The 222,132-nt window shown below is 68.2% G+C and carries 211 protein-coding genes, 3 tRNA genes, 1 pseudogene, 1 riboswitch and 1 other annotated feature (1 of these 217 only partly in view); of the genes and pseudogenes, 128 read left to right on the top strand and 87 right to left on the bottom strand.

What is annotated here, in order from left to right; all coding sequences use genetic code 11:
* Positions 1–49 precede the first annotated feature (49 nt).
* The 7 genes from hisF to AC1RKE_RS05370 form a co-directional block, all read right to left on the bottom strand.
* On the bottom strand, positions 50–817 hold the full coding sequence (gene hisF, locus AC1RKE_RS05340) for an imidazole glycerol phosphate synthase subunit HisF (protein WP_395942071.1): 768 nt from the start codon (positions 815–817) through the stop codon (positions 50–52).
* Positions 814–1,548, bottom strand: coding sequence for a 1-(5-phosphoribosyl)-5-[(5-phosphoribosylamino)methylideneamino]imidazole-4-carboxamide isomerase (hisA, locus tag AC1RKE_RS05345; RefSeq protein WP_183215178.1), 735 nt, complete (start codon positions 1,546–1,548; stop codon positions 814–816). Before hisA ends, hisF begins: the two co-directional genes overlap by 4 nt.
* The gene (gene hisH, locus AC1RKE_RS05350; protein ID WP_182715210.1) at positions 1,542–2,156 is read right to left on the bottom strand and encodes an imidazole glycerol phosphate synthase subunit HisH; all 615 of its coding nucleotides are present in this window, start codon (positions 2,154–2,156) and stop codon (positions 1,542–1,544) included. Before hisH ends, hisA begins: the two co-directional genes overlap by 7 nt.
* A 148-nt stretch (positions 2,157–2,304) precedes the next feature.
* The gene (gene hisB, locus AC1RKE_RS05355; protein ID WP_395942326.1) at positions 2,305–3,729 is read right to left on the bottom strand and encodes an imidazoleglycerol-phosphate dehydratase HisB; all 1,425 of its coding nucleotides are present in this window, start codon (positions 3,727–3,729) and stop codon (positions 2,305–2,307) included.
* Between the two features lie 184 nt (positions 3,730–3,913).
* Positions 3,914–5,233: a histidinol dehydrogenase gene (gene hisD / locus AC1RKE_RS05360; protein WP_348685168.1), complete on the bottom strand. Its 1,320-nt coding sequence runs from the start codon at positions 5,231–5,233 to the stop codon at positions 3,914–3,916.
* The gene (gene hisG, locus AC1RKE_RS05365; protein WP_182715141.1) at positions 5,233–6,114 is read right to left on the bottom strand and encodes an ATP phosphoribosyltransferase; all 882 of its coding nucleotides are present in this window, start codon (positions 6,112–6,114) and stop codon (positions 5,233–5,235) included. The genes hisD and hisG overlap by 1 nt, the downstream gene beginning before the upstream one ends.
* 10 nt (positions 6,115–6,124) lie before the next feature.
* A complete protein-coding gene (locus AC1RKE_RS05370) occupies positions 6,125–6,415 on the bottom strand; it encodes a YerC/YecD family TrpR-related protein (protein ID WP_191554555.1) in 291 nt (96 codons plus the stop codon).
* 187 nt (positions 6,416–6,602) lie between these two features.
* On the opposite strand from AC1RKE_RS05370, the gene AC1RKE_RS05375 reads away from it, so the two are divergent.
* From AC1RKE_RS05375 to AC1RKE_RS05445, 15 genes are all read left to right on the top strand, one after another.
* On the top strand, positions 6,603–7,808 hold the full coding sequence (locus AC1RKE_RS05375; RefSeq protein ID WP_395942325.1) for an NAD(P)/FAD-dependent oxidoreductase: 1,206 nt from the start codon (positions 6,603–6,605) through the stop codon (positions 7,806–7,808).
* 255 nt (positions 7,809–8,063) lie between these two features.
* Positions 8,064–9,485, top strand: coding sequence for a circularly permuted type 2 ATP-grasp protein (locus tag AC1RKE_RS05380; protein ID WP_182715138.1), 1,422 nt, complete (start codon positions 8,064–8,066; stop codon positions 9,483–9,485).
* Positions 9,486–9,621: 136 nt separating this feature from the next.
* Entirely contained in the window at positions 9,622–10,560 is a 939-nt protein-coding gene (locus AC1RKE_RS05385) for an alpha-E domain-containing protein (protein ID WP_152948901.1), read from the top strand.
* Positions 10,561–10,562: 2 nt separating this feature from the next.
* The gene (locus AC1RKE_RS05390) at positions 10,563–11,402 is read left to right on the top strand and encodes a transglutaminase family protein (RefSeq protein ID WP_395942324.1); all 840 of its coding nucleotides are present in this window, start codon (positions 10,563–10,565) and stop codon (positions 11,400–11,402) included.
* Between the two features lie 106 nt (positions 11,403–11,508).
* A complete protein-coding gene (locus tag AC1RKE_RS05395; protein ID WP_348685361.1) occupies positions 11,509–12,258 on the top strand; it encodes a proteasome-type protease in 750 nt (249 codons plus the stop codon).
* 91 nt (positions 12,259–12,349) lie between these two features.
* The gene (locus AC1RKE_RS05400; RefSeq protein WP_395942363.1) at positions 12,350–14,617 is read left to right on the top strand and encodes a TonB-dependent receptor; all 2,268 of its coding nucleotides are present in this window, start codon (positions 12,350–12,352) and stop codon (positions 14,615–14,617) included.
* 78 nt (positions 14,618–14,695) lie between these two features.
* Positions 14,696–15,382, top strand: coding sequence for a Fe2+-dependent dioxygenase (locus AC1RKE_RS05405; RefSeq protein WP_183215168.1), 687 nt, complete (start codon positions 14,696–14,698; stop codon positions 15,380–15,382).
* 94 nt (positions 15,383–15,476) lie between these two features.
* Complete coding sequence (locus tag AC1RKE_RS05410; protein ID WP_348683275.1) at positions 15,477–17,534, top strand: TonB-dependent receptor; 2,058 nt, start codon at positions 15,477–15,479, stop codon at positions 17,532–17,534.
* Positions 17,535–17,606: 72 nt separating this feature from the next.
* Complete coding sequence (locus AC1RKE_RS05415; RefSeq protein WP_409616355.1) at positions 17,607–18,287, top strand: PepSY-associated TM helix domain-containing protein; 681 nt, start codon at positions 17,607–17,609, stop codon at positions 18,285–18,287.
* 11 nt (positions 18,288–18,298) lie between these two features.
* The gene (locus tag AC1RKE_RS05420) at positions 18,299–18,808 is read left to right on the top strand and encodes a DUF2271 domain-containing protein (RefSeq protein ID WP_348683273.1); all 510 of its coding nucleotides are present in this window, start codon (positions 18,299–18,301) and stop codon (positions 18,806–18,808) included.
* Between the two features lie 11 nt (positions 18,809–18,819).
* Positions 18,820–19,620 (top strand): DUF4198 domain-containing protein, encoded by an 801-nt coding sequence (locus AC1RKE_RS05425; protein WP_348683271.1) that lies wholly within the window; start codon positions 18,820–18,822, stop codon positions 19,618–19,620.
* 10 nt (positions 19,621–19,630) lie between these two features.
* Positions 19,631–20,740, top strand: a complete 1,110-nt coding sequence (locus tag AC1RKE_RS05430) for an FAD:protein FMN transferase (protein ID WP_348683269.1) — start codon at positions 19,631–19,633, stop codon at positions 20,738–20,740.
* Positions 20,737–22,113, top strand: coding sequence for a sulfite reductase subunit alpha (locus AC1RKE_RS05435; protein ID WP_348683267.1), 1,377 nt, complete (start codon positions 20,737–20,739; stop codon positions 22,111–22,113). The genes AC1RKE_RS05430 and AC1RKE_RS05435 overlap by 4 nt, the downstream gene beginning before the upstream one ends.
* A 220-nt stretch (positions 22,114–22,333) precedes the next feature.
* Positions 22,334–23,311 (top strand): flavin reductase family protein, encoded by a 978-nt coding sequence (locus AC1RKE_RS05440; RefSeq protein ID WP_348683265.1) that lies wholly within the window; start codon positions 22,334–22,336, stop codon positions 23,309–23,311.
* A gap of 84 nt (positions 23,312–23,395) precedes the next feature.
* Positions 23,396–24,592 carry an acetyl-CoA C-acyltransferase gene (locus AC1RKE_RS05445; protein ID WP_152948890.1) on the top strand — a complete coding sequence of 399 codons (1,197 nt, stop codon included), beginning with the start codon at positions 23,396–23,398 and terminating at the stop codon, positions 24,590–24,592.
* A 45-nt stretch (positions 24,593–24,637) separates the two neighbouring features.
* Here AC1RKE_RS05445 and AC1RKE_RS05450 read toward each other — a convergent pair whose 3' ends face one another.
* The 5 genes from AC1RKE_RS05450 to AC1RKE_RS05470 all read right to left on the bottom strand — a co-directional run bounded on the left by AC1RKE_RS05450 (position 24,638) and on the right by AC1RKE_RS05470 (position 31,659).
* Entirely contained in the window at positions 24,638–26,101 is a 1,464-nt protein-coding gene (locus AC1RKE_RS05450) for a SulP family inorganic anion transporter (RefSeq protein ID WP_483458089.1), read from the bottom strand.
* A 53-nt stretch (positions 26,102–26,154) separates the two neighbouring features.
* Positions 26,155–26,218, bottom strand: a sequence feature (sul1 is cis-regulatory element that is thought to sense ions involved in sulfur or methionine metabolism; They are found in Alphaproteobacteria).
* A gap of 66 nt (positions 26,219–26,284) precedes the next feature.
* Positions 26,285–28,666 carry a PAS domain-containing sensor histidine kinase gene (locus tag AC1RKE_RS05455; protein WP_395942213.1) on the bottom strand — a complete coding sequence of 794 codons (2,382 nt, stop codon included), beginning with the start codon at positions 28,664–28,666 and terminating at the stop codon, positions 26,285–26,287.
* Positions 28,667–28,764: 98 nt separating this feature from the next.
* Entirely contained in the window at positions 28,765–29,331 is a 567-nt protein-coding gene (locus AC1RKE_RS05460) for a hypothetical protein (RefSeq protein WP_348683263.1), read from the bottom strand.
* A 70-nt stretch (positions 29,332–29,401) separates the two neighbouring features.
* Positions 29,402–29,809, bottom strand: a complete 408-nt coding sequence (locus AC1RKE_RS05465; protein ID WP_152948888.1) for a CBS domain-containing protein — start codon at positions 29,807–29,809, stop codon at positions 29,402–29,404.
* A 62-nt stretch (positions 29,810–29,871) separates the two neighbouring features.
* Entirely contained in the window at positions 29,872–31,659 is a 1,788-nt protein-coding gene (locus AC1RKE_RS05470) for a vWA domain-containing protein (RefSeq protein ID WP_348683261.1), read from the bottom strand.
* Between the two features lie 167 nt (positions 31,660–31,826).
* Between AC1RKE_RS05470 and AC1RKE_RS05475 the strand changes: the two genes are divergently transcribed.
* Positions 31,827–33,689, top strand: coding sequence for a monovalent cation:proton antiporter-2 (CPA2) family protein (locus AC1RKE_RS05475; protein ID WP_395942210.1), 1,863 nt, complete (start codon positions 31,827–31,829; stop codon positions 33,687–33,689).
* A gap of 3 nt (positions 33,690–33,692) precedes the next feature.
* Here the strand turns inward: AC1RKE_RS05475 and AC1RKE_RS05480 are convergent, their stop codons facing one another.
* Positions 33,693–34,331 (bottom strand): DUF4168 domain-containing protein, encoded by a 639-nt coding sequence (locus tag AC1RKE_RS05480; RefSeq protein WP_348685333.1) that lies wholly within the window; start codon positions 34,329–34,331, stop codon positions 33,693–33,695.
* Between the two features lie 214 nt (positions 34,332–34,545).
* Between AC1RKE_RS05480 and AC1RKE_RS05485 the strand changes: the two genes are divergently transcribed.
* The 3 genes from AC1RKE_RS05485 (at position 34,546) to AC1RKE_RS05495 (ending at position 36,771) form a co-directional block, all read left to right on the top strand.
* Positions 34,546–35,565, top strand: coding sequence for a phospholipase C/P1 nuclease family protein (locus AC1RKE_RS05485; RefSeq protein WP_348685334.1), 1,020 nt, complete (start codon positions 34,546–34,548; stop codon positions 35,563–35,565).
* Positions 35,566–35,733: 168 nt separating this feature from the next.
* Entirely contained in the window at positions 35,734–36,519 is a 786-nt protein-coding gene (locus tag AC1RKE_RS05490) for an RNA methyltransferase (protein ID WP_395942209.1), read from the top strand.
* Between the two features lie 150 nt (positions 36,520–36,669).
* Positions 36,670–36,771 carry a YnfA family protein gene (locus tag AC1RKE_RS05495; protein ID WP_395942208.1) on the top strand — a complete coding sequence of 34 codons (102 nt, stop codon included), beginning with the start codon at positions 36,670–36,672 and terminating at the stop codon, positions 36,769–36,771.
* A 104-nt stretch (positions 36,772–36,875) separates the two neighbouring features.
* On the opposite strand, the gene AC1RKE_RS05500 is transcribed toward AC1RKE_RS05495, so the two are convergent.
* Positions 36,876–37,712, bottom strand: a complete 837-nt coding sequence (locus AC1RKE_RS05500; RefSeq protein ID WP_348685134.1) for a hypothetical protein — start codon at positions 37,710–37,712, stop codon at positions 36,876–36,878.
* Between the two features lie 372 nt (positions 37,713–38,084).
* Here AC1RKE_RS05500 and AC1RKE_RS05505 point away from each other — a divergent pair, with 372 nt between their 5' ends.
* A complete protein-coding gene (locus AC1RKE_RS05505; protein WP_194166985.1) occupies positions 38,085–38,642 on the top strand; it encodes an OmpA family protein in 558 nt (185 codons plus the stop codon).
* A 48-nt stretch (positions 38,643–38,690) separates the two neighbouring features.
* Here AC1RKE_RS05505 and AC1RKE_RS05510 read toward each other — a convergent pair whose 3' ends face one another.
* Both AC1RKE_RS05510 and AC1RKE_RS05515 read right to left on the bottom strand, forming a co-directional pair.
* Complete coding sequence (locus tag AC1RKE_RS05510) at positions 38,691–39,422, bottom strand: NAD-dependent deacylase (protein WP_395942207.1); 732 nt, start codon at positions 39,420–39,422, stop codon at positions 38,691–38,693.
* Positions 39,419–39,745, bottom strand: a complete 327-nt coding sequence (locus tag AC1RKE_RS05515; RefSeq protein WP_348684649.1) for a DUF6968 family protein — start codon at positions 39,743–39,745, stop codon at positions 39,419–39,421. Before AC1RKE_RS05515 ends, AC1RKE_RS05510 begins: the two co-directional genes overlap by 4 nt.
* Before the next feature lie 375 nt (positions 39,746–40,120).
* On the opposite strand from AC1RKE_RS05515, the gene AC1RKE_RS05520 reads away from it, so the two are divergent.
* The 7 genes from AC1RKE_RS05520 (at position 40,121) to AC1RKE_RS05550 (ending at position 44,249) form a co-directional block, all read left to right on the top strand.
* Positions 40,121–41,227, top strand: a complete 1,107-nt coding sequence (locus AC1RKE_RS05520) for an S-(hydroxymethyl)glutathione dehydrogenase/class III alcohol dehydrogenase (RefSeq protein ID WP_183215150.1) — start codon at positions 40,121–40,123, stop codon at positions 41,225–41,227.
* On the top strand, positions 41,227–41,868 hold the full coding sequence (locus AC1RKE_RS05525) for an immunity protein Imm33 domain-containing protein (protein WP_348684648.1): 642 nt from the start codon (positions 41,227–41,229) through the stop codon (positions 41,866–41,868). Before AC1RKE_RS05520 ends, AC1RKE_RS05525 begins: the two co-directional genes overlap by 1 nt.
* A gap of 3 nt (positions 41,869–41,871) precedes the next feature.
* Positions 41,872–42,255, top strand: a complete 384-nt coding sequence (locus AC1RKE_RS05530) for a VOC family protein (protein WP_348684646.1) — start codon at positions 41,872–41,874, stop codon at positions 42,253–42,255.
* 3 nt (positions 42,256–42,258) lie between these two features.
* Complete coding sequence (locus tag AC1RKE_RS05535; protein WP_191554536.1) at positions 42,259–42,420, top strand: hypothetical protein; 162 nt, start codon at positions 42,259–42,261, stop codon at positions 42,418–42,420.
* Positions 42,417–43,256, top strand: a complete 840-nt coding sequence (gene fghA, locus AC1RKE_RS05540; RefSeq protein ID WP_348684644.1) for an S-formylglutathione hydrolase — start codon at positions 42,417–42,419, stop codon at positions 43,254–43,256. The genes AC1RKE_RS05535 and fghA overlap by 4 nt, the downstream gene beginning before the upstream one ends.
* Before the next feature lie 42 nt (positions 43,257–43,298).
* Positions 43,299–43,523 (top strand): hypothetical protein, encoded by a 225-nt coding sequence (locus AC1RKE_RS05545; protein WP_152948871.1) that lies wholly within the window; start codon positions 43,299–43,301, stop codon positions 43,521–43,523.
* 108 nt (positions 43,524–43,631) lie between these two features.
* Positions 43,632–44,249: a superoxide dismutase gene (locus AC1RKE_RS05550; RefSeq protein WP_395942254.1), complete on the top strand. Its 618-nt coding sequence runs from the start codon at positions 43,632–43,634 to the stop codon at positions 44,247–44,249.
* Between the two features lie 56 nt (positions 44,250–44,305).
* Here the strand turns inward: AC1RKE_RS05550 and AC1RKE_RS05555 are convergent, their stop codons facing one another.
* Positions 44,306–44,524: a hypothetical protein gene (locus tag AC1RKE_RS05555; protein WP_395942253.1), complete on the bottom strand. Its 219-nt coding sequence runs from the start codon at positions 44,522–44,524 to the stop codon at positions 44,306–44,308.
* Between the two features lie 247 nt (positions 44,525–44,771).
* On the opposite strand from AC1RKE_RS05555, the gene rpsD reads away from it, so the two are divergent.
* Positions 44,772–45,389: a 30S ribosomal protein S4 gene (rpsD, locus tag AC1RKE_RS05560; RefSeq protein WP_054763944.1), complete on the top strand. Its 618-nt coding sequence runs from the start codon at positions 44,772–44,774 to the stop codon at positions 45,387–45,389.
* Positions 45,390–45,596: 207 nt separating this feature from the next.
* Entirely contained in the window at positions 45,597–45,965 is a 369-nt protein-coding gene (locus AC1RKE_RS05565; RefSeq protein ID WP_182714204.1) for a hypothetical protein, read from the top strand.
* A gap of 7 nt (positions 45,966–45,972) precedes the next feature.
* On the opposite strand, the gene AC1RKE_RS05570 is transcribed toward AC1RKE_RS05565, so the two are convergent.
* The gene (locus tag AC1RKE_RS05570; RefSeq protein WP_054763943.1) at positions 45,973–47,070 is read right to left on the bottom strand and encodes an NADH:flavin oxidoreductase/NADH oxidase; all 1,098 of its coding nucleotides are present in this window, start codon (positions 47,068–47,070) and stop codon (positions 45,973–45,975) included.
* A gap of 269 nt (positions 47,071–47,339) precedes the next feature.
* On the opposite strand from AC1RKE_RS05570, the gene AC1RKE_RS05575 reads away from it, so the two are divergent.
* Positions 47,340–47,720: a hypothetical protein gene (locus tag AC1RKE_RS05575; protein ID WP_054763942.1), complete on the top strand. Its 381-nt coding sequence runs from the start codon at positions 47,340–47,342 to the stop codon at positions 47,718–47,720.
* Here the strand turns inward: AC1RKE_RS05575 and AC1RKE_RS05580 are convergent.
* The 8 genes from AC1RKE_RS05580 to map all read right to left on the bottom strand — a co-directional run bounded on the left by AC1RKE_RS05580 (position 47,704) and on the right by map (position 52,982).
* Complete coding sequence (locus tag AC1RKE_RS05580) at positions 47,704–48,159, bottom strand: acyl-CoA thioesterase (RefSeq protein WP_182714202.1); 456 nt, start codon at positions 48,157–48,159, stop codon at positions 47,704–47,706. The two genes, AC1RKE_RS05575 and AC1RKE_RS05580, sit on opposite strands and share 17 nt — an antisense overlap.
* Positions 48,159–48,521, bottom strand: coding sequence for a Grx4 family monothiol glutaredoxin (gene grxD / locus AC1RKE_RS05585; protein ID WP_054763940.1), 363 nt, complete (start codon positions 48,519–48,521; stop codon positions 48,159–48,161). Before grxD ends, AC1RKE_RS05580 begins: the two co-directional genes overlap by 1 nt.
* An 89-nt stretch (positions 48,522–48,610) precedes the next feature.
* Positions 48,611–49,498 carry an aldo-keto reductase family protein gene (locus AC1RKE_RS05590; RefSeq protein ID WP_348684532.1) on the bottom strand — a complete coding sequence of 296 codons (888 nt, stop codon included), beginning with the start codon at positions 49,496–49,498 and terminating at the stop codon, positions 48,611–48,613.
* A gap of 4 nt (positions 49,499–49,502) precedes the next feature.
* Positions 49,503–49,745, bottom strand: a complete 243-nt coding sequence (locus AC1RKE_RS05595; RefSeq protein ID WP_054763938.1) for a BolA/IbaG family iron-sulfur metabolism protein — start codon at positions 49,743–49,745, stop codon at positions 49,503–49,505.
* Between the two features lie 74 nt (positions 49,746–49,819).
* Complete coding sequence (locus AC1RKE_RS05600) at positions 49,820–50,380, bottom strand: GNAT family N-acetyltransferase (RefSeq protein ID WP_191554533.1); 561 nt, start codon at positions 50,378–50,380, stop codon at positions 49,820–49,822.
* Entirely contained in the window at positions 50,377–51,381 is a 1,005-nt protein-coding gene (locus AC1RKE_RS05605; protein ID WP_395942251.1) for a glycosylasparaginase, read from the bottom strand. The genes AC1RKE_RS05600 and AC1RKE_RS05605 overlap by 4 nt, the downstream gene beginning before the upstream one ends.
* Positions 51,381–52,112, bottom strand: coding sequence for a RadC family protein (radC, locus tag AC1RKE_RS05610; protein WP_348684106.1), 732 nt, complete (start codon positions 52,110–52,112; stop codon positions 51,381–51,383). Before radC ends, AC1RKE_RS05605 begins: the two co-directional genes overlap by 1 nt.
* A 51-nt stretch (positions 52,113–52,163) precedes the next feature.
* Positions 52,164–52,982, bottom strand: coding sequence for a type I methionyl aminopeptidase (gene map, locus AC1RKE_RS05615; protein WP_191558482.1), 819 nt, complete (start codon positions 52,980–52,982; stop codon positions 52,164–52,166).
* 320 nt (positions 52,983–53,302) lie between these two features.
* On the opposite strand from map, the gene AC1RKE_RS05620 reads away from it, so the two are divergent.
* The gene (locus tag AC1RKE_RS05620) at positions 53,303–54,664 is read left to right on the top strand and encodes an OmpP1/FadL family transporter (protein ID WP_462934504.1); all 1,362 of its coding nucleotides are present in this window, start codon (positions 53,303–53,305) and stop codon (positions 54,662–54,664) included.
* 102 nt (positions 54,665–54,766) lie between these two features.
* Here the strand turns inward: AC1RKE_RS05620 and AC1RKE_RS05625 are convergent, their stop codons facing one another.
* Both AC1RKE_RS05625 and AC1RKE_RS05630 read right to left on the bottom strand, forming a co-directional pair.
* Positions 54,767–56,263: a DEAD/DEAH box helicase gene (locus AC1RKE_RS05625; protein WP_054766722.1), complete on the bottom strand. Its 1,497-nt coding sequence runs from the start codon at positions 56,261–56,263 to the stop codon at positions 54,767–54,769.
* Positions 56,264–56,541: 278 nt separating this feature from the next.
* A complete protein-coding gene (locus AC1RKE_RS05630; RefSeq protein ID WP_348684110.1) occupies positions 56,542–57,828 on the bottom strand; it encodes a DUF5690 family protein in 1,287 nt (428 codons plus the stop codon).
* 71 nt (positions 57,829–57,899) lie between these two features.
* Between AC1RKE_RS05630 and AC1RKE_RS05635 the strand changes: the two genes are divergently transcribed.
* Together AC1RKE_RS05635 and phnX are read left to right on the top strand one after the other, a co-directional pair.
* Positions 57,900–59,027, top strand: coding sequence for a TIGR03364 family FAD-dependent oxidoreductase (locus tag AC1RKE_RS05635; protein WP_348684104.1), 1,128 nt, complete (start codon positions 57,900–57,902; stop codon positions 59,025–59,027).
* Between the two features lie 2 nt (positions 59,028–59,029).
* On the top strand, positions 59,030–59,830 hold the full coding sequence (phnX, locus tag AC1RKE_RS05640; RefSeq protein ID WP_348684103.1) for a phosphonoacetaldehyde hydrolase: 801 nt from the start codon (positions 59,030–59,032) through the stop codon (positions 59,828–59,830).
* Between the two features lie 12 nt (positions 59,831–59,842).
* On the opposite strand, the gene AC1RKE_RS05645 is transcribed toward phnX, so the two are convergent.
* On the bottom strand, positions 59,843–60,562 hold the full coding sequence (locus AC1RKE_RS05645) for a UTRA domain-containing protein (protein WP_054766720.1): 720 nt from the start codon (positions 60,560–60,562) through the stop codon (positions 59,843–59,845).
* Positions 60,563–60,746: 184 nt separating this feature from the next.
* On the opposite strand from AC1RKE_RS05645, the gene AC1RKE_RS05650 reads away from it, so the two are divergent.
* The 3 genes from AC1RKE_RS05650 to AC1RKE_RS05660 all read left to right on the top strand — a co-directional run bounded on the left by AC1RKE_RS05650 (position 60,747) and on the right by AC1RKE_RS05660 (position 66,618).
* Positions 60,747–62,885, top strand: coding sequence for a phosphocholine-specific phospholipase C (locus tag AC1RKE_RS05650; protein ID WP_395942349.1), 2,139 nt, complete (start codon positions 60,747–60,749; stop codon positions 62,883–62,885).
* A 38-nt stretch (positions 62,886–62,923) separates the two neighbouring features.
* A complete protein-coding gene (locus AC1RKE_RS05655; protein WP_348684341.1) occupies positions 62,924–63,499 on the top strand; it encodes an HD domain-containing protein in 576 nt (191 codons plus the stop codon).
* A 251-nt stretch (positions 63,500–63,750) separates the two neighbouring features.
* On the top strand, positions 63,751–66,618 hold the full coding sequence (locus AC1RKE_RS05660; protein WP_348684342.1) for a TonB-dependent receptor: 2,868 nt from the start codon (positions 63,751–63,753) through the stop codon (positions 66,616–66,618).
* 144 nt (positions 66,619–66,762) lie between these two features.
* On the opposite strand, the gene gyrB is transcribed toward AC1RKE_RS05660, so the two are convergent.
* The 7 genes from gyrB to rpsT form a co-directional block, all read right to left on the bottom strand.
* A complete protein-coding gene (gene gyrB, locus AC1RKE_RS05665) occupies positions 66,763–69,198 on the bottom strand; it encodes a DNA topoisomerase (ATP-hydrolyzing) subunit B (protein ID WP_395941985.1) in 2,436 nt (811 codons plus the stop codon).
* Positions 69,199–69,741: 543 nt separating this feature from the next.
* The gene (locus AC1RKE_RS05670; protein ID WP_287398034.1) at positions 69,742–70,035 is read right to left on the bottom strand and encodes a ribbon-helix-helix domain-containing protein; all 294 of its coding nucleotides are present in this window, start codon (positions 70,033–70,035) and stop codon (positions 69,742–69,744) included.
* A 33-nt stretch (positions 70,036–70,068) separates the two neighbouring features.
* On the bottom strand, positions 70,069–71,190 hold the full coding sequence (recF, locus tag AC1RKE_RS05675) for a DNA replication/repair protein RecF (RefSeq protein WP_348684744.1): 1,122 nt from the start codon (positions 71,188–71,190) through the stop codon (positions 70,069–70,071).
* A 10-nt stretch (positions 71,191–71,200) separates the two neighbouring features.
* Positions 71,201–72,259 (bottom strand): hypothetical protein, encoded by a 1,059-nt coding sequence (locus AC1RKE_RS05680; protein ID WP_348684743.1) that lies wholly within the window; start codon positions 72,257–72,259, stop codon positions 71,201–71,203.
* A 61-nt stretch (positions 72,260–72,320) separates the two neighbouring features.
* Positions 72,321–73,439 carry a DNA polymerase III subunit beta gene (gene dnaN / locus AC1RKE_RS05685; RefSeq protein ID WP_152948852.1) on the bottom strand — a complete coding sequence of 373 codons (1,119 nt, stop codon included), beginning with the start codon at positions 73,437–73,439 and terminating at the stop codon, positions 72,321–72,323.
* Positions 73,440–73,635: 196 nt separating this feature from the next.
* Positions 73,636–75,048 (bottom strand): chromosomal replication initiator protein DnaA, encoded by a 1,413-nt coding sequence (gene dnaA, locus AC1RKE_RS05690; protein ID WP_395941986.1) that lies wholly within the window; start codon positions 75,046–75,048, stop codon positions 73,636–73,638.
* A gap of 504 nt (positions 75,049–75,552) precedes the next feature.
* A complete protein-coding gene (gene rpsT / locus AC1RKE_RS05695; RefSeq protein ID WP_054766717.1) occupies positions 75,553–75,822 on the bottom strand; it encodes a 30S ribosomal protein S20 in 270 nt (89 codons plus the stop codon).
* A gap of 196 nt (positions 75,823–76,018) precedes the next feature.
* Here rpsT and AC1RKE_RS05700 point away from each other — a divergent pair, with 196 nt between their 5' ends.
* A complete protein-coding gene (locus AC1RKE_RS05700) occupies positions 76,019–78,517 on the top strand; it encodes an ATP-binding protein (protein ID WP_348684979.1) in 2,499 nt (832 codons plus the stop codon).
* Positions 78,518–78,520: 3 nt separating this feature from the next.
* Here the strand turns inward: AC1RKE_RS05700 and AC1RKE_RS05705 are convergent, their stop codons facing one another.
* On the bottom strand, positions 78,521–79,858 hold the full coding sequence (locus AC1RKE_RS05705; RefSeq protein WP_183215128.1) for a sigma-54-dependent transcriptional regulator: 1,338 nt from the start codon (positions 79,856–79,858) through the stop codon (positions 78,521–78,523).
* On the bottom strand, positions 79,858–81,699 hold the full coding sequence (locus AC1RKE_RS05710) for a sensor histidine kinase (protein ID WP_348684560.1): 1,842 nt from the start codon (positions 81,697–81,699) through the stop codon (positions 79,858–79,860). The genes AC1RKE_RS05705 and AC1RKE_RS05710 overlap by 1 nt, the downstream gene beginning before the upstream one ends.
* A 239-nt stretch (positions 81,700–81,938) precedes the next feature.
* Here AC1RKE_RS05710 and AC1RKE_RS05715 point away from each other — a divergent pair, with 239 nt between their 5' ends.
* The 7 genes from AC1RKE_RS05715 (at position 81,939) to AC1RKE_RS05745 (ending at position 92,401) form a co-directional block, all read left to right on the top strand.
* A complete protein-coding gene (locus AC1RKE_RS05715) occupies positions 81,939–83,294 on the top strand; it encodes a dicarboxylate/amino acid:cation symporter (protein WP_336970165.1) in 1,356 nt (451 codons plus the stop codon).
* A gap of 143 nt (positions 83,295–83,437) precedes the next feature.
* Positions 83,438–84,817 carry an OprO/OprP family phosphate-selective porin gene (locus AC1RKE_RS05720; protein WP_348684559.1) on the top strand — a complete coding sequence of 460 codons (1,380 nt, stop codon included), beginning with the start codon at positions 83,438–83,440 and terminating at the stop codon, positions 84,815–84,817.
* Positions 84,818–84,900: 83 nt separating this feature from the next.
* Positions 84,901–86,826, top strand: coding sequence for a methyl-accepting chemotaxis protein (locus AC1RKE_RS05725; RefSeq protein WP_152950998.1), 1,926 nt, complete (start codon positions 84,901–84,903; stop codon positions 86,824–86,826).
* 186 nt (positions 86,827–87,012) lie between these two features.
* Entirely contained in the window at positions 87,013–89,532 is a 2,520-nt protein-coding gene (locus AC1RKE_RS05730; protein ID WP_348684421.1) for a TonB-dependent receptor plug domain-containing protein, read from the top strand.
* 207 nt (positions 89,533–89,739) lie between these two features.
* Positions 89,740–90,453: a 2,3-diphosphoglycerate-dependent phosphoglycerate mutase gene (gpmA, locus tag AC1RKE_RS05735; RefSeq protein WP_333896420.1), complete on the top strand. Its 714-nt coding sequence runs from the start codon at positions 89,740–89,742 to the stop codon at positions 90,451–90,453.
* The gene (locus tag AC1RKE_RS05740) at positions 90,450–91,079 is read left to right on the top strand and encodes a bifunctional diaminohydroxyphosphoribosylaminopyrimidine deaminase/5-amino-6-(5-phosphoribosylamino)uracil reductase RibD (RefSeq protein WP_287396867.1); all 630 of its coding nucleotides are present in this window, start codon (positions 90,450–90,452) and stop codon (positions 91,077–91,079) included. Before gpmA ends, AC1RKE_RS05740 begins: the two co-directional genes overlap by 4 nt.
* 53 nt (positions 91,080–91,132) lie before the next feature.
* Entirely contained in the window at positions 91,133–92,401 is a 1,269-nt protein-coding gene (locus AC1RKE_RS05745; RefSeq protein ID WP_054766708.1) for a pentapeptide repeat-containing protein, read from the top strand.
* Positions 92,402–92,540: 139 nt separating this feature from the next.
* Here AC1RKE_RS05745 and metK read toward each other — a convergent pair whose 3' ends face one another.
* A complete protein-coding gene (gene metK, locus AC1RKE_RS05750; RefSeq protein WP_395941987.1) occupies positions 92,541–93,746 on the bottom strand; it encodes a methionine adenosyltransferase in 1,206 nt (401 codons plus the stop codon).
* Between the two features lie 146 nt (positions 93,747–93,892).
* On the opposite strand from metK, the gene AC1RKE_RS05755 reads away from it, so the two are divergent.
* From AC1RKE_RS05755 to AC1RKE_RS05770, 4 genes are read left to right on the top strand one after another with little or no spacing between them, the layout of a single operon-like run.
* Complete coding sequence (locus AC1RKE_RS05755; RefSeq protein ID WP_348684565.1) at positions 93,893–94,339, top strand: helix-turn-helix domain-containing protein; 447 nt, start codon at positions 93,893–93,895, stop codon at positions 94,337–94,339.
* A gap of 29 nt (positions 94,340–94,368) precedes the next feature.
* Complete coding sequence (locus tag AC1RKE_RS05760; protein WP_182714179.1) at positions 94,369–94,701, top strand: hypothetical protein; 333 nt, start codon at positions 94,369–94,371, stop codon at positions 94,699–94,701.
* A gap of 12 nt (positions 94,702–94,713) precedes the next feature.
* Entirely contained in the window at positions 94,714–95,163 is a 450-nt protein-coding gene (locus tag AC1RKE_RS05765; RefSeq protein ID WP_224764399.1) for a hypothetical protein, read from the top strand.
* A gap of 16 nt (positions 95,164–95,179) precedes the next feature.
* Positions 95,180–95,536 (top strand): hypothetical protein, encoded by a 357-nt coding sequence (locus AC1RKE_RS05770; RefSeq protein WP_224764398.1) that lies wholly within the window; start codon positions 95,180–95,182, stop codon positions 95,534–95,536.
* 2 nt (positions 95,537–95,538) lie between these two features.
* Here AC1RKE_RS05770 and AC1RKE_RS05775 read toward each other — a convergent pair whose 3' ends face one another.
* The 4 genes from AC1RKE_RS05775 to hemC all read right to left on the bottom strand — a co-directional run bounded on the left by AC1RKE_RS05775 (position 95,539) and on the right by hemC (position 98,043).
* Positions 95,539–95,892, bottom strand: coding sequence for a helix-turn-helix domain-containing protein (locus AC1RKE_RS05775; RefSeq protein ID WP_054766704.1), 354 nt, complete (start codon positions 95,890–95,892; stop codon positions 95,539–95,541).
* Between the two features lie 337 nt (positions 95,893–96,229).
* Positions 96,230–96,305, bottom strand: a tRNA-Thr gene (locus AC1RKE_RS05780).
* A gap of 41 nt (positions 96,306–96,346) precedes the next feature.
* Entirely contained in the window at positions 96,347–97,081 is a 735-nt protein-coding gene (locus AC1RKE_RS05785; RefSeq protein ID WP_348684564.1) for a uroporphyrinogen-III synthase, read from the bottom strand.
* Positions 97,078–98,043, bottom strand: coding sequence for a hydroxymethylbilane synthase (hemC, locus tag AC1RKE_RS05790; RefSeq protein WP_348684563.1), 966 nt, complete (start codon positions 98,041–98,043; stop codon positions 97,078–97,080). The genes AC1RKE_RS05785 and hemC overlap by 4 nt, the downstream gene beginning before the upstream one ends.
* On the opposite strand from hemC, the gene tsaD reads away from it, so the two are divergent.
* Genes tsaD through AC1RKE_RS05805 form a run of 3 tightly spaced genes read left to right on the top strand, consistent with a single transcriptional unit; the run spans position 98,042 to position 100,636 of the window.
* The gene (gene tsaD / locus AC1RKE_RS05795) at positions 98,042–99,244 is read left to right on the top strand and encodes a tRNA (adenosine(37)-N6)-threonylcarbamoyltransferase complex transferase subunit TsaD (RefSeq protein ID WP_395941988.1); all 1,203 of its coding nucleotides are present in this window, start codon (positions 98,042–98,044) and stop codon (positions 99,242–99,244) included. The genes hemC and tsaD overlap by 2 nt on opposite strands.
* A gap of 26 nt (positions 99,245–99,270) precedes the next feature.
* Entirely contained in the window at positions 99,271–100,269 is a 999-nt protein-coding gene (locus AC1RKE_RS05800) for an NAD(P)H-dependent glycerol-3-phosphate dehydrogenase (protein WP_287103482.1), read from the top strand.
* The gene (locus AC1RKE_RS05805; RefSeq protein ID WP_182714176.1) at positions 100,262–100,636 is read left to right on the top strand and encodes a Rieske (2Fe-2S) protein; all 375 of its coding nucleotides are present in this window, start codon (positions 100,262–100,264) and stop codon (positions 100,634–100,636) included. Before AC1RKE_RS05800 ends, AC1RKE_RS05805 begins: the two co-directional genes overlap by 8 nt.
* 50 nt (positions 100,637–100,686) lie before the next feature.
* Here AC1RKE_RS05805 and AC1RKE_RS05810 read toward each other — a convergent pair whose 3' ends face one another.
* The 3 genes from AC1RKE_RS05810 to AC1RKE_RS05820 are packed head-to-tail and all read right to left on the bottom strand — an operon-like array spanning position 100,687 to position 103,511.
* Entirely contained in the window at positions 100,687–101,757 is a 1,071-nt protein-coding gene (locus tag AC1RKE_RS05810) for a hypothetical protein (RefSeq protein WP_464159135.1), read from the bottom strand.
* Between the two features lie 54 nt (positions 101,758–101,811).
* On the bottom strand, positions 101,812–102,579 hold the full coding sequence (locus AC1RKE_RS05815; RefSeq protein ID WP_183215117.1) for an ABC transporter permease: 768 nt from the start codon (positions 102,577–102,579) through the stop codon (positions 101,812–101,814).
* On the bottom strand, positions 102,579–103,511 hold the full coding sequence (locus tag AC1RKE_RS05820; protein WP_348685044.1) for an ABC transporter ATP-binding protein: 933 nt from the start codon (positions 103,509–103,511) through the stop codon (positions 102,579–102,581). Before AC1RKE_RS05820 ends, AC1RKE_RS05815 begins: the two co-directional genes overlap by 1 nt.
* Positions 103,512–103,656: 145 nt before the next feature.
* Here AC1RKE_RS05820 and AC1RKE_RS05825 point away from each other — a divergent pair, with 145 nt between their 5' ends.
* The 13 genes from AC1RKE_RS05825 (at position 103,657) to AC1RKE_RS05885 (ending at position 118,645) form a co-directional block, all read left to right on the top strand.
* Positions 103,657–105,054 (top strand): hypothetical protein, encoded by a 1,398-nt coding sequence (locus tag AC1RKE_RS05825; RefSeq protein WP_395942282.1) that lies wholly within the window; start codon positions 103,657–103,659, stop codon positions 105,052–105,054.
* A 17-nt stretch (positions 105,055–105,071) separates the two neighbouring features.
* Positions 105,072–105,890, top strand: a complete 819-nt coding sequence (ccmI, locus tag AC1RKE_RS05830; RefSeq protein ID WP_395942283.1) for a c-type cytochrome biogenesis protein CcmI — start codon at positions 105,072–105,074, stop codon at positions 105,888–105,890.
* Positions 105,891–105,960: 70 nt separating this feature from the next.
* Positions 105,961–106,461: a cytochrome c maturation protein CcmE gene (ccmE, locus tag AC1RKE_RS05835; protein WP_348684322.1), complete on the top strand. Its 501-nt coding sequence runs from the start codon at positions 105,961–105,963 to the stop codon at positions 106,459–106,461.
* The gene (locus AC1RKE_RS05840; protein ID WP_348684323.1) at positions 106,458–108,443 is read left to right on the top strand and encodes a heme lyase CcmF/NrfE family subunit; all 1,986 of its coding nucleotides are present in this window, start codon (positions 106,458–106,460) and stop codon (positions 108,441–108,443) included. The genes ccmE and AC1RKE_RS05840 overlap by 4 nt, the downstream gene beginning before the upstream one ends.
* Positions 108,440–108,970 carry a cytochrome c-type biogenesis protein gene (locus AC1RKE_RS05845; RefSeq protein WP_152950985.1) on the top strand — a complete coding sequence of 177 codons (531 nt, stop codon included), beginning with the start codon at positions 108,440–108,442 and terminating at the stop codon, positions 108,968–108,970. The genes AC1RKE_RS05840 and AC1RKE_RS05845 overlap by 4 nt, the downstream gene beginning before the upstream one ends.
* A gap of 76 nt (positions 108,971–109,046) precedes the next feature.
* Positions 109,047–110,582, top strand: coding sequence for a trypsin-like peptidase domain-containing protein (locus AC1RKE_RS05850; protein WP_152950984.1), 1,536 nt, complete (start codon positions 109,047–109,049; stop codon positions 110,580–110,582).
* A gap of 500 nt (positions 110,583–111,082) precedes the next feature.
* Positions 111,083–111,754, top strand: a complete 672-nt coding sequence (locus AC1RKE_RS05855) for a response regulator transcription factor (RefSeq protein WP_348684324.1) — start codon at positions 111,083–111,085, stop codon at positions 111,752–111,754.
* A 151-nt stretch (positions 111,755–111,905) separates the two neighbouring features.
* Positions 111,906–113,309 carry a sensor histidine kinase gene (locus AC1RKE_RS05860; protein WP_348684325.1) on the top strand — a complete coding sequence of 468 codons (1,404 nt, stop codon included), beginning with the start codon at positions 111,906–111,908 and terminating at the stop codon, positions 113,307–113,309.
* 148 nt (positions 113,310–113,457) lie between these two features.
* A complete protein-coding gene (locus AC1RKE_RS05865) occupies positions 113,458–116,382 on the top strand; it encodes a bifunctional [glutamine synthetase] adenylyltransferase/[glutamine synthetase]-adenylyl-L-tyrosine phosphorylase (RefSeq protein ID WP_395942392.1) in 2,925 nt (974 codons plus the stop codon).
* A 48-nt stretch (positions 116,383–116,430) separates the two neighbouring features.
* Positions 116,431–117,069, top strand: a complete 639-nt coding sequence (locus tag AC1RKE_RS05870; protein ID WP_152950981.1) for an EF-hand domain-containing protein — start codon at positions 116,431–116,433, stop codon at positions 117,067–117,069.
* A 66-nt stretch (positions 117,070–117,135) separates the two neighbouring features.
* Positions 117,136–117,720 (top strand): RNA polymerase sigma factor, encoded by a 585-nt coding sequence (locus AC1RKE_RS05875; protein WP_183215108.1) that lies wholly within the window; start codon positions 117,136–117,138, stop codon positions 117,718–117,720.
* Positions 117,717–118,127, top strand: a complete 411-nt coding sequence (locus AC1RKE_RS05880) for a hypothetical protein (protein ID WP_348683633.1) — start codon at positions 117,717–117,719, stop codon at positions 118,125–118,127. Before AC1RKE_RS05875 ends, AC1RKE_RS05880 begins: the two co-directional genes overlap by 4 nt.
* Entirely contained in the window at positions 118,124–118,645 is a 522-nt protein-coding gene (locus tag AC1RKE_RS05885; RefSeq protein ID WP_152950979.1) for a periplasmic heavy metal sensor, read from the top strand. The genes AC1RKE_RS05880 and AC1RKE_RS05885 overlap by 4 nt, the downstream gene beginning before the upstream one ends.
* A 2-nt stretch (positions 118,646–118,647) precedes the next feature.
* On the opposite strand, the gene AC1RKE_RS05890 is transcribed toward AC1RKE_RS05885, so the two are convergent.
* Complete coding sequence (locus tag AC1RKE_RS05890; protein ID WP_054766673.1) at positions 118,648–119,325, bottom strand: bifunctional 4-hydroxy-2-oxoglutarate aldolase/2-dehydro-3-deoxy-phosphogluconate aldolase; 678 nt, start codon at positions 119,323–119,325, stop codon at positions 118,648–118,650.
* 217 nt (positions 119,326–119,542) lie between these two features.
* Between AC1RKE_RS05890 and AC1RKE_RS05895 the strand changes: the two genes are divergently transcribed.
* Positions 119,543–119,800: an Lrp/AsnC ligand binding domain-containing protein gene (locus AC1RKE_RS05895; protein WP_152950978.1), complete on the top strand. Its 258-nt coding sequence runs from the start codon at positions 119,543–119,545 to the stop codon at positions 119,798–119,800.
* Here the strand turns inward: AC1RKE_RS05895 and AC1RKE_RS05900 are convergent.
* Complete coding sequence (locus AC1RKE_RS05900) at positions 119,797–120,309, bottom strand: GNAT family acetyltransferase (RefSeq protein ID WP_152950977.1); 513 nt, start codon at positions 120,307–120,309, stop codon at positions 119,797–119,799. The genes AC1RKE_RS05895 and AC1RKE_RS05900 overlap by 4 nt on opposite strands.
* 143 nt (positions 120,310–120,452) lie before the next feature.
* Between AC1RKE_RS05900 and AC1RKE_RS05905 the strand changes: the two genes are divergently transcribed.
* Both AC1RKE_RS05905 and AC1RKE_RS05910 read left to right on the top strand, forming a co-directional pair.
* Positions 120,453–121,637 carry an acyl-CoA dehydrogenase family protein gene (locus tag AC1RKE_RS05905; protein WP_348683631.1) on the top strand — a complete coding sequence of 395 codons (1,185 nt, stop codon included), beginning with the start codon at positions 120,453–120,455 and terminating at the stop codon, positions 121,635–121,637.
* Positions 121,638–121,722: 85 nt separating this feature from the next.
* Positions 121,723–122,841, top strand: coding sequence for an acyl-CoA dehydrogenase family protein (locus AC1RKE_RS05910; RefSeq protein ID WP_333897283.1), 1,119 nt, complete (start codon positions 121,723–121,725; stop codon positions 122,839–122,841).
* A 9-nt stretch (positions 122,842–122,850) separates the two neighbouring features.
* Here AC1RKE_RS05910 and lepA read toward each other — a convergent pair whose 3' ends face one another.
* Entirely contained in the window at positions 122,851–124,659 is a 1,809-nt protein-coding gene (gene lepA, locus AC1RKE_RS05915) for a translation elongation factor 4 (protein WP_348683629.1), read from the bottom strand.
* A 200-nt stretch (positions 124,660–124,859) separates the two neighbouring features.
* On the opposite strand from lepA, the gene AC1RKE_RS05920 reads away from it, so the two are divergent.
* Both AC1RKE_RS05920 and AC1RKE_RS05925 read left to right on the top strand, forming a co-directional pair.
* The gene (locus AC1RKE_RS05920; RefSeq protein WP_191555087.1) at positions 124,860–125,987 is read left to right on the top strand and encodes an efflux RND transporter periplasmic adaptor subunit; all 1,128 of its coding nucleotides are present in this window, start codon (positions 124,860–124,862) and stop codon (positions 125,985–125,987) included.
* Positions 125,988–125,999: 12 nt separating this feature from the next.
* A complete protein-coding gene (locus tag AC1RKE_RS05925) occupies positions 126,000–129,203 on the top strand; it encodes an efflux RND transporter permease subunit (protein WP_395942277.1) in 3,204 nt (1,067 codons plus the stop codon).
* Between the two features lie 825 nt (positions 129,204–130,028).
* Here AC1RKE_RS05925 and AC1RKE_RS05930 read toward each other — a convergent pair.
* A complete protein-coding gene (locus AC1RKE_RS05930; RefSeq protein ID WP_483458118.1) occupies positions 130,029–132,593 on the bottom strand; it encodes a TonB-dependent receptor in 2,565 nt (854 codons plus the stop codon).
* Between the two features lie 361 nt (positions 132,594–132,954).
* Between AC1RKE_RS05930 and AC1RKE_RS05935 the strand changes: the two genes are divergently transcribed.
* The 11 genes from AC1RKE_RS05935 (at position 132,955) to AC1RKE_RS05985 (ending at position 141,876) form a co-directional block, all read left to right on the top strand.
* Positions 132,955–134,397, top strand: a complete 1,443-nt coding sequence (locus AC1RKE_RS05935; protein WP_348683933.1) for a protein adenylyltransferase SelO family protein — start codon at positions 132,955–132,957, stop codon at positions 134,395–134,397.
* Positions 134,398–134,519: 122 nt separating this feature from the next.
* Positions 134,520–135,047: a DUF2975 domain-containing protein gene (locus AC1RKE_RS05940; RefSeq protein WP_183215101.1), complete on the top strand. Its 528-nt coding sequence runs from the start codon at positions 134,520–134,522 to the stop codon at positions 135,045–135,047.
* Between the two features lie 8 nt (positions 135,048–135,055).
* On the top strand, positions 135,056–135,277 hold the full coding sequence (locus AC1RKE_RS05945; RefSeq protein WP_152950972.1) for a helix-turn-helix domain-containing protein: 222 nt from the start codon (positions 135,056–135,058) through the stop codon (positions 135,275–135,277).
* Positions 135,278–135,458: 181 nt separating this feature from the next.
* Complete coding sequence (locus AC1RKE_RS05950; protein ID WP_054766661.1) at positions 135,459–135,875, top strand: DoxX family protein; 417 nt, start codon at positions 135,459–135,461, stop codon at positions 135,873–135,875.
* Between the two features lie 180 nt (positions 135,876–136,055).
* On the top strand, positions 136,056–136,538 hold the full coding sequence (locus AC1RKE_RS05955) for a MerR family transcriptional regulator (protein ID WP_054766660.1): 483 nt from the start codon (positions 136,056–136,058) through the stop codon (positions 136,536–136,538).
* 3 nt (positions 136,539–136,541) lie between these two features.
* Positions 136,542–138,326: an acyl-CoA dehydrogenase C-terminal domain-containing protein gene (locus tag AC1RKE_RS05960; protein WP_348683930.1), complete on the top strand. Its 1,785-nt coding sequence runs from the start codon at positions 136,542–136,544 to the stop codon at positions 138,324–138,326.
* Positions 138,327–138,424: 98 nt separating this feature from the next.
* On the top strand, positions 138,425–139,588 hold the full coding sequence (locus AC1RKE_RS05965; protein ID WP_348683928.1) for an acyl-CoA dehydrogenase family protein: 1,164 nt from the start codon (positions 138,425–138,427) through the stop codon (positions 139,586–139,588).
* Positions 139,589–139,621: 33 nt separating this feature from the next.
* On the top strand, positions 139,622–139,891 hold the full coding sequence (locus AC1RKE_RS05970) for a type II toxin-antitoxin system Phd/YefM family antitoxin (RefSeq protein ID WP_224761054.1): 270 nt from the start codon (positions 139,622–139,624) through the stop codon (positions 139,889–139,891).
* Entirely contained in the window at positions 139,888–140,148 is a 261-nt protein-coding gene (locus AC1RKE_RS05975) for a Txe/YoeB family addiction module toxin (RefSeq protein WP_152950968.1), read from the top strand. The genes AC1RKE_RS05970 and AC1RKE_RS05975 overlap by 4 nt, the downstream gene beginning before the upstream one ends.
* A 73-nt stretch (positions 140,149–140,221) precedes the next feature.
* Positions 140,222–141,520: a homogentisate 1,2-dioxygenase gene (hmgA, locus tag AC1RKE_RS05980; protein WP_395942110.1), complete on the top strand. Its 1,299-nt coding sequence runs from the start codon at positions 140,222–140,224 to the stop codon at positions 141,518–141,520.
* Positions 141,517–141,876: a hypothetical protein gene (locus tag AC1RKE_RS05985; RefSeq protein ID WP_054766657.1), complete on the top strand. Its 360-nt coding sequence runs from the start codon at positions 141,517–141,519 to the stop codon at positions 141,874–141,876. The genes hmgA and AC1RKE_RS05985 overlap by 4 nt, the downstream gene beginning before the upstream one ends.
* 25 nt (positions 141,877–141,901) lie before the next feature.
* On the opposite strand, the gene AC1RKE_RS05990 is transcribed toward AC1RKE_RS05985, so the two are convergent.
* Positions 141,902–142,288 carry a DUF983 domain-containing protein gene (locus AC1RKE_RS05990; RefSeq protein ID WP_191558173.1) on the bottom strand — a complete coding sequence of 129 codons (387 nt, stop codon included), beginning with the start codon at positions 142,286–142,288 and terminating at the stop codon, positions 141,902–141,904.
* 120 nt (positions 142,289–142,408) lie between these two features.
* On the opposite strand from AC1RKE_RS05990, the gene AC1RKE_RS05995 reads away from it, so the two are divergent.
* The gene (locus AC1RKE_RS05995) at positions 142,409–145,261 is read left to right on the top strand and encodes a tetratricopeptide repeat protein (RefSeq protein ID WP_395942111.1); all 2,853 of its coding nucleotides are present in this window, start codon (positions 142,409–142,411) and stop codon (positions 145,259–145,261) included.
* A 36-nt stretch (positions 145,262–145,297) separates the two neighbouring features.
* Here the strand turns inward: AC1RKE_RS05995 and AC1RKE_RS06000 are convergent, their stop codons facing one another.
* The 3 genes from AC1RKE_RS06000 to AC1RKE_RS06010 all read right to left on the bottom strand — a co-directional run bounded on the left by AC1RKE_RS06000 (position 145,298) and on the right by AC1RKE_RS06010 (position 146,807).
* The gene (locus AC1RKE_RS06000) at positions 145,298–145,576 is read right to left on the bottom strand and encodes an HU family DNA-binding protein (protein WP_054766654.1); all 279 of its coding nucleotides are present in this window, start codon (positions 145,574–145,576) and stop codon (positions 145,298–145,300) included.
* Between the two features lie 113 nt (positions 145,577–145,689).
* Complete coding sequence (fliP, locus tag AC1RKE_RS06005; RefSeq protein WP_201464001.1) at positions 145,690–146,463, bottom strand: flagellar type III secretion system pore protein FliP; 774 nt, start codon at positions 146,461–146,463, stop codon at positions 145,690–145,692.
* 68 nt (positions 146,464–146,531) lie between these two features.
* A complete protein-coding gene (locus AC1RKE_RS06010) occupies positions 146,532–146,807 on the bottom strand; it encodes a flagellar biosynthetic protein FliO (protein WP_152950966.1) in 276 nt (91 codons plus the stop codon).
* A gap of 143 nt (positions 146,808–146,950) precedes the next feature.
* Between AC1RKE_RS06010 and flgB the strand changes: the two genes are divergently transcribed.
* From flgB to fliE, 3 genes are read left to right on the top strand one after another with little or no spacing between them, the layout of a single operon-like run.
* Entirely contained in the window at positions 146,951–147,358 is a 408-nt protein-coding gene (flgB, locus tag AC1RKE_RS06015) for a flagellar basal body rod protein FlgB (RefSeq protein WP_054766652.1), read from the top strand.
* A 49-nt stretch (positions 147,359–147,407) separates the two neighbouring features.
* Positions 147,408–147,794: a flagellar basal body rod protein FlgC gene (gene flgC / locus AC1RKE_RS06020; RefSeq protein WP_054766651.1), complete on the top strand. Its 387-nt coding sequence runs from the start codon at positions 147,408–147,410 to the stop codon at positions 147,792–147,794.
* A gap of 11 nt (positions 147,795–147,805) precedes the next feature.
* A complete protein-coding gene (gene fliE, locus AC1RKE_RS06025; protein ID WP_054766650.1) occupies positions 147,806–148,108 on the top strand; it encodes a flagellar hook-basal body complex protein FliE in 303 nt (100 codons plus the stop codon).
* Here the strand turns inward: fliE and AC1RKE_RS06030 are convergent.
* Positions 148,089–149,465, bottom strand: coding sequence for an FAD/NAD(P)-binding protein (locus AC1RKE_RS06030; protein WP_348684885.1), 1,377 nt, complete (start codon positions 149,463–149,465; stop codon positions 148,089–148,091). The genes fliE and AC1RKE_RS06030 overlap by 20 nt on opposite strands.
* A gap of 105 nt (positions 149,466–149,570) precedes the next feature.
* Positions 149,571–150,431 (bottom strand): WecB/TagA/CpsF family glycosyltransferase, encoded by an 861-nt coding sequence (locus AC1RKE_RS06035; protein WP_348684883.1) that lies wholly within the window; start codon positions 150,429–150,431, stop codon positions 149,571–149,573.
* A gap of 192 nt (positions 150,432–150,623) precedes the next feature.
* Here AC1RKE_RS06035 and AC1RKE_RS06040 point away from each other — a divergent pair.
* The 8 genes from AC1RKE_RS06040 (at position 150,624) to ptsN (ending at position 156,349) form a co-directional block, all read left to right on the top strand.
* A tRNA-Leu gene (locus tag AC1RKE_RS06040) sits at positions 150,624–150,710 on the top strand.
* Positions 150,711–150,823: 113 nt separating this feature from the next.
* On the top strand, positions 150,824–151,438 hold the full coding sequence (locus tag AC1RKE_RS06045; RefSeq protein ID WP_054766647.1) for a ribonuclease D: 615 nt from the start codon (positions 150,824–150,826) through the stop codon (positions 151,436–151,438).
* A 7-nt stretch (positions 151,439–151,445) separates the two neighbouring features.
* Positions 151,446–152,105: an LPS export ABC transporter periplasmic protein LptC gene (gene lptC, locus AC1RKE_RS06050; protein WP_054766646.1), complete on the top strand. Its 660-nt coding sequence runs from the start codon at positions 151,446–151,448 to the stop codon at positions 152,103–152,105.
* A 2-nt stretch (positions 152,106–152,107) separates the two neighbouring features.
* Positions 152,108–152,608: an LptA/OstA family protein gene (locus AC1RKE_RS06055; protein ID WP_233455833.1), complete on the top strand. Its 501-nt coding sequence runs from the start codon at positions 152,108–152,110 to the stop codon at positions 152,606–152,608.
* A 35-nt stretch (positions 152,609–152,643) separates the two neighbouring features.
* On the top strand, positions 152,644–153,438 hold the full coding sequence (gene lptB / locus AC1RKE_RS06060; RefSeq protein WP_348685009.1) for an LPS export ABC transporter ATP-binding protein: 795 nt from the start codon (positions 152,644–152,646) through the stop codon (positions 153,436–153,438).
* A gap of 154 nt (positions 153,439–153,592) precedes the next feature.
* Positions 153,593–155,095, top strand: a complete 1,503-nt coding sequence (gene rpoN / locus AC1RKE_RS06065) for an RNA polymerase factor sigma-54 (RefSeq protein ID WP_054766643.1) — start codon at positions 153,593–153,595, stop codon at positions 155,093–155,095.
* Positions 155,096–155,159: 64 nt separating this feature from the next.
* On the top strand, positions 155,160–155,798 hold the full coding sequence (gene hpf, locus AC1RKE_RS06070) for a ribosome hibernation-promoting factor, HPF/YfiA family (protein ID WP_054766642.1): 639 nt from the start codon (positions 155,160–155,162) through the stop codon (positions 155,796–155,798).
* 83 nt (positions 155,799–155,881) lie between these two features.
* Positions 155,882–156,349: a PTS IIA-like nitrogen regulatory protein PtsN gene (gene ptsN / locus AC1RKE_RS06075; RefSeq protein WP_152950962.1), complete on the top strand. Its 468-nt coding sequence runs from the start codon at positions 155,882–155,884 to the stop codon at positions 156,347–156,349.
* A 29-nt stretch (positions 156,350–156,378) separates the two neighbouring features.
* On the opposite strand, the gene AC1RKE_RS06080 is transcribed toward ptsN, so the two are convergent.
* From AC1RKE_RS06080 to AC1RKE_RS06100, 5 genes are all read right to left on the bottom strand, one after another.
* The gene (locus AC1RKE_RS06080) at positions 156,379–156,627 is read right to left on the bottom strand and encodes a DUF1150 family protein (RefSeq protein WP_054766640.1); all 249 of its coding nucleotides are present in this window, start codon (positions 156,625–156,627) and stop codon (positions 156,379–156,381) included.
* 62 nt (positions 156,628–156,689) lie between these two features.
* Entirely contained in the window at positions 156,690–157,112 is a 423-nt protein-coding gene (locus tag AC1RKE_RS06085; protein ID WP_348683957.1) for an Hsp20 family protein, read from the bottom strand.
* A 113-nt stretch (positions 157,113–157,225) separates the two neighbouring features.
* Positions 157,226–158,539, bottom strand: a complete 1,314-nt coding sequence (locus AC1RKE_RS06090) for an ammonium transporter (RefSeq protein WP_348683955.1) — start codon at positions 158,537–158,539, stop codon at positions 157,226–157,228.
* 45 nt (positions 158,540–158,584) lie between these two features.
* Positions 158,585–163,096 (bottom strand): glutamate synthase large subunit, encoded by a 4,512-nt coding sequence (gene gltB / locus AC1RKE_RS06095; protein WP_348683953.1) that lies wholly within the window; start codon positions 163,094–163,096, stop codon positions 158,585–158,587.
* On the bottom strand, positions 163,093–164,520 hold the full coding sequence (locus AC1RKE_RS06100) for an NAD(P)-dependent oxidoreductase (protein ID WP_348683951.1): 1,428 nt from the start codon (positions 164,518–164,520) through the stop codon (positions 163,093–163,095). The genes gltB and AC1RKE_RS06100 overlap by 4 nt, the downstream gene beginning before the upstream one ends.
* A 229-nt stretch (positions 164,521–164,749) precedes the next feature.
* Here AC1RKE_RS06100 and AC1RKE_RS06105 point away from each other — a divergent pair, with 229 nt between their 5' ends.
* On the top strand, positions 164,750–167,182 hold the full coding sequence (locus AC1RKE_RS06105; protein WP_395942145.1) for a membrane-bound PQQ-dependent dehydrogenase, glucose/quinate/shikimate family: 2,433 nt from the start codon (positions 164,750–164,752) through the stop codon (positions 167,180–167,182).
* Between the two features lie 96 nt (positions 167,183–167,278).
* On the opposite strand, the gene AC1RKE_RS06110 is transcribed toward AC1RKE_RS06105, so the two are convergent.
* Both AC1RKE_RS06110 and proB read right to left on the bottom strand, forming a co-directional pair.
* The gene (locus tag AC1RKE_RS06110) at positions 167,279–168,550 is read right to left on the bottom strand and encodes a glutamate-5-semialdehyde dehydrogenase (protein ID WP_348684681.1); all 1,272 of its coding nucleotides are present in this window, start codon (positions 168,548–168,550) and stop codon (positions 167,279–167,281) included.
* Positions 168,547–169,704: a glutamate 5-kinase gene (gene proB / locus AC1RKE_RS06115; RefSeq protein ID WP_348684682.1), complete on the bottom strand. Its 1,158-nt coding sequence runs from the start codon at positions 169,702–169,704 to the stop codon at positions 168,547–168,549. Before proB ends, AC1RKE_RS06110 begins: the two co-directional genes overlap by 4 nt.
* A 67-nt stretch (positions 169,705–169,771) precedes the next feature.
* Between proB and AC1RKE_RS06120 the strand changes: the two genes are divergently transcribed.
* The 4 genes from AC1RKE_RS06120 to AC1RKE_RS06135 all read left to right on the top strand — a co-directional run bounded on the left by AC1RKE_RS06120 (position 169,772) and on the right by AC1RKE_RS06135 (position 175,212).
* The gene (locus tag AC1RKE_RS06120) at positions 169,772–170,551 is read left to right on the top strand and encodes a ZIP family metal transporter (RefSeq protein WP_054767046.1); all 780 of its coding nucleotides are present in this window, start codon (positions 169,772–169,774) and stop codon (positions 170,549–170,551) included.
* Positions 170,552–170,785: 234 nt separating this feature from the next.
* The gene (locus AC1RKE_RS06125) at positions 170,786–173,005 is read left to right on the top strand and encodes a glycoside hydrolase family 3 N-terminal domain-containing protein (protein WP_395942146.1); all 2,220 of its coding nucleotides are present in this window, start codon (positions 170,786–170,788) and stop codon (positions 173,003–173,005) included.
* A gap of 97 nt (positions 173,006–173,102) precedes the next feature.
* Positions 173,103–174,263: a glutamine-hydrolyzing carbamoyl-phosphate synthase small subunit gene (gene carA, locus AC1RKE_RS06130; RefSeq protein ID WP_395942147.1), complete on the top strand. Its 1,161-nt coding sequence runs from the start codon at positions 173,103–173,105 to the stop codon at positions 174,261–174,263.
* Between the two features lie 4 nt (positions 174,264–174,267).
* Positions 174,268–175,212, top strand: coding sequence for a hypothetical protein (locus AC1RKE_RS06135; protein ID WP_348684556.1), 945 nt, complete (start codon positions 174,268–174,270; stop codon positions 175,210–175,212).
* 25 nt (positions 175,213–175,237) lie between these two features.
* Here AC1RKE_RS06135 and AC1RKE_RS06140 read toward each other — a convergent pair whose 3' ends face one another.
* From AC1RKE_RS06140 to metX, 4 genes are all read right to left on the bottom strand, one after another.
* The gene (locus tag AC1RKE_RS06140) at positions 175,238–175,504 is read right to left on the bottom strand and encodes a hypothetical protein (RefSeq protein ID WP_152950948.1); all 267 of its coding nucleotides are present in this window, start codon (positions 175,502–175,504) and stop codon (positions 175,238–175,240) included.
* A gap of 213 nt (positions 175,505–175,717) precedes the next feature.
* Positions 175,718–175,792 (bottom strand) — tRNA-Glu (locus AC1RKE_RS06145).
* Between the two features lie 52 nt (positions 175,793–175,844).
* Complete coding sequence (gene metB / locus AC1RKE_RS06150) at positions 175,845–177,029, bottom strand: cystathionine gamma-synthase (protein WP_152950947.1); 1,185 nt, start codon at positions 177,027–177,029, stop codon at positions 175,845–175,847.
* Positions 177,026–178,066, bottom strand: coding sequence for a homoserine O-succinyltransferase MetX (metX, locus tag AC1RKE_RS06155; RefSeq protein ID WP_348684555.1), 1,041 nt, complete (start codon positions 178,064–178,066; stop codon positions 177,026–177,028). The genes metB and metX overlap by 4 nt, the downstream gene beginning before the upstream one ends.
* Positions 178,067–178,144: 78 nt before the next feature.
* Positions 178,145–178,258: riboswitch (SAM riboswitch) on the bottom strand.
* Between the two features lie 187 nt (positions 178,259–178,445).
* On the opposite strand from metX, the gene AC1RKE_RS06160 reads away from it, so the two are divergent.
* The 4 genes from AC1RKE_RS06160 to AC1RKE_RS06175 all read left to right on the top strand — a co-directional run bounded on the left by AC1RKE_RS06160 (position 178,446) and on the right by AC1RKE_RS06175 (position 181,951).
* Positions 178,446–178,589, top strand: a complete 144-nt coding sequence (locus AC1RKE_RS06160) for a hypothetical protein (protein WP_348684554.1) — start codon at positions 178,446–178,448, stop codon at positions 178,587–178,589.
* A 102-nt stretch (positions 178,590–178,691) separates the two neighbouring features.
* Positions 178,692–180,428, top strand: coding sequence for an amino acid kinase family protein (locus AC1RKE_RS06165; protein ID WP_395942148.1), 1,737 nt, complete (start codon positions 178,692–178,694; stop codon positions 180,426–180,428).
* Between the two features lie 3 nt (positions 180,429–180,431).
* The gene (thrB, locus tag AC1RKE_RS06170; RefSeq protein ID WP_395942149.1) at positions 180,432–181,388 is read left to right on the top strand and encodes a homoserine kinase; all 957 of its coding nucleotides are present in this window, start codon (positions 180,432–180,434) and stop codon (positions 181,386–181,388) included.
* 287 nt (positions 181,389–181,675) lie between these two features.
* Positions 181,676–181,951 (top strand): hypothetical protein, encoded by a 276-nt coding sequence (locus tag AC1RKE_RS06175; RefSeq protein ID WP_054766622.1) that lies wholly within the window; start codon positions 181,676–181,678, stop codon positions 181,949–181,951.
* Positions 181,952–182,060: 109 nt separating this feature from the next.
* On the opposite strand, the gene AC1RKE_RS06180 is transcribed toward AC1RKE_RS06175, so the two are convergent.
* Entirely contained in the window at positions 182,061–182,825 is a 765-nt protein-coding gene (locus AC1RKE_RS06180; protein ID WP_201463105.1) for an SDR family oxidoreductase, read from the bottom strand.
* A gap of 149 nt (positions 182,826–182,974) precedes the next feature.
* Between AC1RKE_RS06180 and AC1RKE_RS06185 the strand changes: the two genes are divergently transcribed.
* The 3 genes from AC1RKE_RS06185 to AC1RKE_RS06195 all read left to right on the top strand — a co-directional run bounded on the left by AC1RKE_RS06185 (position 182,975) and on the right by AC1RKE_RS06195 (position 184,583).
* A complete protein-coding gene (locus AC1RKE_RS06185) occupies positions 182,975–183,478 on the top strand; it encodes a hypothetical protein (RefSeq protein ID WP_054766620.1) in 504 nt (167 codons plus the stop codon).
* Between the two features lie 86 nt (positions 183,479–183,564).
* Positions 183,565–183,876, top strand: a complete 312-nt coding sequence (locus AC1RKE_RS06190; protein ID WP_287397724.1) for a CsbD family protein — start codon at positions 183,565–183,567, stop codon at positions 183,874–183,876.
* Between the two features lie 68 nt (positions 183,877–183,944).
* A complete protein-coding gene (locus AC1RKE_RS06195; protein ID WP_228185338.1) occupies positions 183,945–184,583 on the top strand; it encodes a hypothetical protein in 639 nt (212 codons plus the stop codon).
* Between the two features lie 90 nt (positions 184,584–184,673).
* Here AC1RKE_RS06195 and AC1RKE_RS06200 read toward each other — a convergent pair.
* Positions 184,674–184,981, bottom strand: a pseudogene (locus AC1RKE_RS06200) (transposase); the annotation flags it as partial.
* 290 nt (positions 184,982–185,271) lie between these two features.
* Between AC1RKE_RS06200 and AC1RKE_RS06205 the strand changes: the two are divergent.
* Positions 185,272–186,066: a hypothetical protein gene (locus AC1RKE_RS06205; protein WP_183215073.1), complete on the top strand. Its 795-nt coding sequence runs from the start codon at positions 185,272–185,274 to the stop codon at positions 186,064–186,066.
* Here the strand turns inward: AC1RKE_RS06205 and thrC are convergent.
* The gene (gene thrC / locus AC1RKE_RS06210; protein ID WP_348684014.1) at positions 186,056–187,435 is read right to left on the bottom strand and encodes a threonine synthase; all 1,380 of its coding nucleotides are present in this window, start codon (positions 187,433–187,435) and stop codon (positions 186,056–186,058) included. The two genes, AC1RKE_RS06205 and thrC, sit on opposite strands and share 11 nt — an antisense overlap.
* Positions 187,436–187,646: 211 nt before the next feature.
* Between thrC and AC1RKE_RS06215 the strand changes: the two genes are divergently transcribed.
* Positions 187,647–188,594, top strand: a complete 948-nt coding sequence (locus AC1RKE_RS06215) for an aspartyl protease family protein (RefSeq protein ID WP_348684016.1) — start codon at positions 187,647–187,649, stop codon at positions 188,592–188,594.
* 6 nt (positions 188,595–188,600) lie between these two features.
* Here AC1RKE_RS06215 and pgm read toward each other — a convergent pair whose 3' ends face one another.
* The 3 genes from pgm to AC1RKE_RS06230 form a co-directional block, all read right to left on the bottom strand.
* The gene (gene pgm / locus AC1RKE_RS06220) at positions 188,601–190,235 is read right to left on the bottom strand and encodes a phosphoglucomutase (alpha-D-glucose-1,6-bisphosphate-dependent) (protein WP_348684018.1); all 1,635 of its coding nucleotides are present in this window, start codon (positions 190,233–190,235) and stop codon (positions 188,601–188,603) included.
* Positions 190,236–190,270: 35 nt separating this feature from the next.
* The gene (ypfJ, locus tag AC1RKE_RS06225; RefSeq protein ID WP_348684019.1) at positions 190,271–191,122 is read right to left on the bottom strand and encodes a KPN_02809 family neutral zinc metallopeptidase; all 852 of its coding nucleotides are present in this window, start codon (positions 191,120–191,122) and stop codon (positions 190,271–190,273) included.
* 63 nt (positions 191,123–191,185) lie between these two features.
* A complete protein-coding gene (locus AC1RKE_RS06230) occupies positions 191,186–191,581 on the bottom strand; it encodes a hypothetical protein (RefSeq protein ID WP_054766613.1) in 396 nt (131 codons plus the stop codon).
* A 104-nt stretch (positions 191,582–191,685) separates the two neighbouring features.
* On the opposite strand from AC1RKE_RS06230, the gene AC1RKE_RS06235 reads away from it, so the two are divergent.
* Entirely contained in the window at positions 191,686–192,279 is a 594-nt protein-coding gene (locus tag AC1RKE_RS06235) for a type 1 glutamine amidotransferase domain-containing protein (protein ID WP_182714428.1), read from the top strand.
* Positions 192,280–192,316: 37 nt separating this feature from the next.
* Here the strand turns inward: AC1RKE_RS06235 and AC1RKE_RS06240 are convergent, their stop codons facing one another.
* Positions 192,317–192,970 carry a class I SAM-dependent methyltransferase gene (locus tag AC1RKE_RS06240; protein ID WP_348684068.1) on the bottom strand — a complete coding sequence of 218 codons (654 nt, stop codon included), beginning with the start codon at positions 192,968–192,970 and terminating at the stop codon, positions 192,317–192,319.
* On the bottom strand, positions 192,967–193,926 hold the full coding sequence (locus tag AC1RKE_RS06245; RefSeq protein ID WP_054766610.1) for a fatty acid desaturase family protein: 960 nt from the start codon (positions 193,924–193,926) through the stop codon (positions 192,967–192,969). The genes AC1RKE_RS06240 and AC1RKE_RS06245 overlap by 4 nt, the downstream gene beginning before the upstream one ends.
* A 128-nt stretch (positions 193,927–194,054) precedes the next feature.
* Here AC1RKE_RS06245 and AC1RKE_RS06250 point away from each other — a divergent pair, with 128 nt between their 5' ends.
* Genes AC1RKE_RS06250 through AC1RKE_RS06260 form a run of 3 tightly spaced genes read left to right on the top strand, consistent with a single transcriptional unit; the run spans position 194,055 to position 195,635 of the window.
* Complete coding sequence (locus AC1RKE_RS06250; protein ID WP_054766609.1) at positions 194,055–194,462, top strand: hypothetical protein; 408 nt, start codon at positions 194,055–194,057, stop codon at positions 194,460–194,462.
* Entirely contained in the window at positions 194,459–194,656 is a 198-nt protein-coding gene (locus AC1RKE_RS06255) for a helix-turn-helix transcriptional regulator (protein WP_054766608.1), read from the top strand. The genes AC1RKE_RS06250 and AC1RKE_RS06255 overlap by 4 nt, the downstream gene beginning before the upstream one ends.
* Before the next feature lie 43 nt (positions 194,657–194,699).
* Positions 194,700–195,635 (top strand): alpha/beta fold hydrolase, encoded by a 936-nt coding sequence (locus tag AC1RKE_RS06260; RefSeq protein ID WP_348684069.1) that lies wholly within the window; start codon positions 194,700–194,702, stop codon positions 195,633–195,635.
* Between the two features lie 18 nt (positions 195,636–195,653).
* Here AC1RKE_RS06260 and AC1RKE_RS06265 read toward each other — a convergent pair whose 3' ends face one another.
* The 5 genes from AC1RKE_RS06265 to AC1RKE_RS06285 all read right to left on the bottom strand — a co-directional run bounded on the left by AC1RKE_RS06265 (position 195,654) and on the right by AC1RKE_RS06285 (position 199,524).
* A complete protein-coding gene (locus tag AC1RKE_RS06265; RefSeq protein WP_348684071.1) occupies positions 195,654–196,487 on the bottom strand; it encodes a DUF3298 and DUF4163 domain-containing protein in 834 nt (277 codons plus the stop codon).
* A gap of 11 nt (positions 196,488–196,498) precedes the next feature.
* The gene (locus AC1RKE_RS06270) at positions 196,499–197,545 is read right to left on the bottom strand and encodes a UbiA family prenyltransferase (RefSeq protein ID WP_348684073.1); all 1,047 of its coding nucleotides are present in this window, start codon (positions 197,543–197,545) and stop codon (positions 196,499–196,501) included.
* A 226-nt stretch (positions 197,546–197,771) separates the two neighbouring features.
* Positions 197,772–198,554, bottom strand: a complete 783-nt coding sequence (locus AC1RKE_RS06275; RefSeq protein ID WP_348684075.1) for a GIN domain-containing protein — start codon at positions 198,552–198,554, stop codon at positions 197,772–197,774.
* Positions 198,551–199,156 carry a DUF1700 domain-containing protein gene (locus AC1RKE_RS06280; protein ID WP_152950931.1) on the bottom strand — a complete coding sequence of 202 codons (606 nt, stop codon included), beginning with the start codon at positions 199,154–199,156 and terminating at the stop codon, positions 198,551–198,553. The genes AC1RKE_RS06275 and AC1RKE_RS06280 overlap by 4 nt, the downstream gene beginning before the upstream one ends.
* Positions 199,153–199,524: a PadR family transcriptional regulator gene (locus AC1RKE_RS06285; protein WP_287397954.1), complete on the bottom strand. Its 372-nt coding sequence runs from the start codon at positions 199,522–199,524 to the stop codon at positions 199,153–199,155. The genes AC1RKE_RS06280 and AC1RKE_RS06285 overlap by 4 nt, the downstream gene beginning before the upstream one ends.
* Positions 199,525–199,794: 270 nt before the next feature.
* On the opposite strand from AC1RKE_RS06285, the gene coxB reads away from it, so the two are divergent.
* The 11 genes from coxB to AC1RKE_RS06340 all read left to right on the top strand — a co-directional run bounded on the left by coxB (position 199,795) and on the right by AC1RKE_RS06340 (position 208,759).
* Entirely contained in the window at positions 199,795–200,826 is a 1,032-nt protein-coding gene (gene coxB / locus AC1RKE_RS06290; protein WP_054766601.1) for a cytochrome c oxidase subunit II, read from the top strand.
* Between the two features lie 15 nt (positions 200,827–200,841).
* Positions 200,842–202,521 carry a cytochrome c oxidase subunit I gene (ctaD, locus tag AC1RKE_RS06295; protein WP_183215060.1) on the top strand — a complete coding sequence of 560 codons (1,680 nt, stop codon included), beginning with the start codon at positions 200,842–200,844 and terminating at the stop codon, positions 202,519–202,521.
* Between the two features lie 87 nt (positions 202,522–202,608).
* Positions 202,609–203,592, top strand: a complete 984-nt coding sequence (gene cyoE / locus AC1RKE_RS06300; protein WP_395942008.1) for a heme o synthase — start codon at positions 202,609–202,611, stop codon at positions 203,590–203,592.
* Between the two features lie 3 nt (positions 203,593–203,595).
* Positions 203,596–203,769 carry a cytochrome c oxidase system small membrane protein gene (locus AC1RKE_RS06305; RefSeq protein WP_182714420.1) on the top strand — a complete coding sequence of 58 codons (174 nt, stop codon included), beginning with the start codon at positions 203,596–203,598 and terminating at the stop codon, positions 203,767–203,769.
* The gene (locus AC1RKE_RS06310; protein WP_152950928.1) at positions 203,766–204,317 is read left to right on the top strand and encodes a cytochrome c oxidase assembly protein; all 552 of its coding nucleotides are present in this window, start codon (positions 203,766–203,768) and stop codon (positions 204,315–204,317) included. Before AC1RKE_RS06305 ends, AC1RKE_RS06310 begins: the two co-directional genes overlap by 4 nt.
* The gene (locus AC1RKE_RS06315) at positions 204,317–204,736 is read left to right on the top strand and encodes an NUDIX domain-containing protein (RefSeq protein ID WP_348684492.1); all 420 of its coding nucleotides are present in this window, start codon (positions 204,317–204,319) and stop codon (positions 204,734–204,736) included. The genes AC1RKE_RS06310 and AC1RKE_RS06315 overlap by 1 nt, the downstream gene beginning before the upstream one ends.
* Positions 204,737–204,876: 140 nt before the next feature.
* Complete coding sequence (locus tag AC1RKE_RS06320; protein WP_054766596.1) at positions 204,877–205,785, top strand: cytochrome c oxidase subunit 3; 909 nt, start codon at positions 204,877–204,879, stop codon at positions 205,783–205,785.
* A complete protein-coding gene (locus tag AC1RKE_RS06325; RefSeq protein WP_348684491.1) occupies positions 205,782–206,177 on the top strand; it encodes a DUF983 domain-containing protein in 396 nt (131 codons plus the stop codon). The genes AC1RKE_RS06320 and AC1RKE_RS06325 overlap by 4 nt, the downstream gene beginning before the upstream one ends.
* Positions 206,174–206,875: an SURF1 family protein gene (locus tag AC1RKE_RS06330; RefSeq protein WP_348684490.1), complete on the top strand. Its 702-nt coding sequence runs from the start codon at positions 206,174–206,176 to the stop codon at positions 206,873–206,875. Before AC1RKE_RS06325 ends, AC1RKE_RS06330 begins: the two co-directional genes overlap by 4 nt.
* Before the next feature lie 50 nt (positions 206,876–206,925).
* The gene (locus AC1RKE_RS06335; RefSeq protein ID WP_348684489.1) at positions 206,926–208,140 is read left to right on the top strand and encodes a M16 family metallopeptidase; all 1,215 of its coding nucleotides are present in this window, start codon (positions 206,926–206,928) and stop codon (positions 208,138–208,140) included.
* Between the two features lie 64 nt (positions 208,141–208,204).
* Complete coding sequence (locus AC1RKE_RS06340; RefSeq protein WP_395942010.1) at positions 208,205–208,759, top strand: NADPH-dependent FMN reductase; 555 nt, start codon at positions 208,205–208,207, stop codon at positions 208,757–208,759.
* A gap of 99 nt (positions 208,760–208,858) precedes the next feature.
* Here the strand turns inward: AC1RKE_RS06340 and AC1RKE_RS06345 are convergent, their stop codons facing one another.
* On the bottom strand, positions 208,859–209,071 hold the full coding sequence (locus tag AC1RKE_RS06345; RefSeq protein ID WP_008260410.1) for a cold-shock protein: 213 nt from the start codon (positions 209,069–209,071) through the stop codon (positions 208,859–208,861).
* 236 nt (positions 209,072–209,307) lie between these two features.
* Here AC1RKE_RS06345 and AC1RKE_RS06350 point away from each other — a divergent pair, with 236 nt between their 5' ends.
* Positions 209,308–209,499 carry a hypothetical protein gene (locus AC1RKE_RS06350; RefSeq protein WP_007443424.1) on the top strand — a complete coding sequence of 64 codons (192 nt, stop codon included), beginning with the start codon at positions 209,308–209,310 and terminating at the stop codon, positions 209,497–209,499.
* A 16-nt stretch (positions 209,500–209,515) separates the two neighbouring features.
* Here the strand turns inward: AC1RKE_RS06350 and AC1RKE_RS06355 are convergent, their stop codons facing one another.
* Positions 209,516–210,709, bottom strand: a complete 1,194-nt coding sequence (locus AC1RKE_RS06355) for a DUF1501 domain-containing protein (protein WP_348685049.1) — start codon at positions 210,707–210,709, stop codon at positions 209,516–209,518.
* Complete coding sequence (locus AC1RKE_RS06360; protein WP_395942011.1) at positions 210,706–212,103, bottom strand: DUF1800 domain-containing protein; 1,398 nt, start codon at positions 212,101–212,103, stop codon at positions 210,706–210,708. The genes AC1RKE_RS06355 and AC1RKE_RS06360 overlap by 4 nt, the downstream gene beginning before the upstream one ends.
* A gap of 111 nt (positions 212,104–212,214) precedes the next feature.
* Here AC1RKE_RS06360 and AC1RKE_RS06365 point away from each other — a divergent pair, with 111 nt between their 5' ends.
* The 4 genes from AC1RKE_RS06365 (at position 212,215) to AC1RKE_RS06380 (ending at position 217,165) form a co-directional block, all read left to right on the top strand.
* Positions 212,215–212,817, top strand: a complete 603-nt coding sequence (locus tag AC1RKE_RS06365; RefSeq protein WP_182714410.1) for a GNAT family N-acetyltransferase — start codon at positions 212,215–212,217, stop codon at positions 212,815–212,817.
* A 13-nt stretch (positions 212,818–212,830) separates the two neighbouring features.
* Positions 212,831–214,498: a putative bifunctional diguanylate cyclase/phosphodiesterase gene (locus tag AC1RKE_RS06370; protein ID WP_348684248.1), complete on the top strand. Its 1,668-nt coding sequence runs from the start codon at positions 212,831–212,833 to the stop codon at positions 214,496–214,498.
* A gap of 126 nt (positions 214,499–214,624) precedes the next feature.
* Positions 214,625–216,316, top strand: a complete 1,692-nt coding sequence (locus AC1RKE_RS06375; RefSeq protein WP_348684247.1) for a bifunctional protein-serine/threonine kinase/phosphatase — start codon at positions 214,625–214,627, stop codon at positions 216,314–216,316.
* A gap of 396 nt (positions 216,317–216,712) precedes the next feature.
* Positions 216,713–217,165, top strand: coding sequence for a MarR family winged helix-turn-helix transcriptional regulator (locus tag AC1RKE_RS06380; protein ID WP_348684246.1), 453 nt, complete (start codon positions 216,713–216,715; stop codon positions 217,163–217,165).
* A gap of 7 nt (positions 217,166–217,172) precedes the next feature.
* On the opposite strand, the gene AC1RKE_RS06385 is transcribed toward AC1RKE_RS06380, so the two are convergent.
* Complete coding sequence (locus AC1RKE_RS06385) at positions 217,173–217,742, bottom strand: YqgE/AlgH family protein (protein WP_152950915.1); 570 nt, start codon at positions 217,740–217,742, stop codon at positions 217,173–217,175.
* 114 nt (positions 217,743–217,856) lie between these two features.
* Between AC1RKE_RS06385 and AC1RKE_RS06390 the strand changes: the two genes are divergently transcribed.
* Both AC1RKE_RS06390 and AC1RKE_RS06395 read left to right on the top strand, forming a co-directional pair.
* Entirely contained in the window at positions 217,857–218,342 is a 486-nt protein-coding gene (locus AC1RKE_RS06390) for a peroxiredoxin (protein WP_054766584.1), read from the top strand.
* 51 nt (positions 218,343–218,393) lie between these two features.
* A complete protein-coding gene (locus AC1RKE_RS06395) occupies positions 218,394–218,834 on the top strand; it encodes a very short patch repair endonuclease (RefSeq protein WP_054766583.1) in 441 nt (146 codons plus the stop codon).
* On the opposite strand, the gene AC1RKE_RS06400 is transcribed toward AC1RKE_RS06395, so the two are convergent.
* From AC1RKE_RS06400 to AC1RKE_RS06410, 3 genes are all read right to left on the bottom strand, one after another.
* Positions 218,801–220,720 carry an ATP-binding protein gene (locus AC1RKE_RS06400; protein WP_054766582.1) on the bottom strand — a complete coding sequence of 640 codons (1,920 nt, stop codon included), beginning with the start codon at positions 220,718–220,720 and terminating at the stop codon, positions 218,801–218,803. The genes AC1RKE_RS06395 and AC1RKE_RS06400 overlap by 34 nt on opposite strands.
* A 72-nt stretch (positions 220,721–220,792) precedes the next feature.
* Positions 220,793–221,839 carry a quinone-dependent dihydroorotate dehydrogenase gene (locus AC1RKE_RS06405; protein WP_054766581.1) on the bottom strand — a complete coding sequence of 349 codons (1,047 nt, stop codon included), beginning with the start codon at positions 221,837–221,839 and terminating at the stop codon, positions 220,793–220,795.
* A protein-coding gene (locus tag AC1RKE_RS06410) for a DUF952 domain-containing protein (RefSeq protein WP_054766580.1) crosses the window boundary here: on the bottom strand, positions 221,836–222,132 show its 3' portion. Its footprint extends 48 nt past the window's final position; 297 of the gene's 345 nt are visible here — the last part of the coding sequence; its start codon lies off the right edge, out of view — the gene reads right to left on this strand; its stop codon occupies positions 221,836–221,838. Before AC1RKE_RS06410 ends, AC1RKE_RS06405 begins: the two co-directional genes overlap by 4 nt.

Raw genomic sequence — 222,132 nt, forward strand, 5'->3', positions numbered from 1 at the left:
CCGCTTCGCGGTCCCCCTCCCCCAAAGGGGGAGGATTGCGGGGATCGGGTCACAATCTCATCTCCAGCCCTTCGCCCGCCAGATAGGCCTTCAGGTCCGGGATGGCGATGGCGCCGGTGTGGAAGACGCTGGCGGCCAGGGCGCCGGAGACGTCGGCCTGATTGAAGACGTCGCGGAAATGTTCGGGCGCGCCGGCGCCGCCCGAGGCGATCAGGGGGATGGTCAGGCGCGCCCTGGCGGCCGACAGTTGTTCGATGTCGTAGCCTTTGCGAACCCCGTCCTGGTCGATGCAGTTCAGCACGATCTCGCCGGCGCCCAGGCTCTGGGCCTCGTCCAGCCAGTCCAGGGTGCGTTTGCCGGCGCGGCGGCGGGCGTCCGGATCGCCGGTGTATTTGTGGACCACCCAGTCGCCGTCCTCGAACCGGCTGTCGACGCCGACGACGACGCATTGCCCGCCCAGCCGCTCGGCCATTTCGGCGATCAGTTCGGGACGCTCCAGGGCGGGGGAGTTGATCGACACCTTGTCCGCCCCGTGGTCCAGGCAGCGGGCGGCCTGATCGACGCTGCGGATGCCGCCGGCGACGCAGAAGGGGATGTCCAGCAGCCGGGCGATGTCCTTGATCCAGCCGTAGTCCAGGGTCCGGCCCTCGGGGCTGGCGGTGATGTCGTAGAAGACCAGTTCGTCGGCGCCGGCGTCGCGGTAGCGGGCGGCCAGTTCAGCGGCGTCGCCCATGTCGGTGTGGCCGACGAACTTGACGCCCTTGACCACCCGGCCGTCCTTGACGTCCAGACAGGGGACGATACGGCGCGCGGTCATGCCGTGGCCGCCGCTATGGCTTGCGGCAGGGTGAAGCGGTTCTCGTACAGGGCGCGGCCGACGATGGCGCCGTTGCAGCCCAGGGCCTTGACCGCGACGAGATCGTCCAGAGACGAGATGCCGCCGGACGCCTGAAGGACGACATCGGGGCGACGGCGGCGGATTTCGGCCAGCAGCTCCAGATTGGGGCCGGTCAGGGCCCCGTCGCGGCCGACGTCTGTGACCAGCAGGTGTTTGGCCGTGCCCTTGGGATAGCGATCCAGCGCCTCCCACAGGGTGACGCCGGACGACTGGGTCCAGCCCTTCAGGGCAGGAACGGGCACGCCGTCCTCGATCTTGACGTCCAGGGCCAGGGTGATGCGTTCGGGGCCGAAACCCTTCAGCCAGGCGGCGACGTCATTGGGCTGGGTCACCGCCAGGGAGCCGACGACGACGCGGGAGACCCCGGCCTCCAGCAGCTTGGCCACATCATTGGCGCTGCGGACGCCGCCGCCGGACTGGATCTTGATCTCGAGGGCCTGGGCCAGTTCGCCGATCAGGGCGTGCTGGCGCGCCTCGCCCGCCTCGGCCCCGTCCAGATCGACGATGTGAATCCACTCGGCGCCCTCGGCCGCGAAGGCGCTGAGGCGGGCGGCGGGCTGTTCGTCGTACTGCGTCACCTGGTCGAACTTGCCGTGCATCAGGCGCACGCAGACGCCGTCCTTCAGGTCGATGGCGGGGTAGATCAGCATGATGGATTCTCGGGCAGGCTCAGGAAGTTCCTGAGAATCGTCGCCCCGGCCTCGGCCGAGCGTTCGGGGTGGAACTGGCAGCCCCAGCGGTTGGCGGTGCGGACTATGGCGGGCACGGGGCCGCCGTAGTCGGCGCGGGCCAGGGTGGCGGGGCCGTCGGGACAGACATAGCCGTGGACGAAATAGGCGTAGGCGCCGTCGGCGACCCCCTCCAGCAGCGGATCCTCACGGTCGCGCGTCAGCCGGCTCCAGCCCATATGCGGCACGGGCAGGCCGCCGGCCGGCTCCAGCCGGGACACGGCGCCGGGGATGAAACCCAGCAGATCGACGCCCTCGCCCTCCTGGCTGGTTTCGAACAGAAGCTGCTGGCCCAGGCAGACGCCCAGCAGGGGACGGGGGAAGGCGCGGATCGGTTCGACCAGGCCCAGCTCCGACAGGCGGCTCATGGCGTAACCGGCCGCCCCGACGCCGGGCAGGATGACCCGTTCGGCGTCTGTGATCACGGCGGGATCGTCGGTCAGGCGCACGGTGGCGCCGAGACGTTCCAGGGCGAACTGGACCGAGGCGACGTTGCCGGCGCCGTAGGCGATGACGGCGACCTCGGTCATGCGATCCTCCCCCGTCGGGGGAGGGGGACCGCGCGTAGCGTGGTGGAGGGGGAGAGGACGCACGAGGTGTGGAGCGTCAGGCGCCGGCGCGCGGGCCGGCCCCCTCCACCGCTTCGCGGTCCCCCTCCCCCATGGGGGGAGGATTTCATCACAACACCCCCTTCGTCGACGGCACCGCATCGCCCTCGATCCGGATGGCTTGGCGCAGGGCGCGGCCGAAGGCTTTATAGACGGCCTCGGTCTTGTGGTGGTCGTCCTGGCCCGTGACCTTGATGTGGACGGCGGCGCCCATGGCCTCGGCCAGGGAGCGGAAGACGTGGGCCGTCAGGTCGGTGCGGTAGTCGCCGATGAAGGGGGTGTCGAACGTGCCTTCGAACAGCGGATAGGGTCGGCCGGACAGGTCGATGGAGACCGCAGCGTTGGCCTCGTCCATCGGCAGGACGAAGCCGTAGCGGGCGATGCCCTTGCGCTCGCCCAGCGCCTGTTTCAGCGCCTGCCCCAGGGCGATGGCGCTGTCCTCGATCGTGTGGTGGGGGTCGGTGTGCAGGTCGCCCTCGCACTGGAGGCGCAGGGAGAAGCCGCCGTGGGCCGCGATCTGCTCCAGCATGTGGTCGAAGAAGCCGACGCCGGTCTCGATCCTGATCGGGCCGGGGGCGTCCAGGTCGACGGCGCAGACGATGCGGGTCTCTTTCGTATCGCGCACGGCCTGGCCGACGCGGGCCGGACGGCGCTTGGCGGGCGTCAGGCCGAAGGCGGCCAGCAGCCGGTCGTTGACCTCGGGCTTGATCGAGACGGGCAGCCGCAACCGGTCGCCGGACCGGTCGGCCTCGATCCCATAGGTCTTCAAGCGCGCCAAGGCGGCGGCCGGGTCTTCGGGGCGGGCCATGATGATGGGGCCGACGCCGGGCTCGACCGTCAGGTCGCGGCCCAGTTCGCGGGCCAATCGCTCGCGCTCGCGCCGGACCGAGGCGATGCGCTCGGTCGTCTCGATCATCCGCGACGGGTCCAGGGCCTGAAGCGCCAGCCGCACCAGGGGCTCCGGCAGGGCGTAGGGCTCCAGCACCGAGGCGAGGCGGGCCAGGGTCGGGCCTTGCGCGACCGCCGCGCCGACGCGGGCGCCGGCTAAGCCATAGGCCAGGGACAGGCTGCGCAGCACGACCAGATTGGGCTGGTCGGCCACGACCGCGACGGCCGAGACGCTGTCGGAAAACTCGATCAGGCCCTCGTCCACCACCAGCAGGGCGGGGGCGACGCGGGCGGCCATTTCGGCGACCGCCTCGGGCGAGCCCAGGGCGCGGACGACCACGGCCGCGACCTCGCCCCTGGCCGGATAGATGGCGGCGAGACGGTCATAGGGCTCGGCCTTCGGCGCCTCGACCGAACCGCCGTCGCGAGCGGCGAGACGCCAGACCAGCTCCAGCCCATGGGTCAGGCCGCGCACCGGCAGGACCTGGTCGGCGGGCACGGCGTAGATCGCGGCCATGCGGGCGGCCAGGGCGGCAGGCTCGCCGGGATAGCGGTCCAGGCCCTCGCCGCCGGAGACCAGCGGGGGATAGGGGGCGGGCAGGGTCATCGGGCGGCTCCGCTATGATCTTCCCCCGCTTGCGGGGGAAGTGTCAGGTCGTGGCGCGAAGCGACACGCCTGACGATGGGGGGAGTTCTGCGACTTGGCGAAACGCCCCTCTCCGACCCTGGTTCGCTGCGCGAACGACGGGCCACCTCTCCCGCAAGCGGGAGAGGGTCTTTAAAGGCGGCCCTCATCCCTCGCTCCTCAGATCCGCCGCGCGGGCGTGGGCTTCCAAGCCCTCCATCCGGGCCAGGCGGGCGGCGATGGGGGCCAGGGCGCGGGCGCCGGCCTCGGTGACCAGCTGGACCGACATGGTGGTCATGAAGCTGGAAGTGGTGACGCCGCCCAGGGTGCGGGCGCCGCCGTCGGTCGGCAGGACGTGGCTGGGGCCGGCGGCGTAGTCGCCCAGGGTCTCGGCCGCGAACCGGCCGACGAAGACGGCGCCGGCGGCCTTGATGGAGGGGAGCAGGGCCTCCGGATCCTCGACCTGAAGCGCCAGGTGTTCGGGGCCGTAGAGGTTGATCACCTCGCAGGCGGCGTCCAGGTCGCGCACCAGGACGGCGCGGGCCTCGTTCAGCGAGGCGCGGGCGACGGCTTCGCGCGGCAGCGTCGCCACCTGGGCCTCAACCTCGGTCAGAATATAGTCGATGGTGGCGCGGCTGGTGGAGACCAGGAGAACTTGCGCGTCGGCATCGTGCTCGGCCTGGCTGAGCAGATCGGCGGCGGCGATCTCGGGCGCGGCGTCGCGGTCGACGACGACCATCAGCTCGGACGGACCGGCGGGCATGTCGACGGCGGGGCCGCCCGGAAGAGCGGACGCCTGTTTCTTGGCCTCGGCCACATAGGCGTTGCCGGGGCCGAACAGCTTGTCGCAGGCGGGGATGACCCCGTCCTCCAGTTCGACGCCGAAGGTCAGGGCGGCGATGGCCTGGGCGCCGCCCATCAGCCAGAGGGCGTCCAGCTCCGCCTCTGCGGCGGCCAGGATCATGGCGGGGTGGACCCCGCCGGACTTGTCCGGCGGGGTCACAGCGACGCGCCGGCCCACGCCCGCGACGCCGGCCGGAATGGCCAGCATCAGAAGCGAGGAGAAGAGGGGGGCGGTGCCGCCGGGGATGTAGAGACCGGCCGAGGCGATCGGACGCCAGGCCAGTTTGGAGCGGACGCCCGGCGTGGTCTCGACGAAGTCGGTGTCCTCCGGCCGGGTCGCCTGGTGGAAGACGCGGATATTGTCGGCCGCCATCCGCAGGGCGCGGACGTCGGCGGGGGGCAGGGCGTTGCGGGCCTCGGCCACGATCTCGGGCGTGATGGCGATGCGGCGGGGCGGGGCCTTGTCCAGCTTCTGGCACCAGTCGGTGACGGCCGCGCCGCCGCGCGCGCGCACGTCGTCCAGAATGGCGCGGACCACCTCGGTGACGTCGCCGGCGGTGCGCTGGGCCGGGCGGGCCAGGGCCGCCGTCTTGCCGGCGGCGTCGAGGGAAGACCAGTCGATACGTTTGAAGGCCGTGGTCATCACATCATCTTCTCGATGGGCAGGACCAGTATGGCCGAGGCGCCGGCGGCCTTCAGCTTCTCCAGCGTCTCCCAGAAGACGGCCTCCTGGCAGACGGCGTGGACGGCGACCGCGTCGTCGCGGCCCGACAGGGGCATGACGGTGGGCGAACCGGCGCCCGGCAGGATGGCGGTGATTTCGTCCAGCGCCGCGCGCGGGGCGTTCAGCATGACGTATTTGGCGCCCTGGGACGACACGACGCCGGCCATCCGCTCGATGATGCTGTCCAGAAGGTGCTGCAGGTCGGGTTCGGGGGCGACGGGGGACTGGATCAGCACGGCCTGGCTTTCCAGCACCGTGTCCTTGGCGCCCAGGCCGTTGGCCTCCAGCGTCGCGCCGGTCGAGACCAGGTCGCAGATGGCGGCGGCCAGTTTCAGCCGGGGCGCGACCTCGACGGCGCCGCGCATGACGACGATGTCGGCCTTGACCCCCCGCTCGTCCAGGAAGCGGCGCAGGATCTTGGGATAGGAGGTGGCGATCCGCAGGCCCTCCAGCGAGGCCGGGCCTTCATAGGCCAGGGTCGGGGGCGCAGCGATCTTCAGGGTGCAGCGGCCGAAGCCCAGGGGCATGACGACCGACGCATTGGGACCGCCGTTGCGGCCTTCCTCCAGCACGTTCTCGCCGACGATCCCCAGGTCGCAGACGCCGTCGGCCACGAAGGTGGGGATGTCGTCGTCGCGGACGCGCAACAGGTCGATCGGATAGTTCTCGACCCGATACAGCAGGTCGTTGTGGCCCTTGACCCATTTCAGACCCGCGTCGCGGATCAGGTCGAGGCTGCGGTCGGCCAGACGGCCGGATTTCTGGACGGCGATGCGAAGCCGGCCCTGTACGGTGCTCATGTTCGGATACTCAGTTCGTGTTCTTCAGGCGGTCCAGGGCGATGCGGTAGCCCTGGTGCGGCATGTCTTTGAGGTAACGGGCGACGCGGACGACGGTGGTGGGGCTGGCGTGGGCCTCGGCCGCGATCTCGCGATAGGATTTGCCGCCGGCGTCCAAGAGGCGCGCCACCTGCCAGCGCTCGGCGAAGGCGCGCAGTTCCGCCGGGGTGCACAGGTCGGCCAGAAAGGCGTCCATCTCGGCGCGCGTCTGCATCGACAGCAGGGCGTCGTAGAGGGCGTCGCGGGCGGGCGGGGTCGTCATGCGCGTTCCACTATGCTGTAACAGTGGAACGGTCAAGGGCGATTAGTGGCGAGTGGCGAGTGGCGAGTTTGAAGACGGCGCCTTGTGCGGTCCAGCCAGGTTTCGTCAGTCCCAAGGATGATGGTTGAAAGCGGGGGCGTTTATCTCGCCACTCGCCACTCGCCACTCGCCACTCTAAACCACCCCCATGACCAAGATCCTGATCATCGGCGCCGGCCACGCCGGCGGCTCCGTCGCGGCCTTTCTGCGGCAGTACGGGCATGAAGGCCCCATCGTGCTGGTGGGCGAGGAGGATGCGCCGCCCTATCAGCGGCCGCCCCTGTCCAAGGCCTGGCTGAAGGGGGAGGCGGATCTGGAGGCGCTGCTGCTGCGGCCGCTGAGCTTCTATCAGGAGCAGGGGATCGCGTTTCGACCCTCGACTGTCGCCGTGTCGGTGGACCCGGAGGCGAAGACGGTCGCCTTCCACGACGGCTCGAGCGAACCCTATGACGTCCTGGTGCTGGCGACGGGATCGACGGCGCGCAAACTGCCGGTTCCGGGCGGGGACCATCCCGACCTGCTGGAGCTGAGGACGCTGAAGGACGCCGAGCGGCTGAAGGCCGTGCTGGGGCCGGGCAAACGGCTGGCGGTGGTCGGCGGCGGCTATGTGGGTCTGGAGGCGGCGGCCTCGGCCCGCGCCTTGGGCGCCGAGGCGGTGGTGATCGAACGGGCGCCGCGCGTGCTGGCGCGGGTGGCGTCGGAGACCCTGTCGGCCTTCTTCACCGCCCAGCACCGGGCGCGGGGGGTGGAGATCATCACGGGCGCCGAGGTGGTCGCGGTCGCCCATGACGGCGTGACCCTGGCGGACGGATCGGCGGTGCAGGCGGATGCGGTTCTGGTCGGGGTGGGCGCCCTGGCCTGCGACAGCCTGGCGCGGTCGGCGGGCCTGCGTTGCGACGACGGGGTGGTGGTGGACGATCAGGCGCGGACCAGCGACCCGGCGATCTTCGCCGTCGGCGACATGACGCGGCGGCCGATTCCCGTGCACGGCGGGGTCTCGCACCGGCTGGAGAGCGTGCCCAACGCGCTGGAACAGGCCAAACAGGCGGCGGCGGCCATCGCCGGGCGACCGGGGCCGGCGCCGGAGGTTCCGTGGTTCTGGTCCGATCAGTACGACTTCAAGCTTCAGATCGCCGGCCTGCCGTTCGATGCGGACCGTCAGGTGGTGCGGGGCGATCCGTCGGCGGGGGGATTTGCGGTGTTTCACCTGAACGGCGACCGGGTGGTCTGCGTCGAGGCGGTCAATGCTCCGCCGGAGTTCATGGCGGGCAAACAGCTGATCGGAAAGGCGACGCCGGTGGATGCGGCCAAGCTGGCGGACGTCTCGGTTTCGATGAAGGCGGTGGGGGTGTGATTTTCACCCGACCTTCCACCGCTTGCGGGGGAAGTGTCAGGCCGTGGCGCGAAGCGACACGCCTGGCGATGGGGGAAGTCTTCTTGCTTTGAGCAGAACTTCACTCTCCGACCCTGGATCGCTGCGCGATCGACGGGCCACCTCTCCCGCAGGCGGGGGAGGGTCTGGTTGTTGAAGCTTCGCCGCAGTGCAACAAAACTGTTGCGCTTTTCGTTGGGTCGCGATCAAGCTGTGATCTCAACGCGGCGGGGGCGAATGACGAGAGCTTTCGACGAAATGAACGGCGGCGGATCCGGCGCGATCCGCGACAGCTACAAGACCCTGGCGGCCTGGCTGGAAAACGCCCCGCCGGACCTGTTGCAGGCGCGCTCGCGCCAGGCGGAGCTGTTCTTCCGCCGCATGGGGGTGACCTTCGCCGTCTATGGCGACGAGGAATCCAACGAGCGGCTGATCCCGTTCGACGTCGTTCCGCGCATCATCGGCGCCGACGAATGGGGCGGGCTGGAGAAGGGGCTGAAGCAGCGGGTCACCGCCATCAACGCCTTTCTGAAGGACATCTACGGACCGCAGGACTGTATCCGCGCCGGGATCGTGCCCGCCGACCTGATCCTGACCAATCCGCACTATCGGCCCGAGATGCAGGGGCGGCGTCCGCCCGGCGACGTCTGGTGCCATATCGCCGGGGTCGATCTGGTCCGCACGGGCGAGGACGGCTTCTATGTGCTGGAGGACAATGTCCGCACCCCGTCCGGGGTCTCCTATATGCTGGAGAACCGCGAGATGATGATGCGGCTGTTCCCCGACCTGTTCGCCGAACATGCGGTGCGGCCGGTCGAAATCTATACCGACATGCTGCTGCGTTCGCTCCAGGCCTCGGCGCCGTCGGGGGCGGGCGAGGATCCGACCATCGTGGTCCTGACGCCGGGGCCGTTCAACTCGGCCTATTACGAGCACAGCTTCCTGGCCGACAAGCTGGGGGTCGAACTGGTCGAGGGCGGGGATCTCTTCGTCAATGACGACACCGTCTATATGCGCACGACCGAAGGCCCCAAGCGGGTCGACGTCATCTATCGCCGCATCGACGACGACTTCATCGACCCCCTGACCTTCATGCCGGATTCGGCGGTCGGGGCGCCGGGGCTGATGTCGGCCTATTTCGCCGGGCGTGTGACCCTGGCCAATGCGGTCGGGACCGGGGTGGCCGACGACAAGGCCGTCTATACCTATATGCCCGAGATCATCCGCTTCTTCACCGGCGAGGACGCCATATTGAAGAATGTGCCGACCTGGCGCTGCCGCGAGCCGGAGGCGCTGAAGGAGGTGCTGGAGAAGCTGCCGGAACTGGTGGTCAAGGAGGTCGGTGGATCGGGCGGCTACGGCATGCTGGTGGGGCCCACCTCGACCCAGGCCGAGATCGAGGCCTTCCGCGCCAAGCTGATCGCCGATCCCGACGACTTCATCGCCCAGCCGACGCTGAGCCTGTCGACGGCCCCGACCCTGAACGGCGGAGCCCTGTCGCCGCGCCACGTCGATCTTCGGCCCTTCGTCCTGTCCAGTCCGGCCGGGGTGCGGGTCGCGCCGGGCGGGCTGACGCGGGTGGCGTTGAAGGAGGGGTCGCTGGTGGTCAACTCCAGCCAGGGCGGCGGAACCAAGGACACCTGGGTGCTGGATGTTTGATCGGACGAAAATCCTCCCCCGTCGGGGGAGGGGGACCGCGAAGCGGTGGAGGGCGCTCGCCCCAGACACCCTGTTTGCGTTTGGCCCCCTCCACCCCCCTTCGGGCGGTCCCCCTCCCCCAATGGGGGAGGAATAGATGCTCTCTCGCACCGCAGACAGTCTCTATTGGACCGGCCGCTATATGGAGCGGGCCGATTTTCTTGCGCGCATTCTGGAGGCGGCGATCCGGCTGGCGGCCCTGCCGGCCAAGGATCAGGCGACCGTCACCGCCTGGGCGGGGGCCATCGCCTCGTCGGGGGTGAAGTCGGCCTTCGACGCCACCGGCCGCACCGTGTCGGAGAAGTCCGTCCGCGAATATCTGGCCTTCGGAGCCGACAATACGACCTCGATCAAGGCCTGTATCACCCGGGCGCGGACCAACGCCCGTTCGGTGCGGACCGCCCTGACCATCGAGCTGTGGGAGGCGATCAACGGCGCCTGGAACGGGCTGAACGAACTGGGCGAGCCGACCCGCCGCGACGACTTCACCAACTTCCTGGACTTCGTGAAATCGACGTCCCTGGCGGTGGAGGGGGCCTCGTCGCGGACGATGCTCAGGAACGACGCCTACTGGTTCCTGCGGCTGGGCATGGCGATCGAGCGGGCCGACAACACCGCCCGCCTGCTGGACGTGAAGTACCATCTGCTGCTGCCGCCGGGCGAACGGGTGGGCGGACAGCTGGACTATTTCCAGTGGACCACCCTGTTGCGCGAGGTTTCGGCCCTGACCGCCTATCGCTGGGTTTATCGCGAGAGCGTGCGGCCCTGGCTGGTGGCGGACCTCCTGGTGCTGAACCGGCAGATGCCGCGGTCCCTGGCCAGCTGTCAGGGGATGATCGTCAGCTATCTGGAGAAGCTGGCGGCCGACTATGGCCGGCGCGGCCCGGCCCAGCGGCTGGCGTCGAACCGCCTGACCCAGTTCAACGAGGCTCGGATCGAGGACATCTTCCAGTCGGGCCTGCACGAATACATCCAGGGCTTTCTGAACGAGAACAACGCCCTGGGCGCCGCCATCCACGAACAGTATCTGGTCTGACCATGCGGATCCGGATCGACCACTCCACCCGCTACGCCTACGCCCGGCCCGCGCGGTTCATCGTCCAGATGCTGCGGCTGACGCCCCGGTCCTGCGAGGCCCAGCAGGTGCGGGAATGGCGGATCGAAACCGACGTCGACGCCCGGTTGCGGCGCAGCGACGACGCCTTCGGCAATATCGTGCACAGCCTCTATACCGAGCGGCCGACCGACGCCCTGACCATCCGGGTGACGGGCGAGGTCTCGACCGTGGACACCGGCGGGGTGATCCGGGGGCAGAACGAGCGGCTGCAGCCGGGCGTCTATCTGCGCGACACCCGGCTGACCCAGGCCGATGCGGCCCTGATCGACTTCGCCCGGTCCGTGCCAGAGGGCGCGGCCCTGGAGCGGATGCACCGTCTGATGGGGGCCATCCACGCCGGCGTCGCTTTCGAGGTCGGGGCGACCTCCGCCACCCATACGGCGGCCGAGGCCTTCGCCATCGGTCGCGGGGTCTGCCAGGATCACGCCCAGATCTTCATCGCCTGCGCCCGGACCCTGGGCGTGCCGGCCCGTTATGTCTCGGGCCATCTGAACCGGTCGGACGGTCAGCACGACCAGGACGCCGCCCACGCCTGGGCCGAGGCCTGGATCGAGGACCTGGGCTGGGTCGGGTTCGACGCGGCCAACGGCGTCTGCCCGACCGAGAACTATGTCCGCATCGCCGTGGGCCTGGATTCGCTGGGGGCGACGCCGATCCGGGGAACCAGCTATGGCGGCGGGGTCGGCAGTCTGACGGTGGCCCTTCATGTGCGGCCTGTGCAACAGGGCCGGCAACAACATCAGAGCCGGGGATGGTCCTGATCGTCATGTCGCGGGAATCTGTTAGCGTCTGCGGATTCGCGGAACGGGGAGCGGATAGGGGACAGTGACCTATTGCGTAGGCATGTTGGTGAAGGAGGGGTTGGCGATGATCGCCGACACCCGCACCAATGCGGGCGTGGACAACATCTCGTCCTATCGCAAGCTGCATGTGTTCAAGCGGCCCGGCGAGCGGGTGCTGGCCGTGGCGACGGCGGGCAATCTGTCGGTCACCCAGACGGCCCTGGCCATGGTCGCCGAAGGGGTCAAGCTGCCGGATTCGACCGGGCCGGAGACGCTTGAGACCGCGCCGACCCTGTTCCGCGCCGCCCAGATCCTGGGCCATGCGATGGCCACGGTCCGGGCGACGATCAACACCCCCGCCTCGCCGACCGCCGACGCCCTGAACGTCAACGCCTCCATGCTGCTGGGCGGCCAGATCGCGGGCGGCAAGATGGGGCTGTATCTGATCTACGGCCAGGGCAATTTCATCGAATGCGGGGCCGACACGCCGTATCTGCAGATCGGCGAGCTGAAATACGGCAAGCCGATCCTGGACCGAGCCCTGCATTCCGACACCCCGCTGTCCGAGGCGGTGAAGCTGGGGCTGATCTCGTTCGACTCGACCATTCGCTCCAACATCGCCGTGGGGCCGCCGCTGGATCTGATCGTGATCCGCCGCGACAATCTGTCGGGGATGGAGCGGCGGCTGGAGGCCGATGATCCCTATTTCCGCGACCTGGGCCGGCGATGGTCGGAAGCATTGGCTGCGGCGCATCAGGCCATGCCGGCGCCCACCTGGCTTGATCTGGGCGCGCAGACGGCGCCGTCTCGCACGATCAGCGTCGTCTCGAATTAAGTTGCGACCTACTCGCAATCGCTCTTGTGCGGCCCAATGAAGCTGGTTATTGCGACCGCATCGCAAAATCAGACCAAAAGGTCGCCAAAACATGTCCGACTCTCGCGCCGCCTCGCTTCGCGCGCTTCTCTTCGCCTCCAGCGCCGCCGGCATGCTGGTCGCCGCCCCCGCCATCGCCCTCGCCGCTGACGCGACCGCCGAAGACGGCGTGGTCGTCACCGCGGATCAGCAACAACAGCCCGCCAACCTGGGTACGATCGACGTCAACGGCCAGCTGAAGAAGCGCGAGCCGCAGAGTCCGGAGTTCGTGGCGCCCCTGGTGGACACGCCGCGTTCGATCACCATCATTCCCGAACAGGTCATCACCCAGACGGCGGCGACCTCGCTGGAAGACCTGCTGCGCAACTCGCCCGGCATTACGTTCGGCGCGGGCGAGGGCGGTCAGCCGCTCGCCGACCGCCCCTTCATCCGCGGCCAGTCCTCGGGCAACAACATCTTCGTGGACGGGGTGCGCGACGCCGGCGGACAGCAGCGCGAGGTCTTCGACCTGGAACAGGTCGAGGTGATCAAGGGGGCGGACTCCGTCTATTCGGGCCGCGGCTCGGGTGGCGGCAGCATCAACCTCAGCTCCAAACAGCCGCGCCTGGCCGATTCCGTCAGCGCCAGCGCGGGCGTGGGCACGGACAACTATTACCGCGCCACGGTGGACGGAAACTGGCGGCTGAACGAAACCAGCGCCTTCCGCCTGAACCTGCTGGCGACCGAGGGGGACGTGCCCGGCCGTGACGCCGTCGATTTCGAGAAATACGGCCTGGCCATGGCCTTGGGCTTCGGCCTGGGGACCGACACCTCGGCGACGATCAACTACTATCACCTGACCGCCGACTCGATGCCGGACTACGGCATTCCGCTCGACCGCAAGCTGGACAACGGCTGGGCGATCAAGACCACGGACAGCCGCATCCTGAACGTCCCCTACGACAGCTTCTACGGGCTGAAGGCGCGCGACTATATGCGCAATGAGGTCGACAGCGTCACGGTGAAGCTGGAGCACCGGTTCAGCGACAACCTGACCCTGCGCAACCTGACCCGCTATTCGGAGACGCTGAACGACTATGTCGTGACCAACCCCGGCGACGGCGGCGCGGCGGTCCTGGTCGGCGACACCTGGTGGATGAAGCGGGGCCTGAAGTCGCGCTGGAACCCGGCGGAAACCTTCGCCAACGTCACCGACCTGTACGGCGACTTCACCACGGGCGCCCTGAAGCACAGTTTCGACCTGGGCGTCGAATACAGCCGCGAACGCAACCGAAACGCCGGCTACACCGTCACCACGATCAGCGGCTCGGCCTGTCCGACAGGTCTCACGGGTTTCGACTGCACGCCCGTCTATGATCCGAACCCGAACGATCCCTGGACCGGTTCGATCGTGCGCGGCGCCGTGACCCGCAATACGACCAAGTCTACGGGCGTCTACGCCAATGACTCCATCGCCCTGGGGGACCGCTGGGTGCTGAACCTGGGCCTTCGCTGGGACGATTACAGGGTTCGCGGCGTCGCCTCGACCGGCTTGCCCGTGGCGGAGACGTCTTGGGACTTCGTCAACTATCAGGTCGGCCTGGTCTATAAGCCGACGGCGAACACCAGCGTCTACGCCTCCTACGCCACTTCTTCGACGCCGCCGACGATTTCAGCGGGCGATCAGAACAACTCCGGCGGAGCCGGGTCGGGCAACTTGGCCAATGAGGTGCTGGATCCCGAGGACACCGAAAACTATGAGATCGGCGCCAAGGCCGAACTGTTCGGCCAGCGCCTGAGCCTCAGCGGCGCCCTGTTCCAGACCACCCGCAAGAACGCCCAGATCCTGATTTCCGACGGGGTCTACGCCCAGGCGGGCGAGGTCGAGGTCAAGGGGCTGGAGCTGGGCTTCTCGGGCAACGTCACCCCCGCCTGGACCGTGTTCGGCGGCTACACCTATATGGATTCCGAACTGGTGCGCGGCGCCTACAACAGCGTCAACGTCGGCGACCCCCTGGCCAACACGCCCAAGAACAGCTTCAGCCTGTTCACCACCTATCAGCTGCTGTCGAAGCTGAGCCTGGGCGGCGGGGTCTATTATGTGGATGACCGGTTCGGCGGTAACCAGGGCGGCGCCGGGGGCGGGACAGCGCGCGTCTATGCGCCCAGCTACACCCGCCTGGATCTGTTCGCCGCCTATGATCTGAGCGACCGCGCCAGCCTGCAGCTGAACGTCAAGAACGCCACGGACGAGGAATACATCATGCGGACCAACGGGGTTCACCATGCCGACCCCGCTCCGGCGCGTCAGGCCATCCTGGCCCTGAACCTGCGCTTCTAAAGGCCTCTATCCCCGGCCTATAACTGGCGGCTCCGTCCTTCCGGCGGGGCCGCCTTTCTCTTTTCCAGCGAGAGCGACGTGCTGCTGCAAATCCCCGAAGTCTTCTCCAAGGCCGAAGTGAAGGCCCTGCGCGAGCGGCTGGACGCCGGACCGTGGGCCGACGGAAACATGACCTCCGGCCACCAGTCGGCGACGGCCAAGCGGAACCAGCAGCTGCCGGAAGACTCCGACGTCGCCAAGGAGGTCTCGGCCCTGATCGTCCAGGCCTTGAACGCCAATCCCATGTTCGTCGCCGCCGCCCTGCCGCACACGATCTTTCCGCCCTTGTTCAACCGCTATGAGGGCGGGGGCGAGTTCGGCCTGCACGTGGACAACGCCATCCGCCAGCAGCGCGGCGGCGGGTCAATCCGTATACGGAGCGACCTGTCGGCGACCCTGTTCCTGTCCGAACCTGAAGACTATGACGGCGGCGAACTGATCATCGAGGAGATGTACGGGCCGCAGTCGGTCAAGCTGCCGGCCGGGGATCTGGTGCTTTATCCGTCCAAGAGCCTGCACAAGGTCATGCCGGTGACGCGCGGGGCGCGGGTCTCGTCCTTCATGTGGATGCAGAGCCTGATCCGGGACGACGGCGACCGCGAGATGCTGTTCCGCCTGGACGTGGCGACCCAGCGCGTGGCCCTGGAGAAGGGGCCGAAGGATCAGGCGGTGATCGAACTGACCGGCGTCTATCACAATCTGCTGCGGCGCTGGTCCGAGGTGTGACGTCCCGACCGCCCCGTCTGTGACCCCAGGGTCGCAGTCCGCTTTATAAGGTCGCAGGGCTGAACCAAGGCGGGGCTGGTCTATTGTGACCGGGATGTTCCAAGACGCGCCCCCCGCTCCGCCCGCCCAACTGTCTGAAATCACGGTGACGGCGGCCCGTCTGCCGCCCGCCGCCGCCGACGCCGCCTTTTCGGTGGTGCGGCTGGATCAAACCGTGCTGGAGCGGTCCGTCCGGCTGGACGAGGCCCTGCGGACCGTGCCCGCCGTGTCCCTGTTCCGCCGCACCTCCAGCCTGGCCGCCAATCCGACGACCCAGGGGATTTCCCTGCGGGCCATCGCCCCGTCCGGCGCAGGGCGGACCCTGGTGACCCTGGACGGAGTCCCGCTGAACGATCCGTTCGGCGGCTGGGTGATCTGGTCCCAGGTCGCGCCGGAATCGCTGGAGCGGGTGGACGTCGTGCGCGGCGCGGGCGCGGGGCCCTATGGCGCGGGCGCCCTGACCGGGACCATCGCCCTGACGGAGCGGGCGCGCGGCGGGGTGCTGGACCTGTCGGTGGCCGAGCGCGGCGGGGCGCGGGCGGCGGGCTCGGGATCGACCATGCTGGGTCCGGTCGGCGTGACCCTGTCGGGCCTGTATGAGACCAGCGACGGCTATACGCCCGTGCGCGGTGCGGCGGCCGGTGCGGCGGATCAGCCGCTGGACCTGGACAGCCGCAGCGCCGCCCTGCGGGTCGATGCGCCGCTGGACGGAGTGAATCTGGAAGGGGCGAACCTGTCTCTGCGCGCGGCGACCTGGGAGGAGGATCGGGGCTCCGGTCTGCTGAACGCCCGGTCAAACGCCAGCGGCCACAGCCTCAGCGCCACGGCCGCCAAGGCGCCTACCGTCGACGGCTACGGCTGGCGGCTGCAGGCCTGGCGGATCGAGAGCGACTTCGCCAACAGCTCGGCCTCGGTGGCGGCGGACCGGTCGACGACGACCCCGGCCAATGATCAGTACAAGACCCCGGCGACCGGCTGGGGGCTGAACGCGGCCCTGCGCCGTCGCGTGGCCGAGATCGCGGGCGGCCGGCTGGAGTGGGAGGTCGGCGCCGACGCCCGCTTCAACGAGGGTGAGACCAATGAGTTCTTCAGCAATCCCACCGGCGCGGGCTTCGCGCGGGGACGGCGCGCGGGCGGCGAGACCTCGGTGGCCGGGGCCTATGTGGACGGGTCGTGGACCGGCGGGGACTGGCTGGTCGCGGGCGGTCTCCGCTACGACCGGTGGAAGAACGAGGCGGGCTTCCGCTACGAATACACGCTGGCGACCGGGGCGCCGATCCTGGACGAGACCGACGAGGACCGGTCGGGCGAGGTGGTCAGCGCGCGACTGGCGGCGCGGCGCGATCTGGCCGCCTGGCTGGGCGAGGGTTACGCCTGGCGGGCGGCGGCCTATTCCGGCTTTCGGCCCGCGACCCTGAACGAACTGCACCGGCCGTTCCGGGTCGGCAACGACATCACTGAGGCCAATTCGGGGCTGGAGCCCGAGACCCTTCGCGGGATCGAGACGGGCCTGGCCTTCGACCGGAGCGGCGTCGCCTGGGGGGCGACCGTCTTCTGGAACGAGATCGAGGACGCCATCGTCAATGTGACGATCGGCGAAGGACCGGCGACCTTCCCGCGCGCGGGTTTCGTGCCGGCGGGCGGCGTGCTGCGCCAACGCCAGAACGCCGGCACGATCAAAGCCTGGGGCCTGGAGCTGAACGGTTCGGTCCGGGCGACCGAGGCCCTGGCGCTGAACGCCGCCCTGTCCTGGACAGACGCCGAGGTGGACGGCGGGACGGCGGCGCCGCAGCTGACGGGCCTGCGTCCGGCCCAGGCGCCGGAATGGAGCGCGACGGCGGGCATCGACTGGCGGGCGACGGATCGGCTGACCCTGGGTCTGGCCGCGCGCTATGAATCGGCCCGGTTCGACGATGATCTGAACAGCCGCACCCTGGACCCCGCCGTCACCCTGGACGCTCGCGCGGAATGGTCGGCCGGGGACGGGGTGATGATCTGGGCCGCCGTCGACAATGCTTTCGACGCGGATGTGGAGGTGTCTATGACCGGGTCCGACGTTGCGGGCTACGGCCCCCCGCGCACGGTGCGGGCCGGGGTCAGGTTCAGCTACTGACGATCTCTGCGCGACAAATTCGCCGCATCGCTTGCTATTGAAAACGGTTCGCAACAGTGGCACAGCCGTTCCGTGACTGAACTCGCCGCTCAAAATCAGATCGAGCCGACCTCAAGGGGCGCGAAAAAGCCGAAGGCTGCGCTGAACGGCGCGCGGTCCTTCTGGCTGAAGCAGCTGCATTCCTGGCACTGGATTTCGGCGGCCGTCAGCCTGGTCGGCATGATCCTGTTCGCGGTCACGGGCATCACCCTGAACCATGCGGCCTCCATTCCGGCCGAGCCGGTGACGGTCGAACAGACCGCCACCCTGCCGGCGCCCCTGCTGCAACGGCTTGCGGCCTATCCGCAGGAGACGACCGAACCGGTTCCCGACGCCGTCGCCCGCTGGTCGGCCGAGGCCCTGAAGGTTCAGATCGCCGGGCGGCCGACCGAGACGACGCCCGAGGAGATCTATGTCGCCCTGCCGATCCCCGGCGGCGACGGCTGGTTGACCATCGACCGGGCGACGGGCGAGGCGGTCCATGAAAAGACCACGCGCGGCTGGATCGCCTATCTGAACGACCTGCATAAGGGGCGGAATGCAGGCGCGGTCTGGTTCTGGTTCATCGACGTCTTCGCCGTCGCCTGCGTCATCTTTGCGGTGACGGGGCTGGGGCTGATGTGGCTGCATGCGCGCGGCCGTCCCTCCACCTGGCCCCTGGCGGCGCTGGGCCTGTTGATCCCCGTCGTCATCGCCCTGATCTTCATCCATTGAGAGTGTAACGGATGCGTCTTCTCCCCATCGTCGTCACCACCGCAGGCCTGGCCGCGGCCGCTCCGGCCCTGGCGGCGGATCTGTCGGTCACGGTCGAAGTGCCGCGGCTGAACACCGCCTCCTATCACCGGCCCTATGTGGCGGTCTGGATCGAGCGGCCGGATCAGACGGCGGTCCAGACCCTGGCGGTCTGGTACCAGCAGACCCGCAACAATGAGGGCGACGGCAAGGACTGGCTGAAGGACCTGCGGACCTGGTGGCGCAAGGGCGGCCGGGCCATGAGCCTGCCGGCCGACGGGATTTCGGGCGCCACCCGCGCGCCGGGCCGCCAGACCGTCAACGTCCCCGCCGCCCGCCTGCGCGGGCTTCAGCCCGGCCAGTACAATCTGGTGGTCGAGGCGGCGCGCGAACTGGGCGGGCGCGAGGTGGTGCGCGTGCCCTTCCGCTGGGGCGGGGCCAATACCGCCGACGCCTCCGGCTCCACCGAACTGGGCGCCGTGCGCGTCACCGTCTCTCGCTGAGGAACAGACCCATGAAAAAGACCGTCGCGCTTCTGGCCTTCGCCGCCGCCCTGGCTGCGCCCCTGGCCGCCCAGGCGCACCGCGCCTGGATGGCGCCGACCTCGACCAGCCTGTCGGGCGCCGACGCCTGGGTCGGTTTCGATGCGGGCATGTCCAACGGGGTCTTCATCCCCGACCACGCCGCCATGCGGATGACGGGCTTGGTGGTGACGGCGCCCGACGGCTCGACCGTCCAGCCCGAACATCTGATGCAGGCCCAGTACCGCACCACCTTCGACGTCCATCTGACGCAGAACGGCACCTATAAGGTCGCCAACGTCATGGGCGGCGTCATGGCCAGCTACACCCTGAACGGCGAACAGAAGCGTTGGCGTGGAACCGCAGCCGAATTTCCGGCGGCCCTGCCCCAGGGCGCGACCGACGTCCAGGCGACCCGCACCGCCAGCCGGATCGAGACCTTCGTCACCCTGAACAATCCGACCGACACCGTGTTCAAGACCACGGGCGAAGGGCTGGAGCTGGTCCCCGTGACCCATCCGAACGATCTGGTCGCCGGCGAGGCCGCCAGCTTCAAACTGCTGAAGGACGGCCAGCCCGCCGCCGATCTTGACGTCGTCGTCGCGCGCGGCGGCCTGCGCTATCGCGACAATCCCGAGGAGATGACGGTCAAGACCGGCGCCGACGGCGTCTTCACCGTCACCTGGCCTGAGGCCGGCCTGTACTGGCTGAACGCCTCGGTCCGCACCCCGGCCCAGGGAGAAACCCTGGGATCGAACGCCAACTATGTGGCGGTGATGGAAGTCCTGCCCTAAGCCGCTGGGCATGTCCGACACGCCCTTTTCGCGCGGTTCGCGCGCCGCCCCGCCCGTCCTCACCCTGGGAGACCCGGTTCCGCTTGCGGAACGGGTCGACAACCGCGTCCTGATCCCGCCGGTCGAGGGGCCGCCGCCCCGGCCGCCCAGCGACGAGATCCAGGCGCTGGACGGCCGGGCCATGGGCACGACCTGGAGCGTGCGCGCCATCGGGCCGCGCGGCCTGACCGAGGCGGCCTTGCGCGAGGCGATCGAGCGGGAGCTGGCGACGGTCGTGGCCCTGTTCAGCCCGTGGGAGCCGACCAGCGAGATCAGCCGGTTCAACGCCGCCCCGCCCGGCATGTGGTCGGTGTCCCAGCCGTTCTGGGATCTGGTCGATGCGGCCATGGACCTGGGCGACGAGACCAATGGGGCGGTCGATCCGACCCTGGGCGCCCTGGTCGACCTGTGGGGCTTCGGCCCGCCGGGGCCGCGCGGCGCCCTTCTACCCCTGCCCAGCGACGAAGAGGTCGAGGCGGCCCTGAAGGTCAGCGGCTGGGGACGGCTGCGGATGAACCGCGAGGCGCGCGGCCTGATGCAGCCGGGCGGAATGAAGCTGGACCTGTCCGGCATCGCCAAGGGTCATGCGGTGGACCGGGTGTCGGACGCCCTGACGGCGCTGGGCGCGACCTCGCACCTGGTCGAGATCGGCGGAGAGCTGAAGGGCCGCGGGGTCAAGCCCGACGCCCAGCCGTGGTGGGTCGAGATCGAGCGGGTGGAGGGCGACGCCTCGCCCCGCACGGTGGCGGCCCTGTTCGACCTGGCCATGGCGACCAGCGGCGACTATCGCCGCGCCTTCCGTCATGAAGGGCGGCTCTATCCCCATACGATCGACGGATCGACCGGGCGGCCGGTCAGCAACAATCTGGCCTCGGTCACGGTGCTGCACGCCTCGGCCATGAAGGCCGACGCCTACGCCAGCGCCCTGACGGTCATGGGGCCGTTCGAGGGGCCGGAGTACGCCGAAGCGGTCGGCTTGACCGCCCTGTTCGTCGAACGCACCCCGCGCGGCCTGGTCGAGCGGATGACCCCGGCCTTCAAGGCCATGATGGAGGATGGGGCGGAGGCGGCGCCGGGGTGACGCACGATCCGTCCCGCTGGCTTCTGGCCCTGGCGGCCGTCGGCCTCTGGCTGGTCCTGATCGGCCTGATCGTCTGGCGCGAGCGCCGGGCGAAGGCGGCGGCGCGCGCCCGCTCCGAGGCCCTGGCCGGAGACGGGGAGGAGACGGTGCTTGTGGCCTTCGCCAGCCAGACGGGACTGGCCGAGGAACTGGCCTGGATGACCGCCCGAGCCTTGCAGGACGGCGGCTTGGGGGCGCGGGTCCTGTCGTTTGCGGACCTGGACCTGGCGACGCTGAAGGCGGCGGGCCGGGCCCTGCTGATCGTCTCGACGACGGGTGAAGGCGATCCGCCCGACAGCGCCGCGCGGCTGGTGCGAAAGGCCATGGGGGCGCCGGCCGACCTGGGCGGGCTTCGGTTCGGCCTGATGGCCCTGGGCGACCGCAGCTATGATCAGTTCTGCGGCTTCGGCCATGCGGTGGACGGCTGGCTGAGGCGCTCGGGCGCCGAGCCCTTGTTCGATCTGGTGGAGGTGGACGCCGGGGACGCGGGCGCCGTGCGCCACTGGCAGCATCAGTTGAACCAGATCACCGGTCGGGCCACGGCCCCCGACTGGACCCCGCCAGCCTATGAGCCCTGGCGGCTGACGCAGCGGACCCTGATCAATCCCGGCAGTCCGGGCGGCGACGCCTACCATCTGGTCTTGGAGCCGGTCGGGACGGCGCCGCCCTGGTCCGCCGGGGACATCGCCGAGGTGGGGCTGCCCGAGCGCGACGGCGTGTCGCCGGGCGCGCGCGAATATTCGATCGCCTCCATACCGGCGGACGGGCGGGTCGAACTGGTGGTGCGGCTGATGCGTCGGCCGGACGGGACGCCCGGCCTGGCCTCGGGCCGGCTGACCCAGGACCTGGCTCTGGGCGCAACCATCGACATGCGGGTGCGGACCAACCGCAGCTTCCACGGCCCGGAGGATCAGACGCCGATGATCCTGATCGGCAACGGCACGGGGATCGCGGGGCTGAGGGCCCATCTGAAGGCCCGCGCGGCCCAAGACGGGGGCCAGGGGAGCGGCGCCTGGCTGATGTTCGGCGAACGGACCCAGGCCCACGACGCCTTCTTCGACGCCGAGCTTCAGGCCTGGCTGGCGTCCGGCGTTCTGACCCGGCTGGACCGGTGTTTCTCGCGCGATCCCAGCGACGGCCGCTATGTGCAGGATCTGGTCGCGGCGGCGGCGCCGGACGTCCGCGCCTGGGTGGACCGGGGCGCGGCCCTCTATGTCTGCGGCAGTCTGGAGGGGATGTCCCAGGGGGTCCATGCAGCCCTGGAGGCGGCGCTGGGCGCGGAGGCCCTGCTGACCCTGCTGGAGGACGGCCGCTATCGCCGGGACGTCTACTGAAAAGGAGATCAGCGCCGCCCGACTGCTGCGTCTGCCCGACCGAACCGGAAGCGGCGCCGTCGAACACCCGCCGCCAGGCCGTCGACCGGCTGTTCGCCTTCGCCACGGTCTCGCTGGACGCCGGATGATCCGAATCGGGGAAGGCGTCGTAAATCGTGGCGTCCGAGGGCGGACTTCCCCTAAAAGACGCCTTTCGTTTCCGATTGGACCGCCTCGCCTCATGACTGAATCGCCGCCCCGGATCGGAGGCCTGGACGTCCAAGGTCTGGATGCCCAAGGTCTGAACGTCCAAGGTCTGGGCGATCCCGAGGATCCGGTCGTCCTGCTGATCGGGCCGCCCGAGCGGCTGTCGGCGGACGGGCGACGGTGGGTGCGGGCCCTGGTGGAGGCCGGGCGTCACGTGCTGCTGGCGCCGCTGGACGAGGCGGACGGGGAGGGGGCGGCGGTCGCCCTGCGCGCCCTTTTGACCGAACTGTCGTCCCGGCCCGCCTTGCTGTGTTCGGCCCAGACCCTGGCGGCGGTCCATCCGGCCCTGGTCGTGACCGGTCCGGCCCTGGTCAGCTGTCTGATCGTGGTCGGGGCGGCGCCGGATGCGGCGACGCCAGCAGACCTGCCGCGGCTCGATCTGGAAGCCGAACCGGCGGGCGAGGCGACCGAGGCGGCGCTGCTGGGCTTTCTGGAACGCCATGCGCCGCGCCAGGCCCTGCATTATCAGGCCGGGTCGGACGCCCGCACCCTGCGCGACGCCCTGGGCTGTTTCGCCACCGGGGTCACGGTGGTCACCACCCTGGATGAACAGGGCCAGCCGGTGGGGCTGACCGCCAACTCCTTCTCCTCGGTGTCGCTGGACCCGCCCCTGATCCTGTTCTGCCTGGCGCGCAGTTCGTCGAACCTGGAGCGGTTCCGGCGGGCCGAGCATTTCGCCATCAACGTCCTGCACATCGGCCAGCAACCGATGTCGGGCGTTTTCGCCCGGTCGTCGACCGAACGGTTCGACGGCGTCGCCTGGGAGAGCTGGGACACCGGCGCCCCCATACTGTCCGGCTCCCTGGCCAGCTTCGAATGCGCCACCCATCAGGTGGTGGAGGCGGGGGATCATCTGGTCTTCATCGGCCGGGTCACGCGCGCCCGGTTCGAGCCGCGCCGCGATCCCCTGCTCTATTTCCGGGGTCGTTACCGGCGGCTCCATTTCGCCTGAGCCGCGCCCGACCCGGTTCGCATCCCGGTTCACAACGGGCGGTCGGATCGCTATCTCAGGCGCCAAATCAAGAGGAAGCCCGCCATGTCCCCCGATCCCGCCCAAGATCCCGTCGTCATCGTCTCCTACGCCAGAACCCCGATGGGCGGATTCCAGGGCGTGTTGTCGGACGCCAAGTCCACCGACCTGGGCGCGGCGGCGGTGAAGGCGGCGCTGGAGCGGGCGGGCCTGGCGCCGGACAAGGTCGAACAGATCATCATGGGCTGCGTCCTGCCCGCCGGCCTGGGCCAGGCGCCGGCGCGTCAGGCGGGTCTCGGCGCGGGCCTGCCGATCTCGGCCGAGGCGACCACGATCAACAAGATGTGCGGCTCGGGCATGCAGGCGGCCATGATGGCCCATGACGCCCTGCTGGCCGGCTCGGCCGAGGTGATCGTGGCGGGCGGCATGGAGTCCATGACCAACGCCCCCTATCTGATGCACAAGCACCGCGGCGGCGCCCGCATCGGCCATGATGTCATCTCCGACAGCATGTATCTGGACGGTCTGGAAGACGCCTATGAGCCCGGCAAGCTGATGGGCCAGTTCGCCGAGGACACGGCCAAGGCCTATCAGTTCACCCGCGAACAGCAGGACGCCTATGCGGTCGAAAGCGCCGGCCGGGCCAAGCGCGCCCAGGACAGCGGCGACTTCGACGCCGAGATCACCCCGGTCGAGGTCAAGACGCGCAAGGGCGTGGTGGTCGTGGACCGCGACGAACAGCCGACCAAGTCCGATCCGTCCAAGATCCCCAATCTGAAGCCCGCCTTCGGCAAGGACGGCACGATCACCGCCGCCTCGGCCGCCTCCATCTCGGACGGCGCGGCCGCCCTGGTGATGATGCGCCAGTCCACGGCCCAGGCCCTGGGTCTGACCCCCATCGCCCGCGTCGTGGCCCAGGCCGCCCACGCCCATGAGCCCAGCCTGTTCACCACCGCCCCGGTCTTCGCCCTGCAAAAGGCGCTGAAGAAGGCCGGCTGGACGCCTGAGGACGTCGATCTGTGGGAGGTCAACGAGGCCTTCGCCATCGTGCCGATGATCGCCATGCAGGAACTGGGCGTCCCCCACGACAAGATCAACGTCAACGGCGGCGCCTGCGCCCTGGGCCACCCGCTGGGCGCCTCCGGCGCCCGCGTTCTGACCACCCTGCTGTCGGCCCTGAAGGCCCGCGGCAAGACCCGGGGCATGGCCGCCCTGTGCATCGGGGGCGGCGAGGCGACGGCGATGGGGGTGGAGCTGGTATAAGGGGCGGGCGGACCGACCGATCGTCCGCCGACGGAGAGAAGAGGCTCAGTGGGCGGCGCCGACGGGCAGGTGGCTCTTGTCATGCCGGCCCAGCTTGTCGATCAGGGTCCGCCCGGCCTCATTCATTCCGATGAGGTCGACCTGCGCCCCCTGACGGCGATAGCGGAACACGACCTTGTCCACGGCGGCCACGCCGGTCAGATCCCAGAGATGGGCGTCGGTCATGTCGATCTCGACGCGGGTCGGTCGGCCGTGATGTTCGAAGGCGGCGGCGAACACGTCGGCCGAGGCGAAAAAGAGATTGCCGGTCACCCGGTATCGCAACACGCCCTCTTGCGACGTCTCGATCTCCTCCACGCGAACGGTATTGCCGACCTTGCGCATGAAGAAGACGGCGGACAGGATCACGCCCAGGACCACCCCCTTCGACAGGTCGTGGGTGACGACCACCGTCGCTGTCGTGGCGATCATCACCACAGACGACTGAAACGGCGTGGAGCGCAGTTTCAACACTGAACCCCAGTCGAAGGCGCCGATCGAGACCATGATCATCACCGCCACCAGGGCCGCCATGGGGATTTGGGCGACCCAGTCCTGAAGCACCAGGATCAGAAACAGCAGGAACAGGCCGGCCCACAGGGTGGACAGGCGGCCGCGGGCTCCGCTGGTCACATTGATGATCGACTGGCCGATCATGGCGCAGCCCGCCATGCCGCCGAACAGGGACGAGGCGATGTTGGCCATGCCCTGTCCGCGCGTCTCTCGGTCCTTGTCCGACGGCGTGTCGGTGATGTCGTCCAACAGATTGGCGGTCAGCAGGCTTTCCAACAGGCCCACAAAGGCCAGGGTCGCAGCCACCGGACCGATGATGGTCAGCGTCTCCCAGGTCAGAGGCACGTTCGGAATATGGAACATCGGCAGGGCCGAGGGCATCTGGCCCATGTCGCCGACAGTGCGGACATCAAGCCCCGTCAGGATCACGAAGGCGCTGACGGCGACGATGGCGACCAGCGGAGACGGGACCGCCCTTGTGATCCTGGGCAAGCCGTAGATGATCGCCAGGGCCGCGCCCACCAGGGCGAAGGTCTGCCAGTCGGCGCCGATCAGTTCAGGCATCTGCGCCAGGAAGATCAGGATCGCCAGGGCGTTGACGAAGCCGGTCATCACGCTGCGCGAGACGAACCTTATGTAGCGACCCAGCTTCATCAGGCCGATGAGGATCTGAAACACGCCGGTCAGCAGCGACGCCGCGAACAGATATTCCAGCCCGTGATCGCGCACGAGCCCGACCATCAGCAGGGCCATGGCGCCGGTCGCCGCCGAGATCATGGCCGGGCGACCGCCGACGAAGGCGATGGTCACCGCGATCACGAAGCTGGCGTACAGCCCGACCGCCGGATCGACCCCGGCGATGATCGAAAAGGCGATGGCCTCGGGGATCAGAGCCAGGGCGACGACGGTCCCCGCCAGCAGATCACGGCGTGGGTTGGCGAGCCATTGCTGGCGCACGGACGCAACTATTGTCATTGAGATTTCAGTGGGGATGACCCAAGGCTTGGGTCGGTTTCCTGACGGATCGGCGGTCAGGATAGCCACCCGCCTCCTAGCTGTAGGGGCAGGTCCAAGGTGAGGCCTCCCTCATGCCTTCAAGCCGCGCGTGAAGCAAGGGCGAAGGCTGACCGTCCTTGAGCCCTACGCCGCGAACGCCTGTTTCATCGGCGTCACCGTGCCCTCGGGCCGTTTCACCGGCAGGTCGAAGCTGACCACCGTGCCGACGCCCGGTTCGCTTTCCAGCATCAGGCGGCCGCCGTGCATTTCGATCAGGGACTTGGTCAGGGCCAGGCCCAGGCCGGTGCCCTGGGTGGTCTTGGAGTGCTGGCCTTCCACCTGTTCGAACGGCCGGGCCAGGCGGGCCAGGTCTTCGGGGGCGATGCCGATGCCGGTGTCGGCGCAGGAGACCTTGACCCGCGCCTGACCGTCTTCGCCTTGTGTCGCCGCCAGGGTCAGGGTGATCCGTCCGCCGGCGGGGGTGAATTTCACGGCGTTGGAGATCAGGTTCAGCATCACCTGTTTCAGCCCGCGCTGGTCCGCCTCGATATCGGGCAGATCCTCGCCCACGACGCTCAGGGTCAGGTCCGCCTCCTGAACCTTGCCCCGCATCAGCCGAACCGCGTCCTCGCACACCCCCTTCAGCGACACCGGCTCATAGTGCAGGGTCATCTTGCCGGCCTCGATCTTGGCCATGTCCAGGATGTCGTTGATCAGGCTGAGCAGATGCTGGCCCGACTTCAGTATGTCGGCGGCGTAACCCTTGTATTTATCGCCGATGGGACCGAACAGCTCGGCGGCCATGATCTCCGAAAAGCCGTTGATGGCGTTCAGCGGCGTGCGCAGCTCATGGCTCATATTGGCCAGGAACTCGGACTTGGCCTGGTTGGCGGCCTCGGCCCGGGTCATGGCGATCTCATATTGGCGCGCCAGCTGGGACAGCATTTGCTGGCTGGATTCCAGCTGGGCGACGGTGCGGCTCAGGTCTTCGACGGCGCGGCGGCGTTCGGCCTCTTCGCGCTTGATGGCGGTGATGTCGGCGGCGGTGACGACCGAGCCGCCTTCTGAGGTGAAGCGTTCGGCCAGCTGCAGCCAGCGGCCGTCGTGCAGTTCGACCTCGCGCAGGCCCGCCCGCCCGTCGGAGGGGGCGTGTTCGGCCTTGATCGCCAGGGCGGCGATCCGGTTTAACTCGTCCTTCAGGGCCCCGCGCCGGACCACGCCGGGGGTGAAGGCGAAGGCGTCTTCGAACCCCTGGTTCCAAAGGATCAGGCGGCCGTGCCGGTCGAACAGGACGAAGGCGTCGGAAATGCTCTCCACCCCGTCGCGCAGACGGCTCTCGGCGGCCTGGGCGGCGGCCTTGGCCCGGCGGGCCTCGGTGATGTCCAGGGCCACGCCCAATATGGCGGAAAAGCCGGCCTCGCCCCGCGCGCCGCGCGCCTGGCCCCGCGCGTCGATCCAGCGGGTGCGCCCGTCCTCGGCCGCCACGGGGAAGGTGACTTCGAAAGCGCCGTAGGCCACCGCCTGATCGAGGGCGTGGCGGACTTCGTCGCGGAACCGGGGATGGATGCGGGCCATGACGTCCTCGGCCCGCACCACCCCGCCGCGTTCGAAGCCGAGCAGGGTCGCCATATAGTCGGACAGGGTGACTTCCTCGCCCGCCAGGTCCCATTCCCAGACGCCGCACCGAGCCGCCTCGACCGCGACCCGGAACCGCCGCTCGGACGAGGCCCATTCCCGGCTGGCCCTGGCGCGTCGCAGGCCCTGGATCAGATAGAGGATCAGCACGCCCAGGCCCAGCAGCACGGGGGCGATCAGCACCCAGGCTTCGTCCATCAGCCCGCCGCCCTCGGCCTTGGGATCCAGCACCGTCACATAGGGGCCGCCCGGCGCGATCGGCGCGGCCGCGACCGCCCCGCCCTCCGGTGCGGCGCGGGGCGCGGTCAGGGACGGCAGGTCCTTGGGCTCCACCCCGATCAGGGCTTCAGCCGATTGCCCCGCCTCGCCCGGCTGGGACGAGGCCAGGACGCGGCCGGAGGCCGAGACGATCCGATAGGGGGGCGCAGCCGGCAGGTCCTGGGCCACATGGGCCTCCAGCCGCCGCCCGCCCGCCTGGGGTCCGGCCAGGGTCAGGGCGCCGGGCTTGCGCGCCCCTTGCGCCGCCACCAAGGCGCCCGAGGCGTCGATGACGGAAAAGCTGACGTCGGGCGCCGCGCGCCGCGCCGCCTCGACCGCCGCCAGGGGGGCGGCGTCCTGTCCCAGGACGGGGGCGGCGGCGTCGAAGCCGGTCTGGGCGGCCTGGATCTGGACGGCGATCCGGCTGGCGGCCAGCTGGGCGTTAAGGGCCAGGTTTTCGCCGCGCAGACGATGGACCTCGCGGCCGGGCTGGCCGAGATGGCGCGTCATCATCAAGGCATAGCCGGTCGCGCCCAGGGCCAGGACCAGGACGCCGATGCGGATCCAGGCCGGGGCGCCGACGGGGGCGTGGTCGGAGGCGCGCCGTCCCCGTCCTTGCTGCCGCCGCTCCATGCCCCGCAAGTCGCTCTCCCGCCAAAATGCCGCTGATCAGGCGAATCTAGGCTGCGTCGCGGATTCCTGTCGAGACTTGGTTAATGGTTTCTGACCCGTCAGGCGGCGACGGCTGGGGATTGCGGCGACGTCTGCGCCTCCTGCGCCACGGTCACGACCGGATGAAGGGCGCTGCGGGCCTGTCGCGCCAGGTCCAGCACGGCGGGCGGGGCGTCTTCGGGCGCTTCCGCCGCCAGGGCGATCAGGCTTTCGGCCAGCCGCATCAGCTGGGGCGCCGCCGTGATCAGGCGCGCCTGAAACTCGATCCGTTGCGGATCGCGGTCGTATTCGGCGCCGGGCACGCGCCAGCCGCCCCAGTCGGCGGTGTCGGTGACGACCACGGGATAGGTGCCGGGCTGAGGGTGGTGCAGACAGTCTTCCTCGGCCTGCCACTTGTTGCGGGCGCGCAGCACGCGCCAGACGCCCAGGTCGCGGCTCGCGGCGTCCTCGGCCGCAGTCATCAGTTCGGAGGCGGCGAACTCCCGCCCCAGGCCGACGTCATAGGTGACGCGGACGGGCTCTTCGAACCCCTTGGCCCAGACCGGTTGGACCTTTTCGATCGTCGCCCAGGCGCCGACGCATTCGACCCAGACCTTCTGCCCCTTCTGGAACTGCGCGCGCGCCATGGCTGTCCTCCGGCCGTTTGAGCCGGGTAAGGATGAACGGTTCGCCTTAGCGTCGCGTGAGCGGACAGCGTTAACGCGAAATGCTCTCCAGGGCCTCGCCGGCGTACCGCTCCTTCACCCGGGTCGACAGGTCGCCCAGGGAGATCACGCCGACGATGCGGCCGTGCTTGTCCACCACGGGCGCGCGCCGAATCTGGCGCGAGGCCATCAGGTCCAGCACAGACTTCAGATCATCGGTGTCCAGCACGGTGTGCGGATCGCGCGTGATGTATTCGACGATCGGGGCGGTGGGCGCGGCCCCGGCGGCCAAGGCGCGGACCACCAGGTCGCGGTCGGTCACGGCGCCGATCAGCCGGTCTCCTTCGGCGACGGGCACGAAGCCGAAGTCGCCGCGCGCCATCCGTTCGGCCACCGCCTGGATCGTATCGCCGGGGCGCGCCAGATGGACGTCGCGGGTCATCACGTCGCGGATCTTCATGACGGGTCTTCCTTGTCTGACTGTCGCGCTGAAAACCCGTCGCGAGGGCGGCGGTTCCGGCCTTACGGCGTCCGTGCAGGGGGCAGGTCTTTCGCCGCACGGACCAGCTGCACGAACTCGGCCCGGTCGCCATAGGGGTCGTCGCCCCGCGCGCCCTGGGCCTGTTCGACGATCTGATCCCAGCCGTAGTCGGCCGCCATCCAGGGATCGTCCCTCAGTTTCTGACCAAAGGCCGCGACGGCCATGGCCCAGCGTGTCGACTCCGGCGGCTGGGCGCCGACGGGGCCGGTCGCGGTGTTGGTCAGGGGCTGCTGGATCAGCTCGGACCGGCTCTGGCCCGGCTGTTTGTAGCGGATCTGGATGAAGCCGATCTCGCCGTTCGGATCGCCGCCGCCGATCCCGATCCGATTGTCGGGATAGCGCCGCTCAGGGACCTGGGTCGCGCCGCCGACGGGGGTGATTTCATAGAGGGCGGTGACGCTGGCGCCGGAGCCGACCTCGCCCGCGTCGATCCGGTCGTTGGCGAAGTCTTCCTCGTTCAGCAGCCGGGTTTCATATCCGATCAGCCGCCATTCGGCGACGCGGGCGGGGTTGAACTCGACCTGAATCTTGACGTCGTCGGCGATGGGGAAGGCGCCCTTGTCGAAGGCGGGCCCGAACAGACGCCGGGCCTCGCGCAGACTGTCGACATAGGCCGCGACGCCGTTGCCCGCCTGGGCGATGGCCTGCATCCGCGCGTCCTGATAGTTGCCCCGCCCGAAGCCGTAGACCGACAGATAGATTCCCGTCTGGCGCTTGTCGGCGACATAGTCCTCCAGCCGCTTGTCGTCGGTGACGCCCACGTTGAAGTCGCCGTCGGTGAACATCAGGATGCGGTTGACCTTGTCGCGGGCGAAGTTCGCCTGGGCCTGATCATAGGCGTTGGTCATGCCCGTCGCCCCCGCCGTGCCGCCCGAGGCCTTCAGGCTGGCGACCGCACAGCGCATCTTCAGCTTTTCGTCGCCCTTGGTGGGCTGCAGGGTCGTGCCGGCGCCTTCCGCGTAATAGGTGACGGCCAGAGTGTCCTGCGGCCGCAGTCGGTCGATGGCCAGGTTCATCGCCTTCTTGGCCAGGTCCAGCTTGTCGGGGCTGTTCATCGAACCGGAGACGTCAACCAGGAAGGTCAGGTTCAGCGGCCGCTGCTCGCCCGCCGGCAGCTCATAGCCTTGCAGGCCGACATGCACGATCTGACGCCCCTCCGCCCAGGGCGAGGCGGCGACCGCCGTGGTGATCGCGAACGGCCGGCTCCGGCTGGTCGGCCGGGCGTAGTCATAGTCGAAGGCGTTGATCAGCTCCTCGACCCGCACCGCGTCCTTGGGCGGCGCGCGACCCTCGTCGATGAAGCGCTTCACGTTCGAATAGGACGCCGTGTCCACGTCGATGGAGAAGGTCGAGACCGGCTGATCGCTGGTCCGCTTCACCGGATTCGGCGTCGCGTCGGGATAGCGTTCGGTGTCGGCCCGCGCGGGCGTGGGCGCAGGCGTGATCGGCGAGACACGATATCCGGTGACGACCACGTTCCCCGCCATCGCGGGGGGAGGCGGCGGCGGTGGGGGAGGCGGCGGAGGAGGGGGCGCGGGCGGCGCGGGCGGTGCATTCATTTGGGTCCGGCCCTGAACACGCGACGCCGTGACGACGACGTCCTCCATGTCTGGTTCTGCTTGCAGCTCAAACCCCAGCGGTCGGCACGCCGCCGGCGTCGGTTCGCCATCCACCGGCTTGGCCAGGGCGACGCTCGGCACGGCGACCGGCGGTGCGGCGAAGGACAGGCTCAGAACGGACAGCGCCGCCATCCTGATGATGCGTGACATGGCTTCCTCCGGTTGTTCTCCTTGATGTCAGTCGCGGGTTGGTCTGAGGCGAAACTGTGGCCGCGGACGCCGCTCGCCGCACGATCCTCTTCCAGCGTGTCTTTCGCGTCCTCTCGCAATCTGCGCCGAGCCTCCCCACAATGGGAGCCTAGCTTCAGGGGTGCAGCATGGCCGAGCCGGCGTCGGGATTGGATTTGGGGGCGGCGGCGGCGCTGCTGGCGGCGGGGGTGATCGCTGTGCCCGTGTTCAAACGGGTCGGCCTGGGCTCGGTGCTGGGCTATCTGGCGGCGGGCCTGGCCATCGGTCCGTTCGGCCTGAAGCTGTTCCGCGAGCCCGAGACCATTCTCCACGTCGCCGAGTTCGGCGTGGTCATCTTCCTGTTCATCATCGGGCTGGAGATGCGGCCCAAACGTCTTTGGGGGCTGCGGAAAGAGATATTCGGCCTGGGCGCGGCCCAGGTGCTGTTCTGCGGCTTCATTCTGACTCTGACTGCCATGCTGGCGGGCTTCTCCGCCCCCGTCGCCTTCGTCGGGGCCATGGGGTTCGTCCTGTCCTCCACCGCCGTCATCATGCAGATGCTGGAAGAGCGCGGCGCGATCGCGGGCGGACCGGGCCAGCGCGCGGTCTCCATCCTGCTGCTCGAAGACCTCGCCATCGTGCCGCTTCTGGCCGTCGTCGCCGTCCTGGCCTCGATCCTGGGCGTGGCGAACGAACAGGCGCCGCCCCTGTGGCAGACCGTCGGCTTTGCGGTGGCGGCGGTCGGCGGGGTGCTGCTGGCCGGCAAATATCTGGTCAATCCGATCTTCCGTCTTCTGGCGCGCTACGGCGGGCGCGAGGTGATGACGGCTGCGGCCCTGCTGGTCGTCGTCGGCGCCGCCTGGGCCATGTCCCTGGGCGGTCTGTCGATGGCCATGGGCGCCTTCCTGGCGGGGGTCCTGCTGTCGGAATCCAGCTTCCGCCATCAGCTGGAAGCGGATGTGGAGCCGTTCCGGGCCATTCTGCTGGGCCTGTTCTTCCTCAGCGTCGGCATGTCGCTGGACCTGTCGGTGGTGGTCGCCGACTGGCGTCTGGTCGTCGGCGGCGTGGTCGCCTTCATGGCGGTGAAGGCTCTGGGCATCTATGCCGTCGCCCGCCTGTTCAAGGCTTCGCACCATGAGGCGGTGGAACGCGCGGCCCTGTTCGCCCAGGGCGGCGAGTTCGCCTTCGTCCTATATGGCGCGGCGGTGACGGCCGGTTTGTTCGACGCCCAGGTCGGGGCCATGATGTCGGCCATCGTCATCCTGTCTATGGCCCTGACGCCGCTGACCAGTCTGCTGACCCAGCGTCTCCTGCCCAAGCCGACCGTGTCGGCCGAAGATGCGGACGGCGTGGAATTCGCCAAGGATCTGCGCGGGCAGGTGCTGATCATCGGCTTCGGCCGTTTCGCCCAGGTCGTGTCCCAGCCCCTTCTGGCCCGCGACGTGGACGTCTCGATCATCGAGAACGACGTCGAGATGATCCAGGCCGCCTCCCAGTTCGGCTTCAAGGTCTATTACGGCGACGGCGCCCAGCTGCATACGCTGCGGGCGTCCGGCGCCGATGAGGCCGAGATCGTCCTGGTCTGCGTGGACAAGCCCGAGGTCGCCGATCGGATCGTCGAACTGGTCAAGTCCGAGTTTCCGACGACCAAGATCATGGCCCGCGCCTTCGACCGGGGCCATTCGATGCGGCTGATCCAAGCCGGAGTGGACTATCAGATCCGCGAGACCTTCGAATCCGCCCTGAAGTTCGGCGAACGCGCCCTGGTCGAACTGGGTATGGACGAGCATGAGGCGGCCGAGACCATCGGCGACGTGCGCCGGCGCGACGAGGCGCGGCTGGATCTTCAGTTGACCGGCGGCATCACGGCGGGCCGCCAGCTGATGCGCGGAAACATGCCGACGCCGCAGCCGGCCCCCTATATCAAGCCGCGCCGCGAGGGCCGGCTGCTGAACGAGGAGGAGGCGGGTCCGTCCGTCCCGGCGGCCGAGGACGAACCCGTCGCATCCTGAGCCCTATTGAGCGACCTGATAGCGGGCGCCGATCAGTTCGGCCCGGGCGCGAAGACCCGGGTCCTGGGACACGGCGGCGGCGATGGCGTTGAAGCGATCCACGGCCAGGCCCGAGCCCTGGACGGCGGCGGTCAGCTGGGCGCTCTGTTCCGGCGTGGCCTGGCCGTTCTGCACAGTGGCGGTGACGGCGCGGATCTTCTCCATGGCCTGGACGAACTGGGTCAGTTCGGCCTCGCTCACCCCGGCGGCGACGGAGCCGGGGACGGGCGGCGGCGCCTTCATGGCCCTGATCCGGGCGTCGATCACCGGATTGTCGGCCGCGGCGCGCGAAATGGCGTTGAAGCGCACGACCTCAAGCCCTGACTCCTGAACCGCAGCGGCCATTTCCGCCTGCTGTTCCGGCGTCGGCTGGGCGCCGTTCAGGGTGTCGCTGACGGCGCGGACGCGGGTGATTGCCGCGTCGTATTTGCGCAGTTCTTCGTCGGTGAAGGTCGAAGGATCGTTCGGATCGGCCGGGGCCGCCTGGGTCGGCGTCGTCTGGCCGGCGGGTTGATAGGGCGTGGCGGTTTGGGCCTGGGCCCCTGCGGCCGTCAGAAGGGCGGCGGCGGAGACGAGAAGGGCGAAACGGGGCGCGCGCATCATGCGTGGTCCTTTCGGTCTGGCGTCCACGAAAGCCGTCAGTGACGACGACGACGCAATCACGTCGTCGCTCGCCCGCGACTGTGGAGCCTGAAGGGGACAAGAAGGCGGGGAGCCCGCCTAACCTAGGCGTTCGCGCCACGATCGCCACCCCGTCGGGCTGGAGAGCCGATCAAGGATGCGTTAGACGGTCGTGATCTGCGCAAGGGTCATCCGTATGAAACGTCTCGCCATCGCCGCAATGGCCGTCCTCGCCGTCGCCGTCCCCGCCGTCCAGGTGGACGCCTGGGGCAATACGGGGCACCGGCTGATCGGGGTGGCGGCGATGCGGGCCCTGCCGGACGACCTGCCCGCCTTCCTTAAGACTCCCGGCGCCGTCGCCGACGTCGGCGAACTGGCGCGCGAGCCCGACCGGTGGAAGGGCGCGGGCCAGCCGCATGACCGCGAGCGCGACACCGCCCACTTCATCGACCTGGACGATCAGGGGCGGGTCTTCGACCAGCGCGGCATGAGCTTGACCGCCCTGCCGCGTCTGAAGTCAGAGTATGACGCCGCCCTGACCCAGGCGGGTCTGGACGTCGACGACGCCGGCTATCTGCCCTACGCCATGATGGACGCCTGGCAGAACCTGGGCCGCGACTTCGCCTATTGGCGCGTGCTGAACGCCGCCGAAAAGCGCGAGACGAACATGGAGCGCCAGGCCTGGTACCGCGCCGACCGCCTGCGTCGCGAGGCCCTGATCCTGCGCGACATCGGGGTGATGGGCCACTACGTCGGCGACGGCTCCCAGCCGCACCATACGAGCATCCACTACAACGGCTGGGGCGACTTTCCGAACCCGGAAGGCTTTACCAACTCGCGCCAGACCCACGCCCAGTTCGAAGGCGCCTTCGCCAGCCGCGTCGCCCGTCTGGACGCTGTCGAGGCCGCCATGCCCGCCGCCGATCTGACGGGTTTCGACGTCAAGGCGCGCACCGTCGCCTATCTGACCACCACCCTCGGCACGGTCGTCCCCTTCTATCGACTGGAGAAGGCGGGGGCTTTCCGCGACAGCGATCCGCGCGGCGCGGCCTTCGTCAACGAACGGCTGGCGGCGGGCGCGGCCGAGCTGCGCGACTTCATCGCCGCCGCCTGGACCGCCTCGGCCGACGCCTCCATCGGCTGGCCCGCCGTCAAGGTCGCCGAGGTCGAGGCCGGCGCCGCCGATCCCTGGCTGGCCCTGGTCGGCGAGGACTGACGCCCGTTATCGGCTCATCCCGGCGAAAGCCGGGACCCAGACCTTTGGGCGCTTCGATCTTGAAAGCGGCGCTCGACCTTTCGTCCGACGCATTAAGGCGCCGTTGGCGATGCGAAAGCACTGGGTCCCGGCTTTCGCCGGGATGAGCGGAAAGAGTATGTGCATCGAATGCCCGATCTGACTCCCCCCGCCGTCATCCTCGACAAGCCTCAGATGGCCGAGAACATCGGCGCCGTGGCGCGGGTGATGGCGAACTTCGGCCTGTCGGACCTGCGCCTGGTCAGCCCTCGCGACGGCTGGCCCCAGGAGCGGGCCTGGGCCACCGCCTCGGGCGCCGACTGGGTGTTGGACGGGGTGCGGGTTTTCGACACGGTCGCCGAGGCCATCGCCGACCTGAACACCGTCTTCGCCACCACCGCCCGCCCCCGCGAGACGCGCCAGCCGGTCCGCACCCCGCGCGAGGCCAGTCGCGTCCTCTATGACGACACCGCCTCGGGCCTGAAGACCGGTCTGCTGTTCGGCGGCGAGCGCGCCGGCCTGGAGACGACCGACATCGCCCTGTGCGCCGGCATCGTCACCATTCCGATCGACCCCAAGCACCATTCGCTGAACCTGGCCCAGGCGGTGGCGATCAACGCCTATGAATGGCGCACCCTGATCCTGGACGCCCCGCCGCCCCGTTTCCGCGAGGCTGAGCCGCCGGCCTCGAACGACCTGTTGATCGGCATGTACGAACATCTGGAGGAGGAGCTGGAGAACGGCGGCTTCTTCTATCCGCCCGAGAAGAAGCGCTCGATGAGCCAGAACCTGCGCGTCATGCTGGGCCGCGCCGCCTTCTCCGAACAGGAGGTCGCCACCATGCGCGGCGCCATCCACGCCCTGGCCCGGGGCCGGGGCCGGGTCCTGGCCAAGATGGCGGCCGAGCGGGCGGCGAAGGCTGAAACGGGCGAGTAGAGGCTCCCATCCCCTCGTCATCCTCGGGCTTGACCCGAGGATCGGGCGAAAAGGGCGTCGGGTCTATCCTGACGGTTTTCAGACGGACAATCCGATCCTCGGGTCAAGCCCGAGGATGACGGCGGAGGAAAAGACCCCTCTCTGGTCTGGATGGCGGTGGTCGAGAAGACGACGCCCGACCGCTGGGACCTGATCGGCGCGGCGGTCTGCCTGATCGGGGCGGGGATCATCCTGTTTGGACCGAGGGCGTGAGTTCAGGGGCGTGGGGTTTGGGTTGTGGGGGGTGGTGAAGGTTGGGCGTGCTGGGTATCCGGTCGCCCCACACCCCACGCCCCACGCCCCCACATCCCAAAGGTCTAACCCGCCCCCAACAGGTCCGACCAGCGCCAGCTGCCCTTGCCCAGGGCGATCCGCGCCCCGTCGGCGCCGTCCTCCAGCGTCAGCACGGCCAGGCCCGTCATCCGCTGGTTTCGGCACTCGGCCGGCGCGAAGGCGACCTCCAGCGCAATGGCCTGGCGCACCCCGGCCAGACCCTTGCCGGCCTGGTTGCGGCTTTGCAGCCAGTCGCCGTTCCAGACCAGCATGGCCCGGCCGGCGGCGTTCATCTCCCGGCTGGCGGCGATGACGGCGCGGCGCACGGCGGCGTCGTCGCGCACGGCGTCCTGGACCCAGCGCACCATGTCGCAGGACCCGCCGCCGGAGCCTGGGCCTGATCCCGTCCCGCCGTTTCCGCCCCCGCCGCCGACTCCATCGCCGCCCCCGCCGCCCGGACCGGCGCCGACCGTCGCGGCGCCCGCCAGCTGGGCCGCGCCCAACAGGGGCAGGGGCGGTCCCGGCGGGGCGGGGGCGGCGGGCAGGGGTTCGATATCGGGCGGAAGCCGGTCGACGATCTTGCGCGGCCGCGCCGCCGCGATGGCGGGCGGGGCGCGTCGGGGGGCGGGCTTGGCCGGGGCGGGCGTCTCGGCCGCCGCAGCCGGGGCGTCAGGCGTCGGCGAAGGATCGGGCGCGGGGATGCGCGCGGGCGGCGGCGGCTGTGGCGGCGGAGCGACCAGTTCGACCAGGATCGCCGGCTCCGGCGTCGGCCGGGCCGGCGGCTCGGGCCGCACGGCCGTCATCATCAGCACCAGGGCCGCATGGCCGAAGACCACCGGCGCGACCGCCAGGGCCCGTCGCCGGATCGCTGCCGGGCTCAATCGCCGATCCGTGATGCGATGTGAGACGTCGTTCGCATGGTCATTCGCGACGAACCCCTGTAAAAAATCACGACTGTCTGTTGAAAACATTCAGTCGCGTCAGGAAGGTGGCGAAGGCGCGAATACAACTGGTCGCTGTCTAAGATCAGCAATAGTCCAGATTGTCCGCCATACGGCGAAGCCTGCTGGCGGCGCAACGTAACGGCGCGCCTTCTGGTTCCACTTGTTCATCGAAAATGGCGGGTTTCGTCGAAGACCGAACGGCTAAGCTGACATTTTGCCGCCTAAAGCGCGTCATTACTCCGCCTTGTCGCCTACCGCAGTTTCATCGGGCGCATGAACTGGGCGTGGCGCCCCCAGCAAGAAGGAGACATGAACTTGAGCAGATCGAAACTCAGGACGGCGGTCCTCGGCGGCGCCCTCATCGCAATGGGCTTTGCGGCCAGCGGCTGCGCCAGCCATCGTTTCGTGCGTGATCAGGTCGAGGTGGTGGACAACCGGGTGACCCAGGTCGAGGGCACGGCGGGCCAGGCCCTGCAACGGGCCAATGACGCCCACAAGCTGGCGGAAGGCAAGTTCCTCTATCAGGTCGTCCTGTCCGACGATTCCGTGAAGTTCCCGACCGACGCCGCCGCCCTGTCGCCCGAGGCGGAACAGCGGCTGGCCCAGTTCGCCCAGCGTCTGCAAAGCGAGAACCGCAACGTCTATCTGGAGATCCAGGGCTATACCGACTCCACCGGCACGCCCGAGCATAACGACCAGCTGGGCGAGCAGCGGGCCGAGGCCGTGCGTCGCTTCCTGAACCGCCAGGGCGTGGCCCTGAACCGGATGTCGACCATCTCCTACGGCCAGGAAGAACCGGTCGCCTCGAACGACACCCCCGAGGGCCGGGCGCAGAACCGGCGCGTGACCATCGTCGTTCTGGCCTGATCGGGCTTGATCCAGAGATCGACGGCCGCAGCGATGCGGCCGTCGTTTTCAGGTCTGCAGGTCGCGGAAGAAGGCCGGCACGGCCTCGGTCGCAGGACCATAGACCCCCTCGTCGAACAGGCGCGCCCCTTGCGTCGGCTCCAGATTGATCTCGACGGTCCGCGCCCCGGCGTATCGGGCCAACTGCACGAACCCCGCCGCCGGATAGACGGCGCCCGAGGTGCCGATCGAAACGAACAGGTCGCAGGCCGCCAGCGCCGCCTCGATCCGCTCCATGGCCAGAGGCATCTCCCCGAACCAGACGATATGGGGCCGCATCCGCCCTTGCGGATGGTGCGGAGAGGCTTCGTCCGCCGCCATGTCCCCGAACCAGTCCATCACCACGCCCGAACGGGTGCAGCGCGCCTTCAGCAGTTCGCCGTGCATATGGATCAGCTCGAACCCCGCCCCCGGCGGGATCTCGGCATGGGCCCGGTCGTGCAGATCGTCGACGTTCTGCGTGACCAGCAGGAAATCCCCCTCCCACCGCGCGGCCAGCTCCGCTAGGGCGACATGGGCCGCATTGGGCCGGACCTCCGCCAACTGCCGCCGTCGCTGATTGTAGAAGTCCTGCACCAGGGCGGGGTTCGCCGCATATCCCTCCGGCGTCGCCACCTCTTCCACCCTGTGCCCGCACCACAGGCCGTCTGACGCCCGAAACGTCGGCACGCCGCTCTCGGCCGATATGCCGGCGCCGGTCAGGACGACGATGCCGTGAATGGGCTCGGCGTGGCCAGTCATTCCGGTGGCGAACCAACATCATACAATCGTCCGCGGCCCCATGATGGCGGCAGATCGAGGTCGTGCTGATCAAGGTAAGTCAGTAGGCCCGATTGATATTCGTCACTCTCGCAAAGCTCTGAGTGAACCGTTCCCATCGCAAGCATCAGCGCTTGGACACCGTCAATGCCGCAGGATCGAGACTTGCGCTCCCTCTCCGGCCAAACGATCTGCCACTGGCACTGATACTCGCCTCCGGGCGCGAGGATCGGAGTATGAAATCGCGCTATCACGTCCTGATGGCCCACTGCGAAATGTCGCTCCACAAACGCTTCGTCGTTCATTTCCAACACTCTTTCAGGTGGGCGCGCGATCACGCCGTCCTCGATTTATAATAGGGGATCGAGCACATGTCGCCGATCCGATGACCTCATCCAGCCCGTCGTGCGCACCTAAATTCTGGTACGTCGCCCTTTGTCGATACGCTCGCGAGATTGCGGTAAGCCATGGCAATCTGACTTATGGGATGTTGGCGGTCAGCCCGCGTCCGATCCTGACGTCGCTGCGCGATAGACATCGAATGTCGCGCATTCTTGCGAGCGGGTCTCAAAAATCTGCACGAAAGTGCACTCAAAAAAATCTGAGTGGCGTTTTCGGCGCGGGGCTAGCGCCGGCGGCGCCCCTCGTGACACACAGGCGTAAACCAAGGAGTCCCCGCCATGAAAACCCGCGCCGCCGTCGCCTTCGAAGCCAAGAAGCCGCTCGAGATCGTCGAGGTCGATCTGGAGGGGCCGCGCGCCGGCGAGGTGCTGATCGAGATCAAGGCGACGGGGATCTGCCACACCGACGCCTATACGCTGGACGGTCTGGACAGCGAGGGCATCTTCCCCTCGATCCTGGGGCATGAGGGCGCGGGCGTGGTGGTCGAGGTGGGGCCGGGCGTGACCTCGGTCGCCGTCGGCGACCACGTGATCCCGCTCTACACGCCCGAGTGCCGTCAGTGTAAGTCGTGCCTGTCGCGCAAGACCAACCTCTGCACCTCGATCCGCGCCACCCAGGGCAAGGGTCTGATGCCCGACGGCACCAGCCGCTTCAGCTACAAGGGCCAGGCCATCGCCCACTATATGGGCTGTTCGACCTTCTCCAACTACACCGTCCTGCCCGAGATCGCGGTGGCGAAGATCAGGAAGGACGCCCCCTTCGACAAGGCCTGCTACGTCGGCTGCGGCGTGACCACCGGAGTCGGCGCCGTGGTCAATACGGCCAAGGTCGAGCCGGGCGCCAACGCCGTGGTCTTCGGCCTGGGCGGCATCGGCCTGAACGTCATTCAGGGGCTGAAGATGGTCGGCGCCGACATGATCGTGGGCGTGGACATCAACCCCGACAAGGAAGAGTGGGGCCGTCGCTTCGGCATGACCCATTTCGTCAATCCGAAAGAGGTCTCCGACGTGGTCGCCCATCTGGTCGAACTGACCGGCGGCGGCGCCGACTACACCTTCGACTGCACCGGCAACACCGTGGTCATGCGCCAGGCGCTGGAAGCCTGCCACCGCGGCTGGGGCGAGAGCATCATCATCGGCGTGGCCGAGGCGGGCAAGGAGATCGCCACCCGCCCGTTCCAGCTGGTCACCGGCCGGGTCTGGCGCGGCTCCGCCTTCGGCGGGGCGCGCGGCCGCACCGACACGCCCAAGATCGTCGACTGGTACATGGACGGCAAGATCGAGATCGACCCGATGATCACCCACACCCTGCCGCTGGAACGGATCAACGAGGCCTTCGACCTGATGCACGCCGGAGAGAGCATCCGGTCGGTGGTGGTGTTCTGATGTGGGAGGGCGCGGACTATCGGATCGTAGATCCCAGGCCGATCGCTGCATCCGCGCCTTATACGTTTTTCCTGCCCAATCCTTTGGATGTTGCTGCGCTTAAGGACGGTGACTTCATTAAGGCGACGGTCAAGTCGGTTCCCGAAAGCGCCCAATGGGACGCGGAGCGTCTTTGGTTCGTGATCACGAGCGTATCGGATGAAGCCTTCGAAGCGCGGTTGGAGTCCGATCCGCGCGATATGCCGAATCTTGAAAAAGGCAGGGTCATCCAAATTCCGCGACCAGCGGTCGTTGACCTCATTTTCTCAGATGACAGGGCGCAAACGGTCGGGCCACGCGAATATTGGGAGAGATGTCTGGTCGACGGGGCGGTCTTGAATGGGGCGCGCCGTATCGAGTTCATCTATCGAGAGGATGCGGACAACACTTCAGACAGCGCCTTTCACGACAGCGGCTGGCGTATTCGAGCCACCACCTCCGGCCTTTCGGCGCTCGAAGCAGAGCAGGCGACTGTAGAATGTGTGGCCTTGGGTGCTGTCTTGAACAAGGATGATAGTTGGCTGCACCTGATAGACGCCCCTGCTGGATCGGCGTTTCTCCGAGATTTCGAAAACAACATCTGGGTTGAGGAAAAGGAATAGCCCATGTTCACCCACGTCACTGTCGGCGCCAACGATGTCGAGGCGTCGCGCCGCTTCTATGACGCCGCGCTCGGCGCGCTGGGCGTCGACGCCGCTCAGGGGCCTGATCCGAAGGGCCGCTACTGGTGGCGCACGGCCCATGGGGCCTTCGCCGTGGGCAAGCCGATCGACGGCGAACCGGCCTGTCACGCCAACGGCGGCACCATCGGCTTTGCGGCCAAGGACACGGCGGCGGTCGACGCCTTCCACGCTGCGGGCGCAGCGGCCGGCGGAACCGCGATCGAAGACCCGCCCGGCCTGCGCCAGGGGACGTTCGGCAAGCTGTATCTGGCCTATCTGCGCGATCCGTCGGGCAACAAGATCTGCGCCATGCACCGGGTCGGCTGAGCTATGGCGGATCTTGCGTTCGAACTGGACGACGGGCTGATTGGTCGGCTGCGCTTGATCGCAAGATCGCGGGACCAGACGTTGGAAGACTACCTGCGCGATCTCATTATCGCCGAAGGCCGCTTGGGCGATGAAGAGATCGCGAGCAAGGCCAAGGCCGAATGACCCTCCAAACCACCAAGACCCACGCCGTCCACGGCGGAACCCTGCGCTATCTGAAACACGACAGCGCGGCCACGGGCACGCCCATGACCCTGTCGGTCTTCGTTCCGGGCGGGGAGGGGCCGTTCCCCGTGCTGATCTGGCTGTCGGGCCTGACCTGCACCGAGGATAATTTCACCACCAAGGCCGGCGCCTACCGCGCCGCCGCCGAGCACGGCCTCATCATCGTCGCGCCCGACACCAGCCCGCGCGGAGACGGCGTCGCCGACGATCCGGCCTATGACCTGGGCCAGGGGGCGGGCTTCTACGTCGATGCGACGCAAGAGCCCTGGGCCCCGCACTTCCGCATGGAGTCCTATGTCACGGACGAACTGATCGCCCTGATCGACGCGGAGTTCCCGACCACCGGCGTCCGGTCGATCAGCGGCCATTCCATGGGCGGGCACGGCGCCCTGACCCTGGCGCTGCGTCACCCCGACCTGTTCCGCTCGGTCTCGGCCTTCGCCCCCATCTGTTCGCCGACGCGCTGCCCCTGGGGCGAAAAGGCCTTCTCCGCCTATCTGGGCGAGGACCGGGCCGAATGGGACCGTCACGACGCCGCCAGGCTGATCGAGGCCGGCGCCGCGCGTGGTGTCTATGACGATATACTGGTGGACCAGGGCGACGCCGACAGCTTCCTGACCGACCAGCTGAAGCCCGAACTGCTGCGCGCGGCCGCCGAGGCCGCAGGCCAGGGCCTGACCCTGCGGATGCAGCCGGGCTATGACCACTCCTACTTCTTCATGACCAGCTTCATCGCCGACCACATCGCCTTCCACGCCGCGCGGTTGAGGGGTTAAGGCGCGCTGTCCCCGCTCGGCGCCCGGTGCTAGAGGGACAGTATGAACGCCCCCGATCCCTATGAGCCGATGTTTTCCGCCCTGTGCCGCGAGGTGGGCTTTTGCCTGCATGAGAAGGGGCAAAAGCGCGTGATCGCCGCCCTGCCGGGCGGGCTGGACGCCGCCGTGCGGGCGGTCCTCGCTGCGGAAGGGGTGGACGAGCCCAATGCGCCGGGCGATCTGAAGCGGGCGGTGCGCGACTGTCTGAAGTCCAACTTGCCAGCTTGACCGTTCCCGGCCGATAAGTCGGAACGAATCCAGGCGTCGTCGCTTGGGTTTCACGAACGGGCGCCTAGATGAGGCGTATCGGAAATCTGTCGCGAGAGGAAACTCCCCATGGCCTTCACCCTGCCCCCGCTGCCCTATGCCTATGACGCGCTGGAGCCGGCCATCGACAAGGAGACGATGACCTTCCACCATGACAAGCACCACCAGACCTATGTCGACAATCTGAACAAGGCGATCGACGCCGACGCCTCGCTTCAGAACAAGACGCTGGAAGAGATATTCACCAGCATCTCGACCGCGCCGAAGGCCGTGCGCAACAACGGCGGCGGTCACTGGAACCACAGCCTGTTCTGGGAACTGCTGGCCCCGGCCGGTCAGGCGGGCGAACCCTCGGCCGAGCTGGCCGCCGCCATCGACCGCGACCTGGGCGGCATGGACAAGTTCAAGGAAGACTTCAACGCCGCCGGCGCCGCCCAGTTCGGCTCGGGCTGGGCCTGGCTGATCGTGCAGAACGGCAAGCTGAAGATCACCTCCACCCCGAACCAGGACAATCCGCTGATGGATGTGGTCGAGGAGCGGGGCGAGGTCGTCCTGGGCGCCGACGTCTGGGAACACGCCTATTATCTGAAGTACCAGAATCGCCGCGCCGACTATCTGAAGTCGTTCTGGACGGTGGTGAACTGGAACAAGGTCAACGAACTGTACGCCGCCGCCGTCGCCCAGTAACGCCGGGCTTCAAGCCAGACGGACGCCCGCCGGAGAACCTTCGGCGGGCGTTTTCGTCACAGCGGCCGCCCGCCGTCGCGCAGACGCTCCTTCATCCGTTCGGAATGATGGCGGCGCACGGTGCGGCGCCGGCGCAGCAGGTCGTGGATGCCGTCGGCCAGATCCAACAGCTGATGGTCGCTGAGCGGCTCGACCAGTTCGACCAGCCTGCGCTTCAGCGTCTCGAACCCGCGGTCGGACAGGCCGGCCTGAAAGCGCGGGGCGTCGGTTCGCATTTCAATCCTCCCTTCTCCTCGGCGGTCTGCGTCGGAACAGGAAAGAAGCGAGGCCCGGCTTGGTTCCCCGCCATCGTGCTTAACGGCCTGTCTGACTTGACTCCGACAGCCTGCATGGCCATAAGCGCCGCCTTCCACGCCTCGGTTCGCCGCAGGCGGGATTCATGACGGAAGATGCGTGGACCGCCGTTGAGATCGCATCCCCAATTCAGGGGACGCCGGGCCGCATCGTCGAAAAGAGAATAGAATGTCCAAGCGCCACAGCGCCAAATACAAGATCGACCGCGCCATGGGTGAAAACCTGTGGGGTCGCGCCAAGTCTCCGGTCAACAAGCGTTCCTACGGTCCCGGTCAGCACGGCCAACGCCGCAAGTCCAAGGTCTCTGACTTCGGCCTGCAACTGAAGGCCAAGCAAAAGCTGAAGGGCTACTACGGCAACATCACCGAGAAGCAGTTCGCCAAGACCTATGACGAGGCTGCTCGCCGCAAGGGCAACACCTCGGAAAACCTGATCGGCCTGCTGGAATCGCGCCTGGACGCCATCGTCTATCGCGCCAAGTTCGTGCCCACCGTCTGGGCCGCCCGCCAGTTCGTCAGCCACGGCCACGTCCTGGTCAACGGCAAGAAGGTCGACATCGGCTCCTATCGCGTGAAGCCCGACGACGTCGTCTCGGTGAAGGAAAAGTCGCGCAACATGGCCCTGGTGCTGGAAGCCCAGCAGTCGTCGGAACGCGACGTGCCGGACTATCTGGAACTGTCGGACCGTTCGTTCGCCGTCCGCTACGTCCGCGTGCCGGAACTGTCGGACGTGCCCTACGCCGTCAAGATGGAACCGAACCTGGTCGTCGAATACTACGCTTCGTAAGCCGAGCTTACGAAGCTTTCTTCAAGGGGGCTATCGCCCTTCGGGCTACTTGAGCCCCTTGGTCGTCCCTTTGAAGTGTTCAGTTGAGGGCCTCGGATTCGTCCGGGGCCCTTCGTCTTTATGCTGTTCCCTCAAGGAGCGAACAGGCGCATTCTCGGCCGGTTCAGGCTTTGAGGCAGGGGAGGTCGTCCGTTGCACGACTCCATCATGAAACGCTTGGCTTTGATCGCCGCCGCATCGGCGAGCTTGGCCGCCTGTGCGGGCGGTCTGGACGGGCCGACCGTCTCGACCGTCGGCATGCCCGGCGCCCTGGAGCCGATCCATGCAGCGGCCTTCACCAAGGACCAGGCGGTCTTCTGGGTCAGCTCCAACGGCTGCACCCGCAAGGAGGATCTGATCCCCATCGTCAGCATCAAGGGCGGGGACGCGATCATCACCCTGCGCCGGATCGATGAGGACACCTGCGACAAGCCCTCGATCCGCGGTGTCGAGCTGAAATGGTCGTTCGAGGAGTTGGGCCTGGCGCCCGGCTCCCCCGTCAGCGTCAACAATCCCTATCAGCTGCCCCAGACCTGATCGGCCCTCAGCGGCCGTATCCGGGCCAGTGGGCCTTGCCGGCGCGTTCGTACTGGGGCGGCAGACCTTCGTCCTGACCCAGGGCGACGGCGGCGTGATGGGCCCAGTTGGGATCGTCGAGCACGGCGCGGGCCACCGCGATCAGATCGGCCTGTCCCGAGGCGACGATCGCCTCGGCCTGGTGGGGATCGAAGATCATGCCCACGGCCATGACGCTGGCCTGGGGCGCCGCCTGTTTGACCGCCTCGGCGAAGCGGACCTGATAGCCGGGCTGGTCGCCGGGGATCGGGGCGCGGGGGACGTTGCCGCCCGAGGACAGGTGCAGATAGTCGTAACCCAAGCCGTGCAGCGCCTGGCCGAAGGCGACGGCCTCCTCCAGCGCCACGCCGCCCTCGACCCAGTCCGAACCGTTGAAGCGCGCGCCCAGGGCCTTGGTCCGAGGCCAGGCCTCGCGCAAGGCCTTTGCGACGCGCAGGGGAAAGCGCGCCCGGTTCTCGGCCGAGCCGCCGTAGGCGTCGGTGCGGCGGTTCGACAGGGGTGACAGGAATTCGCTCAGCAGATAGCCATGGGCGGCGTGCAGTTCGACCAGGTCGAAGCCTGCCTGGTCCGCCCGGCGCGCCGCCGCCTCGAAGGCGGCGACCACATGGTTCATGTCGGCCTCGGTCATCTCCAACGGGGTATGCCAATCCTCGCGGAAGGGCAGGGCCGAGGGGCCGTAGGTGGTCCAGGCTCCGTCCTCGGCCGCCAGAGGGCCGCCCCCCTTCCACGGCGCGGCGGTCGAGGCCTTGCGTCCCGCATGGCCCAGCTGAATCCCGATCGGAGTGTCGCAATAGGTCCGCACGCCGCGAAGGATGTCGGCGAAGGCCTGGGCCTGTTCGTCGTTCCACAGGCCGACGTCGTCCGGGGTGATGCGGCCCTCGGGCGTGACGCCCGTCGCCTCGATGATGACCAGGCCGGCGCCGGACAGGGCCAGCCGGCCGATGTGCTGGTGGTGCCAGGGCTGGGGCGCGCCGTCGATCGCGGAATACTGGCACATGGGCGCCACGACGATGCGATTGCGCAGGGTCAGGGGGCCGAGGGCGTGAGGCGAGAAGAGGCGGCTCATGGCGGGCAGGTCCGGTGGGCGGCGACTGCAACTATGTCTGTTTCGAAGCGGATCAAGCCCGACCTTTCCGATTGTTCACCTGGCTTGCCGAAAATTCACGTGTGTGGCGGCGGTGAGCGCGTCACAAAAGGCTCAAGCTTCAACTGGGGAACACCAATGCTTCGTCTCGCTCTCGCCATCGCCATCGCCGCCCCGCTGCTGTCGGGCTGCATCATCGTTTCGACCGAAAAGCCGACCACCCGGGTGATCACCACCCCGGCGTCCGACCAATGATGCGGGGGCTGCGCATCCTGGCGGTCGGCGCCCTGGCCGCACCGCTGCTGGCCGGCTGCGTCATCTATGACAGCGAGGCCGGCGAGAATGTCTCGGTCAACGTCTCGCGCAAGGACGGGCCTCCGGCGGAGGCCATCCGCGAGGCCCGCTTCGCCGACGGCGCCCTGGTGGCGCGGGTCGATTCCAACGGCTGCACCCAGGCGTCGGATTTCGAAGTGTCGATCGCCGACAATGATCCGACCGAAATCACCCTGCGCCGGACCAAACAGGACCTGTGCAAGGCCCTGGTTCCCGACGGGGTCGAACTGCGCTGGACCTATGCCGAACTGGGTCTGGAGCCGGGAACCCCGGCCCGCATCGTCAATCCGCTGAAATAGCCGTCGCCTCGGTCGTCGTCGAAAAGACGGCGACCATCGGCGGGGGGATGCGGTGCGGCCTCAAGGTGGCGGCGTCCACCAGGCACCATTCGGACACGCCCTGGGCGCACAGCCGGCCCTGGCCGTCCTCGATCCGAACATAGCGGTTGAACCGCGGCCCCTGGGGATCGCCGACCCAGGTCCGGGCTGCGACGCCGGTCGCATTCGGCTCTATGGCCCGCAGATAGTCTATCTCGTGCCGCAGGGCGACCCAGGACCAGCGCGCCCGCGTCTCTTCGTCGAACCGGGCGTTCCAGTGGGCCGTGCCCACGTCCTGAAGCCAGCCGACATAGACCACATTGTTCACATGGCCGTTGGCGTCGATATGGTCGGGTCGGACCTCCAGCGGGACGACGAAGACCTCACGATCCTCGCGCGGCGTCAGGGTGGGACGCGCCATCAGGCCTCGCCCGCGCCCCCGTCCAGAGCCACGCCCTTTTCGGCCATCAGGGCCTGAAGCTCGCCGGCCTGGAACATCTCGCGCACGATGTCCGAGCCGCCGACGAATTCGCCCTTCACATAAAGCTGGGGAATGGTGGGCCAGTCGGTGAAGGTCTTGACGCCTTCGCGCAGGGCCTCGTCCTGCAAGACGTCGACGCCGACGAAGGGCGCGCCCACATGGTCGAGAATCTGCACGGCCAGGGACGAGAAGCCGCAGCGCGGCTGGTCCGGCGTGCCCTTCATGAACAGGACGACGTCGTGCTGGCTCACGGTGTCGCTGATGAAGGCGTGGACGGGGTCGGCGGAAACGGTGTCGGTCACGGGAGAAGCCTTTCGCGAAGACCGTCAGCTAGGGAGAGGGGACCGCCGGGTCAAGGCGCGGCGAACCGACGCGGTTCTGACGCGCTCAGTCAGGCCGCGGCCGAGGCGGCGACGCGACCCATTTCGATCTGGGCGGCCAGGGACGGGGGCAGATCGCGCTCGGGCGTCTCGGCCAAGATCCGCAGATGGTCGGGGTCGGTGGCGCGCACGATGACGCTTGAGATCGTCGTCTCAGTCAGCACATAGCCCAGGCAGATGGACTCGGCCGACCAGCCGGGGGTGCGATACAGAAAGCCGAAGGCGTCCGGTCCGCCAGAACGTTGCGGCGGCTTGGGCGCGCCCAGACCGAACAGGCCCTTTTTGGCGACGGTCTCTGGGCCGCGCGGCCTGGCGCGACGGTCGGTGTAGAAGTCATAGGCGATGACGGCCATGTCCTGTTCGCGTGCGGCGCGCAGGCGGTTGCGCCGCTTCCAGTCAGCATTGATGTCGAACGGCGTCGCCAGGACGTCGAAGGCGCCGGTGGAGATGTAGGCGTCCATGACGTCGCCCGAACCCGCCACGCCCAGCAGTTTGACGCGGTCGGCCGCGCGCGCCGCCTTCAGAGCGTTCAGCGCCTGTTGCGACAGTTCGTGTTCCCCCGGTTCCTGCAGGAGGGCGATGTCGATCCACCCCAGGCGCGAGAAGTGCAGCACGCGATCCAGGGCGGCGGTCATGGCTTCGGCCGAAAAGTCGCGGTCGGCGCCCAGGGTCAGGGCCACGCACACCAGTTTGCGGTCCACGTGGGACAGGGCTTCACCCAGAATCTCGGCCAGAACGGAATCGGCGGTCTCCAGCCGATAGGCGTTGATGCCCGCCTCAAGCGCCGAGTAGAGCAGGTCCAGCGCCGCTTCGCGTCCCCGCGCCAGGCAGCCGGGGCCGAAGCTGAGCGTCAGATTGGAAATCGCCGCGCCCGAGGCGCCGAAGGGACGATAGCGCATCCGATCACCCCTTGTCGGACGGGGCTGAGGTTTCCAGGGCCAGGGCGTGCAGGGCGCCGCCCATCTGTCCCTTCAGGGCGGCGTAGACCAACTGATGCTGGCGCACGCGCGCCAGGCCCGCAAAGGCGTTGGAAACGATGCGGGCGCGATAATGATCGCCGTCCCCGGCGAGGTCTTCGATGGCGATTTCCGCGTCGGGAAAGGCGTCGATCAGATGCCGACGCAAGGTTTCGACGGACATGGGCATGGGCGGGCCTTCGATCTGGTCGCGTCAGACTGCCCCATAAACCTTAACGACGGACTACGGCGGGGCCGGTTCGGTCAGCCTGCACCCAGTTCGCGCTCAGTTCGCGCCCAGTTCGCACCCCGGGGTCGTTCGAACAGCTGAACCGGCTCGTCCCTATAGGTGGTGCGCCGATAGGGGCGGTAGCCGACCCGCTCGGCCAGGCGAACGGAGGCCAGATTGTCGGGCGAAATCATGCACAGGGTCCGCGCCGCCCTCAGATGGGCGTCGGCCCAGGCCAGGGCCGCCTCCAGGGCCTCTTTCGCAAAGCCCCGTCCCTGGAAGGCGGGCGCCAGGCCCCAGCCCAGTTCCGGATCGTCGATCGGCGGATCGATCAGCCGCCGGTGATCCAGGATCGAGACATTGCCCACATAGGCGCCGCCTTCGACCAGGCGGATCGTCCAACTGCCGTAGCCCCTTACGCCCCATTGGCCCAGGTCGCGCAGCAGGCGGAACCAGACCTCCTCGGTGGTCATGGGACGGCCGGTGATGTGGCGCGTAAAGTCCGCATCGGCCCAGAGGGCTTGCAGGTCCTCAAGGTCGGCCAGATCGACCGGCGTCAGCACCAGCCGCTCGGTGGTCAGGGTCGGCCGGTTCATCCGAACAGGCTTTCGGCGTTCAAGATTTCGGTCCCCCCGTCGGCGCGTGTGACGGCGTAGGTGAAGCCGGGCTGAAGGGCGAAGGCCCCGACGCGCCCCGCCTTGGTCAGGGCCAGAAGCCCGACCTGGGCCTCGGCGACGGCCCGCCCCCGCAGCCGGGCGATCCGTTCGATCGTCTGCCGACAGGCGGTCGCGGGGTCCATTCCGTGACGCATGGCCTCGACCACGGCGTGGGAGCCGCAGACCCGCAGCACCTCTTCGCCCACCCCGGTCGCCGTGGCGGCGCCGACCTCGGCGTCGACGAACAGGCCGGCGCCCACGATCGGACTGTCGCCCACGCGGCCGCGCATCTTGAACGCCATGCCGGAGGTGGTGCAGGCCCCGGCCATGCGGCCGGTCGCGTCGCGGCCCAGGACGCCGATGGTGTCATGATCCAGAACCCCGCCGGCGCCGGCCCGGCGCCAGTCGTCGTTCTCGCTGTTGGCGCGCGGGGCGTAGCGGGCGGTCTTCAGCCATTCGCGCCAGGCGGCCTCGGCCTGGGGCGTCAGCAAATTCGTCGTCTCAAACCCTTCTGACAGGGCGAAGTCCCGCGCGCCGGCCCCGACCAGGATGACGTGCGGGGTCTTCTCCATCACACGGCGCGCGACCGAGACGGCGTGAACCACGTCCTCAAGGGCGCAGACGGCGCCCAGACCGCCGGCGTCGTCCATGATCACGGCGTCCAGGGTCACATGGCCGTCCCTGTCCGGATAGCCGCCCAGGCCGACCGAGGCGTTGGTCGGGTCCGCCTCGGGCACGCGGGCCGCCGCCTCGACCATGTCCAGGGCCGAGCCGCCGCTCTGGCGCACCCTCCAGCCTTCGGCGTTGGCCGCCGCGCCGAAGTCCCAGGTCGAGGCCATGACGACGGGCGCCGCTTCGGCCAAGGCCGATCCAGCGGCTGCGGCCCCCGCAGCGGCGAGTCCGGACGCGGCGATCAGGCTGCGGCGCGACAGATTGATCATCACATCAGACCCAATTGTTTGAAGCTGGCCACCCCGTCGCGGCCGACGACCAGATGGTCGTGAACCTCGACATTAAGGGCGCGGCCGGCCTGCACAACCTGTTTGGTGATCTCGATGTCGGCGCGGCTGGGCGTCGGGTCGCCGGAAGGGTGGTTGTGCACCAGAATCAGGGCGCTGGCCGACAGCTCCAGGGCGCGACGCACCACTTCGCGCGGATAGACCGGCGCGTGATCCACCGTGCCCCTGTTCTGGACCTCATCCAGGATCAGCTGGTTCTTCTTGTCCAGGTAGAGGACGCGGAACTGCTCGCGCGGCTCGTGCTGCAAGGCCACGCGCACATAGGCCAGAAGGGCGCTCCAGGACGAGATGACGGGCCGTTTCGCCGTCGGCTCGCGCGCGATCCGCCGCGTCACGTCGAAGATCAGCTGAAGGTCCAGCGCCACCGCCCGCGTCGCCTTGCCGGGCGCATAGCCCAGGGAACGCGCCACCTGATCCTCGACCGCCTCGTGGCTGGCGGCGCCGATGCCCTCCAGCCCGCCGAACCGCGCCAGCAGATCCTTGGCCAGCGGCTTGGTGTCCCTATAGGGCACGCTGCGGAACAGCAGCAGTTCCAGCAGCTCATAGTCGGGCAGGGCGTCCAGACCGCCCTTGGCGGCCCGCTCGCGCAGCCGGTCGCGATGGCCGCTGTGGCGTGGCCGCGTCTTGGGTTCGGGTGTCTGATCTTCCGCCATGTCCCCTCCAGCCTTCGCAACCTGAGCGGAAGGCTGTTGGGGATCAAGGGTTCAGTTCGGGCGGAACAGGCCGGCGGGGCTGGCGGTGAAGATTTCCAGCCCGTCTTCCGTCACCCCGATGGTGTGTTCGCACTGGGCCGACAGGGACTTGTCGCGGGTCACGGCGGTCCAGCCGTCGGACAGGACCTTCACATGGGGTTTGCCCAGGTTCACCATGGGCTCGACGGTGAAGAACATGCCGGCCTTCAGCACGGCGCCCTCGCCCTTCCTGCCATAGTGCAGGACGTTGGGGCTGTCGTGGAAGACGCGGCCGATGCCGTGGCCGCAGAAGTCGCGCACCACGCTCATCCGCTGGGCCTCGACGAACTTCTGGATGGCGAAGCCGATGTCGCCAAACGTATTGCCCGGCTTGACCTGCTCCAGGCCCAGCTCCAGCGACTGATAGGTGACGTCGATCAGCTTCTTGGCCCGCGCATTGATCTCGCCCACCGCATACATGCGGCTGGAATCGCCGTGCCAGCCGTCGACGATGACGGTGTGGTCGATGTTGACGATGTCGCCCTCTTTCAGAACCTTGTCGCCGGGGATGCCGTGGCAGACGACGTGGTTGATCGAGGTGCAGACGGTCTTCTCATAGCCCTTGTAGCCCAGGCAGGCGGGCAGGCCCCCGTGGTCCAGGGTGAATTCGCGGATCAGGTCGTCGATCGCGCCCGTCGTGACGCCCGGCTTCACATGGGCCGTGATCATGTCCAACGCCTCGGCCACCAGACGCCCGGCCTTGCGCATGCCTTCGAAATCCTCCGCCTGATGGATGCGGATGGCGCTGGAGCGGACCAGGGCGTCGGTTTCCAGTTCGGGCGTTTCGTACATGGGGCTCTATTCGGCGACGGAAGCGGCTTCAGATGGCGATCCTATCACGGATACGCAAGGCGAATGTGGGGCGGTCAAGGATTCCTTCCGTTGCGGAAAGAACGACTGTGTATTGCGCGACACTGTCGTTCATCCGAATGAACCTGCCCCGGCGTAACCTCTCGCCGGTGTGATCATGTGGGCTTTTTAAGACACAGTTTCGCCCGTTTCCGGGCGGAGACCCGCCACGCATGCAACGTTTTCCTGACGAAAGCGCTGCCGTGCGATCGACCTCCCCGAATACCCACCGCCGCTTAAATGGCGGGGGCTGAACTATAGGAATGGCTTTTATGACTCCCAGGAATTTCGCCCGCGTGGGCGGCATCGCGCTGACGACCGCCCTGCTGGCCGGCGTCGCCGCTCCGGCCATGGCCGGCTCCTTCTACGTCCAGGAACAATCGACCCGCGCCCAGGGCCGCGCCAACGCCGGCGTCGGCGCCGACAAGGGCGTCCAGTCGCTGTGGTGGAACCCGGCCGCCATCGCCGGAACCCAGCGTGAACTCTATGTCGGCATGCACGGCCTGGTCCTGGATTCCGACGTCGACAACACCGGCTCGACCCTGACCTACAATGTGCCGGTCGCCGGCGTCGGCGTCGTCAGCCGCACCTATCCGGTCAACGGCGACCCGCACGTCCACGAGGTGGTCGAAAGCGGCATCGTGCCGAACTTCGCCGTCTCCATGCCGATCGGCGACCGCTTCAACGTCGGCCTGGCCGTCCAGGCGCCGTACAACTTCACCACCAAGTACGAGCCGACGGACTTCGCCCGTTACGACGCCCTGACGTCGGAACTGCGCTCGGCCAACGTCAGCCTGGTCGCCGCCATGACGGTCACCGACTGGCTGGACATCGGCGCCGGCTTCGACGCTCAGTTCGCCAAGGCCACCCTGTCCTCGGCCTTGCCGAACGCGCCGATCCCGGCCGTCCTGTCGCCCGCCTATGTCGTCTCGCCGTCGACCGACGGCCGCAACCAGCTGGAAGGCGACGGCTGGAACTACGGCTGGAACGCCGGCGCCCAGATGCATTTCGGCAAGCTGGACCTGGGTCTGTCGTATCGCTCCAAGATCGAGCACGAGCTGGACGGCACGGTGAACATCTCGGGCCTGACCGGCGTCCTGGCTCCCGCCAACGTCTCGGCTGACGGCGTCGCCAGTTTCACCACCCCCTGGTTCGCCACCGTCTCGGCCCGCTACGCCGTCAATGACCGCCTGACCCTGAACGCCCAGGTCAATCAGATCGGCTGGAGCGAGTTCGACGCCATCCGCGTCGCTTACGGCGCCACGGGATCCTCGACCATCGTTCAGGACTATGACGACGTCACCACCGGCGCGATCGGCTTCGACTACAAGATTGATCCGACCATGACGGTCCGCGCCGGCCTGGGCTATGACCCGACCCCGACGCCGGACGATCACCGCACCGCCCGCATCCCGGACGGCGACCGCTGGCTGTACGCCGCCGGCCTGTCCAAGACGGTCGGTTCGATGACCTTCGACGGCGCCGTGACCTATATCGACATCGACACGGCCACGATCAACGACACCCGTGACCTGTACGCTAACGGTCTGGTCATCTCGAATCTGCGTGGCGAAGCCAAGGGTTCGGGCGTCGGCTTCTCGCTGGGCGCGACCTGGAACTTCTAAGTCCGTTCAGCCCCGGCTGACATGAGAACGGCGGCGCCCGCAAAGGCGCCGCCGTTTTTCTTTCCAGACCCTCTCCCGCAGGCGGGGGGAAGGCGGTGAGGATCACCCCTTGGCGGCGTAGCCCTTGCCGCCGTTGGAGGGGCGGCGACGGGGGCGGCGCTTCATCTCGCCGACCGGACGGGGCTCGTGCTGGCGCGCATCGGACGGACGCGGTTCGCGCGGGGTCGTCTTTTCACCGGCCAGGGGGTTGTAGGTCTTTTCCGGACGGGGAGCCGCCGCCTCGCCGCCGGGGCGGTTGCGGCGCTGGCGGTGGGGCTGGCCGCCGCCTTCCGGACGCACGCCGTCGCGGTGGGGATTGCGACGACCCCGGCCGCCCCGTCCCTGACCATGACCGCCTTCGTGGCGCTCGCCGCCTTCGCGTTCGGGCAAGGTCGCCTTTTTGGCCACGCCGGCGGCCATGATGGAGGCGTCCAGGGCCGCCAGCTGTTTGTCGTTGCGGCGGTCCGCAACCGGGATCTTCTGGCGCGTGACCTTTTCGATGTCGCGCAGCAGCTTCATCTCGTCGCCGGCGACGAAGCTGACGGCCGTGCCGTCCTTGCCCGCCCGCGCGGTGCGGCCGATGCGGTGGACATAGGATTCCGGCACGTGCGGCAGTTCGAAGTTCACCACGTGCGAGACGCCGTCGACGTCAATGCCGCGCGCGGCGATGTCGGTGGCGACCAGCACCCGCAGCTTGCCCTTCTTGAAGGCTTCCAGGGTGCGTTCACGCTGGGGCTGGGACTTGTTGCCGTGGATGGCGCCGGCCTCGACGCCGCCGGCTTCCAGATAGGCAGCGACCTTGTCGGCGCCGTGCTTGGTCTTGGTGAAGACCAGGCAGCGCTTGTATTCCGGATCGCTGAACATCTCGGTCAGCAGGGCGCGCTTCTTGCCCTGTTCGATATAAACCACCGACTGGGCGATGCGCTGGACCGTGGTCGATTGCGGCGTGACCTGGACCTTGACCGGATCCTTCAGCAGTTCGCCCGCCAGTTTGCCGATTTCGGTCGGCATGGTGGCCGAGAAGAACAGGTTCTGACGGCGCGCCGGCATGCGGCTGACGATCTGACGGATCGGCTTGATGAAGCCGAGGTCCAGCATCTGGTCAGCCTCGTCCAGAACGAAGATCTCGGTCGAGGACAGGTCCAGCGTCTTTTGCTGGATATGGTCCAGCAGACGGCCGGGCGCCGCGACCAGGATGTCCAGACCCTGTTGCAGGGCGCGTTCCTGGGCGCCGTACTTCACGCCGCCGAAGATCACGGCGACGCGGAAGCCGAGATGCGCGCCATAGGCCTTGAAACTGTCGCCGATCTGGGTGGCCAGTTCGCGCGTGGGGCTCAGGATCAGGGCGCGGGTGGTGCGGGGCACAGGCGGGGTGCGGTTCTCGGCCAGCCGATGCAGGATCGGCAGGGCGAAGGCCGCCGTCTTGCCGGTGCCCGTCTGGGCGATGCCCAAGAGGTCCTTGCCGGCCATGACGTCGGGGATGGCCTTTTCCTGGATCGGCGTCGGCTTGACGTAGCCGGTCGAGGCCAGGGCCTGGAGGAGGGCCTTATTGAGGCCCATGGATTCGAAGGTGGTGCTCACGGCAGTTTCTTTCGCGTGCGGCGACGCGCATCGGCCATGGCATGACGCCGTCGGGCCGCGCACCGCCAGTCCCGACGGAGCCTCAAAGACGAGGCTTGCGGGGTGGATCGGGCGCCGCCCCGCGTGTCCGGGCAGCGAATGACTATGAGGAGCCGGCGGCTGCTACAGTCAGGTCCGAAAGCGGACCCACACGCGCTGGAGACGCCGGAGATCGCGATTGTGCGATGCAGCGCAAATGGGCGCTTCGGCCGCGAAAGTCAAGTTGAAGCGGCGCCGTCCCGCCGTCCGCGCAGAAACAGCAGGGCCGAGCCCCCCACCAGCACCAGGCCCGCAAGGCTGGTCGCATAGGCGGCGCCGGTAAAGAAGGGCAGCCAGGGCAGGTCCACGACGGCGAAGTTCTTGAACAGCAGCAGGGCGACGCTGCCCAGATAGCCGGTGGCGTCGGCCAGATAGATCAGAAAGCCGGCGGTGGCGACCGTGCCCGAATAGGCGACCATCCGGTCGAACAGCATGGCGTTGAAGGGGGTGTAGGCCAGATAGAGCCCCGCGCCGCCCGCGATCATCCAGGCGATCGGCGACATCAAGCCCTGTTGAAAGGCCAAGGTGGACAGGCCCAGGAGGGCGCAACCGGCCAGTATGACCCCATGCATGAGCAGCAGGGCCCGGCCGTTGTTCTTGACCGCGATCATGACGCCCATGGCGACCAGGGACAGGGCCGCCACCGGTCCTTCGCTGGCGGTGAAGACCGAGGCGGCGTCGCCGTAGCCCAGGGCCCGCCAGATCTCGGCGGCGAAATTGTCACGCAGGTCGCGGAAGGCCGTCAGCAGCACATAGGCGGCGACCAGCAGGACCAGCACCGGCCAGTGGCGCGCCAGAAAGGCGGCCCGCTCCCGCGCCATCATCGGACGGCGCGCCCCCCGATCGGTCTCGTCGGCGGGACTGGGCGGGGGCAGGGCGGCCAGGGCCAAAACCGAAACGGCCAGCAGGGGCATGAAGACCACCCCGACGGCCGCCGGCATCCAGAAGGGGCTGACGTGCTGATGCTCCATCAGGGCCTTGCCGACCGATTTCACCACGCCGGAAGACAGGATGAAGCTGGCGCACAATATGGCGCCCAGCACCTCGCTGGTGCGCCGCCCCTCCATGAAGCCGAACACCAGACCCCAGATCAGGCCCAAGGGCAGGCCGTTCAGGAACAGGGCGGCGACGTTCCACGGCGCCGGCGTCACCGCGAACAGCACCAGGGCGAGCCAGGACGCCCCGATCAGAAGCACGATGGCCAGGGCGCGGCGTTCGGCCCGCATTTCGGCGATCACCTTGACCCCGATCAGCTTGGACAGGGCGTAGCCGGCGACCTGGGCGATCACCAGGGCGATCTTATAGTCCAGGGCGAAGTCCCATCCGGGCACGACGTCGAAGGTCGCCGCCGTAAAGGGTTTGCGGAAGGCGTACATGGAAAAATAGGCGCAGAAACCCGCCAGACCCGCGAACAGGACGAAGACGACAGGATTCGCCTGGGCCAGCCACGACCGCATCCGTTTCATCATTTGACATCATCCCGTTGCACTCGCGTGGTCTAGACCACTGCTGCGACGCTTGGATGACGAGGACGAGGATGACGGAGAGACGCTACGACGTCGCTGTGGTGGGGGCGGGGATCGTCGGCCTGGCCTGCGCCCTGGCGGCCGCGCGGCGGGGCCTGTCGGTCGTGGTGATCGACCGCGACGCCCAGGCCAACGGCGCCTCGATCCGCAATTTCGGCTTCGTCACCGTCACGGGCCAGCCGCGGGGGAAGGTCTGGAGCCGCGCCCACCGCAGCCGCGCCATCTGGGATGAGGCGGCGCGCGAGGCGGACGTGCCGGTCCTGCAACGCGGGCTGTGGCTGCCCGTGCGCCGGCCCGAGGCTGCGGCCGTGCTGGAGGCCTTCACGGCCACCGAAATGGGCGAAGGGTGTCGATTGATGACGGGGGAGGAGGCGCGGGCGCGGGCGCCGCAGGTCATCGGCCCCCAGACTGTCGCCGCCCTGTGGAGCCCCCACGAGCTGCGCGTGGATTCCCGCATCGCCATCCCGCGTCTGGCCGCCTGGCTGGCGGATCGCTTCGGCGTCGTGTTTCGGCGACAGACCGCCGTCCAGACCGTCGAGCCGCCGCGCCTCGTCACCAGTCGGGGCGTCGTGGAGGCCGAGCGGATGGTGGTCTGTCCCGGCGACGACCTGGTCAGCCTGTTCCCCGATCAAATGGCCCAGGCGGGCGTGACCCGGTGCAAGCTTCAGATGATGCGGCTGGCCTCGCCCGGCTTTGATCTGCCCGCTCCGGTCATGTCGGACCTGGGCCTGGTGCGCTACGGCGGTTACGCCGCCCTGCCGGAGGCGGCCGCCCTGCGCGCGCGGCTGGAGGCGGAGCAGGGCCAGGCCCTGACGAACGGGGTCCATCTGATCGCGGTCCAGGACGCCGACGGCGCCCTGGTCATGGGCGACAGCCACCATGACGCGGCCACGCCGGACCCCTTCGCCAGCGAGGCGGTCGATCAGCTGATCCTGGACGAATGGCGCGCCGCCACCGGCCAGCCCGCCCCGCCGGTGCTCCAGCGCTGGACCGGAACCTACGCCCGAGGCCCCCAGGCCGATCTGATCGCGGCGCCGCACCCGGCCGTGCGCCTGGCCCTCATCACCGCCGGCAACGGCGCCTCCACCGGCTTCGCCTTCGGCGAAGAGGTGATTGCAGACCTGTTTCAGGAGACGTGACCATGACCCCCATCCGCGACAGTTTCGACATGGTCGTTTTCGACTGGGCCGGCACCATGGTCGATTTCGGCAGCCGGGCCCCTGTTCTGGCCCTGATGGAGGCCTTCGCCGCCTTGGACACGCCCGTGACGGAGGACGAGGCGCGCCGCGACATGGGCCGGGCCAAGGCCGATCACGTGCGGGCCCTGTTCGAACAGCCCCGCGTCAATGAGGCCTGGCGGGCGGCGCACGGCGCGGCGCCCGATGCGGCGGCGATCGAACGGGTCATGGGCGAACTCCAGCAGCCGATGATCCGCCTGGCCCAGGAAACGGCGGACCTGATCCCCGGCGCCGCCGAGGTCGTGGCCCGGCTGCGGGGCGAGGGTCTGAAGATCGCCTCCTGCACCGGCTATACGCGCGAGATGATGCAGGCGGTCCTGCCGCGTGCGGCCGACCAGGGTTACGCCCCCGATCTGGTGGTCTGCGCCCATGAGACGCCTCAGGGGCGGCCGTCGCCCCTGATGATCTACAAGGCCTGCGCCGATCTGGGCGTCTGGCCCCTGTCGCGCGTGGTCAAGGTGGACGATGCGGAGGTGGGGATCGCCGAGGGGCGCAACGCCGGCTGTTTCACCATCGGGGTCGCCGCGTCCGGCAATCTGACGGGGCTGACGGCCCAGGCCCTGGCCGAGCTGGATGCGGACGAACGGGCGGCCCGGCTGGCCGCGGCCGCCGATCGTCTGCTGGAGGCGGGCGCCGACCGGGTCATCGACACGGTGGCGGATCTGATCCCGGCCCTGGAGGCCGAGGCGGCGCGCCGGGCCTGATCGCCCGAGGGCTTAACGCACCCGGATGTCGACGCTGATCTTCAGGGCGTCGTGGCGCCAGTATTCGCGGTCGAACTCGACCACCCGGCCCTGGGCGTCATAACTGGTTCGGACCACGTTCAGGCCGGGCAGGCCCGACTTGACCTGTAACGCCTCGGCCTCGCCGCGCGTCAGGGCGCAGGGCTGCATGTCCACCCGGTTGCGGGCCACGGCGATGTTGTAGGCGGACTTCAGCACGCTGGTCAGGGAGCCGTCCAGCGGATGGCTGAGCAGGTCCGGGGCCATGGCGGCGTCCACGACGATGGTCTCCACCAGAACCGCGCGGCCGTCGACCGAACGCCGGCGGCGGATGCGGTACATGGGGGCCCCCACCGGTCGGCCGAAGATCGGCGCCAGAACCGGGGTGCAGGCGATCTCGGTCTTGCTCAGGGTTTCGGTGGTCGGCCGGCGTCCCTGGGCCTCCACATAGGACATGAAACCCTCCCAGCGCGTCGGATCATAGACGACGGGCGGGGGCGAGACGTACCAGCCGCTGCGGTCCTTTCGATAGATGACCCCCTCGGCCTCGAGCTGGAACAGGGCTTCGCGGATCGTGCCGCGCGCCACGCCGCCGCCGACCTGCAACTGACGTTCGGAGGGCAGGCGTTCGCCGGGCTTCAACTCTCCGCCCGCGATCCGCGCGGCGATGGCGTCGCGCACCCCGAGGTAATGGAGACTGTCCGGCTGCGTCATGGAATCGCTCAAACGACGGTCGATTCCCGCCCGGTCGGAAGATGCGAATTCGAGCATTGCGGGTCAAGCGAGCCGGGTCCGTCTACGGAAGGTTCAGACATCCGCCGCGCAAGCTTCATGAAAATTTCGCCGAAGACGACACCCCTTCTGGTCTATACCAAAAGTGAAGAGGGGGATTTGATCCATGTCAAATGATCGTCGGTCTTTCCTGCGGGGCGCTCTGGGCGGCGCGGCCGCCGGCGCGGCCCTGAACCTGCTGCCCGCCACGGTGCGCAAGGCGATGGCCATTCCCGCCAACAACGCCACCGGCACCATCATGGACGTCGAACACGTGGTCATCTTCATGCAGGAGAACCGCGCCTTTGATCACTATTTCGGCGCGCTGAACGGGGTGCGCGGCTTCGGCGATCCGCGCCCCCAACGCCTGCCGGGCGGGGCCAGCGTCTGGCGTCAGCCCAGCGACCAGCATCCCGACGGCTTCGTCATTCCCTTCCATGGGGATTCCCGCACCACCAACGCCTATACGGTCGACGGGTCGGACCAGGGGCACAAGGCCGCCGTCACCATCGTCAACGGCGGCCGTTATGACCAGTGGGGCCATTCCGGCGAGCTTCACAAGCGGATGGCCTATTACAAGGCCTCGGACCTGCCCTTCTACTACGCCCTGGCCAGCGCCTTCACCGTCTGCGACGCCTATCACTGCTCGACCCTGACCCAGACCTATCCGAACCGGCTGCACCTCTGGACCGGCTGCAACGGCGGCGGAAAGGTCGGCGGCGACCCCGAGATGAGCAACTACGGCGAGGACGAGACGCCCAGCGCCGACATGGCCGAAGACATGGAGATGGCGCGCGGTCCGCATGACTGGACCACCTACGCCGAACGGCTCCAGGCGGCGGGCGTCAGCTGGAAGGTCTATCAGGAGTACGACAATTTCGGCGACAACATCCTGTCGGTCTTCAAGCCCTTCCGGCCTTGCCCCAAGGAGTCGCCCCTGTATCAGCGCGGCCGGTCCTGGGTGTCGGAGCATAAGACCGGCCCGGACCGCACCCGATCGGACGGCGAGCAGCTGGTGGAGGCCTTCCGCGCCGACATAGCGGGCGGGCGCCTGCCGCAGGTGTCCTGGATCGTGACGGCGCGGGATCTGTCGGAACATCCCGACGCCGAGCCGTCCAAGGGCGAGCACGTCTGCGCCCAGCTGATCGAGGCCCTGGTCGATCACCCGGAGGTCTTCTCCAAGACCGTCTTCATCGTCAACTATGACGAGGCCGGCGGCTTCTACGATCATATCCAGCCGCCGATGCCGCCCCTGACGCCGGACCAGGGCCACAGCACCGTCTCCGTCGCCGGCGAGGCCAAGGTCTATGGGTCCGACGCCGATCCGGCCCATCGCGGCGCCCATCCGCTGGGCCTGGGCATTCGGGTGCCCGCAATCGTGGTCTCGCCCTGGAGCCGCGGCGGCTTCGTCTGTTCGGAGGTGTTCGACCACACCTCGACGCTGCAGTTCCTGGAAAAGCGTTTCGGCGTTCGGGAGGAGAACATCAGCGACTGGCGTCGGGCCGTCTGCGGCGACCTGACGTCGGCCTTCGACTTCGCGCGTCCGAACCAGGACTGGGCCGCCCTGTCTCTGCCCGCCACGGCCGACTACATGCAGCGCGTGGCCCGCTCCAAGGCCGCGCCGACCCTGCGGATTCCCGAGCGCCAGGTTCCGGCCGTTCAGGACGGGCCGCAGCGGGGCGCCCGCCCTCTGCCCTATGATCTGACCGCCCAGGCCCGCGTCGCCGACGGGGCGGTCTGGATCGACCTGGTCAACCGCGGCCGCACCGGCGCGGTCTTCCAGGTGTTCGACGCCACTGATCGCGCGGGCCCCTGGCGCTTCACCCTCGCCGCCGGAGAGACCTATGCGGCCGGACACTGGAACACCGGCCGGCCGGGCCCTTATGATCTGATGGTTCACGGCCCCAACGGCTTCTACCGCCGCTTCGCCGGCGACGCCGCCCAGCCCCAGCCGCAGGTGATGATCGCCACAGACGCCAGGGGCGTGCTGACCGTGGGCGTGACGGGCGTGGGCGAGGAGGCCGCCCTGGCGGTGCTGGACATGGACCCCGCCTATCCCCTGTCCGAAGGCGAGGCGCGGCGTCGGCTGACCGTCCGGCCCGGCGCAGCGTCGCAGTCGACCTGGGACCTGCGCGGCAGCGACCACTGGTACGACCTGACGGTGAGCCTGGAGAATGATCCGACCTTCATCCAGAGGCTGGCCGGTCATGTGGAGACCGGCCGCCCCAGCCGCACCGATCCGGCCATCGGGCGGATGCGCCTGTGACCCCCGCTCTTTCGACCGCTGCTTACGACGGAAATTTGATGACCTCTCCCGTGGACGCCGACGCCTTCGTCTCTGAACTTTCGGACCTGTTCGCCCGGCTGGGCGGGCTGCATTACGGTGAGGACGTCACCCAGCTGGAGCATGCGGTGCAGACGGCGCACCACGCCCAGGCGGACGGGGCTCCGCCCGCCCTGGTGGCGGCGGCCCTGCTGCACGATGTCGGCCACATGATGCAGAAGGCCGGCGAAGACGCCGCCGACCGGGGCATCGACACCCGGCACGAACAGATCAGCGCCGGCTATCTGGCCCGCGCCTTCGGCCCCGGAGTGACCGAGCCGGTCCGCCTGCATGTGGCGGCCAAACGATGTCTGGCCGCCACGGCGCCGGGCTATGTCGATCGGCTGAGCGCGGCCTCGCTTCAGAGCCTGGCCTTGCAGGGCGGACCGATGAGCCCGGCCGAGGTGGAGGAATTCATGGCCTTGCCGGCGGCCGAGGCCGCCCTTCGGCTGCGCCGCTACGACGAACTGGGCAAGGCCCAGGGCGTCGAGGTCGCCGGTTTCGAGGCCTATCGCCAGCTTCTCTGCGACCTGATCAACCGCAGGGCGGAAGCCTAGTTTTCATTTCAACGAATGGGGGTTGTTGAATGAGTGAAGGGTCCAGTCGTCACCGCTCCGGATAGACGGAGCACAAGACATCGGCCCGCCGGCCCCGGCGGCGCCGTCGCAATCCAATAGTTTTCGGCCCGGGTCTGGGTCGAGCGGTTGATGCAGTCAGGGCGCGCCCGCGCGTCGCTGATCGCTGACGCCTGCCCTGAGCGGACCCGGACGGCCGATCCGACCACACATCAGGATCAATGGAGACAGTCATGTCGCGTCATCTCATGGCCCAGGAACGGGCCGTTCATCGTCACACCACCGCCGGGACCGGCCTGCGCGCCGTCCTCCTGGCGGGTTCCGCCGTCCTGGTCGCGGGCGTCGCCCACGCCCAGACCGCCGCGCCGCAATCCACGCCCGCCGAGGTGGAGGAGGTCGTCGTGACCGGCCAGCGCCTCAGCACCGCCAACGCCATCGAGGCCCAGCGCCGCTCGGGCGTGGTCTCCAGCGTGATTTCGTCCGACGACCTGGGCAAGCTGCCCGACGCCAACGTCGCCGACGCCCTGGCCCGCGCGCCCGGCATCAACGTCGTCGTGAACCAGGAGACGGGCGAAGGCGAATATGTCTCGGTGCGCGGCCTGGCCGGCACCTTCAACGCCTATTCGATCAACGGCGTCCGCGTCGCCCTGACCGATCCCGACAGCCGCAAGATGTCGATGACGGTCCTGCCGCCCAACGGCCTGAAGAGCATCACCGTCTCCAAGACCCTGACGCCGGACATGGACGGCGACGCCATCGGCGGCTCCGTCAACTTCCAGACCCCCACGGCCTTCGATTTCGCCCGCCCGGTGGCGCGCGCCTTCCTCAGCTATGGGATCAACGACCGCGCCCGCGAGCAGGATGAAAAGGACGGCGCCGGTCAGGTCCAGCTGGACTTCGCCAGCCGCCTGCCGTCCGACAGCCGTTTCGGCGCCTTCGTCTCTTTCAACTACGGCAAGAGCAACGGCCTGAACGAAGAGACCGAAAACGACGGCGAGTGGGAGCCCTATCGCTGGCGTCGGAACAGCACCGAAGAGATCGACGAGCGTTCGATGTACCTGCCGGGCATCGACCTGGACTACCGTCGCATCGAGCAAGAGCGGTTCGGCGGGAACTTCTCGATCGACTATCGCGGGGACACGAACGACTTCTATCTGCGCGGTCAGTACAGCCGTCTGGAACGGACCGGCACCAATGACTACACCGACTTCCGCAGCCGCAAGACCAAACGCCTGCAACAGGTCGATCTGGAAGACACCAGCCTGATCCAGCCGGACAATGCGGTCGTCGGCTTCGGCGCCAAGGGCCGTATCTACAGCTACACCACCGCCCAGATCAAAGACTTCGACGCTGACGGCGTGATCACGGACGCGGACCGTCAGAGCAGCTCGTCCTACTGGTCCCTGTTCGGCCGGTCCGGCGTCTGGAAGCCCGAGACCTTCCAGTTCGCCCGCACCTTCCAGACCCTGGACCAGACCTCGACCCTGGGCACCATCAATCTGGGCGGCCAGAGCCGTCTGAACCGCCTGACCCTGGACTATGACCTCAGCTACAGCGCCGGCGAAAAGGGCGGACCGGACAGCTTCTCCATCGGCTATAACTGCGACGCCTGCTCGGCGCCGTTCAACCAGACGGGCCTCTTGTGGTCGTCCTATGATCCGCGCTTCCCCATGCCGCAACTGCCGGCCTTCGCTCAGAACGCGCCGAACGATCCCAATCTGCTGCCCTATGACGGCGGCGGCCGCAGCCGCGACAAACAGACCGACGCGCGCACGGCGTTCAAGTTCGACGCCGTCTATGAGATGGAAGGCCTCGTCCGTCATCTGAAGGCGGGCGTGAAGATCCTGCGGTCCGAACGCGAATACGACGCCACGCCGATCTGGGGCGGTTCGTTCGACAATACGCCGCTGGCGGGCAAGAGCCTGGGTCAGTCGGGCCTGATCGACCGCGAGGTCCGCAACATTCTGAACGGCCGGTACTACTACGGCGCCATCCTGAACCGCGACAAGGTGACGGCCGCCATCGAGGCCGCCCAGAAGGCCAATCCGGTCAACTATTCCTACGCCGATCTGAACTCGAGCGATAAGAGCGGTGAGGAGACCATCTACGCCGGTTACGGCCTGGCCAGCTTCCAGCTCAACGATCTGGACGTGGTCGCCGGGGTGCGCGTCGAACACACGGAAGTCACCAACACCAACTGGATCGAAGACGGCGACCGGAGCGGCTTCGGCGACACCGACAGCCACTACACCAACGTCCTGCCCAGCGTGACGGCGGTCTATCGCCCGTCGGAAAACTTCGTCTATCGCGGCGCGATCTGGACCAGCTTCTCCCGGCCCGAGTTCAGCAACATCTCGCGTGGCGTCAGCGTCGGCCGGGCGAAACCGAGGCCGGGCGAGACCCTGGGCGAGATCGTCTCCATCAGCCAGGGCAATCCCGACCTGAAACCGGCCGAGGCCCTGAACCTGGACGTTTCGGCTGAATATTACCCGGACCGTTCCAGCCTGGTGTCGATCGGCGTCTTCCACAAGAAGATCGACCACTTCATCTTCACCAACGGCAGCGCGGTCGATGCTCCCACCCAGGAAGGCGTGATCACCATCACTCAGCCCAAGAACGGTGAGACGGCCCGGATCACGGGCGTCGAGCTGAACCTGATCAAGTCGTTCGAGGGCATGGCCGCGCCCTTCGACGGCTTCGGGGTCGAGGCCAATCTGACCCGCCAGGTCAGCGAGGCCGAGACGGGTCTGGACTACCGCAGGGGGCGCAAGATCTCCTTCATCCAGGCGCCGGATCTGATCTACAACGCCTCTCTGACCTATCAGAAGTACGGCCTCGAAGCCCGGCTGTCCTATCAGTATCAGGGCGCCTATATCGAAGACCTGCGCGATAACGCCGTGGACAAATGGGTCCAGCCCAACAAGAGCCTGGACTTCCACTCGCGCTACACCTTCCGTCCCGGCCTGACGATGGACTTCGACGTCCAGAACATCCTGGACGGCCACCGCTACTATACGACCAAGGGCGAGAGCCCCTCCTATCAGAAGGACTATATGGAACCCGGCCGGAACTTCCTGGTCCGCCTGGCCTATTCCTACTGATCCAGAACCTGGGCGAAACCGGCTGGGGGACGTTCCCTCCAGCCGGACTTCGCTCAGCCCGTCAAACCCTGACGCCAAACTGAACCGCCCCCGATCGCAGGATCGGGGGCGGCTTTTTTCGATGAGGAGATAGGGGACCGAGGGTCAGACGTCGACGGCGGCGTCCAGGGCGTTTTCCTGGATGAAGTCGCGGCGGGGTTCGACCACGTCGCCCATCAGCTTGGCGAACAGGTCGTTGGCGTCTTCCTCGTGCTCGACCGAGACCTGCAGCAGGGTGCGGGCGTTGGCGTCCAGAGTGGTTTCCCACAGCTGTTCCGGGTTCATTTCGCCCAGACCCTTGTAGCGCTGGATGGCCAGGCCCTTCTTGCCGGCGTCCAGCACGGCGTTCAGCAGGTCCAGCGGCCCGCGGATGGTGGTGGACTTGTCCTTGCGGCGATAGACGGCGGGGGCGGTGAAGACGCCGTCGAAGGCGGCGGCGCGCTCGGCCAGACGGCGGGCGTCCAGCGACCGGATCAGGGTCTCTTCCAGGACGATGGTCTCCTGGACCGCGCGACGGGTGCGGGTGAAGATCACGGCGCCCTGCTCGCCCGGCGCGCCGGTCCAGTCGCCGTCGCCCTCTTCGGCGTAGAGGTTCAGGCGGACGGCGGCGGCCGCAGCCGCCTCGGCGGTGTCGGCGTTCTCGGTGAACAGACCGGCCAGGGCCGCCTGTTCGATGGCGAAGGCGGGGGCCCGCTGGCTGAGGCGGTCGACCCCGGCCTTGAAAGCCTTGGCCTCGCGCACCAGGGCCTGCAGGTCCAGCCCCAGGCGACGTTCGCCGGTGGACAGGTCCAGCTCGGCCTCGGACGAGCCTTCCTCGATCAGATAGGCGTCCATCTCGGCCTGATCCTTCAGATAGCGCGACTGCTTGCCCTTGGAGACCTTATAGAGGGGCGGCTGGGCGATGTAGACGTGGCCGCGCGTGATCAGCTCGGGCATCTGCCGATAGAAGAAGGTCAGCAGCAGGGTGCGGATGTGGGCGCCGTCGACGTCGGCGTCCGCCATCAGGATGATCTTGTGATAGCGCAGCTTGTCGGCGTTGAAGTCGTCGCGGCCGATGCCGGTGCCGAGCGCCAGGATCAGGGTGCCGATCAGGTCCGACGACAGCATCCGGTCGAACCGGGCGCGCTCGACGTTCAGGATCTTGCCGCGCAGGGGCAGGACGGCCTGGTTCTCGCGGTTGCGCGCCTGTTTGGCCGAGCCGCCGGCGCTGTCGCCCTCGACGATGAACAGTTCGGATTTGGCCGGGTCGCGTTCCTGGCAGTCGGCCAGCTTGCCGGGCAGGGAGCTGATTTCCAGCGCCGACTTGCGGCGGGTCAGGTCGCGGGCCTTGCGCGCCGCTTCGCGGGCGGAGGCGGCCTCGATGATCTTGGCGACGATCATCTTGGCCTCGACCGGATGTTCCTCGAACCAGGTGGACAAACCTTCCGAGCACAGGGCCTCAACGGCCGGCCGCACCTCTGAGGAGACCAGCTTGTCCTTGGTCTGGCTGGAGAATTTGGGGTCCGGCACCTTGACCGACAGGACACAGGTCAGGCCCTCGCGGGCGTCCTCGCCCGTCGGGGCGACCTTTTCCTTCTTCGCCAGGCCCGAGCTTTCGATATAGCCGCCCATGACGCGGGTCAGGCTGGCGCGGAAGGCCGACAGGTGGGTGCCCCCATCCCGCTGGGGGATGTTGTTGGTGAAGCACAGCATGGTCTCGTGGTAGCTGTCGTTCCACCACAGGGCGAGATCGAGCTCGATCCCCTCCTTCTTGCCGCGAATGACGATGACGTCCTTCAGCAGGGGCTGTTTCGACTTGTCCAGGTGGCGCACGAAGGCCTCGACCCCGCCCTCATAGTGCAGGGTGACGTCGATCGGCTCGGCGTGGCGCATGTCGGCCAGGCGAATGACCACGCCCGAGTTCAGGAAGGCCAGTTCCCTCAGGCGGTGCTCCAGCGTCTTGAAGTCGAAGTCGATGTGGCTGAAGGTCGTGATCGAGGGGAAGAAGGTCACCTCGGTGCCGCTCAGGGGCTGACCGGCCTTGTCGCCCGTGGTGCGGATCGGCGCCGTGCCGGTGACTTCCAGCGACTTGACCGTGTCGCCGCGCTCGAACCGCATCTGGTGCTGCTTGCCGTCGCGATAGATCTTCAGTTCCAGCCAGTCGGACAGGGCGTTGACCACCGACACGCCCACGCCGTGCAGGCCGCCGGAGACCTTGTAGGAGTTCTGGTCGAACTTACCCCCGGCGTGCAGCTGGGTCATGATGACTTCGGCCGCCGAGACGCCTTCCTCGGCGTGGATGTCGGTCGGGATGCCCCGGCCGTTGTCGGTCACCGTCACCGAGCCGTCGGCGTTCAGAATGACCTGGACCAGGTCGGCGTGACCGGCCAGGGCCTCGTCGATGGCGTTGTCCACCACCTCATAGACCATGTGGTGCAGGCCCGAGCCGTCGTCCGTATCGCCGATATACATGCCGGGGCGCTTGCGCACCGCGTCCAGGCCTTTGAGAACCTTGATGGAATCGGCGCCGTATTCGGGCTGTTCAGCAATCGGATCGGTCATGAAATCGGTCGTTGAGACGCCCGGACGGCGGGCTTCGAAGCAAGGTACGAACGACGCGAATCCCAGCGCCGTCCGAAGCTGGTAAGATATAGGAAATTCGGCAGGAATTGCGAGCGAAACGGACGGTTGGCGCAGGGTTTGTGCGTCGGTCCGCCGGCGATCGTAAAAGGGCTTGGCGCGCCGATCTGGGCTAGGGCCAATCGACTTTGGGCCTGCCGCCGTCCTGCCGGGCGGCGCGCAGCCGCCGACCCAGGAGAGGCGCCTCGGGCGTTGAAGACTCTATTCCATTGAGTGTCGGTCTTCCTTCCCGCGTCAGCGGAAGGGAAAACGTCTGGCGGCGGAACGCCGATTGAGGGCGGGTTCATCACAACGGGGCACGACGAGGTCACGGCGAACACGGCGGGTTCCGATGGCGTCGTGACCGCTGTGAATCCGCCGTGATCGCTGTGATGAACCCGGTCGCCGCATCAAGGCCCTCTGACGCGGGAAGAGCGGCCTGACCGCAGTGAGCTGAATGTCGATTGAACCTTCGGAAACGCCGTCTCAGCCAAGGCCGCCGCGAGGTCGCGCTGCGCGTGAAGGATGCGCCAGACCAAGACCTGCTCGGCGCGCGGCCTCGATACGGTCGATGCGTTTGCGGAAGTAGTCGGCGTCCACGATCTCTCCAGGCCCGGAGTCCCGGCCTTCGATCAGCATGTCGCGGACGCGCTTCTTCTCCTGCTCCAGCTTCAACAGAGCCAGGACGTAGTCGCTGTCTGCCTCCAGTCCCTGATCAGCCACCTGGGCGTCGATGAAGGCCTTCAGCGAGTCCGGCAGGGAGAGGGTCAGGGTGGCCATGGGCTTCAGAATAACCGAACCCCAGGGCTTAAACTAGTCGCGCTCCAGCGCCCCGCCGGCGACGCGGACGAACTGGGCGCGGCCGTCCAGACCGGCGAAAAGGCCGCGTTCGGTGCCGGTCATGAAGGCCTGCAGATCCAGGGCTGTGATCTCGTCGAACAGGGCGGCGCGGCGGGCCTCGTCCAGGTGGGCGGGGGCCTCGTCCAGCAGCAGGACGGGGCGGGCCGACTGGTGCGCCAGGCGGCTGATCTGGGCAAGGATCAGGTTCAGGACCAGGGCCTTCTGTTCGCCGGACGAGCCCTCGGCGGCGGGGCGGTTCTTTTCGCGATGAAGCGCGGTCAGGTCGGTGCGGTGCGGCCCGAACAGGGAGCGGCCGGCGGCGCCGTCGCGGGCGCGGGCGCGGGCCAGGCCGTCGCGGATGGCGGCGGCGATTTCGTCTTCTTCGGCGCCGGCTTCGGCCATCTGCTCGGCGGGGCCGTCCAGGCCCAGGTCGGCCTGGGGGAAGGGACGGTCGCTGCGGGCGTCGATGGCGGCCTGGAGCGCCTGCAGGGCGGCGACCCGGGCCAGGGCCGCGCGCGCGCCGGCCTCGCCCAGCCGAGCCTCCAGGGCGTCCAGCCAGACGGGGTCGGCCTCGCGTCCATCCTGTGCGTCGTTCAGAAGTCGCAGCCGTTCGCGAAGGGCCTTCTCATAGGCGGAGACGGCGGCGGCGTGATCGGGATCGGCGGCGAAGACCAGACGGTCGAAGAATTTCAGCCGCTCGGCCCGGGCGTCGGAGAACAGCCGGTCCTGCTCGGGCGTGGCCCAGACCGGGCGCAGATAGTCCAGCAACCGCCCCGGCTGCGCCGTCTCGCCGTCGATGCGGACGATGCGCCGCGCCGCGCCCGCCGTCTGGACGCCGGTGCCCAGCCGCGTCTCGTCGTCCAGTTCGACCATGACGGCCCAGGCGCGGCCCACCGCCTCGCCGGGCTCACGCCGCCCCATCTCGGCGGCGGTCGCGCCCCGCAGCCCCTTGCCGGGGGTCAGCAGGCTTATCGCCTCCAACAGATTGGTTTTGCCCGCCCCGTTTGGGCCGTGAAGCACCACCGGGCCGGAGGCGAGCTCCAGCCGTGCGCCCGCATAGGAGCGGAAGTCGGTGAGGGTTAAAGCCTGTATCAAATCTGTCCGCTCAGCCGGAGCCGTATCGACGAAGCCATTCGTCGAACGTATCGCGAAGATCGCGCACGGAACCTTGCCATCCCATGCCTAGCGACGCATCCATGTCGAGCGATGGCTTTTGCCAACTTTCGACAGCGGTTACGCCGGGCCGATAGCGCCAGCCGACATGCTCGCGATTGTTGTTGGAGTCTTGAGCGATTCCGAAGGCCTCGACGTCTTTCCAACGGATGAATCGGACCCCTGCTTCATCCCTGATGGTGAAGCCTGACGGGGCCAACACAATAGTCGGCTTTAGAATGAAGCGTCGCGTCAGAAGATGGCCCACATAGCCGAACCAGAGCGCCATTGCGGTATACACCAAGGCGACCAGCCAGAACGACCAGTTGCTTGCCAAACTCGTCCACACCGTCAGCGCCTGATCGCTCCGAGCCGCCAGCGCCGTGATCCAGATTGGCAAGGCGAACAGCGCGAAGAAGCAGCACCAAATCCCTATTAGAGGGCCGACCGCCTTTCGTGTGTCTGCGCGCACTGTCAAAGTTGACGGAAGGTTTGATCCATCCCGACTAATGTGGGGGGACGCCAAGCCTCGCTCTTCCGGTGAAACAGAGGTGTCGGAATGGCGCGATCTCCAAGCCTCCAGTGCGATGCAGATGGCGTCAGGCCCGCCTTGCCAGCCTCGACCGAAATCGCCGTCCATCGTCGTCGCGGCGGAACTTTTCACGCGCGGCTTGCCATGAGCATCGCCGCGATAGTCCCATCCGACCACGCCTTCTTGGCCCAGTACAGGTGTATCGACACGAAACGTGTTCACCTGTTCCCAATGAAGGAAATGCTTCCGGCCGTTGATCCGAAAGCCAAGGCCGCGATCAGTAGGGACGATGTAATCCCCCCAGCACAGCGATCGTATCGCTTCGCCGCATAGCGCAAGCAAAACCAAACCAGGTGCAAAGATTATGAAGGCGTCGAAAACAGAACCTGTCAGAGAGCGAGTGAGCTCTTCGATGCCTTCAAGGCTGCAAAGCCAAACAAAAGCGCCGACGTAGGCACCCAAGCCCAAGAATGAGATCACGAGTGGGGTCCAAACTCTCCATCTCGTTTTTCTGATCACTGTTCCGCCATGCTCATGGCTGTCAGACACGCAGCGGCATCAGCACATATTGCACGCCCGGATCGCCCGGATCGAGCACCAGGGTGGGCGAGGCCGGGTCGGCGAAGCGGAAGGCGGCGTTTTCGCCGGTGATCTGGCCGGCGACGTCCAGCAGATAGCGGGCGTTGAAGCCGATCTCGAACGGTTCGTCGGAATAGCCGATCTCGACCTCTTCCTCGGCCTGGCCGGCCTCCATGTTGCGGACGGTCAGCTTCACCCGGTCGTTGTCGAAGGCCAGTTTCACCGACCGGCTCTTTTCGGCCGAGATGGTGGCCACGCGGTCGACGGCCTTGGCGAACAGGGCGTTGTCGATGTCGGCCTGTTTGTCGTTGCCGCGCGGAATGACGCGCAGATAGTCCGGGAAGGCGCCGTCGATGACCTTGGAGGTCAGGCTGGCCTCGCCCAGCTGGAAGCGGATCTTCTGGGCCGAGACGGTGATCTCGACCGGGCCGCCGGCGTCGTCCAGCAGGCGGCGGACCTGATCCACCGTCTTGCGCGGCACGATGACGCCGGGGCCGCCGGCCGCGCCGTCGGGCGCCGGGGTCTCGGCCAGGGCCAGGCGGTGGCCGTCGGTGGCGACGGCGCGCAGCAGGGGCACGCCGGCCTCTGCGACCGTATGCAGATACAGGCCGTTCAGATAGTAGCGCGTCTCTTCGGTCGAGACCGCGAACCGCGTCTTGTCGATCAGGCGCGCCAGGTCTTCCTTGGGCATGACATAGGCGGCGCCGGCGCTGTCGGTCGACATGACCGGGAAATCGCCGGCCGGCAGGACCGGCAGGTTGAAGCGCGACCGACCGGCCGAAACCACCAGGCGGGGATCGTCGCCCGAATAGGTCAGGGAGACCTCGGCGCCTTCCGGCAGCTTGCGCACGATCTCGTACAGGGTGTGGGCGGGGGCGGTGATCTGCCCCTCGACATTCACCGTCGCCTCGGCCTCGTCCACCATCTCCATGTCCAGATCGGTGGCGGCGAAGGCCAGACGGTCACGGCCCGCGCTGAGCAGGACGTTGGACAGGATCGGAATGGTGTTTCGACGTTCGACCACGCTCTGCACATGGCCCAGGGCCCTAAGGAGCGCGGATCGTTCGATGGTCAGTTGCATATCGTCTCGCCCGGATGCGGCGACTCAGGCTGGAGCGCCACGATAAAGGGCCTTGGACACTAGCGGATTGGGCGCAAGGAGCAAGGAAGCGGCGCGTGGTTAGTTGGCGAGTGACGAGGGATATTGGGGGCAAATCGGCGGGATGAGACGTTTTCTATTCGCTCGCCCTTCGCCGCCGACCGCTCGCCGCTCGAAATCAGCCCCGCAGCTTGCGGGTCAGGGCCTCGACGTCGCGGGCGATCTGGTCGTCCTGGGCCATCAGCTCCTCGATCTTGCGCACGCCGTGCAGGACGGTGGTGTGGTCGCGTCCGCCGAAGCGACGGCCGATGTCGGGGTAGGAGCGGGTGGTGTGCTGCTTGCACAGATACATGGCCATCTGACGGGGACGGGCCACCGAACGGGTGCGGCGCTCGCTGAGCAGGTCGGCCTGTTTCAGGTTGAAATGGTCGGCGACCGTCTTCTGGATCTCATCGACCGTGATGCGGCGCTCCGGTCCGCCGCGCAGGGCGGCGCCCAGCAGGGTCGAGGCCTCGTCCACCGAGAGGGACGAAAGACGCGATCCGGCCGCGGCGGCCAGGGTGTTCACGGCGCCTTCCAGTTCGCGCATCGAACCGGGGGTGCGATCCACCAGCTGGGCCAGCACCTCGGGCGCGGCCTCCCCCTGGACCACGCCCAGGGCCGACAGGGCCTTCAGGCGGTTTTGGGCCACGGCGATCTTCAGCGCCCGGTCGCCCGCCTCGACCGGGCAGGTCAGGCCGGCGGACAGATGGCTGCGCAGGCGCGGTTCGACTTCGGTCAGGGTCATGGGCGCGCGGTCGGCCGAGAAGACGATCCGTTTCCCGTCCTCGATCAGGGCGGTCAGGGTCGACAGCAGCTCCTCCTGGGTGCTCGCCTTGCCGCCCACGAACTGGACGTCGTCCAGCAGCAGCATGTCGGCCGAGCGCAGGCTTTCCTTGAAGGCGGCGGTCGAACGGTCCTGCATCGCCTTGACGAAGGTCGACAGGAAGCGTTCGGCGGTCAGATAGACCACCTTGGCCTCGGGCCGCAGGCGTTGGGCCTCCCAGGCGATGGCGTTCAGCAGGTGGGTCTTGCCGTAGCCGTAGGGGCCGCAGAAGAAGACGGGGTTGAAGTGGCCGTCGGCCCAGCTGGCCACCTGTTTGGCGATGGCCAGGGCGAAGGCGTTGCCCTGACCCTCCACGAAGCTGTCGAAGGTCAGACGCTCCTGCAGGCCTGCGGCGCGCACGGCCCGGGCGCCGTCGGCGACGGGGGCGACGGTGGGCTGGGCCAGGGCCGCCAGACGGGGAGTGGCGTCCACCACATTGCCGCCGATCACCGCCGAGGCCGGGGGCGCCGAGCCCACTTCGGCGCGGCAGCGGACGTCCAGCCGGCGGTTCAGCCGGTCCAGGCCCAGCCACAGCTCGTTCATACGCCGCAGGGCGTTCTTGCGAACCCAGTCGCGGGCGTAGGCGGTGGGGGTGACCAGGATCAGCTGACCGGCGGAATCCATCCGCACGGCCGAGGGGGCGATATAGGACGAGAAGGGGCCGTCGCCGATTTCGGCCCTCAGGCGCAACGAGGCCTCGTTCCAGATGCGGTTCGGATCCGTCATGTTCGATCCGTCCACGCCGTTCGCCGCCGCCATCGCACCCCCAACCATCGCTCCGCCACCCAATCCAAAAAGCCAATCCGATCGTCTGCACTTCAGGGCGATGGTTCAGGGACGACTTCTCCAGCCCCGAAAAGCGATGCTTTTCGGGCGGGGCCGAACTCCTGGACAGACATCTCCCGCCAACGCGAAACTATCGTCCCGCGCCGTCTTCATCCGTGTTGGGATGGAAGTGCGTTAGAGCCCAAAACTTACGCGGCGCGCCGGTCGGGTCAACGCTGATTCGTTGGTTGATTCGCAGTTAAATTGTTTGACTCCGTCAAACGCTAATCCTGCTTGGGAAATTCGTCCGACCGACGCGCCGGACTCCGTATTCGTGCGTAAAGAGAGTTAACCGGGGAACGCAAAACGGCGAAGGAGCATCTGCTCCTTCGCCGTTGAAAACGCGAACAAATGGCATAACGGAACGACGACAGCCCTTCCGTATGCTGGAAAACCCTTAACGGGTCAGGCGGCCGAAAGCTTCTTCAGCTGGGCGGCCAGACGCGACACCTTGCGCGACCCGGTGTTCTTGTGAACGACGCCCTTGGAGACGGCGCGCATCAGTTCGGACTGGGCCTCGATGAAGGCGGCCTTGGCCACCGCAGCGTCGCCGCCGGCCAGGGCTTCCTGGAACTTGCGCAGATAGGTGCGGACGCGCGAACGGCGCGCCTTGTTCACTTCGGTCCGCGCTTCGATCTTGCGGATCGCCTTGCGGGCGCCGGGGTTGTTGGCCATGTCAAACCTTCGAACGGAAAACGCCGCGGAGCACACGTCCACGGCGCGGAAATCTCAAGAGGGCGGGCCTATAGCCGAAAGGCCGTAGGCGGTCAACGCAGAGTCTGATTTTACGGGCTTAAGGATAAACGCCCACTGGGGCGCTAAAGCTTGTTCAACCAAATGCAGGCCATTTTCCGATCAAATCGGAAACCGCATGCCCAGATCAACGCCTATCGCCGTCCTCCTGCTCGTCCTCGCCAGTCTTTTAGGGGCCGGTGACGCCGGCGCCAGCCAGACGAGAGGGCGGTCGCCGCTGGAATTGGCCCAGGCGGTCGAACGGCGCGCCGCCGCCGCCAGCTTTCAGGATCTGGAGCGTTTCGGTCAGGACGCCCTGAGCCGCAATGATCGTGAAGGCCTGCAACGGCTCTACCATGTCGTCTGGACCTTCATGAACCAGGGCGAGTTCAAGACGGCGCAGCTGTGGAACGACCGCCTGGCTGCGGCCGCGCGCCACCAGAGGGACGGGCGCTATATCCGCATCGCCGATTTGAACCGGCTGGCGCTTCGCTATGACGGGGGCGACCGCGCCGCCGCCGCAGAGATGCGCGAACACGCCGCCATGGAGCCGGACTGGTTCGCCCGGATTCATGCGATCCGGCTGTGGGCCGTGGCGCTGATGGATCAGGATGAGATCGGCCAGGGGTTGAAGGCGCTGGCGGACGCCCACGCCCTGATCCCGGACGAGGCGCCCTATGCCCGGGCGGCGCGGGCCAGCCTGTGGGAAATGACCGGAATCGGCCTGATGCAGTTGAACGACATCGACGGGGCCACCGCCGCCTTCGGCCATTTTGAGATCGACCTCGCCAATCCCGACTATCCTCGTCCGGATTTCGACGCCATCTACAATCTGGCCTATCTGTCGGCGCAGTTGGGCGACATTGATCGGGCGAAAAGCCTTTACGAGATTCACCACCGTCTGACGGTTCGGTCCGGTCTGCCCAACTTGGCGGTTTACGACGCGGCCCTGTGCGCTCAGACGTTCGAAGCGGCGAATGATCCTGGCGGGGTGCTTCAGTGTCTGGCGCCGTTGGGTGAAAATCTCGGGCAGGCGTCCTTCCTCGCCTCGCAACTCTTGCCGTCGCGGGCCGTCGCGCGGGCCCAGACTGGCCAGATCGAGGCGGCGCGCCGTGACCTTGTCCAAATCCGTCGTCGCGCAGCTGAAGAATCACAGCGAGAGGCCGCGTCCGAGATCGACCATGTGGAGGCTGAAATCCTGTTCGCCGAAGGGCGGGCCTCGGAAGCCTTCGTCAAGCTTCGCCGCCACATGCAGGAAGATCGGGTCGCCGACGCCCGTCGTTTCAGCGACGGCATTCGTCAGGTCACGGGCGACATGCAGCAACAGCTGACCGAGCGCCGCGCCCAGCTGGAGACGGCGCGATCAAACACCCATTTGCAGGGCGTGTTGCTGGCCATCTCCGTCATCTTCGTCCTCTCCGCCCTCGCCGCCGTGCTGTGGATGGCCAGCCAGGCCAAGGATCTGAAGGTCGCGCGTCGTCGCGCCGAAGAGGCCAGTCGCGCCAAGTCCGAGTTCCTGGCCAATATGAGCCATGAGATCCGAACCCCCTTGAACGGCGTGGTGGCGATGGCCGACGCCCTGACCCGCGCCCGGCTGGCGCCGCGCGAGCGCGAGATGGTCGAGGTGATCCGAAGCTCGGGCGTGACGCTGGAGCGGCTGCTGTCCGACATCCTCGACTCGGCCAAGATCGAGGCCGGACAGATCGCCTTGGAGCGTTCGGTCTTCGACCTGGGCGAGGCGGTGCGCGGCGTTGCCGCCCTTTATCGACCCTCCGCAGACCAGAAGGGCGTCGCCCTGCGCCTTGAGGTCGGACCGGCGGCCGAAGGGCCGGTCGAGGGCGATCTGGTGCGTCTGCGTCAGGTCCTTTCGAACCTGATCTCAAACGCCTTGAAGTTCACGGAGACGGGTTCGGTCACGGTGACGGCGTCCGCAGTCGACGCCGAGCGGATGCGCTTCACTGTCAAGGACACCGGTTGCGGTTTCGACGAGGAGCAGAAAGCCCGTATCTTCGGCCGGTTTCAGCAGGCGGACGGCTCGATCACCCGCCGGTTTGGCGGCACCGGCCTGGGTCTGTCCATCTCGCGCGATCTGGTCGAGTTGATGGGCGGGGGGCTGGAGTGCCGCAGCCGTCCGGGCGAGGGGGCCGAGTTCTGGTTCGAACTGCCCCTGGCGCGCGTCAAGGCGTCGGCGTCAGCGCCTGCGGAGACGGCGAGGAGCGACGACTTCCCCTTCCCCGCGCGCGTTCTGCTGGCTGACGACCATCCGGCGAACCGCAAGGTCATCGAGATCATGCTGGCCGAGACGCCGGCCGAACTGGTCGTGGTCGAGGACGGGCGTCAGGCGCTGGAGGCCGTCCGGCGCGAGCCCTTCGACCTGGTGTTGATGGACATGCAGATGCCGGTGATGGACGGCCTGACCGCCACCGCCGCCATCCGCGCCCTGGAACGCCAGGACAACCGAAAACGCACCCCCATCATCATGCTGACGGCCAACGCCATGCCGGAACATGTGGAGGCGGGGCGGGCGGCGGGAGCCGACGGCCATCTGTCCAAGCCGATCACCTTCGCCGGCCTTATCGACGGTCTCTCGGCGGTCATGGGTTCGGCCGAACGGTCGCACGCGCCGGCCGCGGCCTGACGGTCAGCGGCGGAAGTCGGCGGGCTTCAGGCCGTGCCGCTGCAGCTTGTCATAGAGGGTCTTGCGCGGAATCCGCATCTCTTCCAGCACGGCGACGATGTCGCCCCGGTGGGTCTCCAGGGCGTCGCGCAGCAGTTCGCCCTCGAACCGGTGCAGACGGTCGGGCAGGCTGAGATCCGACGTCGCCTCGGCGCGACCGTCCTCCAGGCCCAGAACCACCCTTTCGGCGAAATGGGCCAGTTCGCGGATATTGCCGGGCCAGGCCTCCTCCAGCAGACGACGGCGCACCCCGTCGTCAACCTCCGGCGCATCCAGCCCCTGACGGTCGGCCGCCCGGCGCAGGAAGTGGGCGAACAGCAACGGAATGTCTTCGCGCCGTTCGCGTAACGGCGGCACGCGCAGCCGCACGACGTTCAGGCGATAGAAGAGGTCTTCGCGAAAGACGCCGCGTCGCGCCGCCTCGCCCAGGTCGATCTTGGCCGAGGCCAGGATGCGCAGGTCCAGCACCCGCGGCTCATTGGCGCCGATCGGGTGAATCTCGCGTTCTTCCAGCACCCGCAGCATCTTGACCTGGACCGCCAGCGGCATGCTCTCGACCTCGTCGAGGAACAGCGAGCCGTTGTGGGCCCGCTCCACATGGCCCACGCGCCGCCGCATGGCGCCGGCGAAGGCGCCAAGCTCATGGCCGAACAGCTCGCTCTCGATCAGCCCGTCGGGCAGGGCGCCGCAGTTGACGGCGACGAAGGGGCCGACACGGCGGCGTCCGCCGTTGTGCAGGGCGCGCGCCACCGCCTCCTTGCCGACGCCGGTCTCGCCCTCGATCAGCACGTCCATCTTCGCATCGGCGATCTGGGCGATGGTGACGCGCAGCGCCGTGATGGCGGGAGAGGCGCCGGCGAGGGGCAGCTCATGGCCCCCATCGGCGGCCGCCAGGGCGGTCAGCCGCCGATTGTCCAGCACCAGGCTGCGCTTCTCCAGCGCCCGGTTCAGGCTGTCGCGCAGCCGTTCGAACGGAAAGGGCTTGGCGACGAAGTCATAGGCCCCGCTCTGCATGGCGGCGACCGCATCGGCGATGTCGCCGTGGCCGGTGATCATGATCACGGGAAGCGCAGGGTCCAGGGCCTGAATCCGCGCCAGCAACTGGCGGCCGTCCAGGCCCGGCATGCGAAGGTCGGTCACGACCGCCCCGTCGAAATCGGCGGCGACGGCCTTCAGGGCCGGCTCGGCGGCGGCGAAGGCGCGCACCTCATAGCCCTCCAGCGTCATGCGCTCGACCAGGGCCTGGCGGAAATCGCCGTCGTCTTCGATCAGCATGACGGCGCGGGAGGCGGCGCTCTGCATCAGGCGGGCCTCAGGGCGGCGACGAAGGTCGCGCCCCTGTCGCTGGGCGCCAGGTCCAGCTCGCCGCCGAAGCTGGCGATGATGTCACGGCAGATGACCAGGCCCAGCCCCAGTCCGTTGGAGCGGGTGGTGACAAAGGGGGTGAACAGCTGTCGGGCCACTTCGGGCGCCAGCCCGGGGCCGTTGTCGGCGATGATCAGGCGCACCCGTTCGCCCCGGCGCTCGACCGTCAGGACCAACTGGGGGTCCGCCTGCCCTTCCATGGCCTCGGCGGCGTTCTTGATCAGATTGACGATCACCTGTTCCAGCCGGAACTGGTCGGCGTGGACCTTGATCTCGCCCGATCCGATCCGCTCCAGCCGAATCCCGCCTTCCTCCAATCGGCCGCGGGTCAGCTGCAGTCCGCCCTGGATGGCGTCCTCCAGCCGGATTTCATCGATGTTCGGGGCGGCCTTGCGCGAGAACAGGCGCAGGTCCTGAGTGATGGCGCCGATCCGGCGGGTCAGGTCGCCGATCCGCCGCAGGGCGTCCAGAGCCTTGTCGGTCTCGCGACGCTCCACCAGGGTCACGGCCGTGTCGGCATAGGTCCAGATGGCGGCTACGGGCTGGTTGATCTCGTGGGCCACCCCGGCCACGATCTGGCCCAGGGCCGCCAGCTTGCTGGCCTGCACCAGTTCATCCCGCAACAGCTCCCGTGCGGCCTCGGCCCGGCGACGCTCTTCGATCTGGCGGTTGAGCGCCTGATTGGCTTCGTGCAGTTCGTGGGTCCGTTCGCGGATGCGACGTTCCAGCTCCAGCCGGCCCTCCTCTTCGGCCCGGGCGCGAAGGACAGCCAGCCGGCGACGGCGCAGCAGCACCCCCACGATGAGGGCCAGCAGGCTGACGGTAAGAACCGCCAGGCCGCGCGCGGTCGCCACGGCGGTTCCGACGGCGCCGCGCTCGGGCGTCAGAAGATGCAGGGTCCACCCCGGCGTGGCCGTGTCCGTCTGCGCATGCATCCAGGTCTGGGGCCGCGCCTCGCCGACGGCGGCGCGCACCAGCCGGGGCCGATCGCCGGAGGGCGTCTGGAAGGGCAGGGGGGCCAGGGCGCCGGGACGCAGGGTCAGATCGGTCAGGCTGAGCCTTCGCCGTGCTTCGTCCATCGGACCGGTGGCGCGAAAGCGCCATTCCGGCACGCTGGCGACCAGGACCACGCCGCCAGGGTCGGCGACCCAGGCCGGCTCGCCCGAGCTACGCCATTGCGCCTCCAGGGCGTCGAACTCCACCTTCAGCACCACCACGCCCAGGGGGCGGCCGTCGGCGGCGTCCAGCCGGCGCGACAGATAAAGGCCGGGGCGGCCGCTGCGTGTGCCCAGGGCGTAGAACTCGCCCTGACCGTTGCGCATGGCGTTGATGAAATAGGGCCGAAAATCATAACGGACGCCGACGAAACTCGTGGGGGCGCGCCAGTTGCTGGACGCCAGCGTCAGCCCCTGCGCGTCCAAAACATAGATGACGGCGGCGCGGGTCTGACCCGCCAGTCGCTCCAGCTTGCGATCGACCGCCTTGGCCGCCTGGTCGGCGGGCCGCGCGAGCAACGCCGCCACATCCGGGTCTTCGGCCAGGACGACGGGGATGGCGCGCTGTTTCTCCAGCTCGCTGCGTAGAACGGCCGCATGGAGGGCGGCGCCTGTCGTCGCCTGGCGCGCCAATTCCTGGGTCGCGTCGCGCCGCGCCGCCTCCCCCGCCAGGCCCGCGAAGACAAGGCCCGCCGTCAGCCAGCCCAGGCTGAGCAGGGTCCATGGCCGCCAAATGAAACTCGACGATCTTTCGATAAATTCTCGGACCGCAGAGAGGCTCATTCGCTATTGTGCGATATTTCGCACAATAGCGCGAGTCCGGCGTGCGACACGCCGCACGGCAAATGGCCCTGCGAGAGGCGCTTTCCGAAAATAACGTGTTTTTACAGATCTCTATATCAAACGTCGATCGCGTTTGGACCTGGTTCCAGCGTGCGGGACAGTCGTCTCGGCGCCTCGACGACAGCAGCGGGGGCCGTCGAGGAAACCGCGGGTCCGTCCCGCCACCACAGGAGACCCCCGTGATCGCTCTCCCTTCCGCCGCCCAGCCGACCGCCCCTCGGCCCTTCTATCGGCATCTCTATTTTCAGGTTCTGACCGCGATCGTCGCCGGGGCCCTTATCGGCCATTTCTGGCCCAGCTTCGGGGAAAGCCTCAAGCCGCTGGGCGACGCCTTCATCAAACTGGTGAAGATGATCATCGCCCCGGTCATCTTCCTGACCATCGTCACCGGCATTGCGGGCATGAGCGACATCGGCCGGGTGGGGCGCGTGGCGGCCAAGGCCTTCGCCTACTTCCTGACCTTCTCGACCCTGGCCCTGATCGTCGGCCTGATCATCGCCAACGTCGTCCAGCCGGGCCACGGTCTGAACATTGATCCCGCCAGCCTGGACGCCGGCGCCGTCGCCAAATATTCGGAACAGGCGCATGAGACGACCGTCACCGGCTTCCTGATGGGGATCATCCCGGACACCTTCGCCAGCGCCTTCTCCGAGGGCAACATCCTGCAGGTCCTGTTCGTCTCGGTCCTGTTCGGCCTGGCCCTGGCCATGGTGGGCGATGTCGGCAAGCCGGTTCTGAACTTCCTGGAATCGGTCAGCCACGCCTTCTTCAAACTGGTGGCCATCCTGATGAAGGCCGCGCCGATCGGGGCCTTCGGGGCCTTCGCCTTCACCATCGGCAAGTACGGCATCGGTTCGATCGCCAATCTGGCCGCCCTGGTCGCCACCTTCTACATCACCGCCGTCATCTTCGTGGTCGGCGTCCTGGGCCTGGTCGCCTGGGCGAACGGCTTCAACATTCTGAAGCTGATCCGCTATCTGAAGGAAGAACTGCTGCTGGTCCTGGGCACCTCCTCGTCGGAAGCCGCCCTGCCGTCGCTGCTGAACAAGATGGAGCGGGCCGGCGCCTCCAAGTCGGTCGTCGGCCTGGTCGTGCCGACCGGCTATTCGTTCAATCTGGACGGCACCAACATCTATATGACGATGGCGGCCCTGTTCATCGCCCAGGCCCTGAACATCCAACTGTCGCTGGAACAGCAGATCCTGCTGCTGGCGGTGGCCATGCTGTCGTCCAAGGGCGCAGCCGGCATCACCGGCGCCGGCTTCATCACCCTGGCGGCGACCCTGTCGGTCGTGCCGACCGTCCCGGTCGCGGGCATGGCCCTGATCTTGGGCATCGACCGCTTCATGAGCGAATGCCGCGCCCTGACCAACTTCATCGGCAATGCGGTGGCCACCATCGTCGTCGCCCGGTGGGAGGGCGAACTGGACCGGAATGCGCTGGCTGCGGCCTTGAACGGCCCGGCCCAGCCGATCGCCGCCCAACCCGATCCCGCCGCAGGCCCCGGCGACAAGGATCTGGTCACCGCCGACTGACGGCCTTGGGCGCCGTCGCTGCCGGCTTTTCCGCCCCCGCAACGACGGCGCCCAGCACCCGCTGAAAAAACCGCCACGGTTTACGCAGTTCTGCGTATCGCGGTTCAGCCGTTCCTTAACACACTAAGTTTACAGGGGTTCTCATGAAACGCCTCCGCACCCTCGCGGCGGGCGTCGGCCTCGCCGCGCTCGCCACCTCCGCCTTCGCCCAGTCGCCTTCGACGGACGAAATCTCCGCCCTGCGCGCCCAGGTCCAGGCGCTCTCGGCCCGTCTCGAACAGTTGGAAGATCAGGCCGCCGCCCAGCAGGCTCCTGCGGCCGCCGGCGCCCCCGCCCCGGCCGCCGCACGTCCTGTGATCCAGACCGCCGCCGCCCCGGCGCCGGTCTCCACCACCGACTGGTCCAGCGGCCTGCCCGAGATGCGCAGCCCCGACGGCGCCTTCACCTTCAAGCCGCGCATCCGCGTCACCGCCGACCTGTCCAACACCTTCGGCTCGGACTACGACAGCCGCAACCTGACCACCACCGAACTGCGCGGGCTGCGTCTGGGCGCCCAGGGCAAGATCGCCGGCGGCTTCAGCTATTGGATCGAAGGCGACATCGCCGACAACGCCGTCAGCGTCGCCAACGCCTTCATGGCCTACAGCACCAAATGGGGCGGCCGGGATCTCGAAATTTCCATGGGCCAGCGGCTGAACGACCGCGGCGTCGAGGGCGGCACGGCCGAGGACATGACCCCCTTCCTCGAGCGCAGCCTGATGGTCTCCACCATCGGCCCGGAACGGGGCGCCTATGGGGTCGGCGTCTCGTCCAAGCTGACCGGCAGCGTCTGGCACGCCTCTCTGTCCGTGACGGGCGATGCGATCAGCAGCGGCGCGACCAATGACTCGGTCACTGTCATGGCCCGCACCCACTGGGCGCCGTTCAAGACGGACGCCGGCCATCTGCACCTCGGCGGCTGGGGCTTCGTCGAAGATCTGACGCCGAACGCCTCGGTGGCGTCGCGCAGCCTGGTCGTCTCGTCGCGCGGCAACGACAATCTGCGACTCCAAGGCGGCGTCTACGCTGATCCCAAGGGCAGCAAGGGCCTGGGTCTCGAACTGGGCGGGGTCCAGGGGTCGGGCTGGCTGATGGCCGAGGGCGGTCGGCGGGTGCTGGAAACGGCGGCGCGCGACTATGATCAGGACGCCTACAGCGTCTCGGCCGGCTTCTTCCTGACCGGCGAAAAGCCGCCGCTGTCGGCCAAGACGGGCACCTGGGCGCGTCCCAAGGTGCTGAATCCGCTCGGCGCCGACGGCTACGGCGCCGTCGAAATCGTGGGGCGGTACGATCAGGCCGACTACAGCGACATCGCCACGGGCGGCGAGGGCGACAGCTGGCTGTTGGGCGTCAACTGGTACCCGACCAACAATACGCGCGTCTCGGCCCACTGGAGCGCCTGGTCGGTCGACAACCGCACCGGAACCTTCCTGGGCGACGACAGCGGCAATACCGCCACGGTCCGCGTCCAGACGGCTTTTTAAGGTTTGCTCAGCTAGACAACATAGCCCGGAGCGGTCCGCCGCTCCGGGCTTTCCCCGCCCCACCAGCTCTCCGGGACAGTCCGATGAACCTGAAGAATATTCCGATGCAGCGGAAACTGGCGATCGCCTTCGCCCTTCTGCTGACGGTCGCCGCCGCCATGATCGGTGCGGTCTTCTTTCAGCTGTCGGAGATGCGGACTGCTGCGCGGCTGAACGCCGAAAGCAAGGCGATCATCGAACATACCCATGTCGCGGAAAAGGGCGTCATCCGCCTCAACTCGCAGATGCGGGGCGTGCTGCTGACGGGCAACGAAGACTATCTGGGGGTTTATCGAAAGGGGTGGGAGCAGTTCGAAGAGTCGAGCGCCGCCCTGGCCGCCGCCGATCTGACGCCCGAAGAAGCCGCCCTGGTGCAGAAGGCTCGCGCCGACGCCGCCGCCTGGCGGACCGAGTTCGGCACGCCCCTGACCGAGGCTGCGCTTGATCCCGCGCGCATCGATGCGGCGCGGCGGGTCCTGGTGGATTCCGGCGATCGCGTCCGGGTGACCCACATCACCAAAGCCATCAGCGATCTGCGTGACATGGAGATCGAGCGGATGAATCTGCGCGACGCCCAGCAGTCGTCCGCCATCACCGCCTCCTTCATCGCCCTGGCCGTCGGCGGCCTGATCCTGATCGTCGCCGCCGTCTTCCTGGGCGTCCAGTTGTCAATCCTGATGGTCGCGCCGGTGCGGCGCATGACGGGCGCCATGTCGATCATGGCCCAAGGCAAGCTGGACGTCGCCATTCCCGACACGGACCGCAAGGACGAGGTCGGCGCCATGGCCCAGGCCATGCAGGTGTTTCGCGATAACGGCCTGCGCGCCAAGACGCTGGAACAGGAAGCCGACACCCTGCGCAATGACTCCGAGGCCGAGCGCCGCCGCCGCGAGGCCGCCGCCGCCCAGGAGGCGGCTGAAAACGCCGTCGTCATCGAAAACCTGGGCAAGGGGTTGCACGCCCTTGCCGAAGGCGACCTCGTTTACCGCATCAATGCGCCCTTCCCGCCGCGCAGCGAGGTTCTGAAAACGGACTTCAACCGCTCGATCGCCCGTCTGGAAGAGACGGTCACCGGCGTTCTGGGCTCGGTCCACGGCATCGACAGCGGCGCAGGTGAAATCAGCCAGGCCTCTGACGACCTGTCGCGTCGCACCGAACAACAGGCCGCCAGCCTGGAGGAGACCGCCGCCGCCCTGGACGAGATCACCGTCACGGTCCGCAAGACGGCCGACGGCGCCAGCCAGGCCGCCGTCGTCACGAGCGGCGCCCGCCAGAGCGCGGAAGCGTCAGGCGCCGTCGTGATGAACGCTGTCGAAGCCATGCAGAAGATCGAAGACGGCTCGCGTCAGATCAGCCAGATCGTCGGCGTCATCGACGAGATCGCCTTCCAGACCAATCTTCTGGCTCTGAACGCCGGGGTCGAGGCGGCGCGGGCGGGCGAGAGCGGTCGCGGCTTTGCGGTCGTCGCCTCGGAAGTCCGGGCCCTGGCTCAGCGTTCGGCCGAGGCCGCCAAGGAGATCAAGACCCTGATCAACAGCTCCGGCGCCGAGGTCGAGAACGGCGTGCGCCTGGTCAGCGAGGCCGGCTCGGCCCTCCAGGCCATCGCCGCCCAGGTCAACGACATCAGCGCCCTGGTGGTCGAGATCGCCGCCTCGGCCAAGGAGCAGGCGACGGGCCTGCAAGAAATCAATGTGGCCGTGAATCAGATGGATCAGGTCACTCAGCAAAACGCCGCCATGGTCGAACAGGCCACGGCCGCCAGCGCCGCCCTGCGCCAGGAGACCGCCGAACTGTCGGCCCAGGTCGCCTTCTTCCAGGTGTCGGCGGCGGGCAAGACGCCGGGGGCCAAACCCGCCTCAGCGCCCGTCGCGACGGCTAGGCCCCGCACGGCCCCGCAGAAGACGCTCAAGGTCGCCAACGGCGGCGTGATTTCTACCGACGCTGCATCCGACGGTTGGGAAGAGTTCTAACCTCAGCGGGCGGCGGCGACGTCGCCCAAACACCCTTCAACGCGGCTGAGACCCTTCTCCGTCGCAGGAAAATCAAGGGTGTTGAGTCTTTGACACGCTTTCAAAAGCGTCATGATATTCGCCGCTTTCCGGCCATGATTTTCGCGTCCCAAGAGTGCCGACCTCCTCGTCACGGACCGATGTTTCATGACCTCCGCCGCGCTTCTTCTGCTTGCCCTGACGCCCGCCGCCGCTGACGTTCAGCAGACCCAGCCGGAGGCCCCTGCGGTGGTCCTGCCCGATGTCGAGGTGACGGCGACCAAGCGCGGCGTGGCCCTGGGCGGGCAGGAGCCGATCGTCTCCTATGACGCGACCCAGATTCAGGCCTTCGGCGCCACCAACATCGGCGAACTGGTCACCCTGCTGGAGGCCCAGACCCGCAGCGCGCGGGGCGGTTCGCCCGTCTTTCTGGTCAATGGCCGGCGCATCTCGGGCTTTCGCGAAATCCGCGGCATTCCGCCTGAGGCCATAGAGCGGTTCGAGGTCCTGCCTGAGGAGACGGCCCTCTCCTATGGCTACAGCGCCAACCAGCGGGTCGTGAACATCGTGCTGAAGGCCGATTTCCGCTCCCTGACCGCCTCGGTCAACGTCAGTCGGCCCGAGCAGGGCGGACGCACCACCACGGCCAGCGAAAACAATCTGCTGAAGATCGCCGGCGCCGATCGCTGGTCGATGGACATCAACGGTTCGACCAGCAACCCCCTGTATGAGGACGAGCGCGACATCGACCGGTCGGGGACGACGCGGCAAGACTCCGTCGCCGACAGGGATCTGAACGCCTATCGCACCCTGCTGCCGCGTTCGGCCGAGGCCTCGGTGGCGGGAACCTACAAGCACGATCTGAACGACAAGGTCGGCATGACCCTGAGCGGCAGTCTGACGGACAGCGCCAGCCGCAGCTATCTGGGCCTGCCGGGCGTCAGCCTGACCCTGCCGGACGGCAATCCCTGGTCGCCGGGGGGCGATGCGACGACCCTTTATCGCTATCTGGACCTGCCCCAGGCCCTGACCCGCCAGACCAATACGCGCAGCGCCGAACTGGGCGCCGTGTTCGACGGCTATCTGGGCGACTGGCGCTGGACCGCGACCGGTGAATACAGCCGCACCCGGACCGACACCGTCACCGGCCGAGGGGTCGAGGACGACGACCTCCTGGCCCGGATCGCCGCCGGCGACACGACGGTGAACCCCTATGGCGATCTCACCGGCGCGGTCGGGCCGGTGCGCCGCGACACCGCCCAGTCGATCTCCCAATCGCTGGAGGGCGAGGTTGTGCTGAACGGCACGGCCTGGGAGCTTCCGGCCGGCGGGATCACCACCACCTTCAAGTTCGGCGGAGAGCATCAGGCGCTGGACTCCGAAAGCGTCCGGTCAGGCGTGGCCACGGACCGCTCCCAGTCGCGCGACCTGGGCAGCGTCCAGGCGAACTTCGACCTGCCGATCGCCAGCGTGGATCGCGGCGTCCTGGCGGGCATCGGCGACCTGTCGGCCAATATGAACCTGGCCTATCAGGAGCTGTCGGACTTCGGCGGGGTCTCCAGCATCGGCGGCGGCCTGAACTGGTCGCCGGTCGAGCGGCTGTCCCTGTCGGCCAACTATTCGGACGAGGGCAAGGCTCCCACGGTGCAGCAGCTGAACGATCCCACGATCGCCACGCCCAACACCCCTGTCTTCGACTATGCGACCAACCAGACCGTCGAAATCACTCAGATCAGCGGCGGCGATCCCAATCTGAAGGCCGAGGATCGGCGCATCCTGAAGCTGGGCGTGAACTGGCAGCCCCTGTCAGCGACCGATCTGCGGCTGAACCTGGCCTATACGCGCACCGAGATCGACAATGAGATCGCCAGCTTCCCCGCCATCACCCCGGACCTGGAGGCGGCCCTGCCGGAGCGGTTCGTCCGTAACGCCGACGGCGACCTGGTCTCGATCGACGCCCGGCCGCTGAACTTCGCCAAACGCGATCAGCAGGACGTCCAGTGGGGCTTCAACTTCTCGCGGCCCTTCGGCAAGGCCAATCCCGCGCTTGCTGGCCAGCGGGGGGCTGGGGGCGGGCCGGGCGGCCCCGGCCCTGGCGGAAGCGTGATCCGGATGGGCGGCGGACCCGGCGGACCCGGCGGGCCCGGCGGTCCGGGTGGCGGCCGTCTGCGCGGCTCGCGCGGGCCGGGCATGCAGCCGGGCCAGGGCATGTTCAACCTGTCGCTGACCCACACCTGGCGGGTGCAGGACGAGGTCGTGATCCGCGACGGCCTGGCGCCCCTGGACCTGCTGGGCGGCGACTCCATCTCCGGCTCGGGCGGCCAGTCGCGCCATGAGGTCCAGCTTCAGACCGGCGTGTTCAAGAACGGCTACGGCGCCTTCGTCAACGCCAACTGGCGCTCGGGCACCACGGTGAACGGCGACGGCCCCGGCGCGACCGACCTGGACTTTTCGGACCGCACGACGGTCAATCTGTTCGCCTTCGCCGACCTGACCCAACGCACGGGACTGGTGGAGCGTTTCCCCTTCCTGAAGGGGGCCCGCGTCGGCGTTGGGGTTCAGAACCTGTTCGACGACCGCATCTCGGTGACCAGCAGCGACGGCTCGACCCCGGTCAACTATCAGCGCGACTATCTGGACCCCCAGGGTCGGGTCTTCCGCATCAATCTGCGCAAGATCCTGTTCTGACGGCGGGCTTAAGGCCAGACCAGGGCCAGGGCCGTCAGGATCACGACGACGGCGCCGGCCAAGGGGAAGAACAGACGATCGGACATGGGCGAACCCTATCCATCCGACGATCGGCGGACAAGGCGGTCGGTTTCGCACCTGCGTCAAAACCTTGACCGGCTCATGACGGCGGCTTACCCGGACAGACTGTTTGCAAAGGACCGTCGAATGCCGCGCCTGATCCTGCTCCGCCATGGCCAGAGCCAGTGGAACCTCGAGAACCGCTTCACAGGCTGGGTGGACGTCGATCTGACGGCGGAAGGCGAGGCCCAGGCCCGTCGGGGCGGCGAACTGATCGCCCAGGCCGGGTTCAAGCCCGCCGTCATGTTCACCTCGGTGCTGAAACGCGCCAAACGCACCGGCGCCCTGGCCCTGCAATCGGCCGGGCTGACCGACGTGCCGGTGATCGAGGACTGGCGGCTGAACGAGCGTCACTACGGCGGCCTGACCGGGCTGAACAAGGCCGAGACGGCCGAGAAGCACGGCGAGGATCAGGTCAAGATCTGGCGACGCAGCTATGACGTCCCGCCGCCGCCTCTGGCGCCGGGCGGCGAGTTCGATTTCAACGCCGACCCCCGCTACGCCGGCAAGGCCATCCCGGACACCGAAAGTCTGAAGACCACCCTGGACCGGGTGGAGCCCTATTGGGACGCCGAGATCGCGCCGCGTCTGAAGGCGGGCGAGGACGTGCTGATCGCCGCCCACGGCAACTCCCTGCGCGCCATCGTCAAACTGCTGTTCGCCGTGCCGGACGATCAGATCGTCGGGGTCGAAATCCCCACCGGCAATCCGCTGGAGATTCAGCTGGACGCCGCTTTGAAGCCGACCGCCGCGCGCTATCTGGACGCCGATCGCGCCGAAACCCTGCCGACCCTGCCATGAGCTGGAGCGACGCCGACCGCAGCTTCATGGCCCAGGCCATAGATCTGGCGACAGGCCGTATGGGTGAGACCTGGCCCAATCCGGCGGTCGGCTGCGTCATCGTCAAGGACGGGCGGGTCATCGCCCAGGCCGCGACCGCTCCCGGCGGCCGTCCCCACGCCGAGGAGCAGGCGGTCCCCGCCGCCGGACCCGACGTCGAGGGCGCGACGGTCTATGTCACCCTGGAGCCCTGCGGCGCGCGTTCTTCCGGCCGCAAATCGTGCGCCCACTTCCTGACCGAGGCCGGGGTGGCGCGCGTCGTCATCGCCTGTCTGGACCCGTCGCCCTTTGCGGCCGGCCGGGGCACCGAACGCCTGCGCGCCGAGGGGCTGACGGTCGAAACGGGCCTTATGTGCGAAGAGGGCGCGGCCCTGTGCGAGGGGTTTCTGCACCGGTTGGAAACCGGCCGCCCCCTGGTGCGGGTCAGCAAGGACGGCGCCGGTTTCGACGGCCGTTTCGTCGCCTCGCCCAAGGCCGACCTGGTCACCGAGCTGAAGCGGCTGGGGGAGGCGGGCTATACGCGCCTATGGACCTCGTCGGGAGAGCTGGCCGACGCCCTGCGTGATCAGGGCCTGCTGACCGAGTGACAAGCAACTGTCGCTAAAGGCTTTCTTAAATCAGCCGGGCCTAGGCTGATCGAATGCAGGCGGCTGAACCCATCGTGCGCAAGCGCCTGACCCAGGCGGAACTGGACGTGATCTGCGCCCGGCACGACCGCCTGTTCCAGGCCCGCCCCGGCGGCGCCCGCGCCGTCTTCGCCTGGATGGACATCTCGGGCCTCAGCCTGAGGGGCCGCAATCTGGCCGATGCGGATTTCGCCGCCGCCTGTCTGGAAAACTGCGACCTGACCGGCGCCAGGCTGGACAACGCCAACTTCTTCGGCGCGGACATGCAGGACGTCGTCCTGGCGGACGCCAGCCTGCGTCGGGCCGATCTGCGCGGCGCCTGTCTGCGCGGGGCCGACCTGTCGGGCGCGGACCTGTTCGAGGCCGATCTGCGCGAAGGCACCATCGCCGCCGCCGACGCCAAACTGGGGTTCAAGGTCATTGAACCGCGTCAGCGCCAGGAAAGCGAAATGATGGGCGCCTGTTTAGCCGGGGCCAATCTGCAGCGTTCGCGCATGTCGGGCGTCATCGCCATCAAGGCCGACTTCTCGGGCGCGGTGATGAAGGACTGCAAAATGGTCCGCGCCAATCTGAAACAGGCCGATTTTCGCGGCGCGGACTTGGCTGGGGCCGACCTGTCGGGCGCCGACCTGTCGGGGGCGGACATGCGCGACGCCATTCTGGTGGGCTGCAAGATGACGATGTGGCGCGCCGACGGCGCCAATATGGAAGGAACCCTGACCGACGACCGGTCCGCCGGCGCCTCGGTCGATCGCATGCCGGCGGCGGAAATGCTGCGCGAACACGCCCGCTGGTGCGAGACGGGCGGGACGGAGGGGCAGCCCTCGGTTTTCGACGGTGTCGATCTGCGCCCGCTGAAGTCGATCACCGGCCTGAACCTGACCGCTTTGTCGGCCAAGGGCGCGGTCTTCTACGGCCTGGACATGGAGGGGGTGCAGCTTCAGGGCGCCCATCTGGAGAACGCCGACCTGCGCTCGGCGCGACTCTACCGCGCCGATCTGCGCGGCGCGCGGCTGAAGAACGCCAAGATGAGCGGGGCGGATCTGCGCGGGGCGCAACTGGGGCCGCTGCTGATCGGGGCCGATCGGCTGCTGGCGGCGGACCTGACCGGCGCCAATCTGCGGGGCGCCGACCTGTCCGGCGCGGATCTGCGCCGTGCGGTGCTGACGAGCGCCGATCTGGGCCGCGCCGTCATGCACGGCGCCCAGACCCGCCAGATCGATCTGACGGGCGCCAATCTGGCGGGGGTGCGCGGCCTGACCCTGGAGGATCAGGCCGGCTGAGGTCTTAGAGCCTGATCCGTTGAGGAGGAACCGCTACGCGGTTCCGCTGAAACGGTGAATCAGGCTCCAGATTAAAGCGAGAGCATGATTCACGCTTCTGTCGGAACCGCGAAGCGGTTCCGACAGAAGCGATCATGCTCTAGGCCAGGGCCTTCAACTGATCGACCAGATCGGTCCTTTCCCAGCTGAAGCCGCCGTCGGCGTCCGGCGCGCGGCCGAAGTGGCCATAGGCGGCCGTGCGGGCGTAGATCGGCTTGTTCAGCCCCAGATGTTGGCGGATGGCGCGCGGCGTCGCGCCGCCGATCAATCCAAGCAGCTTGTCCTCCAGCAAGGCCTCGGACACCTTGCCCGTGCCGTGCAGATCGACGTGGATCGACTGGGGCTCCGCGACCCCAATGGCGTAGGAGATCTGGATGGTGCAGCGGTCGGCCAGGCCGGCGGCGACCACGTTCTTGGCCAGGTAGCGGCAGGCGTAGGCGGCCGAACGATCCACCTTGGTGGGGTCCTTGCCCGAGAAGGCGCCGCCGCCGTGGGGCGCTGCGCCGCCGTAGGTGTCGACGATGATCTTGCGTCCCGTCAGTCCGGCGTCGCCGTCCGGCCCGCCGATCTCGAAAATGCCGGTCGGATTGATGTGCCAGACGGTGTTCTCGTCGGTGAAGCCCTCGGGCAGGACTTCGAGGATATAGGGTTTGACGATGTCGGCGACCTGGGCGGAGGTCAGTCCCTTGGCGTGCTGGGTCGACAGGACGATGGAGGCGGCGCGCTTGGGCTTGCCGTTTTCGTATTCGATCGTGACCTGGCTCTTGGCGTCAGGTTCCAGCTGCGAGCCGCCGGCGTGGCGCACCTCGGCCAGGCGCTTGAGGATGTTGTGGCTGTACTGCAGGGTCGCCGGCATCAGCTCCGGCGTCTCGTTCGAGGCGTAGCCGAACATGATGCCCTGGTCGCCTGCGCCCTCATCCTTCTCATTGGTCGAATCGACGCCCACGGCGATGTCGGCCGACTGGGCGTGCAGATGGCAGGCGTAGTCCGCCGTCGCCCAGTGGAAGCCGTCCTGCTCATAGCCGATGTCCTTGACTGCGGCGCGAACCAGGGGCTCCAGGCTGTCGATGATCGACTGGGTGAAGGCTTCGTTCTGTTCCTTGGTGTTGCCCGGCTGGGTGGCGCGGACCTCGCCGGCCAGCACGATCCGCTGGGTCGTCACCAGGGTTTCGCAGGCGACGCGGGCCTCGGGGTCCTTGGACAGGAAGGCGTCGACGACGGTGTCGGAGATGCGGTCGGCGACCTTGTCCGGGTGTCCTTCGGACACGCTTTCCGAGGTGAAGAGGAAGGAGGAACGAGCGGCCAAGAGAGGCTCCTGTCAGTGTCAGGCGTGAAGACATATAAACATATGCTTATATGTTCAAGTGATGTCCTGACTCTTGCCCAGCTATATCCGAGACCCCGGTCTGGTCGAGGCGCGGAAATCCGTTATGACAGACGGGGGAGCGCGTGATGTCCGAAAACCTGTCGCCGAGAGAGAGGGAATGCGTCCGCCTGGCGGGCCAGGGACTGGAGGATAAGGAAATCGCCGCGCGTCTGGGGATTTCGCCTCGCACGGTCGGCAACCACCTGCACCGGGCCTACGGCAAGCTGGGGGTTTCGGACCGCAAGCTGGCCGCGCGCCGGCTGAGTAACGGCTACTCAGGGCATTCGATACTCATTCCCGAAGCGACGGAAGACGGCTCAGTTGGCCCGGCGTCGGCCGAACAGTCCGGCGATGCGGAAGCCGCCGGGGATGCCGGTTGGTTCCTTCCCGTCCCCCCCCGTGGGGTCGTCGCGCGGCTGGGGATCATCGTCGCGGGTTCCGCCATCGCTCTTCTGCTCGCCATCGGGATTGTGACGGCGGGCATGGTGCTTCCATCCCTGTTCGACCGGATCGCCCCCGAAGCGGTGCGCTGACGCAGCGGCTTTGAGCAGGAGGGCGAGCCATGAGAAATATTCAGGTCGGCGTCAGGGTGGCGCGACAAATCCGAACGACCGAACACGCCGTGGACAGGGCGATGATCGAGGTCTGCAGACTGGTCCAGACGGCCCTGGAAAGCCGTGCTGAGGCGCATCTGGCCGCGGAAGTGGGCCAGGCGGTCCTCGCCGACATGGTTCAGGGCCTCAGCCAACTGACCCAGGTGCGCGGCGCGGTCATTTCGGCGCATGACGGACTGGCCAAGGTCGCCGAGGACCATCAGATCGGCTGGAACCTGGACGGCACGCGCGAAGACAAGACCGGTAATCCCGTCGCCCCCGTTCTTTCCGTCGCGGCCTGATCGGTCCCGCCGGTGGGCTCGCCCCTCTCGATCCTGCTGGAAGCCCTGACCTACGGCGCCATGGCGCTGCTGGCCTGGAAGGGTCGGACGCCGGAGCGGCTGGTTCTGGCGGGCCTCCTGGCCCTCCAGTTCGGCTCTCCGATCCTGGATCACCTCACGATCGGCAGCTTCCGTTGGGCGGTGGCGGGCCTCTCCCTGGGCATGTTCGGCCTGCTGACGGGGTTGGCGCTCGTCTATCAACGGTGGTGGCTGATGTTGGCGGCCGGGGCACAACTGATCGCTCTATCGACCCATTTCGCCGCGCTCGGCGCGTCCCAACCCCTGATGTGGTCGATGGTTTCGGCCCGGATGGTGGTCTGGTTCGAACTGCTGCTTCTGGCGATCTTCGGCGTGTGGGAGGCCAATGCGGCCCCCTATGCGCGAACCCGTCCTAGTCAAGAACGCCGCGCGCTTTCGCTTTAAAGAAGGAACTGTATCAGTGACCGCTTCGACCGCCCCGGCCTTCATGCCGCTCTTTCGATCGTGGTTCGAGACCGCCCGCATCGCCGACACCCTTGGAGCGGCTGGCGTCGCCGCCAGCGACGACAATCTGCTGGCCGAACTGGACCTGGGGCCGATGGTGGAGGCCGAGGCCCGCCTCTTGAAACACGCGCCGTCCAGCGCGACCGAGGCGGCCTGTCTTTTGGAGATCGTCCGTCAGAACATCGCCGACTCCGGCCGTTCGGACAGTCTGGACGCCCGCGCCTTGGAGGCCGTCCAGATCTGGCTGGCGGATTTCGCCGTCGGCGCGGGGCAGGGGGCGGCGGTCAACCGACTGCTGCAGCCGCCGCTCTGATCTCAGCCGCGCAGGCCCTTGGCCACCACCAGGAGGGCGTCGCGCTTGTCGCCGTCGCCGATGGCGCGGAAGGCCGACAGCAGTTCCGATACGCCCGGCTGAGCCAGAACCAGATCGTCGCCCTCGGCGGTGTCCAGTTCGCCCAGCAGGGCCGCGCCGGTCGATTTCAGCACGGCGGCGATCTGCAGCAGACGCGCAGCCGAGACACGGTTCACGCCGCGCTCGTACTTCTGGATCTGCTGGAAGGTCACGCCTGCGCCGGCCGCCAGCTGGGCCTGGGTGATGCGGAGTTCTTCGCGGCGGGCGCGGATGCGGGCGCCGATCGCGATGTCAACGGGGTCTACTGCGTCGCTCATAACAACCTTCGGAACGATATTAGAGGCCGTCAGGCCCGAAATCCTCCATGCCGTCAAGCCAAAGCTCTGCATTAGAGGGATGGTACGTACTCAGAATGGGAGTCTAAGGCTACTCAGGGATGAAAGCGGCTCCGCCGATCGCCGCGCGACTCAATGTCCATCGTTGAACAACAGGCCGAAATCACGCGCCTTCCTGCGGCCCGCGTCAAGGTGGGACGGCCGCGTCCCTGAAGGCGCCCCCCATAACGGCCGCGACCTAATAAAATCCTGCCTAACATCCCTAATTCAGCGCGGCTTTCGCCGAGGCACGATCGTCTCAGGGGCAACTGGGGAAAAGTGGTGCCGCTTAGGTGACTCGAACACCTGACCCCCTCATTACGAATGAGGTGCTCTACCGGCTGAGCTAAAGCGGCCCGGTCGCGCGGGCGGAAACGGCCCGTGCGAGACGCGCTCTTTATACGGGCGCGTCGCGCTTGCCAAGCGCCGCTTTCAAGGTCTTCAACAATGTCGTCTCGTTCGGCCGTTCGGACACAGCAGTGGTCAGGCCGAGCGGGGTCAGGGGGGCGGCTGCGGCGGCGGAGATGCAGGCGCAGACCACTCCGGCCAGGCGAGCCGGTGAGGACGCCGCCCAGGCCGCCAGGGCCTGAGCGGCGCGTGGGGAATGGACCAGGACCGCGTCAAAAGCGGGTGGATCGACACGAGCGGCCCAGGCCGTGCGATAGACGGTCAAGGGCTGGACCGCGACGTTGCGGGCCTGCGCCGCGTCGAGCGCGGCGGCTAAATCGCCTGCGGGGGTTTCGGCCAGGGGCGCCAGCAGGACGGCCTCGCTCAGTTCGGCGGCGATCAATCGGGCGAGATCGGTCAGATCGCCGTCGGCGGAGCGAACCGCGACGAATCCGGCCTCGCGCGCAGCCCCCGCCGTGGCCCCGCCGACGGCGAAGACGGGTCGGTCACGGCGCGGCGTCAGGGCGGCGAAGGCCGCCACGCCGTTGGCGCTGGTGAAGGCCAGGGCGGCGAAACGATCCAGATCGGGCAGGGGCGGGGCCAGGCGCTCCACCGCCAGCAACGGATGGATCAGGGGCTCGCATCCCAAGTCGCGCAGTCGGGCGGCGGTGCGCGACGCCCCCGGCTCGGCCCGGGTGATCCAGACGCGAGGCTTGGCCGGGGCCGGGCGGGGGGAGACGGTCATCCGTCCAGGCTCGCCGGATCGACCTCCTGATCGCCGGCGAAGGCGTGGACCTCGGCCCCCAGCTTTTCGCCCAGGGCGCGCGCGTCGGCCTCGGTCGGCTGGAACAGTTCGCCGGCGCGGCGCCAGCGGGCCGAGCCGTCGGGGCTGAGCATTTCCGTGGTCAGCCGCAGGGTGTCGCCGTCGATCAGGGCGTAGGCGCCCACCGCCGTCCGGCAGGAGCCTTCCAGCGCCGTCATCGCCCCGCGCTCGGCCGCGACGGCGACGGCGGTCGGGGCGTGGTTCAGGGCGGCGACCCAACGGGCGTTCATGGGGGCGTCGATATCCTTGGCGCGTGTCTGGATGGCCAGGGCGCCCTGGCCCGGCGCGGGCAGGAAGGCGTCCAGCGACAGCTTTTCGCGGATGTGTTCGGTCACCCCCAGCCGGGTCATGCCCGAGACGGCCAGCAGAATGGCGTCGAAATCGCCCTCGGCGGCGCGGCGCAGCCGGGTGTCGATATTGCCCCGCAGCATCTCGACCTTCAGGTCGGGGCGCAGGGCCAGGGCCTGGGCCTGACGGCGCAGGCTGGCGGTGCCCAGACGGGCGCCGAAGGGCAGGGCGTCGAAACTGTCGAAGTCACGGCTGATGAAGGCGTCGCGCGCGTCCTCGCGTTCCGGAATGGCGGCGATGCACAGGCCCTCGGGCTGTTCGGCCGGGACGTCCTTCATCGAATGGATGGCGATGTCGATCCGGCCGTCCAGCAGGGCTTCCTCGATCTCCTTGGTGAACAGGGCCTTGCCGCCCAGCTCCATCAGGCGGCGGTCCTGGACGCGATCGCCGGTGGTGACGATCTCGACCAGGGGCACGGCCGTTTCGATCTCGGCCTCGGCTATGCCCAGGGCGCGGCCGATGGCCCGCTGCATCATGCCCGACTGGGCCAGGGCCAGTTTGGAGCGCCGGGTGCCGATGCGGAGGGGAAGGGTCATGAGCGTTGCTTACCGGACGCCGGATCGCTACCTCGATCCGATGGAGAGTTCCGCCGACTATAGCAGCGGCGCCGCAGCGGCAACTGGACGGGATGTCCCCCCTCGTCCTGGTGAAGCCCTGACGGTGCTGGGCCTTGAGACCAGCTGCGACGAAACCGCCGCCTCGGTGGTGCGCCTGCACCCGTCCGAACGGGGCGGCCGGGCCGAGGTGCTGTCCTCGGTCGTTCACAGCCAGATCGACGATCATGCGGCCTATGGCGGCGTCGTCCCTGAAATCGCCGCCCGCAGCCATGTGGAGATGATCGCCGAGGTCACGCGTCGCGCCATGGCCGAATCCGGCCTGGGCTATGACGGCTTGGACGGGATCGCCGCGACCGCCGGTCCGGGCCTGGTCGGCGGCGTCATGGTGGGCCTCAGCTTCGGCAAGGCGGCGGCCCTGGCGCGCGGCCTGCCCCTGGTGGCGGTCAATCATCTGGAGGGCCACGCAGTCTCGGCCCGTCTGGGGCAGGAGGTCGCCTATCCCTTCCTGCTGCTATTGGTCTCGGGCGGTCATTGCCAGATACTGGAAGTGCGCGGCGTCGGCGACATGAGCCGGATCGGCGCCACCATAGACGATGCGGCGGGCGAAGCCTTCGACAAGATCGCCAAGGCCCTGGGCCTGGGCTATCCGGGCGGGCCGGCGCTGGAACGGTTGGCGCAGCAGGGCGACGGATCGAAGATCGACCTGCCGCGCGCCCTCTTGGGACGCAAGGACTGCGACTTCTCCTTCTCGGGTCTGAAGACGGCCGCCTTCCGCATCGCCCAGACCTGTGAAACCGACCAGGACAAGGCCGATCTGGCCGATGCGGTCCAGACCGCCATCGCCCGGCAGCTGGCCGACCGGTCCGAGCGGGCCCTGGCCGCCTATGCCGAGACCCACGATCATCGCCTCTTTGTCGTCGCGGGCGGCGTGGCCGCCAACAAGACCATTCGCGCGACCTTGCAGGCGACGGCGGCCAAGCACGGCTTCGACTTCCTGGCGCCCCCTCTGGCCTATTGCACCGACAATGCGGCCATGATCGCCCTGGCGGGGGCCGAACGGCTGGCGCTCGGGCTGACCAGCGACATCGACGTGGTCGCCCGGCCGCGATGGCCGCTGGACGAAGCGCGCGCCCTGGCCGATCCTTCGCACAAGCCCGGTCGCAAGGGCGCAAAGGCATGACTGAAGAGACCGCCTCGGGAGGGCGCATGGAATTCCGCACCGCAGGGGTCATCGGCGCCGGCGCCTGGGGCACCGCCCTGGCCCAGGTCTGTATTCGCGCCGGACTGGAGACGACGCTTCAGGCGCGTGAGCCCCAGCTGGTCGAGACCTTGAGAACCACGCGCGCCAACGACCTGTATCTGCCGGGCGTGCCCTTGGCCCAGGGGCTCCAATTCACCGCTGATCTGGCCGACTTGGGCGGCTGCGACCTGATCCTGGCTGTGCCGCCGGCCCAGCATATGCGCGCGACCCTGACCGCTTTTGCGCCCTATCACCGCGCCGGCGTGCCTGTGGTGCTCTGCTCCAAGGGAGTCGAGCGGGGCACGATGAAGCTGATGACCGAGGTTCTGGCCGAGACCCTGCCGGACGCCCCGGCCGCCGTACTGTCCGGCCCCAGTTTCGCGGGCGAGGTGGCGCGCGGCCTGCCGACCGCCGTCACCTTGGCCTGCGCCGATCCCGTCCTGGGCCAAGCCCTGCTGAACACCCTGTCGGCGCCGGGCTTCAGGCCCTATCTGGCCACCGACCTGATCGGGGCCGAGGCGGGCGGGGCGTTGAAGAACGTCCTCGCCATCGCCTGCGGCGTCTCCGAAGGGCGTCAGCTGGGACGCAGCGCCCACGCCGCCCTGATCACGCGCGGCTTTGCGGAAATGACCCGGCTCGCCGTCGCCATGGGCGGCCAGGCCGAGACGGTGGCGGGCCTGTGCGGCCTGGGCGATCTGGTCCTGACCTGCTCCAGCCCTCAGTCGCGCAACATGAGCCTGGGCCTGGCCCTGGGGCAGGGCCAGACGGTGGAACAGGCCCTGGCCGGCAAGCGGTCGGTGGCCGAGGGTTATGAGAGCGCGCCGGCCGTGCGCGCCCTGGCCGCCCGTCTGGGCGTGGAGACCCCCATCGCCGAGGGCATCGCGGCCCTCTTGGCCGGCGAGATCACCGTGGACGGCCTGATCGACGGCCTGTTGGCGCGCCCGCTGAAGGCCGAGCGTGTCTGAAGGCGAGACCGAACGCAAACGGGTCTGGAAGACGCCGCCCGGCGTCGCCCTGTGCGCCGAGGGCGACATCGCCGATCCCGGGGCGCGCGGCTTCGTGCTTCAGATCGGCGAGGCCTTCTTCCACGGCTTCGTGGTGCGAAAGGACGGGGTCGTCGCAGGCTGGGTCGATCGCTGCCCCCACGCAGGCTTTCCCATCGCGGTCGAACTGGACCGCTATCTGACGCCTGATGGAAACCTGATCCTGTGCGGCTGGCACGGGGCGGTGTTCGAGCCCCTGACCGGCGAATGCCGCGGCGGCCCCTGCGCCGGCGGGCGGCTGACGCCCTGGCCGGTGGCGGCGAGCGGCGGGATCATCCGCACGGCGTGAGCCGCCGTCGTCTCCTCCCCGCGAACTGGAGAGGAGACGAGATCGAAATCTCAGTCGAGCGGCTGGGGCCGGGTGACGATTGGGGCGTCGGGATCGGTCTGGGTGGGGCGCGCGGCGGTCGGGGGCGGCGTCTGCGGCACGATGACCACCGCCGGCGGTTGGACGGCCGGCGCCGTTTGGCTGGGCGCCGGAGTCGTCGCGGGCGTCTGGGTCTGGCTCTGGGTCGGGCGGGACGCGGTCGCGGCTGGAGGCGTCGTCGGGCGAGCGGCCGGCGCGGGGGGTGTCCGCGTGGTCTCGGCCGGCGCGGGCGCTGATGTGGAAGCGGGCTCAGGCGCCGGTTCGGCAGCGGGCGCTTCCGCCTCGACCACCGCCGCCGAGGGCGCCGGAGCGGTTTCAGCCTGGATGGGCGCTGCGGCGGCCGGGACTGTCGGCGGGGCGGCGGGAGCAGGGGCGGGGGCGGGACGCAGGGCGAACCACAGTCCGCCGCCCAGCAGGGCGGCGACGACCAGTCCAGCCCCGACATAGAGCGGCAGACGCGACGGCGCCTTCTCTGCTCGACGTGCAACGGGAGTGGTCGGCGTGATCTCGGGAATCTGGGCGGCGTCGACAGGAGCGCCGACAGGGGGGGCGGCGGCGTCCGTCTCGGGCCGCGTCGCCTGGGCAGGCGGCCGTTCCAGAGCGGACGGCGCAGGCTCCGCAAGAGGCTGGGGCGCGGCGGGCAGCGGGCGAAGCGTCGAATCCGCCGGGGCGGGCGTCGGGGCGGGCGTCGGGGGCGCAGCCGGGGCGGGACGGGCCTGAGGGATCAACGAACCGGCCAGAATGCTCGCGCCGGCTCTCGGACGCGGCGCGGGCGCGGGGCGCTGCGGCTGCAGGCCGCCCTGAAGCAGGCCGGACGCCTGACCTTGCCGACCTTGCGCTCGCCCCTCGGGCGCAGTAGTCAACGGCGTCTTCAGCGGCGGCCGATCCGGAATCCGGTCCAGCGGATTGGGCGCGACGGGCACCGGGCCGACGTGAAAGGTCGTCACAGGCATCCGACCCCAGGTGACCGCCTTGCGGACGAAGGGTTCGCCAGGGGACGGCTGGGGCGCTGGATCGGAAACGGTCTTCTTATCGTCGGACATGTTGCTCTAATCGCTGGCGATCTGGCCGGTTTCGTGACGCCCGGATTGGGAAGTCTAGGCCTTCAGCCGATAGCCGGTCTTGAACATCCACATGACCACCCCAAGGCACAGGGCGAAAAAGCCCAGGGTCGCGGCCACGCTGATCCCGATCGCCACGTCGCCCGCGCCGTAGAAGGTCCAGCGAAACCCTGAGATCAGATAGACCACCGGATTGAACAGGGCCACGGTCCGCCAGCCCTCGGGCAGCATGTCGATCGAATAGAAGGAGCCGCCCAGGAAGGTCAGGGGCGTGACGATCAGCATGGGGATGAAGTTCAGCTGTTCGAAACTACCGGCCCAGATGCCGATGATGAAGCCGAACAGGCTGAAGGTCACCGAAATCAGCACCAGCATGGCCAGCATCATCACCGGGTGCAGCACCTGAAGCGGCACGAAAAGGGCCGCCGTCGCCAGGATGATCAGCCCCAGCACCGCCGACTTGGTCGCCGCCGCCCCGACATAGGCGATCACCACCTCCAGCGACGACACCGGCGCGGACAGGATCTCATAGATGGTGCCGGTGAATTTCGGGAAGTAGATGCCGAAGGAGGCGTTGAAGATCGACTGGGTGAACAGGCTCAGCATGATCAGGCCCGGCACGATGAAGGCGCCGTAGGCCACCCCGTCCACCGCCTGCATCCGACCGCCGATGGCGCCGCCGAAGACGACGAAATACAGGGCGGTGGTGATCACCGGCGTGACCACGCTCTGCCACAGGGTGCGAAGCGCCCGGGCCATTTCGAACCGATAGATGGCCCACACGCCGTATCCGTTGAAGGTCATCAGGCAGCCTCTCCGTCGCGGTGGACCAGGCTGACAAAGATGTCTTCCAGCGAGCTCTGGCGGGTGTTCAGGTCTTTGAAGCCGATCTCCAGCCGGTCCAGCCGGCGGATCAGGGTGGGCATGCCAGTGTCTTCGGCGTTGGCGTCGAAACTATATTCCAGCTCGCCCCCGTCCGGGCTCAGCCTCAGGTCCCAGTCCGACAGGTCGGCGGGCAGGGCGGTCAGGGGTTCGACCAGGTTCAGGGTCAGGGTCTTCTTGCCCAGCTTCTTCATCAGGGCGGTCTTCTCCTCGACCAGGATCAGCTCGCCCTTGAGGATGACGCCCACCCGGTCGGCCATCTCCTCGGCCTCTTCGATATAGTGGGTGGTCAGGATGATGGTGACGCCGCGCTCGCGCAGTTTGCGCACCATGGCCCACATGTCGCGACGCAGTTCCACGTCCACCCCGGCGGTCGGTTCGTCCAGGAACAGGATGTCCGGCTCGTGGCTCAGGGCCTTGGCGATCATCACCCGCCGCTTCATCCCGCCCGACAGGGTCATGATCTTGGCGTCGCGCTTGTCCCACAGCGACAGGTCCTTCAGGATCTGTTCGACCAGGGCGGGGTTCCCCGGCTTGCCGAACAGGCCCCGGCTGAAGGTGACGGTGGCCAGCACCGTCTCGAAGGCGTCGGTGGTCAGCTCCTGCGGCACCAGGCCGATCTTCATCCGAGCGGCGCGGAAATCCTTGCGGATGTCGTGGCCGTCGGCCACCACAGTCCCCGTGGTGGCGTTGACGATGCCGCAGATGATCGAGATCAGGGTGGTCTTGCCGGCCCCGTTCGGCCCCAACAGGGCGAAGATCTCGCCCCTGTCTATGGTCAGATCGACCCGCTTCAGGGCCTGAAGACCCGACGGATAGGTCTTGGTCAGACCTTGGATCTCGATAACCGGCATGGGCGCTCCCGTTCCTGCGGCGAATGGCGCCTGGCGTGGTCGTGGCGGGAATATGGCGCGCCGCGCGACCGGCTCAAGGGGCGCCAAGCCGTTGTTAACCACATTGGTGCAGGGTCGGGCCTCAAATCTTGCCCAGGGAACCGTCTTGCCTGCCCTGTCCGCCGCCCATCGCGCCGCCCTGGAGGCGGTCGTCCAGGCCTGCCCCGATGACGGTCTGGCGCAGCTGGAGGCGGCTGTCGGCGGACTGCCGGGCGACAAGGCGGGCGAGCTGGCGATCCTGATTCAGGCGGAAATCCGCGATCGCGCCCGCCGGGATCAGGCGTTCGCGCCCCTGATCCCCCTGTTCCGGCCGCGCGCCGACCAGGCGGCGGCCCTGACCTTTCCCCGGCCGGTTCTGGCCCGTCTCTGGCGCGAGGCCAAGGTCGGCGACGAGCCCTATCTCAGCCTGCTGGACGGGACGGGTCCGTCGCACGGCGACTGGACCCTGGTCGCCGATCGGCTGTGCGCCCGGGCGGCGGCTGTGCTGCGGGATCGGCCCGGCGACGTTTGGGCCGATCCGTCTCCGCCGGCGCGGGTTTCGAACCTGTCGCCGGCCGCCGCCCCCGCTCCGACCCCGGCGGAGCTCGCCGGCTGTTTCGACCTGGCCCCTCTGGCGCGAACCGCTACGCCGCGTTTGCCTGCCTGGCTCGATCGTCCCGACGACGAACAGGCGGCGGGACTGCGCCTGTTGATCCAGGACTGTCTTGCCGTCTCGCCCGAAGGCGGGCGCCGGATGGTCGACATCCTCTTCGCCCATGTCGCCGACGCCGAACGGATGCTGCGTGTCGTGACCCGCACCAATCGCCTCGCCGATAAGGAGGCGATGCTGAGCCATTCGGACATGGGCGTCTTTGTCGAACGTCTGCTGGCCTCGGTCACGACGCGCGTCGCACGGATCGCCGCCGCCCGGCCCGGCCCGGACGAGGCCGCCATGGCCGAGGTGGTTCAGGAGGTCGCCTGGTGCGCCGGGGTGCTGGGCGAGATCGACCTGTGTCTGCAACTGCGGCCGGACTCGCCCTGGGGCCGGGCCGCCCGGATGGCGCGGATCCAGGTGGCGGGTCAGATGTCCGGCCTGATGAAGTCCGCCTCGGCCGCCGTCCATGCGGCCCTGCCGATGAAGCGGCAGAGGCTGAGCGGCCGGATGACGCGACTCTCGCCCTGGCTGGACGCGCCCGCGACGGGCGAGGCGGTCGAGGCGGCCGCCGGCCTGCTGAACGCCGTCGGGGGGCTGAGAGGCGTCGCCGTCGTCTTCGGCTGCGAGGCGGATCGGATGGCCTTGAAGACCGAGCTGACCGACTATCTGTCCATCTGGGCCAATGAGGCCCTGGATCATCTGGCGGACGGCCAGGTCGCCCAGCCGGAGGGACCCTTGCGTCTGGTCGGCGTCGCGGCGCGGTTCCTGACCTTGATCGACGCGCTGGAGGCCGCGCGGGCGGTGCGACGTCGCGCCGCCGCCGCCGAGGCGCTTCTGGCGACCCAAGGGGCCTCGCCCGCCGCCGCCTGATGCGATAGACGGCGGGGATGATCGCCTTCTGGATAATGACCGGTCTCGCGGCGGCCGGCGCCGCCCTTCTGGTGCTGACCGGCGCGCGTTCCGGCGCCGACCCGACTCCGGCGACGCAGGCCGAGATCGGGGCGCGCGAACTGGCCGAACTGGACCGTCTGAAGGCGCGGGGGCTGCTGGACGAGGCCGCCCATGCGGCGGCGCGCGCCGAGGCGGCCCGGCGTCTGCTGGCCGGGCAGTCAGGGACGACGCCGGCGCCCCAGACGGGCCGTCGCGACCGGCTGTGGGTTCTGAGCGGGATCGCCGCCGCGACGGCCGCCGCCCTGGGGCTTTACATCCTGACCGGATCGCCGGGCCTGCCGGACCAAGCCTATCAGCGGCGGGTGGATGACTGGTCCACCCGGCTGGAGACGCTGCAGCCGGCCCAACTGGCGGCTGTGGCGGCGCGCGCGGCCCAGGATCGACCGAACGACCCCCAGGCCCTGGCCATGCTGGGCGCGGCCCGTTTCGCCGCCGACGACCCCTTGGGCGCCGCCTCGGCCTTTCGTCGGCTGATCGAGCGGGAGCCCGAGAACGCCCAGGCCTGGGCGCGGCTGGGCGAAAGCCTGGTGCGGGCCAATGACGACCAGATCGGCGCCGACGCCGAGGCCGCCTTCCGCCAGGCGGTGAAACACGATCCCGATCAGCTGGGCGCCCGCTTCTTCCTGGGCGAGGCGGCCCTGCGTCGGGGGGATGCGGCCGTGACACGGGCCATGTGGACGCCGCTGATCGCCGCCCTCGATCCGGCCGATCCGCGTCGCAAGGATCTGGAACGCCGCCTGCCGAGGGCGGAATGAGCCGTTGGCGCGGGGCGCCGGCCTCTGTAGACGGAAAGAAAAATCCGTGGGGGAGCGGGACCGCTAAGTCATGAGTTGGCTGCCGAAATCGCCGAAGGCGCGCCGTCGCCTGTGGGTCGTCGCCGCCGTGGCGCCGATCCTGGCCCTGGCGGTTGGCCTGTCGCTGTGGGCCATGCAGGACAGCGTCACCTTCTTCTATTCCCCGTCCGAGGCCACGGTCGACAAGGCGCCGGAAGGCCGCAACATCCGGCTGGGCGGCCTGGTCGAGACGGGCAGTGTGCGCAAGTCCGGCGACGGACTGGTCGTCTTCACCGTCACCGACAATATCGCCGCGACCCAGGTCCAGTATCACGGCGACCTGCCCGACCTGTTCCGCGAGGGTCAGGGGATCGTGGCGCAAGGATCGTTCGGCGCCGACCGCGTCTTCCACGCCAGCCAGGTTCTGGCCAAGCACGACGAGAACTACATGCCGCGCGAGGTCGCCGATCGGATCAAGGCCAAGGGCGAATGGCGGCCGGAAACCTCGACCGAGACCACGCGCTCAAGCAGGCCGCAGGCTGAAAGCCTATGATCGTCGAGTTCGGGGCCTTCGCCCTTGCCCTGGCCCTGGCCCTGTCGGTGCTTCAGACCGTGCTGTCGGCGGCGGGGCGGGCCCGGCGCAGCCCCGTGCTGGCTGGGGCGGCTGAAGGGGCGGCGATCGGCGCCGCAGCGGCGACGGCCCTGGCCTTTGCGGCCCTGATCTACGCCTTCGTCATTTCGGACTTCTCGGTCTCCAACGTCGCGGCCAACAGCCACACCGACAAGCCGATGCTGTACAAGGTCGCCGGCGCCTGGGGCAGTCACGAGGGATCGCTCTTGCTGTGGTGCCTGGTCCTGACGGTCTTCGGCGCCGTCCTGGCCCGCGCGCGCGGCCTGCCGTTCGGGCTGAAGGCCTCGGCCGTGGCGACCCAAGGCGCTCTGGGCTCGCTGTTCCTGGCCTTCGCCGTCTTCACCTCCAGCCCCTTCACCCGGCTGGACCCCGCCCCGTTTCAGGGCGCTTCGCTGAACCCCCTGCTTCAGGACCCGGCCCTGGCCGCCCATCCGCCCCTGCTCTATGCGGGCTATGTCGGCTTCTCCGTCTGTTTCTCCCTGGCGGTCGCCGCCCTGATCGAGGGCCGGGCCCAGACCGCCTTCTGGCCCGCCTGGGGCCGGTGGGTGCGCCCCTGGGCCCTGGCCAGCTGGGCCTTTCTGACCGTCGGCATCACCCTGGGCTCCTTCTGGGCCTATTATGAGCTGGGCTGGGGCGGCTGGTGGTTCTGGGACCCGGTCGAGAACGCCAGCTTCATGCCCTGGCTGGCGGGCGCGGCCCTGTTGCACAGCGCGGTGGTCACCGAGCGGCGCGGAGCCCTGGCGGGATGGACCGTCTTTCTGGCCCTCTTGGCCTTCAGCTTCTCCATGCTGGGCGCCTTTCTGGTGCGCTCCGGCGTCCTGACCAGCGTCCACGCCTTCGCCGTCGATCCCCAGCGGGGGATGATGCTGCTGGCCATCCTGGGTCTCACGGCCGGCGCCGCCTTCGCCCTGTTCGCCTGGCGCGCGCCCCAGCTGAAGGGCGGCGGAATGTTCGCACCCATAAGCCGCGAAGGCGCCCTGGTGCTGAACAATCTGTTCCTGACGGCGGCGGCGGCGACCGTGCTTTTGGGCACCCTCTATCCCCTGATCCTGGAGGCGGCGTCCGGCGCGACCATCTCGGTCGGCCCGCCCTATTTCGCCGCCACCTTCGTTCCCCTGATGACGGTCGCCTTCATCATCCTGCCTGCCGGGCCTCTGCTGGCGTGGAAGCGGGGCGACCTGGCGGGGGCGACGCAGAGGCTGGCGGTCGCGGCGGGCCTGTCGCTGGTCTGCGCTCTTGCGGCCTACGCCCTGTGGTCGCCGAAGAAGGCGTTGGCCGCCGCCGGGATCGGCCTGGGCGCCTGGCTGATCCTGGGCGCCCTGGCCGAGGTCGCCGAACGGGCGCGGCTGTTCCGCGCCTCGACCGCCGAGACCCTGCGTCGCTTGAAGGGGCTACCTCTGGGCGCTTGGGGCATGAGCCTGGCTCATCTCGGCCTGGGCGTCTTCATCCTGGGGGCGGTGGTCGAGACCGGTTTCAAGGCCGAGGCCGCCCGCGCCCTGACCTTGGGCCAAAGCGTCTCCGCCGGTCCCTGGACCGTCACCCTGGATCAGGTCCGGGTGGTCGAAGGCCCCAACTATCTGGCCGAACAGGGCCGGCTGACCGTGCGGCCTTCCAACGACCGGGGCCGGGCGAAGACCGTCACGGCCGAGCGCCGCTTCTTCCCCGCGGGCGGCCAGACCACGACCGAGGTCGGCCTGGATTTCCGGGGTCTGGACGACGTCTATGTGGTGATGGGCGAGCGGGCGGGGTCGCCCGATCAACCCGCCTGGGTCGTGCGCCTGTACTGGAACCCTTGGGCGCGGCTGATCTTTCTGGGGCCGATGATCATGGCCTTGGGGGGGCTTTTGTCCCTGCTGGATCGCCGGCTGCGACTGGGCGTCGGCGCGCGGCGGAGGCCGGCGTGAGGCGGCTCAAGATCCTGCTGGCTGCGCCGGTCCTGGCGCTGATGCTGACGGCGGCCGAACCCGCCGCCGCTCCCGACCGTCCCTTGAGCGACCCGGCTCAGGAAGCCCGCGCCCAGGCCCTGTTCAAGGATGTCCGTTGCGTCGTCTGCCAGCACGAGGCCATCGCCGACAGTCCGGCGGGCGTCGCCGGCGACATGCGCCGCCTGATTCGCGAACAGATCGCCGCCGGCGCCACGGATCAGGCCGTGCGTCAGGACCTGGTGCGCCGGTTCGGCGACTATGTCCTGTTCACCCCGCCGGTGCGGGCCGGAACCTGGCTTTTGTGGTTCGGCCCCTTCGCCCTCATCCTGCTGGCCGGGGGCACGCTGATCCTGCGCGCGCGTCGCCGCCCGATGGAGGTCGCGCCCCTTTCGCCTGAGGAGGAACATCGACTGCAAGACATTCTCGCAAATGAGAAGCTTCGCCGCGATCCTGACGCAAGCTCGCCTCACGACGGGCGCTTGTCGGGATCAACCATCGAACGCTGAAATTGGCGTAATGCCCGTTCGGCCTATATCAAGAGCGAGACGGGGCGCGGCCCCGACAGAGGATCGCAAGAACAAGATGCTGAAGCGCAAAGAGTTCATTCTCGGGGCCTTGGCCGGCCTGACCCTGGCGGCGGGAGCGACGGCGGGCGGGATCGTCACCTGGCCCGGCGCCCACGCCGACCCCCAGGCCGTCAACCGGATCACCCCCGTCCCCGCCAACGGCGACCGCTTCTCGCCTCCGCCCGGCGCGCCCAACAGCTTTGCTGACATCTTCGACCAGGTCGCCCCGGCCGTCGTCCAGATCGACGTGACGGTCAAGGTGGATCAGCCCCAGGGCGGCGCCTTCCAAATCCCCGGCCTGCCGTTCCAGTTCGTCCCGCCCCAGGGCCGCAGCGATGGCGAAGACGCCGAACCCCGCACCACCCAGGGCGCCGGTTCGGGCTTCTTCATCTCGCAGGACGGTTTCATCGTCACCAACAACCACGTCGTCGCCGACGCCACCGAGATCAAGGTCAAGATGTCGGACGGCCGCGAACTGCCCGCGCGTCTGGTGGGGCGCGATGAGGCCACCGATCTGGCCGTGATCAAGGTCGATGGCGACAACTTCAAATACGTCAGCTTTGAAGAAACGGCCGAACCCCGCGTGGGCGACTGGGTGATCGCTGTGGGCAACCCCTTCGGGCTGGGCGGCACGGCGACGGCGGGGATTGTCTCTGCGAAAGCCCGCAGCTTGCCGGATGCCTCTTCAGCATACACCGATTTTCTGCAGATCGACGCCGCCATCAATCGCGGGAACTCGGGCGGGCCGACCTTTGATGTCTACGGTCGCGTTATTGGTGTCAACTCCGTCATTCTGTCTCCAACTGGCTCGTCAGTCGGCATAGGCTTCGCGATTCCGGCGGAAATCGCTAAGCAGATCACGTCGCGCTTGATGCGTGGGGAGGTGATTGAGAGAGGCTATCTCGGCGTGAAAATCAGTACGCCAACCACCGAGGAGTTGGGTGCTTTGGGGCTGAAAGCCGACCAGAAGGGCGCCCTCGTTGCTGAGGTCACCCCTGAAGGTCCGGCCGACAAGGCTGGCCTCAGGTTCAGCGATCTTGTCGTCTCGCTGAATGGCGAGGTGATTGATTCATCGACGAAGCTGACGCGCTTAGTTGGCGCGGCTAAGCCGGGAGACACGCTTCGGATGGAGGTGCTGCGTGACGGTCGCCGACAAACGATCACGGCACGATCCGGTACCCGCCCTTCTGAGACGGAACTGAACAGCGAAAACGGCCTCGGCCAAGGCGGAGCCGCTCCGAACGATCCTTCGGGAGCTTCGGCCACAGTCGAAGGTCTAAACTTGACTCCTCTCACTCCAGCCCTGCGCCAACGTCTGGGCGCGCCGGCCTCCGTCGAAGGTTTGGCGATTATGGGTGTTGAAACCGGTGTCGATGCCCGCCTTGGGCAAGGGGTCGTGATCCAGCAGGTTCAGAATACGCCCGTAAGAACCGTGGACGACTTCCGAGACGCCGTAGCTTCGGTGAAAGCGTCTGGCCGATCCGGAGCTTATCTCCTGATCTGGGTTCGGGGTCAGGGCAACGTACCCTATGTGCTGACTTTCAAAAAATAGAGCACGAAACAGCCCGCCATCATTTCTGATGGCGGGCTGTTCACTTTTAGAAATCACGCTTGAATGATCTCGTCGTCGTATAAATATACGATCTGGCAATCTAAAAATGGCGCCCCATCTGGGTAGTGATTGGTTATGCAGACCATAACCGTCCGCACGGAGGTGGGTTGGTGAGACGGCGCTGTCGGTGATGCGAGGGCGGACGAACCTATGGCTGACGACAACAAGCTCAAAGCAATCAGTGTTCTCTTCACGTTTGATCTCCCAGGTCGAATGCCAAGTGGCGCTCAGTTGGTTCGCGTTTTAGTCGTTCAGTCGTCAACTTGAAACTGTATTCCGCTTCGTCAATTTTTGTTGACCGAGGAGATGGCTGCGTCGAGCTTCCCGCCCGAAGATCGAACTGTCCAAGAACTGATCGGTAATCTGACCAAGCCGTAACTCACTGAATCGCCGCCGATGCGCTACCATCGGCGGCGATTTTGATTCCGGGAGGGGTTTCGATGCGGATTCTGGTGGTCGAGGACGACGCCGAGGCGGCGACGGCCATGGTGCGCGGCCTGACCGAGGCCGGCCATGACGTGACCCACGCCGTGGACGGGGCCTTCGGCCTGCTGGAGACCCAGAAGGGCGGCTATGACGTCTATGTGGTCGACCGCATGATGCCGCGCCTGGACGGCGTCGGCATGGTCGAGACGGTCAGGAAGGGCGGCGACCAGACCCCGGTCCTGTTCCTGTCGGCCCTGGGCGAAGTCGAGGACCGGGTCACCGGCCTGAAGGCCGGCGCCGACGACTATCTGGTCAAGCCCTACGCCTTCGCCGAGCTGATCGCGCGGGTCGAGGCCCTGGCGCGCCGGCGCGAGACCGGCGGGGTCCAGACCGTGCTGAAGGTCGGCGACCTGGAGATGAACCTGATCGCCCGCACGGTTCATCGCGGAACCACAGAGATCGACCTCCAACCGCGCGAATTCCAGCTGCTTGAGTTCCTGATGCGCCACGCCGGCCAGTCGGTGACCCGCACCATGCTGCTGGAGAAGGTGTGGGAATACCATTTTGACCCCCAGACCAACGTCATCGACGTCCACATCAGCCGCCTGCGCTCCAAGATCGACAAGGGTTTCGACAAGGCCATGCTTCAGACGGTTCGCGGCGCGGGGTATCGGTTGGAGGCGTGACGTTCGGAGTGGCGAGTGGTTAGTGGCGAGTGGCGAGAATGATTGAGGCTGGCGACCGAGCGGCGACTTATGGTCAGGCCCCGCGGAAGCCTCTGTCTGTCCCTGCGCTTGCTCGCCACTCGCCACGCGTCACTCGCCACTAACAAGCCCCATGCGCCTTCCCTCCCTCCTTCGCCGCACGCCCTTTCGCCTGACGCTGCTGTTCCTGGCCCTGTTCGTGGCGGCGGCGGGGGCGATCCTGGCCTATGTCTATTTCGCCTCGGCCTCGGAGGCCCAGGGCCGCGCCCAGGCGGAGGTGGAGGCCGAGCGGGCGGCCCTTACCGCTGTCTATCGCACCCGGGGCCTGGACGCCCTGAACCAGGCCCTGGTCGAGCGCGCCATCCGCGCCGGCCCCTATCTGTATGTGCTGAAGGGGTCGGACGGAAAGATCATCACCGCCAACATCTCCGACGTGCCCGAGGGGATCGACACGGGCGACTGGGAGCCCTTCCGCCTGACCGACACCGACGCAGACGGCCGGGTGCGGCGGCGCCAGTCGATCGGCATCGACACCCGTCTGGCGGGCGGCGAACATCTGTTCGTCGGGGCCGACATCGGCGACATCGAGGACTATCTGGCCCGCCTGACCCAGGCCCTGTGGGGCGCCATGGGCCTGGTGATCCTGCTGGGCCTGGCGGGCGGCCTCTACATCAGCCGCCGGGTCGAAAGCGCCATGGCCGGCCTGAACCGCGTCGTCTCAGCCGTGCAGGAGGGGGATCTGAAGGTTCGCGCCCCCATCCGCCATTCCGGCGACGAACTGGACGAACTCAGCCAGGGGCTGAACCTGATGCTGGATCGGCTGGAGGCGTCCATGGCCTCCATCCGCCATGCCGGCGACGCCATCGCCCACGACCTGCGCTCGCCCCTGACGCGGATGCGGGCCAAGCTGGAGGTGGCCTTGATCGACGCCGAGGCGGGCCGGATCGACGGGGTCGACGCCCTGGGCGTGGCCCTGGACGAGGCGGACCATCTGCTGAAGACCTTCAACACCGTGCTCGCCATCGCCCGGCTGCAATCAGGCGGGGCGCCGGACCCCCAGCGGATGGACGCCGCCGCCCTGGCCGCCGACATGGCCGAACTGTACGAACCGGCGGCCGAGGACAAGGACATCGACTTCTCGGCCGAGATCGAGACCGGCCTGATGATCGAGGGCAACCAGCCCTTCCTGGCCCAGGCCCTGGCCAATCTGATCGACAACGCCATCAAATACACGCCCTCCGGCGGGGCGGTGAAGCTGCGGGCGCGGCGGCGGTCGTCCGGCGAGATCGAATATTCGGTCACCGACACCGGCCCCGGCGTGCCGGAGGAGGACCGTGAGCGGGTGGTCCAGCGTTTCGTGCGGCTGGACAACAGCCGCACCGAACCGGGCTCAGGTCTGGGCCTGTCCCTGGTCACGGCGGTGGCCGAGGCGCACGGCGGCCGGGTGGTGCTGGATGAAGGCCCCGGCGCCTATGAGGGTTACGGGCCGGGCCTGCGCGTGGCCCTGGTCCTGCCGCCGGCCTCGGCCTCGACCTGATCTCCCCTAATTTCCGCTCATCCCGGCGAAAGCCGGGACCCAGTTCTTTGGGCGTTCAGGCTTGTGAGTGTGTCTTGGATCGTGGTCCAACGCATTGCCGAGCGAAAGCACTGGGTCCCGGCTTTCGCCGGGATGAGCGGATGATTTGATGCCCGAAACCAAAACCTCAGTTCCGTTGGCGCATAGCCTCGTCCCCGCCGGTCCCGTCGCCGACCCCGCCGCCGCCGAACGCCTGCACGAAACCCTGTTCGAGGCCGCCGCATCCGAGGGCTGGGCCGACACTCTGGACGCGGCCTGGCCGGCCCTGGCGCCGGTGGCGGGGGCCTCGCCCTATCTCGCCGGCCTGATGCGGCGTCGCCCCGCCCATCTGCGCCGCCTGCTGGAGACCAACCCGACCTCCGGCCTGATCCGTATCCTGGCCGAGACCGACGCCCTGGACGCCGAACCGGACGATGTGCGCGCGCCCCTGCGGGTGCTGAAGGCCGATCTGCACCTGCTGACGGCCCTGGCCGATCTGGGCGGAGTCTGGGACCTGGATCAAGTCACCGGCGCCCTGTCCGGCTTCGCTGACGCCGCCTGCCGCGCCGCCCTGCGCGCCGTCGCCGCCGAGCAGCGGGCGCGGGGGCGGCTGGTCTCGCCGCCCGACGATCCGCGCGGCCCCATCCCCGGCCTGTTCGGCCTGGCCATGGGCAAACATGGCGCGCACGAGCTGAACTATTCGTCCGACATCGACATCTCCCTCTTTTTCGAGCCGCGCCTGATGGGCCTGGCCCTGCGCGAGGGCGAGGAGATGCAGGACTTCGCCAATCGTGTCGGCAAGGGGATCGCCGGCCTGCTGAGCGAACGCACCGCCGACGGCTATGTCTTCCGCGTCGATCTGCGGCTGCGGCCCGATCCGTCCTCGACCCCGCCGGTCGTCGCCGCCCCCATGGCCCTGGCCTATTACGAGAGCGTCGGCCAGAACTGGGAGAGGGCGGCCTTCATCAAGGCCCGGCCCGTGCTGGGCGATCCCCGCGCGGCCGCCCGTTTCGTCAAGGCCCTGCGGCCCTTCGTCTGGCGTCGCAGCCTGGACTACGCCGCCGTCCTGGACATCCAGTCGATCAAGAAACAGATCCACGTTCACAAAACCGGCGAGGGGCTTCAGGCCGCCGGCGCCAATCTGAAACTGGGCCGGGGCGGCATTCGCGAGATCGAATTCTACGCCCAGACCCAGCAGCTGATCCTGGCGGGACGCGACCCGGACCTGAGGGCGCCGCGCACCCTCGACGCCCTGGCCGCCTTGACCGGCGCCGACCACATTCCAACCGCGGTCGCCGAGGAGATGTCGGCGGCCTATGTCGAACTGCGCGGGCTGGAACACCGGGTCCAGATGCTGGACGACGAACAGACCCACCGACTGCCCGAGAGCGCCCAGGCGCGCGCCGCCGTCGCCGCCCTGGCCGGCTGGGCCGATCTGGCCGCCTTCGACGCCCATGTCGAAGCGCTGCTGGCGCGGGTCAACGCCCGCTACGGCGAACTGTTCGAAGGCGGTGAAGATCTGGACTCCAGCTACGGCAGCCTGGTCTTCACCGGGGTGGAGAACGATCCCGAGACCCTTCTGACCCTGGGCCGCATGGGCTTTTCCGAGGCGGCCTCGGTCGCCGACACCATCCGCTCCTGGCACCACGGCCGCATCCCCGCGACCCGGACCGAGCGGGGGCGCGAACTGTTCACCCGGCTGGCGCCGCGCCTGTTGGAGGCCCTGGCGCGCACGGGCGCGCCGGACGAGGCCTTTCGCCGGTTCGCCGTCTTCTTCTCGGGCCTGGCCGCCGGGGTTCAGGTTCAGGCCCTGTTTCTGAACCAGCCCAAACTGTTCGAAATGGTCCTGGGCGTCATGGCCTTTGCGCCGCGCCTGGCCCGCACCCTGGGCCGTCAGCCGGCGGCCCTGGACGGGATTCTGGACGCCCGCTTTCTGGCTGACCTGTCCGACGACACCGGCCTGGGCGAACAGATGGTGCGCGAGGCGGGCGAGGCGGAGGATTTCGAAGGGGCGATGAACGCCGTGCGGCGTCTGCACCGCGAACAGATGTTCCGCATCGGCCTGCACGCCATGACCGGCCGCGCGGGGCCCGAGGCCGCCGGTCGGGCCTATGCCGATCTGGCCGACGCCGCCATGCGTATCCTGGCCCCCGCCGCCCTGGTCGAGGCGGAACGGCTGGGCGGGGCCTTTCCCGGCGCCGTCGCCGTGGTGGCCCTGGGCAAGGCCGGCTCACGCGAAATGACAGCCGGGTCGGACCTGGACCTTATGACCCTCTACGACGCCCCGCCCGAGGCCGTGTCGGAGATCAAGGGCTGGACCGCCGACGTCTTCTACGCCCGCTTCACCCAGCGGCTGATCGCGGCCCTGTCGGCCCATACCGCCGAGGGCGGCCTGTATGAGGTGGACATGCGGCTGCGGCCCACCGGGTCCAAGGGGCCGGTTTCGGTGCGGCTGTCCGCCTTCGACGACTATTACGCCGCCGAGGCCGAGACCTGGGAGTTCATGGTCCTGACCCGTGCGCGCGTGGTCTGGGCCAGCGACCCGGCCTTCGCCGACCGGGTGTCGGCGGCGATCGAGGCGGCGCTGCGGCGGCCCCGTCCGGGCGTCGACGTGGCGGCGGATGTGCGCCGGATGCGCGCCCTGATGGACCGGGAACGTCGCCCGCACGGCTTCTGGGACCTGAAACTTTCACCGGGCGGCCAAGTGGACGCCGAGTTCGCCGCCCAATACCGCCAGCTTCAGGCTGCGGCGGCGGGCGAGCCCTTGACCCTGTCGACGCTTCAGGCCCTGGGGCAGGACCCGATCCTGGCCGAGGCCTGGCGCATCCAGCAGCGACTGGCCCAGCTCTTGGCGGCCGCCTTCGAAGGCCGGGTAGATCCCGAGGCCGAACCGGCGGTCTTTCAGCAGCGGCTGGCCGAGGCGGCGGGGGCGCCCGACTTCGAGAGCCTGAAGACCCGGCTGACGGACCTGCGCGCCCAAGCGCGTCGGGCCTTCGAGCAGGCGGTTCCGGCCGGTCGCGACGGAGAATCGCCGGACCCGCGTTCAACCTCCTGACGGGGCGACGAAAAGGCCGTGCTTGCCACGGCCCAGGAGAAGATCGAGATGAGAACAACCTTGCTGACCGGCCTCGGCGTCATCGCCTTGGCGGGCCTGGCCGGCGCCGCCACGGCCCAGACGCCGCCCCCAGGTCCTGCGCCGACGGCGGCGCATTCGGGACCCCAAGCCGACCGCCCCCATCATCGACGCGGTGAAGCCCGTCGCGCCGGTCCGGTGACGCGGGCCGAATTCGTGGATCAGCACATCGCGCGTCTGACCGCCTTGGACGCCGACCGTGACGGCGTGGTCAGCGTCGCCGAGCGCGAGGCCGCCGTTCAGGCCCGGCGCGCCCGGCACGCGGATTCGCGCTTCGCCAAGCTGGATGCGAACGGCGACGGCGCGGTCAGCCGCGCCGAGTTCGAGGCCGCCCGCGCGGCGCGCGGCGAGGCCGGCGGTCGTCGCGAACGGGCGGGTCGCGGCGACGGACCTCGTCGCGGCAAGGACGGCGCCCATCGCCAGGCCGGTCCGGTGACGATTTCGGACGTCGCCGCCAAACTGGGCGAACGGTTCGACACGATGGACGCCGATCACGACGGCGTCGTCACCCCCGAGGAACGCCGTGCGGCCGCCCAGGCCCACCGCGCCGAACGGCGTCAGGCCCGCTCCGCGCAACAACCGGCTTCCCCGCCGGCCGGTTCGGCGTAAGAACAGTGTCGGGGTCGGCCGTCGCGCGCGAACCGGTCCCTTTCGTCCGGATCGGAAGAGGCAGGCTTGGTCGCGATCATCGACCCCGACGAGGATCTGGTGCGCCGCGTGGGTCAGGGCGATCCGGCGGCGGCCCAGGCGCTCGTCGCGCGCAAACTGCCGCGCATCCTGGCCTTGGCGCAGCGGATGCTGGGCGATGCGGTCGAGGCCGAGGACGTGGCTCAGGAAACGATGTTTAAGGCGTGGAAACAGGCGCCCCGGTGGACGCCGGGCCAGGCGCGGTTCGACACCTGGCTGCACCGGGTGGCGCTGAACCTCTGTTACGATCGGCTGCGGCGTCGTCGCGAGATTCCGACGCAAACGCCCCCCGACCGTCCCGACGAGGGACCGGCCCCGGATCGGGGTCTGATGGCGGCCGAAACGGGCTTGCGGGTCGGACAGGCGTTGAGCCGCCTGCCGGATCGGCAGCGCGAGGCGGTGGTCCTGTGTCATTATCAGGAACTGTCCAATATCGAGGCGGCCGCCCTGATGGAGATCAGCGTCGAGGCGCTGGAAAGTCTGTTGTCGCGCGGTCGCCGCGCATTGCGTCAGTCCTTGTCGGACCTGGCGCCCCGCGCCCCGGCTGCGGCGCTGAGAGGAGAGGCGAGATGAAGGCGCAACGGTTGCACGCCCTGGCGGAGGCTTACGGCGCCGACCTGCGTCGATGGCCGGCGTCCGAACGCGCCTTCGCCGAAAGCCTGATCGCGGCTGATCCGTCGCTGAAGGCGGTGCTCGACGAGGCGGCGGCGCTGGACGCCCTGCTGGACGCCGCGCCGGCGCCGGCGCCCTCGGCCGCCCTGACCGCGCGGGTTCTCGCCGCCGCGCCCAAGGCCAGAAGCCGTCGTTTCCATCTGGACCGGCTCGCCTTCTATCTGGGCGCCGGCTGGGCGGCGGCGGCCTGCGCCGGGGTTGTGGCGGGCGTCGGCCTGACCAGCGAACTGACCGCCAATGAGCGGGCTGATGCGGTGCTTTATCAATCCAGCCTGACCGGGGTGGACGATACGGAGGTTCTTCGATGAGCGGACGCGGGCTGAAAATCGCCCTGGCGGTCTCTGTGGCCCTGAACCTGTTCGCCCTGGCCGGCGGGGTCGCCTTCGCCGTCAGCCGGGCCAAGGTGGACCAGCACGTCGCCGAACAGCGCCAGCCCGGTCGCGCCGGCGGCTTTCGCGCCCTGGTGGCGGAGCTGAGCCCCGAAACCCGACGCGAGGTGCGCGCCCGCATGCGCGCCGTCGCCCTGTCGGCCCGTCCCGATTTCGAGGCCGCGCGCGAGGCCCGCCGTCAGGCGGTCGAGGCCGCGCGCCAACCGCAGATGAATCCCGAGCGGGTCCAGGCCCTGCTGAATGACTCCCGCGCCGCCGAAATGCGCGGCCGCGCCCGCCTGGAAGGCGGCGCCATCGCCATTCTGGGCGCCCTGGACGTCGAGGACCGCCGCATCATGGCCGACATACTGGCGCGGAAGGGACCAGGCGCGGGCCGGGCCGATCGCCCGGCCGGCGAGGGGCCGCCGCCGCCCGAAGCCGGCGACGTCCCTCGCTGACCTCAGGCCTTGGAGGCGCGGAAGGCGGCGACAGCCTGAACCGCCTCGCGCACCGAGCTCTCGATGGCGGCCCAGTCGCCGGCCTTCACCGCCGCGTCCGTCACCAGTTTGGATCCCATGCCCGCCGCCACGATTCCGGCGCCGAACCATTTGGCGATTGAGGCTTCGTCGGGATCGACCCCGCCGGTCGGCATGATCTTGACCCAGGGCATCGGCCCCTTGACCGCCTTGACGAAGTCCGGCCCGCCGACCGACGAACCAGGGAACAGTTTGACGATGTCGCAGCCCAGTTCGTGCGCCTCGCCGATGTCGGTCACCGAGCCGCAGCCGGGGAAATAGGCGACCATGCGTCGGTTGCAGACCTTGGCCACGTCGGGGACCAGGCAGGGGCTGACCACGAAACGCGCGCCCCGGTTCAGATAGAGGGCCGCCGTGCCGCTGTCGACGACCGAGCCGATGCCCAGAACCACCCAAGGATCGGTCTTGATCAGTTCGCGATTGATCTCGCCGAACAGGTCGCAGGCGAAGTCGCCGCGATTGGTGAACTCCACCACCGGCGCCCCGCCGCGCGCACAGGCGCGGATGACGTTCAGGCTGACCTCGGGATCGGGATGATAGAAGACCGGGCAGACGCCCTGGGTCTGAAGCGCCTTCAGCACGCTGACGCGATCATGGGCCATGTCTCAAATCTCCGCCTGTCCGACCTGCGCCGGAACGCCTGTGTTTCCTCGACCGGTCGCCCGGCCTTCGCGCCCTGCTTATCCCAGCCGTCCCGAAAAGCGAAAGCGGCGCGGCGCGGGTCCGCAGCCTTGGCGCGGAACATATTGTTTCACCCGCCGCCTTCGACGGCGCGTCCGAAACGGTTTAGGAGGCGGGCGATAACCAGGAGCCCCCGCCATGATGACCGCCATCTTCGTCTTCATCAAAACCGAGCTGGGCTACGCCAATGAGGTGGCCGCCGACATCGTGGACCATGTGGAGAACGTGTCGGAGGTCTATTCGACCTCGGGCCAGCACGATCTGCTGGCCAAGTTCAACCTGCCGCGCGACGCCGACATCGGGACCTTCGTGACCAAACAGGTCCAGACCCGACCGCATGTCCGCGACACCTTCACCGTCATCACCTTCTCGCCCTTCCTGCCGAAGGGGGGCTAGGATTTTCCGGCGCCGGTCTTTCGCTTGACGGCGTCCCTGCGCTCCTCCGCCTCGTCGTCCTCGCCGACCTTTTCCTCGACCGAGGCCGAGAACCGCTGGAAGGCGCCCAGGCCCACCAGCACCAGGACGGCTGCGATCAGCAGGGCGGTCGGATAGATCAGCTGGCTGACGTCCTCGCGCGCGGTCTTGAACACCACCACCAGGGCCTCCAGGAACAGGGCGATGACGATGGTGGACAGGAATTTCGTCAGGCTGCGCCGGGCCTCGGCGGCGCTGCGCCGCTCATTGCCGCGCCGCACCTCGTCTTCGAAGATGTATTTGGCCACGTCGAAGACGGCGATGGCGACGATGACATAGCCCAGCACGTCCAGCACCGCCTCGGCCCCCGACTGGCCGGGCGCGCGAATGGTCTCCAGGGCGTCCTTGACGCCGAAGCCGATCAGGGCGGTGGCGGCCAAAAGCAGCAGCAGGCTGGCGCCGCCGAACACCGCGCGGGTCAGATAGGTCATGGTCGCCCCCTGGGCCGCCCCCTTAGTTTCAGGACCACCAACGCGCGGGCGGCCAAGCTGTTGCCTGGGCGCAAATGACCGTAGCCAATCGAAACCCATCTGCTAACCTCCCCTCCAAAGAGGAAACGCGGGGAACACGCGACATGACCGATCTGGACGCCTTCCGCACCGAAACGCGCGCCTGGCTGGAAGAGAATTGCCCGCCCGAGGTGCGCGGTCCCATGGCCTCCGAGGCGGATACGATCTGGGGCGGGCGCGACGCCGTCTTCGCCACGCCGGGGCATAAATTGTGGCTGGAGCGGATGGGCGCGCGCGGCTGGACGGCGCCGGAATGGCCCCGCGAATACGGCGGCGGGGGCTTAAGCCGCGAAGAGGCCAAGGTGCTGGCGTCGGAGCTGCGGCGCATCAAGGCCCAGCCGGCCCTGGCCAGTTTCGGCGTCTGGATGCTGGGCCCGGCGCTTCTGGCCTTCGGGACCGAGGAACAGAAGAAGCGGTTCCTGCCCGAGATCGTGCGCGGCGAAATCCGCTGGTGCCAGGGCTATTCCGAGCCCGGCGCCGGCTCCGACCTGGCCTCGATCCAGACCAAGGCGGAGGATCGCGGCGACCACTGGATCGTCAACGGCCAGAAGATCTGGACCTCCTACGCCGACAAGGCCGACTGGATCTTCTGCCTGGTCCGCACCGATCCGGAGGCGCCCAAACATCTGGGCATCTCCTTCGTCCTGTTCGACATGAAGACGCCGGGCGTCACCACCCGGCCCATCACCCTGATCAGCGGCAAGTCCCCCTTCTGCGAAACCTTCTTCGACGACGTTCGGGTGGAGAAGGAAAACCTGGTCGGCACGCTGAACCGCGGCTGGGACGTGGCCAAATATCTGCTGGCCCATGAGCGGACCATGATCGGCGCCATGGGCGAGGTCGGCGCCGGCCGGCCCCTGCACCAGACTGCTCTGGAGACGATCGGCGCCGACGCCGAGGGCCGGCTGGACGACCCCATGCTGCGCGCCCGGATCGCCGAGCTGGAGATCGACGCCGCCGCCTTCCGCCTGGCGATGGAGCGGGCCGGGGATCAGATGAAGGCCAAACAGGCCCATCCCGCCATCGCCTCCATGCTGAAATACTACGGATCGGAACTGAACAAGCGCCGCCACGAACTGCGGATGGCCGCCGGCGGGATCGACGCCCTGGAATGGGACGGCGAACGCTCGCACGGCGGCGCGGCCGCCCGCGACTGGCTGCGCACCAAGGCCAATTCCATCGAGGGCGGGACCAGCGAAATCCAGCTGAACATCATCGCCAAACACCTGCTGCAACTGCCGGGGGCGTGAGCCCCGCCGTCTCCTCCCCACGCAGTGGGGAGGGGGACCACGAAGTGGTGGAGGGGTTCTTCCGCCGCACAGCCCTGGGACCCCAATGCCCCTGATCCTGACCGAAGAACAGACGATGCTCCAGGACGCCGCCGACGGCTTCTTGGCCGAACACGCCCCGCTGGACCATCTGCGCAAACTGCGCGACGATCGCGATCCCGACGGCCTGTCGCGCGACCTGTGGCGCGGCTTCGGCGAGATGGGCTTCGCCGGCGTCCTGATCCCCGAGGCGCACGGCGGCCTGGGCCTGGGCGCCGTCGAGGCGGGGGTGATCGCTGAAAGCCTGGGGCGCGCCCTGACCCCGTCCCCCTTCATGGGCTCGGCCGTCCTGTCGGCCAAGGTGCTGAGCGACGGCGGCTCAGAGGCCCAGCAGGCCTGGCTGCCCCGTATCGCGGCCGGCGAGGCCGTCCTGTCCCTGGCGATCGACGAGGGGGCCAAACACGCGCCCAGCCGCATCGCCGCGCGCGCCGAACGGTCCGGCAACGGCTTTCGCCTGAACGGCGCCAAGGCCCTGGTGCTGGACGGCCATATCGCCGACGCCCTGATCGTGGCGGCGCGGGCGGAGGAGGGGATCACCCTCTTCCTGGTCGATCCCAAGGCGGACGGGGTCGCGGTCGAACGCACCGTCATGGTCGACGCCCACAACGCCGCCCGCGTGACGCTGAGCGACGTCGAAATCGACGCCGACGCCGTGATCGGCGCCGTCGGCGGGGGGGAGGTCCTGCTGAACCCCGCCCTGGCGCTGGGGCGCGCCTGCGCCGCCTCGACCCTGACCGGCGCCGGGGACCAGGCCTTCAAGATCACGCTTGAGTATCTGCGCACCCGCAAACAGTTCGGCCGCCTGATCGGCGAGTTCCAGGCCCTGCAACACCGCGCCGCCCATCTCTATACCGAACTGGCCTTGGCCCGCGCCGCCACCCTGGCCGCGCTCCAGGCCATCGACGCCGGCCGCGACGACGCCGACCTTGCGGCCTCCGTCGCCAAGGCCAAGGCCGGCCGCGCCGCCGAACTGGCGGTGCAGGAGGCGGTCCAGATGCACGGCGGCGTCGGCATGACCGACGCCTTCGACGTCGGCCTCTATATGAAGCGTGTCCGCGTCCTCAACGAACTCCTGGGCGACGCTCAGTTCCACACCGAACGGTTGGCGAGGAGCCAGGGGTTTTGAGGGGGGCGATCAATCCTCGTCCATCTTCAGGGCGGCGATGAAGGCTTCCTGGGGGATTTCGACCTTGCCGAACTGGCGCATGCGCTTCTTGCCGGCCTTCTGCTTCTCCAGCAGCTTCTTCTTGCGGGTGGCGTCGCCGCCGTAGCATTTGGAGGTCACGTCCTTGCGCAGGGCGCGGACGGTTTCGCGGGCGATGATCTTGCCGCCGATGGCTGCCTGGATCGGGATCTGGAACAGATGGGGCGGGATCAGCTCCTTCATCTTCTCGACCATGCCCCGGCCGCGCGTCTCGGCCCGCTGGCGGTGGACCAGCATGGACAGGGCGTCCACCGGCTCGGCGTTGACCAGGATGGACATCTTCACCAGGTCGCCGACCTTGTATTCGGTGATCTCATAGTCGAACGAGGCGTAGCCCTTGGAGATGGACTTCAGCCGGTCGTAGAAGTCGAACACCACCTCGTTCAGCGGCAGTTCGTAAACCACCATGGCGCGGCTGCCGACATAGGACAGCTCCACCTGCTGGCCGCGGCGGTCCTGGCACAGTTTGATGACGCCGCCCAGGTATTCGTCGGGGGTCAGGATGGTGGCCTTGATCCAGGGTTCGGCTATGGTGTCGATCTGCATCACGTCGGGCAGGTCGGCCGGATTGTGCAGGTCCATCTCGGAGCCGTCGCGCAGGCCGATCTTGTAGACGACCGACGGGGCGGTGGCGATCAGATCCAGGTTGAACTCGCGGCTCAGCCGCTCCTGGATGATCTCCAAGTGCAGCAGACCCAGGAAGCCGCAGCGGAAGCCGAAGCCCAGGGCGGCGCTGGATTCCATCTCATAGGTGAAGGAGGCGTCGTTCAGCCGCAGCTTGCCGATGGCGGCGCGCAGGTCCTCGAAGTCGGCGGCGTCCACGGGGAACAGGCCGCAGAAGACCACCGACTGGACCTCCTTGAACCCCTTCAGCGGTTCGGCCGTGGGGCGTTTCTCGTCGGTGATGGTGTCGCCGACGGCGGCGTGGGCCACTTCCTTGATCTGGGCGGTGATGAAGCCGACCTCGCCGGGGCCCAGCTGGTCCACCGGGGTGTTCTTGGGCAGGAAGACGCCGACCCGGTCGATCAGGTGGGTCGAGCCGTTGCGCATCATCTTGACCCGCATGCCGGTCTTCAAGACGCCGTCGAAGACGCGGACCAGGACGACGACGCCCAGATAGGGGTCGTACCAGGCGTCGACCAGCATGGCCTTCAGCGGGGCGTCGGGGTCGCCCTTGGGCGCCGGCAGGCGGGTGACGATGGCCTCCAGCACCTCCTCGATGCCCAGGCCCGACTTGGCCGAACATTCCACTGCGTCGGAGGCGTCCAGGCCGATGACGTCCTCGATCTGGGCCTTGACCCGTTCCGGCTCGGCGGCGGGCAGGTCGATCTTGTTCAGGACCGGGACGATCTCGTGATTGTTGTCGATGGCCTGATAGACGTTCGCCAGGGTCTGGGCCTCAACCCCCTGCGACGCATCCACCACCAGCAGCGAGCCCTCGCAAGCGGCGAGGCTGCGCGAGACCTCATAGGCGAAGTCCACGTGGCCGGGCGTGTCCATCAGGTTCAGGATATACTCCTCGCCGTCCCTGGCCTTGTAGGTCAGGCGCACGGTCTGGGCCTTGATGGTGATGCCCCGCTCCTTCTCGATCTCCATATTGTCGAGAACCTGTTCCGACATCTCGCGCGCGGTCAGCCCGCCGGTGTGCTGGATCAGGCGGTCGGACAGGGTGGACTTGCCGTGGTCGATGTGCGCGACCACGCTGAAATTCCGGATGTTCGAGATCGGAGGAGTCGTCATCCGCGCGCCCCTAACATGCGTATTCCTTTTGGACCAGCCGCCCAGGTCCGGCGGGCGCGCCTCGTCGTAGATTACACCTCTGCAATGTTGCTCGTCCGGGTTTGAGGCGGAGGCGCGGACGGGGTATTAGCCGAACACCTTCCCGACCGGCGCGAGCCGGCGATCCGCTTCGCCTGAAACCGAGGAACTCCCCCGTGTCCATGACGACCCGAACCGCTGCCGCCCTCTGCGCCGTCGCCCTGTCGGCCCTTTTGGCGAGTTGCGGCGGGGGAGGCGAGGAGAAGGCCGACACGACCGCCGGCGCGCGCCAGACCGTCACGGCCGCGACGGTGGCTTCGGTCAATCTGAGCCGCACCGTCAGCGCCTCGGGCTCGGTTTCGGCCTGGGAAGAGGTGCCGGTGGCGGCCGAGACCGGCGGCCTGACGGCCGTCGCCGTCTATGTGGACGAAGGCTCCTACGTCCGTCAGGGCCAGCCCCTGGTGCAGATGAACGACGTCCTGCTGCGCGCCCAGCTGCGTCAGCAGCAGGCCCAGGTGCAGCTGGCCGAGGCCAACGTCGCCCGGGACGACGCGGCCCTGTCCCGCGCCCAGCAGCTGAAGGAGCGGGGCTTCCTCAGCCAGGCGTCCCTGGATACGGCCCTGGCCAATCAGCGCAGCTCCAGCGCCAATCTGGCGGCCGCCCGCGCCGCCCTGTCGGAAACCCAGACCCGCCTCAGCCAATCCACGATCCGCGCGCCCGTCGCCGGTCTGATCACCAGCCGCAGCGTGACCAAGGGCCAGATCATCGCCGCCGGGACCGAGCTGTTCCGCATGGTGCGCGACGGTCGGCTGGAGCTGGACGCCCAGGTGCCCGAGACCGAACTGGCCCTGGTTCGCGCCGGTCAGTCGGCGACCGTGACCTCCAGCGAGGCGGCGCCCACGACCGGCACGGTGCGGATCGTCACGCCGCAAGTCGATCCGGCCACCCGCCTGGGTCTGGCCCGCATCTCTCTGGCCCCTGCGGCCCAGCTGCGTCCCGGCATGTTCGCCCGCGCCGAGATCGCCGTCGGCGACCAGCCGGCCCTGGTCGTGCCCGGGGCGGCGATCGTCTATCGCGAGGGCAAGCCGGGCGTCTATGTGATCGGCCAGGGCGAGGCGGTTCGCTTCGCTCCCGTGACCACGGGCGCGCGCACAGGCGATCAGGTGGCCGTTCAGGGCCTTCAGGCCGGCCAGCGCGTGGTGGTCCAGGGCGCCGGCTTCCTGGGGGAGGGCGACCATGTAACGGTGGCCCCCGCGACTGCGGCTCCGGCCGCCGCCGCTCCGGCCCCTGCCGGCCAAGCCGCGCGCTAAGGAACCGGACCGATGGGTTTTCAGAACATCTCGTCCTGGTCGATTCGGAATCCCATTCCGATCGTCCTGTTGTTCGTCGTCCTGACGATCGCGGGGACGATGAGCTATTTCAAGCTCCGCACCAACAACTTCCCCGACGTCGACCTGCCGGTCGTGGCCGTCACCGTGATCCAGTCCGGCGCCGCGCCGACGGAGATGGAGACCCAGGTCACGCGCCTGGTCGAGGACGCCGTGGCGGGCCTGGGTTCGGTCAAACACATCACCTCGGTGGTCAATGAGGGGGTGTCCACCACCTCGATCGAGTTCCAGCTGGGAGTGAACCTGGAGAAGGTCACCAATGACGTGCGCAACGCCGTCAGCGGCATTCGCCAGAACCTGCCTGCCGACGTTCAGGAGCCGATCGTCCAGCGCATCGAGTTCACCGCCATCCCCTTCGCCAACTTCGTCGTGCGGGCGCCGGGCATGAGCCCGGAGGAGCTGAGCTGGTTCGTCGACAATACGGTGGCCAAACGCCTGCTGTCGGTGCGCGGCGTCAGCCAGATCAGCCGCGACGGCGGCGTCAGCCGCGAAATCCGCATCAAGCTGGACCCGGCGCGCCTCGCCGCCTCGGGCGTGACGGCGGCCCAGGTGTCGAACCAGCTGCGCGCCTCCAACATCAACCTGCCCGGCGGGCGCGGCGAGATCGCCGGCGAAGAACAGGCTATCCGCACCGTCGGCTCGGCCCAGTCTGTCGAACAGCTGCGCGAGACCTTGATTCCGATCGGCAGCCGCAGCGTGCGCCTGGGCGACCTGGGCGAAGTCACTGACGAATGGTCCGAACCGCGCGGCCGCGCCCGGTTCAACGGCCAGGAGGTGGTCGGCTTCGGCGTCTCGCGCGCCATCGGCTCCTCCGAGGTGGACGTCTATGACCGGGTCAAGGCCGAACTGGCCAAGCTGGACGCCGAACGCGCGGATGTGACCTTCGAAGAGGTCGCCAACACCACTGAAGACGTCGTCAACAACTTCCACGCCTCGGTCGAGACCCTGGTGCTGGGCGCCCTTCTGGCCATCGCCGTGGTCTTCATCTTCCTGCGGGACTGGCGGGCGACCCTGATTGCGGCGGTCGCCATGCCGCTGTCGCTGATCCCGACCTTCTGGGTCATGGATCTGACCAATCAGTCGCTGAACGTCGTGACCCTGCTGGCCCTGTCCCTGACGATCGGCATCCTGGTCGATGACGCCATCGTGGAGATCGAAAACATCGTCCGGCACATCCGCGACGGCAAGCCGCCTTATCCGGCGGCGATCGAGGCGGCGGACGAGATCGGCCTGGCGGTCATGGCGACCACGGCGACCCTGGTGGCGGTCTTCGCCCCGACCGGCTTCATGCCGGGCATCGTGGGCCAGTTCTTCAAGAGCTTCGCCATCGCCACCTGCGTCAGCGTGCTGTTCTCCCTATTGGTGGCGCGGACCCTGACGCCCCTGATGGGCGCCTATCTGCTGAAGCGCGACCAGGGCAAGGAACACGGCGATCCCTTCTGGATGGCCCCCTATCTGAAGGCCCTGAACTGGGCGCTCGGCGACGACTGGCGCAAACGCCGGGCCGAGCATCATCCGCAGGCCGGCTGGTTCCGCCGCAAGGTGGCGGACCGGATGTTCGATCACCGCGTCTGGGTTCTGGGCATGGGCGTGCTGTTCTTCTTCCTGTCCATCTTCATGGCCAGCCGCCTGCCGGGCGAGTTCATTCCGGTCGAGGATATTTCGCGTTCCACCGTGACGGTTCAGTTCCCGCCCGGCACGACCCTGTCCGAGACGGACGCGGCCGTGCAGCGGATCAATCGCGAACTGATGAAGCGGCCGGAAGTCGAGTCGGTCTATTCCTCGATCGGCTCGGCCACCACCAGCTTCGGGCCCGGCGGCGGCGGATCATCAGGCGAGGTGCGCAGCGCCAATCTGACCGTCAACCTAGTTGGACGCTGGGACCGCAAGCTGAGCCAACAGGCGTTTGAGCGCGACATGGGGCCGACCCTGCGTCAGGTGCCGGGCGCCCGCGTCCAGTTCGGCGCCTCGGGCGGAGGCGGGGGCTCCAGCCTCCTGACCATCGCCCTGGTCGGCGACGATCCCGACGTCCTAGAGCCGGCGGCCGCCAAGGTGGAGCGGGAGATGCGCAACATCTCCGGCCTGTCGAACGTCGTCTCCTCCGCCTCTCTGGTGCGGCCCGAAATCCTGGTCACGCCGCGGGCGGACGTCGCCGCCCTGCAGGGGGTGTCCACCCAGGACATCAGCCAGGTGGCGCGCGTCGCCACCCTGGGCGACGCCGATCAGCTGCTGGCCAAGTTCAACCTGGGCGACCGTCAGGTGCCGATCCGCGTCATGCTGAAGGAGGACGCCCGCTCGGACCTGGGAGTGCTGGAGACTCTGCGCGTGCCCACCGCCTCGGGCGCCACCGTGCCCCTGTCGGCGGTGGCCGACATCACCTTCGGCGCCGGGCCGAACCAGATCAACCGTCTGGACCGACTGCGCGTCGCCAACATCACCGCCGAGCTGAGCGGCCTGACGCTCAGCCAGGCGACCGAGGCGGTGAACGCCCTGCCTTCGATCAAGAGCCTGCCCCAGGGCGTCAGCCAACAGCCGTCGGGCGACGCCGAAAGCTTCCAGGAGCTGGGCGCGGGCTTCGCCTTCGCCATCATCACAGGCATCCTGCTGATGTATGTCGTGCTGGTCCTGCTGTTCAAAAGCTTCTTCCACCCGATCACCATCCTGGCGGCGCTACCGGTGTCGTTCGGCGGCGCCTTCTTCCTGCTGCTGGTGACGGGCAAGTCGCTGTCGATGCCGGCCCTGATCGGCATCATCATGCTGACCGGGATCGCGGCCAAGAACTCCATCCTGCTGGTCGACTACGCCATCATGGCGATGGAGAAGGGGATGAACCGCCACGACGCCCTGATGGACGCCGCCCACAAGCGGGCGCGGCCCATCATCATGACGACGATGGCCATGGGCCTTGGCATGCTGCCGATCGCCGCCGCCTTCGGCGAGGGCACCGCCTTCCGCTCGCCCATGGCCATCGCCGTCATCGGCGGGCTGATCACCTCCACCGCCCTGTCGCTGATGTTCGTGCCGGTGGTCTTCAGCCTGATCGACGGCCTGAAGCGTCGCATGGAAAGCCGGTTGAGCCGTCTGACCCACGGGCAGCACGGGCATGAGGAGCCGGCTGTGGAGGATCGGATCGGCTGATCCGCGTTCCTCGTGAGACGATGAGGCCCGGCCGGAGATTTTCCGGCCGGGCCTTCTTCTGGCGATGGTGAAGGGCTGGCGTGGCGGGAGGCGGCGAACCGGACGCGGAATCGGCGAACGTCCGCTATGGGTGGAAAGCGGACGCGGATCAACGCAAGCGACGAACCAGCTTGTGACCCAAATAGAAGAACCCCGACTGGCCAGCGAACACAGCCGCTCCCAAGAGCAACCACAGGGGACTCCCGTCACGCTGAACGCCGGGGATGAGGCTCGCGACAAAGCCGAGAAGGCAAAGGGCGGCACCTATTACGCCGAGAACGCTACCCCACTTTAGCGCCGTTCCCGAGCCGTTCATGGGCCGGAGGCGCAACTTTAGCTTCGACTTTGGGTCGTCGTAGTCCGGTGCTGACATGGTGATCCCCGCTCGCGAGAAACTCGCATCTCATGCCAACGTCTGCAACGGGTCGGATTGCGAAATTGCCGCCGGCTCCTAAACCCGACCTTCCCCGCTCGCGGGGCGGCAGGCATAGCCTCGGCCGCCCCCCCCGTCATCCTCGGGCTTGACCCGAGGATCGGGCCCGGATCGGACGCTGCGTCCGGGGTCTCGCACAAGCGGCGGCCCCCTCGATCCTCGGGTCAAGCCCGAGGATGACGGGGGCAAACCGAGGATGACGGAAGGGGAGTAAGCGCCTTCCGGTCGAAGGGGCGGCGGCCGCCTCCGCCGCCATCCCGTCCCCCTGCAAAGAAAAAGGGCCGGCCGGTTTCCCGGTCGGCCCTTCGTCGTTCCGCCCTGTCAGCCGCTAGGTGCCGCGGCGGTTCAGACGATCAGTATTTGACCTTCAGCGTCACGCCCCAGGTGCGCGGGGCGCCCAGATAGGCGTTGTAGGTCGCCGTGTCGGTGGCGATGTTATAGTAGGTGCCGTCCGCCTGGGGCGTGGTGGTGTTGGTGAAGGCCGTGCCCTGCAGCGGGGCGGCGATGGCCACCTGGGTGTACTCCTCCTCCAGCAGGTTCTGACCCCAGACATCCACGGTCCAGCGCTCGTCTTCCGAACCGATGGTGATGCGGCCGTTCACGACGGTGAAGGCCTCCTGGTTCTTGTACGGCAGCAGGTCCGAGCCGGTGTTGTACTCGGTCGAATATTTGGCCGACAGGTTGAAGCCGCCGCGCAGGCCGCCGCCCAGCGAGCGGTCGAAGGCCAGGGCGCCGGTCAGCGACCATTCCGGGGCGAAGGAGGCGCGGGCGCCCGGCAGCAGCGACAGCTGCGGGAAGCGCGCCGGGTTCGACAGATCGGCGCCGGTGAAGTCGCCGTACTTGGCGTCGGTGTAGGTGACGCCGCCCTGGAAGGACAGGCCCTCGATCGGGGTGAACCAGACCATGTCGGCGTCGACGCCGCGAGAGGTCAGTTCCGGGATCGATTCCACCACGAAGGCGGTGCCCAGGAAGGTGTTCAGCTGGAAGTTTTCGAACTTCTGGTCGAAGTAGGTGATGTTCAACAGCATGGTGCGGTTGAACAGGGTCGTCTTCAGACCCGCTTCATAGCTGTCGACCGTCTCGGCCTCGAAGAAGAGCGAGGCGTCCGGCGTCACCCCCGTCTGCACCCGGTCCATATTGTAGCCGGCGCCCTTGTAGCCGCGGGCGTAGGAGACATAGCCCATGACCGAGGGGTTCAGGCGGTAAGAGGCCTTAAGCGTGCCGCTCAGGTCGGTGTCGCTGAACTTCTCCTGGATGCGGCGGTTGTCGTACTGCGGGTTGGACCAGGGCAGGCAGAGCAGGCCGAGAGCCGCCGCCGGCGTTCTCGTATTGACGGTCCCGGGGATCGGAGACGCAGGCAGGGTGGGCGCCAGGTTGTTGGCCAGGGCGCCGCCGCAGGCCGCGCCGTTGGTCCCCAGATTGTCCTGCAGGCCCAGCAGACGCTTGCTGTCATAGGTGTAGCGCAGACCCAGGTTGATCTCGAACGCCTCCGTCACCCGATAGGTGTTGTTGGTGAAGACGGCGACCGATTCGGACTTCTGGGAATAGTGGTCCTCATAGGCCTTGCCCGTGCCGAAGGTCGGGGCGGCGGCGCTGGGGGGCACGGCGCCGATCACGCAGAGCGGCTGTCCGGCGGCCGGACCGGCCGTGCCGACCAGGAAGCCCTGGGGATTGGTGAAACAGCCCAGGCGGCTGGGGCTGGGGCCGCCCACGGAGGCGGGAAGGGAGGCCGTCAGCAGCAGGGAGGCGAAGGCGTTGTAGTCGGCGCCGTAGACATAGCTGTCGTCGCGATAGACCTCCTCCTTGGTGGCGAACAGGCCGACCAGCCAGTCGAACTTGTCCGTCGTCCCGGCCAGGCGCAGTTCCTGGGTCAGGTTGCCGACCCCATAGCCGTTGGAGCCGTCATTGGCGCGGTACTGGATGTCGGCGCCGGTGTAGTCCAGGTCCATCCCCTGCTGGAACGACCAGTCGCGCCACGAGGTCTGGGACGTCAGGGTGGCGTTCAGGCTGGGCAGGTCGATGGTGGCCTCCGCCGACAGACCCATGTCCTCGATCTCTTGCGGGGTCTCGCGGTTCGAATAGGCGGTGCGGCTGAAGGGCACCGTGCCGAAGCCGGCGACCGGCGGACGCTGGCCGGGGCCGTTCGGCGCCGTCAGGGCGGCGATGAAGGCCTGGGTCGGGCCGACGCGGGTCTGAACGGCGGCGCAGCAGTATTCGTCGCGCTTGGTGTAGTCGGCGATCAGGCGGATCGACACCTCGTCGCTGGGCAGGATCAGCAGCTGGCCACGGCCGGTCCAGTAGTCCTGGGTGTTGTCTTCCGTCAGGGTGCGGGGGCCGTCGCCCAGATTGACGTCATAGAAGCCGTCGCGCTCGCGATGGGCGACGAACAGGCGGCCGGCGATCTGATCGGTCAGGCCGCCGGTCACCGAGACGGAGCCGCCGACGGCGCCGTAGTTGCCGGCGGTCAGTTCGGCCGAGATCGACGGGTCGAACGACGGACGTTCGGTGATGATGTTGATGACGCCGGCCGAGGTGTTCTTGCCGAACAGGGTGCCTTGCGGCCCCTTCAGCACCTCGATGCGGCTCAGTTCGCCCAGGTCGCCGAAGCCGACCGAGTTGCGCGAACGATAGACGCCGTCGATGACCACGCCGACCGAGCTTTCCAGGCCCGGGTTGTCGCCCACGGTGCCGGCGCCGCGGATACGGACGGTGGTCGAGGCTTCCGACTGGGTCGAGGTGACGGTCATGCCGGGGGTCAGGATCTGCAGATCCTTGATGTCCTGCACGCCCGCGCCGTCCAGCACCTCCTGCGACAGGGTGGTGACCACGATCGGCACGTCCTGCAGGCTCTGTTCGCGCTTCTGGGCGGTGACGATGATGTCGTCCACGGTCGCCGGCGCCTCTTGGGCGGCGGCCATGCCGGCGAAGCCGAAGGCGGCGGCGCCGACCACGGCGGCGGACACGGTGGTTCTGAGGTAGCGGTTAGTGTGGCGCAACGAAGCGTCCTCCCGGCTCTGAAGCCCGGTCGCGGGGCGACCGAAGCGTTTCCTATTTCCCAATCGACGCGCCTCTGCGTGGAGGCGCGTTCAGTAAGGTGAGGCTAAGCCTGCTTCCCGCCGAACGACAAGCGAGCGCTGATACCCGCGACCATTTTTCGCCCTAGTTCGGCCCTTCTGTGACACGGAAGAGACAGAAAATTTTGACGCTAGGTCAGTCTTCAGCCGATCAGCGACGAGTCCGCGCCTTGCGAAAGCGTCCAGGCGGGCGCAACTGACCGCCATGCCCGTCCACGCCGACTACCGCCCCGCTCCCGTCTTTTTCAATCTGGGGCCGGACTTCGCCGACGCTGTGGAGGCCGCGCGCTTTCCCAAGGCCGATTTGCGTTTCCGCAATCAGCGCGCCGCCGCCGAGGTGGGGCTGGACAGCCTGAGCGAGGCCGAATGGATCGCCGCCTTCGGCCGGTTCGAACCCCTGCCGGGCCAGCCGGGGCCGTTGGCGATGCGCTATCACGGCCATCAGTTCCGTCACTACAACCCCGACCTGGGCGACGGGCGCGGCTTTCTGGCGGCCCAGATGTGGGAGACGCCGCAGGCGACGGCTGCGCGGCGCGGCGCGCGGCCCCGTCTGCTGGATCTGGGAACCAAGGGATCGGGCCAGACGCCCTGGTCGCGCGGCGGCGACGGTCGGTTGACCTTGAAAGGCGGGGTGCGCGAGGTTCTGGCGGCCGCGATGCTGGAGGCCCTGGGGGTTCCGACCAGCCGCGCCTTCTCCTTGATCGAGACCGGCGAGGCGCTGGAGCGGGGCGACGAGCCGTCGCCGACCCGTTCGGCGGTCCTGGTGCGGCTGTCGCACTCCCATATCCGGTTCGGAACCTTCCAGCGGGCGGCCTATCTGGGGCGGGTCGATCAGATCGAAGCGCTGATCGCGCACGTCCGCAGCCTGTATCACCCACAGGTCGCGGCAGGGGACGCGCCCGGCCTGCTGCGCGCCGTCGTCGAGGCCTCGGCCAGACTGACCGCGCGCTGGATCGCGGCGGGTTTCGTCCACGGGGTGCTCAACACCGACAATCTGAACGTCACGGGCGAGAGTTTCGACTATGGCCCCTGGCGCTTCCTGCCGTCCTATCAGCCGGGCTTCACCGCCGCCTATTTCGACCAGACCGGCCTTTACGCCTTCGCCCGCCAGCCGGAGGCGGTGTTCTGGAACCTGACCCAGTTGGCCGGATGCCTGAAGCTGGTCGCCGAGGTCGAGCCCCTGACCGACGCCCTGAACGGCTTCGGCTCCGCCTATATCCGCGAATTGCGTGCGGCCTTTCTCATGCGGTTCGGCGTGCTGAGCCTGGGCGAGGCGGCTGACCAACGGCTGGTCGACACGGCCCTGGCCCTGCTGCGCGAAGGCGGGGAGGGGCTTCGCTGGGAGCCGCTGTTCTTCGACTGGTTCGGCGGCTTCGCCTCGGCCGCGCGCGCCTTGTCGGGACCGCGCGCAAAGCTCTATCAGGGCGAGGCCTTCGACGCGTTCCGCTTCGCCCTGATGGCGCACGAGCCCGACCGGATCGAACGGCTGGAGCATCCGATGTTCGCCGCGCGCGAGCCCGAAGAAATGCTGATCGACGAGGTCGAGGCGATCTGGGCCGCCATCGACGCCGCCGACGACTGGGCGCCCTTCCGGGCCAAGCTGGCCCGGCTGGAGGCGGCGCGCCTCGCCTGGGCCTTCACCGCTTGATGCAGAACCTTACAAAATCGTCATCTCGTTTATCGATAATTTTCTTGCCTGTTTATCGATGAAACCATATCGATAGTCACTAAGGCGCTGCGGAGGGCGCGCCGAAGAAAGGGCTGTTCGACATGAGACTGATCGGAAAATACTCTATCTCAAGCGCCCTGCGCTGGTGCCTGGGGTTCGCCAACGTCTTCGTCATGCTGGCCACCGGGATCATGGCGATCTGCTTGGCCGCCAGCATCATATCGCCCGATTTTGCTGCGGGGTTCGTCGACGGAATGAGGGACCTCGACAGCAGCGACGCGCGCGACCTGCACTGGCCGGAGCGGTTGACCCTGCTCGGCGCCTTCCTGGCCTGCGGCTTCACTTGGTGGATCATCAACCGACTGCGCCGCATCCTGCTTTCGGTCAATCAGGGCGACGCCTTCGAGTTCGCCAACGTCAAGCGGCTGCAGGGCGTGGGGCTGGGCCTGATGGGTATCCAGCTCACCGCCTTGATGCTGGCTCTTGTGGCGCCGCACGTCATGGGGGAGTCGGTTTCCGACTATGACTTCAGCCTAGGATCGTGGCTGGGCATTCTGGTCGTCTTCATCCTGGCCGAGGTGTTTCGCCAGGGCTCGGCCATGCGCGACGAACAGCTGGCGACGGTCTGAGGCGCGCCATGATCATGATCCAACTGGACCGGCTGCTGCTGGAGCGCCGCATGTCCTTGACCGAACTGTCCGACCGCGTCGGGGTGACGATGGCCAATCTGTCGATCCTGAAGACCGGCAAGGCCCGCGCCGTGCGCTTCTCCACCCTGGACGCCCTTTGTAGAGAGCTGGACTGCCAGCCGGGCGATCTGATCGTCCAGACACCGGGACCTCAGTCGGAAGAGGGGTGATCCTCAGGGAAGGGCGACGGGTCGCCTGTAGCGTGGATGTCACAGAAACAATAAGTCATCAGCCGATGTCATCAACTGATGTCATCCGGCGATGACAAAATGCATCGGCTGCGCTACATACCCCTTGCGAACGGAGTTGCTCGATCCGATCTCGCAACTGTTACCAATCAGGCGCTCCCCGATGACCTCCACCACTCTGCCCGTCGCCCAGTCGCGCACCCGCTCCGTCTACAAGAACGTAACACTGTGGACCTTCCAGGGCTGGATCGCGATGTTCTTCATCGCCGCCGGTTACGCCAAGCTGACCGAGCCGATGACCAATCTGATCGCCCTGATGGGCTGGCCTGCGGTCGCGCCGGAAAACATGGTGCGTGGACTGGGCTTGGTGGAGATGGCGCTGGGCCTGAGCGTTCTGGCGCCGCTGATCTCCTGGCGCGTGGGTCGCCCTCTGTTGCTGAGCGCCTCGGCCGGACTGATCGTGATGGAGGCGACCATGCTGATGGTCCACGCCCTGAGCCGCGACATCGGCCTGGCGGTGGTGAACCTCATTCTCCTGGCGCTCACCGTTCCCGTCCTCTTGGGACGGCGGCGCGCCTGAAACAGGATCGATCGCCGGGGCCTCTCCCCCTCCGCCCCGGTGTGTCGCGCCCGGAGCCTTCCCCAGGCTCCGGGCTTTTCTTTGCCTGGCGCGCCGCGGGGGAGGGGTGGCGACGAAAAGCTTACCCTTACGCGCACGTAAACTCTTTCCTTTACGCGCACGTCAAGTTATGGTGCCTTCATGGCCACCGCCGACGACCATCGCACCTATTCCATTCGCCAGCTGTGCCGCGAGTTCGACGCCACGGCGCGGGCGCTGCGTTTCTATGAGGACAAGGGTCTGCTGACCCCTGCGCGCAAGGGTCAGACCCGCGTTTATGACGCCCGCGACCGCGCACGTCTGAAGCTGATCCTGCGGGGACGCCGCATCGGCTTCACCCTGCAGGAGATCCAGGAGATGCTGGATCTGTACGACCGCAAGGATCACAACGTCCATCAGATGGCCGTGGCCCTGCGGCGTCACCGCGCCCAGATCGCGGCCTTGAAACAGCAGTTGGAAGACATCGAAGGCGCCATCCAGACGGCGGAGGACGCCTGCGCCTGGATGGAATCCAAGCTGAGCGAGCACCGTCCCGACCTGCTGCCCGGCGCCGAAGATTACGAGAAGCTGCTGCGCGCGCGTCTCAACCAAGACCACCACCACCCCTTCAAAGCGAGAGCCTGATCCATGGCCTACAAGTCGCCCGTCCGCGATTTCACCTTCATCCTCAACGAGGTGCTGGAGATCGACCGGTACACGAACCAGCCTGGCTTCCAGGACGTGTCGTCGGACCTGGTCAACCAGATCCTGGAGGAAGGCGCCAAGTTCGCCGACGAGGTCATCGCCCCGATCAACAACCCCGGCGACAAGGAAGGCTGCCACTGGTCTGAGGGCGGCGTCGTCACCGGTCCCAAGGGCTGGAAGGAAGCCTATAAGGCCATGTCGGAAGCCGGCTGGATGGCGTTGGCCGCCGATCCGGCCTACGGCGGCCAAGGCATGCCCTCGATCGTCGCCTCGGCCTTCGGTCAGATGACCGCCGGCGCCTCGGCGGCCTTCTCCATGTATCCGGGCCTGACCGCCTCGGCCTATGCCGGCATCCACGCCAGCGCCTCGGACGAGATCAAGGCCAAATACCTGCCCAAGATGGTGTCCGGCGAATGGTCCGGCACGATGAACCTGACCGAGCCCCAGTGCGGCACCGACCTGGGCATGGTCCGCACCAAGGCCGTGCGCAACGACGACGGCAGCTTCTCCATCACCGGCCAGAAGATCTGGATTTCGGCGGGCGAGCACGACTTCTCGGACAACATCATCCACACCGTCCTGGCGCGGATCGAAGGCGCAGTTCCGGGCATCAAGGGCCTGTCGCTGTTCGTGGTGCCCAAATATCTGGTGAATGACGACGGTTCTCTGGGCGAGCGCAACACGCTGCAGTGCGTGGGCCTGGAAGAAAAGATGGGCATCCACGGCAACGCCACCTGCGTCATGCAATATGACGGCGCCAAGGGCTGGCTGCTGGGCGAGGAAGGGCGCGGCATGAACAATATGTTCGTGGTCATGAACGAGGCGCGCCTGGGCACCGGCCTGCAAGGCCTGGCCATCGGCACCGCCGCCTATCAGGCCGCCGTCGAGTTCGCCAAGGACCGCCTGCAGGGCCGCAGCCTGACCGGACCGAAGAACCCGGAAGGCCCCGCCGACCCGATCATCGTCCATCCCGACGTGCGCCGCATGCTGCTGGAGGCCCGCGCCTTCGTCGAAGGCGGCCAGGCCTTCATCCTGTGGACCGCGCTTCACGCCGATCTGGAGAAGTCGGAAGACGAGGCCGTGGCGACCAAGGCCAAGGATTACATGGGCCTGCTGACCCCCGTGCTGAAGGCCTATCTGACCGACAAGGGCTTCCATGTCGCCTCGCTGGCCATGCAGGTCCATGGCGGTTCGGGCTACACTGAACACTTCCCCGCCTCGCAGTATCTGCGGGATGCGCGCATTACCATGATCTACGAGGGCGCCAACGGCATCCAGGCGCTGGATTTGGTCGGCCGCAAGCTACCGGCCAACGGCGGCCGCGCGATCATGACCTGGTTCGGCGAGATCGACGCCTTCGTGGCCGAGAACAGCGGCAATGAGGCGATCAAGCCCTTCGTCGACGGTCTGGCCGACGCCAAGGCCAAGCTGCAGGAAGGCACCATGTGGCTGATGCAGAACGGCATGGCCAATCCGGACAACGCCGGCGCCGCCTCGACCGACTATCTGAACGTCTTTGGCCTGACGGCGCTCGCCTATATGTGGGCGCAGATGGCCAAGGTCGCCCAGGCCCAGATCGAGGCCGGCTCGACCGACCCCTATTACGCCGCCAAGCTGCAGACCGGCCGCTACTTCGTCGAGCGCATCCTGCCCGACGCCGAAGCCCATCTGAAGAAGATGAAGACCGGCGCGGACGTGCTGATGGCCATGCCGGTCGAGGCGTTCTGACCCTAGACTGACGATGGAACGGGCCGGCTGACTTCGCCGGCCCGTCTTTCTTTCCAACCAGAAGGGCGCGAAGCCCTCGCACCACAGGGACAAAACCGATGAACGTGCTGGGCAGCCCAGACCCTGATTTCATGCGTGAAGAAGAGATCACCCTCTTCTCCGACAGCGTCGGCAAATGGATCGACGAGCACGCGCCGCCGGAGAAGGTGCAGCAGTGGATCGCCGACTCCAGCGTGCCGCGCGCCCTGTGGAGCCAGGCCGGCGCCGACGGTCTTCTGGGCCTGTCCATGCCGGAAGAAGACGGCGGCATGGGCGGCGACTATCGGCATGAGGTGGTGCTGATGCGTCAGCTGGGCTGGAAGGGCGCGGATCATTTCGGCATCTCGCTGCACAACGCCATCGTCGCCCCCTACATCTGGCACTACGGCACCGAGGAGCAGAAGAAGCGCTGGCTGCCGCGTCTGGCCTCCGGCGAACTGGTCGGCGCCATCGCCATGACCGAACCGGGCGCGGGCTCGGACCTGCAAGGGGTCAAGACCACGGCGATCAAGAGCGGCAACGGCTATGTCGTCAACGGCTCCAAGACCTTCATCACCAACGGCCAGCTGGCCAACTTCATCATCGTGGTTGCCAAGACCGACCCGGCCGAGGGCGCCAAGGGCACGTCCCTGATCGTGGTCGAGACGGACGGGGCGGAAGGCTTCGAACGCGGCCGGAACCTGCACAAGATCGGCATGGAGGGAAACGACACCTCCGAACTGTTCTTCAACGACGTGAAGGTCCCCGGCGACAACGTCATCGGCGGTGTCGAGGGCCAGGGCTTCGTCCAGCTGATGCAGCAGCTGCCGCAGGAGCGTCTGAACATCGCCGTCCAGGGCGTCGCCGCCGCCGAGCGCGGGCTGGAGGCCACCCTCGCCTACGTCAAGGAACGCAAGGCCTTCGGCAAACGCGTCATCGACTTCCAGAACACCCAGTTCAAACTGGCCGAGGTCAAGACCAAGCTGACCGTCGCCAAGGTCTTCGTCGACCACTGCATCGGCCTGCACCTGAAGGGCCAGCTGGACGCCGCCACCGCCTCCATGGCCAAATACTGGGTCACTGACATCCAGGGCGAGACCATCGACGAGATGCTGCAGCTGCACGGCGGCTACGGCTATATGAACGAATATCCGATCGCCCAGCTGTACAAGGACGCCCGGGTCCAGCGGATCTACGGCGGCACCAATGAGATCATGAAGCTCTTGATCGCGCGGACGCTCTGACCACGTAAAAGGCTAGCGATAATGTACGTAAATATGTACATTATCGCTATGAAGGCCATGTCCGTCACCGAACTTCGCAAGAACCTCGCGTCGGCCATCGACCGGGTGACGGCGGACCATGACTACACCATCATCACGCGCGACGGCGGCAAGCCTGCGGCGGTGCTGATGTCGCTGGAGGACTTCGCCTCCTGGCAGGAGACGGACTATCTGCTGCGCAGCCCGGCGAACGCCGAACGCCTGCGCAAGGCCGTCGCCGAGCTGGACGCCGGGGGCGGTCAGCCGCGCGACCTGATTGAATGAGGCTGACGTTTCAGGAGGCGGCCTGGGAGGATTATCTCTATTGGCAATCCACCGACACGAAGCAGCTGAAAAAGATCAACGGCCTGATCCGCGAATGCCTGCGCACGCCGTTTTCGGGAACCGGCAAGCCTGAACCGCTGAAGGGCGAGTTGTCCGGCTGGTGGTCGCGGCGCATCGATCAGGAGCATCGACTGGTTTATCGCCCGACGGAAGACGCCCTGCTGATCGCGCAATGCCGGTACCATTACGCCAAATGAAAGAGAGGCGGTCGACGGGCGGATGACGGCCGCCGTCGAACCTTCTAAACCTCCCGCCAAGGGAGACATGCACATGACGACGCGATCCAACGCGCCCGCCTATCTGACCGGCTTCGGCAATCATTTCGCGACCGAGGCCGCGCCCGGCGCCCTGCCGCAGGGCCAGAATTCGCCGCAGAAGACGCCGATGGGCCTCTATGCCGAACAGCTGTCCGGCACGGCCTTCACCGCACCGCGCGCGGAGAACCGGCGCAGCTGGCTGTACCGCCTTCGTCCCTCGGCCCAGCACGGCCCCTATGTGGCCTTCGACCAGGGGCGCGTCCGCTCCGGCCCGTTCGACGAGACCCCGCCCAACCCCAACCGCATGCGCTGGGACCCGCTGCCGATCCCCGAGACCGCGACCGACTGGGTCGAAGGCCTGGTCACCTACGGCGGCGCGGGCGATCCCGACGCCGGAGCCGGGGCGGGAATCCACCTCTATGTCGCAAACCGGTCGATGACGGACCGGGTCTTCTACGACGCCGACGGCGAACTGCTGATCGTGCCGCAACAGGGGGCGCATCGCTTCGTCACCGAGATGGGGGTGATCGAGGCCCAGCCTGGCCACATCGTCCTGATCCCGCGCGGCGTCCGCTTCCGCGTCGAGATCGACGGGCCCGTTCGGGGCTATGTCTGCGAAAACTACGGCAGCCCGTTCCGTCTGCCGGACCTCGGTCCCATCGGCGCCAACGGCCTGGCCAATCCGCGCGACTTCGAAACCCCGGTCGCCGCCTATGAGGACGTGGATCGCCCGACCCAGTGCGTCCAGAAATACGGCGGACGCTTGTGGGCCACCACCTTCGACCACAGCCCGCTGGACGTCGCAGCCTGGCACGGCAATCTGGCGCCCTGCCGCTATGACACGGCGCGGTTCAACACCATCAACACGGTCAGCTACGATCACCCCGATCCGTCGATCTTCACTGTCCTGACCAGTCCGTCGGAGACGCCGGGTACGGCCAATATCGACTTCGTCATCTTCCCGCCGCGCTGGATGGTGGCCGAACACACCTTCCGCCCGCCCTGGTTCCACCGCAACGTCATGAGCGAATTCATGGGCCTGGTGACCGGCGCCTATGACGCCAAGGCCGGCGGTTTCGCCCCCGGCGGCGCCAGCCTGCACAACCGGATGAGCGGCCACGGCCCGGACCAGGCCAGCTACGAGGGTGCGATCAATGCGGACCTTCAGCCGCACAAGATCACTGACACCCTGGCCTTCATGTTCGAGACCCGGGCGCCGATCCGGATCACGAAATGGGCGTCGGAATCGCCGCAGATGCAGCTCGACTACGACGACGTCTGGTCGGGCTTCGCCAAAGGACAGGTCGAATGATCCGTATCCCTCTTCTCGCCGCCGCCGCCCTTCTGGCGGCCGCCTGCACCCCGCAGACCACGGCGGGCTCGGACGCCCCGATGCAGAGCGCCGACGCCTCGGCCTGCGCCGCGCGCGGCGGGACGATGAAACAGGTCGGCCGGCTGCAATCCTGGCAGTGCGTGATCAACTACGCCGACGCCGGCAAGCGTTGCACCGACGGCGACCAGTGCCAGGGCGACTGCCGGATCGAGGGCAACAGCGGGATCGCGCCCGGAACCGCCGCAACCGGCGTCTGTCAGGCGACAAGCGACCGCTTCGGCTGCAACACGCCGGTCCAGGACGGCAAGGCGGGCGCGACCCTCTGCATCGACTGAGGGGCAGGGGGCGAGCACCCCGCCCCTAATCCCCGTGCTTGCCGTTGCTGGAGAATTCCGGCGGGGCGGCCTTGTGCACATACTGCTCCGCCACCAGCCAGGCTTTGAACGGCCTCAGACAGCCCAGGCAAAGCGCGATCAGGATCGGCAGGGTGACGACTGCGTGGACCCAGACGGGCGGCTTCATCGTGAAGTCGATGACCATCAACAGGATCATGCCGACCAGGCCGACCGCCGACATGACGAAGAAGGCCGGGCCGTCCGCAGGGTCCGCAAAGCCGTAGCTGAGCCCACAGTTCGGACAGGCTTCGCGCAGGGTCAGATACCCTTTGAACAGGGGACCCTGGCCGCAGCGCGGGCATTTGCAGCCCAGGCCGGTCTTCAGGGTGCTGAGGCGGGGATAATCGGTCATGGCCCCATGATGCGCCAGATCGCCCGGCCTGTCGCGTGGGCGAACCGTCCCATTCGTGGAATCGCGGGTGAACGTCGGTTAACCGCGATTAAAGAGCTTTCGGGTCATGGCTTGGCGGATATGTCCGGGACCCCGCACAGCAAGCGCCTGCTGAAGACGACCGTGGCCGCCGCCGCGGCCGGGGCGGTCGCCTTTGCGCCGCTTGCGCCCCTGGCCCAGGAGGCCGGCCGCTCCAGCGATCCCCTGTCGATCAGCATCGGCCAATCCAGCGAGTTCACCCGCGTCGAATTCGCCGGCGTCATCGGCGTGCGCAGCCAGGTGCGGCGTGAGGCCGACAAGGTCATCGTCCGGCTGGGCGTCTCGGCCGCCCCTGACATTTCGCGTTTGCGCGTCGATCCGCCGCAGGGGGTCAAGGCGGTCGAGACCCGAATGGCGCGCGGCGGGGCGACCGACCTGGTCATCACCCTGGCCGAGGGCGCCGACGCCCGGTCCGGCGTGGCCGACGGCGCCGTCTGGCTGAACCTCTATGCGCCGGGCAAGGCGCCGGAGACGCCGGCGCAAGAGACCGGGGCCAAGATCAACGCCGTCGTGCCGGTTCGCGCCGTCTCCAGCGACGAGAAGACGGTTCTGACCTTCCAGTGGGGCGCGCCGGTCGGCGCCGCCGTCTTCCGCCGGGGCGAGGCGGTCTGGATCGTCTTCGACGCCGCCGCCAAGATGGATATGGCCGGCGCCAAGGCGTTGGGGCCCGCCAAGGACGCGCGCTGGGCCGCCGGCGGCGACTACACCGCCGTCCGCATCGCGGCGCCGGAGGGGCTGGCGGTCGCAGCCGACGGGCAAGGCGGGACCTGGACCGTGACCATCGGCGGGCCGCCCACCGGCGCCTCGGGCGTGGAGGTGGACCGCGCAGACGACGGTTCCGACGCCCTGGTGGCCCGGATGGCGGGAGCCACCAAGACGGTCTGGCTGACTGATCCCCTGGTCGGCGACCGGTTCGCCGCCGTCACCGCCCTTGCGCCCGGCAAGGGATTTTCGGGCTCGCGCAGCACGATCGACCTCAGCCTGATCCCCACGGCTCAAGGCCTGGCGGTGGAGACGCCGACCGACGATCTGAAGATCGAGGCTGCTGGCGATCTGGTCACCCTCAGCCGCCCGAACGGCCTGACCCTTTCGCCGCCGTCAGCGACCCTGGAGGCGGGCGAGCGTGAGGCCGACGCGCCGAAACGGGCGCCCCATCCCAGCCTGATCCTTGAGGAATGGGCGGCGACCGAGGGCTTTTCCGAACGCTATCGCCGACTTCAGGACGCTGCGGCCCAGGAGACCCTGGCCGCGACGGACAATCCCCGCGCCCCGATCGGCGCTCGCCTGGCCCTGTCGCGGTTTCTGGTCGGTTCGGGCCTGAACTATGAGGCGATCGGCGTGCTGAACGCCCTGATCGCCCAGGCCCCCAATATGCAGGGCGAGCCGGAGGTGCGGGGCCTGCGCGGCGCCGCCCGCGTCGGCGTCGGCCGGTTGGAGGAGGCCCAGGTCGACTTCGCCGGCGCCGCCCTGTCCAACGATCCCGCCGCCAAGGTCTGGCAGGGCTATATCGCCGCCGAACAGGGCGACTGGGAGGGGGCGCGCCGCGCCTTCGCCGCCGGGGCCTCGGTCATCGACGACTTCCCCAAGGAATGGCGCGCCCGCTTCGGCGCCGCCCACGCGCTGGCGGCGATCGAAACGGGCGATCTGCCCGCCGCGCGCCAGCTGCTGGACTATGTGTTCAGCCAGAACGCCTCGGCGGCCGACCAGCTGGCGGCGCGGGTCGTTCAAGCGCGTCTGTTTGATCTGACGGGCGACAAGGCGCGGGCGCTGGCGGTCTATAAGGCGGTGGCGCGCGCCCCGCTGGACGGCATCGCCACCCCCGCCAAACTGGGCGCCATCAGCCTGGAGCTGGACAAGGGCGCCCTGACGCCCGACCAGGCGGCCCAGCAGCTGGAGCTGCTGAAGTGGCGCTGGCGCGGCGATGCGACCGAACTGGCGGTGATCCGCAAACTGGCGGACCTCTATCTGCAACAGGGCCGCTATCGCGAGGCGCTGGACGCCCTGCGCAGCGCCGGCAAGCGGATGGCGAACGTGCCGGGCGCCGCCGAGATCCAGGCGGACCAGTCCAAGGCTTTCCGCGCCCTGTTCCTGGAAGGCGCCGCCGACGGCCTGCAACCCGTTCAGGCCCTGGCCCTCTTCTATGACTTCCGCGAACTGACGCCGATCGGCGCCGACGGCGATGAAATGGTGCGCCGCCTGTCGCGCCGCCTGATCGACGTCGATCTGCTGGACCAGGCCGCCGAACTGCTGAAACACCAGGTGGACGAGCGGCTGGAAGGGGTGGCCAAGGCGCAGGTCGCCACCGATCTGGCCACCGTCTATCTGATGGACCGTCAGCCGGAGAAGGCGCTTCAGGCGATCTGGGGGTCGCGCACCACCCTCTTGCCGACCGCCGTCAACAGCCAACGCCGCGCCCTGGAAGCGCGGGCCCTGATGGACCTGGGGCGTTACGACCACGCGCTTGAGGTTCTGGATCGGGATCAGTCGGCGCCCGCGCGCGAAGTGCGCGGCGACGTCTTCTGGAAACAGCAGAAGTGGGCGGACGCCGCCCCCCTGTATGAGGCGCGTCTGGGCGATCGCCACAAACAGACCGACTTGCCCCTGACGCCCGCCGAGGAGAGCTGGCTGGTTCGGGCCGGGGTCGGCTATTCGCTGAGTGGAAACCGCGCGGCCCTGGATCGTCTGCGGGGTCAGTATTCGCCCTTCATCGCCCGGGCGCGTTCGGCCAATGCGATTCGCGTGGCCTTGGACGACGACCTGTCGGGGGTGGCGGGCGCGGCCGATTTCGCCGGCCTGTCGGCCAATGCCGACACCTTCGTCGGCTGGGTCAATGCGGCCAAACAGGACTTCAGAAAAGAAGCGGGCGGGGGCCGCCCAGCGACCCCCGCCCGTTAATCCGCAGATCAAATCCGCAGTCTGGACCCGAAGGTCTTAGCCGTTGACGGCGTCCTTCAGCGGCTTGGAGACGCGGAAGCGCACGGCCTTGGAGGCGGCGATCTTGATGGTCGCGCCCGTGGCCGGGTTGCGGCCTTCACGCTCGGCGCGGTCGGCGGTGTCGAAGACGCCCAGGTTCGAGATGCGCACGTCGCCGCCGGCCTTCAGGCTGGCGTGGATGTTTTCGACGATGGCGGTCAGCACCTTGCCGGCGTCGGCCTGCGAGACACCGGCGTCCTTGGCGACGGCGGCGATCAGTTCGGCTTGAGTGGTCATAAGAGACATTTCCAGTGTTAGTCGCCCGATTCAGGGCGAGGACCGGGGGATCAACACGGATTTCGCTTGGCTTTGCAAGCGGGGAAACGGCGCAAAGCCTTATAGGGCGGGGATTATCCGGTTCCGGACGCCCGCTGGAAGCTCTCCACCAGGCTCCCCGCGACCAGTCTCCAGCCGTCCACCAGGACGAAGAAGATCAGTTTGAAGGGTAAGGAAACCACCACTGGCGGAAGCATCATCATACCCATGGACATCAGCACGCTGGCCACCACCAGGTCGATGACAAGGAACGGAACGAAAAGAAGAAATCCGATTTCGAAAGCCTTCTTCAGCTCACTGATCATGAAGGCCGGGGTGACGACCCGAAGGGGCAGTTCCTGGAGGTTGGTCGGGGGCTCGACGCGGCTCAGTCGGGTGAAGAGCGCCAGGTCCGAACGGTCCACCTGGGCCAGCATGAAAGTTTTCACAGGTTCGGACGCCGCGTCGAAGGCCTGGGGCAGTTCCATCTGCTGATCCAGCAGCGGGCGGATGCCCGAATCATAGGCGTCCTGCCAGGTCGGGGCCATGACGATGGCGCTCAGGAACAGGGCCAGGGACACCAGGACGGCGTTCGGCGGCGACTGCTGCATGCCGAGGGCGGTGCGCAGCAGGGACAGGACCACGACGATCCGCACGAAGCTGGTGGTCATGATGACGATGGAAGGCGCCAGGGACAGCACGGTCATCAGTCCGACCAGTTGGACCACCCGCTGGGTCAGGCCGGCCCCAGTGCCCAGGTCGATGTTGATGGCCGAGCCGGACTGGGCGGCTTCCTGGGCCAGGGCCGCGATCGGCCAGGCCAGGCAGACCAGGGTGGTGATCAGCGACAAGAGGGCCGCGCGCTTCAGTTCGGAGGCGGCGGGAACCGTGAAGACCTTCTCCCGGCTCCGGCGGGGGGGAAGCGGTTTTGCGCCCTTCACTTGAAAATCCCCGGCTGGCGCGGCTCGATCAGTTCGCGGCCTTCGCCCAGCAGGATCAGCCGCTCCTCGTCGTCGATCCGCACCAGGACCAGGCGGCGGGCGGGGTCCAGAACCAGGGTCTCGACCACCTGCATCCGCCGTTCGCCGCGTTCTGCGTTCAGTCGCGCCAGCAGCTGGGGGGCGTAGCGGCGCGCGGCGTAGGCCGCCAGGCCGATCAGGCCCAGGGTGAAGGCCAGGCCGAAGACGGCGCGGGCGAGATCGAGGAAGTTCATACGCTTTGGGCCCCGGCGCAGTCGGCGCTGTGACCCCAAGTCTTAATCAGCCTGGTTAACGAGGCGTTGAGATAACGCCCTATTAACCATGCAGGCGGCATTTTCTGCCCATCGCGCATTTTTGCGCCGCACGGGAGACCGCCATGGGCGTCGCCGACATTCCGCTGCTGGGACAGATCAAGGGCCGGCTGGGCTGGCTGGACGCCCGCCAGAAGGTCATCGCCGAAAACGTGGCCAACGCCGACACCCCCGGCTTCGTCGGCCGCGACCTGAAACAGCCCAGCGACTTCGCTGCGGCCCTGCGCTCGGGCGGGGGACTGCCGATGGTGCGGACCAACCGGGCCCATATGGCGCCCGCCGTGGCGCCGCCCCGTTTCGATTCGTCAAAGTCCCCGGATTCTGAGACGACCCTGGACGGCAACTCGGTGGTGGTCGAAGAGCAGATGCTGAAGATGGCCGAGAGCCGCATGGCCTATGACGCCGCCATCGGCTTTTACCAGAAATCCATGTCGATGATCCGCATGGCCGCGCGCAAGCCCGGCGCGGCCTGAACCGGAGGCCTGACCCATGCCTGATCCCGTCCCCCCCTCGAACAGCGCCATGGCCGTGGCGGCCTCGGCCCTGAAGGCCCAGCAGTCGCGCATGCGCGTGATCGCCGAGAACATCGCCAACGCCCAGTCCACGGCCCGCACGCCGGGCGGCGAGCCCTATCGTCGGCAGATCCCCGTCTTTCAGGCACGAGAGGTGGACGGCGCGACCGGCGTCGCCTTGGCCGAGGTCCGCCCCGACGACAGCGATTTCAAGATGGACTACGACCCCTCCCATCCGGCGGCCAACGCCCAGGGCTATGTGATGCGACCCAATGTCGACACCCTGGTCGAGGCCATGGACATGCGCGAGGCCCAGCGGGCCTATGAGGCCAATCTGAACGTCATCGAGACGGCGCGGTCGATGGACAGCCGCACCCTCGACATCATCAAACGCTGAGGGACTAGGCCATGAACCCGATGATGGCCGCCAAGGCCTACGCCGCCGTCCAGGGCGGGGCCATGCCCGTCGCCGCCCAGCCGCCCGCCGCCGGCGACAACGGCTTCGCCGACCTGGTCAAGACCGCCATGACCGGCCTGGCCGACCAGACGCGGGCGGCCGAGACCCAGATGACCAAGTCGATCCAGGGCCAGGGCAATCTGATCGACGTGGTCACGGCGCTGAGTTCGGCCGAGGCGTCGCTGGAGACGGTGATGTCCGTCCGCGACCAGGTCATCTCGGCCTATAAGGAAATCATGGCCATGCCGATCTGACCGAGCCGTCGGCGTTCGTCAGTCGGTCTGCCACCACCGCCGCCAAGTCCCGCGCCTGCCCTCGCAGATCGGGCACGGCGGTCATTTCCCAAAAGGCGCCGCGGGTCAAAGGGCCGATGGCGTAAAGGTCAGGGGTTGGGCCCCCCTGGCCCCCGATCAACTGCCCGCCCTGATCGACCTCCAGCCCCAGGCCGATCGGATCGGGCCGACCGTAGCCCTGGGCCAGCAGATTGCGGATCACCGGCTCGGCGCTGTGCTGAATGACGCCCAGCGGGCCGGTGCAGTTGATCACCAGGTCAAACCTGTCCCGGATCGGCCGGCGACGGTGGCGCGGCCGCCAGGCGGCCTCGACCGAACCGTCGTCCAGCACCACTCCGGTCAGCTTGCCCGCCAGCACCGTCAGATCCCCCGCAGCCAGCATGGCGGCGATTTCTCGCGTCACGCCCGGCGCCGTCCGGTGGCGGTGAACATCCCACAAGGGGCGAAGATGACGCAGGAAGCGGCGCTTCTGCTGCGGCGTCCAGGCGCGCCACAGGTCGCGGGCGCCGTGCCTTAGGCGATCGAACACAGCCCGCCAATCGTGGGTCAGGACGGCGCGCCGCACTTGGGACAGGACTTCGGACGGACCGCCCGAAAAGGCGCCGTCGAAGGGCGCCGGTGGAACCGTGGCGTGGCCGCGGGGCAGGAGGCCGTGCCTGGACAGGGCGGTGAACCGCCGTCCCGGTCGCCGAAGCGTCAGGACCGCATCCACCATGGTCAGGCCGGAGCCGATCAGAAGGATGTTGCGCGCAGTTCCGACCGCAGCCGTGTCGATACGCCACGGGTTTTCGACATAGACGGCCGAGGCGCGGACCGTCGCATCGACGCCGGGCGGGGAGGCGGGCTCCAGATTGCCCAGGGCCAGGATCACCGCATCGGCCGCGATGACTTCCGCACCAACCATGATCCGCCAACCGCCGTCGCGGCGGTCGATCGCCTGGGCCTCGCCGTGGACGAGGGTCATTCGCCCCGCCTCGTCCGCATTGCCTTCGAGCGTTTCCGCCAGCAGATGCCGCAGATAGTCGCCGTACACGCCGCGTGTGATGAAGCCGTCCTGGGCGCGCCAGGACGGCTGTTCCGCCAGCCAGTTCGCCAGATGGTCGGGTCGGTCGGGAAAGGCGCTCATATTGTCCAGGCGGACGTTCAGCAGATGGCCGGGATTGCCGGTGTCATAGGCGACGCCGGGACCGAAGGCGTCGCGCCGCTCGATCAGCGTCACCCGCACGATGGGCGACCGCCTCAAAAGCTGTATCGCGGTCAGCAGGCCGCTGAAGCCGGCGCCGATGATCGCCACCCTGGGTCCATGGTCTTGCGACATCGATGCTCCCGTAATGCCCGTGGGGCGACCCTTCACCCTGACACGACGGGCGGAGGCGGAAGTCGATCATGCCGATAAATATCTATCTGCCAAGTAGGATTTAGATCAATCCGCTTGGCGTCGTCGCCTTAGGGCGAAGGCGGCGCCAAGTTCACGCAAGGCCAGGGGCGCCAGGCTCCACGGTTCGACGCAATAGCGGTGAAACAGGCGCTGGGGATCGTGCAGCAGGCGATAGACCCATTCCAGCCCGACCCGGCCCATCCAGCGCGGCGCCGACTTCTGGACGCCGGCCTCATAGTCGAAAGCCGCCCCGACCGAAAAGACGACGCAGGCGGGCAGATCGTCGAACACAGTCGCGATCCACGACTCTTGGCGAGGCATGCCCATGCCGACGAACAGTATGTGGGGCGAGAAGGCGCGGATGTCCGCCAGGAGTTCGGCGTTGTCCGCAGATCCGGGGCGGGCGTCGAAGAAGCCGTGGCGGGTGCGAATCTCTGCGCCAGGATAGCGTTCGGCCAGGCGCCGGGCCGCCTCCGGGCCGACGGCGGGCGCCCCGCCGATCGACATGACGCGCCAGCCCCGGCGGTCGGCGACGCTCCAGAAATGGTCCCGCCAGTCCAGATAGGTGGATCGGTGAAAGCCGCGACCGGGCAGGCCGAGGGCGCGCAGGAACCAGATCAGAGGCGTCGAATCGACCTGGACCAGGTCGGCGCGGTCATAGAAGGCCCGCATCTCCGCCTGGGTCTGGATCAGATGCAGGCTGTGCAGATTGTGGTTGGCGATCAGGGTCTTGCGGCCCTCTGCCACCGCCGCCTGAACATGGTGCAGCACCTCTTCGGGCCGGACCAGATCGACCGCCTCGCCCAAGAGGCGCACCCGCTCCTCCGGCCGTCGCTGACGGCGGTAGGGACGCCGCACGGCCGCGCGCCGATCGGGCGTCGTCTGGGTCAGGGTCGGCTGGGCCATGGGCGGATGCTAGGCCGGCTCGCCTCAAGGCGGGGTAAGCGAACAGGCTTAACGCAGGCTGGACGCCGCCCTGCGGCGACGCTTGGAAAATAAAACCGCCCGCCGATGAAAAATCCCTGTTGACCCCGCCCGGACCCTCCCTTAGAGGTCCGCGCCTTCCCGATGGAAACGCCGCAAGGCGCTGCCGACGGGGCCCAGATGGCGGAATTGGTAGACGCGCTGGCTTCAGGTGCCAGTGGCTTAACGGCCGTGGAGGTTCGAGTCCTCTTCTGGGCACCATCTTTCAGACGGCGCCGTGTTTTCGGACACGGCGCCGTCGTCGTTTCCGGCCCCTCATCATGCCTGTCGCGAGGCCGTTTCGCCGCGCGCCTTCGCCGTGTAAGAACCTGCCCATGACTGTTTTTCTGCATGAGGGCGACCTGCCCGACGACCTGGACCTGGGGGCGGAAGTCGCCATCGATTCCGAGACCATGGGCCTGCGTTTCCGTCGCGACCCCCTGTGCGTCGTCCAGCTGTCGTCCGGCGACGGAAACGCCCATGTGGTGCGGCTGAACCGTCCCGCCTACGACTGTCCGAACCTGAAGCGGCTGCTGACCGACCCGGCCGTGACCAAGATCTTCCACTTCGGTCGCTTCGATATCGGCATGTTCCAGCTGCACCTGGGGGTGGAGACCCGGCCGGTCTATTGCACCAAGATCGCCTCCAAACTGGCCCGCACCTATACGGACCGCCACGGTCTGAAGGACGTGGTGCGCGAGCTGGTGGGAGTGGACCTGTCCAAGGCGCAGCAGTCGTCCGACTGGGGCGCGGCCGAGCTGAGCCCGGCCCAGCTGGACTACGCCGCCTCAGACGTTCTTTATCTGCATGCGGCCAAGGCGCGGCTGGATCAGATGCTGGCGCGCGAGGGGCGGGCCGAACTGGCCGCCCGCTGCTTCGACTTCCTGCCGAGCCGTTCGGCGCTCGATCTCGCCGGATGGGACGAGGTCGACATCTTCGCCCACAGCTGAGGCCGTCTTGACCGAACCCGGCGAACAGACCCGCATCGAGGCGGACGAACAGCGGGTCGCCCTGGCCGGGGCGCGCTGGCGCGCCCATTCCCGCCGGGTCAAACTGTATCGCCGCGTCCTGCCGATCATCATCCTGGTGCTGGCGGGGGGCGTCCTGACCTGGACGGTCTTCCGCACCGTCATGTCCGGCGTGGAGCGCAAGGCCAGTCAGGGCCAGGAGGTCCGCCTGGACAAGCCCCTGTTCCACGGCCAGGACGCGCAAGGCCGCGCCTTCACCGTCGGGGCCCAGGGCGCCGTGCGCGATGCGGCGACCGGCCGTTTCCGCCTGATCGGCCCGGCGCTGAAGCTGAACCTGGGCGGGCGCAAGGTCACGGAGATGACCGCCGACGGCGGAACCTATGACGAGCAGGCCAAGACCGTGACCATCGGCCCCAATGTGCGGATTTCGGACGGGGGCACGGGTTTTGTGCTGACCACGCCCGAGGCGGTGGTCGACACCTCGACCGGAATCATCACCGGTTCAAAAGGCGTTCAGGGCGCGGGCCCTATTGGAACCATCAACGCTTCGTCCTATGCGATCTATGATCAGGGCGAGCGCGTGGTGTTCAAAGGCTCCGGCGACAACAAGGTGCGAGGGGTTCTGACCCCCTCGGGTTCAGGCGAATGACCATGATGAAGATCTTTGGAACACGGGCCGCGGTCGCGGCGGCGGGGGCGATGGCCCTCCTGGCCCTGCCTGCCGTGGGCGACGCCCAGACGCGGGGCTCGAACCAGCCGGTCGCCTATGGGGCGGACGGGGTCGAATATGCGCCGAACCGGGTCATTCTGCGGGGGCGGGCTGAGGCCGTGCAGGGCGCCAATCGGTTTCGCGCCGACCAACTGACCCTGGTCTCTGGATCGGGCGGCGATCTGGAGCGGGCCGAGGCGGCCGGATCGGTCTATTTCGTCACGCCGGACCAGACCATGCGCGGCGATCGGGCGGTCTATAATCTGAGCTCCGGCGAGATTGTGGTGACGGGAAATGTCATCCTGACCCAGGGACAGAACGTGCTGACCGGATCGCGTCTGGTCTATAACGTCAATACGCAGACCGCTCGTATGGAAGGCGCGCCGCGCGGCGCCGCCGGCAATCGGGTCCAGGGCGTCTTCTATCCCAACGGAACCAACTAGGCGCCCGTCCGGGAAGGCCGCACGGATCTCGACCTTTGGCGCGTAAAGAACTCTCAGCCCTGAATCTGGACGATCGGCCGGCGCCCGAGCCGACGCCTGAGGTCGCGCGCGCGGAAAAGGGCCTGCGGGTGCGCAACATCGCCCGCGCGTTCGGCGCCCGGCAGGTGGTGCGCGACGTCTCCCTGACCGTCCAGCGGGGCGAGGTCGCGGGCCTGCTCGGCCCCAACGGCGCCGGCAAGACCACCTGTTTCTACATGATCACCGGCCTGATCCCGCCCGATTCCGGCTCGATCTGGCTGGACGGCGAGGACATCACCGGCCAGCCCATGTATCAGCGCAGCCGGATGGGCCTGGGCTATCTGGCCCAGGAAGCCTCCATCTTCCGCGGCATGACGGTGGAGCAGAACATCAAGGCCGTGGCCGAGCTGAACTATCCCCGCGACCGGGTCGAGGCGGAGACCGAGCGGCTGCTGGGTGAACTGCACATCGACCATCTGCGCCACGCCCCGGCCACCGCCCTGTCGGGCGGCGAGCGGCGTCGGGTCGAGATCGCCCGGGCGCTTGCGGGACGCCCGTCCTTCATCCTGCTGGACGAACCCTTCGCCGGCATCGACCCCCTGGCCATCGCCGACATCCGCTCGGTGATCCGCTATCTGGCGGGGCAGGGGATCGGCGTCCTGATCACCGACCACAATGTGCGCGAGACCCTGGACATCACCGACCGGGTCTCGATCATCTCGGGCGGCGCGGTCCTGTTCGAAGGCACGGCGGACGAGGCGGTCAACGACCCCGAGGTGCGGCGGGTCTATCTGGGCGAAAACTACATCTGATCGAAGGGCGGCGGCGCTCTGCCCGCCGGTCGCCAAGGCTCAGACGTGCGGGTCGGGACGGGCCCGCACCCCCCGTTTGTCGGGTGTTAACCAATGGGCGGCACTCTCGACAGCAAGTTCCGGGCCAGTTTTGGCGCCCGCAGGAAAACCGTAAGTGATCGGGCAGCGTCTAGAGATCAGACAGGGGCAGGGGCTCGTCATCACGCCCCAGCTGCAGCAGGCGATCAAGCTGCTGCAACTGTCCAATCTCGAGCTGGAGGAGTTCGTCGAGGCCGAGCTGGAGCGTAATCCGCTGCTGCAACGCGACGAGCCCGAGGGCGGAGAGGCTGACGCGCCCGAAAGGGCGGCCGATCCCGTCGCCGATCAGGAAATGTCTTTCGGCGAAGGGGTGGGCCAGGATTCGGTCGCGGCGATGGACGCCGGTTCCGACGACGTCTATGGCGACGCCGCGCCTGGCGAACGCACCAGCGACCGCCTGACCGACGAGGCTCAGCCCGGTCTGTCGGACTGGTCCAGCGCCGGCAAGGGCGGCGTCGTGTTCGAAGGCGACGGCGAGCGCCCCGACGCCCATGAACCCACCCTGTGGGAGCATCTCCAGGCCCAGGCCTCTTCGGCGGGCCTGTCGCCGGCCGACCACGGCATCGCCCTGACCCTGATCGATGCGACGGACGAAGGGGGCTATCTGCGCGGCGAACTGGCGGAGTTCGCCGATCGGCTGGGGGTCGATCTGGCGCGGATCGAGGCGGTCCTGGCCGTCTGCCACGGGTTCGAACCGACCGGCGTCATGGCCCGTTCCGTGCCCGAATGCCTGAAGCTGCAGCTGATCGAGCGCAATCGCTTCGATCCGGCCATGGCGGCCCTGCTGGACAATCTGGACCTTTTGGCGCGTCGGGATATGGCGGGGCTGAAGAAGGTCTGCGGCGTCGACGCCGAGGATCTGAACGAGATGATCGCCGAGCTGAAGGGCCTGACGCCGCGACCCGGCGCCGGCTTCGGCGGCGAACCCGCCCAGACGGTGGTCCCTGACGTCCATGTACGGCCCGATCCGGCGGGCGGCTGGCGGGTCGAACTGAACGCCGATACCCTGCCGCGCCTGCTGATCGACAAACGCTACCATGGACTGGTCCAGGCCGGCGCGCGGTCGGAAACGGAAAAGACCTTCGTCGCCGAATGCGCGGCCCAGGCCAGCTGGCTGGTCAAGTCGTTGGATCAGAGGGCCAAGACCATCCTGAAGGTGGCCTCTGAAATCGTGCGTCAGCAGGACGCCTTCCTGGCCTTCGGGGTCGAGTTCCTGCGGCCCCTGAACCTGAAGACGGTCGCCGACGCCATCGGCATGCATGAATCGACGGTCAGCCGCGTCACCTCGAACAAATATGTTTCGACCCCGCGCGGGGTGTTCGAACTGAAATTCTTCTTCACCGCCGCCATCCAATCGACCGACGGCGCCGCCAGCCATTCGGCCGAAGCCGTCCGTCATAAGATAAAAACCATGATCGACGGCGAGAGCCTGGGGGGGGACATTTTGTCCGACGACAGAATCGTCGAAATCCTTAAGGAAACCGGCATCGACATCGCCCGCCGAACAGTCGCCAAGTATCGGGAAGCCTTGAGAATTCCGTCGTCCGTCGAACGTCGCAGAATGGTTAGGGGCGCCTGACAAGCGTGACCACAAATCGGTGATCCCGATTGACACCAAAAGCGAGCGGGAGCGTTCTATCCGCATGCAAGTCCAAGTCAGCGGCAAGCAAGTGGATGTCGGCGAAGCGTTAGGCTCGCGCATCTCCCAGGAACTCGAAGAAGGGGTCGGAAAATACTTCGCCCGCGGCGGTGACGACGCCGAGGTCGTGGTGTCCAAGGACGGCCACGGCTTCAAGGTGGACTGTTGGGTCCGCCTCGCGTCGGGCCAGACTCTGGTGACGACGGGTATGGGCGGCGACGCCCACTCCGCCTTCACCGAGGCGCTGGACCGTCTCGAAAAGCGCGTCCGCCGCTACAAGCGCCGGCTCAAGGACCACCATATCGGACCCAAGGGTCTGTCGCCTGAAAAGACCGAAGACGCCGCGCGCGAAGTCGCCCGCAGCATCGTGCTGCGGGACCCCGACAGCGTGGAGGACGACGTCTTCGGCGACGCCGGCGACAGCGACGGTCCGCCCCCGGTCGGCATGGTCATCGCCGAAACCGAGCATGAGATCCGCACCATCACCGTGGGGCGGGCCGTGCTCGAGCTGGACATGACGGGCTATCCGGTCGTCCTGTTCCGCAACGCCGCCCACGGCGGTCTGTCGGTCGTCTATCGCCGTCCTGACGGCAATGTCGGCTGGATCGACCCCGAGCGCACCGGCAAGACCAACGGCCACTAGGTGAACAGCCGCGTTTGACTTTGTCGCGGGAGCCTCTAAAGGGGCGCCCGCGACAGCCATTCGCCTGTCTGGAGTCGGCTACAATGCATATCGCAGACCTCCTGGCGCCCAACGGCGTAGTGCTGCGCGGCGGCGCTTCTTCCAAGCGGCAAGCGCTGCACGCGGTCGCTGAGGCGGCCGCCCAGGCGATGGGGGTGGATCAGACCCGCGTGTTCGAAGCCCTGCTGGAGCGCGAAGCCCTGGGCTCCACCGGCCTTGGGTCGGGCGTCGCCGTGCCGCACGCCCGGCTGAAGGAGATCGACCGGGTCACGGCCGTCTTCGTGCGGCTGGATTCGCCGGTCGCCTATGACGCCGTCGACGATCGCCCGGTGGATCTTCTGTTCGCCCTGTTCGCCCCGCCCAAGGATGGGGCCGAGCATCTGCGCGCCCTGGCGGCGGCGTCTCGCGCCCTGCGTTCGGCCGAGCTGAGGGAACAGTTGCGTCAGGCGCGCACCGCCGATGCGATCCGCGCCCTGTTCGTCAAGGACGACGCCCCCGCGACCGCCGCCTGACAGCAGGCGGCGGCCTCTTCCATTTCCGCTCAGTGAACCGAGACGGGCTCCAGCTCGTGGGCCACGGCGGCCGCAAAGGCGGTGTCGCGGTCCAGCATCACCGCCAGGCGTTCGCCGTCGGCGCTGTGGACGGCGTAGAGCGACTGGTTCGGGTCGAAGGCGACGTCCTTCATCTCGACCGCCTCTTCCAGCAGGTCGGACGCCTTCACCTCGCGCACATAGACGAGGTCGGGGGCGCCCAGGCCCGCAAAATCTTCCTTGGTCATGATCGGCGTCATAGGACCGCCTCCTTTGATTCCACAACGCCCGGATCGCCGGGCGGTTCGAACGGTCGCGCTTTTCAGCTCGCCGTGATGGGAATGCGCCGCACCTGGCGTTCCGCCTCGGGCCGGATCAGATCGACGTGCAGCAGACCGTGTTCCAGTCGCGCGCCCTGAACCTCCAGCCCGTCGGCGAGGACGAAGCTCCTGACGAAGCCGCGCGAGGCGATGCCGCGATGCAGGAAGGCCTGTTCGCCCTTGCCGGCCTCGTCGCGCTTGCCGGCGATGATCAGCTGACGTCCCTCAAGCGTGATAGACAGCTCGTCTGGCGAAAAGCCGGCGACAGCCAGGCTGATCCGAACCCCCGTGTCGGCGATCTGCTCGACATTATAGGGCGGATAGCTCTCGGCGGCGGCCTTGGCGGCGCGGTCGATCAGGGCGCGCGTATGGTCAAAGCCCAGCAGAAAGGGGCTGTCGAACAGAACGGTGCGGGTCGTCGTCATCTGGGTCCTCGAAAAAGCGACCGACCGACGGCCTCCCGCGAACGGCAAGACCTTCGATCACAGATGAAGATGGGGGCGGACGGGGACGGGATCAACCGCCCCTGTCCATGACCTCAGTGGATGGCTTCGCCATGCTGGGTATAGTCCAGTCCCTCGACCTCTTCGTCCCTGGCGACGCGCAGGCCGGTGGTGAACTTGCAGATCATCAAGACCAGGAAGGTGCCCGCCGCGCTCCAGGCGATTGCGCCGGCCAGGCCGACGGCCTGTTTCCAGACGGTCGCCCCCTCCGCCAGGGCGTTGACGCTGGTGGTGGCGAAGACGCCGGTCAAAAGGGCGCCGACGATGCCGCCGATCCCGTGCACGCCGAAGGCGTCCAGACTGTCGTCATATTTCAGGGCGTGCTTCAGCCAGACCGCTCCGGCGTAGCAGGCCGGGCCGGCGATCAGGCCGATGAAGAAGGCGCCCTTGGGATCGACAAAGCCGGCGGCGGGCGTGATGGCGACCAGACCCCCCACGATGCCGGACAGCAGGCCCAGCAGGGTCGGGCGCTTGCGGTCAAACCATTCGATCGCCATCCAGCCCAGGGCGGCGGCGGCGGCGGCCAGGATGGTGTTGAAGGCGGCGGTGGCGGCCAGGGCGTCGGCCGCCCCGGCCGACCCGGCGTTGAAGCCGATCCAGCCGACCAGCAGCAGGCCGGTGCCGATGGCGCTATAGACCAGATTGGCCGGGGCCATGTTGTCGCGGCCGAAGCCGTGGCGCGGCCCCAGCACCAGGGCGCAGACCAGGCCGGCGACGCCCGCATTGACGTGAACCACCGCACCGCCCGCGAAATCCAGCACCCCCAGTCCGCCCAGATAGCCGCCGCCCCAGACCTGATGGCAGATCGGCGCATAGACGATCAGGTGCCACAGGGCGAAGAACAGCAGGCTGGCCGAAAACTTCATTCGTTCGGCGAAGGCGCCGGCGATCAGGGCCGGGGTTATGATGGCGAAGGTCATCTGGAAACTGACGAACAACAGTTCGGGCAGGCCCGGCAGCAGGCTGTGCGCCGTCTGCATCGTCACCCCGTTCAGGAAGGCCGCCTGGACCCCGCCGATCAGACCGTTGACCGCATCGGGCCCCTTGCCGAACGACAGGCTGTAGCCGACCAGGAACCACAGCACCGAGACGAGGGCGAAGGCCGCCGCCGACTGGGCGATGACGCTGATGATGTTCTTCTTCCTGACCATGCCGCCGTAGAACAGGGCCAGGCCCGGCAGGGTCATCAGCAGGACCAGGGCGGTGGAGGTCAGAATCCAGGCCGTCGCCGCATTGTCGATGACCAGCGGCGCCTGGTGGGCCAGCAGGGCGGGCGCCGCCAGGGCCGGTGAGGCGAGCGACGCCGCCCCGACGGCGGTGAAGGCGGAAAGGGCGGCGGTTCGGGTCATTTCAGGCGTCTCGGTGAGGAGAGGAAGGAACGGCGCAACCAGGCTTCAGGCCGAAGTCTTAAGCCGTTCCTCCGCCCTGACAATGTCCGTGAGCGGTACGATGCGAACGAAACGGTCAAGCGTGTTGTCCCAGTCGCTCAACAAGCGCCGCGCCAAGGGCGAAGCCGTCGCGGCCAGGTGCGCCTCGACCAGTTCGCGCAGTCGTTCGGCCGCGGCCGCGTCGATGTCGGTCACGCCAGCCAGATCGCCGTTCAGGGCGCGCTCGGCGTGGCCCGGCTGGTCCAGCACGAACAGCTCGCCGCCGCTCATGCCCGCCGCCAGGTTCCAGCCGACCGAGCCCAGCACGACCACCCGGCCGCCGGTCATATATTCGCAGCCGTGGGCGCCCAGGCCCTCGACCACGGCTTCGGCGCCCGAGTTGCGCACCGCGAACCGCTCGCCCGCCGCGCCGGCGACGAACAGCCGGCCCGAGGTGGCCCCGTACAGGGTCGTGTTGCCGCAGATCAGCTGATCCTCGCGCCATTCCGGCGTGCGGATCGAAATCTCGGCCCCCGACAGACCCTTGCCGACATAGTCGTTGGCTTCGCCCGTCAGATGCAGTTCCAGCCCCTTGGCCGCAAAGGCGCCGAAGCTCTGGCCGGCGATGCCTTCCAGACGCAGCTTCAGCCGTCCGGCCGGACCCTGGGAACCGAAACGCCGCACGATGGCGGACGAGACGGCGGCGCCGACCGTCCGCTGGGTGTTGTTCAGCGGATAGGACAGTTCCAGCGTCTGGCCCCGATCCAGGAAGCGGACCGCATCCTTCAGCACCCGGGCGTCCAGACTGTCGGCGATGGGCTTGCGGCCCTTGTCGGCCCACTTGCCGGCCGCGCCCTCGTCGACCTGAACCAGCAGGGGGTTCAGATCGAGGTCGTCCAGGTGCGCCCCGCCGCGCCGGACCTGACGCAACAGGTCGGTGCGGCCGATGATTTCGTCCATCGTCCGGGCGCCGATCGAGGCCAGAATCTCGCGTGTCTCCTCGGCGATGAAGGTGAACAGGTTGACCACCTTGTCCGGCGTGCCGGTGAACTTTTCGCGCAACCGCTCGTCCTGAGAGCAGACGCCGACGGGGCACGTGTTGGAATGGCACTGGCGCACCATCAGACAGCCCATGGCGATCAGGGCGGCGGTGCCGACGCCGTATTCCTCGGCGCCCAGCATGGCGGCGATGACGACGTCGCGGCCGGTGCGCACCCCGCCGTCGGTGCGCAGGGTCACCGAGCCGCGCAGATTGTTCAGCGTCAGCACCTGGTGGGCCTCGGCCAACCCGATCTCCCAGGGCAGGCCTGCGTGTTTGATCGAGGTCTGGGGCGAGGCGCCGGTGCCGCCGTTGTGGCCGGCGATCAGGATGGCGTCGGCATTGGCCTTGGCCACCCCCGAGGCGATGGCCCCGATGCCCGAGGCGGACACCAGTTTCACCGTCACCCTGGCGTCTGGGTTGATGGCCTTCAGATCATAGATGAGCTGGGCCAGATCCTCGATCGAATAGATGTCGTGGTGCGGCGGCGGGCTGATCAGGGTGGTGCCGGGCACGGCGTGGCGCATCCGGGCGATGAACTTTGTCACCTTGAAGCCGGGCAGTTGGCCGCCCTCGCCGGGCTTGGCGCCCTGGGCCACCTTGATCTCGATCTCGCGGCACTGGTTCAGATATTCGGCCGTGACGCCGAACCGGCCCGAGGCCACCTGTTTCACCGCCGAGTTGGCGTCGTCGCCGTTGGGGCGCGGGTGATAGCGTTCGGGATCCTCGCCGCCTTCGCCCGAGACCGAGCGGGCGCCGATGCGGTTCATGGCGATGTTCAGCGTCTCGTGCGCCTCAGGCCCCAGGGCGCCCAGGGACATGGCCTGGGTCAGGAAGCGGCGGCGGATGTCCGAGACGCTCTCGACCTGATCGATGGGAATCGGCGTCCCTTCGCGGAAGTCCAGCAGGTCGCGCAGCGACAGATCCGGCTGGTTTCTGACGGCTTGCGAGAACTGCTTGAACCGGCGGTAGTCGCCCCGGTTGCAGGCGTCCTGCAGCAGATGGATCGTCTTGGCCTCGTGGGCGTGGGCCTCGCCGCCCGCACGAATCTTGAAGAAGCCGCCGATGGCGGGGGAGGGCTGGGCCTCGCCCCAGGCGACCTTGTGCCGCTTCAGCGCCGCCTGCTCCAGACCCGCCAGCCCGATGCCGGAGATGCGCGACGGGGCGCCGGGGAAGAACTCGGCCGTCAGGGCCCGCGACAGGCCCAACACCTCGAACTCGCATCCGCCGCGATAGGCGGAGATGACGCTGATCCCCTTGCGCGCCAGGGTCTTCAAGAGGCCCGCCTCGATGCCCGCCTTATAGTTCAGACAGGCGTCGCGCAGGGTCAGGCCGGGGTACAGGCCGCGATCCAGCCGCTCTTGGAACAGGTCCTGAGCCAGCCAGGCGTTGACGGTGGTGGCCCCGACCCCGACCAGAACGGCGAACCCATGCGGGTCCAGGGTCTCGGCGGTGCGGACCACGATCGAGCAATAGGTCCGCAGGCCCGCCGCAGTCAGCCGCCCGTGAACCCCGGCTGTGGCCAGGATCATCGGGGCCGCCAGCCGCGTCGCCGAGCTTTGTTGGTCGGTCAGCACGATCAGGGCCGCGCCGTCGCGGGCGGCGGCCTCAGCCTCGTCCATGATCCGGTCTAATGCCGCGCGCAGGCCCGCGCCGGGCCGGGCGTCGTCGGCGGGGACGTCATAGCTGCAGTCGATAACCACGGTTGAACCCGCGCCGACAGTCGCGACCATCCGCTCATACATGCCGTTGGTCAGGACGGGGCTGTCCAGGACGAAGACGTCGGTCTGGGCCTCTTCCTGAGCGAGAATATTGCCCAGGTTCTTGAACCGGGTCTTCAGGCTCATCGCCCCCGCTTCTCGCAGGGGGTCGATGGGGGGGTTGGTGACCTGACTGAAGTTCTGCCGGAAATAGTGGCTCAGCGGGCGCGGCAGGGCCGACAGCACCGCCGGCGGAGCGTCGTCGCCCATGGAGCCGACCGCCTCCTTGCCGTCGCGGACCAGGGCGTCCAGCAGCAGGTCCAGATCCTCGCGGCTGTAGCCGGCGGCGATCTGGCGGCGGGTCAGGTCCTCGCCGGAGGCCGAACACGGTTCCGGTCCGGGGCCGATGATCGGCTCCAGATCCACCATATTGTCCAACCACTCCGTATAGGGGTGGGCGGCGGCCAGGGCGTCGATGGCCTCATGCTCGTCGTAGAGGCGGCCATGCTTCATATCGACGGCGATCAGCTTGCCGGGGCCGATGTGCAGGCGGCGCTTCACCCGGCTTTCGGGGATGGGGACCAGGCCCGCTTCGGACCCGGCCATCAAGAGGCCGTCCACGGTTTCGACCGCCCGCAGGGGGCGCAGGCCATTGCGGTCCTTGCCCGCCACCACCCAGCGGCCGTCGGCGGCGCAGATGGCGGCCGGACCGTCCCACGGCTCCATCACCGCATTGCAATAGGCGTAGAAGGCCCGGTGTTCGGGCGGCATGACGACGTCGTCCTTGGCCCAGGCCTCGGGGATCAGCAGGGCCTTGGCCATCGGCGTGGGGCGACCGGCATGGACCAGCACCTCCATGACATTGTCCAGGGCGGCCGAGTCGGACCCGCCCGGCTGAACCACCGGCTTCACCTCGCGGTCGCGATCCCCGAAGGCCTGGGCGGCCATGCGGATCTCGTGCGACTTCATCCAGTTCAGATTGCCCTTCAGCGTGTTGATCTCGCCGTTGTGAGCCAGCATGCGGAAGGGCTGGGCCAGCTTCCATTCCGGGAAGGTGTTGGTCGAATAGCGCTGGTGGAAGACGGCGTAGGCCGAGACGAAGCGCGGATCCTCCAGGTCGGGATACAGGTTCCCCAGCAGTTCGGCCCGCACCATCCCCTTGTAGGCGATGGAGCGCGCGGACAGGGTGCAGATGTAGACCCCCGCCAAGTTCTCGGTCTTGACCGTCTTTTCGATGCGGCGGCGGCACAGGTACAGTTCACGCTCCAGCGCCTCGCCGTCCAGCGGCTGGCCGGCGTCGTCCAGCGGCGGGGCCAGCATGATCTGTTCGATCTCGGGCCGGGTGGCTCCGGCCTTGGTCCCGACGACCGACAGGTCGATGGGCGTCTGACGCCAGCCGTAGATCCAGAAGCCGGCGCGCAGGGCCTCGGTCTCGACGATGGCGCGGGCGCGGTCCTGGGCCCCCAGGTCCGTGCGCGGCAGGAAGACCTGGCCCACGCAGATCGGACCGGGCCGCACGGACTGACCGATCGAGGCCACCTGGTCGGCGAAGAAGCCTTGTGGCAGTTCGCACATGACGCCGGCGCCGTCGCCAGACAGGCCGTCGGGATCGACGGCGCCGCGGTGGGCCACGGCCTTCAGGCTGCGGATCGCATATTCGACCACGTCGCGGCGCGGCGTGCCGTCGATGGAGCAGACCAGGCCCACGCCGCAGGCGTCGCGCTCGGCGCTGCGGTCATAGGCGTTTTCGGCTTCCAGCCGGTCGCGGGTCTGTTCGTACTTGTTCAGCCAATCGGTCATGCCGCGACCTCCTCGGTGCGGGTCTTCAGGTAACGATCGATCTCGGCGGCGGCGTCCTGGCCTTCCCGCACAGCCCAGACGACCAGCGAGGCCCCGCGCACCGCGTCGCCGGCGGCGAAGACGCCGGGCAGGCTGGTGGCGAAGCTGACGGCGCCGACCTTGATGGTGCCGTCGTCGCGGAGTGTCAGGTTCGGCTCATGCGCGGCGAAGGGCTCGGGCGAAAAGCCCAGGGCCTCGATGACGATGTCGGCCGGAATATCGAAGTCGGCGCCGGGCACGGGCACGATGTCGCGCCGCTCGCCGGGGGCCGCCTCGGTCAGTTGCATCCGCGCGGCGCGGACGCCCGTGACGCGATCGCCCTGGGACAGCAGGGCCTTGGGCGCGCCCAGCCATTCGAAGACGACGCCTTCCTCCTCGGCGTTGACCACCTCGCGGGCCGAGCCGGGCATGTTCTCGCGGTCTCGGCGATACAGGCAGGTCACGCTGGCCGCGCCCTGGCGGACGGCGGTGCGGACGCAGTCCATCGCCGTGTCGCCGCCGCCGATCACGACCACCCGCTTGCCGCGCGCCTCGTGCCAGCCGTCCTGTTCGGCGTCGCCCAGGTCGCGCCGGTTCTGGTGCGTCAGATAGGAGAGGGCCGCCACGGTGGAGTCCGGGCCCCGCCCCGGCGCGGACAGGACGCGGGGCTGGTAGACGCCCATGGCCAGGAGGACCACGTCATGGCGGTCGCGCAACTCGGTCAGGGTCACGTCCTTGCCGACCTCGCAGCCCAGGACGAACTGAACGCCGCCGTCGATCAGACGGTCCACGCGCCGCTGGACCACGTGTTTCTCCAGCTTGAAGCCGGGAATGCCGTAGATCAGCAGGCCGCCGGCCCGGTCATGACGGTCATAGACGGTGACCTGATAGCCTTCGCTGCGCAGCCGGTCGGCGGCGGCCAGACCGGCCGGTCCCGCCCCGACGATGCCGACGCTCTCGCCGCGCTCGGCCGCAGGCCGGATCGGTTCGACCCAGCCGTTGGCGAAGGCCTGATCCCCCAGCCAGGCCTCGATCGAGCCGATGGTCACGGCGTCCCAGCCGGACTGGTTCAGGGTGCAGCCGCCTTCGCACAACCGGTCCTGCGGGCAGATGCGGCCGCAGATTTCGGGCATGGTCGAGGTCAGAGACGCCACGCGCCAGGCTTCGCGCGGCTCGTTCTCGGCCGACAGGCGCAGCCAGTCGGGGATGTTGTTCTGAAGCGGGCAGGCGTTTTGGCAGAACGGCACGCCGCAGTCGGTGCAGCGCGACGCCTGTTTCTCCGCCGTCTCGGTCGAGGGCGGAATCGTGATCTCACCGAAACCGCGTGTGCGCAGTTCGGCGGAGGCCTTGGACAGGCGGCGGGGTTCGACCACGAAAGTCCCGCCTTGCTTCAGGGTCTTATGCATCCCTCGCATATGCAGCAAAGCGGCGGTGTGAGGCAAATATTATTGCCGCTACGGGCTATTGCTCGAGAAAATCGCAACAAATGATCAGATATGCGCGCAATGTGGCGATAAATGTGTGCGCCCGCCGCTCCACTTGGAACGGCTTTAGGGTCTGTAGGCGCCAAATTCGGAACCTGGGCGGCGTCCGTTCGTTGAGCTCGTCTCAACCGCAATCGAAAACGGGGGCTCCATGCCGAGATGGACCACGCCGACTGGGCTGGGAGGATGGCTGACGCTGCTCCTCGGCCTCCTGATCGCCCTGATCGGAGCGATCCTCGCCTTCGGCGGGGCGCAGCTCGCGGCCCTGGGCGGCTCCTGGTATTATCTGATCGTCGGCCTGCTGCTGATCGCCTCGGGCGTGCTGCTGGTCTTGCGCGACGTGCGGGGCGCCTGGATCTACGGCGGCGCCTTCCTGTTCACCCTGGTCTGGGCGCTTTGGGAAAAGGGGCTGGACGGATGGGCCCTGGTCCCGCGTCTGATCGGCCCGCTGGTTCTGATGTTCCTGGTTCTGGCTAGCCTGCCCGTGCTGATGGGGCGGGGCGGCAAACGGCTGGCGGGCGGCGGCGCCCTGGGACTGGCGGTCCTTACGGTGGTGTTCGGCTTCGCCGTGGCCCAGGCCAACCGCGCTCAGATCGCCAGCCCGGCGCCGGGCGCGCGCGGCGCCTACAACGACCCGGCCCTGCTGAAGACCGGCGCCGACTGGCCCGCCTGGGGCGGCACGGACAGCGCCCAGCGCTATTCGCCTCTGACGCAGATCAACAAGGACAATGTCGGTCGACTGGAACGGGCCTGGACCTTCCGCACCGGCGATCTGCCGGAAGAACGATGGGGCGCGGAGACCACGCCTCTGAAGATCGGCGACACCGTCTATCTCTGCTCTGCCCGCAACAAACTGTTCGCCCTGGACGCCGCCACGGGGCGACAGAAGTGGGCCTATGATCCTCAGGTCGCCGACGAGAACATCCCCTATACGGCCGCCTGCCGGGGCGTGACCTATCACGCGCGGGCCGGCGCCGACGCGGCCGAGCCGTGCGCGACCAAGATCGTCGAGGGCACTCTGGACGGCCGCATCATCGCTGTCGATGCGCGCACCGGACGCCCCTGTCCGGCCTTCGGCCAGAACGGCGCCGTCGATATCAAGCGCGGCATGGGCGAGCCCTATCCGGGCATGGTCTCGATAACTTCCGCCCCTGTGATCGTGCGCGGGGTGATCGTCACGGGGCATCAGGTGCTGGACGGCCAGAAGCGCTGGAACGCCTCGGGCGTGATCCAGGGCTTCGATGTGGAGACGGGTGAACTGCGTTTCGCCTGGGACATGATGCGCCCCGACCGCAACGGCCTGCCGCCGGAAGGAGAGACCTATACGCCGGGCACGCCCAATATGTGGACCACGGCCACGGGGGACGAGGCGCTGGGCCTAGTCTATCTGCCCATGGGTAATTCGTCCGCCGACTACTGGTCCAGCTCGCGGCGACCGGCCGAGAATGAATACTCCACCGCCCTGGTCGCGCTGGACGTGACGACCGGCAAGCCCCGCTGGCATTTCCAGACGGTGCATAAGGACGTCTGGGACTTCGACCTGGGCTCTCAGGCGACCTTAATCGACTTCCCGACGGGGAGCGGCGTGGTTCCGGCCCTGCTGCTGCCCACCAAACAGGGCGACATGTATGTGTTCAACCGCGCCACCGGCCAGTTGCTGCATGGGGTCGAGGAACGTCCGGTCCCGACCACGGGCGGAACCGAACAGGGCCAGCGGTCGCCCACCCAGCCCTTTTCGCTGTTCGCCACCCTGCGCAAGCCCAATCTGGAGGAGCGGGACATGTGGGGCATGTCGCCCATCGACCAGATGTTCTGCCGCATCAACTTCAGGAAGGCCGACTATCAGGGCTATTACACCCCGCCATCGACCAACCACTACATCAACTATCCCGGCTATAACGGCGGCTCCGACTGGGGCGGCGTGGCGGTCGATCCTGTGCGCGGCGTGATCATCGCCAACTACAACGACATGCCCAACTACAACCGGCTGGTGCCGCGCGAAGAGGCCAATGAGCGGGGCTGGTTCCCGCGTGACGACCCTCGCTACATCGCCCAGCAGCAGCAGGCGAGCGTGCGCGGCGGCAGCCTGTCCAAGGGGGAAGGCGCCGGCGATCCGCAGATCGGCGTCCCCTACGCCATCGACGTCAACGCCGGCTGGCGCGTGAAGTGGACGGGCCTGCTGTGCAAGGAGCCTCCGTACGGCGGCATCACCGCCATCGACATGCGCTCGGGCAAGACCCTGTGGGACCGGCCGTTCGGCACGGCGCGCAAGAACGGGCCGTGGGGCATCCCCTCGCACCTGCCGCTGGAGATCGGCACGCCGAACAACGGCGGTTCGGTGGTGACGGCCGGCGGCCTGATCTTCATCGCCGCGGCGACCGACGACCTGATCCGCGCCATCGACATCGAAACCGGCGAGACCGTCTGGTCCGACGTCCTGCCGGCCGGCGGCCAGGCCAATCCGATGATCTATGAGCAGAACGGCCGCCAGTATCTCGTCATCATGGCGGGCGGCCACCACTTCATGGAGACGCCGAAGGGCGACTATGTGATCGCCTATGCCCTGCCCGAGGGCATAGCATAGGGTTGCTTTTGGGCCGATCGCGCTTCGCGCTGCTTGAGGCCGTGATGAAATGATCCGAAAGGGCCGGAGGCGGAAAACGTCTCCGGCCTTTTTGCGTCACGGCCGCGTCTGGCCCTGACCCCGCACGACGTATTTGTAGGTGGTCAGCTGTTCGGCGCCGACGGGGCCGCGGGCGTGCAGGCGGGCGGTCGAAATGCCGATCTCGCCGCCGAAGCCGAACTCTCCCCCGTCGGCGAACTGGGTCGAGGCGTTGATCAGGACGATGGCGCTGTCCACCTGGGCGGCGAACCGTTCGGCGGACGTGGCGTCGGTGGTGATGATCGCCTCCGTATGGCCCGAACCGTAGCGGGCGATGTGGGCCACGGCCGCGTCCAGATCCTCCACCACCCGAACCGCCAGGACGGGCGCCAGATATTCGGTGGTCCAGTCCGCCTCCGTCGCCGGGACCATGGCGGGGACCAGGGCCCGCGCCGCATCGTCCCCACGCAGTTCGCATCCGGCGGCGATCAGGTCGGTGGCGACCGGGGGCAGCAGGCGTTCGGCAGCCGCGCGGTCCACCAGCAGGGTCTCGGTCGCGCCGCAGACCGAAACCCGTCGCATCTTGGCGTTCAGCACCACCGCGCGCGCGACCTCCAGATCGGCCGCCTCATGCAGATAGGTGTGGTTCAGCCCCTCCAGATGGCTGAGGACGGCGGTCTTGGCCTCCGCCTGGACGCGGGCGACCAGGCTCTTGCCGCCGCGCGGAATGATGACGTCGATCGCCCCGTCCAGCCCGCCCAGCATCAGGCCGACGGCTTCGCGGTCGGGCGTATCGACCAGTTGCACCGCATCCGCCGGCAGGCCGGCCTCCGCCAGGGATTCCGCGATCAGGCCGGCGATGGCGAGGGAGGACTGGAGGCAATCCGATCCACAGCGCAGGATGGCGGCGTTGCCCGAGCGGATGCACAGGGCGGCGGCGTCGGCGGTGACGTTGGGGCGGCTCTCATAGATCACGCCCAGCACGCCGATCGGGGTGCTGACCCGCGCGATGTCCAGGCCGTTGGCGGGGGTCCAGCGCTCGGTCTCGACGCCCAGGGGATCGGGCACGGCGGCGATGGTCTTGACCGCCTGGGCCATGCCGGCGACGCGGGCGGGGGTCAGCAGCAATCGGTCGATTTGGGCCTCGGCCATGCCGTTCGCACGGGCTGCGGCCACGTCTCGGGCGTTGGCGGCCAGAATGTCCGCCTCGGCGGCGGTCAATCGTCGGGCCAGGCTGTCCAGCGCGCGGGTGCGGGCGCCGGCCGGGGCGTCGCGCAGACCCGCCGCAGCGGCGCGGGCGCATCGGCCCCGCTCCAGCATCTGTTCGTTCAGCGTCAGAGTCTCGGTCATCGGTCGTCCAGCACCAGGTCGTCGCGGTGGATCAGGACCGAGGCGCCGCGATAGCCCAGAACGGACTCGATCTCATCGCTGCGGCGGCCCCGGATGCGGGCGGCCTCTTCGGCGGCGTAGGCGGCTAAGCCCACCCCGACAGGCCGGTTTTCGGCGTCGATCAGGCGCACGCAGTCGCCCTTTTCGAAGTCGCCCGAGACGACCGTGACCCCGGCGGGCAACAGGCTCTTGCCGGCCTTCAGCGCGGCGACGGCGCCGGGGTCCAGCGTCAGGGTTCCGGCGGGCGACAGGCTGCCGGCGATCCACTGCTTATAGGCGGCCATCGGGGTGTCGGGCGCCGTGATCAGGGTGGCGCGCGCCCCGGTGCGAACCGCGCTCAGAGGCGACAGGGTCTGGCCCGAGGCGATGACGGTGGCGCAGCCGGCCGAGCGGGCGATCTGCGCCGCCGCCAGCTTGGTCGCCATGCCGCCCGTGCCGACCCCGGCCTGGGCGTTGGCGCCGCCGCCCATGGCCAGGACGTCGGGGCCGAGGCTCTCGATCAGAGGCAGGTGGACGGCGTTCGGGTCTCGCCGTGGATCGGCGGTGTAGAGGCCGTCGACGTCGGACAGCAAAATCAGCAGATCAGCCCGCGCCAGCTGGGCCGTGCGCGCCGCCAGCCGATCGTTGTCGCCATAGCGGATCTCTTCGGTGGCGACGGTGTCGTTCTCATTGACGATGGGCACCACTCCGTGGGCCAGCAGGGCCTCGACCGTGGCGCGGCCGTTCAGCCAGCGCCGACGCCGTTCGGTGTCGTCTCGGGTCAAGAGGACCTGCCCGGCCACCAGGCCGTGAGGGGCCAGGGCTTCGGACCAGGCGGCCATCAGCAGGGACTGGCCCACCGAGGCCGCCGCCTGCTTGTCCTCCAGCCGCGCGCCCAGGTTCGGCAGGCGGCCGCGCCCCAGTGCGATCGAACCGGACGAGACGACGATCACCTCGCGCCCCTCGGTCCTCAGCCGCGCCAGATCCTGGGCCATGGCGGCCAGCCAGTCGCGCGTCGGCCGCCGCGTCTCGGCGTCGATCAACAGAGACGATCCGATCTTGACCACGACCCGGCGGGCGGCCCCCAGGGCGGAGGCGGCGTCCGGACGCGGCGCGGGGGAGGCGGCCTGGGACATGAAGGTTTCTCTAAACGGCCGATCGCCGCTTGTCTCTTGTCGTCTGTGCCGTCACAGCAGGGCGATGATGGAATCCCTGTCCCCTATCGCCGCAGGCGCCCTGGGCAGTCTGGCGGCCGGTCTGATGACGGCGGTCGGCGCGGCGCCGATGTTGGTGGTCAAAAGGCCCGGTCAGCAGACCCAGAGCGTGCTCCTAGGCTTCGCCGCCGGGGTGATGCTGGCGGCCTCCTTCTTCTCGCTGATCATGCCGGGGGTGGAGGTGCTGCAAACGGGCGGGGCGTCGCGCGGCTGGGCGGCGGGAACCATGGCGGCGGCGGTGCTGATCGGGGCCACGGTCATCGGCCTGATGAACCGGTTCGCGCCGGTGGACATGCTGGCGATCGGACCGGCCCAGTCGAAACATCTGGCGCGCCGCATCTGGCTGTTCATCATCGCCATCACCCTGCACAACTTCCCTGAGGGCGCGGCCGTGGGCGTCAGCTTCGGCGGCGGCGACCTGCACCAGGGGCTGGCGACGACGCTCGGTATCGGCATTCAGAACATGCCCGAAGGCCTGGCCGTGTCGGCGGCCATGGCCTCGCTGGGGTATGGCCGGATCGCCGCCTTTGCGGGCGCCCTGGCCTCGGGTCTGGTCGAGCCGGTCGGCGGGCTGATCGGCGCGAGCGTGGTCGGCGCCTTGCCCGGCGCCCTGCCCTGGGGCCTGGGTCTGGCGGCCGGAGCCATGATCTATGTCGTCACTGCAGAGATCATTCCCGAGACGCGTGAGCGATCGACCGGCGACGGCTCCATGATCGGGCTGATGGTCGGTCTGGTGGGGATGATGTTCCTGGACATCGCCCTGGGCTGAGCTTGGCCTTTAGGCTGCTCTCGAGTTGAAGGACTTCGGGCGCCTGTTACATCATTTACATGCGGCGCGGGTCTGGACGGGGGCGGTCGCCAGAGGTTAGGCCACCAGTTCGCCGATCCATCTGCCCCGAAGGAGCGCCCCATTAAGACGCGACCTGAAAAGCCTTCGGCTTCCCGTCGAAACTTCTTGTCTGGCCTCGGGCTTCTCGCCCTGTTGGGCGCCGGAGTGTATTCCATGCCTGCTTCCGCCGAAACCGCCCGCGCCGTTCAGCGTCACCGCCAGCGGATCGAGGATCTGATTTCGGCCATGACGGTCGAGGAGAAGGCGGGCCAGCTCAATCTGCTCGCCGATCCGTTCCGCTGGATGCCGACGGCGGTGAACCCGCTGGACGGCACGGGCGATCCCGCCCGCGTCACCGCCATGATCCGCGAGGGCAAGGTCGGCAGCCTGTTCAACGGCATCGGCGCCGAGGCCGGCCGCCGCATCCAGCAGGTCGCGATGGAAGAGAGCCGGCTGAAGATCCCGCTGCTGTTCGCGGCGGACGTGATCCACGGCCTGTCCACCATCTTCCCCGTACCCCTGGCCGAGGCGGCGGCTTTCGACACTCAACTGGCCTATCGCACCGCCCGCGCCGCCGCGGTCGAGACGGCCGCCTCGGCCGTGCACCAGACCTACGCCCCCATGGTGGACGTGGCCCGCGACCAGCGCTGGGGCCGCAACGTCGAGGGCGCGGGCGAGGACGTGCTGCTGAACAATCTGCTGGCCGCCGCCCGGGTGCGCGGCTTCCAGGGCGAAAAGGGGCTGGACGACCGCGACGCCGTCCTGGCCACCGCCAAACACATGGCCGCCTATTCGGCCGCTGTCGGCGGGGTCGAGTACAACACCACCGACATGAGCGAACAGACCCTGCGCGGGGTCTTCCTGCCGCCGTTCAAGGCGGCGGTGGACGCGGGTTGCCTGTCGATCATGAGCGCCTTCAACGACCTGAACGGGGTGCCGGCCTCGGGCAGCCGCAAACTGCTGACCGACATTCTGCGCGGCGAATGGGGCTTTGAGGGCTTCGTCGTCTCGGATTACACCTCCGAACAGGAGCTGATCGCCCACGGCTTCGCCGAGGACGGCCGCGACGCCGCCCGCCTGGCCTTCAACGCCGGGGTCGACGTGTCGATGGTCTCGGGCCTCTATCTGGAGCATCTGCCCAGCCTGGTCGCCTCGGGCGAAGTGTCAATGGGACGTCTGGACGAAGCGGTGCGCCGCGTTCTGACCACCAAGGCGGCTCTGGGCCTGTTCGACGATCCCTATCGCGGCACGGACGTGGCGCGCGAAAAGGCCGTCGTCGGCTCGCGCGACCATATCGAGCTGTCGCGCGAGGCGGGCCGGAAGTCGGTGGTCCTGCTGAAGAACGACAACAACCTGCTGCCGCTGAACAAGAGCCAGAAGATCGCCCTGGTCGGGCCGTTCGCGGACGACGTCGACAATGTCTGGGGACCGTGGACCATCTGGGGCGCGCCTGAGCGCCGCGTCTCGCTGGAGGCCGGCTTCCGCGCCGCCATGACCGATCCGCAAGCCCTCACCGTGGCGCGTGGCTCGGGCGTCGAGACCCCGCTGGACGGCGGCATTGAAGAGGCTGTCCGTGCGGCCGAAGGCGCCGACGTCATCGTCCTGGCCATCGGCGAAAGCCAGAAGATGTCGGGCGAGGCCCAGTCCCGCACCGAGATCGTCGTGCCGGCCCCGCAGATGGCCCTGGTCGACGCCATGGCGGCGCTGAACAAGCCCATGGTCGTCCTGCTGCGCAACGGCCGGGCCCTGGCGCTGGAAGGCAATGTCAAGAACGCCCAGGCGGTGGTCGTGACCTGGTTCCTGGGCGAGCAGATGGGCCACGCCGTGGCGGACGTGATCTTCGGGGCCCATGGGCCTTCGGCCCGCCTGCCGATCAGCTTCCCGCACAAGTCGGGCCAGCAGCCCTATTCCTACGACCACAAGAACACGGGACGTCCGGCCAACCCGGACCTGCCGGTCGAGGAATACAAGGCCCGCTATCGCGAGACGACCAACACGGCCCTCTATCCGTTCGGTTTCGGCCTGACCTATGGCGAGGTGGTCTATGGGCCGGTTGAGATGGCGAGCGATCAACTGCCGTGGAACGGGACGCTGGACGTCGCCGTCACCGTGACCAACCGGGGCGCCCACGCGGCCGAGGAACTGGTGCAGCTCTATATCCACGACCGGGTCGCCAGCCTGACCCAGCCGGGCCGTCTGCTGAAGGATTTCAAACGGGTCAGCCTGCGTCCCGGTCAGAGCCAGACGGTGCGTTTCACCCTGAACCCGCGTCAGCTGGGCTTCATCGGCGAGGACGGCGCCTACCGGATCGAACCCGGCCTGTTCGACCTGTGGCTGGCCCCGCACGCCCAGGGCGGTTCGGCGGCTCAGTTCCGTCTGATCGGCCCGGCCTGATCCTGCGGACGTTGACGGAGCGGACGGCAGGGCTTAACGAGCCCGCCGTTTGTCTTCGGCCTCCTTTCGGGCTGGATTCGTGTTTAGGAGCGCGCCCATGACGACCAAGATTCTTCCGGGCGCCACAGGCGTTCTCGCGCTTGCAGACGGCACGATCCTTCAGGGCGTCGGCGTCGGCGCGGTCGGATCGGCTCTGGGCGAGGTGGTCTTCAACACCGCCATGACCGGTTATCAGGAGATCCTGACCGACCCGTCCTACATGAGCCAGATCCTGGCCTTCACCTTCCCGCATGTCGGCAATGTCGGCACGAACGTCGAAGACATCGAACAGATGGGCGGCGGCTCGGACACCTCGGCGCGGGGCGCCATCTTCCGCGACATTCCGACCGATCCGGCCAACTATCGCTCGGACGCCAGTTTCGACGACTGGATGAAGCGGCGCGGCGTCGTGGGTCTGGCCGGGGTGGACACCCGCGCCCTGACCAAGATCATCCGAGACAAGGGCGCGCCCCACGCCGTGATCGCCCATGATCCGGACGGAAACTTCGACCTGGAAGCCTTGGTCGACCAGGCCAAGGCCTGGACCGGGCTGGTGGGTCTGGACCTGGCCAAGCCCGCCTCGACGCTGCAGGCCTTCGAATGGAACGAGGGTCTGTGGCAATGGCCTGAGGGTCATCCCAAGACCGAAGGCCGCAAGGAGGTGGTGGTCATCGACTATGGGGTGAAGCGCAACATCCTGCGCGCCCTGGCCTCGACCGGCGCCAAGATCACCGTGGTCCCGGCCACGACCACGGCGGAAGAGGTTCTGGCGCGCAATCCCGACGGCGTGGTCCTGTCGAACGGCCCGGGCGATCCGGCCGCGACCGGTGAATACGCCGTGCCGGAGATCCAGAAGCTGGTCGCCAGCGGCAAGCCCCTGATGGGCATCTGCCTGGGCCACCAGATGCTGGCCCTGGCCCTGGGCGCCAAGACGGTGAAGATGGATCAGGGCCACCACGGCGCCAACCATCCGGTCAAGGATCTGACCACCGGCAAGGTCGAGATCGTCTCGATGAACCACGGCTTCACGGTCGATCGCGACAGCCTGCCCGACGCCGTGACCGAAACCCACGTCAGCCTGTTCGACGGCACCAACTGCGGCATCGCCGTCAAGGACAAGCCGATCTTCAGCGTCCAGCACCACCCCGAGGCCTCGCCCGGACCCACGGACAGCCTGTATCTGTTCGACCGGTTCGCCGATCTGATGGCCGCGCGCTGAGCCGATGAAACAGGGAGCGGCCCGGTCGGACTATCTGGACTGGCTGGCCCAGGCGCTGGAGGCGGAGCGCGGGATGACCCCCTTGCCTGACGGCGATGTGGTGGTCGGCTACGCCACCGGCTATGATGCGGCCGATGTCGCGCCCTTCGTGCGGTCCTTGCGGGCGGTGTTCGACGGTTCTGTCGCCCTGGTGGTGGATACGGACGCCGAGTTGCGCGAGTTCCTGGCCCAGAATGACGTGACCGCCGTGGACGCGCCGACCTGGCGCGGCTGGGCGCCCCATCCGGTGATGCAGAGGTTCGTCGCCTTCGCCGGCCTGCTGGGCGATCGGTCGGGCGCGGCCCTGGCCTGCGACGTGCGTGACGTCGTCTTCCAGGCCCCGCCGTTCGCGCCCCATCCGCACGGGCTGGAAGTCTTCGTCGAGGCTGACGCCCCCCTGGGCGCTCATGCCTTCAACATGAAATATCTGCGCGCCCTGTTCGGCGAGGCGACCGCGACGGCCCTGGCGGATCGTTCCTGCCTGTGCGTGGGCACCCTCTTGGGGCCGCGGGTCGAGGTGTCGCGCCTGTCGCGGCTGATCCTGGCGCTGGCCGCCATTCCGCGTTCCGAGATCGGCGGGGCCTTCGGCGCGGATCAGGCGGCCTTCAACATGGCGATCCATCAGGGTCTGGCGGCGGCGACGGTCCAGCCCAACTATGGCCGTGTGGCGACCCTGGGCCTGACGCCGGGCGACCTTCTGTCGGTGCAAGGCGGCCGGGTCGTCAACCCGGACGGCACGGCCAGCGCCGTCGTGCACCAGCATGACCGCCATCCCCATTTGGACGCGGCGATGCATCAGCGGTGGGGTGGCGGTTTCGAGCACCGCAAACGCGTCCGCCCCAAGTCCGCCCGTCAAAAGCTGGACAAGCTGGCGGCCTCGCTGAGACGTCGGACGCCGGAGCTCCGCTGATCAGGCCAGGCGACCCGCCAACGGATCAGGGCAGGGGGGCGAAACTCTTGTCCTCGCGAAGGGCGCTGGCCTTTCGCACGGCCATCGGCGCAGCGTGCAGCCAGTAGTCGGCGTCTTCCAGCCGATGCTCGCGGCGGCGCTCCAGGCCGCGCATCCGCCTGAGGGCGGCGTTTTCAAGAAGGCGCGCATGCAGGGCGCGGGGCGACAGTTCGACGATGGCGGGAGAGCCGGGGACGGCGACGGCGTCGGGGCCTTGGGGCTCCACCGCCGGACGGGCGATGGCGATATACATCAGAATCTCGGTTCAGAAGGACAGGCGCTTCTGCGCCGCGCTAACGGGGAATTAACCACAACGCCTGTGGATAGTTCCTGAGTGCGTCCGAAAAAAGTCCGTGATTCGAATGACTTGGTGTCTCGATCCGAACAAAATACTTACTGCAATCTTAATCTGGAGGCGGAGCGCTTTCTCAATACGCCTCGTCATGCCGCCGATGAACGGCGCCGGTGGCAGTCCCTAGGGGAGTCGAACCCCTCTTTTCAGGTTGAAAACCTGACGTCCTAACCGATAGACGAAGGGACCGCGGCCGGGGCGGCGCATTTGCCCCGGATTGGTCCCTTCTGCAAGCGAAAAATCACGCCGCCTCGGCCGCTTCGGCCGGCGAGAGGGCGTCCAGCGCCGGGAACAGGTCGGCGATCAGATCCTCGACATGTTCCAGCCCGACCGACAGCCGCACCAAGCCGTCGCCGATGCCGGCGGTGGCGCGCTGTTCCGGCGTCATGGCGGCGTGGGTCATGGTGGCGGGATGGGCGATCAGGCTTTCAACCCCGCCCAGGGATTCGGCCAGGGTGAAGACGTCCAGGCTTTCGACCAGGGTCCGCACCGCCTCGGCCCCGCCCGCCAGTTCGAAGCTGAGCATGGCGCCCGGCCCCGCTTGCTGGGCCGTGACCAGGGCGTGGTTCGGGTGGGACTTCAGGCCCGGATAGTGGACGGCCTTGACCGCCGGGTGGCCGGCCAGCCTTTGGGCGATCGCGCCGGCCGTGGCCTGCTGCCGCTCGATCCGGGCGAACAGGGTGCGCACGCCGCGCAGGGTCAGATAGGCGTCGAAGGGCGAGCCGGTCACGCCGGTGCAGTTGGCCCACCAGGCCAGGGTCTGGTGATCCTCGGCGTCGGCCGACACGACCGCGCCGCCGACCACGTCGGAATGGCCGTTGATGAACTTGGTCGTGGAATGGACCACGAAGTCGGCGCCCAGCTTGATCGGGTTTTGAAGGGCCGGCGACAGGAAGGTGTTGTCGCAGACGACCTTGGCGCCCGCCGCATGGGCGCGGGTGCAGATGTCGGCGACGTCGACCAGGCGCAGCAGCGGGTTGGACGGGGTCTCGACCAAGACCAGCTTGGGCTTCAGCGCAAGGGCGGCCTCCAGGGCTTCCGGATCGCCCTGATCGACCAGCAGCAGCTCGAAATGGCCTTTGCGGGCGCGGGCGTTCAGCAGGCGGCAGGTGCCGCCGTAACAGTCGTGCGGGGCGATCAGCAGGTCGCCGGGCTCCAGCAGGGCCAGGGGCAGATCGACGGCCGCCATGCCGGTGGCGGTGATGACGCAGCCGGCGCCGCCCTCCAGCTCGGCCAGGGTCTCCGCCAGGACGTCGCGGGTCGGATTGCCCGATCGGCTGTAGTCGTACTTCCGCTTCTGGTCGAAACCGGCGAAGGAATAGTTGGACGACAGATAGAGCGGCGGCATGACCGCGCCGTGGGCCGTGTCCGTATCCACGCCCGTGCGGGCGGCGATGGTGTGCGGGCTGGCGGGGCGGGTCGTCATGCTTGGATATCCTTGAAGGCGGCGCGGAGGACTTCGCCGACGAAGGCGTCCTCCTTCAAAAAGGCGTCGTGGCCGTAGAGGGAGGGCGCCTCGACGAAGCGCCACAGGGTCGGCAGGCGCGCGGCCAGTTCGCGCATGTCGTCGATCGGCACCAGCCGGTCGGAGGTGAAGCCGATCAGGGTGACGGGGGTGGTTATGGCCTCGGGCGTCACACTGTGGCGATCCAGCGAATCCGACATCGACAGCCAGCGGGCCGGGGTGGTGTGGGTGCGATAGGCCTGGCCCCGCGCCGTCAGATAGTCGCAGACGGGATAGGCGCCGCCGACGGCGGCCGGGGCGGTGGTGTCGAACCGGTCGTTGAACTCTTCCGCCGTGCGATAGGTGGTCATGGCCAGTTCGCGGGCCAGGGCGACGCCTTCTTCCGGGCGGCCGGCGTCGACGGCGAACTGGAGGATGCGGCGCTGGATGCCGCGCCAGGCCGTGGCCTGGGGATGGGCGCGGTGGGCGGCCGAGACGACGATCAACTGTTCGGCCCAGTCGGGATAGAGTTCAGCGAAGGCCAGGGCGACCATGCCCCCGTAGGAACAGCCGACGAAGGCGGCGACCCGTTCGATCCGCAGATGGTTCAGAACCAGGGCCAGCAGGCGGGCCTGATCGTGGGTGGTGATGGTGACGGGCGCATCCTGGAACTCCTGGCCGGGCGCGAAGTCGACGGCCAGGACCTGAAGCCGCGACAGGTCGATGGGGCCGCGCACGGAGACGGCGCCGGACCACCAGCCCAGGCCGTTGGTTTCGGTGCGGTGGACGAACCGGCCGGCCGAGATGCCGCCGGCCACCACGACGACGGGCGCCCCGGCGCGGCCGTGCAGTCGGCCGATGACGTTGGGCTGTTTCAGTTTTTCGCCGGAGGCGAGGCGGAAGTCGGCGGGAAGGGGAACGATCACGTCGCGGGCGCCGCCGCGTTCGCGCACAGGCTTGGCCGTCGGCTGGGGCCGACAGTCGGGTTCTTCGAGCAGGGATGTTTCAGCCAGGGTCATCTATCGTCGTCCGCATCGTTCTCGCTCAGCAAGGCTCGATGCGGTGACAGATCGTGGAGCGTCGCCTAGTCGATGCTCCACTCATCTCTCGCGACCCCGAAGGACCCCGCAGGAGTTGGCACCGTTTCGGGCGGAACCCGATGGTTGCCCCGGCGTCAAAGGGCCTAATCCCTCAGCCGGTCTTGATGAGTGATCTTACGTTGATCAAACAAGCGGAGCCGGTCAAGCGAAAAATTCAACCCAAGTTTATAGTTGGCGCGGCCTCAGCCGGTCTGAAACGGCCCTAAAAATCGTCGTCGCGAAAAAATCATCCAATGCGGCTTGACAGCGAGGGTGTGGTCCGATCACCCTAGGCTCAGATTTCAACCGGATCAGATCTGTGCGCCAGCACCTGCTCATCGCCGAAGTTTCGACCGTCGCCGGCCTCGCCGCGACGGCCTTCGGCATGGCCATTGGCGGCTCGATTATTGGCGGCACCACCGGCGCCACCACCACCATGCCCTCACGGGCGGGACGAGTTTAGCGCGCCGAACACCGGCAACCGCAGAACCCGAACCCCGCCCGGTCCGCCAGGCGGGGTTTTTCATTTCACCCCACCCCTTCCGAACATCGCCCGAGAAACCCAATGTCAGCCTCCCTCGCCGTCGTAGAGAAATCCGAGACCCTCGAACCGAGTAAACAGCCCGCCGCCGAGGTGGTGGTGCTGAAGTTCGGGTCGTCAATCCTGCGCAGCCCGGCGGAGGCGCCGCTGGTGGCCTCGGCCGTCTACGGCCATGTGCGGGCGGGACGGAAGGTGGTGGCGGTGGTCTCGGCCTTCGGCGGGGCGACCGACCAGATGCTGGGCGAGGCGCGGGCCCTGGGCCTCGCCCATTCCAACGAACTGCTGCCCGGCTATGTGGCCCTGGGCGAGGAGAAGTCGGCGGCCCTGGTCGCCATCGCCTGCGACCGGATCGGCCTGGACGCCTGCGCCCTGTCGGTGCGGGAACTGGGCATCGTCGCCGAGGGGGAGCCGGAGCATTCGCGCCCCTGCGGCCTGAGGCCCGACCATCTGAAACAGGCGCTGGACCGGCACGAGGTGGTGGTGGTGCCCGGCTTCGGCGCGGTGCGGCCGGACGGGCGGATCGCCCTGTTGGGCCGGGGCGGATCGGACCTGACGGCGGTCTTCCTGGCCGCGGAACTGGGGCTGAAGAGGGTGCGGCTGGTGAAGGACGTCGACGGCCTTTACGACCATGATCCGAACGACCGGACGGCCCCGGCCCTGCGCTATCGCCGAGCCTCCTGGGACGTGGCGCGCAAGCTGGGCGGCGCCCTGGTTCAGCACGACGCCATCGACCTGGGCGAAAGCCGGGGCGTGGAGATCGAGGTCGCGGCCCTGGACCGGGCCGACGGCACGGTGATCGGCGACAAGTCGGCGCCTCCCGGCCCGGCGCCCGCCCTGCCGCCGCTGAAGGTGGCGGTCGCCGGCTGCGGCGTGGTGGGCGGCGGGGTCCTGGCGCGGTTGCTGAACGATCCGCGCTATGACGTGGTGGGGGTGCTGGTGCGCAACCCGAAGAAGGTCCGCGACGTGGCCTGCCCGCAGTCCCTGTTCACCGCCGACCCGGCGGTCCTCTGGGCCAAGAAGCCGGACATCGTGCTGGAGGCCCTGTCGGAAGGCGAGGCGGGCCATGCGGTGATCCGCGCCGCCCTGGAGGCCGGCTGCGACGTGGCCAGCGCCAACAAACAGGCGGTCAGCCGCGATCCCGGCGGGCTTCAGGATCTGGCCAAGGCCAAGGGGCGACGGATCTTCTGGTCGGCCTCGGTCGGCGGGGGCTCGCCGATGATCGAGACGGTGCGGGCGGCCCGCGCCGCCGGCGAGGTGGTCGGGTTCGAGGCGGTGCTGAACGGCACGGTCAACTTCATGCTGGAGCGGCTGGGCGACGGGGCGGCCTTCGCCGAGGCCCTGGCCGACGCCCGAGCGGCGGGCTTTGCCGAGGAGGATCCGTCGGCGGACCTGGAGGGGCTGGACGCCGCCGCCAAGGTGCGGCTGCTGTGCCACGAGGCCTTCGGCCGCTCGCCCGATGGCGAGGTGCCGCGCGACTGCCTGACGGAGGCGACGTCCGCCGAGGGCGGGGTGCGCCAGATCGGCGCCGCCCATCTGAAGGACGGGGTCATCACGCCGTCGGTCAAGCTGACGGCCGAGCACGGCGACCCCTTGTTCTCCAGCCTGCGCGGGGAGGGCAATGCGCTGAAGGTTTACGGCGCCGACGGGCGGGTGTGGCGCTGCCGGGGCCGGGGCGCCGGCCGCTGGGCCACGACCGAGAGCATCATGGCCGACCTGGCCGAGATCGTGCGCGCCCGCCGCGCCGACGCGGGCCTGAACTAGGCCATGGCCGTCTTCACCCCCGTTTCGCTGGACGAGGCCAGGCGGTTCCTGGCCGGCTACGACCTGGGCGAGGTGGTCGAGCTGACCGCCATCGCCGAGGGGGTGGAGAACACCAACTACCGGCTGGAGACCCAGGACGGCGCGAGCCGCATGCGGTTCGTCCTGACCCTGTTCGAGGCGCGGACGGACGAGGCGTCTCTGCCCTTCTGCCTGGGGCTGACGGCCCATCTGGCGGGGCGGGGCTTTCCCTGCCCGACCCCGATCGAGGACCGTTCGGGCGGATGGCTGGGGCGGCTGAACGGCCGGGCGGCGGCGGTGATCGAATGGAAGACCGGCGCCTGGCTGCGGCGCCCGTCGGAAGCCGATCAGGCCGCGGCGGGGGCGGTGCTGGCGCGGCTGCACCAGACGGCGTCCGGCTTCGCCGGGCGGCGCGAGAATCCGGTCGGGCCGGCCATGTGGCGGCGGCTGGCGGACCGGTGCGCGGCGGGCGCCTCGGGCGAGGACCGGGTGCTGCTGGATCAGGTCGAGGCGGCGCTGGCGCGGCTGGATAATCCGTTCGCGGACGATCTGCCGACCGGGGCGATCCATGCCGACTATTTCCCCGACAACATCCTGTTCGAGAACGGGACCGTTTCGGCCGTGATCGACTTCTATTTCGGCTGCACCGGGCCGCTGGTCTATGACCTGGCCATCGCCCTGTCGGCCTGGGGCTTCGACGCCGAGGGGCGGCCCATGCCCGACGCCCTGGCGGCCTTCCAGCGCGGCTATGAGGCGGTGCGGCCGCTGAGCGAGGCCGAACGCGCGGCCCTGCCCCGACTGGGCGAGGCGGCGGCCCTGAGGTTCACCGTCACCCGCCTGCACGACCGCATCTTCCACGACCCGTCTAAACTGGTCACGCCCAAGGACCCGGCGGTCTTCCTGCGGCGGATGGATCACTGGCGGGCGGTGGAGACCGTCTGAGGGGACGATACGTCGGACAGGGAAAAACAGTGTCCGATGTGTCCGATCTGTCCGATCTGTCCGAAATCGACGGGAGCGACTTTGGCGGTTGGAGGCGTGGCGTCAGTTTTCAAAGACCGGGCAGGGAGTATGGCACGGTTTGAGGAGTGTTAGGTTGAGGGATGTTTTCGGGCGCCAGGGATTTGAAAAGGCGCGGTTTTGTTTGCGGGATTGGGATGGCGAGGGCTTTGGCGGGGCCCAAGTGCGTGCGAGGTTGTTAGCCGCCCAAAGCCTGGCAACTTGACCTTATGACGAAGCTGCTCAAGATCCTGTCGGCCATCCTGCTGCTAATCGGCGGGTGCGCCTCACCAATCGGTCCAAGCCGCGCGGATCTGGCGGGCGTGCTTGCGATTTCGTCGTCCGAGATCGACCGGCTGCGTTGCCACGACATTCCTGAGGAGCCGACCGAGTTCGGATGCCGCTATCGCCAGCGGGACGCCGCTGGTCAGTGGGTGCGGCAGGACGTCATGGTTGCAATGGATGGGGCGACCTGGGTGATCATTGATGGCCCCGGGGGCGGCTGATCGCATCCGGCCCGGTCGCACTGGACCCTAGGTCCAGAACCCCTCCGTCACGGCGCCGAAGAGGCGCCGCGCCACCTCCCCCAGAGGGGGAGGAGACATCGCCCCGAGATCAGGTCCGGCAGATGGAGACGCCGCCGTCCACCCGTGTCGCCGTGCCGGTCATGAAGCCGGCGGCGTCGGAGGCCAGGAAGGCGGCGGCCTGGGCGATTTCCTCGGGCTGGGCGATGCGTTTGAGGGCGTGCAGGCCCGAGACGAAGGCCAGGGTTTCGGGGGTGTCGGCGACGGCCCGGCCCATCGGCGTGTCCACCCCGCCGCACAGCAGGGCGTTGGCGCGGATGTTCTGGGCGCCGAACTCGGCGGCGATGACCTGGGTCAGGCCGATCAGACCCGCCTTGGCCGAGGCGTAGGCCGCCATGCCCGGAAAGCCGACGGTATGGCCGACAAAGGTGGAGGTGAAGACGATCGAGCCGCCGCCGCGCCTCTGCATGGCGGGGATCTGATGTTTGGCGCACAGGAAGGCGCCGGTCAGGTTGATGTCCAGGGTCTGTTTCCAGCCGGCGACCGACAGGTCCGGCGTCGGGGCGGTTTCGGGGATGGCGCCGGCGTTGTTGAACGCGATGTCCAGGCCGCCGAATCGCTCCTCCGCCGCCGTGGTCAGGGCCGCGGCCGTGGCCTCGTCGCACACGTCGCCTGGGACTGCGCAGGCCTCGCCCCCTTCGGCCTGTATGGCCGCGACCAGGGCGGCGAGTTCGGCTTCTCGGCGGGCGGAAACCACCACCTTGGCGCCCAGGCGGGCGAACAGTCGGGCGGCCGCCTGGCCGATGCCGGAGCTGGCGCCGGTGACGACGGCGACCTTGTCTTTCAGAGCGTACACGAGGGCTCTCCTCTTTGCGTTTGGAGGCCGGTCGCGGGGCGACACGGCCGAACGCGGCGGGTCTAGAGGGCGCGCGCGGTTCCGGCTGGCGGGAAGCGGCTGTGGGATTGGAAAATTGGCCAGCTCGACTGTTCATTATATGCTGAGGCATGCGGAAAGCGCAGCTTGTGAGGCTTGTCGGGATTGGAGGAGCGGCGATTTCCGCGATCGCCTACGTGACCTTTGTGCTTGTCGGCCTCAACGGCGGCGGCGCGCGTTTCGAGCTGCTTTGGAAGACTGTAGTCTTCGCCCCTCCTCACGTCATAGTGGCTTGGGTGATCTTCGGCGCATGCGGCGGGACTGCCTATGTATTCCGACAAGAACTTGGATATCGGTCGATTCTAGTCGGCGGGGCACTCGTAGGCTTGCCGGCTGTCTGGGTGGTCGGATTGTTCAGCTATTACGCTGAAAGCGTGCCGGAATGGCCCGGTTTCAACGGCGAAGTTTGGCGTTGGACCGTCAATCTGGCCTATGCGGAGTTCGCCTTCGGCTTTCTGATCGGGTTCTTAGGATTGGCGGCATTGGGCGCGAGCGGTGCGACCTCGCCAGCCTTCCCCACCCCCGACGCCGCACGAGGCCCTTCCGCCGTGGGGAAGCAAGAGGAGAAACGGTGAATTTGTCGCTGGAACGGAAGCGGGTTCCGGGATTTTCATCGTCACGCGGCCATCAGGGCCGCGCTCCCCGAGGATGAGATTTCACCATGACTGACGAACGGATCGAGGGCGCCGCGTATCAGGCGACCGGCAAGACCAAGAAGGGTTTCGGCAAGCTGGTCGGCGACCAGAAGCTGCAGGTCGAAGGCGCGTTCGAGGACGCCAAGGGCCGGTCGCTGGAGACCTTCGGCAAGGCGATGGACGCGGTCGATCGGTTGGTCGAAAAGGCGCCGGCCGACTATCGCGACAAGGCCCGCACCGTCGCCGCCGAGGCGCGCAAGCGGCCGCTGGTGACCACCCTATCGGTCGCGGGCGTGGGCCTGCTGCTGATGGGCATGCTGACGGGCCGTCGCCGCTAGTTCGCATACCGACGGTTTGACAACGTCTGATTGTTGTCGCAGTCTCCCCTGCAAAGGGGAGGCCGCCTATGCGTATGACCATGAGGGGCATGGCGATCGCCGCCTGCCTTGCCGCCGCCGGCTGCACCACGCTGAAGATGAAGCCCCAGGGCGGACTGGGCGTCGGCGGCACGGGACAGGTGCTGGGGGTCGATGTCGTCACTGACGAGGCGACCAAGGCCGCCGAGGACCGGATGGACGCCCAATGGGCGAAATGGAACGCCGAGACCCGGGGCAAGCAGCTGGTCTACGCCCTGGTCGCCGAATCCGATCTGCGGTGCGACCGCTATCTGACCGCCGTCTCGATCGACCGGAATGCGACCCGCAGCAGTCTGGACATCGCCGGCCTGGCCCTGGCCGCCATCGGGGGCGTGGCCTCGCCCAACGCCAGCGCCAACTGGTTCTCGGCCGGGTCGACCCTGGCCCAGTCGTCGCGCCGGACGCTGGAGGATACGGTCCTGGGCGGGCGCGAGTTCGGCCTGATCTACGCCGCCGTGTGGCAGGGACGCGAAGAGGCGTCCAAGGCCCTGATGAAGCGGGCCGACGACGGCGAGTTCAAAACCTGGGACTGGCGGCCGATCCTGTCCGTGGCGCGCCAATATGATGTGAAGTGCGGCCTGAACTACGGCCTGGGTCGCCTGACCCAGGCGATCTCGTCGCCGTCCTAGGCAGGGTGGACAAAGTGCCTGATCCACAATCGGATTGCGGCGACCAGGACGAATCCGAGGAAGCTGTCGGCGGCCTTGTCGTATCGTGTGGCCAGGCGTGATCGCGACAGGGAGGCCAAGAGCGTTGCTGCGGAGATGGATCTTGGTCGAGAACCCGCCGCGCGAGCGGCCAAGACCCCGGTCCTGATCTCGCTTTTTAGCGCGCCGGCGGCGTGCTGATGGGCCCGGATAAGGGTGGAATCGATCATCTGGACGCTGCCATGCCCTGCGCCGGCTTCGTTCAGCGCCTCCAGCATCACGTCCCAGACCCCCGCCGCCGTCCAGCGCCGGAACTGCCGGTAGATCGAGTTCCACTCGCCGAAATGGCTGTGCAGATCACGCCAGGCCGTCCCCGCCTTATGGCTCGCTCGTCGGCAGGTTCATACAAATGTCAGCTATTCCTCCAACGGATGATCGCGGAATGGCGACGAAGCCAATGTACAACCCTAACATGATTTTTAGAAGGCGGCTTGAGTGGCTGATCTGCCTATTCGCCGGGAATCTTTTGCAGCCCAAAGGAGAAATTCTGAGCGATAGATTAGTCCGTCGATCCGCGATGCTAAACAAATGATTGTTTTTATGGGGGATAGTCATCGATTGCTGCGGCGCCCATTTTGCGAGCACATACGCAGGTTGTCTGGGGAGACCCATGTCTGTCGGATCGGTGACGCAAGGCGTGTACACGCAACGGTTTTATGCGGTGAGCCAAACTCCGCCGCCCGCTTCTACGTCCGAGGTTGCGGCGTCGCCAAAGGCTTCGAGTGAGCCCGTCAAGGCTCTTTCGCTCTTTTCCAACGGTCAGTTTATCGGTCAGTCCGCACTGACAAATCCGTCCACACTGGCGGAGCTTTTTCAGTTGAATGAAGATGGAACCGTCAAAGTTAGCGACCTTGGCAGTCCTGTTACCAAGCAGGGCGTGTTCATCGAGACACCGCAGGACTCAATGACCAAGTTCTTGATGCTGGGACCGGAATCGACCTGGACTGAGGCGGACAAAGCGACCGCAGCGGATCTGTCTAAAATCACCGACGACGACAAAGCGTTGTTCCGTGCCGTCACCGGCTACAATCTATTCATCAGCGGTCCGGCAATGCTGATGGTGGACGATCAGGGAAATTCACCGTCTCCCACGGATGCTGCCGCAGCAGATGAACTGTTCCAGCGCATGCAATTTGCGCGTGAGACGGATCAATCGGTGAGCCTGGAATGGTTCAACAACGTCGCGAAAGATATCGAAGCCTGGAAGGGCCCTGTTTTCCCGAGCGATTGGATGGATAAAGCGGACGCTTGGTTTGGCGAAAGGCCGGCATCGCGCCAGGACGCGTTTGAACGCCGAGAATTTGCAGGTGTGGAAAGTACCTCTCCATCGGCTACACAATTGAGTTCTGCGTTGGACGCCTATGAAGATGCGGCTCGTCTTTCGGACGCCGTCCTTAGGCTTTGATTTCGGCCAGGACGGCGGCCAGGTCGGCGTCCACGACCGTCATCCGCTCGGCCTGATCGCCCAGGGCGGCGATGACGGGAGCCGGTTCGGGTTCGAAGCCCAGGACGTCGGAGACGAAGGCGCCGAACTTGGACGGATGGGCGGTGGACAGGGCGACGACGGGGCCGGTCGAACGGTCGATCCGGCGGGCGGCGGCCAGGGCCACGGCGGTGTGGGGGCAGACGACGCGGCCCCAGGTCTCATGGGCGTGGGCGATCTCGGCCCGGGTCTCGGTCTCGTCGATAGAGACGGCCGAGACGGCCGCGCGCAGGGCGGTCAGCAGATCCGGATCGAAGGCGACGGCGCCGTCGCGGGCGAAGGTTTCGAACACGGCGCGGGTGCGGTCGCCGTCGCGGCCGGTCGCCTCATAGACCAGGCGTTCGAAGTTGGACGGGGCCTGGACGTCCATGGAGACGCTGCCGCTCTCGATCGCGGGACGGCGCGAATAGAGGCCGTCGTTGACGGCGCGGGCCAGGGCGTCGTTCTGGTTCACCGCCGCGACGAAGCCGTTGGACGGCAGGCCCATATGGGCGGCGGCGATGCCGGCGAAGGCGTCGCCGAAATTGCCGGTGGGGACGACGAAGGTGGCCGGGCCGCCCAGTTGGGCGGTGGCCGAGACATAATAGGGAATCTGGCCCGCCAGCCGGGCCCAGTTGATGGAGTTGACCGAGGACAGGCGGCCGCGTTCGCGTAAGGATTCTTCGGCCAGCAGGCCCTTCACCAGACGCTGGCAGTCGTCAAAGTCGCCGCGCACGGCCAGATTCAGCACATTGTCGGCCTGGACCGTGGTCATCTGTTTGCGCTGAACCGGCGAGACGCGGTCCAGCGGGTGCAGCACGACCAGATCGACCGACTTGGCCCCGGCGAAGGCGCGAACGGCGGCGGCGCCCGTGTCGCCCGAGGTGGCGGTCAGTATGGTCAGACGCTCGCCCGAGGCGGCCAGGGCCTCGTCCGTCAGGGCGGCGACCAGCTGCATCGCCAGATCCTTGAAGGCGGCGGTGGGGCCGTGGAACAGCTCCAGCACGAACAGGCCGGGCTCAAGCTCCACCAGGGGGGTGACGGCGGGATGGGCGAAGCCGGCCGTCAGCCGGTCCAGGGCGCGGTCGAGCGCGCCCGCCGGCAGGGCGTCGCCGATGAAGGGGGCGACGGCTTGCAGGGCGATGGACTTGTAGTCGGCGCTCGCGTCCCAGGCGGAGGGCGACAACCTCGGCCAGGCGGTCGGCATATAGAGGCCGCCGTCGGGGGCGATGCCGCGCAGCAGGGCGTCGGCGAAATCGGTCTCGGGGGCCTGGCCGCGGGTGGAGACGTAACGGGCGCTGGAGGTGCTCATAGTGGTCTGGTCCTAGCCAGACGGGGCGGCGGCGTCACCCGGTTTCTGGCCCTGCGCGGGAGGAAATTGTCGGACGGGCGGCGGGCGAGCCGGTTTGCGACAATTTCGTGCTGATTTCCGAGGGCCGCTCGCGCGAAACCGCAGTGGCGGACGGCCCTGCGACCATCGTCCCCGCTGGCGTCCAAGCGCCGGACGGTCCATGTGATCAGACATGAGAAGACGCGATCTCCTGATCCGGCTGGGCCTGGTCGCCGGCGGCGTGGCCGGGGCTTGGTGGCTGAGGGACCATGTGCTGTGGCGACAGCCCCAGGCGGGGTTTGGAGCGGACGGGTCTTCGGGCTGGCTGGGCTATGCTCAGCCGCGCGCGGCGACGCCGACGGTGGAGGTTCTGCTGAACGGGGCGCCGGTCCGGGCCCTGGTCGATTCCGGCGCCCAGTATTCGGTGGCGGATCGCGCCCTGGTGGATCGGCTGGGGCTGGGCGAGGGCCTTCCCCTGCCGATGGTGGCCTATGGGGTCGGGGGCGGGGCCCAGATGGGGCGGGCCGCGACCCTGGACGTGCGGATCGGCGGACTGAGGCTGGACGGGTTGAGGACCGCCATACTGAACCTGGGGCCGCTGGCGGGAGAACAGGGTCTGGGCGCGCCCCTGATCATCGGCCAGGACGTGCTGAGCCAGGTGGTGCTGGAGCTGGACACGGGCGAGCGGCGGATGCGGTTCCTGGCCAGGGACGGCTGGACGCCGGGCCGGGGCCTGGCGCCGATCGCCGTGCGGCGCGCCGGACGGGCGCTGGAGACGACCATCACGGTCGAGGGGGCGACGGTCCGGGCGGTGGTGGACACCGGCGCCTCGGCGGTGCTGGCGGTGACGCGCGAAACGGCCCAGGCGGCGGGCCTTCTGGACGGGCGCCCCCGCACGGCCGGCCAGAGCATCGTCCTGGGCGGGGTGGTGGGGGCCGAGACGGTGGTCGTGCGCACCCTGACCATCGGCGACGCCCTGTATCGCCGGGCCGAGGTGGCGGTTTACGACAACGTGGCCGTGCCGGGCTTCCCCGACGCCCTGGTCGGCATGGCGGCCTTTGAGGATCGCCGGCTGGTGCTGGACCTGGGCGGGCCGGGCCTGTTCGTCTCGCGGCCGATGGAGATCACCGTCGGGCGGTGACGCCGATCAGGAGAGCGCCGCCGCCACCACCGCCTTGGCCTCGGTCTGGACCTGGGCCAGATGGTCGGGGCCCAGGAAGGATTCGGCGTAGATCTTATAGACGTCCTCGGTGCCCGACGGACGGGCGGCGAACCAGGCGTCGGCGGTCACGACCTTCAGACCCCCGATGGGTTCGCCGTTGCCGGGGGCCTGGGTCAGGATGTCGGCGATGGGCTGACCGGCCAGGGTGGTGGCGGTCACGTCGGAGGGGCTGAGGGCCGCCAGCCGCGCCTTTTGCGCCCTGTCGGCGGGGGCGTCGATCCGGGCGTAGGCGGGGGCGCCGTAGCGGTCGGTCAGATCGGCGTAGAGGCGGTCGGCGCCGGCGCCGGTGCGGGCCTGAATCTCGGCCGCCAGGAGGCAGAGAATGAGGCCGTCCTTGTCGGTAGACCAGACCGTTCCGTCGCGGCGCAGGAAGGACGCCCCCGCCGATTCCTCGCCGCCGAAGCCGACGGTCCCGTCCAGCAGGCCGGGCACGAAATGTTTGAAGCCGACGGGCGTTTCCAGCAGGCGGCGCCCCAGGCCCGCGACGACGCGGTCGATCATGGAGGAGGAGACCAGGGTCTTGCCCACCGCCGCCTGCGGACCCCAGCCGGGCCGATGGGCGAACAGATAGGCGATGGCGGCGGTCAGGAAGTGGTTGGGGTTCATCAGGCCCCCGTCGGGCGTGACGATCCCGTGCCGGTCGGCGTCGGCGTCATTGCCGAAGGCGACGTCATAGGCCGAGCCGCCCTGCATCATGCCGATCAGACCCGCCATGGCCGAGGGGGAGGAGCAGTCCATGCGAATCTTGCCGTCGGCGTCCAGCGGCATGAAGGCCCAGCGCGGATCGACGGCCGCATTGACCACGGTCAGGTCCAGGCCCCAGCGTTCGGCGATCCGGCCCCAATAGGCGACCGCCGCCCCGCCCAGGGGATCGGCGCCGATGCGCACGCCCGTCTCGCGGATCGCGTCCAGATCCAGCACGCTGTCGAGGTCGTCGACATAGGCGGTCATGAAGTCGAATCGGCCGGCCGCCGCCTGGGCCTGGTCGAAGGGCAGGCGTTTGACCTCGGACAGACCGCCTTCGATCAGCTGATTGGCGCGGGCGGCGATGGCGGCGGTCGCCTCGCTCCCGGCCGGGCCGCCCGAGGGGGGATTGTACTTCAGACCGCCGTCGCGCGGCGGATTGTGCGACGGGGTGATCAGGACGCCGTCAGCCTGACGCCGCCCGGTCCGGTTATGGGTCAGTATGGCGTGGGAGACGGCCGGGGTCGGGGTGAAGCCGTCGCCGGAATCGATCAGCACCTCCACCCCGTTGGCGACCAGAACCTGGATCGTGGTGCGGAAGGCGGGCTCGGACAGGGCGTGGGTGTCGCGGCCGACGAACAGGGGGCCGTCGATCCCCTGGGCGGCGCGATAGTCGGCGATCGACTGCGCGATGGCCAGGATGTGGGTCTGGTTGAAGGCGCCGTCCAGGCTGGAGCCGCGATGGCCCGAGGTGCCGAAGACCACCCTCTGGCCCGGATCGCCCATGTCGGGAACGACGCTCTCATAGGCGCCCAGCAGGGCGTCCAGGTCGATCAGGTCTTCGGCGAGAGCGGTCTGGCCGGCGCGAGGATGCATGGGAGGTCCGTACTGAAGTCTGAAGGCTGGGCGGCTCAGGCGCCGCTGAAGGTGTCGCAGGCGGCGGGGTCGCCGGACTGATAGCCGCGTTGCAGCCATTCGACCCGCTGGGCCGAGGAGCCGTGGGTGAAGCTTTCGGGCGAGACGCGCCCGCCCGCCCGGCGTTGCAGCGTATCGTCGCCGATGGCCTGGGCCGTCTTCATCCCCTCTTCGATGTCGCCGGGCTCCAGCGCCACCTCGCCGTTCGACACGGCGGCGGCGTTTCGGGCCCAGACCCCGGCATAGCAATCGGCCTGAAGCTCCAGCGCCACCGAATAGCGGTTGGCCTCGGCCTCGCCCCTAGCGCGCTGCTGGGCCTGACGCACCTGGTCGGAGGTTCCGGTCAGGGTCTGGACGTGGTGGCCGAACTCATGGGCGATGACATAGGCGCGGGCGAAGTCGGCGCCCGAGGCGCCCAGCTGGGTCTCCATCTCCTGCCAGAAGCCCAGGTCCAGATAGACGGTGCGGTCGGTCGGACAATAGAAGGGGCCCATGGCCGACTGGCCGTAGCCGCAGCCGGTCGAAGTGCCCTGTTCGTAGATGACGACGCGCGGGCGTTCATACCCGTTAAGCTTCTGCGCCCAGACGTCGTTGATATTGCCTCCGACCACATCGACGAAGCGTCCGGCCTGATCTTCAGGCGTGCCGGCCTGCCCCTGTTGTTCCGCGCCGACCCCGCCGAACCGGCTGGCCAGCTGGGTCGTGGTCGAAGGATCTATGCCGAAGACCAGATAGCCGATGATGGCGAGCACGCCGACGCCGAGGCCGCCCCCGGCGAGCGCGCCGCCTCCGAGGCCCCGACGGTCCTCGATCCCGCCGCCCCCCGTCCTGCCGCCCTGCCACCGCATGAGTTTCCTCCGCCCGTTCCGCCTGAAGCTAGGCCAGAACGCGAACGGAAGGGAAGGGATGCGTCAGCGCGGGCGGTCCAGCCAGGCGTCGATTTCGCTGAGGCTGCGTCGGGGTTCCGAAGCCGTGGGGGGCGGGGACGTCGATGGGGACGCCGGCGGGGCGACCGGGCGGAGATCGTGGACGGATGGGGCCGGCGCCGCCGTCGCTTGGCGCGCCGCTTCCAGCGTCAGGCGTCGCTGGGCCGCCTCGGCGTCCAGACGGCGGGCCAGGGCGGCGTTGGCCTGGGCCTGAAGACGGATCCGCTCGTTCTCGTAGCGGTGCTGATCGGCGATCGCGGCGGGGGCGCCGCCCGGATAGGGGAAGCCGGGCTGAGGATAGGGATAGGGCGCGACCTGGGCCTGGACCGCGCTGGGGCCGAGGGCGGCGGCGAGCAGAAGGAGGGGCAGGGCGCGTCTCATGACCGACAGATGGGGTGTGATCGCGTCTCGCCAAGCGCGGCCGCAACCCCAGTCGACCCACGGGGTTGAACAGGGCGAACCCACCTCAAATCAGGAGTTATCCCATGGCCCAGACTCTCTCTGGCAAGACCGTCGCCATTCTGGCGACCGACGGCGTCGAACTGGTCGAACTGACCGAGCCGATGAAGGCGCTGAAAGAGGCCGGGGCGGCGGTCGAGATCGTGTCGCTGAAGGCCGGCGACTTCCAGGGCTTCAACCATCTGACGCCGGGCGACAAGGTGACGGCGGACAAGGCGGTGGCGGGGGTGGACGCCTCGGCCTATTCGGCCCTGATGCTGCCGGGCGGCGTGGCGAATCCCGACCAGCTGCGGGCGAATGAGGATGCGGTCAAGTTCGTCCGGGCCTTCTTCGACGCCGGAAAGCCGGTGGCGGCCATCTGCCATGCGCCCTGGCTGCTGATCGAGGCGGGGGTGGTCGAGGGCCGGACGATGACGGCCTTCAACAGCATTCGCACCGATCTGAGAAATGCCGGCGCCGATGTGGTGGACGAGCCGGTGGTGGTGGATCAGGGTCTGGTGACCAGCCGCAATCCCGACGACATCCCCGCCTTCAACGCCAAGATGATCGAGGAATTCGCCGAGGGCCGGCATCGCGAACAGGCCGAGAAGATCCAAGGGGTTCAGCCGGTCGCCCACTGACCGGATCGGCGGGAGCGGCGATCGCTCCCGCCGCCCTTCAGGGCAGGGCCCAGACCGCGGCGCGCTTGATCTCCAGATCCTCCAGCTCGCGGGTCGTGGGCACGCGGTATTCGGCCAGGAAGTCCAGGCCCGAACGCGGAAAATAGGTCCGGCCCGGATCGCCGATCAGAACCCGCGACCCCGCCGCCCGCGCCTGACCCAGCCAGGCCAGGACGGCCTCGGTCATCGGCTTTTCATAGCAGATGTCGCCCGCGCAGATGACGTCCACGGGCGGCGGCGGGGTGTTCAAGAGGTCGTGGCCGACGAAGTCCAGGGCCACGCCGTTCGCCTGGGCGTTGGCGGCGACCGCCGCTTCGCAGAAGGGGTCGATGTCGGCGCAGAGGGCGCAGGCGGCGCCTGCCCGCATGGCGGCAACACCGACCAGACCCGAACCGGCGGCGAAGTCCAGCACCTGCTTGCCGGCCACCTCCTGCGGGTGATCCAGCAGATAGCGGGCCAGCGCCTGACCGCCCGCCCAGGCGAAGGCCCAGAAGGGCGGGGGCAGGCCCAGTTCGCCCAGCTCTTCCTCCGTCAGCCTCCAGATGGGGGTGACTTCGTCCGCCAGCCACAGGGTGATCTCGGGCGCATGGGGGACGGGCTGCAGCCGGGTGTTGGTCCGGATGAAGGCGGCGGGATCGGCGATGACGGTCACGGGCGGCGGGTCGCCGTCTTCAGAACCTCGACATAGCCCGGCGCCACCTCCATGCCCGCCGCCTGGGGCCGGGCGCGAACGGCCCGGTGAAGCGCCGGCAGCTTCCAGCAGGGGACGTGCATGAACAGATGATGCTCCGCGTGGAAGTTGACCCAATAGGGGGCGATGAAGGCGCGCTCCCACCAGGCGGCGCGAGTGGTGCGGGCCGCGCGGAAGGGGTCGGCGTCGGATCCTTCGACGCAGGCGTGTTCGGCGATGTTCCGGAGCCGCGTCACCAGCGGAAACCAGGTCGCCATCGGCAGCAGCCACAGGGCGAAGAAGGCCCACCAGACGCCTGCGGCGATGAAGCCGGCCAGCAGGATCGTATTGAAGACCAGGAAGGGCAGGACCGATCGGCCGGTCACCACCGCGTCATACTCATGCGCAGGATCGGCGGCCGCTTCGCCCTTTGCGCTCTTTGATCGGGCCGCCAGGGCGAGGGGCAGGACGATCCTCTGTTTGAAGAAGGTCTGTCCGGTCAGGTCGCGGATCATCTTGCGGCGGAGCGAGGCGGGGGAGACGGGAAAGGGCGCCGACAGCATCAGGTCGGGGTCTTCCGGCTGCTGGGCGAAGCGGTGGTGGTTCAGATGATAGGGGCGATAGGCGCCAAGGTCCGCCCCGATCGGGACGGCGCACAGCCATTGGCCCAGAAAGTCGTTCAGACGCAGATTTTTGGCCAGGCCGCCGTGGGCCGCCTCATGCATCAATATGGCCAGGCCCAGCTGGCGCGTGCCGATGATCATGACGCAGATCGGGATCAGCCAGGGGATCAGGACCCCCGCCCCGACCGCCAGGGCGATGACCCCCCAGCAATGGGCGACCAGCAGCGGCCCGACCCAGGCCGACCGGGTCTGGAACGGCCGCCAGTCGTCAGGGGCGAACAGGGCCGAGGGGGCGATGCGCGGGGCGGCGGGCATGGGCCGATCCTAGCGCAACTGCGGGGCTTTCGAAACCGGACGGGGCATGTAAGGCGATAATGACAAAAAGTCAGGTTGACATTACATGGAGGCGATGTCAGGTTCGCCTTACAAGAGGAGAGCGGGATATGATGAGTTTCGGAAAATCGACCACCCCGGCGCATAGGCGCTACGTCATTCGCATCATGGCCTTCACCATCCCCTATGTGGCGATCTGCGTATCCATGATGACGACCGACGCCTTTGACGAGGTGATGGGCAAGCCGGCGGCCTGGGCCTTGGCGGCGGTCGTGTCGGCGCCGGTGATCGGCCAGATCTGGGCCGTCCTGTCCCTGATGCGCGAAAGCGACGAGTTCGTGCGGGGGGTGACGGCCAAACAGTTCATCGTCGCCTCGGGGCTGGCCATGGCGGTCGCCACCTTCTGGGGCTTCGGCGAGAGCTTCGCCGGGGCGCCCCATATGCAGACCTGGCTGATCGTGCCGCTGTTCTGGGGCATGTACGGCCTTACCGCCCCCTTCATCCGGACCAGCCGATGAAGAACCGGCTGAAGCTGCTGCGCGTCGAGCGCGGCTGGACCCAGGAACAGTTGGGCCAGGCCCTGGGCGTATCGCGACAGGCGGTGATCGCGCTGGAGACCGAACGGCACGATCCGTCGCTGGACCTGGCCTATCGCATCGCCGCCACCTTCGGCCGTCCGGTCGAAGACATCTTCGAGAACCCGCACGCCTGAGGCGGCGGACCCGACTTCAAAACCTCAAGACAGGAGACATCCGATGTACAACGCCTTCTTCAAGGCGCGCCCGCGCCTGCGCGCCGCCCTGTTCGGACTGGCCGTCTGCACGCCCTCGCTGATGATCGGCGTGACCGCCGCTTTGGCCGAGACGCCGGGGGCCGTCGCTCCCGCCTTCGCTTCGGACCGGCTGTCGGTCGAGGTGGTCGGACGCGGACCCGACGTGATCCTGATCCCCGGCTATGGTTGTTCGCGAGAGGTGTGGCGGGCCACGGCCGATCGGCTGAAGGCGACCCACCGGGTCCATCTGGTCCAGCTGGCGGGCTTCGCCGGTCAGCCCTGGACCCACGGCGACGGGCCGCTGCTGGAGCCGGCGGTCGAGGCCCTGGCGGCCTATGTCCAGACCGCCGGTCTGCAAAAGCCGGCGGTCATCGGCCATTCGATGGGCGGACTGTCGGCCCTGATGCTGGCCCAGCGTCATCCCGAGGCCGTGGGGCGGGTGATGGCGGTGGACAATCTGCCCTTCTTTTCGGCCCTGTTCGGCCCGCAGGTGACGCCCGAGACGGCCCGGCCCTTCGCCGACCAGGCGGCCCAGGCCATGCTGAGCCAGGACGAGGCGGCGATGCGGGCGGCCCAAGAACAGGGGGCTATCGGCCTGGCGCGCGATCCGGCGACGCGGACGGCCATGGTCGACTGGACCCTGGCCTCGGACCGCCGCGCCCTGGCCACGGCCATTCATGAGGTGATGACGACCGACGTCCGCCCCGGACTGGCGGCCATGACGACGCCGGTCACGGTGCTCTACGCCGCCGACGCGAACGGCGGGGCGCCTGCGGCCATGGCCGACGCCCTGTGGGGCCGGGAATATGCGACCCTGCCCGGCGTCAAACTGATCCGGGTGGACGACAGCCGCCACTTCATCATGGCCGATCAGCCCCAGACGTTCGCCCAACGGGTCGATCAGTTCCTGGCGGACTGATCCCGCCGAGCGAGCGGATCAGCCCGCCTTGGGCGTGACGTCCCCGGCCTTGACCGGCGCGCCGGCGAATTCGTCGGCATAGGCCGGGTTGAGCAGGGACCGGAAGACCGACTGGGGCACGGCGATCCGATAGGGACCGTCCGAATAGGGGCCGATCTGATAGGCGCCGATCAGGAAGACGACGCCGCCCGCCTTGCCCGGAGTGGTGCTGGGCGCCAGGACGAAGGGGGTGGAGACGGCCTTGGGGCAGGTCCACATCTTACCGTCCGGGGTGGCGGTCTCCGATCCCGGCGAACGAGCCTGTTTGGCGGCGTTGGCGGCGTCGCACAGGGCCTTGTTCAGGCCCGACAGGTCAGCGCCGGGTCGGAACAGGTCTGCGAAGCCCAGCCGCTTCTTCATCGCCTTGTCCCACAGGACGGCCGAGAAGCTGGTGTTGGGATGGGCGCCGCCGGTGTATTCGAAATCGGTGCGGACCAGGCTGAACAGCTTGCCGGTCTCGGCGCCGGGGTCGAAGGCGATGGTCTTTTCATAGGGGTTCGGTCCGCCGCCCGCCTCGGACAGGTCGGCCTGGGCGCCTTCGGAGAACTGGCGCAGGTCCCGCACCGCGGCGGCGTAGAGGGGAGCGTGCAGGTCGGGCTTGGACTTGAGCGCGTCCGGCAGGGTCAGTTTGACCGTGGCGTACTGGGTCTTGGAGTCGAAGCTCATCGGCGCCCCGGCGGCGGCCGGATCGACCGGGGCGGCGGTGATCGGGGCGGGCGGGGCCGTCTCGGCCTTGTCTTCGCGCCTCTGGCAGGCGGCGACGGTTGCGGCGACGGCGACGGACAGCAGCAGCAGACGAAGGGTGGAGGTCATGGGGGGCTCCTTCACAGGCCGATCAGGTTTTGGCCGAGAGATCCGAGGGCGAAGGCCGCCAGCAGGATGAAGCCCGCCTCTCGGTTCGATTTGAAAAGTCTCAGCGCCAGGGCGCCGTCGGTGCGGTCCAGCCGGACCACTTGGCGGGCCAGATGGGCGGCGTAGAGGGCCAGGCCGATCCAGAACAGCGGGCCGAGACCGGCGGAAAGACCGGCCAGGGCGGCCAGGACCAGGCTGATTCCGTAGAAGACGGCGACGCCGGGGCGCACCGCCGAGGCCAGGCGGCGGGCCGAGGATTTGACCCCGATCATGGCGTCGTCCTCGATGTCCTGAAGGGCGTAGACGGTGTCGTAGCCCAGGGTCCAGAAGACGCCGCCGAGGTAGAGGAGGACGGCGGGGACATAGGCCTGCCAGACCAGGGCGACGGCGTGGCCGCTGTCGCTGGGCGGCGACCAGAGGAAGGGGCGGAACTCGCCGGCGATGTCGGCCGGCAGCAGAAGGGCGGCCGCCGCCAGGGGCAGGGCGGAGGCGAACCCCATCAGGGCGCCCCAGTTGAAGGTCAGGCCCAGCCAGGCCTGGGGCCACCAGGTGATCCGCTTCATGAAGGGATAGGCGGCGACCAGGGCGCAGGAGCCGACGCCCAGCAGGATGGCGACCTTGGGCAGGGTCAGCAGGATCATGAGGCTGATCAGGCTGCAGCCGATCACGAAGGCCCAGGCCTGTTTGACGGAGATCAGGCCGGCGGGGATGGGGCGAAGGGCGGTGCGGGAGACCCGGGCGTCGAAGTCGCGGTCGACGATGTCGTTGAAGGCGCAGCCGGCGGCGCGCATCAAGCAGGCGCCGATCCCGAAGCCGACGAACAGCCACAGGTCATAGAGGCCGGGCGCCTGGCGATACTGGGCCAGGGCCAGAGCGATCCCCTGCCAGCCGGGCAGGAGCAGCAGCCATATGCCGATGGGCCGGTCGAACCGGCCCAGCTTCAGCCAGGGCTTCAGCCGCTCCGGCGCATGGCGATCCACCCAGTTGGCGCCGGCGTCGGGAAGAGGGGCGGAGGTCATGACCGAGGCTTAACCGGAATGAAGGGCAGGGTGAAGGCGGAATGGCCCCTGATGCCGGCCTGTCGGCGATAAGACCTTCCCCCGCTTGCGGGGGAAGTGTCAGCGCGTCGAGCGAAGCGAGACGGCTGACGATGGGGGAAGTCTTCTTCCTGAGCGACACTTCCCCCTCCGAGCCTGGTCCGCTGCGCGGACGCCGGCCCACCTCCCCCGCAAGCGGGGGAGGGTCTCAGTCCTGATACACGTCGCCGGAGCCCGAGAGTTCGGTGGTCAGCTTGGCGGGGCGGGCCGCCAGGGTGACGTCGCCGGAGCCGTCGATCCGCACCTGGACGTCGCCGGTCGGGGCGACATTGGCGTCGCCGGAGCCGGAGATGTCCACCGTGGCGTCGCGCGCCGCCAAGGCCCTCAGATCCGCGTCGCCGGACCCGTCGATCTCCAGCCGGAGGGCGTCGGTGCGGCCTTCGGCGGTCACATCGGCGGAGCCGGAGACGTCCAGGGCCAGGCTGGGCTGGTCATAGGCCTTGATGTCCAGATCGCCGGACGCATTGGAGACGAAGCGGACGACGTTGGGCGCGGTCACGACGACCCGCAGTTCGTCACGCTCCGATCGGGCCGAGAAGTTTCCGCTGCTCCAGCCGAAGACGATCCGTTCGTCGCCCTCGCCCAGGGACAGTCGGCCGTTCTCGAGTCGGACCCGGTCCGCCAGGGCCTTGGGCCCGGTGACGACCACGGTGTTCTCAGGGCCCTGGCGGTATTCCACGTCGATGGTGGAATCGACGGTCAGGGTGTCGCCGCCGGTCCAGGCCAGGGTGCGGGTGGTGAAGGGGCCGAGGTCTTCGACCTCTCCGCTTTTGACCCGTTCGAAGCGGATGGTTTCGCCGTCCCGGTCCTTGATGGTCCAGGCCCAGCCGTGGCGTTGCAGATCATGTCCACCCAGGGCGATGGCGCCGCCCACGGTGACGATGCACAGCACCAGGGCGGCGCCGGCGATGATGAAGAGCGTGCGGATCATTGCGAGCCTCCCGTGCTCGTGCCTTCGGATTGGGTGTCGGATTGGGGCTCCAGCGCCGGCTTCAGCAGCCGGTAGTGGAGGCGGGCGAACCAGACGAGGCCGTTGACCAGCCAGACGGTGACGATGGTCAGAAGGGCGCCGATGAAGACGGCCCCGGCCATCAGGCCCAGACCCATCAGGATCGCGGCGAAGGGGCCGCCGGGGAAGCCGGCGAAGGGCCCGGCCACCATGATCGCGCCGCCCGAGAAGAACAGGGCGATGGCGGCGATGAAGAAGCCGAAGATGGTCCCGACCACGCCCATCAGAATGGGCAGCAGGATCAGGATGTCGACGGCGCCCAGGCCCAGGACGGCGAAGACGGCGGCGGCGGCGGCGGAGGGGTTCTTCTCCTGACGCCAGCGCTGGATCCCGGCCTCGGCCTTGAGCTCGCGGGCCAGACGGCCCGGATCGCCCAGGGCGGCGGCCACCTCGGCCTCGGTGCGGCCGGCGGCCAGGCCGTCGGCGAAATGAGTCTCATAGTCGGCGACGATGTCGTTCGCCGTGGCGGTCGGCAGGCCGACCAGGCCGTTTCTGAGACGGACGATGAATTCCGATCTCGTCATTGTTCCGTTCCCTCCGGTTGAGCCGTCGGCTCTTGAATATGGGGCGCGTCGCTGGCCAGGACGGCTTCGACGGCCGTGGTGAAGGCCGACCATTCGGCGGCCTGGGCGGCGAGGGCCGCGCGACCGGCGTCGGTCAGACGATAGTATTTGCGCGACGGGCCGGACGAGGATTCGACCAGATAGGTCTCGACCTGGCCGTCCGACTGCATTCGCCGCATCAGGGGGTAGATGGTGCCTTCCCCCATGCCGATCGCGTCGGAAAGGCGGCTGGCGATCTCATAGGCGTAGCTGTCCGCCCGGTTCAGAAGCGCCAGGACGCAAAGCCCCAGAACCCCCTTCTTCAGCTGTATCTCGATGGTTTCGGTCACCTCGACGTCTCCTTTGATGGAGATTGACTACGACAAGGTACCTTGTGACGCAAGGTACCTGTTTAAACATGACGAAGGTTTAATTCTCAGGCCGCCGCCGCCAATCGCGGCGGGTTTGCGGCAAGGGGGCGCGCGGATCGCTTGGCAAGCGAGGGGCGATCCGATAGGGACTCAACCAAGTGTCGGGCGGACCAACATGCCCGCGCGAAGATTTGCGAGCCATTCGCAAGTCTCTGCTGCGAAACGATATTATGGGGACTTCGTATGGGAATGGGGACGCGAGCCCTGAGATGGACCAGAGCGGCGACCGCCTCGGCGACGGCGGCTGTCGGACTGGCGCTGGTCTCTGCGGCGCCGGTGTGGGCGCAGGACCTGATGGGTCAGCCGACGCCGGGCGGGATCGACCTTCAGCCGGCCGCCGCGCCGCTGAAGCACGACGCCATCTGGTTCCACAACATCGTGCTGATGCCCGTGATCACCGGCATCACCCTGTTGGTTCTGGCTCTGCTGGCCTGGATCGTCTTCCGCTACAATAAGCGCGCCAACGCCACGCCCGCGCGCTGGAGCCACAACACCACGGTCGAGATCATCTGGACGGTGCTGCCGGTGGTGATCCTGGTCTTCATCTCCCTGTTCTCGTTCCGGCTGCTGTTCGCCTATCACGACATGCCCGAGCCCGATCTGACGGTGAAGGTGACGGGCAACCAGTGGAACTGGGCCTATGAATATCCCGACCAGGGCGTTTCCGAATATATCTCCAACATGGTGCCCGAGGGCGAGCTGGCCGAGCGCGGCCTGTCGCACAGCGTCTATCGCCTGGCGGCGGACGAGCCGATGGTGGTGCCGGTCGGCAAGACGGTGCGTCTTCTGATCACCGCCTCGGACGTGATTCATTCCGTGGCCCTGCCGGCCTTCGGCCTGAAGACCGACGCCGTGCCGGGCCGGGTCAATGAGACCTGGTTCAAGGCCGAGCGCACCGGCGTCTTCTACGGCCAGTGTTCGGAACTGTGCGGCGTCGATCACGCCTTCATGCCTATTCAGATCAATGTCGTGACCCAGGCCGAGTTCGCGCGCTGGGTCGCCTCCAAGGGCGGCTCGATGACGCCCAAGGCCCCCGAGGCGGCGCCGGGCGGCACGACCGCTCAGGTCGAGGCCGGAACCACGGGCGCGCCTGTGGTGGGCACGGCGACCACCGGTCCCCAGGCCGGCGCCCAGACCGACATCCCGACCGCCCAGACGGCGACGACGCCGACCGCTCAATCCGCTCCCGCCGCGGCTCCCGCCGCGCCGGCCGCCCAGTAAGAGGCGAGCAGTTCCATGGCTGACGCTACGATTTCGACCCGCGACACCCTTCACGCGCCCGAGGCCCATCATCACGACGACCACAAGCCGGGCTTTTTCACCCGCTGGTTCCTGTCGACCAACCACAAGGACATCGGCACCCTGTACCTGCTGTTCGCCATCATGGCGGGCGTGGTCGGGGGCGCCCTGTCGGGCCTGATCCGCTGGGAACTGGCCGAGCCGGGCATCCAGATCTTCAAGGAAGGCTCGTCGATCCAGCTGCTGGGCCTCGTGGAGCAGTCCAAGCACGGCTACAACGTCACCGTCACGGCCCACGCCCTGATCATGATCTTCTTCATGGTCATGCCCGCCATGATCGGCGGCTTCGGCAACTGGTTCGTGCCCATCATGATCGGGGCGCCGGACATGGCCTTCCCGCGCATGAACAACATCTCCTTCTGGCTGCTGGTTGCGGCCTGGTGCCTGCTGGTCCTGTCGATGTTCACCGACGGCGGGCCGGGCAAGGGCTTCGGCGGGGGCTGGACGGCCTATCCGCCCCTGTCGACCACGGGCCACGTCGGCCCGGCGTTTGATCTGGCCATCTTCGCCCTGCACGTGGCGGGCGCCAGCTCCATCCTGGGGGCGATCAACTTCATCACGACGATCCTGAACATGCGGGCGCCGGGCATGACGCTTCACCGGATGCCGCTGTTCGCCTGGTCGGTGCTGATCACCGCCTTCCTGCTGCTGCTGTCGCTGCCGGTGCTGGCCGGCGCCATCACCATGCTGCTGACCGACCGCAACTTCGGCACCCACTTCTTCGACCCGGCCGGCGGCGGCGACCCGATCATGTACCAGCACCTGTTCTGGTTCTTCGGCCACCCGGAAGTGTACATCCTGATCCTGCCGGGCTTCGGCATCATCAGCCACATCGTCTCGACCTTCAGCCGCAAGCCGGTGTTCGGATACCTGGCCATGGCTTACGCCATGGTGGCCATCGGCTTCATCGGCTTCATCGTCTGGGCCCACCACATGTACACGGTGGGGATGAGCATCAATCTGCGCGCCTATTTCGTGGCCGCGACCATGATCATCGCCGTGCCGACGGGGGTGAAGATCTTCAGCTGGATCGCCACCATGTGGGGCGGCTCCATCAGCTTCAAGACGCCCATGCTGTGGGCCATCGGCTTCATCTTCCTGTTCACCGTGGGCGGGGTGACGGGCGTCGTCCTGTCGAACGCCGGCATCGATTACAGCCTGCACGACACCTATTACGTCGTGGCCCACTTCCACTATGTGCTGTCGCTGGGCGCCGTCTTCGCCATCTTCGCGGGCTTCTACTACTGGTTCGAGAAGATGTTCGGGGTGAAGTACAACGAGTTCCTCGGCGCGACCCATTTCTGGATCATGTTCGTCGGCGTGAACCTGATCTTCTTCCCGCAGCACTTCCTGGGCCTGCAGGCCATGCCGCGTCGCTATATCGACTATCCGGACGCCTACACCCTGTGGAACCAGGTCTCGTCCATCGGCTATGCGATCACCATCGTCGGCGTGCTGGTCTTCCTGGTCATGCTGCTGGAAGCCGCGATCCGTCGCCGTCCGGGCGTCGCCAATCCCTGGGGCGAGGGCGCCACGACCCTGGAATGGACCCTGTCCTCGCCGCCGCCGCAGCACCAGTTCAACGAACTGCCGGTGGTCAAGGGCGACGAGCACTGATCCCGGGCTGAGATCCCGAACGGAGGGCCGCTCTTTCCACGGAAGGGGCGGCCTTCTGCTTTGGGGTGTGTTATTCGGTCCCCATCCATGACCCCCGCACCCATGACCCAAGACGTTCACGACCGTCCCGCGATTTCGACCGCCCAGCCGGAAGACTTCTTCCAGCTGCTGAAGCCGCGCGTCATGTCGGTGGTGGTCTTCACCGCCGCGACCGGGCTGGTCATGGCGCCGGGGTCGATGAACCCGCTGGTCGCCGCCATCGCCATACTGTGCATCGCCGTGGGCGCAGGCGCGGCCGGTTCGCTGAACATGGCGCTGGAGGGCGAGACCGACGCCCTGATGCGGCGCACGCGCGGCCGGCCGGTGGCGGCGGGGCGCGTTCGGAAAAATGATGCGATGGCCTATGGCGTCATCCTGAGCCTGTTTTCGGTCATGCTGCTGGGGATGAACGCCAACTGGTTCGCGGCGGGGCTGCTGGCCCTGACCATCGTCTATTACGCCGGCTTCTACACCCTGCTGCTGAAGCGGCGGACGCCTCAGAACATCGTCATCGGCGGGGCGGCGGGCGCCTTTCCGCCGGTGATCGGCTGGGCGGCGGCGACGGGCGAGGCGCCGTGGCAGGCCTGGCTGCTGTTCCTGATCATCTTCCTGTGGACCCCGCCGCACTCCTGGGCCCTGGCCCTCTATTCGGCCGGAGACTACGCCAAGGCGGGCATACCGATGATGCCTGTGGCGCGGGGGGCCAAGTCCACGCGGCTGCAGATCCTGATCTATTCGCTGATCTTCGTCGCCTCGGCCGTGGCGCCGGCCCTGGTGGGCATGGGCGGGCTGATCTACGCCGTGGTGTCGGTCGGCGGCGGCCTGGCCTTCCTGGGGCTGGCCTGGCGGCTTTACCGCTCGCGCGCCGGCGACGAGCCCGACAAGGCCGACACGGTGGGACGCGAGGCCGCATTGTATGAGGTCAAGGTCCAGGCCAAACCGGCGCGGGATCTGTTCGCCTTTTCGATCCTGTATCTGGTCGCCCTGTTCTCGGCCTTCCTGGTCGAGGCCATAGCCGGCCTCGGAGTCTGAGCCATGCGTCTGACACCTGAAGAATTGCGCGCCCGCAAACGGCGCAACGTCTGGATCGCGGCCGCCCTGGTGGCCTTCATCGTCCTGGTCTTCGCCACCACCGTCCTGCGTCTGCAGCAGAATCAGGCGGCCGAACGCGCCCTGTTGGAGGCGGCGACGACGGCGGGGCCGCAATGAGGAAGCCGGGCCGTCAGAATCTGATCGCCATCCTGTGCGTCCTGGGCGTCATGGGGATGACGGGCGCGGCCTTCGCCGCCGTGCCGCTTTATCGGATGTTCTGTCAGGTGACGGGCTTCGACGGCACGGTGCGGCGGGCGGACAAGGCGCCGGACACGGTTCTGGACCAGACGGTGCTGGTGCGGTTCGACACCAATGTGCGCGGCGGCCTGCCCATGACCTTCCGCGCCGAACAGACGACCCAGAGGGTGCGGATCGGGGCCACGGGCCTGGCCTATTTCGACGTCACCAACACCTCGGACCAGCCGATCCAGGTGCGGGCCGGATACAATGTCGTGCCGGAATACACCGGCCCCTATTTCCAGAAGCTGCAATGCTTCTGCTTCCAGGATCAGACCCTGGCGGCAGGCGAGACGCGCCAGTTCCCGGTCCAGTATTTCATCGCCCCCGAACTGGCCACCGACCGGGAGGCCAAGGGCGCGCGTGAAATCACCCTGAGCTACACCTTCTATCCGTCGGTCGACGCGCCGACGGGGCCGAACGCCTGATGGCCCGTCCCGGCGTCGACTTTCCCGGCGTCGGCTGCGGCCTGGTGATTCAGCGGGCCGATGGGCGGGTGCTGCTGTGCAAACGGATGAAGCCGCCCGAGGCGGGGCATTGGAACATCGTGGGCGGCAAGGTCGATCAGGGCGAACGGTCCGCAGACGCCGCCCGGCGTGAGGCGGAGGAGGAGAGCGGCCTGACGATCGGCGCCGTCGACTTCCTGTGCTGGACCGAAGAGATCATGGCGACGGACGGCCAGCACTGGCTGTCGCTGATGTATGTCACGCGCGATTTCGCCGGCGAGCCCCGGCTGACTGAGCCGGACAAGCTGTCGGACATCGGCTGGTTCGCGCTCGACGCCCTGCCGCAGCCGCTGTCGGTGTTCGCGGCCAAGGCGTTCGCCGCCCTAGAGGCGCGGCCTTAGCGCCACCCCCAACCCCGTGACCCTAGGACTCGTCCCGATTCCGGCGGAAAGGCGGCGATCCACTGGCGTGTTGCAAAGGCCGGCGTTATAGCTGGCCAATAAGGCGAGTTCATCGCCAGCCCAAGATAGAGATGAAACGCATGGCCGACGCGCACGCCGCTCCGCATCACGACTATCACCTCGTGCCGCCCAGTCCGTGGCCGCTGGTGTCCTCGATCGCCGCGACGATCATGTTCATCGGCGCCGTCATCTGGATGAAGGGGCTGGCCCCGGCCGAAAACGGTCCGATCGCCGCCAACTTCCTGGCCGAGGGCAAGCCGGGCGTCTTCTTCGCCGGCCTGGCGGGGGTGCTGGTGTCCATGTTCGGCTGGTGGTCGGACGTCATCAAGGAATCCAAGGGCGGGGACCATACGCCGGTCGTTTCGATCGGCCTGCGCTACGGCATGATCCTGTTCATCGCGTCGGAGGTGATGTTCTTCGTCGCCTTCTTCTGGATGTTCTTCGACATGGCGCTGTTCCACGAATCGCGCGCCCTGACGCCGGAAGTCGGCGCCTGGGCCGACACCGCCAAGGCCTGGTCCACCTGGCCGCCCAAGGGGGTCGAGGTTCTGTCGCCGTGGCAGCTGCCGCTGCTGAACACCGTGACCCTGCTGCTGAGCGGCTGCACCGTGACCTGGGCCCACCATGCGATCCAGGTCGGCGACCGCAGCGGCGCCAAGCTGGCCCTGGTCCTGACGGTGATCCTGGGCGTCTTCTTCACCTGCGTTCAGGCCTACGAATACAACCACATCCTGCACGAGCACCTGTTCTTCAACGAGGAAGCGGTCAACTCGGGCCTTTATGGTTCGATCTTCTTCATGGCGACGGGCTTCCACGGCTTCCACGTGCTGGTGGGAACCATCTTCCTGACCGTCTGCCTGATCCGTCTGCTGGCCGGCGACTTCACACCGCAGAAGCATTTCGGCTTCGAGGCGGCGGCTTGGTACTGGCATTTCGTGGACGTGGTCTGGCTGTTCCTGTTCGCCTTCGTCTACGTCGTCTTCGGTTGATCCCGGACACCACGGACAAGATCCCGGCGGCGGGGGGCGAGCCATCGTCTCCCGCCGTCGCCGTTTCCGCCGTGCGGGCGGGGCTGAAGGGGCGCTGCCCGCGCTGTGGTCAGGGGCGGCTGTTTGCGGGCTTTCTGAAGGTGCGGCCGGGATGCGACACCTGCGGCCTGGACTTTTCGACCATCCAGACCGGCGACGGCCCGGCCAGCTTCATCATGCAGATCGCCGGCTTCGTGGTCGGCTTCTCGGCCCTGGTCGTCGAGATCAAATACCATCCGCCGATGTGGCTGCATCTGATCGTCTGGCTGCCGCTGGTGGTCGTCCTGTCGCTGGCCCTGATGCGGCCGGGCCGGGGGCTGATGATCGGCCTGCAATACAGGAATCAGACGTGAGGCGGTTTCCTTGGATACTGACGCTGGCGACGGCTGCGGCCCTGGTCCTGCTGATCGGCCTGGGCGTCTGGCAGGTCGAGCGGCTGAAGTGGAAGGAAGGGCTGATCGCGGCGGCCGAGGCGGCGGCGGCCAAACCGCCTGCGCCCCTGGATCAGGTGCTGGCGGACGGCGACCTGGAGTTCAGGAAGGCGCTGATCGTCTGTCCGGGTCTGGCGACCGCCCCCTATGTCGAGCTTCAGTCCATCCATGAGGGCCAGGCGGGGGTGCGGCTGATCTCGGCGTGCAAACCGGCGGGTTCGGATTTCAGCCTGCTGATCGACCGGGGCTTCATCGCCGACGGAGTGAACGAGCGGCCACGGGTGATCGAGACCAGCCTGCCCCTGGTGCTGATCGGCGAGTTCCGCCGCTTCGATCCGCCGGGCGGGCTGACGCCGGCCCCGGCGAACGGCCGCTTCTATGCGCGCGACACCGCAGCCATGGCCCAGGCTCTGAAGGTTCAGGGGCCGGTGCGGCCCGAGGCGGTGTTCGCCGTGACCCAGACCAATCCCGAGTTGGCGGCCCTGACGCCCTCCGCCCCGCCCGCGGCCTTTTCCAACAATCATTTCGGCTACGCCCTGACCTGGTTCGGACTGGCGGTCGCGCTCCTGGGCTTCTATGTCGCCTTGCTCCGACGTCGGAATAAGAAGGACATCTCCTGACCGCTTCCCTGCACACCCTGTCCAACGGCGTCCGCGTCATCTGCGATCCTATGCCCGGCCTGAAGACCCTCGCCGTCGTCGTCACCGTCAAGGGCGGGGCGCGGTGGGAGCCCGAGGATCGCTCCGGCTGGTCCCACCTCCTGGAACATCTGGTGTTCAAGGGCGCCGGCGACATGGCCGCCCGCGAGATCGTCGAACGGATCGAGGCCGAGGGCGGCACGATCAACGCCTCGACCGGCTATGAGCGGACCAGCTTCGAGGTGCGGGGGCTGGACGGGTCGCTGCCGCTGGCCATGCAGGTGCTGTCGGACCTGGTCTTCCGCCCCACGCTGGACCCGGCCGAGATCGAGCGCGAAAAGGACGTGGTGGCCCAGGAGATCGCCGAGGCCTTCGACACGCCCGACGACCATGTGTTCGAAATGGCCCAAACGCGGGCCTTCGCCGGCCAGCCGCTGGGGCGGCCGATCCTGGGCTCGGTCGACAGTCTGAAACCGGCGGACAGGGCGGCGGTCGAGGCCTGGCGCGCGCGGCTCTATTCGCCCGACCGGATGGTGGTGTCGGTGTCGGGCGCGGTGGAGGAGGGCGAGCTGCTGGCCCTGGCCGAGCGCTGGTTCGGGGCGGCGGTCGCGACCCCCGTCGAGGCGCCGGCGCCCGCCCTGTTCGTCGGCGGCCATGCGGCCCTGACGCGCAAGATCGAACAGGCCAATCTGGTGTTCCAGCTGCCGGCCCTCTCGGCGACCGATCCGGCCCTGTCGTCGATGCGGCTGTTCGGCGAGATCCTGGGCGGGGGCATGGCCTCGCGCCTGTTCCAGAGCGCGCGCGAGGAGCGGGGCCTGGCCTACGCCATCGACGCCTATCAGGAGCCCTATGAGGACGCCGGGGTGCTGGGCATCTATGCGGGCGCAGCGGCGGGCCGGGCGAAAGAGCTGGCCCAGGTGGCCGCGGCCGAGGTGCGGGCCCTGGCCGAGACCGGGCCGACCGAAAAGGAGCTGTCGCGCGCCAAGGCGGTGATGAAGGCCGGTCTGTGGATGTCGGACGAAAACCCGATGAGCCGGGCCGGCCGCAACGCCGCCCAGACCCTGATCTTCGGCGCGCCCCGCTCCAGCCTGTCCATGACCGAACAGCTGGAGGCCCAGACGGTGGCGGACGTGCGGGCGGCGGGAGCGCGTCTGTTGGAGGCACGTCAGGCGGCCAGCGCCGTCCTGGGACCGAAATCGGCGGCGCCGGCGGGCGAGGCCTTCGCGGCGGCGCTGTTCAGGGCCTAAGGGGAACATCCTGCGTCGTCATCGGTTATGCTGACGCTTGACCCTCACAATCCGGAGCCGCCCCATGTCCGTCCGCGTCGCCTTGATCGTCGGCAGCCTGCGCAAAGGCTCCTATTCGCGCGCCGTCGGGCTGGAGATGAAGGCCATGGCCGCGCCCGAGCTGGAGGTGGAGCCGGTCGAGATCGGCGATCTGCCGCTCTATAACCCCGATCTGGAGACGGAGACGCCGCCGGCCGCCTGGACCCGGTTCCGGGCGGATATGGCGGCGGTTCAGGCGGTGCTGTTCGTGACGCCGGAATATAATCGCTCGATCCCGGGGGCGCTGAAGAACGCCCTGGACGTCGGCTCGCGCCCCTATGGCCGCAGCATCTGGGCGGGCAAGCCGGCCGCCATCGTCAGCGTCTCGCCCGGCGCCATCGGGGCCTTCGGCGCCAACCACCACCTGCGCCAGCCCCTGGTCTTTCTGAACATGCCGACCATGCAGCAACCCGAAGCCTATGTGGGCAATGTCGCCGGCCTGCTGAACGAGGAGGATGGGAGGCTGAAGAACGAGGGGACGCGGGAGTTCCTGAAGGAGTTCCTCGACGCCTTTGCGGCGTGGATCGAGAAGACCAAATAGTCTCGCCCGGATGACGGCGTTTAAAGAGGGCGGACGCCCCAATTGAAAACGGCGGCTCCTTTCGGAGCCGCCGTCGCCAGATCAGCCGTGAAGCTGAAATCAGCCGATGGTTTGCAGCTGGCCAGCGGATTCCTTGCCCGAACGCTTGTCGCGTTCCAGCTCGTAGGAAACCTTCTGGTTTTCATCCAGGCCGCGCAGGCCAGCGCCTTCGACGGCCGAGATGTGGACGAAGACGTCCTTGCCGCCGTCGTCGGGTTGGATGAAGCCGTAACCCTTGGTCGGGTTGAACCATTTGACAGTGCCGGTAGCCATTTTGAGACCTCCGTTAGAAGTTGACCGAGGGAACGTCCCTGCGGCCTGTCGGGTCTGAATGGGATCGGCCTGGACTCATGCGTTCGCAAGGAGAGTGGGCGTTACGCAGAGAGATCGACGAGGCTTATTAGCGCAGGCTTTTCCGACAAAAGCAAGGCGGGGCGTATTAAGGCGCCGGCGTGACGGAACGGCTGCGCTTCCAAGGCGTTGTCTCGGCTCACGAAAGGTACCCCGTCATGAACCGCACCCATGTGGTCGAGCGCGCCTATCAGCTCGCCCGCACCCCCGAATGTCTGAACACCGGCGATGTGGTCAAGGCCCTGTCGGCCGAGGGCTATTCCAGCGCCGACATCTCCCACTTCCAGGGCAGTTCGATCCGGGCGGACCTGAACCGCATCTGCAAACAGACGACGCCCGAAGCGGCCTGAAAGAAACCGCCTGACATCAGGCCAGGCCGTCGATCGCCGGCGCCTCGGCGGCGCTGTCAGGAAAGACGTGCGTGTCCAGCTGGGCGCGGTCCAGGCCCAGATGATCGCGCAGCACCCCCTTGAAGACGGCGCGCACGTCCAGGGTCGGCGCAAGGTCGCGCCCCTCGAACAGACGGTTGTCGGCCAGGCCGGGCCAGTCGCCGATCAGGCCGCCCGGTCGAACGGCGCCGCCCGCCAGGATCAGCGAAGACGCCGTGCCGTGATCGGTGCCCCCCGTGCCGTTGGCGCGGGCGGTGCGGCCGAATTCGGTGGCCACCGCCACGACCGTGCGCCGCCAGTCCTCGCCCAGCCCGTTCTCCAGCCCGGCGATCAGCCGGTCCAGGCCGGTGAGCCGGGTCTGGAGCTGCGCCCTCTGGCCGGCGTGGGTGTCCCATCCGTCCAGCGACAGGGCGACGACGTTCGCCCCCTCGGTTCCGGTCATCAGCCGCGCCACCGCCTGACCCAGGGCCTGGGCGTCGTTGCGACCCACCCGCCCGCCGTCGCCGTCGAGGGCCGCGCGTTCCTCGGTCGCCAGGCCGCGCGCCAGGCTTTGCCCCAGCAGCGGATCCTCGACATAGAGGTCTTGCAGCAGGCCGGCGATCCGGTCGTCCTCATGCACTCGTCCCCCCGGCGCCCAGCCGGAGACGGGCGCCTCGCCGCGCAGGATCAGGGGCGTCTGAGCGCCGATCGCCAGCCCCGTCAGTCTTCGCCCGCCCGCCGCGACGATGGCGCGGTTCAGCCAGCCGTCGTCCTGACGACGCAGGCTTTCGCCGCCGTTTTCCAGCACGTCCTGGGCGTCGAAATGCGACCGCACCCGCACAGGCAGGGCCACGGCCGGTGCGAACCGCATCTGGCCGCGACGATACAGGGCGTGCAGGCCGCCGAGAGCCGGATGCAGGCCGAAACCGTCGGCCAAAGCCAACACGCCGTCGGCCTGGCCGGGCTCGGCCAGGGCCAGGCCGCCGCGCAGGGCCGCATAGTTTGGATCGGCGTAGGGGACCGTCACCGACAGTCCGTCCATGGCGCCCCGCGCGAGGATCACGACCAGCTTGTTGTCCGACACGACGCCCGAAGCGCCCGATTGGGCGAAGGCGCGTCCGACAAAGGCCAGGCTCAGGCCGGCGGCCGATCCGCCCAAAAGAGCGCGGCGATGTAAGGAGGGGTGGGTCATCGGCGCTGGAACTCCGGCGACATCAGAAGAAGGGTCAGGGCCTCGGGCCGACTCTCGGCCCGGGCGACGGCCGAGCGGGTGCGCTCGCCCATTCGGCGGCCCAGGGCGGAGCGGGCGACGGCGTTCACATCGGTGACGACGGCGGCGCCGGCGGTGGTCCGCGCCCAGTTCAACCGCTTGACCAAGGCGTCGGGCCCGGCCCAGTCGGCGGCCGTGTCGGGCCAGCCCTCGGGCGACGGCGGCGCAAAGGGCGGCTGGCCCATGTCGACCAGCGCCTGACGCAGGCGCTGCGGGCGCTGGGGGCCTTCGTCCAGAGCCCGCCCTGTCGAGACGACGAACTCATAGGGCGTCTTGATCTTGGCGGCCTGCGACGTCCAGGTCTCGGGTGCTTCGATCAGGGCGCGGGCGACCTGGGCCAGATCGCCTTGAGACCCGGTCCAGGCGGTTTCGAGCCGTGCGACCAGGGCCGGGGGCGGATCGTCGGCGACGAAATGGGCTGCGATCCGCCGCGACAGCCGCTTGGCCGTGGCCGGATGGCGCGCCAGATCCCGCAATATGGCCTCGCCCTGTCGGCGGCCGGTCTGGGCGTAGGTCCGGCCCATGACCGTTCGGACGCCGGGTTCGTGAATCTCCGGCCGGAAGACGAAGCCGCCGCCGTCCGCCCTCTGCCGATCCTGCTGGCGGGGGATCGACCAGCCGGTCAAGGCGCGGGCCAGTTCGGTGACGTCGGCCTGATCATAGCCGCCGTCGGCGCCGACCGTATGCAGCTCCAGCATTTCGCGGGCCAGATTCTCGTTCAGCCCCAGCCTGCGGCGCACCCCGGCCCGGCTGTCCGGTCCGGCCGATCGGGCCTGGTCAAGGTACAGAAGCATGGCCGGATGCTGTTCGGCGGCGAGGACCAGATCCTCGAACCGGCCGAAGACATGGGGGCGAATGGCTTCGCGCTCATAAGCGTCGACGAAGGCGCCGGCGGTGAATTTGGCGGCCGAGACGGTCAGGGCGTTGGTCCAGAACAGGGCCCAGCGCTCGGCGAACCCCTGGTCGGTCTCCAGGCCCAGCCGAACGCGATCCAGAAAGCTGCGGGCCGTGTCCTCGGTTATGGCGCGCCGCGCCGCCTGCCGGGCCTGACGCGCGGCCTGGGCCGTCGGATCGGGCGCCCCGCCGGGCGCCGCCGCCTCGCGCCGGCCGGTCCCGCTGGCCTGATAGGCCAGGAAGGCCTCCATCCGTTCGGCGGTCGAGACGGCGGCGCCGGAAGGTTGGGGCGCGCCTTCGGCCCGGATCTGACCCAGCGCCCAGCCTCTGGGATCGGCGGCGACGCGGTCGATCTCGCCGGGACGCGCGCCCAGGCCCAGCCGGGTCACGGCGACGGCGGCCTCGAAAACGGATGCGGCCATGGGCGGTCTCCTTGCCGGGTCTCTCCGTCCAACGGGTGGAGTGCGAATCTCCGTCGCTGGAGGACCGCGGCCGGGTTTCACCCCTCGCGTTCATGCTTTACGCTGGAGGCGATGGCGCTTCTGGACTGGATGAGCGATGTGGCCGGGCCGGTGGTCCGGGGCGAGGGCGTGCTGCTGCGCCCGCCGCGCGCTGCGGACTATGCGGCGTGGTCGCGGTTGCGCGACGGGTCGCGCGACTATCTCCAGCCGTGGGAGCCGGCCTGGCCCGAGGACGATCTGAGCAAGGGCGCCTTTCGACGCCGGCTGTCCATCTATGCGCGGGAAATGGAGCTGGGAAACGCCTGGCCCTTCTTCATCTTCATCGAGGACGGCAAGACCCTGGTCGGGGCCGTGACCCTGTCGAACGTGCGGCGCGGCGTGGCCGAGACGGGCACCCTGGGCTATTGGATCGGTCAGCCCTTCGCCGGGCGCGGCCATGGCACGGCGGCGGTGCGCGCCGTGGTCGCCTACAGTTTCGAGCGGCTGAAACTGCACCGGTTGGAGGCCGCCTGCCTGCCCAGCAACCACGGATCGCGCCGCGTTCTGGAGAAATCGGGCTTTCGGCACGAGGGTCTGGCCCGCGCTTATTTGAAAATTAACGGCGATTGGGCAGATCATCTGCTGTTCGGCCTCGTGGAGGACGAGTTTGATCGCGGCGGCCGGGGGTCGTCTTGAGGGAACGACTGCTGTGAACGCGCGACCTCGCTCGCTGGCCTGGGACGCCACCGCCGCCATCGAGGCCCTGGCGGCGGCCGATACGGCCCTGTGGGTCTGGACGCCGGCCGAGGATCAGCTGCGTTTCACCGGCGCGACCCGCGCCCTGGGCCTGGGGCCCCTGGCGCCGGAATGTTCGGGCGCCGGCTTCGTCGCCTCGACCCTGCCGCAGGATCGGTCGCTGGCCGAGAAGATGCTGAAACCGCAGGAAGAGGGCGCCGAAATCTCGGTGCGCCTGCGGATGCGCGGAGCCGAGACCTGCCTGTGGCGCGGCGTGTGGCTGGAGGACGGCCTGCGGGCCGCCGGCGTCGTCGCGCTGGAGGCCAAGTTCACCGGTTCGGACCGCGACGCCCTGACCGGCCTTCTGGACCGTCGCGCCTTCATCGCCCGCGTCGGCGAGGTGCTGACCCAGGCGGGCGAGTATGAATTGGTCGTCGGCGACGTGGACCGTCTGCGTCGTCTGAACGAGGCCCTGGGCCATGAGCGGACGGATCTGGTGCTGTCGGCCCTGGGGTCGCGCCTCGCCGCCGCCTTCCCCAAGGACGCCGCGGCCGCGCGGATCGGCGAGGACGAGTTCGCCATCATCGTGCCCAAGACCGCCTCTCACACCAGCTATCGGGTGCGCGAGGCGCTGGAACAGCCGCTGCGGGTCGCCGGTTTCGACATCTATCCCACCGTCTCGATCGGCGCCGTCATCGTCGAGGGCGGGCCGGATGCGCCCGACGCCTCAGAACTGCTGCGCCGGGTCGAGCTGGCGGTGGAATCGGCCAAGGCGGCCGGGCGGGGCGGGTCGGCCGCCTATGGGCGCGCCCTGGAAAGCGATTCCCTGAGCCGACTGGCGCTGGAGGCGGATCTGAGAAACGCCTTCGTGCGCGGCGAGATCACCCCCTTCTTCCAGCCGATCGTGAACCTGAAGACCGGCGCCGTGGCGGGCTTTGAGGCCCTGGCGCGCTGGCGTCATCCCCGGCGGGGCCTGGTGCCGCCGGACGAGTTCCTGGGCCTGACGGCCGACCTGGGGATGATGAACGAGCTGGGTCTGCTGATGATGACCCAGTCGGCGCGGCAACTGGCGGAGTGGATTCAGCGTCACCCCCTGGCCGGAAAGCTGTTCTGCAGCGTCAACCTGTCGGTCGGCGAGATCGAACGGCCGCATCTGTGCGAGGACGTGGCGCGGGTGATCAGGGAGGCGGGCCTGCCCCGCGGCGCCCTGAAGCTGGAGGTGACCGAGGGCGACATCATGCGCGACACCGCCCGCGCCGCCGAGGTTCTTCAGTCACTGAAGGACGTCGGGGCGTCGCTGGCGCTGGATGATTTCGGCACCGGCTTCTCGTCGCTGTCGTACCTGGCGCGCCTGCCGTTCGATACGCTGAAGATCGACCGCTATTTCGTCCTGACGATGAACAAGGACGAGGGCTCGGCCAAGATCGTCAAGTCGGTCGTCAACCTGGGCCGTGACCTGTCGCTGGAGGTCGTCGCCGAAGGGGTCGAGAACGCCGAACTGGCCGCCCTGCTGCTGGAAGCCCAGTGCCACTACGGCCAGGGCTTCGGCTATGCGCCGGCGCTGCCGGCCCAGGAGGCGGAGGTCTATCTGGCCGAGAGCCTGGCGGACGGCACGGCGCCGCTGAAGCAGCGGTCGGCTTAGATTTCACTTTTCGTCATCCCAGGCCTTGTGCCTAGGATCCATCGACTCCGTCGATGACGGTAAGCCCCGGCGACACCGGGCGTATGGATCCTCGCCACAAGGGCGAGGATGACGGCTGGGGGGTGCATGACCGACGCCAGACTGGAGATCGCCGCCGGTTTCGCCACCGCAAAGGGGCCCAAGGCGGACAATCAGGATTTCGGCGGGGTGCATCTGGGCACGGCGGCCGAGCAGCGCGAGCACGGGGTCGTGGCGGTTATCGCCGACGGGGTGTCGGGATCGAAGGCCGGGCGGATGGCGGCCGAGCTGACGACGCGCAGCTTTATCGACGGCTATCTGGATCAGAACCCGCTGAACGGCATCGCCGCCAACGGGATCAAGGCGCTTAGGGGCTTCAACCGCTGGCTCCATGCGCGGGGCAAGATCGATCCGGCCATGGAGGCGGCGGCGACCACCTTCACCGCCCTGATCCTACGGGGACGTGAGGCGGTGGCGCTTCATGTGGGGGACAGTCGGGCCTGGCATTTCCGCGACGGGGTGCTGACCCGGCTGACTGAGGATCACACCCGGGCCCAGCAGGGGCTGAGCCATGTGCTGTACCGCGCCGTCGGCATCGAGGCGGACGTGAAGCTGGACGTGCGCCATGTGGAGTTGCAGCCGCACGACCGGTTGATGCTGACCACGGACGGGGTGCACGGGGTGCTGGACGAGGCCGCCCTGGCGCGGCTGCTGGCACGGCGCGGATCGCCCGACGCCGACGCCCAGGCCATTCTGGACGAGGTCGCTGAGGCGGGGGCGCGCGACAACGCCACCGTCCTGATCCTCGACGTCATTCGGGTCGGGGCGCCCGACTGGGAGGCGATCACGGCCGAGGCCGAGGGCCTGGCCATCCTGCCGCCGCCGAACCAGGGCGAGACGGTGGACGGGTTTCATCTGGAGCGGCTGGTCGCCGACGGCCGCTATACGCGGCTGTTCCTGGCGCGGTCTGGTGAAGAACGGGTGGTGCTGAAGTTCCCCAAGCCGGCGGCGGTGTCGGAACGGGGGGCGAGGACCGCCTTCCTGCGCGAAGCCTTCATCGGCCGGCGGATCGACAGCCCCTTCGTCGGCAAGGTGCTGACGCTGGATGCGGGGCGCCAGAGCCGGCTCTATATCGTCCAGCCCTTCTATCAGGGCCAGACCCTGCATGCGCGCCTGGCCGAGGACGGGCCGTTCGAGATCGCCGAGGGGATCGGCGTGGCCCTGAAGCTGGCGCGGGGGGTGGCGGCCCTGCATCGGGCCGGGGTGATCCACCGCGACATCAAGCCGGACAATGTGATCCTGGAGGCGAACGGCGGGCTGAAGCTGGTCGATCTGGGCGTGGCCCGGCTGAAGCGGGCCGAGGAGTTCGCCGAGGCCGAGGCGCCGGGCACGGCCGGTTTCAAGGCGCCCGAAATGTACGACGGCGAAAGCGGGAGCGCCGCCACCGACCAGTTCGCTTTGGGGGTGACCCTGTACCGGCTGTTCACCGGCGCCTATCCCTGGGGCGAGGTGGATCCGTCGGACGCGCCGCGCTTCGACCGCGCCCCGACCCCGCCCGGGCGACGCCGACCGGACATGCCCGCCTGGCTGGAGGCCGCCGTCCTGCGCGCCGTCGCCGTCGATCCGGACGAGCGGTTCGAGGACGTCGAGGAACTGATCCATGTGCTGGAGACCGGCAGCGCGGCGGCCGCCCCGGCCCCCCGCCCCCTGTCGCTGATTGAGCGCGATCCGGTGCGGTTCTGGCAGGGGGTTTGTCTGGTTTTGGTTCTGCTGCTGCTGATTTCGCTGGCGACACGCTAAGGGGGAATGCTCCCGGTGTCATTGTTGTGCGCGCAAGTATTCAGCGCCGTATTATATGCGGTCTTACTTAGGTAACTGTGGTGGAGATGTAAACGCTGTCGCCTTAATCGTGGAGCAGAACGGTTGCATGGCTAAGGCGTCTCAGCGAGATTATATCTCAATTTTCAACTCGAAGGAGACATAGTCTTGCGTGTATCCGCGCCCCAGACTAGGGGATTGGAAAATGCTTAGTGATTGACGGCGGCCTTTCCGTCAGCCTGTTCAGCGTGGTCCTTACGTATGCAAGATGCCGTTGTAGAGAGTAAATTGGAACAGTTGAGTATCGGGGCGTCAGACGGAGAGAATGTGAGCCAAAGGTCCTTGACGCAACTGTTGATCAGCCAAAAGACGGCACTAGTGGCGCGCCGTTTTACAGCGCGCGCCGCCCGTCTCTTCAAATCCGCCGGCTATACGAACGCCCAAAGAGCTCCTCTTCGCGTCCTGAAGACCGCGCCCGACGGCATGACCCAGGCGGAGCTCGCCGCCAGTCTTCAAATCTCGGAACCGACCCTGTCGCGTCGCGTCGCGCGTCTGCTGGCCGACGGGCTGATTTCCAAACAGCGTCGACCCGGCGACGGCCGGGCCAATACGATCAAGCTGGAGCCTCGGGGCTATCAGGCGCTTGAACAGTCCGAAGCCATGGCGGCGCGGGATCGCGACATCCTGTTCCAGGGCCTCTCTCAGGAAGAGCTGGACATCGCCTTGAAGGTCTTGAGCCTGCTGGCCGCGCGCATCGCCGCACCTCTGAACGGCGCGCTGGACGAGGATGCGCAACCGGACGAGGAGGAGGACGCGGACGGGGACGCCTGATCGGCGATCAGGCCCGCCCGCCCTGGGCTGACAGCCGGCCGGCGTCCACGCCCATGCGCGCCAGGGCGCGGGTCCATTTGGTCTGGTGATCGCTATCGAAGATCAGGTCCAGGTCCGCTTCCGTGGTCAGCCAGACGTTATCGGCCAGTTCGTCTTCCAACTGCCCCTCGCCCCAGCCGGCGTAGCCGAGCAGCAAGGTGGCGTGGCGCGGTCCCATGACCGTATCCGTCATCGCCGCCAGGGCCTCGCGCGTCCCCGTCATGGCCAGGCCGTCGCCGAAGGGCAGGGTGTCGTCCCCCACGCTCCAGTCGTCGGTGTGCAGGACGAAGCCGCGTTCGCGCTCGACCGGCCCGCCCATCAGAACCGGACGGCCTACGGACTGTTCCGGCGCGGGCGCGTCCAGCTTGTCCAGCACCGCCTTCAGATCGATTCCCTGGGCGGGCCGGTCCAGCCTCAGACCCATGGCGTGGTCCGGCCCATGGGCGCAGATCAGAATTACGGCGTGTTCGAACCGGGGATCGCCGATGCCGGGCATGGCGACCAGAAGACGGCCCGTCAGGGAGGAGGCGTCGGTCATGGTTTCCATAATCGGGGCTGAATGGGCCCGGCGCAAGCGCGCCGAGCTTGTCTTGGCGGCGTCGGCCGCTATCTGTCGCAGGCGCACCCAAGCCAACCCGCGCGGAGAGATTTCATGACCATCCAGATCGGCGACCGCATTCCCGAGGCGACCTTCGCCCAGGCCACGGCGGAAGGCCCCAAGCCCGTCAACACCGCCGACGTCTTCGCCGGCAAGACCGTGGCGCTGTTCGCCGTCCCCGGCGCCTTCACCCCCACCTGCTCGGCCCGTCACCTGCCGGGCTTCAAGGACAATCTGGACGCCTTCAAGGGCAAGGGCGTCGACGTCGTCGCCTGCCTCTCCGTCAACGACGCCTTTGTGATGAAGGCCTGGGCCGAGAGCCAGGGCGTGGAAGACGGCTCGATCGTCATGCTGGCGGACGGCAACGGCGAACTGACCCGCGCGCTCGGCCTGGTGCTCGACGGCTCGGGCTTCGGCCTGGGCGAGCGGTCGCAACGCTATTCGATGCTGGTCAAGGACGGCGTCGTGACCGAGCTGAACGTCGAACAGGGCGGCGAGTTCAAGGTCTCCTCGGCCGAGCATCTGCTGGCCCAACTCTGATCGGGATCGGGCCGCGCCGACGCCTCGCATTTTGAGCGCGGCCCAACACGCATGACGACGGACGTCTTCAGCCCCGAGAAGCGCAGCGCGGTGATGCGCCGCGTCAAGGGGCGGGACACCTCGCCCGAACTGGCCGTGCGCAGGGTGCTGCGCGCGGCCGGGATCGGCTATCGGCTAGGCGGCCAGGGGCTGGCGGGACGGCCGGATCTGACAATGAAAGGGCGGCGGGTCGCCGTCTTCGTCCACGGCTGCTTCTGGCACGGCCATGACTGTCCGCGAGGATCGCGCAAGCCCAAGGCCAACGCCGACTACTGGGGCGGCAAGATCGCCCGCAACCGCGCCAGAGACGCGCGATCGGCCGAGACCCTGACGGCCGACGGCTGGCGGGTCGTGATCGTATGGGAGTGTGACCTGCGCACACCCGATTTCGCCGCTCGGCTGGTCGCCGAGATCAAGGGTCAGGCCGCGTCGACGTCTGAGGTCGAAGGCTGAGGCGTTGCAGCGCCTGCGTCCTGGGCCGCGTCGTCCAACACATGCTGTAGCGCTGCGAACAGGGCCGGCGGCGTCAGGGGCTTGGAGACGAAATAGGCCATGCCGGCGGCCTGGCAGGCGGCGATGTCTTCCGGCGCGGAATCCGCCGTCACGGCCACAACGGGTGTTCGGGCGTTCGGACCGTCGCCGGCGCGCAGCCGGCGGGTGGTCTCGCGCCCATCAAGCTCGGGCATGCGCACGTCCATGAAGATGACGTCGAAGACGACTTCGGCGCAGCGTTGCAAGGCGATCACCCCGTCGGAGGCGGTGACGATGTCGCAGCCCAGGGGCTCGAGGATCAGCTGAACCGCGCGACGGTTGATGTCGTGGTCATCGACCACCAGCAGCTTCAACGGACGGTCGGCCTCTTCGGACGGGGGCGGCGCGGCCGGCGTCTCGACGGGCGGCGTCTCGGCGGCCGGCGCTGGGACGTCTTCGGCAGGGGGCGCAATAGGCGGAGCGGCAAGGGGCAGGGCCAGCGCGTCGGGGCGGGCCGTCAGCCCCCGGGCCGCTGGAGCCGTTCGCTCCGTCGCCCGGCCGGCCGGCAGGAACAGAGACACGGTGAAGCGCGCGCCCTGGCCGGGGGCGCTGCGCGCCGTCAGCCGTCCCCCCATCAACTCGGTCAGATCCCGGCTGATGGACAGGCCCAGGCCCGAGCCGCCGAACTGGGCGCCGACGCCTTCGGCCGTCTGATCGAAGGGGTTGAAGAGGCGCTCCATCTGCTCGGCGGTCAGGCCCGGACCCGTATCGGCGACTTCGAACAGAAGGGCATAGCCGGACGGCTCTTCCGGCCAGGCCTCAAGGCGCAGGGTGATCTGTCCCTCGGCGGTGAACTTGACCGCATTGGACATCAGATTGTTCAGCACCTGACGGATCCGCATGGGATCGCCCTTGACGTCGCGCGGCATCTGGGCGGCGCCCTCGACCCGCAAGGTCAGGCCCTTGGCCTCGATCGGTCCGCGCCACAGACGCAGGGTCTGGGCCAGCATGGCGCGCAGATCGAAATCCACCACCTCGACCTTCATCCGGCCGGCGCCGATGCGGGTGTGGTCCAAAAGATCGTCCAGCAGGGCCTTCATCATGAGGCCCGCGTCGGTGATCAGGGCGGTGTTGGCGCGAGAAGCGGCGTCGGCCGCCTGAAGCTCGGCCGCGCCGGTCAGGATGGCGCCGATCGGGGTGCGCAGATCATGGCCGATCGCCGCCAGGAAGGCGGTATGGGCCGCCAGATTCTGTTCGGCCTGCCGCCGCAGCCGATCCGCCTCGTCGCGCGCCCGCTGGCGCTTTTCGGCCGTCTCGCTGATGATTTGCCAACTGAGCACGGTGAAGATGACGAACATCACCACGGCCGCAGAGGCGGTCATGATGACCGAGACGCCGGCCCCGAAATGGGCGGCGAAGAACGGCGTGGACAGCAGATACAGCATCGGCGGCGAAAGGGTCGCAGCCAGAAGCATCTTGGATCGGGGCGCGTTGATCATCGAAAACAGCATCTGCGCCGGCAGCATCAGGGCCGCGCACAGGCCGCCCATTGCGCCGCCCATCAGCCACATGGGAATGGACAGGCCGCCGAAGGTCGCGGCGCTGATCAGGATCGCGGCGCAGGTCGGGATTTTCCGTAGGCGAGCGTCGGGCGCGCGTGAAGCCATGCGCAGGACCGCCCATTCCACCGTCTGGGCCAGGCCGTAGATCAGCAGCCAGAGCAGCGAGAGCCGCCAACCCAGCATCGGCGTCACGACCAGGGCGGTCGCCGCCGCCGTCGCCAGCCGTTGCGCCGCCTGCTTGGCGCGGAAGCGAGACGCCACAGTCCAGCCACTCACAGCCGTTGGGACCATGTTCGTCTGTTGCATTCCGCTTCCCATCGGCGCGAACGGTCTTCGTTCGTCGGGCCACAGGATGCGCAGATCGAAACTAACGCTCCGTCAACGGCCCGATCCCACGGCGGCGGAAACGGTGGAAAACCCGTCGGCGCGCAGGCGGGCGGCCAGGTCGCGCTTGATCGCGCCGACCAATCCCGGTCCCTGATAGATCAGGGCGGAATAGATCTGCACCGCCGAGGCCCCCAGGCGAAGGCGAGCATAGGCTTCGGCCCCGCTGTCGATCCCGCCGACGGCGATCAGCGGCAGACGGCCTTGCGCCGCCTCGGCCGCCGCCCGCAGCGCCCTTTCGGCGAAGGGACGCAAGGGAAGACCCGACAGGCCGCCGCTCTCTCCGGCCTGGGGCGAGCTTAGGGTTTCGGGGCGTTCCAGGGTGGTGTTGGAGACGATCAGCCCGTCGATCCGATGGGCCAGGGCGGCCTCGACGATCATGCCGATCTCGCCTGCGACCAGGTCCGGCGCGATCTTCAGAAAGACCGGCGCGCGGTCGGACCGGGCCGTCGGCCGGGCCGCCTCGATCCGACCCAGCAGATCGTCCAGCTGGTCCCGCCCCTGCAAGGCGCGCAGGCCGGGCGTATTGGGCGAGGAGATATTGACCGTGAAATAGGCGGCCCGGCCCGCGAGGCGCTGAAGCCCGGCGACATAGTCGGCCGCCTTGTCCTCCGTATCCTTGTTGGCGCCCAGATTGGCGCCGACGACGACGCCCTGGGGGCGTCGCTCAAGCCGGGCGGCGAAGGCGTCCAGCCCGGCGTTGTTGAAGCCCATGCGATTGATGATCGCCTGGTCTTCCTGCAGTCGGAACAGCCGCGGCCGGGGATTGCCGGGCTGGGGCCGTGGCGTGACCGAGCCGCATTCCACAAAGCCGAAGCCAAGCCGCGACAGGCCGCCCAGCGCCTCCCCGTTCTTGTCCAATCCCGCCGCCAGGCCGATCGGATTGGGCAGGTCGAGGCCGGCGATTGTCGTGTGCAGGATCGGATCATCGACCGGGGCGGCGGGCAGGGGCGCCAGGGCCAGACCCTGGATCGCCAGCCGGTGCGCGGTTTCCGGGTCCAGACGGCGCAGGCCGGCCGCCAAGCCGTCGAACAGGTTCATGCCGCATCCTCGAACCGCATGGCCCCGTCCTCGGCTACGGCGAAGGGGCGGCTGGCGGTGACGGCGGCGACGGGCAGGGGGGCGTAGAGATGGGGAAACAGGGCGCCGCCGCGCGACGGCTCCCACACCAGGGCTTCGTCGAGCAGCGCCAGATCGATCGTCAGCAGCATCAGATCGGCCTGACCGGCGTAGTGGCGGCGCGCGGTCTCGGCCAGTTGATCGGCCGTCGACATATGGATGTAGCCGTCGGCCAGATCGACGACGGAGCCTTGGTAGCGACCTTCCGCCACCAT

This window comes from Brevundimonas sp. GW822-FHT03E11, assembly GCF_058801445.1.

What these genes read in the sequence shown, in the direction of transcription:
- hisF (WP_395942071.1), bottom strand. Translation starts at nt 817, where the DNA reads ATGACCGCGCGCCGTATCGTCCCCTGTCTGGACGTCAAGGACGGCCGG.
- hisA (WP_183215178.1), bottom strand. Translation starts at nt 1,548, where the DNA reads ATGCTGATCTACCCCGCCATCGACCTGAAGGACGGCGTCTGCGTGCGC.
- hisH (WP_182715210.1), bottom strand. Translation starts at nt 2,156, where the DNA reads ATGACCGAGGTCGCCGTCATCGCCTACGGCGCCGGCAACGTCGCCTCG.
- hisB (WP_395942326.1), bottom strand. Translation starts at nt 3,729, where the DNA reads ATGACCCTGCCCGCCCCCTATCCCCCGCTGGTCTCCGGCGGCGAGGGC.
- hisD (WP_348685168.1), bottom strand. Translation starts at nt 5,233, where the DNA reads ATGACCACGGCCTTCAAACGTATCGACTGGTCTTCCCTCGACGCCGCC.
- hisG (WP_182715141.1), bottom strand. Translation starts at nt 6,114, where the DNA reads ATGAGCACCGTACAGGGCCGGCTTCGCATCGCCGTCCAGAAATCCGGC.
- AC1RKE_RS05370 (WP_191554555.1), bottom strand. Translation starts at nt 6,415, where the DNA reads ATGACGACCCCGCCCGCCCGCGACGCCCTCTACGACGCCCTGCTGTCG.
- AC1RKE_RS05375 (WP_395942325.1), top strand. Translation starts at nt 6,603, where the DNA reads ATGACCAAGATCCTGATCATCGGCGCCGGCCACGCCGGCGGCTCCGTC.
- AC1RKE_RS05380 (WP_182715138.1), top strand. Translation starts at nt 8,064, where the DNA reads ATGACGAGAGCTTTCGACGAAATGAACGGCGGCGGATCCGGCGCGATC.
- AC1RKE_RS05385 (WP_152948901.1), top strand. Translation starts at nt 9,622, where the DNA reads ATGCTCTCTCGCACCGCAGACAGTCTCTATTGGACCGGCCGCTATATG.
- AC1RKE_RS05390 (WP_395942324.1), top strand. Translation starts at nt 10,563, where the DNA reads ATGCGGATCCGGATCGACCACTCCACCCGCTACGCCTACGCCCGGCCC.
- AC1RKE_RS05395 (WP_348685361.1), top strand. Translation starts at nt 11,509, where the DNA reads ATGATCGCCGACACCCGCACCAATGCGGGCGTGGACAACATCTCGTCC.
- AC1RKE_RS05400 (WP_395942363.1), top strand. Translation starts at nt 12,350, where the DNA reads ATGTCCGACTCTCGCGCCGCCTCGCTTCGCGCGCTTCTCTTCGCCTCC.
- AC1RKE_RS05410 (WP_348683275.1), top strand. Translation starts at nt 15,477, where the DNA reads ATGTTCCAAGACGCGCCCCCCGCTCCGCCCGCCCAACTGTCTGAAATC.
- AC1RKE_RS05420 (WP_348683273.1), top strand. Translation starts at nt 18,299, where the DNA reads ATGCGTCTTCTCCCCATCGTCGTCACCACCGCAGGCCTGGCCGCGGCC.
- AC1RKE_RS05425 (WP_348683271.1), top strand. Translation starts at nt 18,820, where the DNA reads ATGAAAAAGACCGTCGCGCTTCTGGCCTTCGCCGCCGCCCTGGCTGCG.
- AC1RKE_RS05430 (WP_348683269.1), top strand. Translation starts at nt 19,631, where the DNA reads ATGTCCGACACGCCCTTTTCGCGCGGTTCGCGCGCCGCCCCGCCCGTC.
- AC1RKE_RS05440 (WP_348683265.1), top strand. Translation starts at nt 22,334, where the DNA reads ATGACTGAATCGCCGCCCCGGATCGGAGGCCTGGACGTCCAAGGTCTG.
- AC1RKE_RS05445 (WP_152948890.1), top strand. Translation starts at nt 23,396, where the DNA reads ATGTCCCCCGATCCCGCCCAAGATCCCGTCGTCATCGTCTCCTACGCC.
- AC1RKE_RS05455 (WP_395942213.1), bottom strand. Translation starts at nt 28,666, where the DNA reads ATGGAGCGGCGGCAGCAAGGACGGGGACGGCGCGCCTCCGACCACGCC.
- AC1RKE_RS05460 (WP_348683263.1), bottom strand. Translation starts at nt 29,331, where the DNA reads ATGGCGCGCGCGCAGTTCCAGAAGGGGCAGAAGGTCTGGGTCGAATGC.
- AC1RKE_RS05465 (WP_152948888.1), bottom strand. Translation starts at nt 29,809, where the DNA reads ATGAAGATCCGCGACGTGATGACCCGCGACGTCCATCTGGCGCGCCCC.
- AC1RKE_RS05470 (WP_348683261.1), bottom strand. Translation starts at nt 31,659, where the DNA reads ATGTCACGCATCATCAGGATGGCGGCGCTGTCCGTTCTGAGCCTGTCC.
- AC1RKE_RS05475 (WP_395942210.1), top strand. Translation starts at nt 31,827, where the DNA reads ATGGCCGAGCCGGCGTCGGGATTGGATTTGGGGGCGGCGGCGGCGCTG.
- AC1RKE_RS05480 (WP_348685333.1), bottom strand. Translation starts at nt 34,331, where the DNA reads ATGATGCGCGCGCCCCGTTTCGCCCTTCTCGTCTCCGCCGCCGCCCTT.
- AC1RKE_RS05485 (WP_348685334.1), top strand. Translation starts at nt 34,546, where the DNA reads ATGAAACGTCTCGCCATCGCCGCAATGGCCGTCCTCGCCGTCGCCGTC.
- AC1RKE_RS05490 (WP_395942209.1), top strand. Translation starts at nt 35,734, where the DNA reads ATGCCCGATCTGACTCCCCCCGCCGTCATCCTCGACAAGCCTCAGATG.
- AC1RKE_RS05495 (WP_395942208.1), top strand. Translation starts at nt 36,670, where the DNA reads ATGGCGGTGGTCGAGAAGACGACGCCCGACCGCTGGGACCTGATCGGC.
- AC1RKE_RS05505 (WP_194166985.1), top strand. Translation starts at nt 38,085, where the DNA reads ATGAACTTGAGCAGATCGAAACTCAGGACGGCGGTCCTCGGCGGCGCC.
- AC1RKE_RS05510 (WP_395942207.1), bottom strand. Translation starts at nt 39,422, where the DNA reads ATGACTGGCCACGCCGAGCCCATTCACGGCATCGTCGTCCTGACCGGC.
- AC1RKE_RS05515 (WP_348684649.1), bottom strand. Translation starts at nt 39,745, where the DNA reads ATGAACGACGAAGCGTTTGTGGAGCGACATTTCGCAGTGGGCCATCAG.
- AC1RKE_RS05520 (WP_183215150.1), top strand. Translation starts at nt 40,121, where the DNA reads ATGAAAACCCGCGCCGCCGTCGCCTTCGAAGCCAAGAAGCCGCTCGAG.
- AC1RKE_RS05525 (WP_348684648.1), top strand. Translation starts at nt 41,227, where the DNA reads ATGTGGGAGGGCGCGGACTATCGGATCGTAGATCCCAGGCCGATCGCT.
- AC1RKE_RS05530 (WP_348684646.1), top strand. Translation starts at nt 41,872, where the DNA reads ATGTTCACCCACGTCACTGTCGGCGCCAACGATGTCGAGGCGTCGCGC.
- AC1RKE_RS05535 (WP_191554536.1), top strand. Translation starts at nt 42,259, where the DNA reads ATGGCGGATCTTGCGTTCGAACTGGACGACGGGCTGATTGGTCGGCTG.
- fghA (WP_348684644.1), top strand. Translation starts at nt 42,417, where the DNA reads ATGACCCTCCAAACCACCAAGACCCACGCCGTCCACGGCGGAACCCTG.
- AC1RKE_RS05545 (WP_152948871.1), top strand. Translation starts at nt 43,299, where the DNA reads ATGAACGCCCCCGATCCCTATGAGCCGATGTTTTCCGCCCTGTGCCGC.
- AC1RKE_RS05550 (WP_395942254.1), top strand. Translation starts at nt 43,632, where the DNA reads ATGGCCTTCACCCTGCCCCCGCTGCCCTATGCCTATGACGCGCTGGAG.
- AC1RKE_RS05555 (WP_395942253.1), bottom strand. Translation starts at nt 44,524, where the DNA reads ATGCGAACCGACGCCCCGCGCTTTCAGGCCGGCCTGTCCGACCGCGGG.
- rpsD (WP_054763944.1), top strand. Translation starts at nt 44,772, where the DNA reads ATGTCCAAGCGCCACAGCGCCAAATACAAGATCGACCGCGCCATGGGT.
- AC1RKE_RS05565 (WP_182714204.1), top strand. Translation starts at nt 45,597, where the DNA reads ATGAAACGCTTGGCTTTGATCGCCGCCGCATCGGCGAGCTTGGCCGCC.
- AC1RKE_RS05570 (WP_054763943.1), bottom strand. Translation starts at nt 47,070, where the DNA reads ATGAGCCGCCTCTTCTCGCCTCACGCCCTCGGCCCCCTGACCCTGCGC.
- AC1RKE_RS05575 (WP_054763942.1), top strand. Translation starts at nt 47,340, where the DNA reads ATGATGCGGGGGCTGCGCATCCTGGCGGTCGGCGCCCTGGCCGCACCG.
- AC1RKE_RS05580 (WP_182714202.1), bottom strand. Translation starts at nt 48,159, where the DNA reads ATGGCGCGTCCCACCCTGACGCCGCGCGAGGATCGTGAGGTCTTCGTC.
- AC1RKE_RS05590 (WP_348684532.1), bottom strand. Translation starts at nt 49,498, where the DNA reads ATGCGCTATCGTCCCTTCGGCGCCTCGGGCGCGGCGATTTCCAATCTG.
- AC1RKE_RS05595 (WP_054763938.1), bottom strand. Translation starts at nt 49,745, where the DNA reads ATGCCCATGTCCGTCGAAACCTTGCGTCGGCATCTGATCGACGCCTTT.
- AC1RKE_RS05600 (WP_191554533.1), bottom strand. Translation starts at nt 50,380, where the DNA reads ATGAACCGGCCGACCCTGACCACCGAGCGGCTGGTGCTGACGCCGGTC.
- AC1RKE_RS05605 (WP_395942251.1), bottom strand. Translation starts at nt 51,381, where the DNA reads ATGATCAATCTGTCGCGCCGCAGCCTGATCGCCGCGTCCGGACTCGCC.
- radC (WP_348684106.1), bottom strand. Translation starts at nt 52,112, where the DNA reads ATGGCGGAAGATCAGACACCCGAACCCAAGACGCGGCCACGCCACAGC.
- map (WP_191558482.1), bottom strand. Translation starts at nt 52,982, where the DNA reads ATGTACGAAACGCCCGAACTGGAAACCGACGCCCTGGTCCGCTCCAGC.
- AC1RKE_RS05620 (WP_462934504.1), top strand. Translation starts at nt 53,303, where the DNA reads ATGGCTTTTATGACTCCCAGGAATTTCGCCCGCGTGGGCGGCATCGCG.
- AC1RKE_RS05625 (WP_054766722.1), bottom strand. Translation starts at nt 56,263, where the DNA reads ATGGGCCTCAATAAGGCCCTCCTCCAGGCCCTGGCCTCGACCGGCTAC.
- AC1RKE_RS05630 (WP_348684110.1), bottom strand. Translation starts at nt 57,828, where the DNA reads ATGAAACGGATGCGGTCGTGGCTGGCCCAGGCGAATCCTGTCGTCTTC.
- AC1RKE_RS05635 (WP_348684104.1), top strand. Translation starts at nt 57,900, where the DNA reads ATGACGGAGAGACGCTACGACGTCGCTGTGGTGGGGGCGGGGATCGTC.
- phnX (WP_348684103.1), top strand. Translation starts at nt 59,030, where the DNA reads ATGACCCCCATCCGCGACAGTTTCGACATGGTCGTTTTCGACTGGGCC.
- AC1RKE_RS05645 (WP_054766720.1), bottom strand. Translation starts at nt 60,562, where the DNA reads ATGACGCAGCCGGACAGTCTCCATTACCTCGGGGTGCGCGACGCCATC.
- AC1RKE_RS05650 (WP_395942349.1), top strand. Translation starts at nt 60,747, where the DNA reads ATGTCAAATGATCGTCGGTCTTTCCTGCGGGGCGCTCTGGGCGGCGCG.
- AC1RKE_RS05655 (WP_348684341.1), top strand. Translation starts at nt 62,924, where the DNA reads ATGACCTCTCCCGTGGACGCCGACGCCTTCGTCTCTGAACTTTCGGAC.
- AC1RKE_RS05660 (WP_348684342.1), top strand. Translation starts at nt 63,751, where the DNA reads ATGTCGCGTCATCTCATGGCCCAGGAACGGGCCGTTCATCGTCACACC.
- gyrB (WP_395941985.1), bottom strand. Translation starts at nt 69,198, where the DNA reads ATGACCGATCCGATTGCTGAACAGCCCGAATACGGCGCCGATTCCATC.
- AC1RKE_RS05670 (WP_287398034.1), bottom strand. Translation starts at nt 70,035, where the DNA reads ATGGCCACCCTGACCCTCTCCCTGCCGGACTCGCTGAAGGCCTTCATC.
- dnaN (WP_152948852.1), bottom strand. Translation starts at nt 73,439, where the DNA reads ATGCAACTGACCATCGAACGATCCGCGCTCCTTAGGGCCCTGGGCCAT.
- dnaA (WP_395941986.1), bottom strand. Translation starts at nt 75,048, where the DNA reads ATGACGGATCCGAACCGCATCTGGAACGAGGCCTCGTTGCGCCTGAGG.
- rpsT (WP_054766717.1), bottom strand. Translation starts at nt 75,822, where the DNA reads ATGGCCAACAACCCCGGCGCCCGCAAGGCGATCCGCAAGATCGAAGCG.
- AC1RKE_RS05700 (WP_348684979.1), top strand. Translation starts at nt 76,019, where the DNA reads ATGCCCAGATCAACGCCTATCGCCGTCCTCCTGCTCGTCCTCGCCAGT.
- AC1RKE_RS05705 (WP_183215128.1), bottom strand. Translation starts at nt 79,858, where the DNA reads ATGCAGAGCGCCGCCTCCCGCGCCGTCATGCTGATCGAAGACGACGGC.
- AC1RKE_RS05710 (WP_348684560.1), bottom strand. Translation starts at nt 81,699, where the DNA reads ATGAGCCTCTCTGCGGTCCGAGAATTTATCGAAAGATCGTCGAGTTTC.
- AC1RKE_RS05720 (WP_348684559.1), top strand. Translation starts at nt 83,438, where the DNA reads ATGAAACGCCTCCGCACCCTCGCGGCGGGCGTCGGCCTCGCCGCGCTC.
- AC1RKE_RS05725 (WP_152950998.1), top strand. Translation starts at nt 84,901, where the DNA reads ATGAACCTGAAGAATATTCCGATGCAGCGGAAACTGGCGATCGCCTTC.
- AC1RKE_RS05730 (WP_348684421.1), top strand. Translation starts at nt 87,013, where the DNA reads ATGACCTCCGCCGCGCTTCTTCTGCTTGCCCTGACGCCCGCCGCCGCT.
- gpmA (WP_333896420.1), top strand. Translation starts at nt 89,740, where the DNA reads ATGCCGCGCCTGATCCTGCTCCGCCATGGCCAGAGCCAGTGGAACCTC.
- AC1RKE_RS05740 (WP_287396867.1), top strand. Translation starts at nt 90,450, where the DNA reads ATGAGCTGGAGCGACGCCGACCGCAGCTTCATGGCCCAGGCCATAGAT.
- AC1RKE_RS05745 (WP_054766708.1), top strand. Translation starts at nt 91,133, where the DNA reads ATGCAGGCGGCTGAACCCATCGTGCGCAAGCGCCTGACCCAGGCGGAA.
- AC1RKE_RS05755 (WP_348684565.1), top strand. Translation starts at nt 93,893, where the DNA reads ATGTCCGAAAACCTGTCGCCGAGAGAGAGGGAATGCGTCCGCCTGGCG.
- AC1RKE_RS05760 (WP_182714179.1), top strand. Translation starts at nt 94,369, where the DNA reads ATGAGAAATATTCAGGTCGGCGTCAGGGTGGCGCGACAAATCCGAACG.
- AC1RKE_RS05775 (WP_054766704.1), bottom strand. Translation starts at nt 95,892, where the DNA reads ATGAGCGACGCAGTAGACCCCGTTGACATCGCGATCGGCGCCCGCATC.
- AC1RKE_RS05785 (WP_348684564.1), bottom strand. Translation starts at nt 97,081, where the DNA reads ATGACCGTCTCCCCCCGCCCGGCCCCGGCCAAGCCTCGCGTCTGGATC.
- tsaD (WP_395941988.1), top strand. Translation starts at nt 98,042, where the DNA reads ATGAGCGTTGCTTACCGGACGCCGGATCGCTACCTCGATCCGATGGAG.
- hemC (WP_348684563.1), bottom strand. Translation starts at nt 98,043, where the DNA reads ATGACCCTTCCCCTCCGCATCGGCACCCGGCGCTCCAAACTGGCCCTG.
- AC1RKE_RS05800 (WP_287103482.1), top strand. Translation starts at nt 99,271, where the DNA reads ATGGAATTCCGCACCGCAGGGGTCATCGGCGCCGGCGCCTGGGGCACC.
- AC1RKE_RS05810 (WP_464159135.1), bottom strand. Translation starts at nt 101,757, where the DNA reads ATGTCCGACGATAAGAAGACCGTTTCCGATCCAGCGCCCCAGCCGTCC.
- AC1RKE_RS05815 (WP_183215117.1), bottom strand. Translation starts at nt 102,579, where the DNA reads ATGACCTTCAACGGATACGGCGTGTGGGCCATCTATCGGTTCGAAATG.
- AC1RKE_RS05820 (WP_348685044.1), bottom strand. Translation starts at nt 103,511, where the DNA reads ATGCCGGTTATCGAGATCCAAGGTCTGACCAAGACCTATCCGTCGGGT.
- ccmI (WP_395942283.1), top strand. Translation starts at nt 105,072, where the DNA reads ATGATCGCCTTCTGGATAATGACCGGTCTCGCGGCGGCCGGCGCCGCC.
- ccmE (WP_348684322.1), top strand. Translation starts at nt 105,961, where the DNA reads ATGAGTTGGCTGCCGAAATCGCCGAAGGCGCGCCGTCGCCTGTGGGTC.
- AC1RKE_RS05840 (WP_348684323.1), top strand. Translation starts at nt 106,458, where the DNA reads ATGATCGTCGAGTTCGGGGCCTTCGCCCTTGCCCTGGCCCTGGCCCTG.
- AC1RKE_RS05850 (WP_152950984.1), top strand. Translation starts at nt 109,047, where the DNA reads ATGCTGAAGCGCAAAGAGTTCATTCTCGGGGCCTTGGCCGGCCTGACC.
- AC1RKE_RS05855 (WP_348684324.1), top strand. Translation starts at nt 111,083, where the DNA reads ATGCGGATTCTGGTGGTCGAGGACGACGCCGAGGCGGCGACGGCCATG.
- AC1RKE_RS05860 (WP_348684325.1), top strand. Translation starts at nt 111,906, where the DNA reads ATGCGCCTTCCCTCCCTCCTTCGCCGCACGCCCTTTCGCCTGACGCTG.
- AC1RKE_RS05865 (WP_395942392.1), top strand. Translation starts at nt 113,458, where the DNA reads ATGCCCGAAACCAAAACCTCAGTTCCGTTGGCGCATAGCCTCGTCCCC.
- AC1RKE_RS05870 (WP_152950981.1), top strand. Translation starts at nt 116,431, where the DNA reads ATGAGAACAACCTTGCTGACCGGCCTCGGCGTCATCGCCTTGGCGGGC.
- AC1RKE_RS05880 (WP_348683633.1), top strand. Translation starts at nt 117,717, where the DNA reads ATGAAGGCGCAACGGTTGCACGCCCTGGCGGAGGCTTACGGCGCCGAC.
- AC1RKE_RS05885 (WP_152950979.1), top strand. Translation starts at nt 118,124, where the DNA reads ATGAGCGGACGCGGGCTGAAAATCGCCCTGGCGGTCTCTGTGGCCCTG.
- AC1RKE_RS05890 (WP_054766673.1), bottom strand. Translation starts at nt 119,325, where the DNA reads ATGGCCCATGATCGCGTCAGCGTGCTGAAGGCGCTTCAGACCCAGGGC.
- AC1RKE_RS05895 (WP_152950978.1), top strand. Translation starts at nt 119,543, where the DNA reads ATGATGACCGCCATCTTCGTCTTCATCAAAACCGAGCTGGGCTACGCC.
- AC1RKE_RS05900 (WP_152950977.1), bottom strand. Translation starts at nt 120,309, where the DNA reads ATGACCTATCTGACCCGCGCGGTGTTCGGCGGCGCCAGCCTGCTGCTG.
- AC1RKE_RS05905 (WP_348683631.1), top strand. Translation starts at nt 120,453, where the DNA reads ATGACCGATCTGGACGCCTTCCGCACCGAAACGCGCGCCTGGCTGGAA.
- AC1RKE_RS05910 (WP_333897283.1), top strand. Translation starts at nt 121,723, where the DNA reads ATGCCCCTGATCCTGACCGAAGAACAGACGATGCTCCAGGACGCCGCC.
- lepA (WP_348683629.1), bottom strand. Translation starts at nt 124,659, where the DNA reads ATGACGACTCCTCCGATCTCGAACATCCGGAATTTCAGCGTGGTCGCG.
- AC1RKE_RS05920 (WP_191555087.1), top strand. Translation starts at nt 124,860, where the DNA reads ATGACGACCCGAACCGCTGCCGCCCTCTGCGCCGTCGCCCTGTCGGCC.
- AC1RKE_RS05925 (WP_395942277.1), top strand. Translation starts at nt 126,000, where the DNA reads ATGGGTTTTCAGAACATCTCGTCCTGGTCGATTCGGAATCCCATTCCG.
- AC1RKE_RS05930 (WP_483458118.1), bottom strand. Translation starts at nt 132,593, where the DNA reads ATGGCCGCCGCCCAAGAGGCGCCGGCGACCGTGGACGACATCATCGTC.
- AC1RKE_RS05935 (WP_348683933.1), top strand. Translation starts at nt 132,955, where the DNA reads ATGCCCGTCCACGCCGACTACCGCCCCGCTCCCGTCTTTTTCAATCTG.
- AC1RKE_RS05940 (WP_183215101.1), top strand. Translation starts at nt 134,520, where the DNA reads ATGAGACTGATCGGAAAATACTCTATCTCAAGCGCCCTGCGCTGGTGC.
- AC1RKE_RS05945 (WP_152950972.1), top strand. Translation starts at nt 135,056, where the DNA reads ATGATCATGATCCAACTGGACCGGCTGCTGCTGGAGCGCCGCATGTCC.
- AC1RKE_RS05950 (WP_054766661.1), top strand. Translation starts at nt 135,459, where the DNA reads ATGACCTCCACCACTCTGCCCGTCGCCCAGTCGCGCACCCGCTCCGTC.
- AC1RKE_RS05955 (WP_054766660.1), top strand. Translation starts at nt 136,056, where the DNA reads ATGGCCACCGCCGACGACCATCGCACCTATTCCATTCGCCAGCTGTGC.
- AC1RKE_RS05960 (WP_348683930.1), top strand. Translation starts at nt 136,542, where the DNA reads ATGGCCTACAAGTCGCCCGTCCGCGATTTCACCTTCATCCTCAACGAG.
- AC1RKE_RS05965 (WP_348683928.1), top strand. Translation starts at nt 138,425, where the DNA reads ATGAACGTGCTGGGCAGCCCAGACCCTGATTTCATGCGTGAAGAAGAG.
- AC1RKE_RS05970 (WP_224761054.1), top strand. Translation starts at nt 139,622, where the DNA reads ATGTACATTATCGCTATGAAGGCCATGTCCGTCACCGAACTTCGCAAG.
- AC1RKE_RS05975 (WP_152950968.1), top strand. Translation starts at nt 139,888, where the DNA reads ATGAGGCTGACGTTTCAGGAGGCGGCCTGGGAGGATTATCTCTATTGG.
- hmgA (WP_395942110.1), top strand. Translation starts at nt 140,222, where the DNA reads ATGACGACGCGATCCAACGCGCCCGCCTATCTGACCGGCTTCGGCAAT.
- AC1RKE_RS05985 (WP_054766657.1), top strand. Translation starts at nt 141,517, where the DNA reads ATGATCCGTATCCCTCTTCTCGCCGCCGCCGCCCTTCTGGCGGCCGCC.
- AC1RKE_RS05990 (WP_191558173.1), bottom strand. Translation starts at nt 142,288, where the DNA reads ATGACCGATTATCCCCGCCTCAGCACCCTGAAGACCGGCCTGGGCTGC.
- AC1RKE_RS05995 (WP_395942111.1), top strand. Translation starts at nt 142,409, where the DNA reads ATGTCCGGGACCCCGCACAGCAAGCGCCTGCTGAAGACGACCGTGGCC.
- AC1RKE_RS06000 (WP_054766654.1), bottom strand. Translation starts at nt 145,576, where the DNA reads ATGACCACTCAAGCCGAACTGATCGCCGCCGTCGCCAAGGACGCCGGT.
- AC1RKE_RS06010 (WP_152950966.1), bottom strand. Translation starts at nt 146,807, where the DNA reads ATGAACTTCCTCGATCTCGCCCGCGCCGTCTTCGGCCTGGCCTTCACC.
- flgB (WP_054766652.1), top strand. Translation starts at nt 146,951, where the DNA reads ATGGGCGTCGCCGACATTCCGCTGCTGGGACAGATCAAGGGCCGGCTG.
- flgC (WP_054766651.1), top strand. Translation starts at nt 147,408, where the DNA reads ATGGCCGTGGCGGCCTCGGCCCTGAAGGCCCAGCAGTCGCGCATGCGC.
- fliE (WP_054766650.1), top strand. Translation starts at nt 147,806, where the DNA reads ATGAACCCGATGATGGCCGCCAAGGCCTACGCCGCCGTCCAGGGCGGG.
- AC1RKE_RS06030 (WP_348684885.1), bottom strand. Translation starts at nt 149,465, where the DNA reads ATGTCGCAAGACCATGGACCCAGGGTGGCGATCATCGGCGCCGGCTTC.
- AC1RKE_RS06035 (WP_348684883.1), bottom strand. Translation starts at nt 150,431, where the DNA reads ATGGCCCAGCCGACCCTGACCCAGACGACGCCCGATCGGCGCGCGGCC.
- AC1RKE_RS06045 (WP_054766647.1), top strand. Translation starts at nt 150,824, where the DNA reads ATGACTGTTTTTCTGCATGAGGGCGACCTGCCCGACGACCTGGACCTG.
- AC1RKE_RS06055 (WP_233455833.1), top strand. Translation starts at nt 152,108, where the DNA reads ATGATGAAGATCTTTGGAACACGGGCCGCGGTCGCGGCGGCGGGGGCG.
- hpf (WP_054766642.1), top strand. Translation starts at nt 155,160, where the DNA reads ATGCAAGTCCAAGTCAGCGGCAAGCAAGTGGATGTCGGCGAAGCGTTA.
- ptsN (WP_152950962.1), top strand. Translation starts at nt 155,882, where the DNA reads ATGCATATCGCAGACCTCCTGGCGCCCAACGGCGTAGTGCTGCGCGGC.
- AC1RKE_RS06080 (WP_054766640.1), bottom strand. Translation starts at nt 156,627, where the DNA reads ATGACGCCGATCATGACCAAGGAAGATTTTGCGGGCCTGGGCGCCCCC.
- AC1RKE_RS06085 (WP_348683957.1), bottom strand. Translation starts at nt 157,112, where the DNA reads ATGACGACGACCCGCACCGTTCTGTTCGACAGCCCCTTTCTGCTGGGC.
- AC1RKE_RS06090 (WP_348683955.1), bottom strand. Translation starts at nt 158,539, where the DNA reads ATGACCCGAACCGCCGCCCTTTCCGCCTTCACCGCCGTCGGGGCGGCG.
- gltB (WP_348683953.1), bottom strand. Translation starts at nt 163,096, where the DNA reads ATGACCGATTGGCTGAACAAGTACGAACAGACCCGCGACCGGCTGGAA.
- AC1RKE_RS06100 (WP_348683951.1), bottom strand. Translation starts at nt 164,520, where the DNA reads ATGCATAAGACCCTGAAGCAAGGCGGGACTTTCGTGGTCGAACCCCGC.
- AC1RKE_RS06105 (WP_395942145.1), top strand. Translation starts at nt 164,750, where the DNA reads ATGCCGAGATGGACCACGCCGACTGGGCTGGGAGGATGGCTGACGCTG.
- AC1RKE_RS06110 (WP_348684681.1), bottom strand. Translation starts at nt 168,550, where the DNA reads ATGACCGAGACTCTGACGCTGAACGAACAGATGCTGGAGCGGGGCCGA.
- proB (WP_348684682.1), bottom strand. Translation starts at nt 169,704, where the DNA reads ATGTCCCAGGCCGCCTCCCCCGCGCCGCGTCCGGACGCCGCCTCCGCC.
- AC1RKE_RS06120 (WP_054767046.1), top strand. Translation starts at nt 169,772, where the DNA reads ATGGAATCCCTGTCCCCTATCGCCGCAGGCGCCCTGGGCAGTCTGGCG.
- AC1RKE_RS06125 (WP_395942146.1), top strand. Translation starts at nt 170,786, where the DNA reads ATGCCTGCTTCCGCCGAAACCGCCCGCGCCGTTCAGCGTCACCGCCAG.
- carA (WP_395942147.1), top strand. Translation starts at nt 173,103, where the DNA reads ATGACGACCAAGATTCTTCCGGGCGCCACAGGCGTTCTCGCGCTTGCA.
- AC1RKE_RS06135 (WP_348684556.1), top strand. Translation starts at nt 174,268, where the DNA reads ATGAAACAGGGAGCGGCCCGGTCGGACTATCTGGACTGGCTGGCCCAG.
- AC1RKE_RS06140 (WP_152950948.1), bottom strand. Translation starts at nt 175,504, where the DNA reads ATGTATATCGCCATCGCCCGTCCGGCGGTGGAGCCCCAAGGCCCCGAC.
- metB (WP_152950947.1), bottom strand. Translation starts at nt 177,029, where the DNA reads ATGACGACCCGCCCCGCCAGCCCGCACACCATCGCCGCCCGCACGGGC.
- metX (WP_348684555.1), bottom strand. Translation starts at nt 178,066, where the DNA reads ATGACCCTGGCTGAAACATCCCTGCTCGAAGAACCCGACTGTCGGCCC.
- AC1RKE_RS06165 (WP_395942148.1), top strand. Translation starts at nt 178,692, where the DNA reads ATGTCAGCCTCCCTCGCCGTCGTAGAGAAATCCGAGACCCTCGAACCG.
- thrB (WP_395942149.1), top strand. Translation starts at nt 180,432, where the DNA reads ATGGCCGTCTTCACCCCCGTTTCGCTGGACGAGGCCAGGCGGTTCCTG.
- AC1RKE_RS06175 (WP_054766622.1), top strand. Translation starts at nt 181,676, where the DNA reads ATGACGAAGCTGCTCAAGATCCTGTCGGCCATCCTGCTGCTAATCGGC.
- AC1RKE_RS06185 (WP_054766620.1), top strand. Translation starts at nt 182,975, where the DNA reads ATGCGGAAAGCGCAGCTTGTGAGGCTTGTCGGGATTGGAGGAGCGGCG.
- AC1RKE_RS06190 (WP_287397724.1), top strand. Translation starts at nt 183,565, where the DNA reads ATGACTGACGAACGGATCGAGGGCGCCGCGTATCAGGCGACCGGCAAG.
- AC1RKE_RS06195 (WP_228185338.1), top strand. Translation starts at nt 183,945, where the DNA reads ATGCGTATGACCATGAGGGGCATGGCGATCGCCGCCTGCCTTGCCGCC.
- AC1RKE_RS06205 (WP_183215073.1), top strand. Translation starts at nt 185,272, where the DNA reads ATGTCTGTCGGATCGGTGACGCAAGGCGTGTACACGCAACGGTTTTAT.
- thrC (WP_348684014.1), bottom strand. Translation starts at nt 187,435, where the DNA reads ATGAGCACCTCCAGCGCCCGTTACGTCTCCACCCGCGGCCAGGCCCCC.
- AC1RKE_RS06215 (WP_348684016.1), top strand. Translation starts at nt 187,647, where the DNA reads ATGAGAAGACGCGATCTCCTGATCCGGCTGGGCCTGGTCGCCGGCGGC.
- pgm (WP_348684018.1), bottom strand. Translation starts at nt 190,235, where the DNA reads ATGCATCCTCGCGCCGGCCAGACCGCTCTCGCCGAAGACCTGATCGAC.
- ypfJ (WP_348684019.1), bottom strand. Translation starts at nt 191,122, where the DNA reads ATGCGGTGGCAGGGCGGCAGGACGGGGGGCGGCGGGATCGAGGACCGT.
- AC1RKE_RS06230 (WP_054766613.1), bottom strand. Translation starts at nt 191,581, where the DNA reads ATGAGACGCGCCCTGCCCCTCCTTCTGCTCGCCGCCGCCCTCGGCCCC.
- AC1RKE_RS06235 (WP_182714428.1), top strand. Translation starts at nt 191,686, where the DNA reads ATGGCCCAGACTCTCTCTGGCAAGACCGTCGCCATTCTGGCGACCGAC.
- AC1RKE_RS06245 (WP_054766610.1), bottom strand. Translation starts at nt 193,926, where the DNA reads ATGCCCGCCGCCCCGCGCATCGCCCCCTCGGCCCTGTTCGCCCCTGAC.
- AC1RKE_RS06250 (WP_054766609.1), top strand. Translation starts at nt 194,055, where the DNA reads ATGATGAGTTTCGGAAAATCGACCACCCCGGCGCATAGGCGCTACGTC.
- AC1RKE_RS06255 (WP_054766608.1), top strand. Translation starts at nt 194,459, where the DNA reads ATGAAGAACCGGCTGAAGCTGCTGCGCGTCGAGCGCGGCTGGACCCAG.
- AC1RKE_RS06260 (WP_348684069.1), top strand. Translation starts at nt 194,700, where the DNA reads ATGTACAACGCCTTCTTCAAGGCGCGCCCGCGCCTGCGCGCCGCCCTG.
- AC1RKE_RS06265 (WP_348684071.1), bottom strand. Translation starts at nt 196,487, where the DNA reads ATGACCTCCACCCTTCGTCTGCTGCTGCTGTCCGTCGCCGTCGCCGCA.
- AC1RKE_RS06270 (WP_348684073.1), bottom strand. Translation starts at nt 197,545, where the DNA reads ATGACCTCCGCCCCTCTTCCCGACGCCGGCGCCAACTGGGTGGATCGC.
- AC1RKE_RS06275 (WP_348684075.1), bottom strand. Translation starts at nt 198,554, where the DNA reads ATGATCCGCACGCTCTTCATCATCGCCGGCGCCGCCCTGGTGCTGTGC.
- AC1RKE_RS06280 (WP_152950931.1), bottom strand. Translation starts at nt 199,156, where the DNA reads ATGACGAGATCGGAATTCATCGTCCGTCTCAGAAACGGCCTGGTCGGC.
- coxB (WP_054766601.1), top strand. Translation starts at nt 199,795, where the DNA reads ATGGGGACGCGAGCCCTGAGATGGACCAGAGCGGCGACCGCCTCGGCG.
- ctaD (WP_183215060.1), top strand. Translation starts at nt 200,842, where the DNA reads ATGGCTGACGCTACGATTTCGACCCGCGACACCCTTCACGCGCCCGAG.
- cyoE (WP_395942008.1), top strand. Translation starts at nt 202,609, where the DNA reads ATGACCCCCGCACCCATGACCCAAGACGTTCACGACCGTCCCGCGATT.
- AC1RKE_RS06305 (WP_182714420.1), top strand. Translation starts at nt 203,596, where the DNA reads ATGCGTCTGACACCTGAAGAATTGCGCGCCCGCAAACGGCGCAACGTC.
- AC1RKE_RS06310 (WP_152950928.1), top strand. Translation starts at nt 203,766, where the DNA reads ATGAGGAAGCCGGGCCGTCAGAATCTGATCGCCATCCTGTGCGTCCTG.
- AC1RKE_RS06315 (WP_348684492.1), top strand. Translation starts at nt 204,317, where the DNA reads ATGGCCCGTCCCGGCGTCGACTTTCCCGGCGTCGGCTGCGGCCTGGTG.
- AC1RKE_RS06320 (WP_054766596.1), top strand. Translation starts at nt 204,877, where the DNA reads ATGGCCGACGCGCACGCCGCTCCGCATCACGACTATCACCTCGTGCCG.
- AC1RKE_RS06335 (WP_348684489.1), top strand. Translation starts at nt 206,926, where the DNA reads ATGCCCGGCCTGAAGACCCTCGCCGTCGTCGTCACCGTCAAGGGCGGG.
- AC1RKE_RS06340 (WP_395942010.1), top strand. Translation starts at nt 208,205, where the DNA reads ATGTCCGTCCGCGTCGCCTTGATCGTCGGCAGCCTGCGCAAAGGCTCC.
- AC1RKE_RS06345 (WP_008260410.1), bottom strand. Translation starts at nt 209,071, where the DNA reads ATGGCTACCGGCACTGTCAAATGGTTCAACCCGACCAAGGGTTACGGC.
- AC1RKE_RS06350 (WP_007443424.1), top strand. Translation starts at nt 209,308, where the DNA reads ATGAACCGCACCCATGTGGTCGAGCGCGCCTATCAGCTCGCCCGCACC.
- AC1RKE_RS06355 (WP_348685049.1), bottom strand. Translation starts at nt 210,709, where the DNA reads ATGACCCACCCCTCCTTACATCGCCGCGCTCTTTTGGGCGGATCGGCC.
- AC1RKE_RS06360 (WP_395942011.1), bottom strand. Translation starts at nt 212,103, where the DNA reads ATGGCCGCATCCGTTTTCGAGGCCGCCGTCGCCGTGACCCGGCTGGGC.
- AC1RKE_RS06365 (WP_182714410.1), top strand. Translation starts at nt 212,215, where the DNA reads ATGGCGCTTCTGGACTGGATGAGCGATGTGGCCGGGCCGGTGGTCCGG.
- AC1RKE_RS06375 (WP_348684247.1), top strand. Translation starts at nt 214,625, where the DNA reads ATGACCGACGCCAGACTGGAGATCGCCGCCGGTTTCGCCACCGCAAAG.
- AC1RKE_RS06385 (WP_152950915.1), bottom strand. Translation starts at nt 217,742, where the DNA reads ATGACCGACGCCTCCTCCCTGACGGGCCGTCTTCTGGTCGCCATGCCC.
- AC1RKE_RS06390 (WP_054766584.1), top strand. Translation starts at nt 217,857, where the DNA reads ATGACCATCCAGATCGGCGACCGCATTCCCGAGGCGACCTTCGCCCAG.
- AC1RKE_RS06395 (WP_054766583.1), top strand. Translation starts at nt 218,394, where the DNA reads ATGACGACGGACGTCTTCAGCCCCGAGAAGCGCAGCGCGGTGATGCGC.
- AC1RKE_RS06400 (WP_054766582.1), bottom strand. Translation starts at nt 220,720, where the DNA reads ATGCAACAGACGAACATGGTCCCAACGGCTGTGAGTGGCTGGACTGTG.
- AC1RKE_RS06405 (WP_054766581.1), bottom strand. Translation starts at nt 221,839, where the DNA reads ATGAACCTGTTCGACGGCTTGGCGGCCGGCCTGCGCCGTCTGGACCCG.